The sequence below is a fragment of the Flavivirga spongiicola genome, assembly GCF_030540825.1.
Classification (GTDB): Bacteria; Bacteroidota; Bacteroidia; order Flavobacteriales; family Flavobacteriaceae; genus Flavivirga; species Flavivirga spongiicola.
In genome coordinates this window covers 1,649,589-1,880,274 of record NZ_JAUOEO010000001.1, presented here as the reverse complement: position 1 = coordinate 1,880,274, position 230,686 = coordinate 1,649,589, and the positions used below count along the sequence as shown (strand labels likewise).

Annotated in this window: 198 protein-coding genes, 1 tRNA gene and 1 CRISPR repeat array (1 of these 200 running past the window's edge); of the genes, 121 read left to right on the top strand and 78 right to left on the bottom strand. The window is 32.8% G+C overall.

What is annotated here, in order from left to right; translation table 11 throughout:
• Nucleotides 1-38 precede the first annotated feature (38 nt).
• Entirely contained in the window at nucleotides 39-449 is a 411-nt protein-coding gene (locus tag Q4Q47_RS07405; protein ID WP_303306014.1) for a BrxA/BrxB family bacilliredoxin, read from the bottom strand.
• Nucleotides 450-662: 213 nt separating this feature from the next.
• Here Q4Q47_RS07405 and Q4Q47_RS07400 point away from each other — a divergent pair, with 213 nt between their 5' ends.
• From Q4Q47_RS07400 to Q4Q47_RS07390, 3 genes are read left to right on the top strand one after another with little or no spacing between them, the layout of a single operon-like run.
• On the top strand, nucleotides 663-1,442 hold the full coding sequence (locus Q4Q47_RS07400) for a TerB family tellurite resistance protein (RefSeq protein ID WP_303306013.1): 780 nt from the start codon (nucleotides 663-665) through the stop codon (nucleotides 1,440-1,442).
• Nucleotides 1,443-1,451: 9 nt separating this feature from the next.
• Entirely contained in the window at nucleotides 1,452-1,775 is a 324-nt protein-coding gene (locus tag Q4Q47_RS07395; protein ID WP_303306012.1) for a TraR/DksA family transcriptional regulator, read from the top strand.
• Between the two features lie 17 nt (nucleotides 1,776-1,792).
• On the top strand, nucleotides 1,793-3,031 hold the full coding sequence (locus tag Q4Q47_RS07390; RefSeq protein ID WP_303306011.1) for an MFS transporter: 1,239 nt from the start codon (nucleotides 1,793-1,795) through the stop codon (nucleotides 3,029-3,031).
• A gap of 19 nt (nucleotides 3,032-3,050) precedes the next feature.
• Here Q4Q47_RS07390 and Q4Q47_RS07385 read toward each other — a convergent pair whose 3' ends face one another.
• Both Q4Q47_RS07385 and Q4Q47_RS07380 read right to left on the bottom strand, forming a co-directional pair.
• Nucleotides 3,051-3,440 carry a HEAT repeat domain-containing protein gene (locus Q4Q47_RS07385; RefSeq protein ID WP_303306010.1) on the bottom strand — a complete coding sequence of 130 codons (390 nt, stop codon included), beginning with the start codon at nucleotides 3,438-3,440 and terminating at the stop codon, nucleotides 3,051-3,053.
• Nucleotides 3,441-3,456: 16 nt separating this feature from the next.
• Nucleotides 3,457-3,816: a HEAT repeat domain-containing protein gene (locus tag Q4Q47_RS07380; RefSeq protein ID WP_303306009.1), complete on the bottom strand. Its 360-nt coding sequence runs from the start codon at nucleotides 3,814-3,816 to the stop codon at nucleotides 3,457-3,459.
• A gap of 170 nt (nucleotides 3,817-3,986) precedes the next feature.
• On the opposite strand from Q4Q47_RS07380, the gene Q4Q47_RS07375 reads away from it, so the two are divergent.
• Complete coding sequence (locus tag Q4Q47_RS07375; protein ID WP_303306008.1) at nucleotides 3,987-4,439, top strand: DUF1569 domain-containing protein; 453 nt, start codon at nucleotides 3,987-3,989, stop codon at nucleotides 4,437-4,439.
• A gap of 9 nt (nucleotides 4,440-4,448) precedes the next feature.
• On the opposite strand, the gene Q4Q47_RS07370 is transcribed toward Q4Q47_RS07375, so the two are convergent.
• Nucleotides 4,449-5,300, bottom strand: a complete 852-nt coding sequence (locus tag Q4Q47_RS07370) for a helix-turn-helix domain-containing protein (protein WP_303306007.1) — start codon at nucleotides 5,298-5,300, stop codon at nucleotides 4,449-4,451.
• 217 nt (nucleotides 5,301-5,517) lie between these two features.
• On the opposite strand from Q4Q47_RS07370, the gene Q4Q47_RS07365 reads away from it, so the two are divergent.
• Nucleotides 5,518-6,093, top strand: coding sequence for a YceI family protein (locus Q4Q47_RS07365; RefSeq protein WP_303306006.1), 576 nt, complete (start codon nucleotides 5,518-5,520; stop codon nucleotides 6,091-6,093).
• A 5-nt stretch (nucleotides 6,094-6,098) separates the two neighbouring features.
• Entirely contained in the window at nucleotides 6,099-7,055 is a 957-nt protein-coding gene (locus Q4Q47_RS07360) for a WD40 repeat domain-containing protein (protein ID WP_303306005.1), read from the top strand.
• Here Q4Q47_RS07360 and Q4Q47_RS07355 read toward each other — a convergent pair.
• Nucleotides 7,052-8,068 carry a S66 peptidase family protein gene (locus tag Q4Q47_RS07355; protein WP_303306004.1) on the bottom strand — a complete coding sequence of 339 codons (1,017 nt, stop codon included), beginning with the start codon at nucleotides 8,066-8,068 and terminating at the stop codon, nucleotides 7,052-7,054. The two genes, Q4Q47_RS07360 and Q4Q47_RS07355, sit on opposite strands and share 4 nt — an antisense overlap.
• A 223-nt stretch (nucleotides 8,069-8,291) precedes the next feature.
• Between Q4Q47_RS07355 and metG the strand changes: the two genes are divergently transcribed.
• The 3 genes from metG to Q4Q47_RS07340 all read left to right on the top strand — a co-directional run bounded on the left by metG (nucleotide 8,292) and on the right by Q4Q47_RS07340 (nucleotide 11,364).
• On the top strand, nucleotides 8,292-10,391 hold the full coding sequence (metG, locus tag Q4Q47_RS07350) for a methionine--tRNA ligase (protein WP_303306003.1): 2,100 nt from the start codon (nucleotides 8,292-8,294) through the stop codon (nucleotides 10,389-10,391).
• 3 nt (nucleotides 10,392-10,394) lie between these two features.
• Nucleotides 10,395-10,769: a hypothetical protein gene (locus tag Q4Q47_RS07345; protein WP_303306002.1), complete on the top strand. Its 375-nt coding sequence runs from the start codon at nucleotides 10,395-10,397 to the stop codon at nucleotides 10,767-10,769.
• A gap of 76 nt (nucleotides 10,770-10,845) precedes the next feature.
• Nucleotides 10,846-11,364 carry a ferritin gene (locus Q4Q47_RS07340; protein ID WP_303306001.1) on the top strand — a complete coding sequence of 173 codons (519 nt, stop codon included), beginning with the start codon at nucleotides 10,846-10,848 and terminating at the stop codon, nucleotides 11,362-11,364.
• A 238-nt stretch (nucleotides 11,365-11,602) separates the two neighbouring features.
• On the opposite strand, the gene Q4Q47_RS07335 is transcribed toward Q4Q47_RS07340, so the two are convergent.
• On the bottom strand, nucleotides 11,603-11,938 hold the full coding sequence (locus Q4Q47_RS07335) for a T9SS type A sorting domain-containing protein (protein WP_303306000.1): 336 nt from the start codon (nucleotides 11,936-11,938) through the stop codon (nucleotides 11,603-11,605).
• 283 nt (nucleotides 11,939-12,221) lie between these two features.
• Here Q4Q47_RS07335 and Q4Q47_RS07330 point away from each other — a divergent pair, with 283 nt between their 5' ends.
• The 12 genes from Q4Q47_RS07330 to Q4Q47_RS07275 all read left to right on the top strand — a co-directional run bounded on the left by Q4Q47_RS07330 (nucleotide 12,222) and on the right by Q4Q47_RS07275 (nucleotide 24,120).
• Nucleotides 12,222-12,692, top strand: a complete 471-nt coding sequence (locus Q4Q47_RS07330; RefSeq protein ID WP_303305999.1) for a lipocalin family protein — start codon at nucleotides 12,222-12,224, stop codon at nucleotides 12,690-12,692.
• Between the two features lie 3 nt (nucleotides 12,693-12,695).
• On the top strand, nucleotides 12,696-13,400 hold the full coding sequence (locus tag Q4Q47_RS07325; RefSeq protein ID WP_303305998.1) for an OmpA family protein: 705 nt from the start codon (nucleotides 12,696-12,698) through the stop codon (nucleotides 13,398-13,400).
• A gap of 253 nt (nucleotides 13,401-13,653) precedes the next feature.
• Complete coding sequence (locus tag Q4Q47_RS07320) at nucleotides 13,654-15,780, top strand: Tex family protein (RefSeq protein ID WP_303305997.1); 2,127 nt, start codon at nucleotides 13,654-13,656, stop codon at nucleotides 15,778-15,780.
• A gap of 64 nt (nucleotides 15,781-15,844) precedes the next feature.
• On the top strand, nucleotides 15,845-16,696 hold the full coding sequence (locus tag Q4Q47_RS07315) for a helix-turn-helix domain-containing protein (protein ID WP_303305996.1): 852 nt from the start codon (nucleotides 15,845-15,847) through the stop codon (nucleotides 16,694-16,696).
• 91 nt (nucleotides 16,697-16,787) lie between these two features.
• Complete coding sequence (locus Q4Q47_RS07310) at nucleotides 16,788-16,961, top strand: hypothetical protein (RefSeq protein ID WP_303305995.1); 174 nt, start codon at nucleotides 16,788-16,790, stop codon at nucleotides 16,959-16,961.
• 127 nt (nucleotides 16,962-17,088) lie between these two features.
• Complete coding sequence (locus Q4Q47_RS07305) at nucleotides 17,089-17,637, top strand: carboxymuconolactone decarboxylase family protein (RefSeq protein WP_303305994.1); 549 nt, start codon at nucleotides 17,089-17,091, stop codon at nucleotides 17,635-17,637.
• Nucleotides 17,638-17,665: 28 nt separating this feature from the next.
• Complete coding sequence (locus Q4Q47_RS07300; RefSeq protein WP_303305993.1) at nucleotides 17,666-18,019, top strand: nuclear transport factor 2 family protein; 354 nt, start codon at nucleotides 17,666-17,668, stop codon at nucleotides 18,017-18,019.
• 40 nt (nucleotides 18,020-18,059) lie between these two features.
• The gene (locus tag Q4Q47_RS07295) at nucleotides 18,060-18,440 is read left to right on the top strand and encodes a cupredoxin domain-containing protein (protein WP_303305992.1); all 381 of its coding nucleotides are present in this window, start codon (nucleotides 18,060-18,062) and stop codon (nucleotides 18,438-18,440) included.
• Between the two features lie 150 nt (nucleotides 18,441-18,590).
• Nucleotides 18,591-19,184 carry a TetR/AcrR family transcriptional regulator gene (locus Q4Q47_RS07290; RefSeq protein WP_303305991.1) on the top strand — a complete coding sequence of 198 codons (594 nt, stop codon included), beginning with the start codon at nucleotides 18,591-18,593 and terminating at the stop codon, nucleotides 19,182-19,184.
• A gap of 170 nt (nucleotides 19,185-19,354) precedes the next feature.
• Nucleotides 19,355-21,736, top strand: coding sequence for an efflux RND transporter permease subunit (locus Q4Q47_RS07285; RefSeq protein ID WP_303305990.1), 2,382 nt, complete (start codon nucleotides 19,355-19,357; stop codon nucleotides 21,734-21,736).
• Nucleotides 21,737-21,758: 22 nt separating this feature from the next.
• Nucleotides 21,759-22,532, top strand: coding sequence for an outer membrane lipoprotein-sorting protein (locus tag Q4Q47_RS07280; RefSeq protein ID WP_303305989.1), 774 nt, complete (start codon nucleotides 21,759-21,761; stop codon nucleotides 22,530-22,532).
• 376 nt (nucleotides 22,533-22,908) lie between these two features.
• Nucleotides 22,909-24,120, top strand: coding sequence for a hypothetical protein (locus Q4Q47_RS07275; RefSeq protein WP_303305988.1), 1,212 nt, complete (start codon nucleotides 22,909-22,911; stop codon nucleotides 24,118-24,120).
• 658 nt (nucleotides 24,121-24,778) lie between these two features.
• On the opposite strand, the gene Q4Q47_RS07270 is transcribed toward Q4Q47_RS07275, so the two are convergent.
• Nucleotides 24,779-25,036, bottom strand: coding sequence for a sigma factor (locus Q4Q47_RS07270; RefSeq protein WP_303305987.1), 258 nt, complete (start codon nucleotides 25,034-25,036; stop codon nucleotides 24,779-24,781).
• Complete coding sequence (locus tag Q4Q47_RS07265; protein WP_303305986.1) at nucleotides 25,029-25,355, bottom strand: hypothetical protein; 327 nt, start codon at nucleotides 25,353-25,355, stop codon at nucleotides 25,029-25,031. The genes Q4Q47_RS07270 and Q4Q47_RS07265 overlap by 8 nt, the downstream gene beginning before the upstream one ends.
• Before the next feature lie 416 nt (nucleotides 25,356-25,771).
• Here Q4Q47_RS07265 and Q4Q47_RS07260 point away from each other — a divergent pair, with 416 nt between their 5' ends.
• The 26 genes from Q4Q47_RS07260 to Q4Q47_RS07135 all read left to right on the top strand — a co-directional run bounded on the left by Q4Q47_RS07260 (nucleotide 25,772) and on the right by Q4Q47_RS07135 (nucleotide 49,665).
• A complete protein-coding gene (locus Q4Q47_RS07260; protein ID WP_303305985.1) occupies nucleotides 25,772-26,071 on the top strand; it encodes a helix-turn-helix domain-containing protein in 300 nt (99 codons plus the stop codon).
• A gap of 311 nt (nucleotides 26,072-26,382) precedes the next feature.
• Nucleotides 26,383-27,882 (top strand): AAA family ATPase, encoded by a 1,500-nt coding sequence (locus Q4Q47_RS07255; protein ID WP_303305984.1) that lies wholly within the window; start codon nucleotides 26,383-26,385, stop codon nucleotides 27,880-27,882.
• An 82-nt stretch (nucleotides 27,883-27,964) separates the two neighbouring features.
• The gene (locus tag Q4Q47_RS07250; protein ID WP_303305983.1) at nucleotides 27,965-29,713 is read left to right on the top strand and encodes a DUF262 domain-containing protein; all 1,749 of its coding nucleotides are present in this window, start codon (nucleotides 27,965-27,967) and stop codon (nucleotides 29,711-29,713) included.
• A gap of 362 nt (nucleotides 29,714-30,075) precedes the next feature.
• Entirely contained in the window at nucleotides 30,076-30,699 is a 624-nt protein-coding gene (locus tag Q4Q47_RS07245; protein WP_303305982.1) for a hypothetical protein, read from the top strand.
• Between the two features lie 321 nt (nucleotides 30,700-31,020).
• Nucleotides 31,021-32,007, top strand: coding sequence for a hypothetical protein (locus Q4Q47_RS07240; protein ID WP_303305981.1), 987 nt, complete (start codon nucleotides 31,021-31,023; stop codon nucleotides 32,005-32,007).
• Nucleotides 32,008-32,380: 373 nt separating this feature from the next.
• Nucleotides 32,381-32,752, top strand: a complete 372-nt coding sequence (locus Q4Q47_RS07235) for a hypothetical protein (protein ID WP_303305980.1) — start codon at nucleotides 32,381-32,383, stop codon at nucleotides 32,750-32,752.
• Between the two features lie 83 nt (nucleotides 32,753-32,835).
• A complete protein-coding gene (locus Q4Q47_RS07230) occupies nucleotides 32,836-33,132 on the top strand; it encodes a hypothetical protein (protein WP_303305979.1) in 297 nt (98 codons plus the stop codon).
• On the top strand, nucleotides 33,132-33,347 hold the full coding sequence (locus tag Q4Q47_RS07225; protein ID WP_303305978.1) for a hypothetical protein: 216 nt from the start codon (nucleotides 33,132-33,134) through the stop codon (nucleotides 33,345-33,347). Before Q4Q47_RS07230 ends, Q4Q47_RS07225 begins: the two co-directional genes overlap by 1 nt.
• A gap of 342 nt (nucleotides 33,348-33,689) precedes the next feature.
• Complete coding sequence (locus Q4Q47_RS07220; RefSeq protein ID WP_303305977.1) at nucleotides 33,690-34,103, top strand: hypothetical protein; 414 nt, start codon at nucleotides 33,690-33,692, stop codon at nucleotides 34,101-34,103.
• A gap of 433 nt (nucleotides 34,104-34,536) precedes the next feature.
• Nucleotides 34,537-35,118, top strand: coding sequence for a porin family protein (locus Q4Q47_RS07215; protein ID WP_303305976.1), 582 nt, complete (start codon nucleotides 34,537-34,539; stop codon nucleotides 35,116-35,118).
• 135 nt (nucleotides 35,119-35,253) lie between these two features.
• The gene (locus Q4Q47_RS07210; RefSeq protein WP_303305975.1) at nucleotides 35,254-36,078 is read left to right on the top strand and encodes a carcinine hydrolase/isopenicillin-N N-acyltransferase family protein; all 825 of its coding nucleotides are present in this window, start codon (nucleotides 35,254-35,256) and stop codon (nucleotides 36,076-36,078) included.
• 247 nt (nucleotides 36,079-36,325) lie between these two features.
• Nucleotides 36,326-37,585 (top strand): MFS transporter, encoded by a 1,260-nt coding sequence (locus Q4Q47_RS07205; protein ID WP_303305974.1) that lies wholly within the window; start codon nucleotides 36,326-36,328, stop codon nucleotides 37,583-37,585.
• Nucleotides 37,586-37,832: 247 nt separating this feature from the next.
• Entirely contained in the window at nucleotides 37,833-38,807 is a 975-nt protein-coding gene (locus tag Q4Q47_RS07200; RefSeq protein ID WP_303305973.1) for a hypothetical protein, read from the top strand.
• Nucleotides 38,808-38,966: 159 nt separating this feature from the next.
• Nucleotides 38,967-39,749 carry a hypothetical protein gene (locus Q4Q47_RS07195; RefSeq protein ID WP_303305972.1) on the top strand — a complete coding sequence of 261 codons (783 nt, stop codon included), beginning with the start codon at nucleotides 38,967-38,969 and terminating at the stop codon, nucleotides 39,747-39,749.
• 266 nt (nucleotides 39,750-40,015) lie between these two features.
• Nucleotides 40,016-40,828 (top strand): AraC family transcriptional regulator, encoded by an 813-nt coding sequence (locus Q4Q47_RS07190; protein ID WP_303305971.1) that lies wholly within the window; start codon nucleotides 40,016-40,018, stop codon nucleotides 40,826-40,828.
• 137 nt (nucleotides 40,829-40,965) lie between these two features.
• On the top strand, nucleotides 40,966-41,346 hold the full coding sequence (locus tag Q4Q47_RS07185; RefSeq protein WP_303308450.1) for a VOC family protein: 381 nt from the start codon (nucleotides 40,966-40,968) through the stop codon (nucleotides 41,344-41,346).
• 224 nt (nucleotides 41,347-41,570) lie between these two features.
• Complete coding sequence (locus Q4Q47_RS07180; protein ID WP_303305970.1) at nucleotides 41,571-41,831, top strand: hypothetical protein; 261 nt, start codon at nucleotides 41,571-41,573, stop codon at nucleotides 41,829-41,831.
• Between the two features lie 44 nt (nucleotides 41,832-41,875).
• Nucleotides 41,876-42,223 (top strand): hypothetical protein, encoded by a 348-nt coding sequence (locus Q4Q47_RS07175; RefSeq protein ID WP_303305969.1) that lies wholly within the window; start codon nucleotides 41,876-41,878, stop codon nucleotides 42,221-42,223.
• 238 nt (nucleotides 42,224-42,461) lie between these two features.
• Complete coding sequence (locus Q4Q47_RS07170; RefSeq protein WP_303305968.1) at nucleotides 42,462-43,661, top strand: serine hydrolase domain-containing protein; 1,200 nt, start codon at nucleotides 42,462-42,464, stop codon at nucleotides 43,659-43,661.
• A 178-nt stretch (nucleotides 43,662-43,839) separates the two neighbouring features.
• The gene (locus tag Q4Q47_RS07165) at nucleotides 43,840-44,829 is read left to right on the top strand and encodes an AhpC/TSA family protein (RefSeq protein WP_303305967.1); all 990 of its coding nucleotides are present in this window, start codon (nucleotides 43,840-43,842) and stop codon (nucleotides 44,827-44,829) included.
• Between the two features lie 162 nt (nucleotides 44,830-44,991).
• Complete coding sequence (locus Q4Q47_RS07160) at nucleotides 44,992-45,807, top strand: AraC family transcriptional regulator (RefSeq protein ID WP_303305966.1); 816 nt, start codon at nucleotides 44,992-44,994, stop codon at nucleotides 45,805-45,807.
• A 74-nt stretch (nucleotides 45,808-45,881) separates the two neighbouring features.
• On the top strand, nucleotides 45,882-46,376 hold the full coding sequence (locus tag Q4Q47_RS07155; protein ID WP_303305965.1) for a VOC family protein: 495 nt from the start codon (nucleotides 45,882-45,884) through the stop codon (nucleotides 46,374-46,376).
• Nucleotides 46,377-46,778: 402 nt separating this feature from the next.
• Nucleotides 46,779-47,717, top strand: a complete 939-nt coding sequence (locus Q4Q47_RS07150) for a LuxR C-terminal-related transcriptional regulator (protein WP_303305964.1) — start codon at nucleotides 46,779-46,781, stop codon at nucleotides 47,715-47,717.
• Nucleotides 47,718-47,832: 115 nt separating this feature from the next.
• Complete coding sequence (locus tag Q4Q47_RS07145; RefSeq protein WP_303305963.1) at nucleotides 47,833-48,255, top strand: VOC family protein; 423 nt, start codon at nucleotides 47,833-47,835, stop codon at nucleotides 48,253-48,255.
• Between the two features lie 303 nt (nucleotides 48,256-48,558).
• The gene (locus Q4Q47_RS07140) at nucleotides 48,559-48,843 is read left to right on the top strand and encodes a hypothetical protein (RefSeq protein WP_303305962.1); all 285 of its coding nucleotides are present in this window, start codon (nucleotides 48,559-48,561) and stop codon (nucleotides 48,841-48,843) included.
• Nucleotides 48,844-48,876: 33 nt separating this feature from the next.
• The gene (locus Q4Q47_RS07135; RefSeq protein ID WP_303305961.1) at nucleotides 48,877-49,665 is read left to right on the top strand and encodes a potassium channel family protein; all 789 of its coding nucleotides are present in this window, start codon (nucleotides 48,877-48,879) and stop codon (nucleotides 49,663-49,665) included.
• Nucleotides 49,666-49,828: 163 nt separating this feature from the next.
• Here the strand turns inward: Q4Q47_RS07135 and Q4Q47_RS07130 are convergent, their stop codons facing one another.
• The 3 genes from Q4Q47_RS07130 to Q4Q47_RS07120 all read right to left on the bottom strand — a co-directional run bounded on the left by Q4Q47_RS07130 (nucleotide 49,829) and on the right by Q4Q47_RS07120 (nucleotide 53,365).
• Entirely contained in the window at nucleotides 49,829-50,821 is a 993-nt protein-coding gene (locus Q4Q47_RS07130) for an IS110 family RNA-guided transposase (protein WP_303305960.1), read from the bottom strand.
• A gap of 291 nt (nucleotides 50,822-51,112) precedes the next feature.
• The gene (locus Q4Q47_RS07125; protein WP_303305959.1) at nucleotides 51,113-52,222 is read right to left on the bottom strand and encodes an AraC family transcriptional regulator; all 1,110 of its coding nucleotides are present in this window, start codon (nucleotides 52,220-52,222) and stop codon (nucleotides 51,113-51,115) included.
• A gap of 42 nt (nucleotides 52,223-52,264) precedes the next feature.
• On the bottom strand, nucleotides 52,265-53,365 hold the full coding sequence (locus Q4Q47_RS07120) for a type 1 glutamine amidotransferase domain-containing protein (protein ID WP_303305958.1): 1,101 nt from the start codon (nucleotides 53,363-53,365) through the stop codon (nucleotides 52,265-52,267).
• Nucleotides 53,366-53,801: 436 nt separating this feature from the next.
• Between Q4Q47_RS07120 and Q4Q47_RS07115 the strand changes: the two genes are divergently transcribed.
• Nucleotides 53,802-55,328, top strand: coding sequence for a C25 family cysteine peptidase (locus Q4Q47_RS07115; protein ID WP_303305957.1), 1,527 nt, complete (start codon nucleotides 53,802-53,804; stop codon nucleotides 55,326-55,328).
• Nucleotides 55,329-55,606: 278 nt separating this feature from the next.
• Complete coding sequence (locus Q4Q47_RS07110; protein WP_303305956.1) at nucleotides 55,607-56,071, top strand: GNAT family N-acetyltransferase; 465 nt, start codon at nucleotides 55,607-55,609, stop codon at nucleotides 56,069-56,071.
• Nucleotides 56,072-56,254: 183 nt separating this feature from the next.
• On the opposite strand, the gene Q4Q47_RS07105 is transcribed toward Q4Q47_RS07110, so the two are convergent.
• Nucleotides 56,255-56,686, bottom strand: a complete 432-nt coding sequence (locus tag Q4Q47_RS07105) for a tellurite resistance TerB family protein (protein WP_303305955.1) — start codon at nucleotides 56,684-56,686, stop codon at nucleotides 56,255-56,257.
• 484 nt (nucleotides 56,687-57,170) lie between these two features.
• Here Q4Q47_RS07105 and mfd point away from each other — a divergent pair, with 484 nt between their 5' ends.
• Entirely contained in the window at nucleotides 57,171-60,485 is a 3,315-nt protein-coding gene (gene mfd, locus Q4Q47_RS07100; protein ID WP_408612151.1) for a transcription-repair coupling factor, read from the top strand.
• A gap of 295 nt (nucleotides 60,486-60,780) precedes the next feature.
• Nucleotides 60,781-62,109: a TlpA family protein disulfide reductase gene (locus tag Q4Q47_RS07095; protein WP_303305953.1), complete on the top strand. Its 1,329-nt coding sequence runs from the start codon at nucleotides 60,781-60,783 to the stop codon at nucleotides 62,107-62,109.
• A 4-nt stretch (nucleotides 62,110-62,113) separates the two neighbouring features.
• On the opposite strand, the gene Q4Q47_RS07090 is transcribed toward Q4Q47_RS07095, so the two are convergent.
• The 6 genes from Q4Q47_RS07090 to Q4Q47_RS07065 form a co-directional block, all read right to left on the bottom strand.
• Nucleotides 62,114-62,473 carry a YraN family protein gene (locus Q4Q47_RS07090; protein WP_303305952.1) on the bottom strand — a complete coding sequence of 120 codons (360 nt, stop codon included), beginning with the start codon at nucleotides 62,471-62,473 and terminating at the stop codon, nucleotides 62,114-62,116.
• Between the two features lie 197 nt (nucleotides 62,474-62,670).
• Nucleotides 62,671-63,831, bottom strand: coding sequence for a metal ABC transporter permease (locus Q4Q47_RS07085; protein ID WP_303305951.1), 1,161 nt, complete (start codon nucleotides 63,829-63,831; stop codon nucleotides 62,671-62,673).
• On the bottom strand, nucleotides 63,824-64,951 hold the full coding sequence (locus Q4Q47_RS07080) for a metal ABC transporter permease (protein WP_303305950.1): 1,128 nt from the start codon (nucleotides 64,949-64,951) through the stop codon (nucleotides 63,824-63,826). Before Q4Q47_RS07080 ends, Q4Q47_RS07085 begins: the two co-directional genes overlap by 8 nt.
• 96 nt (nucleotides 64,952-65,047) lie before the next feature.
• Complete coding sequence (locus tag Q4Q47_RS07075; RefSeq protein ID WP_303305949.1) at nucleotides 65,048-65,821, bottom strand: metal ABC transporter ATP-binding protein; 774 nt, start codon at nucleotides 65,819-65,821, stop codon at nucleotides 65,048-65,050.
• 121 nt (nucleotides 65,822-65,942) lie between these two features.
• Nucleotides 65,943-66,854 carry a metal ABC transporter solute-binding protein, Zn/Mn family gene (locus tag Q4Q47_RS07070; RefSeq protein WP_303305948.1) on the bottom strand — a complete coding sequence of 304 codons (912 nt, stop codon included), beginning with the start codon at nucleotides 66,852-66,854 and terminating at the stop codon, nucleotides 65,943-65,945.
• 39 nt (nucleotides 66,855-66,893) lie between these two features.
• The gene (locus tag Q4Q47_RS07065; RefSeq protein ID WP_303305947.1) at nucleotides 66,894-69,110 is read right to left on the bottom strand and encodes a TonB-dependent receptor; all 2,217 of its coding nucleotides are present in this window, start codon (nucleotides 69,108-69,110) and stop codon (nucleotides 66,894-66,896) included.
• Between the two features lie 100 nt (nucleotides 69,111-69,210).
• On the opposite strand from Q4Q47_RS07065, the gene Q4Q47_RS07060 reads away from it, so the two are divergent.
• A complete protein-coding gene (locus Q4Q47_RS07060; protein WP_303305946.1) occupies nucleotides 69,211-69,867 on the top strand; it encodes a metal-dependent transcriptional regulator in 657 nt (218 codons plus the stop codon).
• A gap of 36 nt (nucleotides 69,868-69,903) precedes the next feature.
• Here Q4Q47_RS07060 and Q4Q47_RS07055 read toward each other — a convergent pair whose 3' ends face one another.
• From Q4Q47_RS07055 to Q4Q47_RS07040, 4 genes are all read right to left on the bottom strand, one after another.
• Nucleotides 69,904-70,041 (bottom strand): FeoB-associated Cys-rich membrane protein, encoded by a 138-nt coding sequence (locus Q4Q47_RS07055; protein ID WP_303305945.1) that lies wholly within the window; start codon nucleotides 70,039-70,041, stop codon nucleotides 69,904-69,906.
• Between the two features lie 34 nt (nucleotides 70,042-70,075).
• Nucleotides 70,076-72,313, bottom strand: a complete 2,238-nt coding sequence (gene feoB, locus Q4Q47_RS07050; RefSeq protein ID WP_303305944.1) for a ferrous iron transport protein B — start codon at nucleotides 72,311-72,313, stop codon at nucleotides 70,076-70,078.
• Nucleotides 72,306-72,542 carry a FeoA family protein gene (locus tag Q4Q47_RS07045; protein ID WP_303305943.1) on the bottom strand — a complete coding sequence of 79 codons (237 nt, stop codon included), beginning with the start codon at nucleotides 72,540-72,542 and terminating at the stop codon, nucleotides 72,306-72,308. The genes feoB and Q4Q47_RS07045 overlap by 8 nt, the downstream gene beginning before the upstream one ends.
• 72 nt (nucleotides 72,543-72,614) lie before the next feature.
• A complete protein-coding gene (locus Q4Q47_RS07040) occupies nucleotides 72,615-73,289 on the bottom strand; it encodes an SCO family protein (protein WP_303305942.1) in 675 nt (224 codons plus the stop codon).
• A gap of 335 nt (nucleotides 73,290-73,624) precedes the next feature.
• On the opposite strand from Q4Q47_RS07040, the gene rseP reads away from it, so the two are divergent.
• From rseP to Q4Q47_RS07025, 3 genes are all read left to right on the top strand, one after another.
• Nucleotides 73,625-74,971, top strand: coding sequence for an RIP metalloprotease RseP (gene rseP / locus Q4Q47_RS07035; protein WP_303305941.1), 1,347 nt, complete (start codon nucleotides 73,625-73,627; stop codon nucleotides 74,969-74,971).
• A gap of 73 nt (nucleotides 74,972-75,044) precedes the next feature.
• Nucleotides 75,045-75,118 (top strand) — tRNA-Asn (locus tag Q4Q47_RS07030).
• Between the two features lie 450 nt (nucleotides 75,119-75,568).
• Nucleotides 75,569-78,364, top strand: a complete 2,796-nt coding sequence (locus Q4Q47_RS07025) for an immunoglobulin-like domain-containing protein (protein ID WP_303305940.1) — start codon at nucleotides 75,569-75,571, stop codon at nucleotides 78,362-78,364.
• 55 nt (nucleotides 78,365-78,419) lie between these two features.
• Here Q4Q47_RS07025 and Q4Q47_RS07020 read toward each other — a convergent pair whose 3' ends face one another.
• Complete coding sequence (locus Q4Q47_RS07020) at nucleotides 78,420-78,776, bottom strand: arsenate reductase family protein (RefSeq protein ID WP_303305939.1); 357 nt, start codon at nucleotides 78,774-78,776, stop codon at nucleotides 78,420-78,422.
• Nucleotides 78,777-78,885: 109 nt separating this feature from the next.
• Here Q4Q47_RS07020 and Q4Q47_RS07015 point away from each other — a divergent pair, with 109 nt between their 5' ends.
• Nucleotides 78,886-79,350, top strand: a complete 465-nt coding sequence (locus Q4Q47_RS07015; RefSeq protein ID WP_303305938.1) for a DinB family protein — start codon at nucleotides 78,886-78,888, stop codon at nucleotides 79,348-79,350.
• On the opposite strand, the gene Q4Q47_RS07010 is transcribed toward Q4Q47_RS07015, so the two are convergent.
• Nucleotides 79,330-80,070 (bottom strand): DUF3298 and DUF4163 domain-containing protein, encoded by a 741-nt coding sequence (locus Q4Q47_RS07010; protein WP_303305937.1) that lies wholly within the window; start codon nucleotides 80,068-80,070, stop codon nucleotides 79,330-79,332. The two genes, Q4Q47_RS07015 and Q4Q47_RS07010, sit on opposite strands and share 21 nt — an antisense overlap.
• Nucleotides 80,071-80,318: 248 nt before the next feature.
• Between Q4Q47_RS07010 and Q4Q47_RS07005 the strand changes: the two genes are divergently transcribed.
• Nucleotides 80,319-81,458, top strand: coding sequence for a cystathionine gamma-synthase (locus Q4Q47_RS07005; RefSeq protein ID WP_303305936.1), 1,140 nt, complete (start codon nucleotides 80,319-80,321; stop codon nucleotides 81,456-81,458).
• Here Q4Q47_RS07005 and Q4Q47_RS07000 read toward each other — a convergent pair.
• On the bottom strand, nucleotides 81,450-82,253 hold the full coding sequence (locus Q4Q47_RS07000) for a THC0290_0291 family protein (protein ID WP_331497693.1): 804 nt from the start codon (nucleotides 82,251-82,253) through the stop codon (nucleotides 81,450-81,452). The two genes, Q4Q47_RS07005 and Q4Q47_RS07000, sit on opposite strands and share 9 nt — an antisense overlap.
• A 404-nt stretch (nucleotides 82,254-82,657) precedes the next feature.
• On the opposite strand from Q4Q47_RS07000, the gene gdhA reads away from it, so the two are divergent.
• The 4 genes from gdhA (at nucleotide 82,658) to Q4Q47_RS06980 (ending at nucleotide 89,600) form a co-directional block, all read left to right on the top strand.
• Nucleotides 82,658-84,001, top strand: coding sequence for an NADP-specific glutamate dehydrogenase (gene gdhA, locus Q4Q47_RS06995; protein ID WP_303305935.1), 1,344 nt, complete (start codon nucleotides 82,658-82,660; stop codon nucleotides 83,999-84,001).
• Nucleotides 84,002-84,122: 121 nt separating this feature from the next.
• Nucleotides 84,123-86,465: a type IX secretion system anionic LPS delivery protein PorZ gene (gene porZ, locus Q4Q47_RS06990; RefSeq protein WP_303305934.1), complete on the top strand. Its 2,343-nt coding sequence runs from the start codon at nucleotides 84,123-84,125 to the stop codon at nucleotides 86,463-86,465.
• On the top strand, nucleotides 86,465-87,184 hold the full coding sequence (gene recO, locus Q4Q47_RS06985; RefSeq protein WP_303305933.1) for a DNA repair protein RecO: 720 nt from the start codon (nucleotides 86,465-86,467) through the stop codon (nucleotides 87,182-87,184). Before porZ ends, recO begins: the two co-directional genes overlap by 1 nt.
• A gap of 4 nt (nucleotides 87,185-87,188) precedes the next feature.
• Nucleotides 87,189-89,600, top strand: a complete 2,412-nt coding sequence (locus Q4Q47_RS06980) for a TonB-dependent receptor plug domain-containing protein (RefSeq protein ID WP_303305932.1) — start codon at nucleotides 87,189-87,191, stop codon at nucleotides 89,598-89,600.
• Between the two features lie 133 nt (nucleotides 89,601-89,733).
• Here Q4Q47_RS06980 and Q4Q47_RS06975 read toward each other — a convergent pair whose 3' ends face one another.
• Nucleotides 89,734-92,214, bottom strand: coding sequence for a hypothetical protein (locus tag Q4Q47_RS06975; RefSeq protein WP_303305931.1), 2,481 nt, complete (start codon nucleotides 92,212-92,214; stop codon nucleotides 89,734-89,736).
• 86 nt (nucleotides 92,215-92,300) lie between these two features.
• On the opposite strand from Q4Q47_RS06975, the gene Q4Q47_RS06970 reads away from it, so the two are divergent.
• Nucleotides 92,301-92,774, top strand: a complete 474-nt coding sequence (locus Q4Q47_RS06970; RefSeq protein WP_303305930.1) for a regulatory protein RecX — start codon at nucleotides 92,301-92,303, stop codon at nucleotides 92,772-92,774.
• Here Q4Q47_RS06970 and Q4Q47_RS06965 read toward each other — a convergent pair.
• Both Q4Q47_RS06965 and bioB read right to left on the bottom strand, forming a co-directional pair.
• Entirely contained in the window at nucleotides 92,764-93,636 is an 873-nt protein-coding gene (locus tag Q4Q47_RS06965; protein ID WP_303305929.1) for a cupin-like domain-containing protein, read from the bottom strand. The genes Q4Q47_RS06970 and Q4Q47_RS06965 overlap by 11 nt on opposite strands.
• A 175-nt stretch (nucleotides 93,637-93,811) precedes the next feature.
• Entirely contained in the window at nucleotides 93,812-94,906 is a 1,095-nt protein-coding gene (gene bioB, locus Q4Q47_RS06960; protein ID WP_303305928.1) for a biotin synthase BioB, read from the bottom strand.
• A 231-nt stretch (nucleotides 94,907-95,137) separates the two neighbouring features.
• On the opposite strand from bioB, the gene Q4Q47_RS06955 reads away from it, so the two are divergent.
• Complete coding sequence (locus tag Q4Q47_RS06955; RefSeq protein WP_303305927.1) at nucleotides 95,138-96,127, top strand: sugar-transfer associated ATP-grasp domain-containing protein; 990 nt, start codon at nucleotides 95,138-95,140, stop codon at nucleotides 96,125-96,127.
• A gap of 55 nt (nucleotides 96,128-96,182) precedes the next feature.
• Here the strand turns inward: Q4Q47_RS06955 and Q4Q47_RS06950 are convergent, their stop codons facing one another.
• The 3 genes from Q4Q47_RS06950 to Q4Q47_RS06940 are packed head-to-tail and all read right to left on the bottom strand — an operon-like array spanning nucleotide 96,183 to nucleotide 99,455.
• Nucleotides 96,183-97,610 carry a flotillin family protein gene (locus Q4Q47_RS06950; protein WP_303305926.1) on the bottom strand — a complete coding sequence of 476 codons (1,428 nt, stop codon included), beginning with the start codon at nucleotides 97,608-97,610 and terminating at the stop codon, nucleotides 96,183-96,185.
• On the bottom strand, nucleotides 97,579-98,208 hold the full coding sequence (locus tag Q4Q47_RS06945; protein ID WP_303305925.1) for a hypothetical protein: 630 nt from the start codon (nucleotides 98,206-98,208) through the stop codon (nucleotides 97,579-97,581). The genes Q4Q47_RS06950 and Q4Q47_RS06945 overlap by 32 nt, the downstream gene beginning before the upstream one ends.
• A 59-nt stretch (nucleotides 98,209-98,267) precedes the next feature.
• Nucleotides 98,268-99,455 (bottom strand): beta-ketoacyl synthase N-terminal-like domain-containing protein, encoded by a 1,188-nt coding sequence (locus Q4Q47_RS06940; RefSeq protein WP_303305924.1) that lies wholly within the window; start codon nucleotides 99,453-99,455, stop codon nucleotides 98,268-98,270.
• 158 nt (nucleotides 99,456-99,613) lie between these two features.
• Here Q4Q47_RS06940 and Q4Q47_RS06935 point away from each other — a divergent pair, with 158 nt between their 5' ends.
• Entirely contained in the window at nucleotides 99,614-100,045 is a 432-nt protein-coding gene (locus Q4Q47_RS06935) for a cytochrome c oxidase assembly factor Coa1 family protein (RefSeq protein ID WP_303305923.1), read from the top strand.
• A gap of 91 nt (nucleotides 100,046-100,136) precedes the next feature.
• Here the strand turns inward: Q4Q47_RS06935 and bioA are convergent, their stop codons facing one another.
• The 5 genes from bioA to Q4Q47_RS06910 all read right to left on the bottom strand — a co-directional run bounded on the left by bioA (nucleotide 100,137) and on the right by Q4Q47_RS06910 (nucleotide 104,306).
• Complete coding sequence (gene bioA / locus Q4Q47_RS06930; protein WP_303305922.1) at nucleotides 100,137-101,402, bottom strand: adenosylmethionine--8-amino-7-oxononanoate transaminase; 1,266 nt, start codon at nucleotides 101,400-101,402, stop codon at nucleotides 100,137-100,139.
• A gap of 80 nt (nucleotides 101,403-101,482) precedes the next feature.
• Entirely contained in the window at nucleotides 101,483-102,091 is a 609-nt protein-coding gene (gene bioD / locus Q4Q47_RS06925) for a dethiobiotin synthase (RefSeq protein WP_303305921.1), read from the bottom strand.
• Entirely contained in the window at nucleotides 102,088-102,501 is a 414-nt protein-coding gene (locus Q4Q47_RS06920; RefSeq protein WP_303305920.1) for a putative signal transducing protein, read from the bottom strand. Before Q4Q47_RS06920 ends, bioD begins: the two co-directional genes overlap by 4 nt.
• 40 nt (nucleotides 102,502-102,541) lie before the next feature.
• Nucleotides 102,542-103,690, bottom strand: coding sequence for an aminotransferase class I/II-fold pyridoxal phosphate-dependent enzyme (locus Q4Q47_RS06915; protein ID WP_303308448.1), 1,149 nt, complete (start codon nucleotides 103,688-103,690; stop codon nucleotides 102,542-102,544).
• A gap of 67 nt (nucleotides 103,691-103,757) precedes the next feature.
• The gene (locus tag Q4Q47_RS06910; protein ID WP_303305919.1) at nucleotides 103,758-104,306 is read right to left on the bottom strand and encodes a hypothetical protein; all 549 of its coding nucleotides are present in this window, start codon (nucleotides 104,304-104,306) and stop codon (nucleotides 103,758-103,760) included.
• 74 nt (nucleotides 104,307-104,380) lie between these two features.
• On the opposite strand from Q4Q47_RS06910, the gene Q4Q47_RS06905 reads away from it, so the two are divergent.
• Genes Q4Q47_RS06905 through Q4Q47_RS06895 form a run of 3 tightly spaced genes read left to right on the top strand, consistent with a single transcriptional unit; the run spans nucleotide 104,381 to nucleotide 106,637 of the window.
• Nucleotides 104,381-105,637 (top strand): Y-family DNA polymerase, encoded by a 1,257-nt coding sequence (locus tag Q4Q47_RS06905; protein ID WP_303305918.1) that lies wholly within the window; start codon nucleotides 104,381-104,383, stop codon nucleotides 105,635-105,637.
• Nucleotides 105,634-106,074, top strand: a complete 441-nt coding sequence (locus tag Q4Q47_RS06900; RefSeq protein ID WP_303305917.1) for a LexA family protein — start codon at nucleotides 105,634-105,636, stop codon at nucleotides 106,072-106,074. The genes Q4Q47_RS06905 and Q4Q47_RS06900 overlap by 4 nt, the downstream gene beginning before the upstream one ends.
• 8 nt (nucleotides 106,075-106,082) lie before the next feature.
• Nucleotides 106,083-106,637 (top strand): GNAT family N-acetyltransferase, encoded by a 555-nt coding sequence (locus Q4Q47_RS06895; RefSeq protein ID WP_303305916.1) that lies wholly within the window; start codon nucleotides 106,083-106,085, stop codon nucleotides 106,635-106,637.
• Between the two features lie 96 nt (nucleotides 106,638-106,733).
• Here the strand turns inward: Q4Q47_RS06895 and Q4Q47_RS06890 are convergent, their stop codons facing one another.
• From Q4Q47_RS06890 to Q4Q47_RS06860, 7 genes are all read right to left on the bottom strand, one after another.
• Nucleotides 106,734-107,012, bottom strand: coding sequence for a F0F1 ATP synthase subunit epsilon (locus tag Q4Q47_RS06890; protein ID WP_303305915.1), 279 nt, complete (start codon nucleotides 107,010-107,012; stop codon nucleotides 106,734-106,736).
• 72 nt (nucleotides 107,013-107,084) lie between these two features.
• Nucleotides 107,085-108,593: a F0F1 ATP synthase subunit beta gene (atpD, locus tag Q4Q47_RS06885; RefSeq protein ID WP_303305914.1), complete on the bottom strand. Its 1,509-nt coding sequence runs from the start codon at nucleotides 108,591-108,593 to the stop codon at nucleotides 107,085-107,087.
• Between the two features lie 167 nt (nucleotides 108,594-108,760).
• On the bottom strand, nucleotides 108,761-110,377 hold the full coding sequence (locus Q4Q47_RS06880) for an SGNH/GDSL hydrolase family protein (protein WP_303305913.1): 1,617 nt from the start codon (nucleotides 110,375-110,377) through the stop codon (nucleotides 108,761-108,763).
• Between the two features lie 11 nt (nucleotides 110,378-110,388).
• On the bottom strand, nucleotides 110,389-113,229 hold the full coding sequence (locus Q4Q47_RS06875; RefSeq protein ID WP_303305912.1) for a TonB-dependent receptor: 2,841 nt from the start codon (nucleotides 113,227-113,229) through the stop codon (nucleotides 110,389-110,391).
• Nucleotides 113,230-113,443: 214 nt separating this feature from the next.
• Nucleotides 113,444-115,291: a glutamine--fructose-6-phosphate transaminase (isomerizing) gene (gene glmS, locus Q4Q47_RS06870; protein WP_303305911.1), complete on the bottom strand. Its 1,848-nt coding sequence runs from the start codon at nucleotides 115,289-115,291 to the stop codon at nucleotides 113,444-113,446.
• Between the two features lie 159 nt (nucleotides 115,292-115,450).
• Nucleotides 115,451-117,103: a DUF4270 domain-containing protein gene (locus Q4Q47_RS06865; RefSeq protein ID WP_303305910.1), complete on the bottom strand. Its 1,653-nt coding sequence runs from the start codon at nucleotides 117,101-117,103 to the stop codon at nucleotides 115,451-115,453.
• A gap of 25 nt (nucleotides 117,104-117,128) precedes the next feature.
• Entirely contained in the window at nucleotides 117,129-117,938 is an 810-nt protein-coding gene (locus Q4Q47_RS06860) for a glycogen/starch synthase (RefSeq protein ID WP_303305909.1), read from the bottom strand.
• 198 nt (nucleotides 117,939-118,136) lie between these two features.
• Here Q4Q47_RS06860 and panC point away from each other — a divergent pair, with 198 nt between their 5' ends.
• From panC to Q4Q47_RS06825, 7 genes are all read left to right on the top strand, one after another.
• Complete coding sequence (gene panC, locus Q4Q47_RS06855; protein ID WP_303305908.1) at nucleotides 118,137-118,988, top strand: pantoate--beta-alanine ligase; 852 nt, start codon at nucleotides 118,137-118,139, stop codon at nucleotides 118,986-118,988.
• A gap of 13 nt (nucleotides 118,989-119,001) precedes the next feature.
• Complete coding sequence (panD, locus tag Q4Q47_RS06850) at nucleotides 119,002-119,352, top strand: aspartate 1-decarboxylase (protein WP_303305907.1); 351 nt, start codon at nucleotides 119,002-119,004, stop codon at nucleotides 119,350-119,352.
• A gap of 3 nt (nucleotides 119,353-119,355) precedes the next feature.
• Nucleotides 119,356-120,315: a lysylphosphatidylglycerol synthase transmembrane domain-containing protein gene (locus Q4Q47_RS06845; protein WP_303305906.1), complete on the top strand. Its 960-nt coding sequence runs from the start codon at nucleotides 119,356-119,358 to the stop codon at nucleotides 120,313-120,315.
• A gap of 98 nt (nucleotides 120,316-120,413) precedes the next feature.
• The gene (locus Q4Q47_RS06840) at nucleotides 120,414-121,562 is read left to right on the top strand and encodes an alpha/beta hydrolase (protein WP_303305905.1); all 1,149 of its coding nucleotides are present in this window, start codon (nucleotides 120,414-120,416) and stop codon (nucleotides 121,560-121,562) included.
• 44 nt (nucleotides 121,563-121,606) lie between these two features.
• Nucleotides 121,607-122,965, top strand: coding sequence for a DNA repair protein RadA (gene radA, locus Q4Q47_RS06835; protein ID WP_303305904.1), 1,359 nt, complete (start codon nucleotides 121,607-121,609; stop codon nucleotides 122,963-122,965).
• Between the two features lie 365 nt (nucleotides 122,966-123,330).
• Nucleotides 123,331-127,077: a LamG domain-containing protein gene (locus Q4Q47_RS06830; protein ID WP_303305903.1), complete on the top strand. Its 3,747-nt coding sequence runs from the start codon at nucleotides 123,331-123,333 to the stop codon at nucleotides 127,075-127,077.
• Nucleotides 127,078-127,629: 552 nt separating this feature from the next.
• Nucleotides 127,630-131,544, top strand: a complete 3,915-nt coding sequence (locus Q4Q47_RS06825) for a LamG-like jellyroll fold domain-containing protein (protein WP_303305902.1) — start codon at nucleotides 127,630-127,632, stop codon at nucleotides 131,542-131,544.
• Nucleotides 131,545-131,632: 88 nt separating this feature from the next.
• Here the strand turns inward: Q4Q47_RS06825 and Q4Q47_RS06820 are convergent, their stop codons facing one another.
• Nucleotides 131,633-132,790 carry a T9SS type A sorting domain-containing protein gene (locus tag Q4Q47_RS06820; protein WP_303305901.1) on the bottom strand — a complete coding sequence of 386 codons (1,158 nt, stop codon included), beginning with the start codon at nucleotides 132,788-132,790 and terminating at the stop codon, nucleotides 131,633-131,635.
• Nucleotides 132,791-133,079: 289 nt separating this feature from the next.
• On the opposite strand from Q4Q47_RS06820, the gene ileS reads away from it, so the two are divergent.
• Genes ileS through Q4Q47_RS06805 form a run of 3 tightly spaced genes read left to right on the top strand, consistent with a single transcriptional unit; the run spans nucleotide 133,080 to nucleotide 137,975 of the window.
• The gene (gene ileS, locus Q4Q47_RS06815) at nucleotides 133,080-136,892 is read left to right on the top strand and encodes an isoleucine--tRNA ligase (protein WP_303305900.1); all 3,813 of its coding nucleotides are present in this window, start codon (nucleotides 133,080-133,082) and stop codon (nucleotides 136,890-136,892) included.
• Nucleotides 136,893-136,896: 4 nt separating this feature from the next.
• Nucleotides 136,897-137,277: a TraR/DksA family transcriptional regulator gene (locus Q4Q47_RS06810; RefSeq protein WP_303305899.1), complete on the top strand. Its 381-nt coding sequence runs from the start codon at nucleotides 136,897-136,899 to the stop codon at nucleotides 137,275-137,277.
• Between the two features lie 59 nt (nucleotides 137,278-137,336).
• A complete protein-coding gene (locus Q4Q47_RS06805) occupies nucleotides 137,337-137,975 on the top strand; it encodes a lipoprotein signal peptidase (RefSeq protein WP_303305898.1) in 639 nt (212 codons plus the stop codon).
• Nucleotides 137,976-137,998: 23 nt separating this feature from the next.
• On the opposite strand, the gene Q4Q47_RS06800 is transcribed toward Q4Q47_RS06805, so the two are convergent.
• The 3 genes from Q4Q47_RS06800 to rimK are packed head-to-tail and all read right to left on the bottom strand — an operon-like array spanning nucleotide 137,999 to nucleotide 140,433.
• Entirely contained in the window at nucleotides 137,999-138,562 is a 564-nt protein-coding gene (locus Q4Q47_RS06800) for a 5-formyltetrahydrofolate cyclo-ligase (protein ID WP_303305897.1), read from the bottom strand.
• Nucleotides 138,563-138,574: 12 nt separating this feature from the next.
• A complete protein-coding gene (locus Q4Q47_RS06795; RefSeq protein WP_303305896.1) occupies nucleotides 138,575-139,546 on the bottom strand; it encodes a succinylglutamate desuccinylase/aspartoacylase family protein in 972 nt (323 codons plus the stop codon).
• 8 nt (nucleotides 139,547-139,554) lie between these two features.
• A complete protein-coding gene (gene rimK, locus Q4Q47_RS06790; protein WP_303305895.1) occupies nucleotides 139,555-140,433 on the bottom strand; it encodes a 30S ribosomal protein S6--L-glutamate ligase in 879 nt (292 codons plus the stop codon).
• 232 nt (nucleotides 140,434-140,665) lie between these two features.
• On the opposite strand from rimK, the gene uvrC reads away from it, so the two are divergent.
• From uvrC to Q4Q47_RS06740, 10 genes are all read left to right on the top strand, one after another.
• Nucleotides 140,666-142,459: an excinuclease ABC subunit UvrC gene (gene uvrC / locus Q4Q47_RS06785; RefSeq protein WP_303305894.1), complete on the top strand. Its 1,794-nt coding sequence runs from the start codon at nucleotides 140,666-140,668 to the stop codon at nucleotides 142,457-142,459.
• Entirely contained in the window at nucleotides 142,456-144,684 is a 2,229-nt protein-coding gene (locus tag Q4Q47_RS06780; RefSeq protein WP_303305893.1) for a patatin-like phospholipase family protein, read from the top strand. The genes uvrC and Q4Q47_RS06780 overlap by 4 nt, the downstream gene beginning before the upstream one ends.
• 384 nt (nucleotides 144,685-145,068) lie before the next feature.
• Complete coding sequence (locus Q4Q47_RS06775) at nucleotides 145,069-146,223, top strand: homogentisate 1,2-dioxygenase (RefSeq protein ID WP_303305892.1); 1,155 nt, start codon at nucleotides 145,069-145,071, stop codon at nucleotides 146,221-146,223.
• A gap of 110 nt (nucleotides 146,224-146,333) precedes the next feature.
• Nucleotides 146,334-147,494, top strand: a complete 1,161-nt coding sequence (gene hppD / locus Q4Q47_RS06770; protein ID WP_303308447.1) for a 4-hydroxyphenylpyruvate dioxygenase — start codon at nucleotides 146,334-146,336, stop codon at nucleotides 147,492-147,494.
• A gap of 399 nt (nucleotides 147,495-147,893) precedes the next feature.
• Entirely contained in the window at nucleotides 147,894-148,673 is a 780-nt protein-coding gene (locus Q4Q47_RS06765) for a DUF3108 domain-containing protein (RefSeq protein ID WP_303305891.1), read from the top strand.
• A 9-nt stretch (nucleotides 148,674-148,682) separates the two neighbouring features.
• Nucleotides 148,683-149,600: a tryptophan 2,3-dioxygenase family protein gene (locus Q4Q47_RS06760; protein ID WP_303305890.1), complete on the top strand. Its 918-nt coding sequence runs from the start codon at nucleotides 148,683-148,685 to the stop codon at nucleotides 149,598-149,600.
• Nucleotides 149,582-150,883, top strand: coding sequence for a M23 family metallopeptidase (locus Q4Q47_RS06755; RefSeq protein WP_303305889.1), 1,302 nt, complete (start codon nucleotides 149,582-149,584; stop codon nucleotides 150,881-150,883). The genes Q4Q47_RS06760 and Q4Q47_RS06755 overlap by 19 nt, the downstream gene beginning before the upstream one ends.
• Nucleotides 150,884-150,892: 9 nt before the next feature.
• Complete coding sequence (gene pgi / locus Q4Q47_RS06750; RefSeq protein WP_303305888.1) at nucleotides 150,893-152,512, top strand: glucose-6-phosphate isomerase; 1,620 nt, start codon at nucleotides 150,893-150,895, stop codon at nucleotides 152,510-152,512.
• Nucleotides 152,513-152,682: 170 nt separating this feature from the next.
• The gene (locus tag Q4Q47_RS06745; RefSeq protein WP_303305887.1) at nucleotides 152,683-155,235 is read left to right on the top strand and encodes a TonB-dependent receptor; all 2,553 of its coding nucleotides are present in this window, start codon (nucleotides 152,683-152,685) and stop codon (nucleotides 155,233-155,235) included.
• A gap of 100 nt (nucleotides 155,236-155,335) precedes the next feature.
• The gene (locus tag Q4Q47_RS06740) at nucleotides 155,336-155,773 is read left to right on the top strand and encodes a hypothetical protein (RefSeq protein ID WP_303305886.1); all 438 of its coding nucleotides are present in this window, start codon (nucleotides 155,336-155,338) and stop codon (nucleotides 155,771-155,773) included.
• 197 nt (nucleotides 155,774-155,970) lie between these two features.
• On the opposite strand, the gene Q4Q47_RS06735 is transcribed toward Q4Q47_RS06740, so the two are convergent.
• The gene (locus Q4Q47_RS06735) at nucleotides 155,971-157,023 is read right to left on the bottom strand and encodes an endonuclease/exonuclease/phosphatase family protein (protein ID WP_303305885.1); all 1,053 of its coding nucleotides are present in this window, start codon (nucleotides 157,021-157,023) and stop codon (nucleotides 155,971-155,973) included.
• Between the two features lie 164 nt (nucleotides 157,024-157,187).
• Between Q4Q47_RS06735 and Q4Q47_RS06730 the strand changes: the two genes are divergently transcribed.
• The 4 genes from Q4Q47_RS06730 to Q4Q47_RS06715 all read left to right on the top strand — a co-directional run bounded on the left by Q4Q47_RS06730 (nucleotide 157,188) and on the right by Q4Q47_RS06715 (nucleotide 162,668).
• The gene (locus tag Q4Q47_RS06730) at nucleotides 157,188-159,983 is read left to right on the top strand and encodes a carboxypeptidase-like regulatory domain-containing protein (protein ID WP_303305884.1); all 2,796 of its coding nucleotides are present in this window, start codon (nucleotides 157,188-157,190) and stop codon (nucleotides 159,981-159,983) included.
• Nucleotides 159,984-159,992: 9 nt separating this feature from the next.
• Nucleotides 159,993-161,420: a DUF5689 domain-containing protein gene (locus Q4Q47_RS06725; protein ID WP_303305883.1), complete on the top strand. Its 1,428-nt coding sequence runs from the start codon at nucleotides 159,993-159,995 to the stop codon at nucleotides 161,418-161,420.
• A gap of 190 nt (nucleotides 161,421-161,610) precedes the next feature.
• The gene (locus tag Q4Q47_RS06720; protein WP_303305882.1) at nucleotides 161,611-162,075 is read left to right on the top strand and encodes a mobile mystery protein A; all 465 of its coding nucleotides are present in this window, start codon (nucleotides 161,611-161,613) and stop codon (nucleotides 162,073-162,075) included.
• 5 nt (nucleotides 162,076-162,080) lie between these two features.
• Nucleotides 162,081-162,668 (top strand): mobile mystery protein B, encoded by a 588-nt coding sequence (locus Q4Q47_RS06715; RefSeq protein ID WP_331497689.1) that lies wholly within the window; start codon nucleotides 162,081-162,083, stop codon nucleotides 162,666-162,668.
• A gap of 277 nt (nucleotides 162,669-162,945) precedes the next feature.
• Here Q4Q47_RS06715 and Q4Q47_RS06710 read toward each other — a convergent pair whose 3' ends face one another.
• From Q4Q47_RS06710 to Q4Q47_RS06700, 3 genes are all read right to left on the bottom strand, one after another.
• A complete protein-coding gene (locus Q4Q47_RS06710; RefSeq protein WP_303305880.1) occupies nucleotides 162,946-164,442 on the bottom strand; it encodes a RagB/SusD family nutrient uptake outer membrane protein in 1,497 nt (498 codons plus the stop codon).
• An 11-nt stretch (nucleotides 164,443-164,453) separates the two neighbouring features.
• Nucleotides 164,454-167,906 (bottom strand): SusC/RagA family TonB-linked outer membrane protein, encoded by a 3,453-nt coding sequence (locus Q4Q47_RS06705; protein ID WP_303305879.1) that lies wholly within the window; start codon nucleotides 167,904-167,906, stop codon nucleotides 164,454-164,456.
• 93 nt (nucleotides 167,907-167,999) lie between these two features.
• Nucleotides 168,000-169,151: a FecR family protein gene (locus tag Q4Q47_RS06700; protein WP_303305878.1), complete on the bottom strand. Its 1,152-nt coding sequence runs from the start codon at nucleotides 169,149-169,151 to the stop codon at nucleotides 168,000-168,002.
• A 93-nt stretch (nucleotides 169,152-169,244) separates the two neighbouring features.
• Here Q4Q47_RS06700 and Q4Q47_RS06695 point away from each other — a divergent pair, with 93 nt between their 5' ends.
• On the top strand, nucleotides 169,245-169,835 hold the full coding sequence (locus Q4Q47_RS06695; RefSeq protein WP_303305877.1) for an RNA polymerase sigma factor: 591 nt from the start codon (nucleotides 169,245-169,247) through the stop codon (nucleotides 169,833-169,835).
• Between the two features lie 200 nt (nucleotides 169,836-170,035).
• Nucleotides 170,036-170,845, top strand: a complete 810-nt coding sequence (locus Q4Q47_RS06690; RefSeq protein ID WP_303305876.1) for a hypothetical protein — start codon at nucleotides 170,036-170,038, stop codon at nucleotides 170,843-170,845.
• A 95-nt stretch (nucleotides 170,846-170,940) separates the two neighbouring features.
• On the opposite strand, the gene Q4Q47_RS06685 is transcribed toward Q4Q47_RS06690, so the two are convergent.
• From Q4Q47_RS06685 to Q4Q47_RS06670, 4 genes are all read right to left on the bottom strand, one after another.
• Nucleotides 170,941-173,583, bottom strand: a complete 2,643-nt coding sequence (locus Q4Q47_RS06685; protein WP_303305875.1) for a hypothetical protein — start codon at nucleotides 173,581-173,583, stop codon at nucleotides 170,941-170,943.
• The gene (locus Q4Q47_RS06680; protein ID WP_303305874.1) at nucleotides 173,576-174,322 is read right to left on the bottom strand and encodes a DUF805 domain-containing protein; all 747 of its coding nucleotides are present in this window, start codon (nucleotides 174,320-174,322) and stop codon (nucleotides 173,576-173,578) included. Before Q4Q47_RS06680 ends, Q4Q47_RS06685 begins: the two co-directional genes overlap by 8 nt.
• A 302-nt stretch (nucleotides 174,323-174,624) precedes the next feature.
• Nucleotides 174,625-174,897, bottom strand: coding sequence for a sigma factor (locus Q4Q47_RS06675; protein WP_303305873.1), 273 nt, complete (start codon nucleotides 174,895-174,897; stop codon nucleotides 174,625-174,627).
• On the bottom strand, nucleotides 174,890-175,216 hold the full coding sequence (locus tag Q4Q47_RS06670; protein WP_303305872.1) for a hypothetical protein: 327 nt from the start codon (nucleotides 175,214-175,216) through the stop codon (nucleotides 174,890-174,892). The genes Q4Q47_RS06675 and Q4Q47_RS06670 overlap by 8 nt, the downstream gene beginning before the upstream one ends.
• A 429-nt stretch (nucleotides 175,217-175,645) precedes the next feature.
• Here Q4Q47_RS06670 and Q4Q47_RS06665 point away from each other — a divergent pair, with 429 nt between their 5' ends.
• Together Q4Q47_RS06665 and cas9 are read left to right on the top strand one after the other, a co-directional pair.
• The gene (locus Q4Q47_RS06665; RefSeq protein WP_303305871.1) at nucleotides 175,646-175,885 is read left to right on the top strand and encodes a helix-turn-helix domain-containing protein; all 240 of its coding nucleotides are present in this window, start codon (nucleotides 175,646-175,648) and stop codon (nucleotides 175,883-175,885) included.
• Nucleotides 175,886-176,136: 251 nt separating this feature from the next.
• Nucleotides 176,137-179,526 (top strand): type II CRISPR RNA-guided endonuclease Cas9, encoded by a 3,390-nt coding sequence (gene cas9, locus Q4Q47_RS06660; RefSeq protein WP_303305870.1) that lies wholly within the window; start codon nucleotides 176,137-176,139, stop codon nucleotides 179,524-179,526.
• A gap of 115 nt (nucleotides 179,527-179,641) precedes the next feature.
• Nucleotides 179,642-181,460: a CRISPR direct-repeat array (repeat unit 36 nt; unit sequence GTTGTGGTTTGATTAAGGATTAGAAAACACGATATT).
• Nucleotides 181,461-181,565: 105 nt separating this feature from the next.
• Here the strand turns inward: cas9 and cas2 are convergent.
• Both cas2 and cas1 read right to left on the bottom strand, forming a co-directional pair.
• The gene (gene cas2, locus Q4Q47_RS06655; protein ID WP_303305869.1) at nucleotides 181,566-181,895 is read right to left on the bottom strand and encodes a CRISPR-associated endonuclease Cas2; all 330 of its coding nucleotides are present in this window, start codon (nucleotides 181,893-181,895) and stop codon (nucleotides 181,566-181,568) included.
• The gene (cas1, locus tag Q4Q47_RS06650) at nucleotides 181,886-182,770 is read right to left on the bottom strand and encodes a type II CRISPR-associated endonuclease Cas1 (RefSeq protein WP_303305868.1); all 885 of its coding nucleotides are present in this window, start codon (nucleotides 182,768-182,770) and stop codon (nucleotides 181,886-181,888) included. The genes cas2 and cas1 overlap by 10 nt, the downstream gene beginning before the upstream one ends.
• A 359-nt stretch (nucleotides 182,771-183,129) precedes the next feature.
• On the opposite strand from cas1, the gene Q4Q47_RS06645 reads away from it, so the two are divergent.
• The 8 genes from Q4Q47_RS06645 to Q4Q47_RS06610 all read left to right on the top strand — a co-directional run bounded on the left by Q4Q47_RS06645 (nucleotide 183,130) and on the right by Q4Q47_RS06610 (nucleotide 190,239).
• Nucleotides 183,130-183,627 carry a hypothetical protein gene (locus Q4Q47_RS06645; RefSeq protein ID WP_303305867.1) on the top strand — a complete coding sequence of 166 codons (498 nt, stop codon included), beginning with the start codon at nucleotides 183,130-183,132 and terminating at the stop codon, nucleotides 183,625-183,627.
• A 192-nt stretch (nucleotides 183,628-183,819) separates the two neighbouring features.
• On the top strand, nucleotides 183,820-184,293 hold the full coding sequence (locus tag Q4Q47_RS06640) for a Crp/Fnr family transcriptional regulator (RefSeq protein WP_303305866.1): 474 nt from the start codon (nucleotides 183,820-183,822) through the stop codon (nucleotides 184,291-184,293).
• A gap of 83 nt (nucleotides 184,294-184,376) precedes the next feature.
• A complete protein-coding gene (locus tag Q4Q47_RS06635) occupies nucleotides 184,377-184,670 on the top strand; it encodes a DUF1330 domain-containing protein (RefSeq protein WP_303305865.1) in 294 nt (97 codons plus the stop codon).
• Nucleotides 184,671-184,847: 177 nt separating this feature from the next.
• On the top strand, nucleotides 184,848-185,618 hold the full coding sequence (locus tag Q4Q47_RS06630) for a hypothetical protein (protein ID WP_303305864.1): 771 nt from the start codon (nucleotides 184,848-184,850) through the stop codon (nucleotides 185,616-185,618).
• A 357-nt stretch (nucleotides 185,619-185,975) separates the two neighbouring features.
• The gene (locus Q4Q47_RS06625; protein ID WP_303305863.1) at nucleotides 185,976-186,785 is read left to right on the top strand and encodes a helix-turn-helix domain-containing protein; all 810 of its coding nucleotides are present in this window, start codon (nucleotides 185,976-185,978) and stop codon (nucleotides 186,783-186,785) included.
• A gap of 66 nt (nucleotides 186,786-186,851) precedes the next feature.
• On the top strand, nucleotides 186,852-188,510 hold the full coding sequence (locus Q4Q47_RS06620) for a serine hydrolase domain-containing protein (protein WP_303305862.1): 1,659 nt from the start codon (nucleotides 186,852-186,854) through the stop codon (nucleotides 188,508-188,510).
• A 460-nt stretch (nucleotides 188,511-188,970) separates the two neighbouring features.
• Nucleotides 188,971-189,519, top strand: coding sequence for a hypothetical protein (locus tag Q4Q47_RS06615; RefSeq protein ID WP_303305861.1), 549 nt, complete (start codon nucleotides 188,971-188,973; stop codon nucleotides 189,517-189,519).
• Between the two features lie 87 nt (nucleotides 189,520-189,606).
• The gene (locus Q4Q47_RS06610; RefSeq protein WP_303305860.1) at nucleotides 189,607-190,239 is read left to right on the top strand and encodes a hypothetical protein; all 633 of its coding nucleotides are present in this window, start codon (nucleotides 189,607-189,609) and stop codon (nucleotides 190,237-190,239) included.
• Nucleotides 190,240-190,421: 182 nt separating this feature from the next.
• Here the strand turns inward: Q4Q47_RS06610 and Q4Q47_RS06605 are convergent, their stop codons facing one another.
• Entirely contained in the window at nucleotides 190,422-191,198 is a 777-nt protein-coding gene (locus Q4Q47_RS06605; protein WP_303305859.1) for a LytR/AlgR family response regulator transcription factor, read from the bottom strand.
• 129 nt (nucleotides 191,199-191,327) lie between these two features.
• Between Q4Q47_RS06605 and Q4Q47_RS06600 the strand changes: the two genes are divergently transcribed.
• The 7 genes from Q4Q47_RS06600 (at nucleotide 191,328) to Q4Q47_RS06570 (ending at nucleotide 199,435) form a co-directional block, all read left to right on the top strand.
• Nucleotides 191,328-192,635 carry a PDZ domain-containing protein gene (locus tag Q4Q47_RS06600; protein ID WP_303305858.1) on the top strand — a complete coding sequence of 436 codons (1,308 nt, stop codon included), beginning with the start codon at nucleotides 191,328-191,330 and terminating at the stop codon, nucleotides 192,633-192,635.
• Nucleotides 192,636-192,833: 198 nt separating this feature from the next.
• Entirely contained in the window at nucleotides 192,834-193,997 is a 1,164-nt protein-coding gene (locus tag Q4Q47_RS06595) for an FAD-dependent monooxygenase (protein ID WP_303305857.1), read from the top strand.
• A gap of 137 nt (nucleotides 193,998-194,134) precedes the next feature.
• On the top strand, nucleotides 194,135-194,551 hold the full coding sequence (locus Q4Q47_RS06590) for a hypothetical protein (RefSeq protein ID WP_303305856.1): 417 nt from the start codon (nucleotides 194,135-194,137) through the stop codon (nucleotides 194,549-194,551).
• Nucleotides 194,552-194,676: 125 nt separating this feature from the next.
• A complete protein-coding gene (locus Q4Q47_RS06585) occupies nucleotides 194,677-195,657 on the top strand; it encodes a hypothetical protein (RefSeq protein WP_303305855.1) in 981 nt (326 codons plus the stop codon).
• A 298-nt stretch (nucleotides 195,658-195,955) separates the two neighbouring features.
• Nucleotides 195,956-196,663: a hypothetical protein gene (locus Q4Q47_RS06580; RefSeq protein ID WP_303305854.1), complete on the top strand. Its 708-nt coding sequence runs from the start codon at nucleotides 195,956-195,958 to the stop codon at nucleotides 196,661-196,663.
• A 159-nt stretch (nucleotides 196,664-196,822) separates the two neighbouring features.
• The gene (locus Q4Q47_RS06575) at nucleotides 196,823-198,667 is read left to right on the top strand and encodes a PLP-dependent aminotransferase family protein (RefSeq protein WP_303305853.1); all 1,845 of its coding nucleotides are present in this window, start codon (nucleotides 196,823-196,825) and stop codon (nucleotides 198,665-198,667) included.
• A gap of 390 nt (nucleotides 198,668-199,057) precedes the next feature.
• The gene (locus Q4Q47_RS06570; protein ID WP_303305852.1) at nucleotides 199,058-199,435 is read left to right on the top strand and encodes a hypothetical protein; all 378 of its coding nucleotides are present in this window, start codon (nucleotides 199,058-199,060) and stop codon (nucleotides 199,433-199,435) included.
• A gap of 848 nt (nucleotides 199,436-200,283) precedes the next feature.
• Here Q4Q47_RS06570 and Q4Q47_RS06565 read toward each other — a convergent pair.
• Entirely contained in the window at nucleotides 200,284-201,252 is a 969-nt protein-coding gene (locus tag Q4Q47_RS06565; RefSeq protein WP_303305851.1) for an endonuclease/exonuclease/phosphatase family protein, read from the bottom strand.
• A 62-nt stretch (nucleotides 201,253-201,314) separates the two neighbouring features.
• Here Q4Q47_RS06565 and hflX point away from each other — a divergent pair, with 62 nt between their 5' ends.
• Together hflX and Q4Q47_RS06555 are read left to right on the top strand one after the other, a co-directional pair.
• On the top strand, nucleotides 201,315-202,535 hold the full coding sequence (hflX, locus tag Q4Q47_RS06560; protein WP_303305850.1) for a GTPase HflX: 1,221 nt from the start codon (nucleotides 201,315-201,317) through the stop codon (nucleotides 202,533-202,535).
• A gap of 182 nt (nucleotides 202,536-202,717) precedes the next feature.
• On the top strand, nucleotides 202,718-204,973 hold the full coding sequence (locus Q4Q47_RS06555) for a transglycosylase domain-containing protein (protein ID WP_303305849.1): 2,256 nt from the start codon (nucleotides 202,718-202,720) through the stop codon (nucleotides 204,971-204,973).
• A gap of 100 nt (nucleotides 204,974-205,073) precedes the next feature.
• Here the strand turns inward: Q4Q47_RS06555 and Q4Q47_RS06550 are convergent, their stop codons facing one another.
• Both Q4Q47_RS06550 and Q4Q47_RS06545 read right to left on the bottom strand, forming a co-directional pair.
• The gene (locus tag Q4Q47_RS06550; protein ID WP_303305848.1) at nucleotides 205,074-205,442 is read right to left on the bottom strand and encodes an Hpt domain-containing protein; all 369 of its coding nucleotides are present in this window, start codon (nucleotides 205,440-205,442) and stop codon (nucleotides 205,074-205,076) included.
• A 183-nt stretch (nucleotides 205,443-205,625) separates the two neighbouring features.
• Nucleotides 205,626-206,147, bottom strand: a complete 522-nt coding sequence (locus tag Q4Q47_RS06545) for a hypothetical protein (RefSeq protein WP_303305847.1) — start codon at nucleotides 206,145-206,147, stop codon at nucleotides 205,626-205,628.
• A 151-nt stretch (nucleotides 206,148-206,298) separates the two neighbouring features.
• On the opposite strand from Q4Q47_RS06545, the gene Q4Q47_RS06540 reads away from it, so the two are divergent.
• From Q4Q47_RS06540 to Q4Q47_RS06525, 4 genes are all read left to right on the top strand, one after another.
• Complete coding sequence (locus Q4Q47_RS06540) at nucleotides 206,299-206,469, top strand: hypothetical protein (RefSeq protein ID WP_303305846.1); 171 nt, start codon at nucleotides 206,299-206,301, stop codon at nucleotides 206,467-206,469.
• A gap of 50 nt (nucleotides 206,470-206,519) precedes the next feature.
• A complete protein-coding gene (locus tag Q4Q47_RS06535) occupies nucleotides 206,520-207,110 on the top strand; it encodes a HupE/UreJ family protein (protein WP_303305845.1) in 591 nt (196 codons plus the stop codon).
• A 335-nt stretch (nucleotides 207,111-207,445) separates the two neighbouring features.
• Complete coding sequence (locus Q4Q47_RS06530) at nucleotides 207,446-207,877, top strand: deoxycytidylate deaminase (protein WP_303305844.1); 432 nt, start codon at nucleotides 207,446-207,448, stop codon at nucleotides 207,875-207,877.
• Nucleotides 207,877-209,469: a S41 family peptidase gene (locus Q4Q47_RS06525; RefSeq protein ID WP_303305843.1), complete on the top strand. Its 1,593-nt coding sequence runs from the start codon at nucleotides 207,877-207,879 to the stop codon at nucleotides 209,467-209,469. The genes Q4Q47_RS06530 and Q4Q47_RS06525 overlap by 1 nt, the downstream gene beginning before the upstream one ends.
• Here Q4Q47_RS06525 and Q4Q47_RS06520 read toward each other — a convergent pair.
• Genes Q4Q47_RS06520 through Q4Q47_RS06510 form a run of 3 tightly spaced genes read right to left on the bottom strand, consistent with a single transcriptional unit; the run spans nucleotide 209,466 to nucleotide 210,934 of the window.
• The gene (locus tag Q4Q47_RS06520) at nucleotides 209,466-210,074 is read right to left on the bottom strand and encodes an NAD(P)/FAD-dependent oxidoreductase (protein WP_303305842.1); all 609 of its coding nucleotides are present in this window, start codon (nucleotides 210,072-210,074) and stop codon (nucleotides 209,466-209,468) included. The genes Q4Q47_RS06525 and Q4Q47_RS06520 overlap by 4 nt on opposite strands.
• Before the next feature lie 58 nt (nucleotides 210,075-210,132).
• Complete coding sequence (locus tag Q4Q47_RS06515; protein WP_303305841.1) at nucleotides 210,133-210,336, bottom strand: hypothetical protein; 204 nt, start codon at nucleotides 210,334-210,336, stop codon at nucleotides 210,133-210,135.
• 10 nt (nucleotides 210,337-210,346) lie between these two features.
• Nucleotides 210,347-210,934: a MarC family protein gene (locus tag Q4Q47_RS06510; protein WP_303305840.1), complete on the bottom strand. Its 588-nt coding sequence runs from the start codon at nucleotides 210,932-210,934 to the stop codon at nucleotides 210,347-210,349.
• Between the two features lie 252 nt (nucleotides 210,935-211,186).
• Here Q4Q47_RS06510 and Q4Q47_RS06505 point away from each other — a divergent pair, with 252 nt between their 5' ends.
• The 4 genes from Q4Q47_RS06505 to Q4Q47_RS06490 all read left to right on the top strand — a co-directional run bounded on the left by Q4Q47_RS06505 (nucleotide 211,187) and on the right by Q4Q47_RS06490 (nucleotide 216,266).
• A complete protein-coding gene (locus Q4Q47_RS06505) occupies nucleotides 211,187-211,759 on the top strand; it encodes a DUF3109 family protein (protein ID WP_303305839.1) in 573 nt (190 codons plus the stop codon).
• Between the two features lie 292 nt (nucleotides 211,760-212,051).
• On the top strand, nucleotides 212,052-213,032 hold the full coding sequence (locus tag Q4Q47_RS06500) for a ribonucleotide-diphosphate reductase subunit beta (RefSeq protein ID WP_303305838.1): 981 nt from the start codon (nucleotides 212,052-212,054) through the stop codon (nucleotides 213,030-213,032).
• 204 nt (nucleotides 213,033-213,236) lie between these two features.
• Entirely contained in the window at nucleotides 213,237-215,723 is a 2,487-nt protein-coding gene (locus Q4Q47_RS06495; RefSeq protein WP_303305837.1) for a ribonucleoside-diphosphate reductase subunit alpha, read from the top strand.
• A gap of 99 nt (nucleotides 215,724-215,822) precedes the next feature.
• The gene (locus tag Q4Q47_RS06490; protein ID WP_303305836.1) at nucleotides 215,823-216,266 is read left to right on the top strand and encodes a DinB family protein; all 444 of its coding nucleotides are present in this window, start codon (nucleotides 215,823-215,825) and stop codon (nucleotides 216,264-216,266) included.
• Between the two features lie 216 nt (nucleotides 216,267-216,482).
• Here the strand turns inward: Q4Q47_RS06490 and Q4Q47_RS06485 are convergent, their stop codons facing one another.
• From Q4Q47_RS06485 to Q4Q47_RS06475, 3 genes are all read right to left on the bottom strand, one after another.
• Nucleotides 216,483-217,202, bottom strand: coding sequence for a DUF6503 family protein (locus Q4Q47_RS06485; RefSeq protein ID WP_303305835.1), 720 nt, complete (start codon nucleotides 217,200-217,202; stop codon nucleotides 216,483-216,485).
• A gap of 82 nt (nucleotides 217,203-217,284) precedes the next feature.
• The gene (locus Q4Q47_RS06480; RefSeq protein ID WP_303305834.1) at nucleotides 217,285-219,573 is read right to left on the bottom strand and encodes an inorganic phosphate transporter; all 2,289 of its coding nucleotides are present in this window, start codon (nucleotides 219,571-219,573) and stop codon (nucleotides 217,285-217,287) included.
• Between the two features lie 70 nt (nucleotides 219,574-219,643).
• Nucleotides 219,644-220,849, bottom strand: a complete 1,206-nt coding sequence (locus Q4Q47_RS06475; RefSeq protein WP_303305833.1) for a porin — start codon at nucleotides 220,847-220,849, stop codon at nucleotides 219,644-219,646.
• A gap of 383 nt (nucleotides 220,850-221,232) precedes the next feature.
• On the opposite strand from Q4Q47_RS06475, the gene Q4Q47_RS06470 reads away from it, so the two are divergent.
• Nucleotides 221,233-221,586 carry a toxin-antitoxin system YwqK family antitoxin gene (locus Q4Q47_RS06470; RefSeq protein ID WP_303305832.1) on the top strand — a complete coding sequence of 118 codons (354 nt, stop codon included), beginning with the start codon at nucleotides 221,233-221,235 and terminating at the stop codon, nucleotides 221,584-221,586.
• Nucleotides 221,587-221,675: 89 nt separating this feature from the next.
• Here the strand turns inward: Q4Q47_RS06470 and Q4Q47_RS06465 are convergent, their stop codons facing one another.
• From Q4Q47_RS06465 to Q4Q47_RS06415, 11 genes are all read right to left on the bottom strand, one after another.
• Nucleotides 221,676-222,605, bottom strand: a complete 930-nt coding sequence (locus Q4Q47_RS06465) for a DUF3078 domain-containing protein (RefSeq protein WP_303305831.1) — start codon at nucleotides 222,603-222,605, stop codon at nucleotides 221,676-221,678.
• A 69-nt stretch (nucleotides 222,606-222,674) separates the two neighbouring features.
• A complete protein-coding gene (locus tag Q4Q47_RS06460; protein WP_303305830.1) occupies nucleotides 222,675-223,181 on the bottom strand; it encodes a DUF2480 family protein in 507 nt (168 codons plus the stop codon).
• Nucleotide 223,182: 1 nt separating this feature from the next.
• On the bottom strand, nucleotides 223,183-223,752 hold the full coding sequence (locus Q4Q47_RS06455) for a class I SAM-dependent methyltransferase (RefSeq protein ID WP_303305829.1): 570 nt from the start codon (nucleotides 223,750-223,752) through the stop codon (nucleotides 223,183-223,185).
• Between the two features lie 95 nt (nucleotides 223,753-223,847).
• Nucleotides 223,848-224,174, bottom strand: coding sequence for a DUF59 domain-containing protein (locus Q4Q47_RS06450; RefSeq protein WP_303299872.1), 327 nt, complete (start codon nucleotides 224,172-224,174; stop codon nucleotides 223,848-223,850).
• A 76-nt stretch (nucleotides 224,175-224,250) separates the two neighbouring features.
• The gene (locus tag Q4Q47_RS06445; RefSeq protein WP_303305828.1) at nucleotides 224,251-224,673 is read right to left on the bottom strand and encodes a SufE family protein; all 423 of its coding nucleotides are present in this window, start codon (nucleotides 224,671-224,673) and stop codon (nucleotides 224,251-224,253) included.
• Between the two features lie 39 nt (nucleotides 224,674-224,712).
• Entirely contained in the window at nucleotides 224,713-225,141 is a 429-nt protein-coding gene (locus Q4Q47_RS06440) for a hypothetical protein (protein ID WP_303305827.1), read from the bottom strand.
• Between the two features lie 220 nt (nucleotides 225,142-225,361).
• Nucleotides 225,362-226,576, bottom strand: coding sequence for an aminotransferase class V-fold PLP-dependent enzyme (locus Q4Q47_RS06435; protein WP_303305826.1), 1,215 nt, complete (start codon nucleotides 226,574-226,576; stop codon nucleotides 225,362-225,364).
• Nucleotides 226,577-226,590: 14 nt separating this feature from the next.
• Entirely contained in the window at nucleotides 226,591-227,904 is a 1,314-nt protein-coding gene (sufD, locus tag Q4Q47_RS06430; protein ID WP_303305825.1) for a Fe-S cluster assembly protein SufD, read from the bottom strand.
• Nucleotides 227,905-227,980: 76 nt separating this feature from the next.
• Nucleotides 227,981-228,733 carry a Fe-S cluster assembly ATPase SufC gene (gene sufC / locus Q4Q47_RS06425; RefSeq protein WP_303305824.1) on the bottom strand — a complete coding sequence of 251 codons (753 nt, stop codon included), beginning with the start codon at nucleotides 228,731-228,733 and terminating at the stop codon, nucleotides 227,981-227,983.
• A 126-nt stretch (nucleotides 228,734-228,859) separates the two neighbouring features.
• Nucleotides 228,860-230,311: a Fe-S cluster assembly protein SufB gene (sufB, locus tag Q4Q47_RS06420; protein WP_303305823.1), complete on the bottom strand. Its 1,452-nt coding sequence runs from the start codon at nucleotides 230,309-230,311 to the stop codon at nucleotides 228,860-228,862.
• A gap of 51 nt (nucleotides 230,312-230,362) precedes the next feature.
• Nucleotides 230,363-230,686: the 3' portion of a HesB/IscA family protein gene (locus tag Q4Q47_RS06415; RefSeq protein ID WP_303305822.1), read on the bottom strand. Its footprint extends 6 nt past the window's final position; the window shows 324 of its 330 coding nt (coding positions 7-330); its start codon lies beyond the right edge, outside the window; the stop codon is at nucleotides 230,363-230,365.

Here is a 230,686-nt window from a genome sequence, read left to right as displayed (position 1 = left end):
GCTCAGTGCAGGCTATTTATTCCTCGCAATGCTCTATTTTAACAATGCTCGTTATAGGCGTCCACTAAGTTTTCTGCTATAAGCTCTGCCGGACGACCTTCAATATGATGACGTTCTAGCATATGTACTAACTCACCATCTTTAAATAATGCCATACTTGGAGAGCTTGGAGGAAATGGGACCATATAACCACGAGCGGTATCGACGGCTTCTTTATCTACACCTGCAAAAACGGTTACAATATTTGTAGGACGCTTTTCATTTTCTAAACTCATGCTTGCTCCTGGGCGTGCATTCGCTGCTGCACAACCGCAAACTGAATTTACAACCACTAAAGTTGTTCCTTCTTTTGCTAAAGCAGCATCAACAGCTTCAGAAGTATGTAATTCTTCAAAACCAACTTTTGTTAAATCTTCGCGCATTGGTTTTACTAATTCTGCTGGATACATATTTTTAAATTTTTATAATTAACTATTTTATAGTGCAAAGATACCAATTGTGTAACAAAATTGAGAATCAATCAACTAACAAATATTATATTTACTCTGATAATCTTTATTTTAAAAAAAATAGGTCAGAGCGAACCTATCTTAATATAACTTCTTCTTTTAAAAGAATGAATTTATATGTAGGTTTGGTCATAATTAAAATCTATAACTTACATGAGTTTTTCAAAATGGATAGGTGGCGCTTTAGGCTGGTCTTTTGGTGGCCCTATAGGTGCTATTATTGGGGTAGCATTAGGAGGGATTGTTGATTCCTTATCAAACGGGAAAAGTAGTCCTTTTTTAGAACAAGGACAACCGCAACAAGGTAGAGGAACTACTTATAGAACACAAACCAGACAGCGTCCGCAAACACAATCAGGTGATTTTGAAGTGAGCTTACTCATATTAGCGTCAATCGTTATAAAAGCGGATGGTGTACAAGATCAAAGAGAATTGGATTTTGTACGTCAGCAGTTTGTAAGTATGTATGGTAAAGAACGAGCCAATCATGCATTCAAACTATTCAAAAATATTAGCAATCAAAGTAATATTTCAACCAGGCAAGTTTGTTTGCAGATTAAACAGATGATGGATCATCCATCACGTTTACAACTTATGCATTTCTTGTTTGGTATTGCAAAGGCTGATGGAACGGTAACAGAAGATGAGGAGAGACAAATTTATACGATTGCAGGATATTTAGGGATTAGTTCACGTGATTATGATAGTATTAAAGCCATGTTTTATAACAGTAGTGATAATGCTTATAAAATTCTGGAAATAGATAAAGGTGCTACGGTCGATGATATTAAAAAAGCGTATCGAAAAATGGCTAAAAAGTATCATCCGGATAAAGTCATTCACTTAGGGAAAGAACATCAGGTAGGAGCTGAAGAAAAGTTTAGACAAGTGCAAACGGCTTACGAGCATTTGCAGAAGGAACGGCGATTTTAATAATTTTTAATGAATCAAGAGGAGGTTAAAATAAAAATATTAGAAGAAATTTCGAAAACCGAAAAAGCAATTTTAGACTATAAAGAATTAACAAAACCTATAGCTCCAGATGTTTCTATTGGTAGGGTAAGCAGAATGGATGCTATAAATAATAAAAGTGTTAATGAGGCATCCTTACGTCAAGCCGAAATTAAGCTAGGAAATCTTAAGCGGGTTCTGGATAGATTCGGAACTGACGATTTTGGCATTTGTTTAAAATGTAAACAAGCTATTCCAGTAGGTAGGATCTTAATTCGTCCTCAAAGTTTATTGTGTGTTAATTGTGCGAGTTAGAATAATAAACTAGTACTATGCAAAACATTAGTCATTCAAAACCAGCATTAATTTATGCTATAGCGTATAGTTTTGAAAGAGCATCATATTACGGGATAAGGACGATCATTGTGCTTTATATGGTTGGCGAAACATTACAAATGTCTAATCAAGAGGCGGTAGCAACCTATGGATGGTTTTCTTTGTTTATTGTTTTTTCCAATGTCTTAGGAGCACTTTTGGGAGATTTATTAGTGGGCAATAAAAAAGGGATACTTGTTGGTGGAACTTTACAAACTTTAGGTTGTTTTATATTGTGTATTCAATCTCTGGGTTCTTTATATATTGGTTTTGGGTTAATAATTTTAGGTTCTGGATTATTTACATCTAACACAATTGCACAATTTGGTAAGCAGTATTTAATAAATAATCCAAAATTATTAGATGCAGGTTTTACATTGTTTCATCTAGCTATTAGTATAGGCTCATTTATTGGGGTTGTAGTTACAGGTTATATGGCTGAGTCAAATTTCAACTATGGATTTATAGTAACTGGGGTATTAACAATGTTGGCTACAGTTTTTATATTATTTACAAACAATAATCAAGGCATTTCATCATCTAATTATAAAAACATAAACATAGATAAAAGGTTACTATACATTATTACAGTAATAATTACTTCTGGTATTTTTTTGATGGTTTATGAGAGTACATACTTTGATGTTTATACAATTCAAGAAAAAGTTTTTGACGGTATTGATGTAATTCCAGAAGTTTATTTAAAAACTGGACTTGGCTCTTTTTTTGGAATAATTATTATCTCAATTTTAACTTTAGTTTGGACTTACGTTTATACAAATTCATTTTTTAAGATTTTTTTAGGATTAATAGTTTCTGCATTATCTTTTATAATTTTATTGTTTATTCCAGAAACCCCAAATTCTTTAAGTTTAACAATTTTTATATTCTCTGCTTTTCTACTTTCTGCAGGAGAAATGCTTATCTCTCCAATTTTATATTCTGTAACAACTAAATTCAGTAACCCTAAATATTTAGCCATTATTTTATCTTTAATAACAATTCCTTCTATGCTATTCAATAAGATTTCTGGAATAATAACAGAGTACAGTAATGAAATAAGCTATAATACTATCTTTTTAATTAGTGTTTTTATTCTTCTGGTATTTGGAGTTATAGCGTATGGTTTATCTTTATTGTATAAAAAAGATGATAGAATTCACCTATCTAAAGAAGCAGATGAATTTTTGTCTTAGATAACAATTTTGAATAAACTTAGTTTTTTGGATTATAATTCCCATCAATATAATCAATAGCCTCCTGCTGAGTTAAAACAGCAAACTTTTTATAACGATCATGAACATCAACAATTTCGTCGAGTGCTTTTTCAACAAGGGGTTTGTTTTCCCAGGTATTAAGATGCACAACAACCGTTTTTAAGCAACCATTTTTATAAGCAATTTGTCCTAAAACATGAATTAAAGTATTCGAGACACGTTTGGTTTCGTCAAACTCCAGGGTTTTTAATAATGGTAAAATATCTTGAGGATGCGTGCGACCTCGTAATTCAATACCATGACAAATCTCTCGTCTAATTTCTTTATCAGGGTGTTCTAAGTAGGTTTTTGCCCAATCTAGAACAGGAACAGGGTTCTTCTCCCCCATTTTTTTACAGAACCTATCACCGCATTTCTAACAGAATGGTGTTTGTCAAACAATCCAATATCAAAAAAGTCTTAACTTTATCAAAATGAAATTTACCAATTTCACCTGCAGCATTTACTACTGTTTGGCGTACTTTTTCAGAGTCTGATTTTAATAAATCTTTTAAAGCAGAAAGAATCGTTTTTTGCAATTCTGGTTTAGAATAAAAGATTTTGCCGATAGCTAAATAACCTGTTTTTCGAATGTAAGTGTCTTCATCTGAAAAGTATTTAATAATACTTTCGGTTTTATTAGAAGTTAAATTAAAAGCTATTTTTTGGTTGATTTTTTCAACCAAAAGGACACGAGCTCCTTTATTTAAGTCATAAAACCCCATATATATAGTTTTAAGATAAAAATAAAAGAAATAAATTGCATGAGTTTTAATATATTAATTAAAAACGATGAAACCGACATGATTAAAATAATCATTACTCTATGTGCTTAAAGATTATTTTAATCATCAAAGGTTGCATATGACCATTAAAAAGCAATAAAAATAAACAGATGAAAAATATCTTCGATTTAAACGAAACAAATACAGTTATTGCCAGAATTAATAAATTAGAATCTTCAACACCACAATTATGGGGGAAAATGAGTGTCGATAAAATGTTGGCGCATTGCAATGTGACTTATGAGTTGGCACTTGAAAATATACACCCTAAACCAAATGGTTTTAAAAAAGCACTATTAAAGCTATTTGTAAAACCTTTAGTAGTAAACGAAAAACCATACAAGAAAAATAGTAGAACAGCACCTGAATTTTTAATAACTGATTCCAAAAATTTTGAAACAGAAAAAGAGCGTTTAATCAATTACTTAAAGAAAACACAAGACTTAGGAGGCGTCTATTTTGATAATAGAGAGTCGCATTCATTTGGGAAATTATCTGAGCAAGAATGGAATAATATGTTTTACAAGCACATAGATCATCATCTAAATCAGTTTGGAGTATAACAACACTTTTTAAAGGACTTCCAGTTTATAGCCAACACCATGAACATTAATAATGTTTATAGTGTTGTCATTTTTAAACTTTTTTCTAAGTTTTGATATAAAAGTATCTAAGCTTCTGTCGACAAAAACACCGTGGTCTTCCCATATTTCTTTTACAAGGGTTTCGCGTTTTACAACTTGATTTAGATTTGCACTAAGCATAGACATGAGTTCACATTCTTTAGCAGATAGCTTTATTTCAACAGCTTCTTTAATTAACTTGTTTTGATCTTTATAAAATTTATAATCACCAATTTTTGAATAGGGAATGACCTCCCCAGTAGGGGTCTTTATTTTTCTTTTTTTAAGATAGAAAAAACCAGAAATTAATATGCAGGTAAAAAGAATAAAAAGTGTTATGTACATTTTAGTAGTTAACCTCGAGTTCTTTTCAAGAAATAGTATCTGGATCGTATAACAATCAGCGGGTAGGTTTCTGCCTAAACAAGGAACAATATTACTTTCTGTAGTTCCTTTGATTTGAAAACTGTAAAACACTTCATCGTTATTGCAATTAATAACCTCAACAATATATTGTTTTGGGAGGTTAGCAGTTTTTAAACTGTTACTTATAACATTCACCAAGCTATCTGGAGTTATAGATAGTTTATTTTGAAATGCTAGTTCGTATGTGTTCTCATTTAATTTAGTGATAGGTAGGATCAATGATGTAGAATCGTTATTAGTGATTAAAAGTGCATGGCCAGCATCTCGCAAGGCTACTTTTACCGTTTCAGAAAAATGATTCTGGGACGTATCATCTATGCATCCCGAGAGTGTAAAGGGCAGTATCAACAATAAAGAGAAAATGAGCTTATTCATCGTTATGTTTAAAACAGTTAAATAAATGAAAATTTTCAACTTTTTGCATCCGTTTCACACTTCTTTCACATTTTTTTTACAAAAATGGTAAACAATGCTTCTAGTTTTACTAAAAAATATGAATCATGAAACATTCATAACTAAAAGTTTCGATACCCAAGGACAATGATTAGATGGATGCTACATGTGACAAATAAAAGACAATAAATACATACACATGAAAAAAATTATTTTATTGGTAATAATTATTTGCTTTACAAGCATTACAAATGCTCAAAAGAATATAGAAATTGATACAACTAAGAGTGTTGTGAAATGGACAGGATCGAATTTATTTAAATATAATAAGCATTTTGGCACTGTAAAATTTATAAGTGGACATATTATTAAATCGAATGATGTTATACTTGGAGGTTATTTCGAAATTGATATGAACTCTATTGCAAATACCGATGGAAAATATAATGAGATGTTGGTAGGGCATTTAAAAAACCAAGATTTTTTTGATGTTGAAAAACATCCAAGAGCTATAATAAAGTTTATCGAAGTTGTTCATAAAAATGTAAATACCATTAAGGTAAAAGCGAACCTAACGATTAAGAATGTTACCAATGCCATTGATTTTAATATAAAATTTAAAGTTGTGGATGGTAAATATGAAATGAATTCAAAATTTATTATGGATAGAACCAGATGGGGTGTTAACTATGAGTCGAAAGGTATGTTTGGAAGTGTTAAAGATGGTATTATTTCTGATGCTATTGAATTTGAAGTTGTTTTGATATTTAATTAAAAGAAATGAAGGACATACTTATAGGCATTTTATATACTATCAGTATTATTGCTTGCTTGCCGAATCAAAAACAGGTCAATAAAACATTATGGACTGTGGCATGGAGTCCAAGTGGAGAATATATAGCTACAGGTGGTAATCAGGACAACCTTAAAATATACGAAGCGAAGACCTTTAAACTCATAAAAACTTACCCGGTAAGGGGTGTTACCATAAGCCGAATAAAATGGCACCCTACTAAGAATATTTTAGCTATTGTAACTCAAAGTAAAACGGTTAAGGCTAGAATGCTTGATTTTGAAAAAGATACATGGATAGATTTACAAGGTTTAGAATCTGGTTTCCGAGGATTGGATTGGAATTATAAAGGCGATATGCTTGCTGTTTCTGAGCTTGAAAGAAACGTGTCAATATTTAATCTTGAAGGAAAACGAATTAGTAGATTTATGGCCGACCCAAAGGGTGTTGCAGGGTTAGATTGGCACCCATTTAAAAATATTCTAACAACAGTAGGTGCACAAATAGGAATTTATAACTATTTGGGAGATATCATTAAAGTATTTGAACCAAGAGCGAAAGAAACATTTTTACTTAGTGTAGAATGGCATAAATCTGGAAATTTTTTTGCTGTTGGAGACTATGGGGATCTTGAAAAAGCGGATAATAAATTGGTGCAGTTTTGGAATATTGAAGGAGAGAAATTAAATGAAATTTCAGGAAGTTTAGGAGAGTACAGGAATATACGTTGGAACGGTGCCGGAAGTACATTAGCCACAGCAAGTGATGCTTTAAGAATTTGGACTAAAAAAGGGGAACTGTTAGCAGAATCAAAATCTTCAGAAGATTATTTATGGGGTATAGATTGGAGTCCAGATGGCAAGTTTATTATTACCTCAAGTAGTAAAGGCAAAATAGTAATTTGGGACTCGAATGCTAATAAAATTAAAGAACTGGACTATTAGTTTTGAAAAACAACTGTAGATTGACCTTTACCTACTGTCAACTCAATCCGTCTGCCCAAAATCATAGCGCGATTGTCCTTTTCGTGCCCGGCAGGCATATTAAATGCTATAGGAAAACTATAATCGGATAAAGCATCTAAAATAAGTTGTTCTATGGAAGTACCCCAAAGTGTGGTGTTTTTTCTAAGTTTGGTCATATCGCCAACAATAACACCTTTGCAGTTTTCAAAATAGCCAGCACGTTTTAAACTTTGTAACATACGGTCTATATGATATTTATATTCGCCAATTTCTTCAATAAACAGAATTTTACCAGAAGTATCAATACTTGTTTTAGAGCCTAGCATGGTATGTAACATCGTTAAATTACCACCAACAATTGGGGCAGACGCGTTCCCAGTTTTATTGTATTTAGAACCTGTTAAAGTATAGTTTAAAGACTTTCCAAAAATGGCATCTTTAAATGTTGAAAGTGTCTCTTTAATCGTTCCAAAATCGTCTTGTAAGCTCGTGCACATCATAGCATGAATAGATTGTATATCTTGGTTATGAACTTGATTATGAAGTGCCGTAATATCAGAATAACCAATAAGCCATTTTGGGTTTTGTTTAAATTTGGTGTAATCTAATTTATCTAAAATTCTAACAGTTCCGTAACCACCACGGGCACACCAGATAGCACTTATTTTGGGATTATCTAAAGCATTTTGAAAATCTTCACAACGTTCATCATCCGTTCCGGCAAAATGATTGGCCTGACTAAATACATGTTTGCCTACGATGGCATGTAATCCCCAACTTTTTAAAAGCCTCTTGGCTTGTTCCACTTCTTTAGTTCGGTTTTTTAGAACTCCCGAAGGCGCCACTATGGCAACTGTATCTCCTGCTTTTAAGTATGGTGGTTGTATCAATATATTTGTTTTTGGTGATGCCGCATTTTGAGCTGAAAGGTGTTTTTTCCCAAAGAAAAAAACAATACAACATAATACAGTAAATAATGAGATTTTTGACATAATGTAAATGTACATTTTTTTTCTAAATCGTAGTCTAATTGATTACTTTTGTGGCTTTAGAAAACTAAACGTCATTACGAGGATTGAAATAGCTTGCATTGAGTACTTCGACTTCGCTTAGTATAAGCTAAAAAGTCGAAGTGTGGTAATCTTTCCAAATTTAACAGATTGCCACAATTTTTTATCAAAAATTTCGCAATGACACTATAATTGAAATTTCATCATGAACAAACCAAAACGATATACAATTACCACAGCACTTCCTTATACAAATGGACCTATTCATATTGGACATTTGGCAGGGGTTTATGTTCCGGCAGATATATATGCGCGTTATTTACGATTAACAGGAAACGACGTTATATTAATTGGGGGAAGTGATGAACATGGCGTGCCCATTACGATTAAAGCAAAAAATGAAGGGGTCACACCACAAGATGTTGTAGATAAATACCATGCGATTATTAAAAAATCGTTTAAAGATTTTGGGATTACTTTTGATAATTATTCACGCACTTCAGCCGAGGTTCACCATAAAACAGCTTCAGAATTTTTTACGACTTTAAATGATAAAGGTGAGTTTATTGAAGAAGTGACAGAGCAATTATATGATGCCGAAGCAAATCAGTTTTTAGCAGATCGATTTGTGGTGGGGACTTGCCCTAAATGTGGAAATGAAGAAAGCTATGGTGACCAATGTGAAAACTGTGGAACAAGCCATAATGCTACCGATTTAATAAATCCGAAGTCAGCTTTAACAGGAAATACGCCTACTTTAAAACAAACAAAACACTGGTTTTTACCATTAGATAAGCATGAAGCTTTTTTAAAAGAATGGATTCTTGAAGGGCATAAAAAAGATTGGAAACCTAATGTTTATGGGCAATGTAAATCTTGGATTGATGATGGCTTACGTCCACGTGCCGTAACCAGAGATTTAGATTGGGGAATTCCTGTGCCTGCAGAAGGTGGTGAAGGGAAAGTGCTTTATGTTTGGTTTGATGCCCCGATAGGTTATATATCATCTACCATAGAATGGGCAGAACGAGAAGGAAAGGATTGGGAGCCGTATTGGAAAGATCAAGATACTAAATTGGTTCATTTTATTGGAAAAGATAATATTGTATTTCATTGTATCATTTTTCCAGCTATGTTAAAAGCCGAAGGTTCTTATATTTTACCAGAAAATGTGCCTGCCAATGAGTTTTTAAATTTAGAAGGCAATAAATTGTCAACCTCAAAAAATTGGGCTGTTTGGTTGCCAGAATATTTAAAAGAATTCCCAGGTCAGCAAGATGTATTACGTTACGCTTTAACATCTAATGCCCCAGAGACTAAGGATAACGATTTCACCTGGAAAGATTTTCAAGCGAGAAATAATAATGAGTTAGTAGCCATTTTCGGGAACTTCATTAATCGTGTTGTGGTACTAACGAATAAGTATTATGATGGCGTGACGCCTACTGCTAATGCATTATCTCAAGTAGATGAAGAAACATTAGCCGCAGTAAAAGCCTATCCCGATGTGATTTCTAGCTCTATTGAACGCTACCGTTTTAGAGAAGCACAACAAGAACTTATGAATTTAGCGCGACTGGGTAATAAGTACTTAGCAGATGAAGAACCTTGGAAAGTGATTAAAGTAGATGAGGTACGTACACAAACCATTATGTATGTAGCACTTCAAATAGCATCGGCATTAGCTACGTTGTGTGAACCATTTTTGCCATTTACTTCTGAAAAATTAAAAAAGATTCTTCGTTTCACTCTGAATGACAAAAAAGATGATGAGGGTCATGCTGAGCTTGTCGAAGCATCTCATTGGAACGAAGTAAGTACCAAAGAAGTATTACTTCCATCTGGTCACCAAATAGGGAAAGCTGAATTGTTGTTCTCTAAAATCGAAGACGCAACCATACAAGCACAACTTGATAAATTAGAAGCTAGTAAAAAAGCAAACGACATAGCTAATGCTGTTGTAGAACCACAAAAAGACACCATTACATTTGACGATTTCACTAAGTTGGATATCCGTGTTGGGACTATTTTGGAAGCTGAAAAAATGCCAAAAACTAAAAAATTATTAGTTTTAAAAGTCGATACAGGTATTGATGTACGAACCATAGTTTCGGGCATTGCCGAAAGTTTTACGCCTGAAGAAGTGGTAGGGAAACGCGTAACCGTTTTAGTGAATCTAGCACCGAGGGCGTTAAGAGGCGTTGAAAGTGAAGGAATGATTTTAATGACGGAGACACCTGAAGGGAAGTTGGTATTTGTGAATCCGGATGATACAGCTGTAACAAACGGGTTGCAGATAAGTTAGTTTATGAATAGAAACATCATTAGGCAAATTGTAGATATTCAAGCACAAGCTGAACGTTTAATAAAAACACAAGCTGATATGGTTGAAATTGGACAATTCGCTCAATATAATGATGAAATCAAAGAGTACTTAATATCTAATATTGATGATGGTTTTATTTTGAAATATGTTCGAGAAATTCCTGATTTGAATATTGAAGAGGTCGAAACTAAAACAGGTCTTATAGCTATAATCATAATTTTAATAAGCTCCTTTTTTGGAGGAGTAGCTCTATATAATGAGAAAAGAAGATCGCAGAAAGCATTGAACACTATCCGAGATATTAAAGGTAAATATGCCTCTGCAGAATTTATGCTTAAAAATTATTTCGCTGGTTAAATTTACTTGCTTAATTTAATCTTAATATTATTTTAGGAATTAAAGAATTATTTAACTTTACATAAAAAGAAATATCATGTTATCAAAAACCATAGAAGAAGCATTAAATAATCAAATAAGAATTGAAGCTGAGTCTTCACAGATTTATTTAGCTATGGCGTGTTGGGCCGAGGTAAAAGGTCTGGAGGGAGTGTCTAATTTCATGTATGCGCAATCTGATGAAGAGCGCGAACACATGCTAAAATTGGTGAAATTCGTCAACGAACGAGGAGGTCATGCAAAAATTTCTCAGTTGGCAGCACCAAACGTTACATTCAAGTCTTTCAAAGAAATGTTTGAGAAATTATTTGAGCATGAAGTATATGTGTCTCAAAGTATTAATGAATTAGTACATATTAGTCTTCAGGAAAAAGATTATGCGACACATAATTTTTTACAATGGTATGTTGCTGAACAAATAGAAGAAGAAGCGGTGGCTCGTACCATTCTTGATAAAATTAATATGATTGGAGACGACAAAGGAGGCCTGTATTTATTTGATAGAGATATTGAAAATTTAACAGTAACAACAGCAGCGACCAATACACCACAGTAATTTTAACAATTATCTTTATTTAGATTTAATAAAAATAACTATTTTTGCCGAGTTATCTAAATTTTAGATTCTGTTTTGGGTAAAAAGAAGAAGAAAAAAGCTATAAAAAAATTACAAGAGATAGGTATTATTACTACCGATAAGGTGAAAACCAGTTGTTGTAAAAAATTTAAAAAAGGTGAGAATAAGCGTTGTAAAAAATGCCCTTGTTTCGATTTGCTTAAAAAAGTGGCTTAACTTATTTTTTAATTAATTTTTTAATTTCCAGTTTATCATTTTCATTTCTTATCTCTATAAGATAGAGCCCGCTTCTTAACTGTGAAACGTCTATTTTTATAATACTCTTATTAAAAAAGTAAGTGGCAACATTCTTTCCTAGAATATCTATGATTTCAATACGTTTTATTTTAACAGTACCTATAATGAACAGTTGATTGTCTACCGGGTTAGGATGAAACTTAAATATAGAAGCCTTTAAATCATCATTAAGTAAATTAACATTATTTGTTTTTTCCTGACAAAAAGAAGTATTATAAATCAGGAAAATTAAAAGTAAACAAAACAAATTTTTCATAGTATTGATATTTGTTGTTTATATAAGTGGTTTATTGTTAACGGAATATCAGACGATTAATTACATTTATAACTGCCTGAACCCAAATTTTTGAAGCTTCGTTAATAATTTACATCTTTTAAGTTCGTTATTATTTTCTAAGAGATTGTAGCTAACAAGTGACTCATTTAATTAATCGGTGTCTAAATAATAACTGAAAATATTTTCAGAAAAATCACATAAAAAAACATCTGAAGACAAGAGGAATTCGTAAATACTTTAAACATTATTAAATTTTAATTCTATGAAAAACACACTTCTTTTTTTAATTGCAATTAGTTTAATCTCTTGCGGAACATCAAAAACCGTAAGGACTTCAAAGAAAGTAATTAAAGGAAATTGGGTGCTAAACTCAATAACTTATAGTGAAAAAGGAACGTATAATGTTAACTTGCTTAATGACGATTCGAAAGATTGTTTTGAGGGGAGTCTATGGCAATTTGTTCCTAACAATAACACGGGGACTTATAACATTAGTAATGTAGGTTGTTCAAGTGGAGCTCGCAATTTTGTTTTTACAATTCAAGAAATTGATTCACAAACAGGACTTTACGATTTTCTACTTAAGCCAACCAATGAGAAATATAAATCTGATACCAATCAAGGTTTTCGATTAAATTTAACGGCACTGTCTGATGTGGCAATGGAATGGGAACAAACAGTGAGGGTTGATGGTAAGCCTTTTACAATTACAATGAACTTTAATAAACAATAAATAATGAAGACACTTTTAAATAAAATCGGATTAACCTTTTTAGCACTTGTTTTAACTGCGAGTTTAACTAATTGTAAAGCCGTACAAAATGCGAACAACAAACAAAAAGGGGCAGTAATAGGAGCCACTGGAGGTGCTATTTTAGGTGCAATTATTGGCAATAACATAGGTAAAGGCGGTAATGGAGAATTAGGTGCTGTTATTGGTGGCGTTGTTGGAGGAACAGCCGGGGTGCTTATCGGAAATAAAATGGATAAACAGGCTCAAAAAATAGAAGAAGAAATTCCTGGAGCAGAGGTTGAACGTGTAGATGATGGTATTGTAATAACATTTGATGAAGGTAGTGGCGTTTATTTTGATACCAACAAGTATAATATTAATGCAGCTTCTCAAACAACATTAAATAAATTAGTAGGTGTTTTTAAAGAATATCCAGATACTAATATTTTAGTTGTAGGACATACTGATAGTTCAGGTGACGCTAACTATAATATGACTTTATCTAAAAATAGAGCTTATGCAGTTACTGGCTATTTTAAAAATAAAGGGCTTAGCTCAGGAAGGTTTACTACCAATTGGTTTGGAGAAAATCAACCGAAGCATGATAATTCAACCGTGGCAGGTAGAGCAAAGAACCGCCGTGTTAATATCGCTATCTTACCTAATGAAAAAATGGTTAACGAAGCGAAAGCCAAAGCGAATAATTAAAATTATAATTAAACTTGCATAAATCTCGTTTTCAATGTTATTTTTGAAAACGAGATTTTTTTTGAGCTCTTATACTAATTTAACTTTGAAATTGCGCATGAGTAAAATCGAATTATTTTTTGCTTAAACAAGGCGAAAAATATAAGCATAGCAGTAGCTACGGTTCTATTTTTTAACGTAGGGTAAGCAAAAAAGAAACGATTTTATGTGTTATTTCAAAGTTAAATTGGTATTAATTAATTCGAACAAATAGATGATTGATATTTTAAAGTTTATAACTTCCCAAACCCAACTTCCAGAGCAATCTGTAAAAAACACCATTGAATTACTCAATGAAGATTGTACCATTCCGTTTATTTCGCGTTACCGAAAGGAAAGAACAGGCAATTTGGATGAGGTTCAAATAGGTGAGATTGTAAAGTATAAAGAACAATTTGAAGCTTTAGAAAAACGAAAAAAAGCGATTTTAAAAGCTTTAGAAGAGCAAGCTGTTTTAACGCCCGAATTAAAACAAAAAATTGAATCTGCTCAAGATTTAATGACGCTTGAAGACATCTATTTACCATACAAGAAAAGCAGAAAAACGAAGGCAGAAACAGCTCGTAAAAATGGATTGGAACCTTTAGCAAAAATCATCATGAGCCAGAACGCAAATGATGTGGAATCGATTGCGTTTAAATATGTAAAAGGCGATATTAATTCGGTTGAAGCCGCTTTAGAGGGCGCAAGACATATTATTGCAGAATGGGTGAACGAGCGTACCGATGTTAGAAATAATATTCGCTATCAATTAGAACGTTTTGCTATGATTTCCACGAAAGTGGTAAAAACAAAAGTTGATGATGAAGCGGCCCAAAAATTTAGAGACTATTTTGATTGGTCCGAGAGTTTGGGTAGAATCCCGTCACATAGATTATTGGCTATTTTAAGAGCAGAAAACGAAGGCTTTATTCGTGTTAAAATAGAAATTGATAAAGAAAACGCTTTAGATAAAATCGAAAGTAAAATGATTCGTAGTAATAATGAATGTGCAGACCAAATAGAACTAGCCATTAAAGATGCTTACAAGCGTTTGTTGTTGCCATCGTTAAGCAATGAAGCTTTACAAATAGCTAAAGACAAAGCAGACGAATCTGCTATTAATGTGTTTACAAAAAATTTAAAACAGTTATTACTAGGATCGCCATTGGGCGAAAAACGAATATTGGCTATTGACCCCGGGTTTAGAACAGGCTGTAAAGTGGTGTGTTTAGATGCTCAGGGACAATTAAAATATAATGAAACCATTTATCCGCATCCACCAAAAAATGATGCAACGGGTGCCATGAAAAAAATAAGCTCGTTGGCAGATGCTTATAAAATTGAGGCTATTGCTATTGGTAATGGGACAGCATCAAGAGAAACAGAAGCATTAATTAGAAAGATTCATTTTAAAAATGATATTCAGGTTTTTGTAGTAAGTGAAGCGGGAGCAAGTATTTACTCAGCATCCAAAATTGCACGCGAAGAATTCCCGAATTACGATGTTACGGTAAGAGGCTCGGTGTCTATTGGTCGTCGCTTACAAGATCCCTTAGCAGAATTGGTTAAAATTGATGCAAAGTCTATTGGTGTAGGGCAGTATCAACATGATGTAGACCAAACTAAACTTCAAAAATCACTGGATGTTGTCGTAGAACATTGTGTGAATTCAGTTGGTGTAAACATAAATACAGCGAGCAAAAGTTTATTAAGTTATGTATCTGGGATTGGTCCAAAATTAGCAGAAAATATCTTTAATTTCCGTAATGAAAATGGCGTGTTTACATCGCGAAACGATATTAAAAAAGTACCGCGTCTAGGTGGCAAGGCTTTTGAGCAAGGCGCTGCTTTTTTAAGAATTAAAGATGCCAAAAACCCGTTAGACGATTCTGCGGTGCATCCCGAAAGTTATACTGTGATTACTAAAATGGCTAAAGATTTAGGAAAAAGTATTCAGGATCTTATTGGGAATGCAGACCTTCTTAAAAAAATAGATTTAAAAAAGTATTGTACAGAATCTGTTGGATTGTTAACGCTTCAGGACATTATTAAAGAGCTTGAAAAACCGGGGTTAGATATTCGGGAACAAGCAAAAGTATTCACGTTTAATCAAAATATAAAAACGATATCAGATTTAAGAGAAGGTCAATTGCTCCCTGGAATCGTTAATAACATTACCAATTTTGGCTGTTTTGTAGATGTTGGTATTAAAGAAAGTGGCTTGATTCATGTATCAAATCTGTCGGATGCCTTTGTTAAAGACGTTAATGAGCACGTAAGTTTGCATCAACAAATTATAGTAAAAGTGTTAGAGGTTGATATTCCGCGAAAGCGTATTCAATTAAAATTACATAAGTAATACCAATTATAATTATTTATAGCTCAGTTTGTAATGTTATTGATTTCTTTCAGACCTAGTAAGCATGACACATTTATTCTCTGAATTTTCTACAGATGCTGTTTTAAAAGTTGGTAATGAGTCGCTTTTAGAATCGTATAAACAATCTAAGCAAGTAGCATTATTTATGTTTATAAGAACAAAAGATTCAAAAGCAGAAATTATTGTAGATAGTATTCCTTTTACCATCGAGCCTCATAGCGTTTTAGCATTAACTAATATTCAATATTTTCAATTCATTGAGGGAGAAGATTTAATTGTATATCAATTTAACAGAGAATTTTATTGCATTAAGGACCATGATCAGGAAGTAGGTTGTGCAGGATTGCTTTTTTTTGGAAATGAACACTTGCCCCTTATTCATTTAGATGAAAAAGAGCAGGATAAATTTAACACACTTCATGAGGTATTTGTAGATGAGCTAGAGACCAAGGATAACATTCAGGCAGAAATGCTGCGTATGCTTATGGCTAGATTTATTATAAAGAGCACGCGTATACTTAAGGCCAAAGATCATATAGAAGAGAAGACATTCGGTACTACAGATTCTAAAATAGACTTATTAAGAAGCTTTAATGTGTTGGTAGAATCCCATTTTAGACAAGAACACAGCGTAAGTTTTTATGCAGATAAACTTTTTAAATCACCAAAAACCTTATCGAATACATTTGCCAAATTAAATACCAGTCCGTTAAAAATAATTCACGAACGACTTGTTCTTGAATCAAAGCGATTACTCGTTTATACAGACAAAACAGCCAAAGAAATAGCTTTTGAAATTGGCTTTGAAGACGCTTCACATTTAAGCAGATTGTTTAAAAAACATACGTCGTTATCTCCTTCAGATTTTAAAAAACAGCTTAAGTCTGCTTCTTAGGAAAAATTGACAAGTTTTAGGGAAATTCATTCATTTTATAACATCTTGTTGTAACGCACTTTTGTACTGTATAATTTAAACAGTAAAAGTTATGAACTTAAAACACATCTCCATTTTCAATTTAATAACAATATTCGGGCATAATAGAAAAAAAGCACTTAATACCATCAGCCCAAAAACGCATTGCGAGCAAAAACACATTCACGATTTTTATTGTGACGCTGAGAGACCCTATGTAGATGCTAATATTTTGCCTTCAAAGTAGAAAAGGGAAAAATTGACAATCATTAAGGAAGAACTTACATGGTATAACCTTTTATATGGTTGCACCTTTGTACCAGAATTAAAAACAATAAAATTTAAGAATAATAAATATTTAAAAAATTAAAGTTATGAGCACATTTAATGTACCAACAAGAGAAGACGTAAGCGAAAACAATCAAGCTATTTTCGACAATTTAAACAAAGCTTTAGGTTTTGTACCAAACTTATATGCAACCTATGCACACAGTGATACAGCGTTAGAAAACTATTTAAACTTTTCGAATGCAAAAACATCATTAACAGCAAAAGAAAAAGAGGTTGTTAATTTAGCTGTAAGCGAAGTTAATGCTTGTGTTTACTGTTTATCTGCACATACTGCTATTGGAAAAATGAATGGTTTTACAGATGAACAAATCTTTGAATTAAGAGCAGGTCATGCTTCATTCGATTCTAAATTAAACGCTTTAGCACAATTAGCTAAAAACATAACAGAAAACAGAGGAAAAACAGATGAAATTGTTTTGCGAAACTTCTTCAACGAAGGATATACTAAAGGTAATTTAATTGATGCTATTTCTTTAGTAGGAGACAAAACAATTTCTAATTACATACACCAAACAACACAGGTGCCTGTAGATTTTCCAGTGGCACATCCATTAGAATCTGTAACAGCATAATTATTTATAAACTAAAATAACTAAAGAAATGAGTGCAATTATAGAAAATGCTTTGATAGATCTTAAAGGTCTTTTAGGACAAGGACAGTTTTTAGAAGCCATGGATAAATATCTGGCTGACGATGTGGTTTTGCAAGAAGCTAACGGAGTTCCAAAAATAGGAAAAGATGTTTGTATTGCTGCTGAAAAAGAATTGTTAGCTACTGTTGAAGAGTTTATTAGATATGATATTAATAATGTAGCCATATCTGGTAATACATCATACTACGAAGCGATAATGGAATTTAAAACCAATGATGGTCAACATCATAAATTTGAACAAGTAAATAGAACACAGTGGGAAAACGGTAAAATAGTTAATGAACGCTATTACCACGCATAATAAATAACACAAATAATAAAAATTTTTAAAAACAAAAACAATGAAAAAAGTAATTTCAATTTTAGTAATCGCATTAGCATTCACATTAAACACTCATGCACAAGATGCCATGAACAATGTAAAAACAGTATCCTTAGAGCAAACTAAAGGAGAGTTTACCCAAAAAGCATTAACATTAAGTGAAGGATCTTATGTTTTCGAAGTGGCAAACAACCACGCGGCTAAGGAAGTAGGTTTAGTGCTAGTGCCTAAAGGTAAAGATGCCAGTAAACCAGAAAACCATATTAAAACAGCATATGTAACGGCAGTTGTTAAAGAAGGTAAGGTTGAAAAAACGAATGTTACTAAGTTAACAAAAGGAGAATACGTTTATTTCTGTCCGTTAAATCCAACACCGCAATACACGCTTACAGTTAAGTAAGTGAGTCAGTTAAGTAAGTAGTTTTTGATTAATTAGTAGTAAAAGAAGGTTGCCTATTTAGGTAACCTTTTTTGTGTTTATAAAAATTTTAACATTTAAAATTTGGATTTACTAGACGAGTGGTCATATTTTTGCATCGAATTTTAATTTATGCTTAAAACTGTTAAACATGATGCCAAAGCGAATTTCCTTTTAGAGAAGGGAATAGAGATCCTGTGGAGTAAAGGATACAATGGCACGAGTGTTAATGATATAGTAAAGGCGGCCGATGTACCTAAAGGTTCTTTTTATTTTTATTTCGAGTCTAAAGAAGATTTTACAATAAAGGCTATAGAAAAGTATTTTAATGCGCATTTTGCGCCTTCAAAAGACATATTAGAAGATAAATCTATAGCGCCAAAACAACGACTTTTAGATTTTTATGAATTTAGAGCGCGTATGTTAAAAGATGAGATGGGCTGTAAACTAGGTTGTATGGCTTGTAACCTTGCAAGTGAAATGGCAGAGCATAATGAGAAGATAAGAACTGCTATTTTGGTAAAAGAACAAGTTGTTTTATCATTAATTACTGGGGTTATTCAAGAAGCTCAAGAATTAGGAGAAATAAAGAAAACTATGAAAGCAGAAGTTATTGCTGCTTTTATTGAGGATGCAGGAAAAGGGTCTATGATTAGTATGAAAGAAATGAAAAGTGCGGTACCTATTGATAATTTTATGACGATGGTTAAAGAGATCCTTTTGTAACAATTTTTTTTAACCATACTAATAGTTGACCAGTCATCTATTAAAAATATAAATTTTTTGTCCTTGTTATCGATTTATAAAACGTCTTATAAATAAACATTAATTATTAACCATATCGGTTAGGTATATTTAAAGTATAGTTGACCGGTCAATTTTTTAAAACCACTAAAATGAATGCAATTAAAAAGGCTAGAAATGCCGCTAATGCTTTTGCGAAAAGTTGGGCCAACTTCGTAATAAAATTTAAATGGCCAGTATTAATAGCTTCTTTTGTATTAGCTCTGGGATTAGGTTCTCAGGGAAATATGGAGTTTGATGGAGACTACCATGTCTTCTTCAGTAAATCGAATCCAGAATTGGAAGCCTTTGATGCGTTACAGGAAAAGTATACCAAAGATGATAACGTTATTTTGGTGCTTTCACCATCTAACGGAAACATTTTTACAAAGGAAAATTTAACTGCTATTGAAGATTTAACAGCCGAGTCCTGGAATACACCATACTCCTCCAGAGTTGATGCTATTACTAATTTTCAACACACAAGTGCGCAGGGAGATGATTTATATGTGGATGATTTATCGTATGAATCGGCATTAAAAAATGACTCTGAAATTGCAGTAATTAAAGAAAAAGCACTTAAAGAACCTTTATTGGTTAATAGAATTCTTAATGAAAAAGGGAGTGTAACTGCCATTAATATTACGGTAAGGTTACCTGGTGTAGATAGCTCAAAAGAAATTCCGGAAGTCACTCTTTTTGTTAGAAGTATGATTGAAGATTTTAAAGAAAAACATCCTAACTTTGAAGTTCATACCTCTGGGTTAGTACCATTAAATACGGCGTTTTTTGAATCTTCCATGGCCGATATGGCCTTAACGATGTTGATGCTAATTATTGTTATTATAACAACGCTTATATTAACCAGAAGCATTTATAGCACCATAGTAACATTATTTGTGGTAGTATTTTCTATAGTAAGTGCTGTTGGATTTGTTGGTTTAATGGGCATTAAGTTAACCCCACCCTCAGCAGTTTTTCCAACAATGATTTTAACACTCGCGGTGGCAGATAGTATTCATATCTTAATTACAATGCTCCAAAAAATGCGTCATGACGGATTAAGTAAAACGGATGCTTTAGTAGAGTCCATGCGTTTAAATTTCATGCCGGTATTCATAACAAGTTTAACAACCGTTATTGGTTTTTTAACCATGAATTTTGGTGATGTGCCTCCGTTTTGGGATTTAGGAAATATTACTGCTTTTGGTATGACCATGGCTTTCTTATTCTCAACAACATTGCTGCCCGCTTTCATGGCCATTTTACCTTTAAAAGTAAAAGTTAGAAAAGAACAGCAAAAAGTTCGCAAAAATTGGTATTCAAGTTTTGGCAATTTCGTTGTTAAGCAACCGGTCAAGCTAACGGTTATTTCGCTTTTAATTATTGGCGGAATGACTTATTTGGCAAATAGAAACACTTTTAATGATGAGTTTATTAATTATTTTGATGAAAGTGTTACGTTTAGAACAGACACAGATTATATAAGTGATAATTTAACCGGCATCTATAATATAGAGTTTTCTGTTGGAAGCGGAGATAGCGGAGGTATTAACAATCCTGACTATTTAAAAAACTTAAATGCTTTCGAAGATTGGTTAAATGAACAACCTGAAGTTATTCACGTGAATGCATTTAGCGAAGTAGCTAGACGTGTTAACCGTTCTATGCATGGCGATGATGAAAGTTTCTATAAAGTGCCTGACAATCGCGAAGAGGCTGCACAATACTTATTACTTTACGAGTTGTCATTGCCTTTTGGTTTAGATCTTAACAATCAAATTAATGTTGATAAATCGGAATCTCGTGTTACTGTCACCTTAAAAAACCTCGATAGCCCGGAAATGATTGCTTTTTCTGAAAAAGCAGAGCAGTGGCTTAGAGACCATACACCTAAGGAAATGCATGCTATAGCAGTAAGCCCTATGCTTATGTTCTCTAAACTTGGGTTTAGACAGGCAGACAGCATGTTTAAAGGAAACATTATTGCCCTTATTTTAATTTCTATAGTACTCATGTTAGCTTTAAGAAACTTTAAACTTGGACTGTTAAGTATTATTCCAAATGTGGCGCCGGTACTTGTTGGTTTTGGAATATGGGCACTTTACAAAGCACAAATAAATACAGGAATGGTGATCGTTTTTGGAATGACCTTAGGAATTATTGTTGACGATACGGTTCACTTTATGAGTAAGTTTTTAAGAGCACAGCGCGAATTAGGTTATGATGCAAAACAAGCCGTAGTCTACGCTTTTGAAACTGTTGGAAGAGCATTAGTAACAACAACCATTGTGTTGATAGCTGGCTTTGCAGTGCTTTCAACTTCATCCTTTGCTTTAAATAGTTATATGGCTAGAATTTCGGTAATCATTATACTATCGGCATTAATAATAGATTTTATACTGCTGCCATCCTTACTGATTTTAACAAGTAAAAAAGAGGTGCAAACGGTTGCAGATAGAACGCCATTAAACAAAATAATACTAGATAAATAATTCAATATTAATAATAAAAAAAATGAAAAAAATAATGTTATCAGCAATAGCATTTGCAATCTTAGGTATTGTAAATGCTCAAACACCAGAAGAACGCGGTTTAGAGATTGCTAAAGCAGCAGAACAAGCCGATTTAGGATTTAATAGTTCTTCAGTTAACTTAAAGATGATCTTAAAAAACAAAAATGGTCAAACCAGTGAGCGTTCGCTTACCACAAAAACATTAGAGCTTACAGAAGATGGTGATAAATCCCTTATTCTTTTTAATAGCCCTAAAGATGTTAAAGGAACATCCACATTAACATTTACACATAAAATTGGAGCAGACGACCAATGGTTGTTCTTACCATCCATTAAGCGTGTAAAAAGAATTTCATCTAATAATAAATCGGGACCTTTTGTGGGAAGTGAATTTGCTTATGAAGATCTATCATCGCAAGAAGTTGAAAAATATGCGTACAAGTTTGTTGAAGAAAAAGGAAGTCTTGTCGTTGTCGAGCAAGATCCGGTAGATCCAAAGTCCGGATACACAAGACGTTTAGTAACGTATAATAAAGATAAAGGATATCGTTTTGAAAAAGTAGAGTTTTATGATAGAAAGAATGCACTTTTAAAAACATTGGTTTATAGTGATTATAAACTATATAAAAACAAATTTTGGAGAGCAGGCACGTTTACTATGAAAAATCACCAAAGTAATAAAGAAACTATATTAAAGTTTAGCGACTATAATTTTGGTATAAATCTTTCTGATGAAGATTTCACTCAGGTCGCACTAAAAAGAATCGGAGGTTAGACTAACTCAAGTAATACCAATTATTAAGTTATTTTATTTGTTAATTGGTATAATGCAATGCCATAGACTAGAACGGTTCTTATAAATGTTCTTTGTTTTTGGTTAAACCCGCATTATGCATTAGAACTTCGTCATGAGACTTGTAAATACAATAAAACCTAATACTTTCTTGATTTCAGCATAGCATGGTTATGGTTAAATCAAAAAGTATAGCGAAGCACTAGGTTTTGAAGTAGTTTCAAGGCGTAATAGATTTTCTAATGTATAATGTGGGTTAAAAAGATCCGTAATAGTCTTTTGGTGTTGCTTTTTAAAAGAACGCGTTTAGATTTTTTAGCCAATTAAAAAAGATTAAATGAGTTTAATATAAAATAGAATGAATCAAAAAATAATATTTAATACCATTATTTTAATTCTTTTTATGAGCATTGATATGTTGCATGCTCAAAATGAAGAAAATAAAATAAATCAGGATTTCGAGTTAGAAATCGAAGCAGAATATAGATACTTTTATGATGATGCAGCATTTAATAGTCAAAAACAACATTTCCCTTCCATAGCTTTTACACCGGAATATTCATTAGATTGGAATAAAGGTTACGAGCAGTTTAATTTTACCGGATTTTTTAGATTAGATGTTGATGATGAACGAACCCATTGGGACATCAGAGAATTGTATTATCAGAAAGCAAAAAAATCATGGGAATTAAGCATAGGTCTTAAAAAAGTATATTGGGGTGTGGCAGAGAGTAATCATTTGGTAGATATTATAAACCAAACGGATGCGGTCGAATCTTTTGATGGCGAAGATAAATTAGGGCAACCTATGGTTCAGTTTACTTATACAACCAAGAAGCTAGGTAGCTTTGATTTCTTTTATTTGCCCTATCACAGAAAACAAACATTTTCAGGAGTAAAAGGACGCCTGAGATTTCCAGTAGTTATAGATAAAGACGATCTGCAATATGAAAGCAGTGCCGAAGAATGGCGTCAGGATGTAGCCTTTAGATGGAAGCATTATTTTGGCGCTTTTGATGTGGGGCTGACTCACTTTTATGGAAACGGAAGAGAGCCTTTGTTTACTTTTGATCCATCAGGCAATGTTAACGCATTTTATCCAGTAATTAATCAAACAGGATTAGATTTACAGATTACCCATAATGCCTTTCTATGGAAACTGGAGTCTATTTACAGATCGTCTAAAGCACAGGATTTTTTCGCCATGGTTGCAGGTTTAGAGTTTACCTTTAGTAATATTGATGGTAACGGGTTAGACATTGGATTGCTTGGAGAATATCTTTATGACGAGCGCGATGAACTAGCCTTAAATGCTTTACAAAACGATGTGTTTTTTGGAAGCCGAATTGCTTTTAACGATACTCAGGATACGTCTATTTTAATAGGAGGTATTTCAGATTTAGAATCGAGCAGTAAGATCTTTAGCATAGAGGCTTCCAGACGTTTTGGAAGTAGTTGGACCGCTGAGGTAGAAGCAAGAGTTTTTAGTTCTATTGATGCAAACGAATTTATACTATCAAATTTTAAAGAAGATAGTTTTTTAAGATTTAGTTTGTCAAAGTATTTTTGATAGTTACTACCATTCCTGTGACATGCTGAACTTCCTGGACTAAATTCAGGGTAAATGCTTCAGTAAGGCAGGAATCTTTCGAATTGGATCCTAAAATTAAACAGGTTGCCACGGTGTTTGTCTTTGAATTGATTGATCTCAGACTGACACTCCCTCACAATAACGGTGTGTTTGTTGTTTATAGTATAATTTGAACCGCATTGTGAGGAGCTAGAGACGTGACAATCTGTTTGTTATTAACTTTTTATCTCTTTATTAATATTTACAATTTATACAAAACAAAAAGAAGTCGTCATGTCATTCAGAAGCCTGCCTGTCGGCAGACAGGGAGGCACGACTGAAGAATCTTGGATTGTTTTATTTGGCATAACAATAATGAGATTCTTCGCTTTGCTCTGAATGACAAAGCGGCTTCCTATTCTTTAAGGGAATGTCATTCAGAAGGAGGAACAACTGAAGAATCTTTACAGCCTATAGCCTGAATATTAAAATAAAAATTTATATAAGGTTCCCTTTTGCCAGAAAAATGTTAGTTGGAGATATTATTGCTTTTTCAAAGCAAACAGAGAGATTAACTTTTCCAGGCTATAAAACATTATAAAGAGAGGTTACAACATTCTATATTAAAGAACAAAAGGGAATCACTTACATACTGATTTTATTTGTGCGGGGATTCATAATGCTCTGTGACTTTTAAAAAATGAAGGCATTCATTTTTTACCGTCTTATAAAAAAATCCTGTTGCATGGTCTTTGTTTTGAAAAGTGATTTTATCTTCCCATACTTTAACAAATACTTCCTCAACAACACCTTTTGAGAATTCCCAATCGTTGAGGTACTTGTATGCAAACGCACTTAGTTGTGGATATAAATTCTCAAAAAGTTTTTTATAATCCTTTAGTGTAAATTCATTCATATGCTATATCATTTGCTTTAACGCAGCATTCTATATTTTCAATAATCATACGTGCCGGAATCAATGCTCTGTTGTTAAAGTATATTTCGGGGAATAATGTAAAGAAGCCATCAAATTCTTTTCTTGATAAAAGATTTGTTCCGCTACTGTAACTCTCATCGGCATGAATAATACCAATAACCTTTAACCCTGTTTTACAGTGTTCTTTAACGACATCTGTTAAGTCAGACTTATCCAGTAACACTATCAATGTGGCTATAAGGGCATAGTGTGGCAGTATAAAACTATCTGGCAATGTATAGGTTTCTGTTTTTTCCATGGATTAGATTTTACGTTTTTTCCTTATTAGTGAAACTTAAAATTGTAAGTTGAAGCTGTTTCGCCAGATGCTGAAACGAATTCAGTATTAGGATAAAACCCCATTAAAGCCTATAATGTATGGAAACAAAAAGGCGTGGAACTCAACTTATCGTATCAGAGGTACTGGTATACCGAGGAACAACAAGCGAGCCCACGCCCAAAGACGTGAGCATCTTACTTATCTTCTCGTTCCTATAAAAATTACCAGTTTTCTGATACGAGATTCAAAGCGAATGCTTCATATATTTTATTTGAAGAATCGCAAATTTACAGATCTTTTTCTATTAAAAATACTCTGTATGGATACAAATATATAAATAATAACGACTTTTAAGTAGTTAAAAAGATGGTTTTTTATCATTTTTTTTACATATCATGAAAGATGATCAGTTACTTTTTTTCAAAACGTCTATAATTTTAGTATTAAAAGAGCTTCGTAGACAAAAAAATGTTTCGCAAGCCGACGTTAACACTGACATACTTGAAAAAACGGGTTTTTCTCATAATATGGGCAGAAATGAAGTTGATGGTAACTTTACAATGGAAACTCTGCATATCTACTGTAAATACTTTAATATTTCAGTTGTAGATTTCTTCAAAAAAGTTGATAAAATAGGCTCAAAAGAAATTCAAAAATTTCTTAAACAGAAAGAAGCGAGAAAAAATAGTAAATAAATCATGTGTTTGTTTATGTGAAGCTTTAAACTTCTCAAAACTGTATATAAATAAAAAACTACATCTAATTTTACTTTATATTCTTCATTACTTTTATTGGTTTGACATTGTAAAGCTTAAAGAGCTGAGAGCTTAGTAAAAAGAAAAATATTATGTAAAATAGTAAAGCACTCAGTCATGAAAGATATTTCTTATATTTGGTTTGTGTATAATAAAAATAAACGCAACTTTATTGTGTTTATCCAGAAATATTGGGGGAATAAACACAATATTGCGTTTATTCAATAGTTGTAGGCCATAAAAAAACAAATGTGAATATATCAGAACTCCAAATAACAAAGTTTCGACACCTAAATGATATTAAGATTAAATTAGGTGATAGACTAACCGCAATAGCTGGACAAAATGGAACTGGAAAATCTACGGTTCTGGGTCTCCTCGGACACGTTTGTAAAGAGAAATCAAAAGCAAGAACATTTGATGGAAAACTTTTTGAAACTGAATATTCTGAAATTTTCAAATTCTCATTCCCCGATTTTGACAAACCAAAAGAGCATTTATATGAAGTCAGTTTTACAAATGGTATTTCAACACAAGTCTCTTCATATGCTCGAAAAGAGAAAAGCAAAAAAGAAACTTTAAGACTTCGTGTAGGACAAAGCACAAAAGAAGGTGGTAAAATTGATTTTCCAGTAATCTTTTTAGGATTAAAAAGGTTAATTCCTTTAGCCCAAGAGAGAAAAGTTGATTCTCAAGTTCATAGTTTAACACAGGGAGAATTGGACTTTTACACGAAAGCTCATAATGAAATACTCCTGCTTTATGATAACATTAGTTCTGAAGAAGTAAAATCAACTTCAAAACACTTCTTAGCCGCGAAATCGGATAAATATGATGCAATAGGAAACTCAGCAGGTCAAGATAATATAGGACAAATAATAACATCTATTCTATCTTTTCAAAGACTCAAAAACCAACTAGGTGATAATTATAATGGCGGGATTCTTTTAATAGATGAATTGGATGCCAGTATGTTTCCTGCGGCACAACAAAAATTGATAGAATTCCTTTTTAAACATTCTTCAAAACTAGATTTACAAATTGTTTTCACAACTCACTCAATTGAAATTCTTGAAATTCTCTTGACCACTAAATACAAACATCAATCTCAAGTATGTTATTTTCATAAAGCTGAAGGCCCTGTTAAAAAGGCTGAAAGCTCAAATTTAGCAGAGATAATAGCGGATTTAAAAGCGGAAGTATTAATAGAAAAAACTAAAGACACCAAAATAGATATTTACATTGAGGATAAAGAAGCTGACCAATTCCTAAGAGCTCTATTAACTCCCGATTTAAAGAAAAAAATTAATTTAATAAAAGAAACTTTTGGTGCCGAACAGCTTTTGCAGTTAGCAAATAAAAGGATTCCAGCATTTAAGAAAAGTGTAATAGTTCTTGATGGAGATAAACAACCAAAAGTGTCTAAACCAAATCCTCCAAACGTAATAGTTCTGCCAGGTAATGACAGCCCAGAGAAAATAATGTTTAGGTTCCTTCAAAGTCTTGACGAATCTCATCCTATTTTTAAGGGACTAGGTGGATATACCAAAACTGTATGCTTCCGTGATTTAAAAGAAATATCTGATAGAGAAAAAATGAAAGATTGGTGGAAAAAGCAAGTTCCATATTGGGGTGTCAATGGTAGGACTTTAATTAACTATTGGAAATTAGAAAATAAGGCCGAAGTTGAAAAATTTAATAAACTGATAAAAAAGAAAATAGAAACGGCCTACAACAAAATGTATAAGTAATAGCCGCCTGTCGGTAGGCCACTACTCATACATAATCTGTTAGGCACAAGCAAAAACCAACCAAGAAACATTTGAACAAAATATGGGGCAATTTAAAGATATTTCAATCCAAACTGTAATAGAAGAATTAAATCAAAGCTATTTTTTACCAGATATACAAAGAGAATTTGTTTGGCTAAAAAAAGCAAAAGAAAAGAAAATTGAACAACTTTTTGATTCAATTGTTCGTGGATATCCAATTGGTTCATTTCTTTTTTGGAAACTTAAAAAAGACGATATTGAAACTAACAAGGATGCAAAGGAGGATTCTGACAAATTAAATTTTCAATTATATAAGTTTATAGAAAATTATGATGAAAGAAAAACACATAATGAAAAAGTAAACATTGAACAAATCAATTCAAACGATTTATCAATTGTTCTTGATGGTCAACAACGTTTAACATCTCTTTATATTGGTTTAAAAGGCACTAGAACATTAAGAAGACCTTATGGTTGGGTCGACAATCCAAATGCTTATGAAGAAAAACAACTTTTTCTCAATTTAAAATATATTCCGAATGAAGAAAACCCAGATGATAATTACAAGTTTGAATTTATAAAAAAAGATAGTGTTCCAAAGACTGACAAATCAAATTACTGGTTCCGTGTTGGAGATATTTTAAACTTTAAAATAGAAGAAATTCTTGAATATCAAACAGAAAACGAATTAGATAATTCAGCTACAAAAGTATTATTGAAATTAAAAAGTGCTTTTTGTCAAGATATGCTGATTTCATATTTTGAAGAAACAGAAAAAAACCTTGACAAAGTTTTAAAAATATTTATCAGAGTAAATAGTGGAGGAACTCAATTATCATATTCTGACCTTTTAATGTCTATTCTCACAGCAAACTTTTCGACTGACATTAGAGATTTAATGAATAAATTTATTGATTCTGTAAAAGATAAAGGATTTAAAGTTATGGGTCGTGACCAAGTTTTAAAAACCTGTCTATTATTAACTGAAAGTAATCATATTTTTCAGCTCAAAAATTTTAGTAAGAGTAATATAAACAAGATAGAAGAAAATTGGGTTAAAATAACAGATACAATTTTTAAAGCAATTAAACTTTTAAAAGAGTTTGGTTATGCAAATGGACTTTCTTCAGGTTATATTTTATCAATTGTAGCATACTATTTATTCAAAAAAGATAATATTACTAACGAAGATAAAATACAATTATTAAGCTTTGTTAGAAATGCGCAAATAACGAGTTACTTTACAACATCTTTAGATGGTAAATTAGAAGTTGTAGCAAAGATTTTAAGAAGTTCAGAAAATTTTGAGGAAATTAATAACAAATTAGCATCAAGTAAAGTTCAGCCTTTAAAAATATCAAGCGAAGATATTGAAGGATTCATTCATTATCAATATGGAAATCCTGCAATACTTCCAATTTTACAAATATTATATCCAAATTTAGATTATAAAAATTCTACATTCCATATTGACCACATTTATCCAAAGTCAAAATTTAAAGTAAAAAACGTAGAGTTAGACCAAGATTATGTTAGCGAAGCAAATTTTTTATATAATCTACAATTACTTCAAGGAGAAGAAAATATCGCAAAAAAGGCTAAAGACCCTGAATTATGGCTAAACGAATATTATTCTTCAAATAAAGAACAAGTAAAATCCTATAAAGAAAGGAACTATATTAAACCTGAGTTTAATTTAGAGTGGAATAAAATAAGTGAGTTTGACAAATATCGAACCGAAAAAATTAAGGCTAAATTGAAAGAAATATTGCTTAACGAGAAAGAAATGCCAGTGCCTAACAATGTATAAAAAAAATAGGACAAAAAGGGCTTAACCAGAAGGTTTGTGTGTATTTGCCAAGTCTCCTGTATTCTATGGTTAAAACAAATATTTTTGTTAAAATTTAATCATAAAACATTTATTATGCTAATCTAAAGGCTAGCGCTTGTTTGTAGCGAGTGTTATAAAAGGCAAGGAAAATATTGGGCAAAATAGTACAGTATTCAATCTCGAAAGAGATCTCTTATATTTGTTAATGTATATAAAAAATAAACACAATATTGTGTTTATTCAATAGTTGTGGTTAATGTGAAAAAAACGAACCGAATTGATATTTAAGCTCCTGAAACAAGTGAAATTCAGAAAAAACATTTATTATTAAGTGAACTTATATGAAAACAATATTGATAATACTAACAATTCTATCCACGCAAATATTTTATTCTCAAATTAAGATTCAGGAGGATAACCTTACTGTTGAATATGTAAAAACAAAAAAGGCGAGTCAATTAATAGGTGCTGTGACTAATGTTAGGACAAAATCAAAAGAGATAGTTCAATACAACGTAAAAGTCAGAATTGAGATGATTGACAATAAGATAAGACCCTTTGATGCTAATAAATTTTCACTAATAGATTACCAAGATAAAATGAGGCTAAGACCACTTAGCGTGGCATATACAAATTTGACAGATAAATGGTATTTTATTCAATTAATTAAGAATAAACCCAAGTATAAATCTTTAGAAAAGAGATATAAACCAGATATTAAAGATACATTTTTAGATTATGAATTTGAGGGAATTACTAATTTAACGATACCTATAAACTATGAAGCATATGATGAATACAAAATAAGTTTTAAAAATCCAGATAAGGAATGTCATGAATCCTATTTTGAGCCTAAAGATTTAAGAAAGAGAAATATAAACTTGTATTTTCCAATGCTAAAAAGCACAAAAAATGCTACACTTTATTATGGATACACGAAAATTGCAGACATAAAATTAAAATAAACATTAATAAATAAAAAACTGGTTACAATAATGACTATAAGTAATTGCTCGTTCTCGCCTACTTCTGAAAACCCCCGCTAGCGCTCGTTTGTAACGAGTGCTATAAAACCGAACAAGGAGAATATTGGGTAAAATAGTACAGTATTTAATCTCGAAAGATATTTCTTATATTTGATTCATATATAAAAAATAAACGCAATCCTATTGCGTATACTCGTCCGAATTAGGGGAATAAACAAATCAATAGTTATGCGTCATTCAGAGTGCTATTGAAAGATTTCAACTAATTTAAAAGAACTATAATTAATTAAAATATTAATCATGGCTCGAAAGAAAAAAACTATAAACAAAAATCCATTTTGGAAAGATTGGCGGTTTATTATTGGTACTATTATCGCAATTATTGCAATATTTTTCGGTAATGGAATTTATTCTGTTTGCAAACCTCATTTTGAGGTTCGAATTAAACCATTAGAAATAAACATTTTTCAAGGGAGCAAAAGTGAAACCACTGCTTCTATAACCAATGCTTCTATTCTTCGAATAGATTACAAAGAGCCTGTAAATCTCGAAGTACAGAAGACACAACAAGATATTAAGTTCATTTTTAGCCCTGATGCTCCTACTTTACCAAATTATGATAGTAAGGTACTCATACAAGTTGGTAGAAGTGTTAAGCCTGGAAAATATAAGTTTACATTAATTGGAACAGGTGAAAATGGTTTAGCTCATTCATCAGATTTTTTTATTACAGTTGAAATACCTCCTTGCCCATCTCCTTATGTTATAAATGTAGAAGAATATTTTGTTCCAAATGGATTTATGTGTAACACAAATGATGTTGAATTAAATACAAGATGTAGTGAATCTCCATTCTCGGGAAGTAAGTGTATAAAAATCAACTATTCCGCAATGACAAATAAATCATGTCGAAGCGATGGTTGGATAGGAGCAGGTATCTACTGGTTCTGTGTTGGGTGTAATTGGGGAAACATAAAACCAGACCCAATTAAATACGATTTTTCTTGTGCAAAAAGTTTAGTATTCATGGCAAAGGGAGAAAATGGTGGAGAGAAGGCAGAATTCAAGGTAGGAGGTGTTACTGGGAAATACAGTGACAGTATTAATCCTCCTAGAACAACTGGATTAATCGTACTTACAGACGACTGGCAAGAATATAGAATTGATTTTACAAATGAAGATAATTTAACCTCAATGATTGGTGGATTTTGTTGGGTAACAGATAGAGCTTGGAATCAAAATGGATGTGTTATTTATTTGGATGATATTAAATTTGTTGATAGGTGAAAACTTCGATGGTAAAATGAAGAATGCACGAACACATAACATTTTGTACAAGTAATGGCGATTTTACTAAATATCATGGCTTGTGTCTCGTCCTAAAAAAGTTCTTACAGAAAAGCAGAAGCTTTTCTAGATTATTTTCATTGATATTTGTAGACGCTTACCACCACTAGTTATAAAAACTAGAGGTAGTAGAGATAGGTTTAAGGCAAATACAAGTACTTTTAGGTCATGGTTCTAGTAAAACAACAGAAATTATATACTCATGTAGAAGCAAACGCTTTCAAAATAATTAAAAACCCACTAGATTAGTGGACTCAGCAAATAAGAAATATGCATACTGGTACGCATATACAATTGTTGTAAGCAATTAAGAATGACATTCTGGAAAACTAAAAACAGTATTGAATCAAAGAAAAATTTCTACGCAGAAATTGAGGAATACTATATTGGAATTTGTGAGAACAGAATTCCGAATAAATTGCTGACTGAAATAAATGGAAAAGTAACGGAGAAAGTTTACGCTGACTACAAACGATTTTGGAAACAATATCCGAAATCAAGGAAACGATACTTGAAATTAAAATTAGAGGATTTAAAACACGATTTTGTTTACTTTTTAATTACGGAATTTCTCGAAAAAGCTGAACCCAATGAATATCGGAATTTTTCAAAAATATTGTTGAATATGAACAACGAGGAATTTGACAAATACGAGAAAAGAAAATATTGGTATGAAAACAAATAAAAACCCCCAGCTACCGTTAGGATTTCCTAGTGGGTTTAAGCACGTAACTAATCTTACTATATAAACGTTGTAACATTTGAGAAATGACAGAGGAAGTAATTAGAAAATTGATTCTTTTGAAACAAAGTCCAGCGGATGAAAGGGTTGACCATATTGCTTTGCTGTATGAAATTTATTGGGAATTCTCTAACGGAATCTCTGAATTAAAACCTGTTGCAATGTTTTACTTGAACGGATTTGACAATTTGCCTGCTTTAAAGGAAAAAAAATTATGGAATCTGGATAAGTACAACGAGATAATGAAACCTTTTTTTGACTCACACTCTGAATTAAAAAAATTAGTAAATGACTTATTAAAAAGTAGAAGTAATATTTTTTAATGAAAACAAAAATAATTGAATTAATTTCAGACTACCCTTTTTACTGTGGATGCTTATTTTTGATTATCGGAGTTATTTCTTTGACCTATAAAATTAAAAAAAAGAAATCTTTAAAAAAGGGAAATTATAATATTGCAAGCTGGAATGCTTTAATTAACTCTTGGGCATTAATAGTAATCGCATTTGTTTTCGGAATCATTTTAATATTTAAATAAAAAAGAAAAGTTTTTACAGAAAAGCAGAAGCTTTTCTAGATTATTTTCATTGACATTTGTGCACGCTTACCGCTACTAGTTTTGAAAACTAGCAGAGTTCTTTGATTCTGGTATTTTATTATTGCTCGTTACTTTTCATTAGTTCGAAGCTGATCTGTATTCTGTGGTAAATTTCGAAGAGCCTAATAAAGAGAAAAATATTGGGCAAAATAGTACAGTATTCAATATCGAAAGAGATCTCTTATATTTGTTAACGTATATAAAAATAACGAAACCCTATTGCGTTTACTCAGCCGATTTAGGGGAATAAACACAATATTGTGTTTACTCAATAGTTGAATTATGAAAAAATTACTGATTTACATCTTATTCTTAAATTCAATCCTAGTTTACGCACAACAAAACAAAGCGTATGACAACTTGAGAAATGATATTAAAAACTCAATTAAAGTGCATAATGAATCTGATTATGAAACAGTCCTAAAATATTTCCCTGATTTTATATTCGAGAATATTTCTAAAGAAGAAATTCTAAAAGAAATTTCAAAAAATCCTAGAGCTAAAGTCCGAGAAATTAATAAAATAAAAATTGACACAATTATAAAGGTTCTGTCAATTGAATATGCTCGATTTTATATAGACTCTGAAATCCCGACTTATGGAATAAAGACTAAAACCAATCTGAATTGGACTTTTATTGACCAGAATGGAATGACTGAAAAATACATTCCAACTGAAATAAGAAAAGCTGAATAAAATAACTAAACACAACGTTGGCAACAATTCCAAATCTGATAAAAATAAATGAAGCAGATACTTATAATTACATTCATCATCCTGTGTTTTTGGTCTGTAATAACAACTTTTAGAGCAATATTCCTCATACTAACTAAAGAGTTTAATGGTTCAAAATCAACATGGATTCTAATATCCATCCATGATTGGATTTATTGGACCAATTTTATGGATAACGAAAGGGAAAAAACTACTTTCAAATAATACGCCAAATGATTAAGTATATAAATGTTGTTTGTCCAACAAGGTATAAAAATAATGGCGGGAATACTGCTGAAATAAAAGATAGTAATAATAAAAAATCTGGTCTAGACTGAAAAGTTTGTGGTCATAAAACCGCCACTATTTTTATACAAGGGGACCGTTACAAACAATTTAAAAGAAACTTTATAGCATGAAAAGAACTTTACTGATTGGATTAATAGCATCTTTACCTCTATTTTCATTTTCGCAAAATAAAATTGGCATTTTTGGAGGAGCAAATTATTCTTATTTTACTAACGGCACTATAAAAAATGTCAGTTTAGAGAACTCTATGGGAATTCAATTAGGAATGTTATACGAAATAAGGTTAACCGATAAAATTGACTTTAGGCCAAAACTACTTTTTTCGCAGCAAGGTGATAAAAAAACTGAACAAATAAGTTGTAATTGTTTCGAAATAAACCAAACGGACTTCGAATTAAGTTACATAAATATTCCCTTAGATTTTAAATTCGGGAATAAAGTTTACTTGATTACTGGGCCTCAAATTGGGTTTTTGATTAACGAAAAAAAACTTAGTAATAATTTCATTTTCACAAAAACTGACATTGACATTGGTTTTAATGTTGGGTTTGGAACAAAATTCAATGACTTTTTCATTGAATTTGGAGCTTATCAGGGATTTACTGATTTATTTAATTATCCAATTTCCCAATATAAAGGGAGTGCTAGAAACGGGCTTTTTAAATTATCTTTTGGATATTATTTGTAAAAACAGTTTGTAACAATGCTAAAAACAATGCTAAATTAGGTGCTTAACCACGCAACAAACCATATACAAATACGTTGGCGGTAATGATGCCCCGTCCTGAATAAAGGCTACATAATTTTAAACATTACTCTTGAAATGAAGAAAATCAAATACCTAATATTAATTGTAATGCTTCTTTCATTTTGCGGGAAAGCATTTGCTTGCTCTATAATTTACTACGTAGATAAAAAAAATGGTAAAATATATTTTGTAAACAATGAGGATTATTTTTATGATGTAAAACCATACATACAAATAAAGCCGAGTTCAAAAGGTAAGTTAGGTAGGATTTGGTATGGTTGGAAGGATTTTGGTCAGGGCGGTATTAATGAAAAAGGATTAGTTATTGATGGAGCCGTAACACCAGAACAAATTATACCTAATGGCTACTCCTCTCCAAAAGGCAATATTACTGATGAATTATTAGCACAATGTCAAACAGTATATGAAGCTGTACAATATTTAGAAGATAAAAAAGTGGCTCTAAAAAATGCCCATATCTTACTGGGTGACAAAAATGGCAAAGCAGTAATTGTAGAATGGGTAAATGGAGTTAAAAATATTGTTGAAATAAAAGACAATCGACTTGTAGCTACAAATTTTAATCTTTCTGATACTGAGCAAACCAACATGACTTGTTGGAGGTATCCAATAATCCAAAACGGATTAAACGATTTAGATGCAAGAGAAATAAAAGATACTGTTACGTTAAAAGACGTTGGAAAAGTAATGGCAAAAGTGGTTCAAACACCGCAAGCAGATGTAACTGGCAAAGTCGGAGGCACTCTTTACACAACATTCATTGACGTAACCGAAATGAAACTCGTTTTAGTTTATAAACTGGATAATTCAAAAGTTCACAAATTAGATATATTAAAAGAGCTAAAAAGAGGAAAGTCAAAAAAGATTAAATTAAAATAAAAACGAACATACAACAAATGCTATAGTTAATACGTACGAGGTTAATGCTTGATCCTAAAATCAGAGCTTTTAACCAAGTCTGCCAAATCTTTAGATTTAGAACAAAAAAGATAAAACAAAATAAAAAGTTTTGGTAAGTGCTTAATCGAAAGTTTATTACTTTTAATTCCTGTACTAAACATAACCGAGACGTTAGCTGTCATACTAGAAATTGTTTGTATTTATTTAAAAGGAAGCATACTATCTCATGAAAAAAATCCCTTGGCACTTTCTTTTACTACTTATTTTGGCCGGAGAGTCAGTATTTATTCTTCCATTTGTTCTTTCACGTGTCTTTAGGCCTACGGTACTTGAAGTATTTGGCCTTGACAACCTTCAGTTAGGTTTGTGTTTTTCGATATATGGCATTGTAGCCTTGTTATCTTATATCTTCGGAGGCCCCTTAGCCGACAAGTTCCCTCCAAGAAAATTGATTGCAGTTGCACTATGGATGACCGCTTTAGGAGGATTTGCATATTCTACTTTTCCTAGCTATTCAGTATTAAAAATGCTTTATGGATATTGGGGATTTACAACTATTTTTTTATTCTGGGCGCCAATGATTAAGGCCACTCGTATTTGGGGTGGATCTACTTCACAAGGTAAGGCTTTTGGCTTTTTAGATGGTGGACGAGGGTTAGTAGGGGCATTATTTGGAGCTATGGGTGTTCTAATTTTTTCAGTTTTTATTACTTCAGAAGTTTCTGAGCTAACAATCTCTGAAAGTAGGACGGCGTTCAATCAGGTTATTCTAGTGTCTTCATTTATAGTAATTCTTGTTGGTCTATTGGTATGGTTCTTTTTGAAATTGGATCATGAAATAGAAAAAGAGATTATCCTAGAAAAAATAACGAAAACACAAATTCTAGATGTATTACGATTACCTTCTGTATGGTTATTGATGATCATTATTCTATGTGCATATGTCGGCTACAAAATCACAGATGTGTTTTCGTTGTATGCTCGGGATGTGATGCTATTTGACCAAATACAATCCGCTCAGGTTGGAACTTTTTTGCTGTTTATCCGTCCTGTAATTGGAATTTTAATCGGAATATTGGCAGATCGCTCACAAACCACTTTATGGTTAGTTGTTGGATTTATTGTTTCATTCTTTGGAGCATTATTGTTTGCACTAGGTCTGATTCCAGATTCGGCAACGACTTTGTTTTTTATATCGATATTAATCGTGGCGACTGGGGTATATGCCGCTCGTTCTCTGTACTTTGCAGTAATGGAGAGAGGACAAATTCCTTTGATTCTTACAGGAACTGCGGTTGGTCTTATATCCATTATCGGCTATACGCCAGATATATTCGCAGGGCCAGCGATGGGATATCTCTTAGAAAATTCGCCCGGTTTAAAAGGACATCAACATGTTTTTTGGATGTTGACAATATTTTCTTTTATAGGTAGTATATCTGCATGGTATTACTACCGATTGTATGGAAAGAAAAAACTGAATTGACAGTATTTTTAATGAATCTAAAAGACTATTTGAAATCGGAAAGTACGACAGCTAACAACGAGTATAGTCCATTGCCCCGCAAGCGCTCGTTTGTAACGAGTGTTATAAAACCGAACAAGGGAAATATTGGACAAAATAGTAAAACATTCAATCTCGAAAGATATCTCTTATATTTGTTAACGCATATAAAAAATAAACACAACTCTATTGTGTTTATTCAATAGTTGTGCATCATTTAAACAAACCTATGGAAGAAAAGAAAATTGGATTTAGATTATCGAAAGTTAATTGGATTTTAGCTTTAATCGTAATCGGAATTTCAGCATTAATTTTTTTAAGAAGAGATGGAATAAACGGATTTAGTCTTGGATACCTTTTTGGTTCAATTGTAACATCAGCGATAATTCCTTTGTTCTTTGCTTTTATTGTTTGGCTAATAAAGGGAAAGAAACCATATGCTGGAACATACACATTTAATATAGTTCTGGTTCTTATGTGTTTTGGAATGATAAAAGAGCTTGGAGCTATAAGCAAAGAAAAAACCGATAGCGTTGAGGCGATTACAAAATCTGTTTCGGAATATAAGGATAAGATAAACAACGAAGAAGATGGAATTGATGCATACCAAAAACATATGGCAAATGTAGATGACGGAATATCCAAAATGATTAGAAATAGTACTGGAAATGAACAAGAAGTGTATAGAAACCTTCAAAAATTCACTTCCATTAATAGTGCCGTTATGATGGATTGGCAAAAGTCAGTTGATTCAATTGCTCAAGAAAGGATTTTGGATTATTCACTTTTAAACAATCAACCAGAGTTTAAATATCAAATTGGAGTATTAAAATATTATAAAAACCAATCAGAGTTGTATAAAAATCATTTTGAGAATAGAAAATCAATACTTGCGGACTTAAATAAAAATATTCCAAAAGAAAATTTAACACTCAAAGGAGTTATGACTGGAATAAACAAAAAAGATTCAACCCAAAAACCAATATTTGAACCTTTTATCAAGTCACATATTGATTACAGTAATGATTTGTTAGAGATAGTTGAATTTCTTCAAGACAATCAAGGAAAATGGGAATATAAAAATGATGAATTAACATTTTCGACAGTAGAACTTGAAGAAAAATATTCGACTTTGATTAATAAAATTGCGGAAGACGAAAATCAGATTAATGAATTGACCGACAAATTGATTGAAGTAATGTAAAAAAAGGAACGCACAACTATGACTATAAGTAATTGTTTGTTCTCGCCTACTTCTGAAAACCCTCGCAGATTTTCTGTTCGTTGTGTACTTGCTAAGTTAAGTGTTAAACCATGCAACTACTCATACCTCAGACCATTGTACACAATATAAACCAATAGAATGAAAAGAAAAATAATCACACTTTTACTTTTAGCAATATTCACAAATTTTGGATATGCTCAATCTGAAAAAATAAATATTAAATCAGACAATTTAAGTGAGTCTAATTATCTGAAAATGGATGATTTTTATTTAACTCATTATTTATACATCGACTTGTTTTTAAGAGAAAATCTGTTTCCTGAAGCAAATTCTGAAGATGTTTCCTTAGTTCTAAAAGCTCTTAAAAAATATGTTTCAGTAAATAACAAATTAGACATTGAAATTGAAAAACCCGGAAAAAGAAATTACTTAATCCGATTTGCAATTTTAAAGAAAGATGATGGAACCGAGCTTTTAATTGCTTTCACAAACTGGAGTGTAAAGAAAAAGGAGTTTGAAAAGGAAATTAAAATAGAAAATGACTCTTACACGAGGTGGTATTTTCTAAATGGAAACAAAATGACCTACAGAAAAGATATGTCTAATCAGAATGATTATTCAAGTATGAATAAATCCGACTTGGCCAATGCATATCTGTTCGATGAACTATCCGAAAATGATACTCTGATAAAAAGTACATTAGATGAAATTATAAATGAAAGTGATTTAAGTGCGTCAGATAAGATTATGGCTAATTTACTTCTATTAAAATATCAAATTTTCCAAAAAGATAATGAGAATGTAACTAAGCAAACCGAATATCTAAATGAATTATTTGAAACCAATAAAGGTGAGCCTAACCTTAGAGGATTAAAAATGGCATTTGATGCTACAAAATTTCAAATAGAATTAGCGAAATAAATACTATGTACAACAATACTATAAGTGATTGCTTGAGCATGGTAAGTGTTAACCTAAAGGCTAGCGCTCGTTTGTTACGAGTGCAATAAAACCACAAGGAAAATATTAGGCAAAATAGTACAGTATTCAATCTCGAAAGATATTTTTATATTTGTTAGTGTATATAAAAAATAAAGGCAATAGGGTTGCGTTTACTCAGCCGATTTAGGGTAATAAACACAAGATTGTGTTTATTCAATAGTTGTGCATAATGCGAAAAAATTGCAGTGGATGAACTGAAAATCATAAGAGAATATTACAAACCAATTCAACCAGCAGTTTCGGCTAACGATAACGAAATAAGCTATCAAGAAACCCTACCAAATAAAGAAATTGAAAACTATATTTACTGCTTTTGGCAACTTAAAACACAACAACCTTTAAACCAAGATTACAATTACCGAGTGGTATCTGATGGCTGTATCGATATATTTTTTGACCATAAACAACCGAATGAGAACTTTGTAATGGGATTTTTCAGAAAGTACACTCAATTCCCGCTTGGAAAAGAATTTGACTATATCGGAATTCGGTTTTTGCCTTCTGCGTTTCCAATCTTGTTCAATGTAGATGCCAAAACTTTGAGTAATCAATCTCAAGAACTAAACAAAATTTTACCCAACTTTTCCGAGTGGATTAATTCAGTAATCAAACCTTCGGATTCATTTAATACAATTACAAAAACTCTGAACGAGAAAATAATCGGGTTTTCAAAAAATCAAAATATTCGTCACGACCACCGTTTTTTAGATGCTCTAAATCTGATATTCCAAAAAAACGGATATTTGGATATTGAAAAAGATATTAATACAGGATTAAGCCCAAGACAACTTCGCAGAATTTTCAACTTTTATATCGGCACAACAACAAAATCGTTTAGTAATGTTGTACGTTTTCAGCATATTTTAAATGCAAAACCTTCAAAACAAAGTCTAAAAGAAAACAAACTGTACTTTGATGTTGGATTTTTTGACCAAGCTCACTTCATTAAAAATTTCAAAACATATTACGGGATAACACCTTCAGAGGCCTTCCATTAAGTTTGTCCGATTTTTACAATGCCTCGGTTTATTGTCAATTTAAATTTGTAGCAACAAATACATTCACAATGAAAGCATTATTATTAACCGCATTTGTTCTAACAGTAGGTTGGACTAATGCACAAACAATAAACAAAATGAAACTTAACGCAGGAATAATTACAGAAAAATTACAGGAAACCAAGAAATTCTATGGGGAAGTTCTGGATTTTGGAGTAAGTTTTGAAAACGAATTTTATCTATTACTTCACACACCTCACAATTCGGCTGAAATCAGTTTTCTGCAACCGAACCATCCAAGCCAAAAACCTATTTTTAAGTCAGCATTTAATGGAAAAGGTGTTTATTTAACTATTGAAGTTGAGAACGTAGATGAAGTTTACAAACAGCTAAAAGACAAAGGTATTCCAATCGAAATTGAAATCCGAGACGAACCTTGGGGAGACAGACATTTTGCAATCAAAGACCCAAATGGAATTGGAATTGACATAGTGACTTATACAAAACCCGAAGAATAAAGCCCCCGCTAGGTTTTCCTAGTGGCGCTCCGAGTCGGCAGGGAAGAGTAAAAAAATAAAAAGCTTTTACAGATATGTAGAAACTTTTCTAGGTTCCTTACATTTAATTATGTTGCAATAAACACTTTCAAAATAATTAAAAATCAACTAGATTAGTAGTCCCAATAAAATGGATATATGCGTACCGGTACGCATATATCCATTGGTTGTAAAACATTTGAGCAATGACAGCTTTCCATTACAAAGCAATTAAAATAAAAGAGGACAAGGAAACTGTAACTTATAGTCTGAATGCAGATTTTTTTCTAGACCCAAATGAATTTATAGAAGTTATTTTAAAGAAAAAGGATTTGACCGTTATGAATTATGATGAAGTAATAAATCATCCTGACTTTTCATTCTCTAAAAAGCCATTATATTGGCTTCAAGCAAAATCAACCGATGACAAAATTCACTTCAAAGAAAAGATAAAACATCTTGCATAAAATAATTATCACAAAAATTTCAAAACATTAGGAAAAATTAAAATATGAGTAAATTAATCCAACCGAAGTTTGATTTAGAAATTAAAGGAATGAAATTCCTTGGAAGAGGTCCAAAGGCTTCAGGAAATGGACTTGGTTGGAGTAGAAGTGAAAATATAATATACAAATGTGTAGAATGTGGAAGTGAAATGATAGCATCACATAATGATTATTGGAATTGTGAATGTGGAGCGATTCATTTGGACTTTGACGCTGGCAGATTTGGCTCGAATAACGGAGATGATAATATACTTGTTTATTCTAAAAATGGGCAAACTAAAAAGAATCAGAATATAAAAAGTAAATACTCTCTAATTGAATTAATTGGAAAAGTATTTAGAAAGAAGAATTGAATAAAAAATGTTTTGCAACGTATATAAGTAATAGCGACTTAGAATTTAACTCAAGTCGCTATTCCCCTGCTAGCGCTCGTTTGTAACGAGTGTTATAAAACCGAACAAGGAAAATATTGGGCAAAATAATACAGTATTCAATCTCGAAAGATATTTCTTATATTTGATTCGTGTGTAAAAAATAAACGCAACATGGTGTTTATTCAAAAGTTAGCAGCAAGCAAAACCCACAGTGTAAATGAAGAATTTAATTATAATATTAATCTTGAATATTCTTGTAAGCTCAGTCTACTGTCAAACAAATGATTCTATCTCAGGAAAACTGACTACAGAACTTGAGAAAATATGTTCAAGAGGATATATCAACGGATTCTCAGTAGCTATTGTAAACCAGGATGGAATATTATATAAAAAAGGACTTGGATATGCTGATGTTAAGGCAAACAAAAAATACACTGAGAATACAATTCAAAGCATAGCATCCATTTCTAAAACTTTTATTGGCATAGCATTGCTAAAAGCTCAGGAACTGGGAAAACTGAACTTAGACGACCCTATAAACAAACACTTGCCCTTCAATGTAAATAATCCATATTTTCCCAATGAGCAAATTACAATACGACATCTAGCAACTCATACTTCAAGTATTAAGGTAAAATCAAGAAATGAAAAGAACGGGTATGTTTTGATGAAAAGCAATAATGGTAGAGCTAAGGTAAATAGCAATTTTCGTTCACCAGATGAAATGATGAAACTGAATGTGTTTTTAGAAAGTATTCTAAGTGAAGAGGGGAAATGGTATAAAAAAAATAGTTTTTTAAAGACAAAACCAGGAGCAATATTTAAATACTCAAACATTGCTTCAGGGTTGGCCGCTTTGATAATTGAAAATGCTACAAACCAACCATTTAACCAATTTACCAACGAACATATTCTTACACCTTTGGGAATGTCCAATTCTGGTTGGTCCTTTACTGAGATAGACTTTTCAAAACACTCTAAACTATATCTTAACAAAGAAACCGAATTCGCATTTTATCAATTGGTCAATTATCCAGATGGAGGTTTAATTACTTCATCAACTGATTTAGGAACGTATTTAGTTGAATTAATTAGAGGTTATAGTGGAACTGGTAAAATATTAAGTAAACAAAGTTATATGGAGCTATTTAAGACTCAGTTGACTGATACAAATTATATCGAAAGAAATGAAAGTATTTATAACGATGAATACAATATGGGTGTTTTTATGGGAATGTCTTCGCATGGACAAATGGGCCATACTGGTGGAGACCCAGGAATAGTAACACATATGTTTTTCAATACAAAAACTAAAATCGGAAAACTTTTGATAATTAATACGGAACTTAAAAAAGAGGGAATAAAGGAGTTTGTTGATATATGGAGAAAGTTAGAAGAATATGAAATTAAATTATAAGTCAGCTGGTATCTCCTAGTGCTAGTTTGTAACTATTAGGTAAAATAGTACAGTATTCAATCTCGAAAGATATTTTTTATATTTGATTCATATATAAAATAAACGCAGCTCTACTGAGATTACTCCTCTAAATAAGATGTGTATATAATAGTTGGCAACAAGCAAAGACAAACAACAGATGAAAAGAATAATTCTAGGCATAATAGCATTATTAGTCATTTCTTGCAATGAAAAACAAACAGCGGAATTCTCATTAAGCGGAAAAACAAATGGAATAGAAAATGGCACTTATCTCTTTTTGATGACTGATGAGGTTATTGATTCTAGTATGGTTAAGGATAATACCTTTTATTTTAAAACCAAGTTATCAAAAACACCGACTATAGGGACATTACGAACACCTGATTGGTTTGAGCGTAGAGTTCTGTGGCTAGAAAATTCGGCAATGACTTTCGATGCATCTAAAACGAGTTTTATAAATGCAAAAGTTTTAGGTTCGGAATCAGAGAATTTAAGCCAAACCTTATATCCTATTTCCGACACTATTCCTAGACAAGAAAGTTTGAAAATGGAAATGAATTTTGTAAAGGACAATCCCAATAGCATAGTTAGTGCACAAATACTTTCCGTTTATTCGACAACTTGGGGAAAAGAAAAAACCACCAATCTATTCAATCGTTTTCCAAAAGAAATTAGAGAATCAAACTATGGTCAAAAAATCGCAAGGTATATTGAGCTAAATAAAGATCCAAAAATTGGAGAACAATTTGCTGATTTTGAAATGGCAGACCCCAATGGCAATTCTATAAAACTGTCTGACATTAAAGGAAAAACCGTTCTTCTTGAATTTTGGTCTTCGTGGTGTGGTCCTTGTCGAAAGGAAAACCCGAATCTTGTAAAAACTTATGAGAAATTCAAACCCAAAGGATTTGAAATAATTGCAGTTTCTTTGGACGAGGATAAGAAAAGTTGGATTAGTGCTATCGAAAAAGACAGTTTAAATTGGCTCCATGTAAGTGATTTAAAAGGACAAGCAAACGAAGCTTCATTAATTTATGGAATTAATGGAATTCCTGACAATTTTCTAATTGCCGAAAACGGAACAATAATTGGAAGAGATTTAAGAGGAGAAAAGTTGAAACAAAAATTAACAGAAATAATGGAATAATGCCAGTTGCCAACAATATATAACCGGAATTACGACGGATTCGACTACATCAGAATCCATTCGGAATTCTAAAAGCAACGCTTAACCGAAAAATAGTAACTTAAAACCCGTAACTGACGGTTATAGACCGTTGTGCGTCACTAAGAAAAAAACGAACTGTTAATGAATTATCAGACATTTCAGCCTCATCCAGATTTAGAATCGCTTATTAACTGTTATTGGACTTTAGAAGTTCCTGCTGATAATGATTCGAAAAAACAACGGATTGTTCCCGACGGTTGTATTGAAATGGCTTTTATTCTTGGGGACGATATAAAGCGATATACTTCAGAAGATGAATTTATCCTACAACCTCGTGCAATGGTGCTTGGACAAACCATTGAGCCATTTTATATCGAACCAACAGGATACGTGAATACATTCGCAATCCGATTTTACCCATACGGATTTGCCAATTTTGTAGCTGAACCAATTAAAAACTTAGCTAATAAAGAAACACCATTAGAATTATTGTTTGAGGAAAAAATCGCCAAGGAACTAGAACAAAAAATAATCCTAGCGAAAGACGTTAAACAAAGAATAGAGATCATAGAAAAATTTCTCTTAGAAAGGTTAAACGACAAATCAACCGTCGAGAATATTGTAAAAACAACCGTTAACGTACTTTTATCAACAAACGGAAACGCACCGATAAAAACGATTCTTAAAGATGACTTGACCAAAAGAAGACAACTTGAGAGAAAGTTTGCAAAACAAATTGGAGTGAGCCCAAAACAATTAGGTAAATTAATTCGACTACAAACCGCATTAAAAATGTTGCTTAACAAAGAAGCAGAAAGCCTAACTAATATCGCTTACGAAAGTGAATATTACGACCAAGCACACTTTATTAAAGACTTTAAGGAGTTCACGGGAACGAACCCAAAAGAGTTTTTAGAAAATGAAAATATGACCCTTTCTACCCTTTTCTACAAATAGATTGAGTGTCGCATTTTTACAATTTTAACCTTCCCAAATAATCTAATTTCGTATCATTAATTTAAACAGAAAAAATGAAAAGAGTTTTACTAAGTGCTACTGTAATACTTGCTTTTAGCCTTATGGCTTGTGATAATCAAAATAAATCTAATTCAGAAGTGCAAAAAGTAGATTCTAGTCGAGAGCAAATACCTAATGATATGAAAAGTTTTATTTCCCTTTTTGAAATTCCAGCAACGGATATTTCACGAGCAGTCAGTTTTTATCAAGTAATTTTGGACATTAACATTGAAAAAATGGAAATGCCAGGAATGGAAATGGGAATATTTCCGTACGAAGGACAAATGGTTACAGGAGTTATAATGAAAGGCGAAGGGTACAAACCTTCGGCTGATGGAGTAACCATTTATCTTAATGGTGGAGACAATCTTCAAACCATTCTAGATAAGGTCGAAAAAAATGGAGGAAAAATCATTGTTCCAAAAACGGCTCACGCAGATGAAAGTGGGTTTTTTGCTTTGTTTTTAGATACGGAAGGAAATAAACTTGGTTTAAATTCCCCAAACTAAACGGAGGAAAAGCTGTTTCGCCACCTAGCGCTCGTTTGTAACGAGTGCTATAAAACCGAACAGGGAAAATATTGGGCAAAATAGAACAGTATTCAATCTCGAAAGATATTTTTTATATTTGATTCATATATAAAAAATAAACGCAATTCTATTGAGATTACTCGCCAGTTGCCAACACCGTATCCTATTAATTTATTGCTAACCCTAGCCTATTTACGAAACCCCGCTCGGATTTTCTATTCGGTTGTATTTGCTAAATTAGGTGCTTAAAACACGCAACAAACCTTAAGGAAACACGTTGACAAACATTTAATAACCTTTTATTTATATGAGTAATACAATACCATAAAAATGTAATTAATAGTTGTGTTAAACTCTTTTTTATATATTTAGTTTACAATAATGAACGATAAAGATTATTTTTCCCATTTATATGAAATAGCGAGTCACCTAAATAAGGAATTCTCTCTACATTCTGCACTTCGCAAATCTTTAGAGAAGACTGTGGAAATCCTAGATATAGAAACGGGCTGGTTCTGGCTTACAGAACCAGATAATAAATCGGTTTATCTAGCTGCTTCCTATAATTTACCTCCTGCTTTAAGTAATCACCCTGAACGATTATCTGGTTGGTGCTATTGTATAAAACAATACTTGGCTGATGATATTGACCAGGCAATGAATATCAGTGAGATTACATGCTCAAGGTTAAAGGATATTAGCACTGGTACGAAAGGTTTAAAATTTCATGCAATAATTCCTATAATAATCAACCGCCAAAAGGTAGGACTCATGAACTTACTTAGTAAAGAAACGCGAGAACTAAACGAAAAGGAATTGGCCATTCTTAACACCATTAGTGAATTAATCGGAACTGCAATTCAGCGGACAAGATTGCAACAGTCATATAATAGTAAGGATATTGAATCAGATAAAATCGTTCATAGAGTATTAGAGCAGGTTTTTAATCCGAACATAGAAGCCATTATTTCTTGCCTTGATAACCCAAATATCAACAAGAACAAAATTAAAGAAGCATTAAACAAAGCTAAGGAACTTCAGAAGCAATTAACTATGTTAAGTAAAGAAACAAGGGAGCAAAAAAGAACAGAGATCAACACAAAAGAGTTGCTCTATCCTGAGTTACCGCTAACAAAACGTGAATTAGAAGTACTTACCTTGATAAAGAAAGGTCTCACCAACGGTCAGATAGGTAAACAACTATTCATAGCAGAACGCACTGTTAAATTTCACGTTACTGCAATTCTATCCAAACTCAATGCTAACACTCGAACCGAAGCAGTAGATATCTGTTTGAAGAGAGGTTTTCTTAATACCTGACTTACTTTCATTTTTTCTTAACCTGTACTATAGTACAGGTTCTTTTCTGTACTTAAGTCCGTTTTATTACTCCTGCAATAATGTAATATTTGTTCTAAATTAAAAACAAAATATTATGAGAACACAGAATATTTATTTAGAACACGCTAATATTACAGTAAATGATTTGCAGGAAGCAGTCAAGTTCTTCCAAACCGCTTTTCCTCATTTCAAGATAAGAGGTGGTGGTAACGATATGAGAGAGTGGATTCATCTAGGTGATGATGATACTTATCTGGCTATTAACCAAGCTAAGCAAAGTGATTTGAAAGCTGACAAGAACTATGACAAAATAGGAATAAATCACATAGGTTTTGTTGTACAGAACGTAGAGGAAATAGCTAGCAACCTTCTTAGCAATGGATACAAACGAGATTATCCAAAAGAAGTGGAGCAATTCAGAATTAGGGACTATTTTGCTGATGCTGATGGAAATCAGTATGAATTCGTGCAGTATCTTAGTGATAAGCCAGAGGAAAAAAACAGTTACAACAGCTAAATCAAATTGTAGATAAAAAACGATCTACCAACAAAGAACTGAGTTAAAAAACAAGCTTTTCTAAGCTAATTTAAAAACATAGTTTTCATTATAAGGGCTAGCACTCGTTTGCAACGAGTGCTATAAAAGAACAAGGAGAATATTGGGCAGAATAGTACAGCATTCAATATCGAGAGATATTTCTTATATTTGATTCATGTATAAAAAATAAACGTGACTCTATTGCGTTTACTCCCCTAAATAAGGTGGGTATACGCAATATTGTGTTTATTAAAGAGTTGGCAACAATTTAAAGCTAAATACATGAAAAATAAAAACTATAATTGGCATACATTCTTTAAACAAGATATTAATTCAAATAAATCAAAGTTCTTTTACTTCAGGTATGATGATAATGATAAATACGAATGTGAAGAATTTACGGCTGAAAATGATAAAGTCACCAACATCAAATTTTATGATTCTGATGAATCTCATTTCAATAAAATTTTAAATTCAGAAAATGTTCATGGATCAAGTCCAATTGTATATTTCGGTCGCAAAAATATTGGTTGGACAGCTTTTGGAGAGAATATAACAAACAAATAATAAATTTCGATAACATTTTTATAGAAGCTTAGAATGATAAAACGAGTATTACTTTTTTTTGGGGCTTATGTCACAATAATGTTGATTTTTGCTGGCTTCTACAAAAATGTTTATAATAAATCACCAGAATGCTTTCTAATTAAAGAACAAGTAGATTCTCAAAGATTAACAAATAGAATTAATGAACTAAAAACTGAATTAAGAAATCTTAATTCGCAGAGGAGTTCTTTTTACAATTACCCAGAAATTTGGGATAAATTTCAAGCTACAAATCTAGAAAAAATAGAATCCATAAGAGCATTAGACATTAGTGATAATATAGTAGCGGAACGATACTATTTTGCAACGTTCAGATTAGATTCATTGAATTTTCATTTCAAATTTTACAACTACACTAAAAGGCTTGAATACTACCTTGTAATTGATGACGAGAAATTTATTGGAGCTAATTCAGGAGAGTTTGTAAATTATGAGCAAATCATTCCTGAATTTAAGGTTGTTACATTAAGTGATTTAGAGAATAATAGACTCATTAAAAGAATTGCAAAGAACATTGCTGCTGAGTCTACGATAATTGATAAAAATATAGAAATAAGAATAGCCGAAAAGGAAAACGAATTAGAAAATCTAGTTTCTGACAATAACCATTGGAATTATGCTGACTTCACATATTTCAGTATTTCCACAATTTTTGGAGGTGGTTATGGAGATATTGTTCCTAATTGCAGTAAAGTAAGATATTATGTTATTGCCGAATATCTTATATGTGGATTCTTAATTATAGTTTTGTTAAATGTGATTTTAAAGGATAGAAAAAAGTAAACTGTAGCCAATAACGTGTCCTATAGTTAATCGCTTGTTCTGTGTGTACTCGGAAAATCCTACGGATTTTCCTCTGGTTTGTTTTCTTTTGCTAACTTAGTTCCAGCTTACGCAACTAACCATACACGTATTCCAAGGTCAAATCCTAATAAATTATCGTTTTTTATGCAACATGCTGTTGAAGAATCACATAAGGCGTTCCTCGTTTAACAACAGCAAAAGCTCTAGCTATTAGCTTATTTCTAACATTATTTATGGCAACCATTTTATCTTTTCCCTCTGCCAACTTTCTCTTATAATACAAGTGAAGTTCACTATCATGCTGTATCGCTGATACGCTGGCCATACTCAATAAGCTTTTCATTTTTCTATCCCCTAAATAATGACATTGTTTTCTTCGGTGAATACTAGTTCCTGATCGATACCCGAAAGGAGCTGTTCCACAATAACTCGAAAAGGCACGCCAGCTAGAAAACCGTGTAAAGTTCCCTGTATGGTAAATAAGTTGACAAGCTATTACCAAACCTACGCCTTTAAGACTTGATAGTAACTCATAGTTTCTACTCATCTCAACATCAGTAGATATGATATCTGTAATCCTAAGCTCTATCCCTTTTATTTGTTTTTGTAAGTAAGCAATACTGCGTACTAAACTTGTACATCCAGCATCTGTCGTAGAACTAGACAAAAGTACTTGCATCTCTTTTAATGTGCCCTTCAGTCCTGCATTATTGCGAACCAATTGATCTCGTAAGGCTAATAATCTACCTAGCTCTAGATGAGACGAACGCTTTACTGTACTTGCCTCTAACTCTTCCCTATATAACCAAGCGTAACGTGCTATTAAACACGCATCCAAACGATCTGTCTTCTCTTTTACAACACCTGATGAACGCTTTATCTTTAACGGACTTTCTTCTACATAAACAATATCTTGACTATCTAGATAAAGGGCTAATTTTAATGAGTAGTAGCCCGTATTCTCAAAACAGTAAAAAACGTCTCTTGTTTTTGATACTCTTAAAACCCATTTTATCATGCTTTTGTAACCACTTAAATCATTAGCAAACACTTTGTGCAACCGGGCCTGATAACAGTAGGCATCCAATGTCTTTTTTGACACATCAATCCCTATCGCTTCTTCGTAATTTTTCATATTTTTACATTTAGAGTTTATAAATATGTTGCTTTAACTACTTCCTTTATCGGGATCTTACGCTCCTGGTATTCCAAATGGTTCTTAGCAACTTAATAGGGAAAGAGGACTTGTACGTGTACTGGATCTGTAATTCTAAAACACGTTATAGTTCTCCTCTTTCTCTATATAAATATATTTATTACAAACTAAAGGAACACGTTAGCTTATAAAGCCCCCTTTACTCATTGTCAATTTGTAGTGAGTAAAATTCTAACTTACAGACAATGGACTCAACTATTTTACATTTAATTATTTAAGTTGTCTTTTTCTATACGAAGAAGGTGTTATGTCTTCAAACTTTTTAAAGGCACTGTTAAAAGAAGATAAGCTACTAAAGCCTGTATCAAAAGCTATTGAAGAAATGGTAAACTTTTCACTTTCTGCACTTGAAAGTATTTTTTTTGCATCCTGAATTCGATAATAATTGATAAAATCATTAAAATTTCGTTTGGCATGTTGATTTATAACCGAAGATGTCTTTTGTGTACTTTGCCCAATCAAGGTACTTAATTTTGAAAGTGACAAATCAGACTCCAAGTATAATTTATCGTCTACAATTAATTTAGAAATTTCTTTAAATAATATGGTGTTATCATTGGCTTTAAAAGCTTCTCCATCAATCTCTGTAGCTTTTAGTTGAAATGCTTTATAGCTTAAAAAATAGATCACTAAAGAATATACCATAGGACCAATAATATACGGTACTTCATCATCTAAAATATTTAAAACATACGAACCCCAAATAAATACAAAGCCTATAATTAATAAACGTAACCAATTAAATATTGCTTTTTGTGATTTCGTTTGCGTCTCTTTTTGATAGCCATTCTTTACCTTTTGAATAGTTCGCCAAGATTTAAAAATATAAAAAGCGAAATGCAGATAAATAAAAATAAGAACACTTGAAAATAATATGATGGCTGTTTTATTATTGTTTTCAAACCATTCTTTTGTGATAAATAAACTAGATACAAAAATTAAAAAAAATGGAATTAATTCCATCATATGGTTTTTTGGCAACTTAAAATCGGGTCTAGTCATTCCTAACATATACCATCTTAATAATGGACCAATTAATAGTAAAGTAGCCAATCCTGCAAAAATAAATATAGGCTCTAGGTCATCTCCAAAATTCATCATTACAGATTTACCGATTCTAAATGCCATAAAAATTAAAATCAATCCCAATAAAAGATTGGTTAGCGTTTTTTTCTTTTTAAAAAAGCATAAATAGAAAGCAAATAAAACACCATGCAAAAGTCCTGCACTACTAACAATAATAAGAAGTATTTCTAAAAAACTCAATACACTATTTTCCTCAAATTTAGGAATATTTACCAGAAAGAAAGCACAAATCATTAAGGATTTATGCCTTCTAAATCAACCAAAAAAGCATTTTATCTATTTAGATTCAGATTTACTTTTGGCATAAGAAGTTAACCCAATCAAACCAAAGAAACGTCCTATTTCTCCTTTCATTGCAGCTATAGTACTATGTGACGCTATTAATAATCGATCAACAGGCTTTTTTTCTTGAATTAGTTTATCTATTAATTCTTTTGCCTTTTCAGAACCTTCTTTTTCATAGACCAATAAGACTTTTCCAGCATTTTCTTCTCCAGTTATTTGTCTATGCTTAGGTGTATAACCCATTTGTTTTATCATAGTTTCAGCCAACTTCCATGTAGACCATGGATTTTGTCCCGTCACTAAATTTTTATCATGACTAATGGTTTCTAAATACATGGCACCTTCATTAAAACGAGCTCCTTGTGAAGCTAATTTATCTTGTAAAAGAAAAGGAAATATTGATTTTGCGTCTGGAATTAGAAGCAGTTCTTCTTTATTTGTAAAACTGCTCACGGTTTTATTCTCTAAAAGGTGGCGGCCATTATCAAGAGTTACATTTACCAATGCTGAAGGCCCATGACAAACGGCTCCTACAACTTTTCCAGATTGATAGTAATCACGTATAATAGATTGAATTTTTTTGTTTTCTGGAAAATCAAACATAGCGCCTTTCCCTCCAACAAAAAATACGGCTTGATAATCTTCTGCTTTAACATCGTTCATAGCTATGGTATGGCTCGTTTTATATTGAGCAATGGAATCGTTTAGAAAAGCATAATCAAATGTCCCCATATCATCATCGTCAATAACAATAGGTGGTTTGCCTCCTAATGGGCTTGCCACATCAACTTCAAAACCATTTGCTTTAAAAATATAATAAGCACGTGATAATTCTGTTAATTCATAGCCTGTACTTTTACCACTATCCCCCATAGTTTTACTACTAGTAACTACGGCTAATATTTTCCCTCTTTTATGGATAATATTATCTGACAGATAAGAAATATCTTCAATTTTACTAGCTGATAGATCTTTTTTCATATCCTCTAAAGGCAATAAATTGATAAACCATACGCCAAATAAAATAAGAAGAATTAATAAACTAACAATTGAAATTAATGTCCATTTAATAATAGGATGTTTTTTAAGCATAACTTTTTTACTTTTATAATTATGCTGCGAATTACCGCAATGAAATTTGTAAAGACTGAAGAAATGATAATTTCGTCAGAGTAAAAGATGATTTAAGTAATAAAAGGCATTTATTCATCGTTGGCCGATTTGGAAACTTTTTTAAATCGTTTTTAAATATAAATGAAAGTGTTTCCAACTTTAAATTTGATGGATAAAAGAAAAATAACAGTAAAATTGTAAATTTGACTAAGTGCTAAACCGAAAAATAAGTGTGTTTTAACCCCTTACTAATCTTGTACAAAACGTTAGCTTTAATGCTGGACTTGCAACAAAAACTCCTTTTTTTGATCAAATACCAGTAATTTCAAATGGTAAATGGTAACAACTTTAACAAACTTTAAGAATGATAGTGATATCATTTTTTTTAGTTTTATGTGCTAAAATAATTTGACGTATGTATAAATTAAGAAAAAGTGTTGGGTTTAAAAGTTTAATGTTATTAACTAGTATAATAATATTCACGGCATGTAATAACCCGGTAAAGCCTGAAAGTTACAAAGTATTGTTAATTACCAATAATGATTTGGCTGAAGCTTGGCAAGCCTATGCAGATTGGAAAAAATCTATAGGAAAATCGACGAAAATAATAACGGTTTCGGATATTAGTAAGGACTATAATGCAACAAATATTCAAGAGAAAATAAGATTATGCGTTAGAGATTATATAGAAAATTACGGTGTTAAATGGGTTGTGCTAGGGGGGGATAGCCAACCAAATGATAAAGGTGTTGTACCAGGCGGACATATTACGGTTCATCAACAAGAACCCAAAGGTATTCCCACAGATATTATTTATTTAAGCCCTACAAATTGGGATGCGGATAATGATGGTATTTACGGTGAGTTTAAAGATGACCAAGAGGCCATTACGTATCCTGATGGCAGTATCGGTTTAGGAAGAATACCAGTACGTACAAGAGAAGACGTCATAGCATTCACCGAAAAAGTTATAGCTTATGAAGCTAATTACCCTACAGGTAGCTTTGCTAGTAATATGGTATATACGTGTACAGATCAACCCGCTTATGCTAAGGTCCGTAATAGTTGGGATGGTTACCTTTCAAAAGTTTGGAATGGAAATTCGAAACGCTTTTTTTCATCTGAAACGCCATGGGATGAAGAAGGTAAACTTGGGAGCTACGAACTTAGTGCTGAAAATTTAGTGAGCCTTATTAATAACAAAACAACAAGTAAAATGCACATTCATGGACATGGGCATTTACCTGCTTGGTTATTAGAGGGAAAATCTACTTTTATTGGGGATCATGTACAACAATTAAATAATGAAGGAGCTTATCCTCTAATTACCACGGTTTCTTGTAATACAGGTGAATATGATTCAGATAAGGACCCTTCTATTGTTGAGCAAATGATAAGAAAACCTAAAGGAGGTTCGGTAGCTGTAGTAGCACCAATTCGTACAGGGAAACCTCATTTTTCTGATCGTAACGACTTTAAATTGATGGTGTTGGAAGGAAAACTTGATGGAACTACTCATACGATGACAAGGTATTGGATGGCAGGCATGAATGATAATGCTACTACAGGAGAAGCATTAATGAAAGCTAAAAGTGAAATGATAGCTGATGCTAAAAATTCTGAAGCTTACCATCTTTGTATTTGCGAGATAAATTTATTAGGCGATCCTACATTAGATATGCGATCGGCAGCGCCCAAAACGCCTAAATTAGAAGTTGAAAAACAACTTACATTGGGTAAAAACAAACTAGAAGTAAGTACTGCTATTTCTGGTTGTACGGTGTGCGTATGGAAGGAAAATGATGGTATATATGAAATAGCGAAAGCAGATGATACAGGAAAAGCTGCTTTTAATTTAGAAATAGCTAGTGCCGGGGACATGGTTGTGTCTGCATCGGGAATTAATGTTAATAGTGCTGTAACAAAAATATACGTAAAATAGATTGTTAGATATGATTTCTATTGTCATTATTTCTTAAGTATGATGACTGCATTTATAATAAAAAAAGAGGCTGTCTAGAAAGTAACATATTTTGTCATTCAGAGCAAAGCGAAGAATCTTATACCTTTATAAATCAGCATACTATATTATTAAGAGATTCTTCACAGCTTCGCTGCTATCTTTGATTTTCGGCGGAAAGAATCCTGTGGATTTTTCCGCAACAAAATCATAGCCGAAACCGTTAGTAAACATCCAAAACAACCTCAAAAGTCAAGAAAATGACAATTGATAAATACACAGAAAAGAATAAAGGAGACTTTGAGAGGGTTTGGGTTAATTGGTTAACAAACTCAATGGGACTGCAACCACAAAAAAAAGATATTGAGGAAGTGCAAAACCCTGTGCTAAATTACATTAATAGTGGAGGAATGGTATTTTATGCCAATAATAACGGAAAATGTATTGGAGTGGTCGCTATTAAGAAATTGAATTTAACCGATTACGAATTTTGTAAACTAGTAGTAGATGAAAAAGCTCGTGGATTTGGATTAGGTAAACGTCTAGTTCAGAAATGTATCGATTTTGTCAAAGAAGAAAATGGAAAAAACCTGTACCTACAAAGTTTTCATAAACTTGAAATTGCGGTTAAAATGTATAAGGGAATGGGGTTTACCGATGCTTCTGCTCCTGAAGGTATGTTAGTTGTTAAGAGGACTGAAATCATAATGAAAAGGGAAATATAGCTTTGTTCTGAATAAAGAATGAAATTCTTTTGTTAAGAACTATGGATTTTAAATCCATAGTGATTTATTATTCATATAAAGAAAAAGGCACCCCGCTCTGTAACGGGGCAGGCTATTTTATTTTACAGCAATAAAAAATGCGAACCATTCGGTTCGCATTTTTTTTCAAAATAGAATATAAAATTATCTATTCATATTTTTTATTTCATCAATAAAAGTGTCTAAATCTACACCATTACTTACTAAAGTCAATGCTTTATCCACAATATACTTTACATTTTCTGGATGAAAACCAAGACCAATACCTATTTTTTTTAACAAAGTGTTTTCAGAATCTCCATTAATGGTATCTACATGTACCATTCTTACTAAATCAAACAAACGTTCCAAGCGCCTATCGTAAGATACTGGTGGATTAATTGGTTGTGATTGATAATCTTTTAAAATCGATTTATAATTTCCCTCACTAATATCTAGATTTCGTGCTAATCTATCTAAAAATGCTTGTTCCTCAGCGGTAATAATACCATCATCCATGGCAATACGTACAATAGCAGCGAAATGACTCTCATTACGCTTTTTAAATCCACTATCAAATAAATCTGAAAACGACATATCTTATTCTTTTTGTTTTAAAGTCGTGCAAACCTACATATTTTTTATATAAAATGAAATGAAAATAGCATAAAGTAGGTACTACTCTACTCAATATTAACAAATAAAAATGAGCAGAGAAACTATAGTATAGAATGCACTCTCTTGTTTAAATTAAAACAAAAGCATTTTAACCCTTCCACATTTTCCACGATATCTTTTTAAAATCTTATAACAGTAAGTGTGCGAGGTGGTTATTTATCAATTTTTAGTTTTTATAGACCATCAAAACTTAAAAAGGATGTTATTTTAATCCCTGCATACCGAGAGATAGGCCTGATGCGAAATCATGATCCATAAATCTTCTAAATTTCATTTACATTTAACTTATAAAAAAACTGTAAATCCTATATTTGTAATCTTAAAACATAAAAATCAGGTGAGTAAAATCATGCTTGAACAAACCTACGTACAGACTTTGCAAATGCAAAATCTGCAAACTACCATGGCCCAATCCCAATCTTTCGATTCTGTAGAGGACAAGCCAAAAATCCATTTAAAAGGACTCGTAGGGTCCTCGTATTCATTTGTGATTTCTAGTGTTTTTAAACAAGCTGACAAACCATTTTTAATTGTTTTTAACGACAAAGAAGAAGCGGCATTTTATTTAAATGACTTAGAGCAACTCTGTGGTGATAAAGATGTGTTGTTCTATCCGGGAAGCTACCGCAGACCGTATCAAATAGAAGAAACCGATAATGCCAACGTTCTATTACGTGCTGAAGTTTTAAATCGTATTAATTCGCGAAAAAAACCAGCTATCATAGTGACGTATCCCGATGCTCTTTTCGAAAAAGTAGTCACTAGAAAAGAATTGGAACGTCATACTTTGAAGATAGCGGTTAATGATAATTTGTCTATAGATTTTGTGAACGAAGTATTGTTCGAATATCAGTTCAAACGTGTCGATTTTGTAACTGAACCAGGAGAGTTTTCAGTGCGTGGTGGTATTGTAGATGTATTTTCATTTTCACATGACGAACCCTATAGAATTGAGTTTTTTGGAGATGAAGTAGATAGCATAAGAACCTTCGATGTAGAAACGCAACTCTCCGTAGAACAGATTAAGAAAATAAGTATCATCCCTAATGTTGCTAATAAGTTTTTAGAAGAAAAGAGACAAAGTTTTCTGAAATATGTGGCTCAAAAAACAGTGGTATGTTTAAAGAATGCTGATTTATTATTTTCGAGAATTGATGATTTTTACAGTAAAGCAGAAGAAGCTTTTAAAACGCTATCTACTGCCATTAAACATGCCGAACCAAACGAATTGTTTTGTAATTCAACATTATTAAAAAAACAATTATTAGATTTTTCAATTTTTGAGTTTGGGACACAGCCTGTCTTTTGTCATTCTGAACGTAATGAAGCATCTCAAACTATTCAGTATAACACCACACCACAACCATCATTTAATAAACAATTCAATCTTTTAATAGAGGATTTAAACACCAATCACAACAAAGGCTTTACCAACTATATTGCATGTGTTAGTGAACAACAAGCAAAACGGTTTAAAGATATTTTTGATGATGTTGAAGAAGACGTGTCTTATAAAACGATTGTGCTTTCTTTATACCAGGGGTTTATTGATCATGATAATAAAATAGCGTGTTATACAGATCATCAAATTTTTGAACGTTATCATAAATTTCATCTTAAAAATGGTTATGCTAAAAAGCAAGCTATTACTTTAAAAGAACTTACCAATTTAGACATTGGTGATTATGTTACACATATCGATCATGGTATTGGTCGCTTTGGTGGATTACAAAAAATAGATGTAGAAGGCAAAAAGCAAGAGGCTATAAAACTGGTTTATGGAGAGCGCGATGTCTTATATTTAAGTATTCACTCGCTGCATAAAATCACTAAATTTAATGGTAAAGATGGAAAGCCGCCTAAAATATATAAACTAGGTAGTACAGCTTGGAAAACTTTAAAACAGAAAACCAAAGCTCGTGTAAAACACGTAGCGTTTAATCTGATAAAACTTTACGCAAAGCGTAAAACAGAGAAAGGCTATCAGTACAATCCGGATAGTTATATGCAGCATGAGTTGGAAGCTTCTTTTATTTATGAAGATACGCCAGACCAAAGTACAGCAACTGCAGATATTAAAACAGATATGGAAAGCGAACGTCCCATGGATAGATTGGTCTGTGGTGATGTTGGTTTTGGAAAAACCGAAGTTGCTATTCGGGCAGCATTTAAAGCTGTAGATAATGGTAAGCAAGTAGCTGTTTTAGTGCCTACTACTATTTTGGCATACCAACATTCCAGAACATTTAAAGAACGATTAAAAGACTTCCCAGTTACGGTCGATTATTTAAATCGCTTTAGAACAGCTAAAGAAAAACGTGAAACTCTTGAAGGTTTAGAAAAAGGGCATGTAGATATTATTATAGGTACACATCAACTCGTAAATAAGAATGTGATATTTAAAGATTTAGGTTTATTGATTGTTGATGAAGAGCAAAAATTTGGTGTCGCTGTAAAGGAAAAATTAAAAACCTTAAAAGATAATGTTGATGTATTGACGCTAACTGCAACACCAATACCCAGGACGCTTCAGTTTAGTTTAATGGCAGCGCGCGATTTATCGGTTATTACAACGCCACCACCAAATCGTTATCCTATTGAAAGTCATGTCATCCGTTTTAGTGAAGACACGATTCGAGATGCGGTGAGCTATGAAATTGAACGTGGTGGACAGATATTCTTTATTCATAACCGCATTGAAAATATTAAAGAAGTAGCAGGTATGATTCAGCGTTTAGTGCCTGATGCTAAAATTGGTATTGGACATGGGCAAATGGATGGAAAAAAACTAGAACAGCTTATGTTAGCATTTATGGATGGTGCGTTTGATGTTTTGGTAAGCACAACCATTGTTGAAAGTGGGCTTGATGTTCCAAATGCGAATACTATTTTTATTAATAATGCCAATAACTTTGGCTTAAGTGATTTACATCAAATGCGCGGTCGAGTAGGGAGAAGTAATAAAAAAGCGTTCTGCTATTTTATTACACCAGAATATTCTGCCATGACAGATGATGCACGAAAACGAATAACCGCTTTGGAGCAGTTTACAGAATTAGGGAGTGGTTTTAATATAGCCATGAAAGATTTAGAAATTCGTGGAGCTGGTGATTTGTTAGGAGGTGAACAAAGTGGTTTTATAAATGAAATAGGTTTCGATACCTATCAAAAAATATTAAATGAAGCCATTGAAGAACTTAAAGAGAACGAGTTTAAAGACTTGTATAGTGATCCTGATGAAGATAAAGTTTATGTAAAAGAAGTCACTATTGATACCGATTTTGAATTGCTTTTTCCAGATGATTACGTTAATAATATTGCTGAACGATTAAGTCTATACACACAACTTAATAATTTAAAAAACGAAAACGAATTAAGTACTTTTGAGACAGAATTATTAGATCGTTTTGGAGAATTGCCAGAACAAGTGACTGATTTATTGAATAGTGTCCAAATTAAGTGGTTGGCTACTAAAATAGGTTTTGAGAAAGTGATCATGAAACAAGGAAAATTTATTGGTTATTTTATTAATGACCAGCAAAGTAATTTCTACCAAAGTAGTAACTTTACAAAAGTATTGCAGTTTGTTCAAGCGCATTCAAACGCTTGTAAAATGAAAGAAAAGCAAACGCGAAACGGACTGCGTTTAATGCTTACATTTGATGATATAAAATCTGTAAAACAAGCATTAAAAGCGCTAAAGCCAATTGTGGCTTAATTATTGTTTTTATCAAAAAGAATTCCTCGACGCTTTGTGTCGGGGTTTCCGTTGAAATTGTCATTCCCGTGAAAACGGGAATCTAAATACAGAATTTTTATTTTTGACCTTTAGTCAAAATGAAACGAATGAAATACCTTTATGGCTCTGCCTCGAGGATAGTTCGTTTCAAAAAATTCTTTATTAAAAAAACGCCTTGATGCAAAGAATCAAGGTTTCATTTGAAAATGTCATTCTCGCGCCTGTGCTGAACTTGTTTCAGTAACAAGCGGGAATCTAAAAATAGAGTATAATTTTGAACCGCTTATTCTTTTTAACAGTTTTATTGCCAAGTATCCTTATTGCCCAACATACTATCAACGGTAAATTTTCACCAGCAAAAGATTATAATGTTGCTTTGTTGTATAAAGTGACCCCAACGTTGTCTGAGTATATTACAAATACCGAAGTAGCAGCCGACGGGAGCTTTCAATTTAAATTAGATGCTTCTGCAACTAAAGGGATGTACAGAGTAGTATATGCAGTACCACAGGAAGATTATAATTTTGATATTATCTACAACGGAAAAGAAGATATAGACCTCACGTTTAATTCTGAAACAGGCGTGACTTTTCAAAATTCAATAGAGAATAAATTATTGGCATCCTACACCAATAGCATGTCTATGATTACCCAAAGTCTTGGAAATTATTTCAGACAACAGAATGAGGATACACTAGCATTAAAAACCATTTTTAAGACCCAGGCAGAAACCCAGTCTAGTTTTGAGTCTGCTGGAAAAAACACGATTGCACTTTCTTTTATTAAAGCCAATAAACCATACATTCCTAAAAAGTTTGAAGATGTTAACACTTACGTTGATAGTTTAAAGGCTCACTATTTTGATTTTGTGGATTTTAATAATAAAACACTTCAGAGTTCTAGTTTTTTAGAAGAACGTATGTTGAATTATGTGTTTGGAATGTCGTTTAAATCAGTAGATGAAATAACTAGTTATAAGAAAAATATTGATGTGTTTTGTGAAGCTATGAAGAACGCTCCAATAAAAGTTAAAAGAATTTTGTTAGTCGATTTGTGGCAGCAGATGGCTGACTTAAACCATGAGAACGTGGCGAATTATATTGCTGAAACCTATTTAATGGATATTGCAGTATCATTAAATGATCAGGAACTTTTACATGGATTAATTTTATTTAAAAATCTTTCTATAGGTAGTGTAGCTCCTGATTTTTCTCTTGAAATAGTAAAAGATAAAAAAACAGTCACTAAAAAACTAAGCAAGTTAGATGTCGCCGAACGTTACGTTATTTTATTTTGGAGCAGTACGTGTTCACACTGTTTAGATGAGGTTCCGCAATTACAGACCTATATTCAATCCAAAGAAAAAGGTAGAGTAAAAGTTGTTGCTGTTGCTTTAGAAGAAGATACTGTTAAATGGAAAAATTTAATATCTGGTTATCCAGAATTCATACATGTTTACGGAGCAGGGAAATGGGAAAATGAGATTGGCAATGACTATGGCGTTACTGCAACACCAACTTATTTTGTATTAGACAAAGACAAACATATAGTTTCGAAACCAGAAAGTTTTGAAGATTTAAAACTATATTTCGAAAAAGAATAATTTATCAAAAATGATAAAAAGCGTTTTCTAAATGCTCAATATTAAAACCCTCTTTTTCTTTTACAATAGCTATTATATCAAAACGAACTTCAACATCTAAACTATTTTCATTTACATAGTGGTCAACGGCTTTTACTAAACGCTGAATTTGTTTTGGTTTCACAAAATCTTGAGGGTTTCCAAAATCGGTAGTTGAGCGCGTTTTTACTTCAATAATGGCCAGTATATCTTTTTGTTTCGCCATAATATCAACTTCAGCTTTATCAAAACGGTAATTACGTTCAATGATGTCGTAACCATTTTTCAACAGAAAATCGACTGCTAATTGCTCTCCTTTTTTTCCTAGTTCGTTGTGTTTTGCCATGAAGCTAAAGTAAAATATATTTTGTTATTCCAAACCTTATACAAAACCTAGAAAGGAACTCAACTATCCCCTAAACAAAAAGAAGTAGCTATGTCATTGAGAAGGAGGGACGACTGAAGAATCTAAAAAACGGTATTATTAAAAAGTAAACATCTGGTATAAATATATAGAGATTCTTCGCTTTGCTCTGAATGACACTACCCTCTAAACAAAAAGAAGTCATCTTTCATATGTTCAATTTTAGAATCTTCGTTGGTAATAATATAATCTATGGCTTGAGAAGTGAAATCTTTCCCTTTTTTTGTTAATGACACAATCTTATTTTCAATAACAATCATGTTATTTTTAAGCGCCAATTCTAACACCGTTTTGCTCCGTACTTTTTGCCAATTAATATGTTCATTAAGATGGTTTACATGGCGTTCTTCTTCTTCGCTATGATTTCTTAAATGCAGTAAAAAGGTAAGTAACGAAACTTCTGTACGTTGTTGCCTTTCTCTGTAAAGTACTGCAATGACACCTTTACTGGGGGCAAATAAATAAATGAGTAAAAAGAGTACCCCTAACATGGTGGTAATAGAGCCAGCAATGGAAGCATCTAACCAATGTGCTAGCCAATAACCAGAAATGGCACTAAATACACCAAAACAAATAGCGTATACAAGCATGCGTTTTAGGTTGGTCGTAAGCAAATAAGCAGTAGCAGCAGGAGCAATCATTAAAGCAACTACTAAAATGGCACCAACGGCATCAAAAGCGCCAACAGTTGTGATTGAAGAAACCGTCATGAGTCCATAATGAATAACAGCAGGCGAAAACCCTAAAGATGCTGCTAACCCAACATCAAATGTGCTTATTTTGAGTTCTTTAAAAAATGCAAATAATAATCCAATCGTAATGAGTAAAATACTACCAATAACCCATAGCGATTTTGGACCAACATCCATCCCTGCAATTAATAACCTATCAAAAGGCGCAAAGGCTAATTCACCTAATAAAACAGCGTCTACATCTAAATGAACATCGTTGGCATTTTTGGCAATTAGAATAACACCAATACTAAACAATATGGGGAAGACTAAACCAATGGCAGTGTCTTCTTTTACCAAGCCAGTTTTTTGAATGTATTCCACTAAAATAACAGTTATAATACCCGTTAAAGCTGCTAGTAAAATAAGTAGCGGCGAGTTTAAATCTTGAGTTATAAAAAAACCTATAACAATACCAGGCAAAATAGAATGGCTTATAGCATCGCTAATCATTGCCATTTTGCGAAGCACTAAAAAAGTACCGGGAATGGCACAGGCAATGGCAACCAAACTGGCAATAAGCTGTATTTCTATTTGGGCGCTACTCATTATCTTCGGTTTGTTGGTTGTACAAATTAGAAGCTGTTTTAAAACCTTCTTCTGTTAAACTCCACATACTGCCACTGAGTTTTACGTAGTTTTTTCGAACTAATTTTTGAAGCGTCCCTTTTGTATATCCTTGAAAATTATTCAAGATCTTAATGGCGTGAGGGTGTGAAATATTTTCATGTGTTTCAGCAATGTGATACATAAACGACAATGTTTTATGAAGCTGTAAATCACGACGGTTTTTGATAAATCGTATTTGTTTAAAAAGTAATCCGCGACTTGGTGAAAAGATAAAGGAAACCAGCACGAATACACCAGCAACGATAACAATTACAGGGCCTGTTGATAGGTTATTTTGACTGGCACTAATAGCTGTTCCAAAAACGCCTGAAAATGCTCCAAACATGGCTGCCAGAAGTACCATAATTCCCAAACTATTAGTCCATTGTCTTGCGGCGGCGGCGGGAGCTAAGAGCATAGCACTCATAAGAACGACACCTACCGTTTGTAAACCTAATACAATAGCTAGCACAATAAAGGTGGTAATCAAAACATCTATAAATTTAGTGTTGAATCCAAGTGTTTTTGTATAGTCGGCGTCAAAAAGAAGGATTTTAAATTCTTTCCAAAAAAGCAGTAAAACGATAAGACAGACACCTGTTACAATAGTCATAAGCCAAACATCACTTTCTAATAAAGTGGCGGCTTGCCCGAATAAATATTTATCTAAACCTGCTTGATTTGCATTGGGTTGTTTTTGAATAAAAGTTAAGAGGAGCATTCCGAAACCAAAAAATAGAGACAGAATAAGCCCTAAAGCAGTATCTGATTTTAAATGCGTTTTACTAATGATGCCACGAATCCAAAACGTCCCTATAAGCCCACTTATTAAAGCGCCTAATAATAATACATTACTGTCTTTTGCTCCTGTAATTAAAAAAGCAATAGCAATGCCAGGCAAAGCAGCATGTGAGATAGCATCACCCAATAGGCTTTGCTTTCGTAATACCGCAAAACTACCGAGCATGCCCGTTATCGCACCAAGAATAGCGGTGCCTAAGGTTATGGTTCTTAGTGTGTAGTCTGTGAAGACAAGTTTTATGTATTCTGTTACATCCATAATTCCTGCGAAGGCAGGAATCTCTTCCTTTTTTCACATATTTTTTATTCGTTTCGAGTAAGCACTGCATACTGCCACTGAAAACGGTTTACTTTTTTACTCCTGTATACTAACTTTATAATTAATACCGTAGGTCTTTGTTAAATTATCATCATTAAAGATGTCCTTAACGGGACCTGTGGCAATTTTCTTTACATTTAAAAAGGTTACCCAATCGAAATATTCTGGAACCGTTTGTAAATCGTGATGCACGACAATAACTGTTTTATTTGCTTTTCTGAGTTCTTTTAAAATATTAATGATGGCAATTTCGGTTGTGGCATCAACGCCTTGAAATGGTTCATCCATAAAATAGATGGAAGCATCTTGTACCAAAGCTCTTGCTAGGAAAATACGTTGTTGTTGCCCTCCGGAAAGTTGACTTATTTGTCTGTTCTTAAAAGGTAACATACCTACTTTTTCTAATGCTTCAAGAGCCATTTTTTTTTCTTTTTGACCCGGACGCTTGATCCAACCTAAACTGCCATATGTTCCCATCATTACGACATCTAAGGCAGTTGTTGGAAAATCCCAATCTACACTTCCTTTTTGTGGTACATAAGCAACTAATGCTCGTTGTTTTTCATAAGATTTTCCATAAATACTAACGCTACCTGCAATGGGGTTTAAAATACCAAGAATTGATTTGATAAGTGTTGATTTTCCTGCACCATTAGGTCCAACAATAGCCATAAGAACTCCTTCCGGTATTTCTAAATCGATATCCCAAAGTACAGGTTTGTAGTTATAGGCAACCGTTAAATCGTCTACTTTTACAGCGATTCTTCCTGTGGAGTCAGGAATTTCTTTATGCTCTTTATCTTCGTTCATCACTTAATTAACTTAATAACTATGGTTTTTAAATTATGAGATCCCTACTTATATTATTTTTTAGAAACCAGTGCGTTTTATGTTTGAGTTATACTGCAAATTGCAACTGGATACTTCTAACTTATTTAAGCGCATTTACAATAGTATTTACATTATACTTAAACATACCAATATAAGTGCCTTCAATAGTGCCTGCGTTTCCAAGTGCGTCAGAGTACAAAGAACCTCCAATGGTAACATGATGTCCTTTAGAATTCACTGCAGCTTGTAAGGCTTCAATAGTACGTTTTGGTACTGAACTTTCTACAAAAATAGCTTTTACATTTTTTTCTATAATGAAAGCTGATAATTTTTGAACATCTTGTACGCCTGCCTCGGTAGCTGTTGATAGCCCTTGTAAACCAACGACTTCAAAATGAAATGATTTTCCGAAATAATTAAAGGCGTCATGTGCTGTTACCAAAATACGTTTTTCTTCCGGAAGGGTGTCAATAGTTGCTGTTAATTTGGTTTTCAATGCTTCCAGTTGTTTAATGTAATTAGCGCCATTGGTTTCAAATGTTATTTTTTGTTCTGGAATTGTTTCTGACAGCTTTTTAACTATAAACTTGGTGGCTTGTATCCAATAATCTGTATTAAACCAAATATGAGGGTCATAATTAGAGGCAAAATATTCGGAGCCAATAAGCGTATTTTTATCTAAAGCATCAGAAATGGCAATCGTTTTGGTTCTTTGATTGTGCATTTTTTCGAATACTTCTACCAACTTTCCTTCTAAATGCAACCCGTTGTAAAAAATAATATCTGCATTGGCTAATTTAGTGACATCACCTTCGCTGGCTTTATATAAATGAGGATCGACACCACTTCCCATTAATCCTTGTAGGTTAATATGCTCACCACCTATATTCTTTACCAAATCGGTAATCATGGTCGTTGTAGTGACTACATTTAATTTGTTGTTAACCTTTCTTTCATTTTTACAGCTTAAAAAAACTAAACTGATAACGATTATGTAGAGGTATTTTTTCATGTATTTATTTTGTTGCGAAATTACTAAAAAGCCGCTTAATTATTTAAAAGAGTATCTCATGCCAAAAAATGCGCGAATACCTTGATTTGGTCCATATACATAAGATGGATCGAAAGGTAGATCTGTAGGGTCATTTTCATCTAAAGTTTTATCAAACGGATCATTGGCCCTTGAAATGATAAAAGGATTTCCTTTATTTGGTGTCCAGTTTAATAGGTTTTTTACACCTCCATAAATTTCAAAATTAGCTAGTCCATCATAGGTTAATTGTATGTTTTGTATACTCCATAAGGGAGAATTTTTTCTTCGAGGATCAAATTCTCCTAAAGTAGGTAATCGCATAGGGCCGTATATATTGCCCGTATAATCTAGAGTTAAATTGTATTTGTAACTTTTGTAAGAGGCAGCCCATGTCCCTGTAAAGCGCTCGGTTAAAATTTGACGCTGTTTTATACCATTTTCAGTTTGAGAAACATCTTGAAGTGTTCCACCTATTAAAACCTTAACGCCGCTAGCAATAATAGCATCTAAATTTACACTTACTCCTTTAGTAATTGCTTTACCATTTAAATTGTCATATATAATTTGGTTGGGGTTTGTATCGTAATCCGGTGTAATTAGATTTGTAAAATGTGTATACCAGGCGGAGGCATCTAGTCCTATTATAGCTCCTGACTTGGTATAAAACTTTTTAAGGTAATTTATATTGACATTATAGGAACGTTCTGGTTTTAATTCTTCTGTAATGATAACATCTCTTGCACCAGTAAGGGCTGCATGTTCTTCAGTGAAAATATTAACCACTCTAAATCCTGTTCCAGCATTTACACGAAAAATATCATCACTTGTAGGTTTAAATTTGTAGGCAATTCTTGGTGTAAATATATTACCATGCCTTTTATCATAATCATAACGAGCACCTAATAGTATGGTGTTTTTGTCGTTAAGTTTAATTTCATCTTGAGCAAAAAGAGATGGAATAACAACTTCATCGGCTCCTACTGTTGCCGGTGTACTATCATTGTAGTAATTGTATCTGGCAGCCACACCAAATAGTAAATCATGATTTTTAAGCGATTTGTCCCAGGTGAATTGTCCGAAACCAATACGCTGTTGTGCTAAGTATGGGACATTGCCATATACCGAATTTTGGTCATGATCTGTATAAGAGAACTGAAACAAAACTTTTTCTGTCATTGGTAATTGGTATTTTCCTAAAAATTCAAAACGAGAAGTATAAATACTTTCACCGTAAACCTGATCACCTCCTCTATAAGATGGATTCCATTGCATTTCTCCACCCCACCTATCTTCATAAAAATAGCGTCCAGCCAAAGAAAAGAGCCTGTTTTCGTCGCGTTTAAAATCCCATTTCTGAAAAGCAGAAATTCTATTTTGAAGGGTTAAATCAGTAAAATTATCACCATTATTATCTATCGGATTATTGTAGTTAAAATAATTAGTGCCAAAAAGTAAATTGGCTTTATTGCCTACTTTGGTTTTAAATCCCAGATCCAGATTAACCTCTCCCCAACCTGTTGCATAACTGTCGGCAAAAAAACGAGGTGCGTTTTCAGGAAGTTTTGTTATGATATTAATTAAGCCTCCAACGGCCTCACTTCCGTAAAGGGAAGAAGCAGGGCCTTTTACAATTTCAATTTGTTCGATTAAGGAATTAGGAATTCCTGAGAGACCATAAACAGTAGATAATCCACTTACAATAGGCATACCATCGATAAGTACGAGGGTGTATGGACCTTCTAAGCCATTAATATGAATATCTCCCGTATTACAAACATTACAATTAATCTGTGGACGGACGCCATTTACATTTTGCAAGGCTTCAAAAATATTAGGCGTTGGGTTCTTTTTTAAAAAAGCAGGTGAGTAAACTTCAACTGGTACTGGACTTTCCAGACGAGATACTGCTTTTAAAGTTCCTGTAACTACAACTTCTTCAAGTAATTCGGATTCTGGTAAATTAAAATCAACAACAACATCATTTGAAGATATAGTAATTGTTTTTTTCTGAGTTTGATACCCAGTGAATGAAGCAATAATAGTATATGTACCAGCATCTATATTGTTTATTTTAAATGAGCCATCGTCGTTAGATACGGCTCCTTTTTGTGTGCTTTTTAAATAAATATTTACATAAGGTAAAGCACTACCGTCTGATATTGTTTTACCTGTTATGTTTTGAGCGTTTACTGTAAAAGATAATATACTTATAAAGAATATTATTAGGTATCTCATGTTATATTTTTTATGCAAATATAAAATAATTTTTAGATTAGTCTAAAAATTATTTTGATATTATATTTATTCTATCTTTGTTTTATCTAAAAATACAGTTATGATAACCCTTACAGAAGAAAATTATATAAAAGCTATTTATCATCTTGGAAAGTACGGTGTTAATAATGTAAGCACGAATGCTATTGCCAAGGAGATGGAAACAAAAGCATCGTCTGTGACCGATATGGTTAAGAAACTTTCTGAAAAAGAGTATGTCGATTATAAAAAATATCAAGGAGTCACTTTAACTAAAAAAGGAAAAGAAATCGCTATTAATATTGTTAGAAAACACAGACTTTGGGAAGTGTTTTTGGTTGAGAAATTAAATTTTTCATGGGATGAGGTTCATGAAGTGGCGGAACAGTTAGAACATATAAAGTCTAAAAAATTAATTAGTCAGTTAGATGCATTTTTAGAATTTCCCACCCACGACCCACATGGAGACCCTATTCCGGACAAAACGGGTAAGATCAAAAAAATTGATAAAATTTTACTTTCTGAAGCGAAGATTGGAAATGATTGTATTTGTGTTGGGGTTCAGGATTCTTCCTCAGATTTTTTAAAGTATTTAGACAAAAATAATATTGCCCTGGGAACGGAATTGAAAATTTGTCACCGTGAACCTTTTGATAATTCTATCACAATAAAGATAAAAACAAAAGAGCTTATTATATCTAATATGATCGCCAATAATCTATTTGTAAAGGTTTCTTAAAGTTAAATCCTTTAATTGAGAAAGAGCATCATAAAATTAATGACATCCACAACTGTCATCTCCACCACAGGTTTTTTTAGGTTTTGATTTTTTCCAGAAGAATTTTTTAATCAAAAACATAACAGCTAAAGCCATTGCTGTAAAAACTAATATGTCTTGAATGATGGTGTTCATATATGTTTTGTCGTAACAGGTTTAGTAAATTTACTTATTTTAAAAATTGAAATGCAATTAACGCTACTATATAAGCAAAAGTAGTCATAATTACCAATTGTAAAACAGGCCATTTCCAACTGTTGGTTTCTTTTTTTACAATAGCTAGAGTACTCATACATTGCATAGCGAATGCGTAGAATAACAATAGTGAAATACCAGAAGCAAAAGTAAAAACAGCTTTATTTGTTAATTGGTGCCTTTCAGATTGCATTTTGGCACGAATTGTTTTGTTTTCATCATCTTCTATTTCACTTCCAACACTATAGATCGTGGATAAAGTACTAATAAAAACCTCCCGCGCTGCAAACGAACTCACAATGGCGATCCCTATTTTCCAATCATATCCTAAAGGCTTAATTGCAGGTTCTACAACTTTTCCAATATACCCCAAAACAGAGTTCTCTAATTTAAGAGAAGCAATTTCGTCATTAATGACTGCTTTTTTGAAAAGAGGTGTTTTATAAGCTATGGAGTCAGAAATTTGAGTTTCTGTGATATTATCATAATCTTCGATCAAACTATGTTCATAACGTTCCTGCTTATTTTGTAAAGAAAATGCTTGAATGTTATTGAAACCATTTTTACTAATTCCATCATTAACAATCTCTTTTGCATTACTATAGTTCGAGTTAATGCCTATAGAACCTAATACCCAAATAACTATTGATATGGCTAAAATAATTTTTCCAGCACCAAAAATAAAAGCTTTTGTTTTTTCAATAACCGTAAGCCCTACATTTTTGAAAAGAGGGAGTTTGTAATTGGGCATTTCAACCACAAAAAAAGTTTTGCTTTTTATTTTTAGAACTTTATTAAGTAAGTAAGCTGAGAAAACTGCAGACCCAAATCCAATTAAGTAAAGCAACATTAATGTTAAAGGCTGATAACCAAGACCAATAAAACGACCTTCGGGTATCACCAATTCTATGATGATTAAATAAACGGGCAATCTCGCAGAACAAGTTGTAAAAGGCGTTACTAAAATAGTGATTAAGCGTTCTTTCCAGCTTTCAATATTTCTTGTGGCCATAATTGCTGGAATGGCACAAGCAGTACCTGAGATTAATGGTACGACACTTTTACCACTTAAACCAAAACGCCGCATCACTCGATCCATTAAAAATACAACACGACTCATATAACCACTTTCTTCAAGCACGGCTATAAATAAGAATAAAAAGGCAATTTGTGGAATAAAAATAACAATACCTCCAAGGCCAGGAATAATACCTTCTGCTAATAAATTTGTGAAAGCGCCATTTGGTAACATGGTTTTAACCCATTCGCTTAATGATGCAAAAACGTTGTCAATAAAATCCATTGGTACGCCGGACCAGTCATAAATTGCTTGAAAAATAGTAAGGAGAATAACAAAGAAAATTGCATAGCCCCAAACCTTATGGGTTAAAATACGATCTAGTTTTGTTCGTAAATCTTTGGCTTGAGAAACATCAATTGTTTGTCCTTTTTTAAGAACATTATTTATGAATTGATAGCGTTTAATTGTTTCCTTTTGCTGTAAACGTTTTAAATCACTTTTACTTTTAGTTTTAAAATTAGCAACCGCATCAATTTCGTTTCTATCTGTTTTTCCGAAGTTAACATCTTGCGTAATTACTAACCAAAGTTTATATAAAAGTTGGTTAGGAAATGTTTTACGTAAATTCCCAAAATAATCTTGATCTATCTCTGAAGCATTTAAACAAGGCGTTACAGATAAGTCTTTAAAATTAGCAATGAGATTTTTTAAATTATCAATACCTTCATTTTTTCTTGTGCTTATTAAAGCAATTTTGGTTTGAAGATGTTCTTCTAAATAATCAATATCCAAAGAAATACCCTTGTAATTCATCCTATCTGCCATGTTAATAACAAGAAGTGTAGGAATTTCTAAATCTTTAATTTGTGTAAATAATAAAAGATTTCGTTTTAAATTCTCGACATCACTTACAACGACTGCTATATCTGGAAAATCTTTATCATTTTTATTTAAGAGCAGCTCTATAACCACGTTTTCATCAAGAGAAGAAGCGTTCAGGCTGTAAGTTCCAGGTAAATCAATAATATGAGCTTTAACACCTCGAGGTAGTTTGCATATCCCTTCCTTTTTTTCAACGGTTATACCTGGATAATTACCAACTTTTTGGTTTAATCCTGTTAGTGCATTGAAAACGGATGTTTTTCCCGTATTTGGATTGCCAATTAAGGCGACATTTATTTGCTTACTCATGTGTTATTTTTTCAATTAAAATATGAGAAGCAGTTTCCTTTCTAATGGCTAAATGTGTGCCATTAATATTTAAATACATGGGGTCTTGAAAAGGAGCAAGTTGTACAAGTTGCACAGAATTACCAGGTAAACACCCCATTTCTAAGAGTTTTAATGGGATATGAATAGATGAAACATCGGTAATAATACCCTTTTCACCACGTTTGAGATGTGCTAAAGTGTCCTGCAAGCTTATTTAGATTGATTTTAAAGAAGCAAAAGTAGTATAAAAAAGTAGCCTAAAAAAATGCTTGATAAAAAACTATTTTTGATATTCTTCTTTAAGGATTTCAATATCATCAAGTAAGCGATTGATATCTTCTCCATCTGTACCATCATAAAAGCCTCTTATTTGCCGTTTTTTATCAATAAGCATGAAGTTTTCTGTATGTACCATATCGAAAGGGCCTCCATCTCCATGGTCTTTAACTGCCAAATAACTCTTTCTCGCAAGTTGATATATTTGTTTTTTATCACCAGTAACTAAATTCCATTTACTATCATTTACTCCTTTTTTCTTAGCATAACGTTTTAGTTGGGCAACAGTATCGATTTCTGGAGTTACCGAGTGAGAAAGTAGCATGATGTCACTGTCATTAATAATTTCTTGTTGTATTTGCTCCATATGATCGGTCATAATGGGGCAAATGGTTTGGCAGGTGGTGAAAAAGAAATCGGCTACGTATATTTTGTCTTTGTAATCGTTTTGTGTAATTGTTTTCCCGTTTTGATTGATAAGTGAAAAATCGGCTATTTTATGATATTTTTTTTTATATTGAATAGTGCTGTCTACCAATTCGCTACTTACCATGGTAGGCTGATAAATAGGGAGCGGTTGGTAAACATTTAAAGTGTTGTAGATAATTGAAACTATAATAATAGAAATAATGGCAAAAACAATTGCAAACCCTCTATAATTCTTAAAAAATGATACCATTATTAGTTGGTTAAATTAAATTTATGCAAAAATACAATGAAACATCGATGACTAAAAATTTAATCGAAAAGAATTCCCGAGGCTGAACCTGAGGATTTCCGTTAAAATTGTCATTCCCATGAAATCATTATTAAAAAAATAAAAGCAATAAATAAAATGAGAATCTAAAAGAAAGAAATGGTTTTATATGTATTACATACAGCCTTTTTATTTTAATGCATAGAATTTTATTTAAGCTTAAATTCTTGTTAAAAAGATCTGCATGTTATAATTGTCTTTTTAAAGTTGGTTTAAAAGCGTACTTTTGTGCGATTAAAAAATTCGATTGAAGTTATATGGAGTTTGTTATTAAAATATCTCAATTTTTACTAAGTCTTTCGTTGTTAATTATTTTGCACGAATTAGGACATTTTATTCCTGCAAAGGCTTTTAAAACGAGAGTAGAGAAGTTTTATTTGTTTTTTGATGTGAAATTTTCATTGTTCAAGAAGAAAATAGGTGAAACTGTTTATGGTATAGGTTGGTTACCATTAGGGGGCTATGTAAAGATTGCTGGAATGATTGATGAAAGTATGGATACTGAGCAAATGGCTCAAGAACCACAGCCTTGGGAGTTTCGATCTAAACCTGCATGGCAACGTTTAATTATTATGTTAGGTGGTGTCACAGTGAATTTTTTACTGGCAATTTTCATTTATATCGGGATGAGTTATTTTTATGGGGATCGATTTTTACCAAATGAAAATATTAAAGATGGTCTTTTAATTGAAAGTACCATTGCTAATAAAGCGGGATTGCACACAGGGGATAAAATTATTTCTGTAGACGGCGACAAAATTGAAAATTTTTCTGAAATTTCTGAAAAAGTGCTGTTTGGTAAAGAGATAATTATTGAAAGAAATGGGGAGCAATTAACAGTAAATATGCCTGAAGATTTTTTATCACAGTTAATTGATTCTAAGGAAAAAGGTTTTATAAGCTTAAGAGAGCCTTTTGTTATAGTTAAAGTTCCTGATACTTCTTATAATAAGAATAGTGGTATTAGAAAAGGAGATATTATTCTTGGATTAAACGATTTTGAAACAAAGTATATTGATCAGGTAAAATCTGGATTAGAGAAATTTAAAGGGCAAGAGGTTCGTGCTACAGTTTTAAGAGATGATGCCGAAGTTACTCTACCATTGAAAATAAGTGAGGCCGGTAAGTTAGGATTGGTTTATGCATCAGGATCTACGCCTGAAACCTTAGAAGCTTTAGGATATTATCAATTTGAGACTAAAGAATATGGCTTTTTTGAATCCTTTCCAATAGGATTAAAGAAAGCTGGAGATAAAGTATCATCTTATATAACTCAGTTTAAAGCTATTTTCACACCAAGTACGGGAGCATATAAAGGTGTAGGGGGATTCAAAGCTATTTACGATATATTCCCGAGTTTTTGGAGCTGGCAAGTATTTTGGGGTATCACCGCCTTTTTATCAATCATGCTAGGCGTTTTAAACTTATTACCAATACCCGCTTTAGATGGTGGCCATGTGATGTTTTTACTATACGAAATGGTGTCTGGCAGAAAACCCGGAGATAAATTTATGGAATATGCGCAAATGGCTGGTTTCTTTATTTTAATAGCTTTAGTTTTGTTTGCTAATGGAAATGATATTTATAAAGCCATTTTTGGGTAAAATTTTTAAAATTTTTATTTGCAGTAACTAAAAATATATATATATTTGCGCTCGCTAAGGCAAAAAGATACACTCCTTCTTAGCTCAGTTGGTTAGAGCATCTGACTGTTAATCAGAGGGTCCTTGGTTCGAGCCCAAGAGAAGGAGCAAAAAAAGTTCAACAGAAATGTTGGACTTTTTTGTTTTTACGACTTTTCTAATCCTTTTTATCATTTAGCCCTAAGTTCTGCATTTCAGCCGTTAAAATATCCTTTTAATAGAATTTTGAATCTGAATTTTGTTACTGAATTGGTAAAATTCTTACTGATTTGTACAAAAAATCGGATTAAATGTAGTTGTTTTCGGATTAACTGTGTTTTTATTGATAGATTTACAATGACAGTAATGAAACCTGAATAAGGCGTTCTAACTATCTTAATCATGAAATTTTTAATGAAATGCTAATACTGTTTGTTTCGGTGGGAAATAGTAAAGTCTAGTACTAGAATTTCATAAGAAGTTAAAACAGGGTAAGTACTCGTTTCATTCAACAAAATTTTGGACAATTCGCCATTAATTTTGGTATACTACAATTATCTATCTAACAACCTATTCAAAATGATTTTTACACGTATTAACAATTCCTTAGCGCTATTTTTTCTCATATTTCCGATGCTTTCAATTGCTCAAATAGATTACTTCTGGGTGGGTGGATCAGGAAATTGGACAGAGGCAACAACGCATTGGGCAACAACTTCTGGCGGTAGTACATTTCATAGTACTGCTCCTACCTCAGCGGATGATGTTTTTTTTGACGCCAACTCCTTTAGTTCAACCGGACAAACGGTTACGGTCGACAGCGAGGGAGATCTATCTAAAAACATGGACTGGACAGGAGCCCTGCACACTCCTACCTTTAACATCAATAGCAAGAAGATTAACATAGCAGGTTCCTTGACCCTTATAGCCGATATGACCTTAACGGGGAATAACATAAATGCAGGAACGGTATTTACCTCGACCACAACAGGAAACACGATTACTTCTGGAGGTCATGACCTAGGGCGTATCTGGTTTGATGGTGATGGCGGTGAGTGGTCGCTCACACAAGACACACAGGTCTATGAGGTATTGATTACCAAAGGGGTTTTTGATACCCAGAATTTTGATATGACCATTACGGCAGGGGCAAGAGGCGTGAAGCTTTATAATGCGAGTCCGTCCTATGTTGAGGGTATTAGACTGGGAACTTCACAATTAAATATAGCTGGCGGACAGAATGTGACCTGGGATATGAGAAATGCCGATGTTTGCGATGCTAGTCAGTCAACAATAATCATTACGGGCTATAGAGAGGGTTGCTGTGGCAATTATTTTTATGGCGGAGGTTTCGCATACAATATCGTTCGGTTTACCGAGACCAGTATTGGTCCCGGGTATTGGCAAATAGATGGGGATAACAGCTTTAATGAGCTCTCTTTTGGAGCAAATGCAAAAATAATAGGAAGCAATAGCATAGGCACGCTAACTATGGAACCTGGTTTTAACTATGAATTTGGTGCAGGGAAAACCCAAAATATTAGTACAATTATTGGAAATGGAAATTGTATCAAGCCTTTAGAAATTAAATCTGTATCCTCTGGAACCCCAGCAACCTTATCGGTAGCAACAGGAACTTTAGATTTTGATTATTTAATCCTTTCTGATATTACTGCGATTGGAGGTGCTACGTTCAATGCTACAAACACCATAAATGGAGGAGGAAATACAGGATGGAATATTACTGAATTGATACCCAGTAATAGAAACTTATTTTGGATAGGTGGATCAGGAAATTGGGCAGATGGCAACAACTGGTCTGAATCTTCAGGAGGTACAGCGTATGGTTGTATTCCTACTGCAACAGATAATGTTTTTTTTGATGCCAACTCCTTTAGTTCAACCGGACAAACGGTTACAGTCGACAAGGAGGGAGATTTGTCTAAAAACATGGACTGGACAGGAGCTTTGCACGCTCCTACTTTTAACATCAATAGCAAGAAGATTAACATAGCAGGTTCCTTGACCCTTATAGCCGATATGACCTTAACAGGGAATAACATTAATCTGGGAACGGTATTTACATCAACCACAACAGGAAACACGATTACTTCTGGAGGTCATGACCTAGGACGTATCTGGTTTGATGGTGATGGCGGTGAGTGGTCGCTCACACAAAACACACAGGTCTATGAGGTATTGATTACCAAGGGGATTTTTGATACCCAGAATTTTGATATGACCATTACGGCAGGGGCAAGAGGCGTGAAGCTTTATAATGCGAGTCCGTCCTATGTTGAGGGTATTAGACTGGGAACTTCACAATTAAATATAGCTGGCGGACAGAATGTGACCTGGGATATGAGAAATGCCGATGTTTGCGATGCTAGTCAGTCAACAATAATCATTACGGGCTATAGAGAGGGTTGCTGTGGCAATTATTTTTATGGCGGAGGTTTCGCATACAATATCGTTCGGTTTACCGAGACCAGTATTGGTCCCGGGTATTGGCAAATAGATGGGGATAACAGTTTTAATGAGCTCTCTTTTGGAGCAAATGCAAAAATAATAGGAAGCAATAGCATAGGCACGCTAACCATGGAACCTGGTTTTAACTATGAATTTGGTGCAGGGAAAACTCAAAATATAACTAACATAGTAGCACCTGGAACAATTGGCAATGTAATTACAATTAAAAGCCTAACAAGTAATGCGCTGACAGAAATTAAATTGGCTCAGGAGCTTTGTTCCGATTATTTAAGCATTGGTGATATAGATTTACATGTTCTTAGTCCCGGTATAGACGCTGGTTTAAATGGAATCGATTTAGGAGGAAATGATGGCAATATATATTTTGATGGCTTATGTGCTTTTCCAGCAATAGATACTACTGCTCCAGTGATTAATTTGCTTGGCGATAATCCAGTATCAGTAGAGGTTGGGACAACTTATACAGACGCAGGGGCTACTGCAACAGATAATGTTGATGGAGATATAACTTCTAGTATAATAGTTACAGGTACAGTTGATACATCTATTATTGGGGAATATATATTGTCATACAATGTTAGTGACAATTCAACAAACGCTGCCACCGAAGTAACACGAACGGTAAATGTTGTAGGAACACTATCAATTGATGAAAGTGATACTAATAGTGTTTATTTATATCCTAATCCAGTATCTAATAGATTCTATATTAATGGATGGAAAAAAGACATGTCATTGTCTATTTACGATGTTATGGGTAAAATGATTTATTCAGGAAAAGAGAATCAAATAAATATGAATAATATAATATCTTTAAAAGGCGTGTACTTTATAAGAGTTCAAGCCAAAAATAAAAGTACGACATTCAAAATTATTAAAAGTTAACCTCTTAAACTTTATGTTTAAACAGGCCTGTTGTAATTAAACCATACCTTGTTTTTTATTTAGAAATAATAGCGGCTTTCGCTGCTGCAACCGTATTTTTGGAATTACCAATAAAAATCTGATTACCATTTATTATAACAGGTCTGCTTAAAAAAGTATAATGCTCAAGGATATAGTGTTTGTAGTCGCGCTCTTCTAATTTTTGATTTTTTAAATCCATTTCCTTATAAAGCTTGGAACGCTTACTAAAAAGTGACTCATAACTGCCTGAGAGTTCTTTCATTTGCTCTAATTGTGCTACTGTTATTTCTTCTGTTTTAATATTTTGTAAAACAAATTCAGAAGACAGATTTAACTCTTTCAATATTCTAATACAAGTACTACAGGTTTTTAAATAATATACTTTTTTCATGTGTTCGTATTTGTCTTTAGTTCTGGGTATTCCGTTCACGAAAACTATTCCCAACAAAATAAAAGTAAATATATCATTTAGAACTATATTTATCCAAAAAATAAATGACATGACATTTACATTCGAAGTATTAACCAATACAAGAAATTCTCTTAAAAATATTTTGGAAAAAACAAGCTTAGAGGATTTAAATAAAATCCCTGAAGGTTTTAATAATAATATTATTTGGAATGTTGCCCATATAATTGTGAGTGAGCAACTTTTAGTTTACAAACTATCAGGTTTACCGATGATGTTATCTAGTGAAACGATTGATAAATATAGAAAAGATAGTAAGCCAGAAGCTTTTGTTACACAAAAGGAAGTTAATGAGATAAAGGAATTATTATTTTCAACTATAGAAAAAACAGAAGCGGATTATAAAAATAAAACCTTTAAAGAGTATAATACATATACCGTTTCTACAACAGGTAATACGCTAACAAATGTAGATGAGGCATTACAATTTGTGTTTTTTCATGAAGGGCTGCACATCGGGTATATTTTAGCACTTTTAAAAGCTATTAAAATGTAATAGTGAGTCAACTTTTTCAAAAGGGATTGTAAACTCAATAATGCCCGTTGAATATGGCGCTATCTCATAGATATTATAAAGTAAAATAACACCTTCTTCATTATAAGCGATATTTGCAGGTAATTTGAAGGTTTCAATGTCAAAAATGGCATCTTTGTCCTTAACGGTTTTATCAAAATAAGTTTTAGCTACTTTTTCGAAGCCATCAATATCTTTAAATAATTTGTCATTAGAAATTAAATTCCCAGTTTCAGTTTCAAAATTTAAGAAAGAAATGTTTAATGTTCCGTGCGCACCACCTGTGTTAACATAAGATGTTATAGCAATACTTATAATTTCTGAAGATTGAAACATAACTTCTCCATCTATTTGTGCTTCCCATTGTTGTGCAGTTTCTGGAAAATCGGTTTTAAATGTTTGAAATTCTTTATTGAATAAAGTAATACTTTCTTCAATGGATTTTGAAGTGATACTGTCTTGTTCTCCAGTATGTAATAATGCTACGACCGTTTTTTTAATTATTAAATTTATTTGGTTGGCAATGCCTTCATTTCCTTTGGCATCTGGAATATTTACTTCAACGAGATGATTGTTGCTGGTTGAAATGTTTACCTCAGAAAATGACAGATTTAATTCATTTTTACAAGCTATAAAAATGAAAAATAGGTATACAATTAAAAGGGGCTTTTTATAAAACATACTTGGGTTATTAAGTAGCATTAAAGATAATTATTGCATTTGAATTGAAAAATAATTCATCAATATAAAATTATGGAGATGTCTTTTAAAATTGTCATTCTCGCCTTTAGGTTCCGCTCAAGATAAACTTCGGCGAGAATCTAATCAATAAGTATTTATACTTCAAACCACTTGTGCCAATTGTGAATTGAATAATTTGTATGATTACACTTATTAATGTTTTTTGCTTCACCGAATTAAAACTTACCTTTATACAAAGGTTTTTGAAAATGAAATTTAATACAAAAGTAATCCACGGTGGTCAAGAACATGATGCAGCTTTTGGAGCTGTAATGCCTCCAATTTATCAAACGTCTACTTATGCTCAAACAACCCCAGGAGGGCACAAAGGGTATGAATATTCTAGAACCCATAATCCAACTCGGAACGCTTTAGAAAATGCTTTTGCGAGTATTGAAAATGGAAAATATGGATTGGCTTTTGGTTCTGGCCTGGCAGCTATTGATGCTATTATTAAGCTTTTAAAACCTGGTGACGAAATAGTCTCTACGAATGATTTATACGGAGGTTCTTTTCGTTTGTTTACAAAGATTTTTCAAGATTTTGGAATAAAGTTTCATTTTATAGGCATGCAAGATGCTTCAAATATTGAGAGATATATTAATATAAACACTAAACTAATTTGGGTAGAAACACCAACCAACCCAATGATGAAAATTATTGATGTGAAAGCAGTTTCTATTATTGCAAAAAAGTATAAGATTTTACTAGCTGTAGATAATACATTTGCCACGCCATATTTACAACAACCTTTAGATTTGGGGGCAGATATTGTGATGCATTCTGCAACTAAATATTTAGGAGGGCATAGTGATGTCGTTATGGGAGCTTTAGTCGTGAAAGATAAAGAGCTCGCTGATAAGCTATACTTTATACAAAACGCCAGCGGTGCTATTTGTGGTCCTCAGGATAGTTTTTTAGTATTAAGAGGTATAAAAACATTGCATATTAGAATGCAGCGTCATTGTGAAAATGGTAAAGCTGTTGCTGAGTTTTTAGCTAATCATCCAAAAATAGAAAAAGTGTATTGGCCTGGTTTTGAAAATCACCCTAATCATAAAATTGCTAAATCTCAAATGAGAGATTTTGGCGGGATGATTTCTTTTACAACTAAAGGAAATAATATGAAGGAATCTATCAAAATTGTCGAAAATTTGAAGATTTTCACTTTGGCTGAATCTTTGGGAGGCGTTGAATCGCTTTCTGGTCATCCTGCAAGTATGACACATGCAAGTATTCCGAAAGAAGAAAGAGAAAAAACCGGTGTTGTAGATTCTTTAATCAGGTTAAGTGTGGGAATAGAAGATATTGATGACTTAATTGCTGATTTAGAGCAAGCTTTAGTTTAAATAGTAAATATATCCAATATTAAACCATACTAACCAATCATCACTTTTGTTGAAGTCTAACTGGTGATTAAGGCCGTCAACCCAATCACTAAAATAATATTGCCATCTTAAATCGAGCATTAAATCTGAAAGTTTATCAAGCTTATACCGTACACCAACACTTGAAACCATAGACCATGCACTACCAGAGGAAGCATCTACAGATCCTGGATCCCAAAGTGAATAAAAATTACTGGGCTCGAGGACATTTCCAGTTAAAAGAGGGTTAGGGTTTTCGTATGTGGTACTAACTTCTGGAGAAAAAGATGTATAATGGACTCCTAAACTTATAAAAGGAGCCAATCTATAGCTAAAAGATTGGAAGGAACGAATGCTAAGAGGATAGAATTCAAGTTGTGTACCTATATCTAGATTTTTAGCAACACCTTTGTGACCTCTTAGTTTATCTGCATCTATGCTAACTCTACTAGGGTCAACAAACTTACCAAGATGCTCAAGATTGGTTTTATTCCAAGATATTTCGTTTCGTAATTTAAAATGGTCATTAAAATAAGTGTCAGTGGTAAAACAGTTACAATCTGCTCTGTAAGAGAAATTTAAATAATGGACAACTCCTATTCCAAATCCTGAATTTCCAAAATTTGTTTTAGAATCTTCACGACTACCAAAATCTGACCTAAACTGTAAAGGACCAGTGATAACCCCAATTTCATGAGAGAAGCCTAATTGAGCACTGGCTGTTTGAAAAATAACAAACAAGCAGAAAGCAGAAGCTAAATGTTTCATGTTAAGCATAGTGAGTTTTTTTGTTTTTTTGAGGCATAGTTGACAACAAATATAGAAAAACTCGTTAAACTAACAAATTTTATCGTTAAACTAACAAAATAATAATGAATTTTGCTAAATATATTGAAGTTATTTATTGTGAATTTAAAAATTAAAATGCTTATTATCTTTAAATTCAAAATAAGTATGATACAGTCTCGTGTAGTTTCTTGAGGTATTGTTAAGAATAAACATATTAAACTTAGTGAAAAAATAAATATAAATTGGTAAACGATCAAATAATAATAAATTCCTTAAAAATCATACCGAAATTATTCATTGCGAATTTCAAAAAAAAACAGTCTTTTTTTTAAAGATACCGTATATTTGCATCCTTAAATCACCTATTTAATAAATAATACAATTTTGTGTGTATGAAAAGTAATATTGAATCATTTTTAGACTTAGTAAAACAAAGGAATGGTCACGAACCAGAATTTTTACAGGCTGTAGAGGAAGTTGCAGAAACTGTTATCCCATATATTATTCAAAATGATATATATTATGGTAAAAATATTCTTTTAAGAATGGTTGAGCCAGAACGTGTTATATCATTTAGAGTTTGCTGGGTTGATGATAAAGGAGAAATACAAGTTAATAGAGGATATAGAATTCAAATGAATTCTGCTATAGGTCCTTATAAAGGAGGACTACGTTTTCACCCGACTGTTAATATGAGTATTTTGAAATTTTTAGCATTTGAACAAGTATTTAAAAACAGTCTTACAACTTTACCCATGGGAGGAGGTAAAGGAGGAAGTGATTTTGATCCTAAAGGAAAGAGTGATAACGAAATTATGCGCTTTTGTCATGCATTTATGAGTGAGCTATTTAGACATATTGGTCATAATACAGATGTTCCAGCTGGAGATATTGGTGTGGGAGCAAGAGAAATTGGTTTCCTTTTTGGAATGTATAAAAAAATAAGTAATGGCTTTACTGGTGTTTTAACTGGTAAAGGTATGTCTTGGGGAGGTTCGCTAATTAGACCAGAAGCAACGGGCTATGGTACTGTATATTTTGCACAGAGAATGCTAGAAACTAAAGGAGATAGCTTTAAAGGAAAAGGTGTTGTAGTATCTGGTTCTGGAAATGTTGCGCAATATGCAGCAGAGAAAGTAATACAATTAGGAGGTAAAGTTTTAACACTTTCTGATTCTTCAGGTTATATTTATGATGAAAAGGGTATAGATGAAGAGAAATTGAGATATGTGATGGAGCTTAAAAATGAAAAAAGAGGCAGGATCAGTGAGTACTTGGAAACGTATCCTCATGCGAAATTTATTAAAGGAAAGACACCTTGGGAGGTTAAATGTGATATAGCATTACCATGTGCCACCCAAAATGAACTTAATAAAGACGATGCGAATACGCTTTTGAATAATGGTTGCATTTGTGTAAGTGAAGGCGCAAATATGCCATCAACTAAAGAGGCAATAACTATGTTCCACAAAGCTAAAATATTATTTGCACCTGGAAAAGCATCAAATGCAGGCGGTGTAGCTACGTCTGGTTTAGAAATGACTCAAAACTCATTAAGGTTTAACTGGACTAGAGAAGAGGTGGATTTAAAACTAAAAGATATTATGTCTAATATTCATGATGCTTGTATTGAATATGGAAAAGATGAAGATGGTTATATTGATTATGTTAAAGGCGCTAATATTGCCGGATTTGTAAAAGTAGCAGATGCTATGTTGGCACAAGGTATTGTATAATCAATTGCCTAATAAACAAATAAAAAGCTTCTCATTTATGGGAAGCTTTTTTACTTAAAATATATTATTTTAAGGTAAAACTCGTTAGTTATAAATATATTTGAACATCTAAATAGGATACATGTTTAAAAGACTAATTGTTTTCATAATTTTCTTGTTTCCATTGCTACAATTCTCTCAAGATTTTTCTGCATTATGGGAAGGTCATTTTTCATATAACAATATAAAAGATGTATCGCGAGGTAATAATAAAATTTATGCAGCAGCAGAAAATGCTGTTTTTAGTCTAGACATACAGACAAACGAAATTGAAAAACTTACAACTGTTAACGGATTATCAGGAGAAACAATTTCAACGATTTATTATAGTGAGGTATATGAATTATTAGTTATTGGATATGAAAATGGTTTAATAGAGGTAGCCTTTGATAATGATGACGATATTCTTTCTGTGGTTGATATCCTTGACAAGATAACCATTCCTGCTGTAGATAAAAGGATTAATCATTTTAATGCTTATCAAAATGTTATATACATTTCAACAAACTATGGGATTTCGGTTTTTGATTTAGAAAGATTAGAGTTTGGAGACACCTATTTTATTGGCAATGGAGGAAGTCAAATACAAGTGAATCAAACAACTATTTTTGGTGATTATATTTATGCAGCTTGTCTGGACGGAAGTGGGCTTAGAAAGGGGCTTATTTCCAACCCAAACCTTATAGATTATCAAAATTGGCAATTAGTTAATTCAGGTAATTGGTTATTAATAGAGTCTCAAGAAGATAAACTATATGCTATAGGAACTAATAGAAGAATTTATCAAATAGTTAATGATGTTTTAACTGAAATGTTTTTATATACAGATACTCCGTTGGATATGAGATCTGTTAATGGCAATTTAATAGTGACTACACAAAATGATGTGTTTGTTTATGATGCTAATTTTAATATAATATCTCAAATTTCTATAAATCCTTCTTTTGATACTCAATATAATTCTGCTATTCTAGATTCAGAAAACATTTATATTGGAACTAAGGATTTTGGGATTTTAAAAACATCGCTGGTAAATCCAATGGTTTTTGAAGAAATACATCCAGATGGGCCATTATTAAATAGTCCATTTTCAATTGAAGCAGAACCGAATGGTTTATGGGTGACTTTTGGAGATTATACAACCAGATATAACCCATCTCCGATGAGAATGTATGGGATTAGTCATTTAAATGGTGAGGCCTGGCATAATTCACCATACGATAGTTTATTTAATTCTAGAAACCTAAATAAGATTGCTATAAATCCGTTTAACTCTGAACAGGTATTTGTTAGCTCTTTTCAAGATGGATTATTGGAAATTAATAATAATAAACCAACAATAAGATATGATCAGGCTAATAGTGGGTTAGAATCACTGGTTTTGTCAGGGAATCCAAGTTTTATTAGTTTACGTGTATCTGGATTAGCTTTTGATACAAATGGTTTGCTATGGTCAATTACTTCTTTACTTGAGAAACCTTTAAAATCTTACAACCCCAGTAATAATCAATGGACAAGTTATAATTTTTCTGAGTTGATTAATGATCCAATTGCAGATAATTTGGGGTTTAATAGTATCGTTATAGACCCTTTGGGAACAAAGTTTATAACGTCCTTTTCTAAAGGGGTAATAGGTTTTAATGAAAATGGAAACCTGTTAAAGAGTATTAGCGAAGAAGAGGTTGGTTTTCCTATAAAGTCAGTTCGCGCATTGGCTATAGACAATAGAGGGCAATTATGGATAGGAACACATGCAGGTTTAAGGGTATTATATAATACGTCAAGCTTTTTTACAGATGATAATGTTCGAGTTGAAGAGGTTATAATTGAAGAAGATGGTATAGCAAAGGAACTTTTAGCAGAACAATTCATCTCTGATATTAAAGTAGATGGTTCAAATAATAAATGGATATCTACCATTGATTCAGGAGTATTTTACTTATCCTCAGATGGACAAAAAACGATATTTCATTTTACTAAAGATAATTCTCCTTTGCCTTCAAATGATGTAAACTATATTTCAATTGATGGAGCAAATGGTATTGTTTATATCGCTACGAGTAAAGGGTTAGTGTCATTCCGTTCGGGTGGATCTAGCCCATTTGAAGATTTAGAAAATGCTTATGCTTATCCAAACCCTGTGAGGCCAACTTTTAATATAGTAGAGGAAAAAGTTAAGATTAAGGACGTCTCGGAAAATGTAAATATTAAAATAACAGATATTGAAGGTAATTTAGTGGCTGAAGCCCAATCTAGAACGAATCAAAGGCATAGTGGATACAACCTAGAAATAGATGGGGGGACAGCTTATTGGAATGGAAAAAATATGGCAAATAATGTGGTTGCTTCTGGAGTTTACTTAATCATGCTTTCTGATTTAGATTCGTTTGAAACTAAAGTTCTAAAATTAATGGTTGTTAGATAATGTTAACTACTACGAATGCCATCGTTTTATCCAAATTAAAATATAGAGATAACGACTTAATCGTTAAGTGCTATACGCAACAACTAGGAGTTGTTAGTTTTTTATTAAGAGGCGTTTTAAAAAGTAAAAAAGGACATTCTAAGGCAGCTTACTTTCAGTTACTCTCACAGTTGCAATTAATTATTGTATATAAGAATAATAGATCATTGCAAGCTATAAAAGAAACTAAGTTGAATACTATTTATACAAGTTTGCACTCTAATGTTTTAAAGAGTTCTATTGTTATGTTTTTGTCTGAAGTATTATCGAATACACTAAAAGAAGAAGAAAAAAACGAAACACTTTATAGTTATATTGAAACTACGTTGATGTGGCTTGATACACATTCAGAATATTCAAATTTTCATTTACTGTTTTTACTTAATTTAACGAAGTATTTAGGATTTTACCCAGACACAAAAAATACAGATTACCCTTTTTTTAATTTGGCAGAAGGGAAGTTTGAAGCAAAATCGCAAGGTAGATATTCTCTATCTGGAGAAAATTTAACACTTTTAAAACAACTGTTAGGCACAACATTTGATGCCTTGTCTACTGTAGAAATTAATGCAAAACAAAGACAGTCATTTTTAAGTATGATTTTGCTATATTTTGAATTACATTTGGGGAGTTTTAAAACACCAAAATCATTACTGATATTTAATCAGGTTTTTAATTAAAAGCATGAAGTTTTTTTATACTATTTTCTTCCTTTTACTTGTTTCTATATCTTCTCGGGCACAGAATGTAAAGGTTCTTAGTGAGCTTACAAAAGAACCCATTTTTGGAGTGGCCATATATAATGTGGACAAATCAGAAAGTGTTGTTACTAATTTTAGAGGCGAAGCAGACTTAAGTGGGTTTACGGATACTGAAACAATTTACTTTAAACATTTGTCCCATGTTTTAAAAAAAATAACAAAGCTTCAATTATGGGACTCGAACAAAGTGTATTTAATTTCCAATACTCAAGGGTTAGAAGAGATTGTTATTTCTGCTTCAAAATTTGAGCAAAGTAAAAGAGATATTCCACAAAAAATAATTAGTGTAAATAGTACTAGGATTCAATTTTCAAATCCACAAACAAGTGCTGATTTATTGGAGAATACCGGAAAAGTTTATATTCAAAAAAGTCAGTTAGGAGGAGGAAGCCCAATGATTAGGGGGTTTTCTACCAATAGATTATTAATTACTGTTGATGGCGTAAGAATGAATAATGCCATTTTTAGAGGTGGAAACTTACAAAACGTTATTGCTATTGATCCGTTTTCTGTCCAAAATACTGAAGTTACTTTAGGTTCGGGTTCCGTAATATATGGAAGTGATGCCATTGGAGGTGTTATGAGTTTTTACACTCAAAAACCAAAATTATCTTATTCAGATTCGTTGTTGTTTAAATCTAATATTATTGCAAGATATTCATCAGCTAGTGATGAAAAAACGGGACATTTTGATTTTAATTTAGGATACAAAAAATGGGCCTTTGTAACTAATGGTAGCTATACAAGTTTTGGAGATTTAAAAATGGGTAAAAACGGCCCCAATGAATATTTAAGGCCTGAATTTGTTTTGACAACTAACGCAGGCGATGTTATCATTGAAAATAATAATCCACAGGTTCAAAAATTTTCTGGATACAATCAATTAAATGTCATGCAAAAAGTTCGTTACGAACCTTATAAAAATTTAAGTTTTGATTTAGGTTTGTATTATACAAGAACATCAAATGTTCCTAGATATGATCGCTTGCTAAGATATAGGAATGATATTTTGCGCTCTGCAGAATGGAATTATGGACCACAAGAATGGTTTATGTCTAATCTACAGATTACTAAATTAAGTAGTAACTCTAATTTATATGATAAAATTAAAGCGACTTTAGCATATCAAAATTTTCAAGAAAGTAGATTAGATAGAGATTTCCAATCAGTCACAAGAAATATTAGAGAGGAAGCAGTAGATGCATATTCCTTTAATTTAGACTTAGAAAAAACATTAAGCCCAAATACACAGTTTTTTTATGGATTAGAATATGTGTATAATAAAGTGATGTCTCATGGAAAGGAAGAAGATATATCTAGCAACATTAGTCTGCCATCTGTTTCCAGGTATCCAAATGGAGCTAGTTGGCAATCTGCGGCGATATATTCTAGTATTAAATATAAACCAAACTCAAAATTTGTTTTACAATCTGGTTTACGTTTTAATCATGTTGTTTCCAAGGCCAATTTTGAAGAAAATAATGCCTTTTTAAATCTACCCTTTAAATCATCTAAAAACAAAGCAGGAGCACTTACAGGAACTGCTGGTATAAGATGGTCTCCAAATAGAACAATACAATGGAAACTTAATGCATCTTCTGCTTTTAGAGCGCCTAATATTGATGATATTGGTAAGGTGTTTGATTCCGAACCGGGTTCGGTAGTTGTTCCTAATGAAAATCTAAAACCAGAATATGCTTATGGGGGTGAATTAGGATTGAAATTGGATTTCAATAAAAAAATAATACTAGATATGGGTACATATTATACGTATTTAGACAATGCTTTAGTACGTAGAGATTACAATTTAAATGGCAATACAGAAATTATTTACGATGGGGAGTTAAGTAATGTACAAGCTATACAAAATGCTTCAAAAGCCTGGATTTATGGTTTTGAGGTAGGTTTAATAGCTGCTATCACGAATCACATCGATTTGACTTCTCAATATAGTATCATTGGAGGCACAGAAGAGGAAGGTGATATGGAAGTGCCTATTCGTCATGTAGCACCTAATTTTGGAAACACACATTTAGTCTGGACATCTAAAGGGCTGAAGTTAGATGTGTTTGCAAATTATAACAGCGAACTTTCTTTTAACCAATTAGCGCCTTCAGAAGTTGAAAAGGATTATATCTATGCGCTTGATGCTAATGGAAACCCATACAGCCCTTCTTGGTATACATTCAATCTTAGGGCACAATGTCAAATAAGTAATTCAACGACACTTACTGCTAGTTTAGAAAACATCACAGACCAACGTTATAAAACATATTCTTCTGGAATTGCAGCAGCAGGAAGGAATTTTATTATGTCTTTAAAATATAGTTTGTAATGGTTTGTATTACAAAACTTCAGTGATTTTTTTGTCATTCAGAGCGTAGCGAAGAATCTCTAAAAAAGAAATCATATAGAATATGACAATAAGATTCTTCGCTGCGCTCTGAATGACAATAAATGACAGTAATCTATTTTTTTAAAGCTTTTTTAGTAACAATAGCCCCATTTGATAATTCTACTTTAGCAATATAAATAGTATTACTTAAATTAGAGAGCCTATAAGTTTCAGAACTGTTTTGGCCTTCAAAATGATATAATTGGCGACCAATAAGATCAAAAACACTAATGATTTTAATGTTTAAGCTATTATTTGTGCTAAACTGAACTTTGTCATTATCTAAATCAACAATACTGAATTGATTTTCTTCTATAGAAACATTGTTTGTAGATAACGAGTTTGCATTAAATACAATTTCAAAGCGGTCATTAAACTCACCTGAATCTGATGTGAAGGTATAATCTGAAGCAGACAAATCGTGTGACTTATTAAGTAAGTTGTCTCTTAGATAAACGGTATTATTAGCCAAAAAGTCTCCTTGCAATTGGGCAATGGATAATTTGTATAATGTAGGAACATTAATGGTGGTTTTAAAACCAAGTTTAATAGTTTCATCTCTATCAAGGCTATTTGTTGCTTTTCCTTGAATGGCAAATTTTTTGTTAGAACCTTCTATGGTTGAATACAAAGCAACTCCTTTATTTGGGAATTTAGCAGTGTCGTATGAAGTCCCATCATCTTCATTAGTAGCACCATTTACATAACCTACAAGGATTTGATTAAAAATACCATTATCTGAGGTTAAATTCACCCATAATTTATTAGCGACTGCAGTATTTGTTTTACTTTTCGTATTGGTGTTTTTGAAAAACTGATTGTTAGCTGATGTATTTGCAATACGCATAGAATTGCTAAATACAACATTTGTAGTGTATACATCACCAGATACCAAAGTTGCAGGAGCTGAATTAGCCATAGATATAAAAAAACCTTGACCAGACGGAATATTTCTGCTTGGGGTGACACCATCCCCACCAGCATTTACACCAACGAGATTTATAATGGCAAAATCGTCATTTGTAAAATTAAGTTGTTGATTTCCATTAGCAGTAGCTGAAGGATCTGTATCTTGAGACCATAAAAAGATGGCACCATCAATATAACCTGTTCCATTATAACTAGTCCCGTTGACATCAGTAGCTACATTACTATTAGCTGCTAAAAATAAATCTGCATCAATAGGAGAAGGGTAAGGGTTACCAACAAAGTTCTGATTTATATCACCAGTTTCAGAATCATTTCTATAAATAGGCACTGTTATAACACCATTATTGAAATCGCCTGTAAAAGTATATCTAAATTGTTTATTTTGCGTTCCTAGGGCAATATCATAGGCAAAACTTGTTAGAGTAGTGGCATAACCTATTCCAGCTTGCATAACGGTAGAACCATTTACCAATATCCAATCATCACCATTATCATCAATATCATCTTGACCTGCTACCTGTATACCATCATTATTATTTTCTCTAGTAGCATCTAGAAAATTTTGTGCATTAAAAATAAAACGTCTACTAGGGCTTGAATCAGTTATAGCGGCACTAATCGTTTCTCCAGAAACGGGTGAACTCCAATAAGTATATTCATACCATGCATCCATGGGAGCAGTTCTTTTATCTACCGACATCAATCCGTTATTTGTTACAACACCAAAATCGTTGTTTTGAACTACTGATCCGTAAGGTTGAACATCAATAGAACTTCCTGTATCAACAGTAATGTCATTTTGAATTTCAATATAGGTATAATCGTTTACAGTTAAAGTTGAATTATTGTTAACAGTTAAACTACAGGCACTAAAACTTGCTGTACTTGTACTATAGTTTCCATTAATAACAGTTTCGGTAGTAATATCAGGTCCTACCACGTTATCCCAAGCAGAGCCATCCCAAGTTACAGTTGCTCCACAAGGTACAAGAGTACCCCAAATTTCAATATTATCAATGGCGATATCTTCATCACCATCATCAAGATTAAAAACAATTTGAATATCTAATAGAGAACCTGTACCAGCAATGCTTTGCGTAAATTGAGTGAATGTGTCTGTTATTTCAGAGCCATCTCCAGTACCATCATAATCGGTATCTATATATGGAGCAGAGTTAAATGCGCTTCCGTCATTTTCCAGCCATAATAAATTTGAGAAAGAATTTGAGTTGTCAATATCATAATTAAAATGTACATAGTTAGGGGCATCCCAATCTTCATTAGATCCGTCATCATCTTCAGCTAAATGTACTCTAAATTCTAGGCTGGAATAACCACTTATGTTGATATTATTTATAAGTAGGGTTAGTGGCAAAGTAGGCTCAACACCATTTGTATCTTGAGCAGCAAAATAATAAGAACCTTGAATATTAGAAAATACTTCATCAGTTGTATTAGTTCCATCCGTTCTAATAAAATAATCTGTTGTACCACTAGTGAATTCAGTTACATTAGTTGCATAACCTCCAACTGATTCGAAGGTTAGTTCTGCAATTTTGGTCTGTCCATAACCAAAATTATAAACTAAAAGAAATAATATTATAATGGAAGTAATCTTTTTCATCTCGTTAAGTATTAAAATCTAAGATTTGGTTTTTTATAAATTTTTATTCTCATTGTTAATTTATCTATTGCTATTTTTGACGACCAATGCAATCAAAAAAAACATACACCGTACAAGAAGCTACCAAAAAAATAGAGCATTATTGTGCGTATCAAGAACGTTGTCATCAAGAGGTTAGACAAAAGTTAGAAGGGATGCACATGATACCCGAGGCTATCGATGTTATCATAGTTCACCTTTTGGAACATAACTTTCTTAATGAAGAACGTTTTGCCAAAACATTTGTAAGTGGTAAGTTTAAAATTAAGAATTGGGGGCGACGACGTTTAACTTACGAACTTAAGAAAAAAGACGTGCTCAAAGTTAATATAAATCAGGCACTTAACGAAATAGGAAATGAGGAGTATATCGAGATTTTCAACGATTTAGCCGAAAAAAAGGCGAATTCGATTAAAGAAACTAACAAGTTTAAGAAAAGAAAGAAATTAATCGATTATTTGCTATATAAAGGATGGGAATCTTATTTAGTGTACGAAAAAGCGAACGAGCTTATACAGTAATATGACTATTTTTATGTGTTCGTACTACCGCCTGCTCATTTTTCCAATCAATCCATTTTTGGCCTCTTAAACGCCTCATGATATTATCATAATTGCGCATAATAAATAGATTGTATATCGCTCTGCTAAAGTTTTTTGGGTTTCTGGCTATAGCCCTCAAACTCATAGAAAACCCAGGCGTTATATAACGCATATAATGCCAATAGCCTTCTGGCATATATAAAACTTCACCATGATTCAATTCAGTTTTATAACCTTTAGCTTTTTTTAGCATAGGCCATTTTTCAAAATCAGGATTGTTAAAATCAATATCTTCTCTGGTAATTAAAGAATGCGGAATTTTATATAAGTATTTACTCTGTTTTTGATTAAACAAGATAACTTGTTTTGTTCCTTCGAAATGAAAATGAAAAATATTGGCTAAATCAATATCATAATGCATAAAAGTATGCGAATCACGTCCCCCAAAAAACAACATGGGAATCCCTTTCATGAGACGTAAACCAAAATCTGGAAATGTGAAATCTTTTTGTAGTTGAGGTATTTCTTTTAAAGCATTCCAAAGAAAAATGCGATACTTTGTAGGCTCTTTTTTTAGTAAATCCACATAATCACTCATTTTCATTTTTGCATGTGGTTCGTTAAATCCATCTTTATAATCTACAGGTCTGTCATCGTAAAGAGGAATGGTAATATTACCGGCAATGGCTTTCATATAGTCTAAATTCCACTTGGTGTATGCAGGCCAATCTTCTATGAGATTCTCAATAACCACAGGTTTTTGCGGATTAAAATAATATTTTAAAAAGTCCGCTTTAGTAATAGCTTTTACACGAGGGATATCTTGCAGATTAAGTGTCAATACTTAAGTAATTTTTGTCTTCAAAGTTATGAAAACGTTATGAAAACAGAAATAGTATTTAGGGTGTTGCTCCTAATTTATTGAAAAATAATCGTTTGTATAAGTAAAAAAGATTGGATTTACGCCAAATAAAGTTAAAGGGATATAACCTCTAACTCATTAAAAAAATGCAAAATTATTTTAAAGTTTTAGCTTTTTCTTTGGCTGCTTCGTTACGCTCAATAGTATGTTCTGGTCGTGTCCATTTGGGTTTTTCTCCTAAAGCCTCATATTGAGAATCGTTTGCTTCAACTGTTTTAGGTTGTACCTTTTTTGTAAACGGTTTTTGTGGATTCATACCTAGTAATTCAAACATTTTCATGTCTTCATTTACATCAGGGTTTGGAGTTGTCAATAATTTATCGCCAGCAAAAATAGAATTAGCACCAGCAAAAAAGCACATAGCTTGTCCTTCTCTAGACATCTGGGTTCTACCTGCGCTTAAACGCACTTGTGTTTCTGGCATCACAATACGTGTGGTAGCAACCATGCGAATCATATCCCAAATTTCAACAGGTTTCTCATCTTCTAAAGGTGTCCCTTCAACCGCAACTAAAGCATTTATTGGAGTAGATTCTGGTTGCGGATTTAAGGTTGATAATGCGACTAACATGCCGGCACGATCTTCTATATTTTCACCCATACCAATAATACCACCACTACAAACAGTCACATTGGTTTTACGTACATTATCAATCGTATCTAACCTGTCTTGATACCCTCGTGTAGATATGACTTCCTTATAGTATTCTTCCGATGAGTCTAAATTATGATTATAAGCGTATAAACCAGCTTCTGCCAGTCGTTGAGCTTGATTTTTAGTAATCATTCCAAGTGTACAACACACTTCCATATCCAGTTTATTAATGGTGCGCACCATTTCTAAAACCTCGTCAAATTCTTCACCATCTTTTACGTTACGCCATGCGGCACCCATACAAACACGAGAGCTACCGGTTGCTTTTGCACGCAAAGCCTGTGCTTTTACTTGTTGTACTGACATTAAATCGTTTCCTTCAATATCAGTATGATAACGAGCTGCCTGTGGGCAATAGCCACAATCTTCCGAACAACCGCCAGTTTTTATAGACAATAAAGTAGATACTTGTACGACATTAGGATCATGATGCAAACGGTGAATGGTTGCCGCTTCGTAAAGCAGCTCCATTAAAGGTTTGTTGTAAATTTTTATGATGTCTTCTTTTGTCCAGTTGTGTCTTATCTCGCTCATAAATCAAGTTGATTATCAATATCAAAAATACTAATTAAATAGGAGATATTTTTACTTTTTAGTTAATAAAATGGAAACGGTATCTGCTTCAAAATGAGGTGTCTTGTTCGTTTAATACATTTTATTTCTTTATCTTGAAGAAAGATTCTTTAAATATTTAAGTGCGTGCGGAATTTTGAAAACATTGGGAGAATTAAAGTCTTTATTAAAGATCCAAATAAAAAAGGATTTTTGAAAATAATTAAAGAATTATTGATTCTTACTATTAAAAAAAGAGAAATCCCTTATTATTATTTTAAATTTTTATATAGTAAAGATGTTAAAAACTATTTGGATTATTTAAGCACCAAAGAAGTGGTTGCTATTGGAAGCAGTAGCATGTTGCATAAACCTGAATACAAATCTTTATTTGATAATAAATTGTTTTTTGCTTTATTCTGTGAAAAATCTTCAATTAGAACACCAAAATTGATAAGCTATAATTTGGGGAGTAGTTTTTATTTTAATAATAAAAATGAGAAAATTTGTAGTAAGAAAGAGCTTGTTCTTTTTTTTGAAAAGATGTTTACCTTATTAAATATAGAAGGACTTTTTTTTAGGCCACCCTCGGATTATGGTGGAAAGGGGTGTTTTAAATTAACTAGAAAAACATTAGTTGTTGAAATTAACAAGAGATATGAATCGATAGTTAATGGATGTTTTGTTCATACAGAAATTATAAATCAACATACAGAAATTAATAAAATACATAGTAAATCTGTAAATACTATAAGAATGATTTCATTTATAACCCCAGAAGATGAAATTGAAATAATTTGTGCGTTTATGAGATTTGGTGTTGGGAATAGTCCTGTTGATAATGCATCTTCCGGTGGTTTTTGTGTTGGGATAAATTTAAATGAAGGCACTTTGAAACCTTCGGGATTTTTTATGCTTGAATACGGGGGAGGTAAAGTACAAGAGCACCCAGACAGTGGTTTTAAACTTGATGGTTTTAAAATTCCTTACTTTAAAGAAGCATGTGAAGAAGTTATTAAGGCTGTTAAAATTATACCAAATAGGTTTATAGGTTGGGATGTTGCAATTACTCAAAATGGGACAACTATAGTTGAAGCAAATTGGGATCCTCATATTTTTTTAAGTGGTTACGCGTACGGCGGGTTATTAAAAAATAAGCATATAAGGAATTTAGTAAAAGAATTAAAAACTAAAGAAAAATAATAGCCTACTAATAATTTTTTATTAGCAGGCTTTTATAATAAGTTAATGAAGATTATTATTCTGTATCGTTAGTATTTTCGACAATTGGATCTACGGTTTCGCTATCTTTTACATTCTTGCCTTTTAAATATTCGGGTAATTCCATACCAGCCATATTAAACATATCTTGCAAAGGTGGTACCGATTTATACATGCCCGAAAGGAAGTTTGCTGTCGAAGATTTTCCGTCTTCACCATTGCCGCCATTTTCCCATACGGTCACTTTGTCTATCTTAATATTTTTAATCGCTTCAGCTTGTGTTTTAACCAACTCAGGTAATTTGTCAGCAATTAATAATAGAACGGCGTCTTTGGAGCTATTACCTGCTGCTTTTACTATTTGGTCTAAACCAGCAGCTTGTTTTGTTAATACTTCATAAAGTCCTTGTGCTTCTGCTTGTGCTTTAAAAAGAATAGCATCCGCTTCCCCTTTGGCGCGTCTTCTAATTTTTTCAGCTTCCGCTTCGGCATCAATTTCAACTTTCTTTTTATCAATTTCAGCAGGCACAATAACATCGGCCATTTGAGAAGAACGCTCTCTTTCAGCTCTGGCTGTTTCTGCTTCCTTTTCGGCTGCGTAGGACTCTTCTAAGGCTTTTGCGCTTTGTACTTTTTCTGATGCAATCGCTACACGTTCGGCTTCTGCTTCTCTTTGACGACGTAGCGAATCTGAATTTGCCACAGCAATTTTCGCAGTATTTTCACCTTCTACAGCCTGAGCATTCGCCGCTGCAACCTGTGTCCTTTCATCTTGCACAGCATTGGCTTCCCCAATGGAACCGTCTCTGGTCTTTTCTGCCACCGATTTACGAGCTGCATTAATGGCATGAGCCGCAGCTTCTTTTCCTAAAGCTTCTATATAACCAGACTCATCTACAATATCGGTAATGTTTACGTTAATGAGTTTTAAACCTACTTTTTTAAGCTCAGATTCAACACTTTTCGAAATATTAGTTAAGAATTTATCTCTATCGGAGTTTATTTCTTCAATATCCATAGAAGCTACAACTAAACGCAGCTGGCCAAAGATAATTTCTTGTGCTAATTCTTGAATTTCATTTTGTCCTAAACCTAAAAGCCTTTCAGCGGCATTTTGCATAATCCCAGGTTCTGTAGAAATACCAATGGTAAAACGAGACGGTACATTTACACGAATATTTTGTTTAGAAAGGGCATTTACCAGATTAACTTCAATAGAAATGGGTGTTAAATCCAAAAACTCATAATCTTGAATTACCGGCAAAATAAATGCCGCACCACCGTGAATACATTTAGCCGATTGCCCCCCGCCTACTTTACCATAGACGACTAAAATTCTATCTGATGGACAACGTTTGTAGCGTCTTATTAAGACGATTAAAAATAGGAATATAAATAATACTCCAAAAATTAGGGCCATTGGAAACCCTAAATTAAAGCCCTCCTGAATTATCAGTAATTTCATAAGTGTGTTGTTTTATTGGTTCTATTGGTTTTCTTGTTTGATCTACTATTAATATACCATTGTTGGTTACATCTAATACTTTAACTATGGTTCCGGATTTTAATTCTACAAGAGAATCTGTTAATGCATCTAATTCTCGCAGTGCCCCTTGAACTCTTACACTAACTTTTCCCATTTTTGTGCGATTGGCACCGATGGTTAAGTATACTTCACCAATGGCATCAATAGCGTTTTTATACTTTAAAGTGCCACTATCGCTTAATTTTCTCATAAAGAAAAACATAGCGGCCATTATGGACATCATAACCAATCCAGAAAAAATAGAAATAACAATAGCTAAAGGTTTAGATAATCCCGCCTCTAAGCAGGCAATACCACTCCAGCCAAAAATGGTAAAGAAGCCAACAAGATTTTTAAAGGTTATAAATTGAAATCCTATTCCAGAATCGGCATCTATTTCTGAATCTAAATCTTCAAATTCGTCGGCATCACCTCCAATAAAGGCTAAAAGGATGACCACTGTAAAAACCAGCGAACCTATGATGGCAATTAACCAGTATATTTTTAAAAGGAAATCAAGATTTGAATACCATTCCATAGTTTTAAGATTTAAAAATTTAAGACTTAAATGTAAGCTTATTAAATCATCTTACAATGTTATTTTGAAAGTAAAATAGAAACTGCATTTCCTCCAAAACCAACAGCATTTACTATAATATTTTCTATTTTTTTTGGCGTATTTTGATTTTCTAAATATGGGATACCTATAAATTTTTTGTGTTGTAACATCAATACGGCTAGTTCAATACTTAAAGCCCCTGATGCTCCAAAGGTGTGACCTATCTTCCATTTATTTGTAGTTAAAGCAGGTGTTTTGTTACAAAATATTTTTTCTATAGCACTATATTCTGAAAGATCACCTTTTATGGTTCCAGGTGCGTGCATCACAATAACATCAATATCGTTAGGGTTTAAATGACCTAATGCCATTTGCATCGATTTTTGAAAGCATTGTGCGTCACTTGAAATAGAAATATTATGCTCTAAAATCTCGGTAGCATAACCAATCCCTTTTATAATAGCTAAAGCGTTTTCTTTTTTACCTGTTTCTAAACAAGCTATAGATGCGCCCTCTCCTAAAACCATGGTGTTTTGCTTTTTTTCTAGATTCAAAGCCTGGCAAGGAAAAGATTCTTCGGCAAGCTCAGAATGACATTCTTTGTTTAATTTGGCTTTCGAATATATTTTAAGTGCTTGCATTTGAGCAATGGTAAATGGTGTTAGAGGCGCTTCGCTACCACCAACCAAAAATTTATCACACATACCAGAGTTAATCCATGCAATACCATTAAGCATGGCATGTAATGCTGTCGAACATGTTATAGAATGACTTATTTCCGGACCTTGGGTTTGCAAATCATGAGCTACCCAAGACGAAATATTACCTAATGTTGTTGTAGGAGAGCTTAATGTTTTGGCTTTATTTTTTTTAAGAAAATCTTTGTGATAGGATTCAAAAAGTTGCGTGGCGCCGCGAGACGATCCAATATTAATTCCGAAATTGTCTGAACCATTCCAGTTAGCCTGCCTTATAGCTCGTCTGGAAGCATATATCGCAAATAAAACGGTATCATCAAGGGATTTATATTTAGAATCTGATTGACGTAATAATTCAATATGCTTTTTAGCATCTTTTGGAATTTCAGCAACTAGGGTATGTTCATTATCAAATGATTTTTCCGAGATACAATGCTGATTGTTTTGATAGCTTTCCCATGCGTCGTCTAAAGAATTTCCTAATGGCGAAATGGATGAAATAGCAGTTATTGAGATTGGTTTTTGCAAGATTTTAAAACTTTAAACAAAAGTAGTGTTATTGTATTTATTTCACATGAAAAAGTTTAAATGAGTTCATTATTTATTAATTGTATAAGGAATAAATTACATAATAATGTAACAAGTTTTTTAATTGTAAGACTTACATGTATATAGAGAGATATTATATGGAAGAAATAAAAAGGAAGAGCTGGTTTGGTAGAAATTGGTTATGGGTATTGCCTGTAGGCGGGTGTTTAACAATTATTATATTATTCGTATTAGGAGTTGGAGCTATATTTTTTGGTGTTTCTGAAATGTTTACATCTTCTACGCCTTATTCCTATGCTGTTGAAAGAGCTTTTGAAAACGAAGAAGTTATTGGAGTTTTAGGAAAACCACTTGAAACAGATGGTATTATAAGTGGTAATATTTCACTAGAGAATGATGATGGAGAGGCTGATTTTAAAATCCCTATAGCTGGTCCAAATGGAAAAGCTAGAATCGTTGTTGTCGCAAACAAAACTTATGGTAAATGGGTTTATGAGAAGCTTTATGTTTTAATAAAAGAAACTCATGAAGAAATTAATTTATTAGATAAAGATTTAGAAGGCATTTAATCGAAAAGAATTTCTAGATGCGCTACGTCAGTTCTACCTACCGGCAAAGACAGGGTTTCCGTTGAAAACAGGAACCAAAACTTTTTTAGTCCTAAACAATTTCTAAAGCCTCTTCAATAACTTGATAGACTTTCCGTAATTGTTCTTTAGTAATGGTATATGGTGCTTGAATATAAATAGTATTTCCTAAGGGGCGAAGAAAAACACCACGATCTAAAAAGAGCTTAAATAGTTGGTCTCGTAAATGACCATAACGTTTCATTTCGACATTTAGATCCAGGGCAAAAATAACACCGGTTTGTCGTGTAGATTTTACTTTCGGATGCGTTTTTATACGGGCATTAAATGTCTTATGAGAAGCAATAATTGTTTTTATGTTTTGTTGAATAGCTTCCGATTGCAATAACTCTATACTTGCTAAAGCAGCGGTACAAGCTAATGGATTTGCCGAATACGTATGCCCATGAAACAAGCCTTTACTAATGTCATCGCTATAGAACGCTTCGTAGATTTCTTTAGAGCACGTCGTAAGTGCCATGGGTAATAGACCACCGGTTAAAGCTTTACTTAGACAGATAATATCTGGTTTTGTGTCTATATGAAGTGATGCAAAGTAGTTTCCTGTTTTTCCAAAACCTGTCATAACTTCATCGGCAACTGTGATAATATTATGGTTTTTACAAAATTTTAAAATAGTATTTAATCCTTCCGAATCATACATTTTCATGGCTGCCGCACCTTGTACTAAAGGCTCGTAAATAAAACCAGCCACTTTATTGTTTTTTACTATGGTGTTTAAAGTGTTTAAAATGGTTTCATTGTTTTTCCCATTTGGAGTAGGAATCCGTTTTACTTCTAAAAAGAAATCTTCAAAAGGTCCATTATAAACGGATAATCCAGATACACTCATAGCACCAAAGGTGTCTCCATGAAATCCATCTTCAAGAGCAATAAGTGTATGGCGTTTCTCGCCTTTATTAAAATGAAATTGCAAGGCCATTTTTATACCAATTTCAACAGAAGTTGAGCCGTTATCACTAAAGAAAATTTTATTCTGATTGTTAGGTAAAATTTTAATAAGGGCTTCTGATAGTTTTATAGCGGGTTCGTGCGTAAAACCACTGAAAACAATTTGATCTAATTGCTGCATTTGAGTCGCAACTCGACTGGTAATATATTCGTTACAGTGTCCATACATAGATGTGTACCATGAAGCAATAGCATCAATATATTCGTTACCATTTTCATCATATAAAATACATCCTTTTGCTTTAGTGATTGCAATAGTTTCCGGGTGCAATTTATGTTGTGTTAAGGGATGCCAGAGGTGTTTTTTATCGCGGTCTTGTAAAGTCATAATTTTTCCATTCCTGCGAAGGCAGGAATCTCTTTTTTTGTTCTCAGTTTCGATTCATAAGATTCCCGCCTTCGTGGGAATTACAATTTATTTCTAAACAATTCAGCATATTCCCTAACCACATTTTTATCAAAATAAGGTTCTTCATTAATACGTCCGATAACAGAAACCTTAGTCATTTTTTTAATGATGTCTTCAGTGGTTTTATGTTCGTTTCCACTAAAAATAAGAGATACATCAAACCCTTTTTCTTTTAAAGTATTTACCGTTAGTAAGGTATGATTAATACTTCCTAAATAATGTCTGGAAACAACAATAACTTTGTAATTAAGTTTAATAAGGTCTAAAACGGTCTGCGAATCATTTAAAGGCACTAATAAACCACCGGCACCTTCAATGACTAAGTGATTTTTTGTTTTAGGTTCATTAATCTGTTTTATGTCAATGGAGACACCATCAATATCTGCTGCTGCATGTGGACTCATAGGGGTTTCTAATGCATAATTATTAGGGTGAATTTTTGACTTGGTATTACTAATAAGTTTTCCAACGGTATGTTTATCATCGTGCTCCAGTTCACCGGCTTGAATCGGTTTCCAGTAGTCTGCTTGTAAAGCCTCCGTTATTATAGCTGAGGCAATAGTTTTACCGACATCGGTAGATATTCCTGTGATGAAAAATGTCTTCATTTTAAATTAAATTCGTTTTTACAATCTTCGCATTTATACTTATGCTTTGTATAAAAAGGAAGCGAAGAGAATAAAAATCCAAAAATAAACCAGAATAATGATTTAGCATCTTTTATTGTAGAAAATAATTCTACTTTTTCACTTTTGCAATTTGGACAATTGATAGTATTACCTTCATCATCAATGGAATATTTTTCAATAGTGTTGAGTATATGTTGTGCCTTTAATGCTTGGCTTGATAATACTTTGAGTTTGACACCTCCAATAGCGTTACTTACTAAAGGATCTGTATCTATAGTTAGATTATCCGATAGAAAGACCTGAATACCTTCCGCTTCTAAGCGCCCTTTAATAATTTGCGCTTCAGATGAATATTGAAATCTGGCTATTGTTTTAAACGTATCACTCATGTATAATTTTTAAAAATTTTAATGAGATACTGAAACAAGTTCAGTATGACTTCGTCACAAAAGTAGTAAGTCTTTTTAATACTTTTGATATGTCTTCTTCAGAATTGAATGCATGTAAACAAAAGCGTAATCGTTCTTGTCCTTTTGGGACTGTAGGCGATAATATAGGTTTTATATTAAAGCCTTGTTCCTGAAACTTTTGGGCAATTAGTTTTACAGTGTCATTTCCTGAGATAATACAACAATGTATGGCTGAATTACTTTCTATAAAAAAGTTTTGAAGCTTATTTTTAATAATCTCACTTTTAAAATGAGTAATATTTTTATGAAGCTGTTTTATGTTTTCGGTTAAAACCAATTCATCATAAGCAGCATGCATATTAGCTAAAGTATGAGGTGATAAAGCTGTGGTGTAAATAAAACTTCGAGAAAAATTCACTAAATATTGTTTAAGAGATTCTCTTCCAATAATAGCAGCACCATGAGCTCCAATAGCCTTTCCAAAAGTAATAATTCGAGCAAAAATGTCCTTTTCTAGTTTTAAGTGTTGAACTAAACCAACGCCGTGTTCTCCAAAAATACCAACAGCATGTGCTTCATCTATAATAAAATAAGCATTATAATCTTTACATAGTTGCGCCATTCCTTTTAGGTCAGGAGAATCCCCATCCATTGAGAACACAGATTCCGTAACAACATATATATCTTGGTTGTCATTCAGAGCGTAGCGAAGAATCTGCTTTTTTAAATCCGCTAAATTATTATGCTTAAACTTATAAGACTGCGCATTAGAAAGCCTTATGCCATCACGAATGGATGCATGAATATATTCATCGTATAAAATAATATCGCCACGTTGTGGAACAGATGAAAACAGCCCCACATTGGCATCATAACCAGAATTGAAAATTAGGGCAGATTCACTATTATGAAAACCAGATAATAAGGATTCAATGATATTAAAAAGCGGATGGTTTCCTGAAAGTAGGCGTGAACCTGTTGCCCCGTTATGGGTTATGCGATGCTCCGTTAAAAATGTATGGGTCTTATTAAAAATGGTTTCAGATTTTGAAAAACCCAAATAGTCGTTAGATGAAAAATCGACTAAATTATTTTGTGCTCCCAATTGCCGTAAGGCATTATTTGCTTTACGGTCTTCCAGTTTTTGTTGAAGTTTTTTAGGAAACATGGAGTAAAGATACAAAGACCTGTTAGGTTTGTGAAATTCTATACTAGAGAAGAATACGTTTTTTAAATTAATCCAAATAGACCATTTTACCTGTTTCTTTAGAGGCCTTTTTATTAATCCATTTGTAGTTGTTAGGAACAGTTGCATCTAATATGCCGATTTGTAAAAGTTCTGAAATCTCATAGCCAATTAAAAAAGCTTCTTTATAATCATATTTTTCATAAAGCTCCCAATGTTTATTTCTATCGTACCATAAATTAACTTCAAATATTTTGTTTCCATCTTCGAGTGGTTGGTGAAATATAGAAACATATTCATAATTAGAGATGGTTTTCCATTGCCCTAATTTGATGGAGCCTATTTCATAGGTTTGTCTAAACTTTGATTTTTTAATATCTATATAAACACTTTGGTGAAAGGAAAAAGCAATACCAATTCCAACGAGATAAATAACTAATTCAATATTATGACCAATACTTTTTATATTATCATCACTCCATTTGGCTGCGTATAAAATATATGCTAAAAAACCGATGGCTGCTGTAAAAAAAAGAGATGCGATTATTCGTTGCCATAAAGGGCGCTGCTTTTCAGATACAATGACGTGTTTATCCATAATCAAATATAAGAAAAGACGCAATACCTATTATAGTATTTTATAAAACAAGGAAATCCTGTATCTTTACTAGCATGTATGCCTTAGTAGATTGTAATAACTTTTATGCGTCCTGCGAACGTGCTTTTAATCCTAATTTACGCAATAAACCCATTGCTATATTAAGTAATAATGATGGCTGTGTTATTTCGCGTAGTGATGAGGCTAAAGCATTAAATCTTCCTATGGGGGCTCCTATTTTTAAATGGGAAAGTTTTTGCAAAAAAAATAATATTCATGTGTTATCTTCAAACTATCCATTATATGGAGATATGAGTAGTCGGGTCATGAGCATATTAGAGCAATTTACTCCAGATGTTGAGGTGTATAGTATAGACGAAGCGTTTGTGCAATTTAAAGGCTTTGAAGATTACGATTTTAAAGATTATGGAAACCAAATCAGGCAACGTATCTTAAAATGGACTGGTATTCCTACTTGTGTGGGGATTGCACCAACAAAAGCTTTGAGCAAAGTGGCTAATAAAATAGCCCGTAAGTTTCCGAACGAAACCAAAGGTGTTTATGTGATTGATTCTGAGGAAAAAAGAGTTAAAGCTTTAAAGTGGATAAAACTAGAAACGGTTTGGGGTATTGGTCACGGATTACAAAAACGATTAAAAATAAAAGGATGTAAAACAGCATTTGATTTTGTTCGATTGCCAGACGAATGGGTCCGTAAAAATTTTTCAATAACTGAATGGAAGTTAAAGAAAGATTTGGAAGGGGTATCTAAAATAAAGTTAGACGAATTTCAAACAAAAAGAGCGATTGCAACAACCAGAAGCTTTGAGTATACTTATTCTGATATTGACAATATTAAAGAACGTATTTCAACGTTTGCAACAAGTTGTGCCGAAAAACTGCGAAAACAAGGTTCTAGCTGTCATATCATTTATGTTGTTTTGAGTAGTGATAGACATAAAAAAGGAACGGAACAACATAGAGCAAGCAAAGCTGTAAATTTGCCATACCCAACCAATTCATCTTTAATTATTAGTAATTGTGCTATAGATAGTGTAGTTTCAATTTTTAAAAAAGGAATAAAATATAAACGAGCAGGTGTTATTGTTACTGGTCTGGTCCCAACAAGTAATCATCAATTAGATATGTTTGAAACTGAAGACCCAAAACATAAACCATTGATGGATACTATAGATACATTGAATGCTAAATATGAAAAATATAAAATAAAGCTAGGAAACCAAGATTTAAAACGTACCTGGAAAATGCGTCAAGAGAGATTGTCTCCAAGATATACGACTAATATTAATGATATTATCAAAGTAAAATGATACGACACAAATCACCACATCTAACATTTTTTACTCCAAAAGTAACAAACGGTTCAGGAGCTCCTTTTTTCGATACAGGAATTTCGGCAGGATTTCCTTCACCTGCAGAGGATTTTAAGGAACAACGTTTGTCTTTAGATAAAGAACTCATTAAAAATAAGGAAGCTACTTTTTTTGCGAGAGTAAGTGGGCAGTCTATGATTGGAGCTGGATTAGATGATAATGATTTATTAGTTATAGATAGAAGCTTAGAACCTGCAAATAATAAAATAGCCGTCTGCTTTTTAGATGGGGAGTTTACAGTGAAACGTTTAAAAGTAGATAAGGATGAGATATGGTTACAGCCAGAAAACCCTAATTATCCGATAATCAAAATTACTAGTGATAATGATTTTGTTATTTGGGGTATTGTAACTAGTGTGATTAAAAAAGTATAGTTTGTATAATGGCACAGATTGTTTATAAACGAGCTGAAACAGAAGAAGAATTACAGCAAATTTTAGACTTGCAGCAGGTTAATATTAAGCTATTATTATCTAATGATACTATTAAAGCGGAAGGGTTTGTTTCTGTAAAGCACACTTTTGATGTTTTAAAGCGCATGAATGATGCTTGCCCACATATTATTGCTACACATAAGGGAAAAGTTATAGGTTATGCCTTATGTATGCTCAATGCTTTTAGAAATGATGTGCCTACACTTATACCTATGTTTGAATACATGGATAGCATCATTGCATCTAAAAATTTATCGACCCTTTGTTATTTAATTATGGGGCAAGTTTGTATAGATAAAGCGTATCGAAAACAAGGTATTTTTAAAAGGTTGTACCAGTATTTTAAGACTGAATTAGAGTCAGATTTTGATGCTGTGATTACGGAAGTTAATTCTAAAAACATTCGATCTTCTGAAGCACACCGGGCTGTAGGGTTTAGTATTTTAGATGTACATACTGAGGCAGGGGAAGATTGGGAGTTAATTATCTGGAAGTGGACATAATACGGTTCCTTATTTGAAGTTACTGTAAAGCAAAAATGGTATAAAAAAACGCGAAGCATTTGCTTCGCGTTTTTAATATATTTTATAAAAAGAAATTTAGTCCGCTAAAACAATAATTTTATTGTCTTTCATTTCTATAGTTCCAGAATTTATCTTTAATAAAGTCGTGTCTTTTTCGCCTTTAACGAATTTGTCTTGAACTTCTTCATCTAATTCAACATTTCCTGAAATTTTTACAACACCTTCTTTTAATAAAGATACAATAGGTGCGTGATTATTTAACATCTCGAAATCCCCATTAACTCCAGGGACAGCAACACTGGTTACTTCTCCGCTAAATAAGGTTGCTTCAGGTGATACAATTTCTAAATACATATTTTCTAGTTTGCAGTTGCAGTTTGCAGTTTGCAGTCACTGAAGACTGAGTACTGGTTACTGCCAACTATTTTACGCTTCAGCTAACATTTTATCTCCAGCTTCTATAGCTTCTTCAATAGTTCCTTTAAGGTTAAACGCAGCTTCTGGTAAGTGATCTAATTCACCTTCCATAATCATGTTAAATCCTTTAATAGTTTCTTTAATATCAACTAATACACCTGGTATACCTGTAAACTGCTCTGCTACGTGGAAAGGTTGCGATAAGAAACGTTGTACACGTCTAGCTCTACCTACAGCCAATTTATCTTCTTCAGATAATTCTTCCATACCAAGAATAGCAATAATATCTTGTAATTCTTTATAACGTTGTAATAACTCCTTTACTCTTTGTGCACAATCGTAGTGTTCGTTACCTAAGATGTCAGCCGTTAAGATTCTAGATGTAGAATCTAATGGGTCTACCGCAGGATAAATACCTAGTTCAGCAATCTTACGAGATAATACGGTTGTTGCATCTAAGTGAGCAAATGTTGTTGCAGGAGCAGGATCCGTTAAATCATCTGCAGGTACGTAAACCGCTTGTACAGATGTAATAGAACCTCTTTTAGTTGAGGTAATACGCTCTTGCATCGCACCCATCTCTGTTGCTAATGTTGGTTGGTAACCTACCGCAGAAGGCATACGACCAAGTAATGCAGATACCTCAGATCCGGCTTGTGTAAAACGGAAAATGTTATCTACGAAAAATAATACATCTTTTCCTTGACCTTCACCAGCACCATCACGGAAATACTCAGCAATGGTTAAACCAGATAGTGCTACACGAGCACGAGCTCCAGGAGGCTCATTCATTTGTCCGAATACGAAAGTAGCTTTAGATTCTTTCATTTTAGATTTATCAACTTTAGATAAATCCCATCCGCCTTCTTCCATAGAATGCATGAAATCATCACCGTAACGAATAATTCCAGATTCTAACATTTCTCTTAAAAGGTCATTTCCTTCACGAGTTCTTTCTCCAACACCTGCAAATACAGAAAGTCCACCATGTCCTTTTGCAATATTGTTAATTAGTTCCTGAATCAATACTGTTTTACCTACACCAGCACCACCAAATAAACCAATTTTACCACCTTTTGCATAAGGCTCAATTAAATCGATTACTTTAATACCTGTAAATAAAACTTCAGTAGACGTTGATAAATCTTCAAACTTAGGAGCTTGACGGTGAATTGGTAACCCGGCATCATTTGCTTTAGGTAAATCTCCAAGACCATCAATAGCATCACCAATTACATTAAATAAACGTCCGTAAACATCATCACCAATTGGCATTTGTATAGGAGCACCAGTAGCATTAACTTCAGTTCCTCTACTCAAACCATCAGATGAATCCATAGCGATAGTACGAACGGTATCTTCACCAATATGAGATTGTACTTCTAATACTAATAAAGAACCATCAGGTCTTTTAATTTCTAATGAATCGTAAATTTTTGGAAGTTCTGAACCTGCACCGAATTCAACATCGATTACCGGACCTACTATTTGTGCAACTTTACCTGTAACTTTAGACATTACTTATATGTTTAATATTATGCGATTTAATTGTGTGAAAACAGTTTTAGTTTTCGCGTGCAAAGATATATTTTTTAATTTAAAATAAAAGTTGTTTTAGTAGCTTTTTTATAATAAAAAAACACCTTCCAATAGAAGGTGTTCTATAATGCTATTTTAATTTTAAATTATTGTAATGTAGGGGAGTAATTTGTTGGATAGTCATTTGCTTTAGCAATATTTCCAGATTCAATAAAATTAGACCCAAAAGCACTATCAATAGCTTCTAAAAACTTGTTAGCCATAAGCGCATAACCTCTGGCTGTTAAATGAATACCATCTAAACCTACAGCACCTCCAGTAACTAAGTCTGCGGTTAAATTAAAACCATCAAAATTAATACCCATACTAGAGACCTCAGTAAGAATAGCATTAAGATCTACTAAAGCAATATTATCATTTGAACTTGCTACTGCAGCAATAGTTACATTGTATGCATCCGTTGCCGTTTTTATTTCTAGTTGTTCACTTGGTAATAATACCCATTTATCTGCTAATGGCAGCGAAATACCTTCAGCCGAAAATTGACCAGCTAATTCTAAAGGTAAACCCTGTAGTACTAATGCTTGTACATTATCTGCATTTACAGTTCCAATGATAGCACTACTTGGTAATACAAATAAATCGTTTTCAGTTGCTTGTCTGGTTTGCCCGTAAGTAGTTCCTAGTAAGTTTGCCACAAGAGGTGCTGCCTGAGGAGGTAAACCAAATGACTGTACAAAAGCAGGGAATGTAGGACTATTGTTTAAAATAAAAGTGATATCAGTAGATATGTCTGTTAAAGTTTCGTCTCTAATAACAACAGCACTAGTTTCTGTTGTAGAAAATACAATGGAACGCTCTGGAGCATTAAGAGCTGCATATACCAGATTTAATTGACCAAAGATGCCATTAAGCGTGGGGATTTGTGGTCCAAAATCAGGATTTGTTGGATCTAAAGGATTATGAGGAACTCTTGTAAAATGTGGTAAATCTGTAATATAAGGCACGTTCGTTACGGCTCCTTTAGCACCTCCAGAGGTTAAGGTAGTCACTAAGGTATTAAATGTTTCATCGAAACCAACTCCAGGAGCTCCGGCAGAAGGTGTTATTAAATTTGAGCCGTCTCCACCAGAGGTAGCATACCCCAATACATCATTACCTCCAATTTCAGATAAAGTAAAAAATGTAGGGTTTTGTGCCATGGCATCTGCTAAGACTGTTGCCGTTGGAGCGGATGCTATACGTGCGTAGTATGGATTTAAGCCTGCGTAGCCAGGTGCTACTAAATGCCAGCTTTTTGCACCAGGAATACCAAAATTATTAAAATCACTACCAATGCTTATACCAGCTTCAGTGGTGATAGGAGGAACAGGAGCTCCTAGTCCTGTTAAAAAAGCATCTAACGGTTGTGGTCCGGGGATGGCGCTATTAAATGTTAGTCTGTAACCTCTTGCTACATCTCCACCTACTAGAATGCCTCCTGTATTATCACTCATCAAAGGTTGCGTAAAAGTGCCACCTCCAGCTTTTGTAAACTCTTTTGATAAAATGTTGGGAAATGAATTTTCTTGTGAAGCTTTAAATAAACCACCATCTGTAAAGCCAGCTGTAAATGAGGCGCCCACAGCTACGTAATTTGAAAAATCTGCAGAGCCCGCCGTTAATTCTGGTAATATTACTTCTTCTGGTAATATGTTATCGTCTTCGTCGCAAGCAAAAAACCCTAAAGCAAGGACAAAAAGGTATATATATCTAATATTCATAATGATCTATTTTATAAGTTATTGATTGTCCATGAAAGGTAAAACTGTGAACCTATGAAGCCAGTTCCCACGGCTGTAAAATATTCATCACCTAAAAGATTAGAGGCACCTGCTTTAAATGTTGATTTTAAAGAGGGCACGCGTAAGTTTATTTGTGCATCTAAAACATGGTAAGCAGGAACTTCTGCAGTAGCAAACGAAGCTTCCCAAACATAATTATCACTCCATCTCCAAGCTACGTTAAAACCAAAGTTTTCAAATAGATTCGTATTCCCAAAAGATGCTTTGAATTTATGTTCTGGTGTATTAAAGTTTGTTTGGAAATCAGGATTGGCATCACGGTCAAAATCTAATTTAGCATACGTGTAATTCATCCCTAAATCGTAGTTTCCAAATATCTTAGTTGTCACGCCTAAAGCACCACCATAAGAATTAACATCTGCCGTTGTATTTGTGTAAGCTCTATATGCTTGGAAATCACTATTAGCCAGGGCAATGATGGCCAAAGGTGTTGGAGTACCGTTTACAGGTGCTGTTTGAGTTAATTGCACATCGCCATAATAGGGGTTAACAACATCTACAGTAGTAATGAAATCTTGATATTGGTTTAAATATGCACTAAAATCAATAATAACTTTATCTAATTTCCCTCGATAACCCACTTCATAAGAACTAACCTGTTCCGGTTTTACTATACCGGGGTTTGCTATTTTTAAATCGGTAGGGTTTTGAGAAGTCGCAAATGCTGCCACTGAAGTTCTTGTAAATGAGTTATTATAAGCTCCAGTACCGTCATAATCAAAACTAGTCCCAATAATGGTTTGTCCAATAGTGGAAATGTCGTCTCCACTAACTGTTCTTAAATCCCTTTCTGGGTTATCTGGTGCACTACCGAGTAAAATAATACTTCCCACATTAAAGCCAATATATAAGGCTTGGGTATCCGGGTTTCTAAAACCTGTTTGAAAAGAGGCTCTTAAATTATGGTTATTGTCTTCTCCTAAATTATACCCAAGGGATAATCTTGGCGAGAAAAAGGCATCAAAAAGTTCTGATTTATCATAACGTATAGATGCAGTTAATTTTAAACGGTCATCTTCTAAAAATTTCTTTTGAATTTGTGTATATAGACCAACTTCAGAATATGGAATTTCTCCTAACTTATCAGTATAGATGGAGCCAAATGAATTTAACACATACTTTCTATACGAACCACCAACCTGAATGTCTGCAAAGTCTGTTAAATGACTGAAGTTATAGTTTGCATCAGAATGATAGATTTTAGACTCATCTCTAAATTTACTCCCGGTTAATACATCCGGGTCGTTTATTACTGTATTGAAAGCGTTTTGAAACTCAGGAGTGCCTGGTTCAAATCGTCCGGTATCTGCTGCTTGTCTTGCACTAGCATGTGCTTCATTTGCATTTAACCCGGCCAATGTCCCTCCTATAAAAGCAGCTGTATATTCACCAAACCAAACCTCATCAGCTTTCCATTGTCTGTTTACATTTACACCTGTAAATACCATGTCGTAAGAGTCACCCGCATTGTCAGCAGTGACATAGCCTCTAAGGAAAAAGTTATCGTTTTTGATTTCCAGTTTGTGTTGTTGTAAAAAGAAATTCTTTATAGAATATCTGTTAGAACCCTGATATACTGTAGAACCGGAACCTATTTTACCTACGTATTGAATTTCAAAATCGTTTTCCCATGGTCTAAAATAAAACCCCCAATCTGCTTTTATACTTTTAGCATCATAATCTGTTAAATCCGCTTCATCATAACCTGTTCTGCTCACATTGACAGATGGTACTAAATTAGCTAAATCTGGGTTAGGTAACCTTCCTAGTGCAGCTAACCTATCAGCCACAGTTTTAATATTAATGGTAGCAATATCACCATAAACATTTACACCATCATAATCTATATCATTTGCTCTGGTACTATTTTTTTCTACAAAAGTAGTCGTTCGATCTTTACCTCTGGTGTCGTTAGCTACCCAATCAGTTCCCTGTAAGTAACTAAAATTAATTTTTGCAGCAAATTTTTCGCTGAATTTGTGAGCAATACGAATACCATAATCTTTATAGTCATTATCCCCCGCAGCTTGTTGAGATGTAATACCTTGTTTATAGTAAGCGCTAATTCCAGTATGATCAAAAGCACTTTTACTTCTCATAAATAGTATCCCATTAAATGCATTAGCACCATAAAGGGCAGATGCTGCTCCTGGTAAAAGCTCTACACTTTGTACATCTGTTTCTACCATGCCCAATAAATTACCTAAAGGGAAGTTAAGAGCAGGTGCTGCATTGTCCATACCGTCTACTAATTGCATAAAACGCGTATTTGCAAACGTTGCAAAACCTCTTGTGTTAATAGATTTAAAGGTTAAACTATTCGTATTAATATCAACGCCTTTTAGGTTTTCTAATCCATCGTAGAAATCTGAGGAGGCTGTATTTTTAATCGCTTTTAATCCAAAACGCTCCACAGTAACGGGTGATTCAAAGATCCGCTCCGGTGTTCTAGATGCAGAAATTACAACTTCGTCTAATGACGTCCCTTCATTAAGAATAAGATTTAAAGTTTGATTATTTGACGTTACCTCTTTAGTAACGGTTTCAAAACCTATACTGCTCGCTTGAATGCTAAACGGAGGGTTTTGATTAACAGTAAGAGAGAAATTACCATCAAAATCTGTTACGACACCTGTAGAAGTACCAACAACAATAACATTAGCTCCAGGGATGGGCTGGTTATTATCGTCGACAACAGAGCCGGAAATAGTTGTTTGGGAATAAGATAAACCACAAAACAGCAACAGTAAAATTGAGAAAATTGTCTTCATTTAGTAAGAATTAGTTTATGTTTTAGCTAACAATATAGAAATATTAAATGTTACTTCAACATAAAAATATAAAAAAGTATGCATGCATAGTATTTTTTTAACAAAAAATCTTGCTTAAAATTGATTTATGTGTAAAAAAAAAGAGTGTTTATTGAATATTTTCATTATACCATTCATGGTATAATGAAAATATTCAATAATGATATAAGAATGATTACTCTACGGTAACAGATTTTGCCAGATTTCGTGGCTGATCTACATTTTTACCTAACATCACAGCAATGTGATAAGATAATAATTGAAGCGGTATGGTGGTTAATAACGGAGAAAGTGACTCTAAAGTTTCTGGAACTTCAATAACATGATCTGCCAGTTCTCTGACCTGAGTATCTCCTTCAGTGACTATACCTATAATTTTTCCTTTACGGGATTTTATTTCTTGAATATTGCTTACTACTTTTTCGTAATGTCCCTTTTTTGTAGCAATCACCACGATAGGCATATTTTCATCAATTAAAGCAATAGGGCCGTGTTTCATTTCTGCAGCAGGATAACCTTCGGCATGTATATAAGAAATCTCTTTTAATTTTAAAGCGCCTTCAAGTGCTACAGGAAAGTTATAACCTCTTCCTAAGTACAAGAAATTGCTTACGTCTTTATAGATTTCAGATATTTTTTGAATATGTGCATCAGATTTTAAAGATTCTTCTACTTTTTTAGGAATCATTTCTAATTCCAGTAAATGATGACGGAAATCCGAACTGCTAATCGTTCCTTTTGCTCTAGCTAATCGTAATGCTATTAAGGTTAAAACGGTAATTTGAGTCGTAAAAGCTTTTGTCGAGGCAACACCAATTTCAGGACCTGCATGTGTATAAGCTCCTGCATGAGTTTCTCTGGCAATAGATGAACCAACAACATTGCAAACACCAAACACAAAAGCACCTTTAGATTTTGCTAATTTAATGGCTGCCAACGTATCGGCTGTTTCTCCTGATTGTGAAATGGCTATAAGGACATCTTTTTCTGTAATAATAGGGTTACGATATCTAAACTCAGAAGCATATTCCACTTCCACAGGAACTCTTGCTAAATCTTCAAAGATGTACTCTGCAACTAAGCCGGCATGCCATGAAGTACCACAGGCTACAATTATAATACGATCGGCGTTTAAGAACTTTTTCATATTATCTTCAACACCTGCCATTTTTATAATAGCTTCTTGTCTAAGAAGTCTACCTCTGTAAGTATCAGTAATCGCTTTAGGCTGTTCGTGAATTTCTTTCAGCATAAAATGATCGAAACCACCCTTTTCTATTTGCTCTAAATTTATCTTAAGCTTTTGGATATAAGGGTCTACTAAAGAATCATCTTTAATTTTTCTAATTTTTATACCTTTATGAAGTCGAATAATAGCCATTTCTTCATCTTCCAAATAAATAGCATCTTTTGTATATTCTAAAAAAGGAGAGGCATCACTTGCGATAAAAAAATCATCTTTACCGACACCAATAGCTAATGGGCTTCCTAAACGAGCAATAACGACTTCTTCAGGTTTGTTTTTATCGAAAACAGCAATAGCATATGCCCCTATAACTTGATTTAATGCAATTTGTACGGCTTTACCAAGCTTTACATTTTCTTGTTTTTTAACATCTTCGATCAAATTAATTAATACTTCTGTATCTGTATCTGATTTGAAAGTGTAACCTCTAGCTATGAGCTCTTTTTTAAGTGATTCATAATTTTCAATAATACCATTATGAATAATAACCAGCTCACCTGAATTTGAAATATGGGGATGCGAATTCACATCATTAGGAACCCCGTGTGTTGCCCATCGTGTATGTCCAATACCTACACTTCCATGTTTAGTAATTTCTTTTCCAGAACGTTCTTCTAAATCAACTACTTTTCCTTTGGTTTTAGAGACTTTAAGGTCTTTACCATCAAATAGTGCTATTCCAGCACTATCGTAACCTCTATATTCTAAACGTTTAAGACCTTCTATAATGATTGGATAAGCTTCTCTTGGCCCAATATATCCTACAATTCCACACATATGTTAATTTGGGTTTTAAATTTTAAGTGCGAAGATGCAAAATAAGTATTAATAAAAGACAAAATAATATATGAAATAATAATTTATACGATGAAATTCACTTATGTGTTTGTTTGCAAACAAACACATAAGTGGATTAAAATATTTTCAAAAAACTTTTTAGTTATTTTCGGGTTCTGTGAAAAACACGTTTAATTTCATTCTTCTGTCTGCTGGATCAACATTTTCATTACTTCCGTGTAAAATAGTACCCCTTGGCGCTAAAATAGCTGCTGCAGGAATTCCTGTAACATCATCATTACTACTGTTTAATATTTGAGCACTAGCTGTATTATTAACGTTAGTTGATAGTACCAAGCCTATTTTTGTATTGGTAGAGTCTCTTAATAAGATATTATTTAAATGTTCAGTAAGACGTATTTTGTATTTTTTTTGATCTGGATTACGTTGACTCAAATGAATCACTTTAGAATTGAAGGGTTCCGTTGTGTTCTCAGTTGGATCGAATGTATAATCAACAGTAGGTCTATTGTTTTTAATATCATAAGCATAAACCCTATCGTATTTATGATAGTCTTCAATATCTGTCGTTAATGATTCATCTTCATATACAACCAACTGTGCTTCATTAATAAGTTTTTTAAGTATAAAGTTTCCTGTTGTATTATCTTTTATGAATTCACCAGTATCATCGGTTTTTCTAAAATCATTTATAAAATCGTCTAAGGCATCAGGATCGTTACCAAATAAATCAATAATAGTCATAGAGCCTTCAGTACCTTTTAAATAGAGCGTTTCATCTCCTAAATCAGGGTCTCCGTCTGTGAAATTTATATCATAATTATTTATGAAAGTATTAAGTCTGTTTCCTCTAAAATTAAGAGTGTATGTAGATTGCGTTCTGGCATCATCTGCTCCTTTTGAATAGTATATAATAACGCTGGCGTCACTAGAGGCAAAATTCATTAAGACCATATTTCCTTTTGGATCCACAAGGTTTTCAGGTTCTGCTTTAAAATATAGGCCTCTAAAATAATCATAAAAATTACTAGAGTTGCTCAATTCAGGTTGCCCTTCGTGATCTATAATGGCAGATTTCCAAAACGATTCATTAAGATGTATTCTTAAGGCAGGAACAGACCTTGTCGTAACGGCATCCTCACCTTCACCAACGGTTGTTTTAATAGCATCTCCGCTGGGAATAAACGTAATATCCTTTACTATGTCACCTACGTGGTCATCAAAATTTATAGTATTATTTTCGGTAAGCGCAAAATTATCGGTTGTACCATTATCAGCTTTAGAAAAATAATTTTGAGGCCTATTAGTTGAATTTGGATTAAAGTTTCTTAAGAAATAATTATTATGATAAATAGTTAATTTAATTTTTGCCTCAGAATCACCATACAAAGAATCTTTAATAGAATATGTTGTATTGCCATTATCAGAACCAGTAACCTTGCTAACATAAGGAACACTTAAAATAACGGAATCAATAACAGGGTTGTCACCAAAATCAGGATTAAATGCCGTAGGAATTACTTGGGCTACTATACTAGCAGTGGTTTGACCAAATTCTGGATCATCAAAAAAACCAAGTAAACTAAATCCTAAATTATTAATTTGTAAAGCACTAAGTTTTTTGTTGTATGCAGATATAGGAAGGCTTATCTGATTTGTACCAAAGTTTGCATTTCCTTTTCCTAAAACATCACTTTCTAAAACGCTAAAATCTTTATCACATGCGATAAAAGATGAAATAATTAGTAGAAAAACAATAGGGAATTTAAGGGCATTAATCGTCTTTTTCATATATATGTTGAATGAATATATTGGGTTAACTTAAAACGCTAGTATTAAAAAATGTTGTGTAAGCTTCACCAAATTCATCTTTATTTTTGTATTCTAAAACAGGTTTGTTAGATGCTTCTAAATAGGATTTTAAATCTTCAGGTATGCTTTCTGATCCCACGATTAGTGCATCAGAATAATCAACAGCAACTTTCATTAAGTTATTATATGTTGGTTCTTCAAGCACACTAACAGCATCTTCATTTATGTTGTCAAATTTAATCTTATTAAGCATATCTTTATTTAAGGTATTGTTAAAACTTTGATTATAAATCGAAGTAACAATTTTGCTTTCGTTAAATAAAGGCTCATCTTTATAATATTCTTTCAAGTATAAAGGCAATAATGATGCCAGCCAGCCATGAACATGAATAATATCTGGAGACCAATTTAATTTCTTAACGGTTTCAATAACACCTTTTGCAAAGAAAATAGCACGTTCATCATTATCTGAAAATAATTTGCCAGCTTCATCAGTCAACGTTGCTTTTCTTTTGAAGTATTCATCATTATCAATAAAGTAGACTTGTATGCGTTCTTTAGGAATGGACGCGACTTTAATAATAAGAGGCATGTCTAAATCATTTATCACCAAGTTTATACCAGATAATCTGATAACTTCATGTAGTTGATGTCTGCGTTCATTTATATTGCCGTATCGAGGCATGAATATTCTTATCTGACCACCTTGTTGATTCACCAATCTAGGTGCTTCAAAAGACATGGAAGAGATTTCGGTTTCTGGTAAATAAGGAACTACTTCAGATGATACATATAATATCCTCTTATCTTTCATATGTTTGTTTTTGTTGACTTTTTATGGTCGTATATAACTAGCAATTAAGGGTCTTTTTTTAAAGAGAAATTTTGTAAAGCTTGTTTTTTTGATGGTCTCGCTTTTAAAAAATCAAAATAAAAACACGCAAAAATACAAAATTTTATGCAAATTGGTTGTAAAATCTTAAGTTTGCACGCGTTAATTTTTTATTAAAAAGTGGAATTTTACTCAGATAAACAACAAATTACGACAGCTATTGGTGTTTTAAAAACGAAACGGTTAACATTAGGGTTGGTCCCTACTATGGGAGCTTTACATGAAGGACATTTACAATTGGTAAAGAAAGCTTTGGATAATAATGACAAAGTGGTTGTTAGCATTTTTGTTAATCCTACACAGTTTGATAATCACGAAGACTTGGAAAAATACCCAAGAACACTTAAGAATGATCTGGACTTGCTTAAAACTGTTAGCAAAGAGGATATCATAGTTTATGCACCTACAGTTGATGATATTTACGAAGGAAAAACGGTTTCCCAAAGTTTTGATTTTGAGGGGTTAGAATTTGAAATGGAAGGTAAATTTCGTGATGGACATTTTGATGGAGTAGGTACTGTTGTTAAACGTTTTTTCGATATTGTGAAACCCCATAATGCGTATTTTGGAGAGAAAGATTTTCAACAATTGCAGATTATAAAAAAACTAGTTGAAAAAGCTCGTATTCCGGTTAATGTCGTTGGCTGTAAAATACATCGTGAGGCTAGTGGTTTAGCAATGAGTTCGCGTAATACACGACTAAAACCAGCGTATAAAAAAGTGGTCCCTTTTATTTATGAAACTTTAACAACTGCCAAAAAGCATTTTGGCACAAATAGTGCTAATAAAGTATTGAAATGGGTTGAAAATCAGTTTACAAAACATGATTTATTAGAGTTGGAATATTTTATTATCGCTGATGTTAAAACTTTAAAACCGGTTAAACGAAAATCAAACAAAAAATCATATAGAGCGTTTATAGCAGTATATGCAGATGATATTAGACTTATTGATAATATCGCACTAAATTAATTATCTTTGCCACATGCAAATTCAAGTAGTAAAATCTAAAATTCACAGAGTAAAATGCACAGGTGCAGAACTCAATTATATAGGTAGTATCACTATTGATGAAGACTTAATGGAAGCTGCCAATATTATACAAGGTGAAAAAGTTCAAATTGTTAATAACGATAATGGAGAGCGTTTAGAAACTTATTGTATTCCCGGGCCGCGTAAAAGTGGAGAAATTACCCTTAACGGAGCAGCCGCTAGAAAAGTTTCGGTTGGTGATACATTAATTTTAATTACTTATGCCTTTATGGATATTGAAGTAGCTAAAGGTTTTAAGCCCTCATTAGTTTTTCCAGATGAGGCTACAAACTTATTAAAATAAATTTTGAATAATACAGCAAAAAAGGCTTTAAAAATTTCAATTCCGCTTTTATTGGCCATAGGATTTGGATGGTATATGTTTTCTAAGATACCAATATCTACAATTGTTCCTTATTTTAAAAGTGCTAATTATTGGTGGGTGTTATTGGGGATCTTTTTTGGCTTGTTAAGTCATCTATCAAGAGCTTATAGATGGCAGTACCTCTTAGAGCCAATGGGCTATAAAGTAAAATTGCCCAATAGTATTATGGCTGTATTTATTACATATCTAGCTAATTACGGAATTCCAAGATCGGGAGAAGTTTTAAGGGCAGCTGTTTTAACTAATTATGAAGATGTTCCATTTGAAAAAGGGTTTGGAACGATAGTAGCAGAACGTATAGCAGATTTAATAGTTATGCTTGGTATTATAGTTGTAACACTAGTTCTTCAATTTGACTTTATTTTTCAACTTTTGGAGAAATCAATCCCATCGGCAAAATTAATTTTGTACGCAATTTTGGCCATTTTATTTTTTGGAATTTTGTTTTTTTATATAAGACAAAGTCAATCAAAAATAGCATTAAAGATTAAAACCTTTTTGATTGGATTGAAAGAAGGTCTTTTGAGTATTTTTAAAATGAAAAACAAATGGCCTTTTATTCTTCATACATTATTTATATGGGGTATGTATGTCCTTATGTTTTATGTTACAACATTTGCCGTTGAAGATTTGCATGGAATTTCATTAGGAGCCGTAGTTATTGCGTTTATTGCAGCTAGTTTTACAATTGCTGCAACAAATGGAGGGGTGTTTTTCTATCCAGCGGCTGTTTTAGGAGCTTTATTGTTATTTGGATTACCCAAAGATCCTAGTTATGCTTTTGGTTGGATTATATGGTCGTCTCAAACTCTTATGATTTTTATTTTGGGAGTCTTGTCCTTTATTTTTTTACCCATTTACAATAGAAAAAGATCAAAATAGAAGTTTAAAAAATTCTGTGGAGGCTGCAAAACTTTGCTTTTAATCTCTCCCATTATTTATTACCTTGCCAATATCAAATTTCTAATCATTTATTCAAAATGAAGCAAATATTTTACGTTTTACTGTTTGTAGTATCTACCCATTTAACTGAAGCTCAAGTTAAATATGAAGCTATTGAATCTTCAAAATTAGGAGAGTCTAGAGAGCTTAAAATACAATTACCCCGAGGTTATAATAGTAATGAGGATAAAAATTACCCATTATTTATTGTATTTGATGGCGATTATCTATTCGAGGCTGTTACTGGAAATGTAGATTACTATTCCTATTGGGAAGATATGCCAGAATCTATTATTGTAGGGATTAATCAGGTTGAGAAACGATTTGATGATTGCCTGTATTCTGAACAAAACTCTTTACCAATTGATACTGGATCAAGCTTCTTTGAGTTTATTGGGATGGAGCTTATTCCATATATAGAAAAAACATATAGAACGACTCCTTTTAGAGTAGTTGTAGGTCATGGAGAAACAGCTAATTTTATTAATTATTTTTTATTAAAACCTAAGCCATTGTTTCAGGGTTATATTGCGGTTAGTCCGGAATTAGCTCCGAATATGATAGATTACCTTCCAGAGCGATTGGCTAATTTGGAGTCTAAATTATTCTATTATTTAGCAAATACTAAAAATGATCCAAACTCTATAAAAGGAATGACCGAAGCTTTAAATAAAGATATTTCTGCTATAGAGAATGAGAACTTAAATTATAGTTTTAATAGTTTTGAAACGCCCTCTTATTACTCGGCACCTTTACATGCGCTACCGAATGCCATTGAAAATATTTTTAGAGTATTTCAGCCTATTAGTAAAAAGGAATATAAAGAGACCATACTTGAATTAGAAAATTCTCCGGTAGAATATTTGGTTGAAAAATATCAAACTATTAACGGTTTATTTGGTCTTGAAAAGCAAATTCTAATTAATGATTTTAAAGCTATTTCGGCAGCCATTGAAAAAACCGAACAATATGAATATTATGAGGCGTTAGGTAAAATGGCTCGAGATCAATATCCGAAAACACTCTTAGGAGGGTATTATTTAGCACGTTTTTATGAAGAAATGGGTGAACCGAAAAAGGCAATGCGTACCTATGAAACGGCTTTTACTTTAAAAGAAATTGCCGGTATCACAAAAGACTTACTGATTGAGAAAGTAAATTTAATTAAAGAAGATTTTGGTTATTAATAATGACATTTCAAATCTCAATTTCTAAATTCCAAAAGGGTTAAATGGTAAAGGTGAAAACGACTTTTTTTTGTCAAAACTGTGGTACACAATATGCGAAATGGCAAGGACAATGCAATGCCTGTAAAGAGTGGAATACAATAGTTGAAGAGGTTATTCAAAAACCAGAAAAGAGTGATTGGAAGTCTCCAACATCTGCTGTAAAAAAAACAGCCGTTCCATTACGAATTAAAGATATAGATCTTTCTAAAGAACCACGACTTAATACATTCGATGGAGAGTTTAATCGCGTATTAGGGGGAGGTATAGTGCCTGGGTCATTAACATTATTAGGTGGTGAGCCTGGAATTGGGAAAAGTACTTTATTATTACAAATTTCATTAAAACTTCCTTATAAAACCTTATATGTTTCTGGTGAAGAAAGCCAGAAACAAATAAAAATGAGAGCAGAGCGTATTAACCCTAATAATAATCATTGTTATATATTAACTGAAACTAAAACACAAAATATATTCAAACAAATAGAAGCTTTAGAGCCCGATATTGTTATTATTGATTCTATTCAAACACTTCATAGTGATTATATAGAATCTTCTTCAGGAAGTATTTCTCAGATAAAAGAATGTACTACAGAGCTTATAAAGTTTGCTAAAGAAACAGCAACACCCGTTTTGTTGATCGGTCATATTACTAAAGATGGACATATTGCAGGACCCAAAATATTGGAACATATGGTGGATACCGTGTTGCAATTTGAAGGAGATCGTAATCACGTATTTAGAATTTTAAGAGCTAATAAAAATCGTTTTGGATCTACTAATGAATTGGGCATATACGAAATGCAAGGCTCTGGACTTCGAGAGGTTTCTAATCCATCAGAGATTTTAATCTCTAAAAAAGATGAAGAATTGTCTGGAAATGCTATAGCAGCAACCTTAGAAGGCATGCGTCCATTAATGATAGAAGTACAAGCTTTAGTGAGTACTGCAGTTTATGGAACGCCACAACGGAGTGCCACTGGTTTTAATGCAAAACGCCTCAATATGTTATTAGCTGTATTAGAAAAACGTGCTGGGTTTAGATTGGGAGCTAAGGATGTGTTTTTAAATATTACAGGAGGTATTACGGTTGACGATCCAGCTATCGATTTGGCTGTTGTGGCTGCTATACTATCCTCTAGCGAGGATATGGCATTGCAGAAGGATTTTTGCTTTGCTGCTGAGGTTGGCTTGTCTGGAGAAATTCGCCCTGTTCAACGTGTGGAGCAGCGTATTTTAGAAGCCGAAAAATTAGGATTCTCCACCATTTTTGTGTCCAAATACAATAAAATTTCTTTAAAAAACACGGTCATTAAAATTCAACTCATTTCTAAAATTGAAGATTTGGTTGACAGTATAATCTGATTTTTTGACAACGATTTTTCAAATTTAAATCGGGTATCAAAAGAAAAATAGAACACTTTACTTGTTTTTTTAATATAATCTACTGATAACTAGGTGTTTTGCATGTGATTTAATTGGTGTATTCTAAAAGATGTTATGGTTTTTGTCGGTTTTATTTGCGTTTAATCGATAAAAAATACAGTTTTTTCTTTGATTTTTGATAATGTTGTAGTACTATTGCTACGTTCAATCTTGAAAGTAATATAGTTTCAAGGGTGAAATAAATTTCCCTCAAAATTTTTATTACAGTTAATCCATTTTACTAAAAGTACGGTTTGCAGTATTAAATTAAAATAGAGCTTTAAATCTATTAAAAAATTTAACCTATGAAAAAAAGGCTGCTTTATAAAGTGCTATTTGTAATCGTATTGTTTACGGTAAATACTAGTATGGCGCAAGATACAGATGGAGATGGAATTCAAGATTCAGTTGATGTAGATGATGATAATGATGGGATTCTAGACGCTATAGAATGTGGTGTGGTATATTGTGCTGAAAATGCAATAAATGGAAGTTTTGAGGAGCCATCTGTTAATACGGGGACATGGCTCTTATTTCACGAAAATGATGTGCCCGGTTGGAAAACGACAGCTGCGGATAAGCAAATAGAATTATGGTATAGCGGCTTTTTAGGTACTCCAGCTAGCCATGGTAACCAATTGGCAGAGCTTAATGCTAACCAAACAGCAGCATTATACCAAGAATTGTGTATTTCTGGAGGATCAAAAGTTCAATGGTCGGTTAAACATAGAGGAAGAGACGGAAGTGATGTAGCTCAAGTAAGGATTGGTGCAGATTTAGCATCAGCTTCCATAGTAGAAACCATGTCTAATGATAATACGGCCTGGGGAACCCACACCGGTATTTATGACGTGCCAGATGGACAAGACACAACCTTCTTTATTATCGAAGCAGTAAGTACCTCATCAGGTTCAATTAGTGTTGGTAATTTGATTGATGATTTTAGTATTGCTATTGTAGAAGAACCGTCTTGTAATGTAAATTCTGATGGAGATGGTTTTGAAGATAAGATAGATATAGATAGCGATAATGACGGAATCCCGGATAATGTTGAAGCACAAACAACTTTAGGGTATTTGCTTCCAAGTGGGGTGGTTAATACTTCTGGTCCTTATATTGGATTATGGGACAACTATGGAACAGGTTTAATACCTGTGGATACAGATTCTGATGGAGTTCCAGATTATAAAGATTTAAATAGTGATAATGATGACTATAATGATATCGAGGAAAATGGAATGGCAAACTCTAGTACGGCTGCCGACGTGGATGATGATGGGCTAATTAATCCTTTTGAAACAAATGGTGTTAACGACAGTAGTTGGGATGTTAATGAAGATATTGAAGATCCCACTGATTTATCTATACTTCCGGATTCTGATTCCAATTTGAATTCAGGTGGTGACTTGGATTATCGGGATATTCCCGCAGTTATTTACCCAACATCGGCTTCTGTGGATTTTGACGGGGTGGATGATTTTTTGAGTGGGAATAGCATTTTGAATGGTTTAGGTGAAGTCACTATTATGGCATGGATAAAGATTGATACAGCAAATACTGGTGTCCCAAAAGCAACAATAGCAGGTGAGGATACAGCTTGTAGACTATTTATAAAAAACGGAAATGAAGTTTTTTTTAGCATAAAAACATCAGCAGATATTTCAAAGAGCATTAGTGGAGGTGAAATCAATTATGATGAGTGGCATCATGTTACCGGAATTTTTTCTAGTATCACTGGTGAGCAAATAATTTATATTGATGGCGAACAGATTAAAAGAGATGTTAATAATAATCAAATTGGAGCGAATATTTTAACTACAAATAAATGGACGGGGAACTTTGAAGTTGGTCGAATTTCAAAATCAATTTCAAATAGGCAGTATTTTAACGGAGAGATTGACGAGATAAGAGTTTTTAATAAGGCTATAACAGAATCTCAAGTCCAGGGCATGATATATCAGGAAATTGAAAATAACTCCGGAAATGTTAGAGGTGCTATTGTCATAAAAGACATTGAAGACATAGCCACAAGTGCAACAATACCATGGACTAACTTGATTGCATACTACCCTATGACTGAAATTAATTCGAATCAAGTATTGGATTACTCTCAAAATGATAATACCATCATAATGAATAATATAACTACCGTTCAGGAGCAAACAACGCCGTTGCCTTATGTAACTTTTAGTAATGGAGATTGGACTGATCAGGATACTTGGCTGCATGGCGATGTTTGGGATATAGAGAATATAGCTCAAGACAAAGATTGGTATATCGTAAAAATTTCTAATGACATAAAAATTTCAAGTTCGCTTAATACATTAGGTCTAATTATAGATGATGGAAGTACACTAACTGTAACTGGAGATCATTTAATACGAAACACATGGTATTTAGAGTTAAATGGAACACTTAACTTAGAAGATGACTGCCAGTTAATTCAAACTGTAAACAGTGATCTGGTTACCTCGGCGACAGGCAAGCTTTTAAGGCGCCAAGAAGGAACCTCTAATGTATATAGGTACAACTATTGGTCTTCGCCAGTAGGAGCCACAGGCATTACAAACTTAACAGATAATAATGCATCAACAAATAACACTAATAATACACCATTTAACTTAAATATGATAAAAGATGAATCCGGAGTTAATTTGTCCTTTACTTCTGCCTATGATGAAGCTGGAAAAATTAGTACGTATTGGATTTATACTTACAAAAATGCTTTGACGTATTGGGATTGGGCATTTCATTCACCAAGTACGCCATTGGAACCGGGAGTTGGTTACACACAAAAAGGTACAGGGAATGCCGGTATAAAGCAACAATATATTTTTGAAGGGAAACCAAATAATGGTACTATATTAATAAATGTTACCGATAAAGGTGGCCCAGGGTCTGTTTCGCAGGTATCCAAAACGGAGTATCTATTAGGGAACCCGTACCCATCGGCCTTGGACATCCATAAATTCATTGATGACAATGCAGGGGTAATAGATGGTACGTTACAATTATGGCAACAATGGGCTGGAGATTCACATCATCTTAATGAGTACAAAGGCGGCTACGCGCAAGTAAATAAATTGGGATCTACAAGAGCCTACCAATTTGTAGGCATATATGGAGCACATAACGGTTCCCAGGACGGGACTGTAACGCCTTCAAGATACCTTCCGGTTGGTCAGGGGTTTGTTACGGAGATTATAGCAGATGGAGATGTAGAGTTTAATAACAGCCAGCGAATATTTATAAAAGAATCCGATGCAGATGGAACCTATAATAATGGGTCATCGTTCCTGAAATCGAGTAATACAAAATCTAAAAAAGGTAACACTTCTAAAGAAAGTAAAGAGAATAATGTTATGCAGAAAATCCGGTTAGAATTTAATTCGATTGTGGGACCCAAGACCCGAAGAGAATTACTTTTAGGCTTTAGCGAAACCACCACAGATGGTTTTGATTACGGCTATGATGCAGAATGTGACGAGTCCAATAACAACGATTTTAATTTAGGTTTAGAGGGCAAGAATATGAATATGCAAGCCTATAGCCCAATTACAGAAGATAAGGCCATACCGTTAAACTTTAAATCTTCAGGAGATAATACGTTTGAGATTAAGATAACAGAAACGGAGAATTTAGAAGAAGGGCAAGAAGTTTATCTAAGGGACAACCTAACAGGTACTTATTTTGATTTAAGAAGTGGCTCAGCATACGAGTTTCAATCGGAGGCAGGAAAGTTTAATACCAGATTTGAGATGGTTTTCCAAAATGAAGCTAAAACTTTGAGTGCAGAAGAGGCGACATTTACAGAGAATTATATTTATTATCAGAATAAGACCAATACACTGTTTGCTAAAAAGTTGAATAGCCAGGTCAAAAAACTGGCCTTAATCAATATGAGGGGTCAAACCGTTTTAGAAGTTGAAAATGTACCAACAGAAAGTTTAGAGAATGGTTTTAGATTTGATAATATATCAACGGGAGCCTATATAATATGTTTAAGAACGGAAATGAATGAGGTGCTCACCAAAAAGATTGTTTTTAATTAATTTAGTTTTTTTCATAATAGTGTAAAGAGGCTGAATTCTTTGAGTTTTAACTTAGAATTTAGCCTCTTTTTAATCCAGAAGAAAGATCATTCAAACTATGGTCAGTAATTATAATGATGTTGTTTTGAGTAGATTCTAATTAAACAACTGTGCCTTTTTCTTAAATAGAATCCCTAGTTTTATTTGGTTTAATTTTTTGTAATTAAATTGTCTTTTGAAAATCAAAATATACGTTTTGTCGTAAAAAAAATACATTTTGTCTGGTTTTTATTAGTTTTTATCGAATATTTAAATTAATATTGTAGTGTATTTAATACGAATTGTAAGATTAATGGTTTTAGACCAATAATCTTATTAATTAACATATTCTTCCCTCAAGTTTAATCGTCATTTTAATACAAATAATGATACAATATATTAATGTAAGGTGTGTAAATGATATGCATTTCATCGATTTTATTGTATTTGATAGAAAAATTTGAGTTTTTTAACGAAAAAAATATGTAACTATCTGGATATAAGATAATTTCGATTTACCCAAATCTATTAATTATGAAAGCGAAACTACTTTTTGGCCTGTTTATGGCTTTATTTGTGTTTAATTTTTCTTTTGCACAAGATTCAGATGGAGACGGCATACCAGATTCAATTGATATAGATGATGATAATGATGGTATTATAGATACTTACGAATGTTCGGCATCTATTCAATTTAACAATGCGGCATTATTAACAGCTACAGACTTAAGTGATGTAAAAGCCGGGGAAAAAGTAGTGTATTCTAATGCACTACTTTTTCAAAATCAATATTATGATATTGTTCTTACGGTTATTACTATTAATGGTTCATATACAGTTAATTGTAACAATGAATTAAGGGTGAGTACATTTGATTCCAGTAATGATGATTATGTAACATTTTCGTTTGATTTGGTGGAAGCGGGAAGTGCAATACCTGCAGACCCTGTGGGAGTGCCCGCTGTTTTATATGATATTATTTTGGAGCTGAGAGATATTGATACCTCATATGGTTGGGATTTTACTGAAATGGTTGGGTTTAACCCCTCTACAGTAACATCAACCGTAACCCCATACTTAAATGCTACAACAAATTTAGAGCAAGCAGGATTTATCAACGGACCAGACCCAGTGGGTTATACTTTATATAGATTAGATCCTACCCTTGTTGCTCCAAATACAGATTGGGTATACGAACCAGATGATGGAGGGACGCATGGTGATGATCCAGATTTCTATTTAAATATGGAGTTTGATAAGTTTTCTCATGTTGATTTATTGTTTGGAGCTACGGGTTCTGATGATGACACTTGGATAAGGTTAACAAATTTTGGGGTAAGTTCTAAATGTGATTTTGATGATGATCTTGTTTCAGATACGGTAGATATTGATAGTGATAATGATGGTATCCCTGATAATGTTGAAGCACAACCTACCATAGGATATATCCCTCCTAGTAATGTTAGTGGTAGTATTACAGATGCTAACAGTAATGGATTGGATGATGTTTATGAATCAGCTATGGGAGGAACCGATTTAAATCAAATAGAAGACACAGATGGAGATGGCTTAAAAGATTATTTAGATAGTGATACAGATAACGATGGCACACCGGATATTCAAGAAAATGGACAGGCAAATACCATTAATAATATTGATATTGATAGTGATGGATTAGATGATAATCTGGATGCTGTAACGGGCTTTCTGGATGTTAATGATGAAGTTTCCACTGGTGATATTGCAGACCTTACCTCTTCTTTTGGTGATGTTGATAGCGATGCTACTTTGGGTGGTGATCTGGATTATAGAGATTTATTTGATATCAACCCACCACCAATAGCTTCTATAGATTTTGATGGAGTAGATGATTATTTATCCAGAGCATCTTTTATAGATGGTTTGGATGATGTAACTATCATGGCCTGGATAAAATCTGATTCGGGGAATTCGACCAATATGACTATAGTCGGAGAGGATACGGGTTGTAAGCTATGGTTGCAAAATGGGAATACCCCATCATTTACAACTAAAACCTCAGGGAACTCTGAAGAAACTATAAGTTGCAGTGCTATTAATTTTGATGAATGGCATCACTTAACAGCAACTTATACGAGTTCAACAGGGGTAATGCAACTTTTTGTTGATGGCGAACTATTGACTTCGACAACCGTTGCAAGTACTGGAGCAGCTATTGAGAATACAGATGATTCTAACGGGAATTTTGAAATTGGGAGGTTCTCAAATGAAATAGTAAGCAATAAAGAATATTATAAAGGAGATATTGATGAGGTAAGAGTATTTGATATTGTATTAACGACAGAGCAAATTAAAAAAATGGTATACCAGGAAATAGAAAACAATTCTGGGAATACGATAGGTGCCATTGTAGGAAAAGATATTGAAGATACAGCTACGAGTAGTGCCGTGTCTTGGGCAAATTTGATAGCCTATTACCCCATGACAGATATTAAAAAAGGAACGACCTCTGATTATTCAAGTTATGATAAGGAATTGTATATAAACTATATTACGACCATTCAAGATCAAACGGCTCCAATGCCATATGTTTCTTCAAACAATGGTGATTGGACGACACAATCTACATGGCAACATGGAGATGTTTGGGATATTGAAAATACAGCAACCAATAAAGATTGGAGTATTATCAAAATAGCAAGCGATGTTTCAGCTTGTCATTCCATTAATACAGCCGGTTTAGTAATTGATACGGGATATACTTTTACGGTTCACAGCGAAAACCTTATCGAAAACTCTTGGTATTTAGAGTTAAATGGAACACTTAATTTAGAAGATGATTGCCAGTTAATTCAAACTGTAAACAGTGATCTGGTTACCTCGGTGACAGGTAAGCTTTTAAGGCGCCAAGAAGGAACCTCTAATGTATATAGGTACAACTATTGGTCCTCGCCAGTGGGAACTATGGGTGTTACAGGTTTAACGGATAATAATGCCTCAACAAATAACGCTAATAATACACCATTTAACTTAAATATGATAAAAGATGAATCCGGGGTTAATTTGTCCTTTACCTCTGCCTATGATGAAGCTGGAAAAATTAGTACGTATTGGATCTATACTTACAAAAATGCTTTGACGTATTGGGATTGGGCATTTCATTCACCTAGCGCACCGTTGGAACCGGGAGTTGGTTACACGCAGAAAGGCATAGGGAATGCAGGTATAGAGCAGCAATATATTTTTGAGGGGAAGCCAAATAATGGCACCATACTAATAAACGTTACCGATAAAGGTGGCCCGGGGTCAGTTTCACAAGTATCCAAAACGGAGTATCTATTAGGGAACCCGTACCCATCGGCCTTGGACATCCATAAATTCATTGATGACAATGCAGGGGTAATAGATGGTACGTTACAATTATGGCAACAATGGGCAGGAGATTCGCATCATCTTGATCAGTACAAAGGTGGCTATGCGCAAGTAAATAAACTGGGATCGGTAAGAGCCTATCAATTTGTAGGTTTATATGGAGCACATAACGGTTCCCAGGACGGGACCATAACGCCTTCAAGATACCTTCCGGTTGGTCAGGGGTTTGTTACGGAGATTATAGCAGATGGAGATGTAGAGTTTAATAACAGCCAGCGAATATTTATAAAAGAATCCGATGCAGATGGAACTTATAATAATGGATCGTCCTTCTTTAAATCGAGCAATACAAAATCTAAGAAAAGCAGCAGTGCAAAACAAAGCGATGGAGAAGGTGATAGCAATGGTATGCAGAAAATCCGGTTAGAATTTAATTCGATTGTGGGACCCAAGACCCGAAGAGAATTACTTTTAGGCTTTAGCGAAACCACCACAGATGGTTTTGATTACGGCTATGATGCAGAATGTGACGAGTCCAATAACAACGATTTTAATTTAGGTTTAGAGGGCAAGAATATGAATATGCAAGCCTATAGCCCAATTACAGAAGATAAGGCCATACCGTTAAACTTTAAATCTTCAGGAGATAATACGTTTGAGATTAAGATAACAGAAACGGAGAATTTAGAAGAAGGGCAAGAAGTTTATCTAAGGGACAACCTAACAGGTACTTATTTTGATTTAAGAAGTGGCTCAGCATACGAGTTTCAATCGGAGGCAGGAAAGTTTAATACCAGATTTGAGATGGTTTTCCAAAATGAAGCTAAAACTTTGAGTGCAGAAGAGGCGACATTTACAGAGAATTATATTTATTATCAGAATAAGACCAATACACTGTTTGCTAAAAAGTTGAATAGCCAGGTCAAAAAACTGGCCTTAATCAATATGAGGGGTCAAACCGTTTTAGAAGTTGAAAATGTACCAACAGAAAGTTTAGAGAATGGTTTTAGATTTGATAATATATCAACGGGAGCCTATATAATATGTTTAAGAACGGAAATGAATGAGGTGCTCACCAAAAAGATTGTTTTTAATTAATTTAGTTTTCATAAAAAATAGAAAAAGAGGTCGTCCAGATAATTTTGGACAATCTCTTTTTCTTTTTAAACGTCATTTTTATATCATTTTATTTAATCACTATTTTCTTAGTCGCTTTACCTTTATTAGTTATAACTTCAACATAATAAAGACCAACAGATAAACCTGATGTGTCGATAACTTTTTTTTGAGTAGTCAGTATAAATTGACCTAAATTATTATAGATAGAGATTTTTTCTAATGTCAAGCCCTTAATTAACCCAATGGTAATTTGGTTATTTGCTGGGTTGGGATATAAGCCAAATTGAGACAATACAAAAGAATCGGATGATAATATAGCGCTTAAATTATGAGCTCGAAGATGGTCTGAATCAAAAACAGAATTAGTATTATCAAAGTCCTTAATAGTTTCGATAGGGCCTTCGGGAGGGAGGAAGAGACTAGATCCTGATTGATTCTGAGTTTTTTCACCATCAATGTTAGAGTCTATTTGTTTCCAGGTGTCTACTAATGATTCATACTTATAAACCCGTATATGTTCAGGACTTAGATTTATATCAGAACCATTAAGAGAGGTCCAAATAGCCACCATAGAGCCATCGGAAGAAAGTGATACGCTATCACCTGATCGATCAGCAGTTGCTTCACCATCAATATCATTACCTGCCTGTGTCCAAACCCCAGATGTATTCTTGTATACCTGCACATGGCCAGAATTAATACCATTGCCATCATGGCCTGGAGCACTAATAGCAACCATAGAACCATCGGATGAGAGGGATACACTATAGCCTGATTGATCACTGGCTGTTTCGCCGTCAATATCACTACCTATCTGCGTCCAAACCCCAGAAATATTCTTGTAAACCCGTACATGACCTGAATTATTAGTAGTACCATTAGGATCTTTACCATCATTTAAAGGAGCTCCAATAGCAACTACTGAACCATCAGATGAAAGGGACACACTCCAACCTGATAAATCACTATCAGCTTCGCCATAGATGTCGTTGGCTACTTGTGTCCAACTAGTTGGTGTTTTTTTATAAACCCTTACACGGCCCGAACTAACACCATTTTCATCATTATCTATTGAGCCAACAGCAGCTGTAGTACCATCAGATGAGAGTGAGATACTCCAACTTGATAGATCACTATCAGTTTCGCTATCAATATCATTGCCTATTTGTATTTGACTAATACTAAAAAAGGGTGTCAGAAAAATTAAAAGTAAAAGTTGCTTCATAAATTAACCTCTAGGGAGCTATGTCATAAGGATAGCTGATTACTATAGTTTTTTTGTAAAATTAAAGTGTTCTATAAGGGTTTTAAACACTGTTTATGGCTAAATTTATATCCCTGAAAAAGGGTATGCATATATGTTTTAATCAGAAGAAGCAGATAATTTAAACCTATAATAATTATTGTTTTGTACAAACTCTAATTGAAAAATCATGTCTTTCTTTTTTACAATAAACTAACTTCTTTTTTACCAAAATTCCTTAAATTCGCATCCTTATTAGAATAAAGAGTAAATGAGCACTAAATTTCCTGAATATAAAGGACTTGACTTGCCAAATGTAGCGAATGAGATACTACAATATTGGCAAGAAAATAACATCTTTGAAAAAAGTATTTCTACCCGAGAAGGTAAAGAACCGTATGTATTTTATGAAGGTCCGCCATCGGCAAATGGGCTTCCTGGAGTGCACCATGTTTTAGCACGTGCTATTAAAGATATTTTTCCACGGTATAAAACCATGAAGGGATACCAGGTAAAGCGCAAAGCGGGTTGGGATACTCATGGGTTACCTATTGAATTGGGAGTTGAAAAAGAATTAGGTATTACTAAGGAAGATATAGGTAAAACAATTTCTGTAGAAGACTACAATGCGGCTTGTCGTAAAGCTGTGATGCGTTATACAGATGTTTGGAATGATCTGACAGAAAAGATGGGTTATTGGGTAGATATGGACGATCCGTACATTACCTACGACCCTAAATATATGGAGAGTGTTTGGTGGTTATTAAAGCAAATTTATAATAAAACCTTGCTTTACAAAGGGTATACTATACAGCCATACTCACCTAAAGCAGGAACAGGTTTGAGTTCTCATGAGTTAAATCAACCTGGAACTTATCAGGATGTCACTGATACAACAGTAGTCGCTCAGTTTAAGGCAAATCGGGATTCATTACCTGGGTTTTTACAAAATGAAGGCGATGTTTATTTTATGGCTTGGACTACTACACCGTGGACATTACCAAGTAATACTGCGTTAACAGTTGGCCCAAAAATTGATTATGTTTTAGTTGAGACCTATAATCAATATACGTTCGAACCTATCCTTGTTGTTTTAGCTAAGAAATTAGTTAACTACCAATTTTCCGGAAAGTTCAATCAAGTTGAAGATAAATCGGAATTATTAAACTACAAATCGGGAGATAAGAAAATTCCGTTTTATGTAGTTAAAGAATTTGTAGGGAAGGATTTAGTAGGGGTTACATATGAACAATTATTGCCTTATGCATTGCCAAACGATCATCCAGAAAATGCCTTTAGAATAATTTCTGGAGATTTTGTAACTACAGAAGATGGTACAGGAATTGTACACACTGCGCCTACTTTTGGGGCAGATGATGCCTTGGTGGCAAAACAAGCCAAACCAGAAGTGCCCCCAATGTTGGTAAAAGATGAGCATGATAATTTAGTGCCACTTGTAGATTTACAAGGGCGTTTTAGACCAGAAATGGGAGAATATGCCGGGAAGTATGTAAAGAATGAATATTATAATGATGGAGAAGCACCGGAACGTTCTGTTGATGTTGAGATTGCTATTAAGTTAAAAGAAGAAAATAAAGCCTTTAAGGTTGAAAAATATAAGCACAGTTATCCAAACTGTTGGAGAACCGATAAACCAATTCTGTATTATCCATTAGATTCTTGGTTTATTAAAGTCACCGATGTTAAAGATCGTATGCACGAACTGAACAATACTATAAACTGGAAACCAAAAAGTACTGGTGAAGGGCGGTTTGGTAACTGGTTAGCTAATGCAAACGATTGGAACTTATCACGTTCACGATATTGGGGAATTCCCTTGCCAATTTGGAGAACCGAAGATGGTAAAGAAGAAATTTGTATTGGGTCTGTTGAAGAATTAAAATCTGAAATGGCTAAGGCTGTTTCAGCAGGTGTTTTAGCAAAAGATATTTTTGAAGATTTTGAGATTGGAAATAATTCTGAAGAAAACTACGCTAAGATAGATTTACATAAAAATATTGTTGATGACATCGTATTAATTTCTGCTTCAGGTCAAAAAATGTTCCGCGAAAGCGATTTAATTGACGTGTGGTTTGATTCAGGTTCTATGCCTTATGCACAATGGCATTATCCGTTTGAATTGCCTCCTAAATCCTCCAAAGGAGGACTTTCAGCAACTCCTGGATATCAAACAGCCAGAAAATCTTCGTATAAATTGCTTAAAACATTAAAGGAAGAAAGAAAGAAAAATCCAACTCAAGCGGAAATCGTACTTTGGGAATCTTTAAAGGGGAAAAAGCTTGATAATTATAAATTTAGGCGAGAACACATTATAGATGAGTTTATAGTTGATTTTGTTTGTTTGTCACAACGGTTAGTAATTGAAGTCGATGGAGGTTACCATAATAAACCAGAAGTCGTTGAAGCTGATAAATTAAGAACGGAAATTTTAGAAGATTTAGGATATAACGTCATTCGTTTTACAAATGAAGAAGTAATAGGTGATATCGATTCTGTTTTAAACAAAATAAGTAATAAATTAAAAGTCCTTCCTTTAGGGAAGGATTTAGGATGGGCTTTTCCAGCAGATTTTATTGCAGAAGGTGTTGATCAAACAAGAGGGTGGTTCTATACGTTACATGCCATCGGAACGATGGTTTTCGATTCTGTAGCTTACAAAAATGTGGTATCTAATGGATTGGTGTTAGACAAAAACGGACAGAAAATGTCGAAGCGTTTAGGGAATGCAGCCGACCCGTTTGAAACCTTAGGGAATTATGGAGCTGATGCTACGCGTTGGTATATGATTAGTAACGCAAACCCCTGGGACAATTTAAAATTCGATTTAGACGGTATTGAAGAAGTGAAACGTAAGTTCTTTGGGACACTTTATAACACGTATTCGTTCTTTACTTTATACACTAATTTGGATAAATTTAGTTATTTAGAAGCAGATATAGCTTTAGAAGAACGCCCCGAAATAGATCGTTGGATTTTGTCTGAATTGCATACATTAATAAAGAAAGTAGATGCTTTTTATGCAGATTATGAACCTACAAAAGCAGCACGTGTTATTTCAGATTTCACACAAGATTATTTAAGTAACTGGTTTGTTCGTTTAAGTAGGAGACGTTTTTGGAAAGGCGACTATGAACAAGATAAAATTTCGGCATACCAAACACTTTATACCTGTATGGTTACTATTGCTAAGTTAGGAGCTCCAATTGCACCGTTTTTTATGGATAGATTGTATTTGGATTTAAATTCGGTCACCCGGAAGGAAACATTTGAAAGTGTACATTTAGCAAACTTTCCAGTTTATAATGAAGCTTATGTCGATAAAAGTTTAGAGCGAAAAATGGAAAGTGCTCAAACAATATCATCATTAGTTTTGTCGTTAAGAGCAAAGGAAAAGATTAAAGTGCGTCAGCCACTTCAAAAAATAATGATTCCTGTTGATAGTGATCAACAAAAAGAAGAGATATTAGCTGTTTCAGAGTTAATAAAACATGAAGTTAATGTTAAAAGTGTTGAGCTTTTAGAGGAAGCTTCAGATATTTTAGTAAAGCAGATAAAGCCCAATTTTAAAGCGCTTGGACCTCGTTTTGGTAAGGAAATGAAATTAATTGCCAACACGATTAAAGCCTTTAATTCTGACGATATTAAAAAAATTGAACAAAATGGTGTTTTAGATGTTGAAATTAATGGAAAAAATATTACTTTAGAGCTTGAAGATGTAGAGATTACATCTCAAGATATTGAAGGTTGGTTGGTTGCAAACGAAGGATCGTTAACAGTGGCTCTTGATGTTACAATATCTGATGATTTACGAAAAGAAGGTATTGCGAGAGAACTTATTAATCGCATACAAAATCTACGTAAAGATTCAGGGTTTGAAGTGACAGATAGAATTGATGTAACGCTTCAAAAAGATGATCATGTTATAAATGCTGTTAATGCAAACATGACTTATATAAAAACAGAAACCTTAACCAGTGAACTTGAAATTATTGATAAATTAGATAATGGTATAGAAATTACTTTTGATGATGTAAATACCAAATTATTTATACAAAAACATTAAAATTATGAGTACAGATGCAAACATAAGATATTCTGATAAAGATTTAGCTGAATTTAAGGAGCTAATTACTGAGAAAATAGAGAAAGCGCAACATGATTTAGAGCTTATAAAAAGTGCGTATATGAACGACCATAATAATGGGACTGAAGATACATCGCCTACGTTTAAAGCGTTTGACGAAGGGAGCGCTGTTATGAGCAAGGAATCTAATTCTCAATTGGCAATTAGGCAAGAAAAATTTATTCGTGATCTTAAAAATGCGTTGATTAGAATTGAAAATAAAACATATGGTATTTGCCGTGTAACAAAAAAGCTGATTAATAAAGAACGTTTAAAATTAGTACCTCACGCTACTTTGAGTATTGAAGCTAAAAACATGCAATAATTATAATTATATATTCGCAACGTCTCGATTTAAAGTGAGACGTTTTTTTTGTTTAAATTATGTCCCTGAAAAAATCTATTATCCTTATCGTTCTTATTTTACTTATTGATCAAATAAGTAAAATATATATAAAGACACATTTTAAACTTCAGGACAGTGTTGAAGTGTTTGGTTGGTTTAAAATATTTTTTATCGAAAATAATGGTATGGCCTGGGGCACAAAAATTAGCGATTTCACATCATTTATATCAGATAGAACAGCAAAAGTGATACTAACGCTATTTAGAGTTGTCGCTATTTTTGGTATTGGCTATTGGTTGTATAATGCAACAAAAAATAAAAACTCTAAAGTATTGATATTAGCTATTGCCTTAATATTTGCTGGCGCTTTAGGAAATATAATAGATTCTGTTTTCTATGGTATTTTGTTTGACAGTAGTCGTAATCAAGTAGCCACATTTTTACCAGAAGCAGGAGGTTATGATGGTTTGCTTCATGGTAAGGTTGTAGATATGTTGCATTTACCTTTGTACAATGATTATTTACCTGATTGGATACCATTCTATGGAGGCGAATTTTTCACATTTTTTGAACCTGTTTTTAATGTTGCTGATGTCGCAATAAGTGTAGGTTTTATAATGCTTATTGTTTTTAATAAGAAAGCATTTCCAAAGACAAAGGATGAGGTAGATAGCTAAGGTGACTTATCAATTTTAAATAATTAAAACGTGTAGATCGTCTCAGGTGTCACACAATAATCTAACTTTATATCGCTTTCATAAACATCGGTAATTGTGTCTTCTGTTTCAAAAAAAGACAAGCCAATTTTAATGGTTTCTGGTTTACAATTAGCTAAGAAACGATCGTAAAACCCTTTACCATAACCAACCCTGTTCCCCGCTTTATCAAACCCTAGAAGCGGAATAAAAATAACATCCATTTTATCATTCGAAATGGCGATACCATCAACAGGTTCAGGAATGTTATACTTGTTTTTCTTAATTCTTGTGTTATCGGTTAAAAGAAAGTGAGTCATAAGTCCCGTTTTAAAATCACTTTTAGAAATAACAATATTTTTGTCCTTTCCTGATAAAATATTAAGAATATAATCTGTACTGACTTCTCTTTGTTCTTCAATAGATAAAAACAAATGATAAAAGGAATGTTCCCAAATAGGCAGTTCTAAAACTTGGTTGGCTATACTTAAACTTAGCTCATCGATTTGCTCCAGAGATAAATGTTTTCGAAGGGTTTTATACTTTTGACGTAATTCCTTTTTAATCATAATTGGTGTTAGTTACTTAAATTCTGTTGAAATATGAAAAAGTGCATCACCTTGATAAACAATAGGAGCTTCGTTTACATTTATTATATATCCAGAATTGTCTGCTTTTACAAAGTAATTAAACTTGCCATAAGGGTCTGTGATATTACCTAAAATATCACCTTTTTGTACTTTAGAACTTATTTTTGCAGATGCTTGAAACATGCCTGAATATTTAGCACGTTTCCATTTGCTTTCATTTATAAGAATGCAATCTTTTTTAGGAGTTGAGACTTTGAATTTAGAACTCAACATATCTAAATGATTTAAGACACGTTTAGCGCCATTTACCCCAGAATTAGTTATTAAATCATCTATGTGAAAAGACTTCCCGCCTTCAAAAAGAAGCAGGGACTTTCCTAATTTAGAACAAGTGTGCCTAAAAGATTTAGTTAAATGTTTGGAATATAATACAAATGGAGCACCAAAGGTTTTAGCTAGTTTATTAAGTTGCTTTTCCCCTTCAACAATACGAATTTGTGGCGCATTAAACCTACCAGAGCCACCTGTGTGAAAATCCATAATATAATCTACATGCGGTACAATATCGTGTGTAAGTTTATGCGCGACTCTACTTGCTAAAGAACCGTTTGAACTTCCTGGGAATACACGATTTAAATCGCGTCCATCAGGAAATTCACGTTTTAAATTTATAAAACCAAAAACATTAATCACAGGAATACAAATAGTAGTGCCGCATTTTGGTTTGTTAATCCCTTTTGCAATGAGTTGTCTAACAATTTCAACTCCATTAACTTCGTCGCCATGTATACCAGCAGTAAACAATACTGTAGGGCCAGGTTTTTTAGAGCGTTCAATAATTACTGGAACATTTACAGGAGTAGATGTATGTAAATTGGCAACATCAAAGTTAGCTTCTTTACTTTCTCCGGGTTTAATAGATACACCAAGAATGGTTAATATGTCGTTTTTAGTATTGTCCATTATTTTGTTTAACTGTGCCTATTTCTTTCAATGTAAGTAATAATGCTTTTAGCAATGTTTTTGCCTGTACCAGTTTCAATACCTTCTAAGCCGGGAGTTGAGTTTACTTCTAAAAGTAAAGGGCCTCTTGTAGATTGTAACATATCTACACCACAAACAGGAAGTTTTAAGGCTCTCGATGCTTTCATAGCAACTTTTAATTCGGCTTCATTAAGTTTTATAACTTCAGCAGAGCCGCCTCTATGTAAGTTGGAACGAAATTCACCTTCTTTACCTTGTCTTTTTATAGCGCCAATGACTTGTCCGTCTACAACTAAAGCTCTTAAATCGGAACCTTTGGCTTCCGAAATATATTCTTGTACCAGAGCTCTTGCCTGCAATCCGTTAAAAGCCTCTAAAACAGATTCGGCAGCATTTTTGGTTTCAGCTAATACGACGCCTAGTCCCTGAGTTCCTTCGAGAAGTTTGATAATAACAGGAGTGCCTCCCACATGGTCAATGACTTTCTCAACATCTCTAGAGTAATTGGTAAATACTGTTTTTGGCATACCAATACCGGCTTTAGAAAGCCTTTGAAAACTTCTTAGTTTGTCTCTCGACCTTATAATAGCGTCTGATGTGACCGAAGTAAATACATTCATCATTTCAAACTGTCTAACAACAGCACAACCAAAAAAGGTTGCAGAAGCTCCAATTCGAGGAATAATGGCATCTACATAATCCAGATAACGATCTTTATAATAAATGGTTGGCTTCTCTTTTTCAATAATAAGATCACATTTTAAAGGATCTATAACCTCCATAGCATGTCCCCGTTTTTCACCTTCTGTAACAAGGCGATCGGTAGAAAACAAATTAGGATTTCGTGATAGAATAACTATATTCATTAAATATGGCTTAATCTAAAAATTCTCCGACCCTTGGGTCGGGGTTTCCTATTCACCTCTCCTTTGGAGAGATCAGAATTGCCTTTTTATCAATTCTGGGTGAGGTAAAATACAAAATTTCGATTTTTGGCCTCTAGGTCAAAAATCGAAATTTTTTATCCCAATATCGCAATATACTAAAAAAGACAAACGAATTTTCACATTATCTAGAATTTAATATACCTTTGAGTTAATGGATGTACCTGCGTTAGAAATACAATTAAAAACCTTGCCAAATGCCCCGGGCGTATACCAATATTTTGACGCTAACGATACCATTTTATATGTTGGTAAAGCTAAAAACTTAAAGAAGCGTGTTAGCTCTTATTTTACAAAGACTCATGATAATGGTAAAACCAGAGTGCTTGTAAAAAAAATAGCAAGTATAAAACATATTGTAGTAGAAACGGAAACGGATGCTTTGTTGTTAGAAAACAATCTGATTAAGAAACACATGCCCCGTTATAATGTTATGCTGAAAGACGATAAATCCTATCCTTGGATTTGTATAAAGAAAGAACGTTTTCCAAGAGTGTTCTCAACACGTCGGGTCTTTAAAGACGGGAGTGAGTATTTTGGACCTTATACTAGTATGAAAACGGTTTCAACTTTATTAGATTTAATAAAAGGCTTATATCATTTAAGAACATGTAATTATCATTTATCTCAAGAAAAAATAGAAGCAGGTAAATACAAAGTATGTTTAGAATATCATTTAGGAAACTGTAAAGGTGCTTGCGAAGGGTTAGAGACCGAACAAGAATATCATAATAATATAAAGGCTATTAAAGAAATTTTAAAAGGAAATTTTAAAGATTCACTGATGCAATTTAAAATGCAAATGAAACAGTTTGCGGAAGCCATGCAGTTTGAAGAAGCTCAAAAAATAAAGGAAAAAGTAGAAATATTAGAAAATTATCAGGCAAAATCTACTATTGTAAATCCAAAAATCAGCAATGTTGATGTGTTTTCTATAATGAGTGACGAAAGTTATGGTTACGTTAACTTTTTACAACTTTCATATGGATCTATTATCCGATCACATACCTTAGAGGTGAAAAAGAAGTTAGATGAAACAGATTTACAACTTTTAGAATTGGCCATTATTGAAATTAGGCAGCGTTTCAATTCTAATTCAAAAGAAATTTATGTGCCTTTTAAAGTTGATTTGGGTGATGATGTTAAAGTAACCGTGCCAAAGTTAGGAGACAAAAAACATATTTTAGATTTATCTCTTCGTAACGCTAAATATTATAGAATGGAGCGTTTTAAGCAAGATAAAATTGTAGATCCAGATAGACATGCCAATAGAATTATGGCGCAGATGAAAGCAGATTTAAGACTTTCTGGAGAACCAAGACATATTGAATGTTTCGATAATTCAAACATTCAGGGAACCAACCCAGTAGCTGCATGTGTGGTTTTTAAAAATGGGAAGCCTAGTAAAAAAGATTATCGTCATTTTAATATTAAAACGGTCGTTGGACCAGATGATTTTGCATCTATGGAAGAAGTGGTGTACAGACGTTATAAACGCTTGGTTGAAGAGAAACAGCCGTTACCGCAGCTTATTATTATTGATGGAGGTAAAGGGCAGCTATCTTCAGCATTAAAAAGTTTGGACGCTTTAAATTTAAGAGGTAAAATAGCCATTATAGGCATTGCAAAACGTTTAGAAGAATTGTTTTATCCAGATGACCCTATTCCATTATATTTGGATAAGAAAAGTGAAACTTTAAAAATCATACAACAATTGCGTAACGAAGCACATCGTTTTGGGATTGAACACCATAGAAATAAACGTAGCAAAAGTGCGTTAAATACAGAATTGGAAACTATTTCTGGCATCGGCGATAAAACAGTTGTAGAATTGTTAAAACATTTTAAATCTGTTAAACGAGTAGCGAATGCAAAGTTAGATGAGTTAGAAGATGTAGTAGGCTTGTCAAGAGCAGAAAAAATATATAATTATTACCATAATAAATGAAGTACGTTTTAGTGTTCATATTGGTTTTTGTTTGTTTTGAGGGATTTGCTCAAGAAATAGAAAGCGATAATGATAAAATTGGTTTAGTACTAAGTGGTGGTGGTGCAAAAGGTTTAGCACATATTGGAGTCCTTAAAGTCATTGATAGTTTAGGCGTAAAAGTTGATTATGTGGCTGGAACAAGTATGGGGGCTATTATTGGTGCATTGTATGCATCGGGATATTCAGGCAATCAACTTGATTCAATTTTTAAAAAAATCAATTTTGATAATATTATAAATGATAATTTGCCCAGAGCATCCAAAGCATTTTACGAACGGGATAATGATGAAAAATATGCTATAAAACTTCCTTTTAATGATTTTAAAATTTCGTTACCGTCAGCCCTTTCCAGAGGTCAAAATACATATAGTCTCCTTTCAAGATTAACGCTGCATGTTAATGAAATAAATAACTTTAACGAGTTGCCTATTCCGTTTTTTTGCATAGCTACAAATATTGAAACAGGACAAGCCGTTGTTCTAGATAGAGGGAACTTAGTCCAATCTGTTATGGCTAGCGGTGCCTTACCTTCAATATTTCAACCAGTAGTTATTAATGATCAAATTTTAACGGATGGAGGTGTCGTAAATAATTACCCCATTGAAGAATTGAGAGCTAAAGGAATGGATGTTATTATTGGGGTTGATGTTCAAGACGACTTGGTTAACCGCGAAAAATTAATTTCTGCACCAGAGGTTTTACTCCAAATTAATAATTTTAGGACTATTAAAGCCATGAAATTAAAGGCTCCTAAAACAGATATTTATATTAAACCAGACATTAAAGAATTTAATGTAGTGTCCTTTAGTGAGGGAATTAAAATTATTGAAATCGGTAGGCAAGCCGGCATAAGTAAAGCAGAAGCTTTACAAGCTTTAATTAAAAAGGATGAAAAAATCAAGCCAAAAATAAAGATACAGCCACAAGACAATATTATAATTAACTCACTATCTCTTGCAGGAGAAAACAGTTATACACGAGCTTATATTTTAGGCAAGTTAAAGTTGAAGCTTAATAAAAAAGTAAGCTATGAAAACTTTAATAAAGGTGTAAATAATTTAGTAGCGACAAATAATTTTGACTCGTTCCAGTATGAATTTAAAAAAACGAAAGGAAAAGAGGGGTACGATTTATTTGCAACATTAGTAGAAACTAAAAACACGACTTTTTTAAAAGCAGGTGTCCATTTTGATGATTTATATAAAAGTGCCTTGTTAGTTAATTTAACTAAAAAACACTTATTGTTTGATAATGATGTGGCGTCATTAGACATTATTTTAGGGGATAATGTTAGATATAATTTTGAGTATTTAATTGATAAAGGTTTCTATTGGAGTATCGGATTTAAATCCAGATATCAACAATTTCATAAAAACATAAGTGCACAATTATTACTTTCAGATGATCAAATTATAGGAACAGGATTAAATAAAATTGATGCTAAGCTACAAGATCAAACGAATCAATTCTATGTACAAACATTATTTAGAAACGATTTTTCCCTTGGTTTGGGAGCAGAACATAAACGTTTGGAAGTGAAATCTCAAACAATTGCGACAAGCAACCCAGAAGAAGAGTTTTTATTTGAGAATACCGATTATCTTAGTGTTTTTGGGAATTTAAAGTTAGATACTTATGACAATAAGTATTTTCCAAGAAAAGGATTTTATTTTAATGGCGATATACACCTATATCTATATGCGTCAAGATTCAATGCCGATTTTGAAAGATTTTCAATAGCCAGAGCAGATATTGGTTATGCTTTTAGTGTTTCAGATAAGTTAGCATTCAATTTACAATCGCATGGCGGGTTTAAATTGGGTGATAAATCTACCCAAGCATTAGATTTTGCACTTGGTGGTTATGGTAATAATTTAATAAATAATTTTGTTCCATTTTTAGGATACGATTTTATTTCACTTACGGGGAATAGCTATGTAAAGGGATCAGCTAGTGTTGATTATGAAATTTTTAAAAATCACCATATTAGTTTAGAAGGAAACTGGGCGAATGTAGCTGATGATATATTTGAAACTGGTGAATGGTTTACATTTTCAGATTATAATGGCTATGCACTAGGCTATGCCATAGATACTTTTGTCGGTCCTATTCAGGGAAAATTTAGTTATTCTCCCGAACAGAAAAAAAGTATCTGGTTTTTCAATATAGGTTTTTGGTTTTAAAATAATGTTATTCCATTAATCTTTAGTCAAACATTAATAACTCAAATGAGCCAAAAGCAATATTTGTAAGCGCTTCAGTTTGTCAGTTAGTTACAATCATGTCTATGTTCTTGGTTCTAATAGCGAAGCGGTCTTACATCTTAAGTCACGCAATAATAGTTCTAAAAACTTAAGGTTCTGTTTTCTTTTCACAAAGTCACAAATTTTTACGATATTTGTATAGTTATGCAAATTTTTTGGCAAGAACTTTTAGTATTCCTACACTATCTCATCAAGAGAAATCCTGAGTGAGCAGGTTTTATTGTATCTTTAAATATACCATTTTGAAGTTTAGGTTTTTAGACCTGTAACTTCGTCATTTTTTAATCTTTAATTTTAGAAACAATGCCTTTTTACCATAAATTAGGAAATATTCCGCATAAACGTCATATTCAATTTAGAAAACCAGATGGAAGTTTGTATTACGAGCAGTTATTTGGCACTATTGGGTTTGATGGGATGTCCACCAATAGTTATCACGAGCAGCGCCCCACACAAGTAAAAGAAATAAAGAAGCAGTATAGCGTAGCTCCAAAAATTGCTTTAAAAAATAATATCAAATCGTATCGCTTAAAAGGTTTTCAAATAAAACCAGAACAAGATTTTTTAGAAAGTAGAAAAACAGTACTTGTAAATAGCGATTGCGCTATAATATTGGCAGCACCAAAACAATCTACAAACGATTATTTTTATAAAAACACAGATGCTGATGAACTTATTTTTATTCATAAAGGCACAGGGAAATTAAGAACCATGTTTGGTAATCTCGATTTTAAATATGGAGATTACCTATTAGTGCCAAGAGGTATTATTTATAAAATAGATTTTGATACGGAAGACAATAGGTTGTTTATTGTGGAGTCTCACAGACCTATATACACACCGAAACGTTATAGAAATTGGTTTGGGCAATTACTAGAGCACTCACCGTTTTGCGAGCGAGATATCCGCAGACCAGAAGCGTTAGAGACCTATAATGAATCTGGAGATTTTTTAATAAAAGTAAAAAAACAAGGAGACATTATAGAAATGGTTTATGCATCACATCCCTTTGATGTGGTTGGATACGATGGCTATAATTACCCTTATGCTTTTTCAATTCACGATTTTGAGCCTATAACTGGGCGTATTCATCAGCCACCACCAGTGCATCAAACTTTCGAAACCGATGCTTTTGTGGTGTGCAGTTTTGTACCGCGCTTGTATGATTACCATCCGGAGTCTATTCCAGCACCCTATAATCATAGTAATATAGATAGCGATGAGGTGTTGTATTATGTAGATGGCGATTTTATGAGTAGAAATGATATTGATGCAGGTCATATATCATTGCATCCGGCAGGAATTCCACATGGTCCGCACCCAGGAGCTGCAGAAAGAAGTATTGGTAAAACAAAAACCGATGAGCTTGCTGTTATGGTAGATACATTTAAACCACTAATGGTTACCGAAGAAGCTATGAAAATAGCCGATGAGGATTATCATAAATCCTGGTTATAGCCCCTAAATCCCCAAAGGGGACTTTTGGCGTTTAAAAATTTTATTCATAGAGTACTCAGAATCCGTCCAGTTTTGAGTCCCTTCCCTTTGGGAAGGTTAGGATGGGCTTTATTATGAAAGACATAAAATCAGTAAACTACGGTTTAGAAAAAATATTTGAAGGAGCACAAGATTTTTTGCCACTTTTAGGAACAGACTATGTAGAATTCTACGTAGGTAATGCAAAGCAATCAGCCCACTTTTACAAAACAGCATTTGGGTTTCAATCTTATGCCTATAAAGGTTTAGAAACCGGATCTAAAGAATCTGTAAGTTATGTACTCAAACAAGATAAAATACGTCTTGTTTTAACGACACCATTAAACAGTACATCACCAATAAACGAACATATTGTAAAACATGGTGATGGTGTAAAGGTTATAGCACTTTGGGTTGAAGATGCTAGAAAAGCATATGAAGAGACTACTAGTCGCGGAGCAAAATCATACATGGAACCCGTTGTAGAGAAAGATGAGCATGGTGAAGTTGTTAGAGCGGGTATATACACGTATGGTGAAACGGTACACATGTTTGTAGAGCGCAAAAATTATAATGGCTCATTTTTGCCAGGTTTTAAAGCATGGAAATCAGATTATAATCCAGAACCTGTCGGACTTAAGTTTATAGATCACATGGTAGGTAATGTAGGTTGGGGAGAAATGAATACTTGGGTAAAATGGTATGAAGATGTTATGGGTTTTGAAAATTTCTTATCCTTTGATGATAAACAAATCCATACCGAATATTCAGCTTTAATGAGTAAAGTGATGAGTAACGGGAACGGACGTATAAAGTTTCCAATAAATGAACCTGCTAAGGGAAAGAAAAAATCACAAATAGAAGAATATTTGGATTTTTATGAAGGACCAGGCGTCCAGCATATAGCCGTTGCTACCGACGATATTATTTCTACAGTTTCTAGTTTAAGAGCTAGAGGCATTGAATTTTTATCCACACCACCAGAAGAATATTATAAAGCAGTACCAGGAAGATTAGAAGAGCATAGTCATGAATTAAGAGAAGATATTGAGACATTAAAAAGCTTAGGAATAATGATTGATGCTGATGAAGAAGGCTACTTACTGCAAATTTTCACCAAACCAGTTGAGGATAGACCGACGTTGTTTTTCGAAATTATTCAGCGTATGGGAGCTCGTGGTTTTGGAGCAGGGAATTTTAAAGCACTTTTTGAATCTATTGAAAGAGAACAGGCTAACAGGGGGACGTTATAAAATATAAGTATGTGAATTTTGATCCGTATTATTCATGGTTTTCGTTATGAAAAGTTAAAATGCCAATAGATTTGGGAAGTACAATAATTTTTAGAGGATAAATTGTCACCCACTTTTAAGGCATAAAAATGAAGAGCATTGTCAAAGATGCTGGCGTTTGGCTTTGGAATACCTGCCTGGCCGGCAGGCAGGGAATAACTGTGAATAATGCAGGTTAAGTAAAAATGCCATCACTACCTGTTGGATTTTTGCTTTTTTGTAACAAAATTAGTGTTAAGGACTTCTAATAATAACAAGGAGTTTAAAGAATTTTTTTATTTTTGGAACAGTAATTGTAATTTCTAAGTGTACAGCAATAAAATATACATTAAGAAGTTACATTATCAAGACCCAGAACAAATGAAAAAAATACTACTTATAATAACTGCAATATTGACCATGCAAATGTCATTTTCTCAACAAGAATCTGCATTTGGAAATGGTGAATGGTTTAAATTTAAAATGAGTTACAGTGGTTTCTTAAAAGCAGGAAACGCAACACTTACTGTAAAAGATTCTAAATTAAATAATAAAGATGTCTATCATGTAGTTGGTAAAGGCTGGACTACAGGTATGATAAAATGGTTTTTTAAGGTAAAAGACAGGTATGAAAGTTACTTTGATAAAAAAACTATTATGCCTTATAAATTTGTTAGAAATATAGATGAAGGCGGGCATACCAAAGATCTTGAAATAGATTTTGATCAGGTAAATAATAAAGCATACGTAAACAATAAAAAGCACAATAAAAAAACAGTTATTGATACCAGACCTAATATCCAAGATATGGTATCGACATTTTATTATTTGCGTAATAATTTAGACACTAAAAAATTAAAGCCAGGGGATGAAGTAAGAATTGATATGTTTTTTGATGAAGAAAATTATGGATTCAAACTACAATATCTTGGAGAAGAAACCATTAATACAGAGTTTGGAGAAATTGAGTCTTTAAAATTCAGACCATATGTTATGGCTGGTCGTGTTTTTAAAGAAGAAGAAAGTTTAACACTATGGGTGTCAAAAGACAAAAATAAAGTACCTTTACGAATTAAAGCAGATTTAGCCGTTGGCTCTCTAAGAGCAGACCTTGAAGCTTTTAAAGGATTAAAACATCCTTTTAGAATCGTTGTTAGATAATTATAGATTTTGAATTCAGAAATAACCGACCAACTAAAAGAAAAATATGAGGCAATAGGTCAAGGGTTAGAAACTCATTTAGAAGGACTACTACATAGTAAACCTATAACCTATTGGGATTATATCCATACAGATGCCTTATTAGGACTACAAATACAGAGAACTACACTACCAGATGAGATGGTATTTATAGGATACCATCAAATTAATGAACTCATTTTTAAAATGATTCTTTGGGAAATTAAACAAGTAGCTGAATGTGAAAAACTAAGTACTGTTTTTTTTGAAGAAAAAATAATGCGTATTAGCCGCTATTTCGATATGCTAACAACTTCATTCAATATTATGAGGGAAGGCATGGATGTAGAGCAGTATAATAAGTTTAGACACACACTTACTCCAGCAAGTGGATTTCAAAGTGCGCAATATCGCCTCATAGAATTTGCTTCAACAGAACTTATAAACTTAATTGATATTAGATTTAGAGCATCCATCGATAGAAATACTCCTTTCGAGCATGCTTTCGAGCATTTATATTGGCAAGCAGCAGGTAAAGACTACAAAACGGGTGAAAAATCCATTCTACTTAAAAATTTTGAAAACCGTTATAAAGAAGAGTTTATTACTTTTATGAAAGTATATAATACGAAAAATTTATGGTCAAGATTTAAAGAATTACCAAAGGAAGATCAAAAAGATAAAGACTTAGTTAAAGCCATGCGTCATTTTGATTATACTGTAAATATAAAATGGGTTATGGCACATTATAATGCTGCTAAACATTATATATTAGGAAAAGATGGAGATGGAGAAGCCACAGGAGGCAGCGATTGGCAAAAATACATGCTTCCAAAATATCAAAAAAGAATATTTTTTCCAGAGTTATGGTCAGAAAAAGAATTAGAAGAATGGGGAACAGATATTTAGCACTATTATTATTAGTAGTATCTTTTATTGCTTGTAAAGATGATCCTAAGCCTGTTTTTTTAGAAGAAGAATTGGCGATAGTAGAAGAAGTTCCTGAAGATATTTATGAATTTGGGTTTAACTTAAACGACTATGTTGTTAAGCGAGATACCATTAAAAGTGGGGATAGCTTTGGGCAAATTTTAGAGCGTAATAAAGTAGGTTACCCTAAAATATTCCATATAGCAGAAAAAGCAAAAGACTCATTCGATATAATAAGAGGTCTTCAAGTAGGAAAACCATATACATTGTTATGTTCTAAAGATTCATTGGAGCTTCCAAAATGTTTTATTTATCAGCCAACTCAGGAAGAATATGTTGTCATCAGCTTTCATGATTCCATTCATGCTTACACGAGTAGGAAACCTATTAAATATGTTGAAAAAGTAGCTACAGGGGTCATTACCAATAATATTTCAGAAACTTTAGAACAGCAAGGGCTAAGCCAGCGGTTAGCATATAAAATGGCAGATGAAATTTATGCTTGGACCATAGATTTTAGACGCCTTCAAAAAGGAGATCGATTCAAAGTCATTTATACAGATAAGTATATTGACGATACGATTTATACAGGAGTTCATAATATAAAAGCAGCATTTTTTGAGCATAATAAAGAGCCTTTCTATGCTTTTGAATTTGAAACAGATTCAATAAAAGGTATTATTGATTATTTTAATGATGAAGCTAAAAATTTACGACGTGCCTTTTTAAAAGCCCCGGTAAAATTTAAACGGATCTCTTCAAGATATAATTTAAGAAGAAGAATTGCGGTTTATGGCTATAAGGTGCGCCCACATAAAGGGACCGACTTTGCTGCTGCTATTGGTACACCAATTATGGCTACCGCTAATGGCACGGTTACTAAGTCAAGTTATACAAGAGGTAATGGCAATTATGTAAAAATAAGACATAATGCCACTTACGAAACCCAATACCTTCACATGAAAAAACGAAACGTAAAAGTTGGTAAATTTGTTAAACAAGGCGATGTTATAGGTTGGGTTGGTATGACAGGAAATACCGGAGGTCCTCATGTTTGCTATCGTTTTTGGAAAAACGGAAGACAGGTAGATCCATTTAAACAAAAACTACCAGAAGCTAAACCGATCTCAGACTCCTTAAAAGTTAAATATTTAGATTTCATAGCACCTATAAAAGTACAGTTAGATAGTATTCCTTTTAGAGACGATATTTTAGAAGAAACATTAGAAAATAAGAATAATCTAATTTCATTTAAAGATTAATTAAAATTAATGGCATTACCAAATATAAACCCTACGACTACAGATTCGTGGAAACGATTACAGGAACATTTTGAAACTGTAAAAGATGTTCATATGAAAGATTTATTTGCTCAAGACAAAGAACGAGCAAATAAGTTCACCATAAAATGGGACGATTTTTACGTAGATTTTTCAAAGAATAGAATCACAGAAGAAACATTTAACTTTTTGCTGGAATTAGCTGATGCCGTTAAATTAAAGGACGCCATTAATAGTCAGTTTTCTGGAGAGGTCATAAATCAAACAGAAGGAAGAGCTGTTTTGCACACGGCATTACGTGCTCCAAAAACTTCAGAATGCCATGTTGATGGTGTTAATGTAATCCCTGAAGTGTATCAGGTAAAACAGAAAATAGAACAATTTACAAATGAAGTTGTAAATGGAGAGAGAAAAGGCTTTACAGGAAAAACGTTTACAGATATTGTAAATATTGGTATTGGAGGATCCGATTTAGGCCCTGCCATGGTGGTAGACTCTTTGCAGTATTATAAAAATCATTTGACGACTCATTTTGTAAGTAACGTAGATGGCGATCATGTAAATGAAGTTATTAAAAAACTAAACCCGGAAACGACACTCTTTGTAGTAGTTTCAAAAACATTTACAACACAAGAAACACTATCTAATGCCAATACCATTAAAGCATGGTTTTTAAAATCGGCTAGTGAAGAAGCTATTGCGAAACATTTTGTGGCAGTATCTACAAATATTCAAAGTGTCAAGTCATTTGGAATAGACGAAAATAATATTTTCCCAATGTGGGATTGGGTTGGTGGTCGTTTTTCATTATGGAGCGCCGTTGGTTTAACCATAAGTTTAGCTGTTGGGTATCATAATTTTGAAAGCTTACTTAATGGTGCTAACAAAATGGACGATCATTTTAAAACGGAAGATTTTAAAACCAACATTCCCGTTGTATTAGCTTTAATAAGTATATGGTATAATAACTTTTTTAAAGCTGAAAGTGAAGCAGTCATCCCATATTCTCAATACTTAAACCAGTTTGCTACGTATTTACAGCAAGGCATTATGGAGAGTAATGGTAAAAGTGTAGACAGAAATGGAAATCCTGTTGACTATGAAACAGGTACTTTAATTTGGGGAGAGCCAGGTACAAATTCGCAACATGCGTTTTTTCAATTAATACATCAGGGAACTAAATTAATTCCGGCAGATTTTATTGGCTTTACTAAATCTTTACATGGTAATCAAGATCATCAAGATAAACTTATTTCCAACTTTTTAGCACAAACGGAAGCGCTTTTAAATGGTAAAACGGAAAAAGAAGTCATTGCTGAAGGAACCTATTCTGATATTATTCCTTTTAAAGTTTTTAAAGGCAATAAACCAACCAATACTATTTTTATAAATAAATTAACGCCTGAAAGTTTAGGAAAACTTATTGCCATGTACGAACATAAAATATTTGTACAAGGTATCATTTGGAATATTTTTAGCTACGATCAATTTGGAGTAGAATTAGGAAAGCAATTAGCTAGCAAAATTTTACAGGAATTTAACAATAGCACTATAAGTGATCATGATTCTTCTACTAGTAATTTATTGAATTATTACAAAAATTTGGTATAGAAAAATACAAAATTCTTAATATAAATAACAAAAAGGCACTGATGTAATAATATCAGTGCCTTTTGTTTTGCTATAAATGTTAAGAAATTTAACACATGCATCACAGTTGTGTTTTAATTATCCGTATTTTTGTACTGACTAATTTCAAATAATTAATTCTTTTTTAAATCATGAAAAAAACTATTCATTTTTTTATGATGACTGTGGCATTTCTATTTTCTACAGTCATTATGGCTCAAAGCACTGTTACGGGAACTGTGACAGATGCCGAACTTAATTCCCCGCTTCCAGGTGCGAATATTGTTGAAAAAGGAACAACCAATGGTGTTTCTTCAGATTTTGATGGTAATTTTATTTTAACAACAGAAGCATCTTCCGGAGAGATTGTTATTTCTTATGTTGGTTACAGTTCTATTACTGTATCATTTAATGGAAATACTAATTTAGGCACTATTAAATTAACGCCAGATAATTCACTTGAGGAAATCGTTATTACTGGTTCTGGTGTTATTGATTTAGCTGAGAACAGAAAAACACCAATTGCAGTATCTACTATTAAATCAAATGAAATTAGAGAACGAGCAGGAAACTGGGATTTACCAGAAGTTCTAAAATCTACACCATCAGTACAAAGTATAAAAGGTGGAGGATTTGGTGATGGTCAAATGTTTTTACGTGGTTTTGACCAAACAAATACAGCATTTATGTTAAACGGACAACCAATTAATAGCCCGGAAGATGGCAGAATGTTCTGGTCCAATTGGTCTGGAGTGTTAGATGTAGCCAACGCAGTGCAGGTGCAGCGTGGTTTAGGGTCATCAAAGTTAGCTATTTCATCTGTCGGTGGAACAGTTAATATTGTAACCAAGACAGTAGATAGACGTGAAGGCGGTTTTTTTCAGCAAATGATTGCAAATGATAATTATACAAAGACTACTGCATATTACTCTACAGGTTTAATGGAAAGTGGATGGGCTTTTTCTGGGATGTTAGGACATTGGCAAGGAGAAGGATATGTTGATAATACCGATGGACAAGGTCAAACATATTTCTTGTCATTTGGTTATAAACCCAATGAAAATAATTTATTCAATTTTTTGCTTACTGGTGCACCCCAATGGCATGCAGCAGCAGGAAGTGGAAGAATAAGCGAGTTTTTAGAAAATGGTAGAAAATTTAATTCCTGGAACTTTGATGGTGTAAGAAGCCCAAACCTTTTGCAAAGTGGAAAATATCCAGGAGGAAGAAATGTATACCATAAGCCTGTAGCTAACTTAAGTTGGGATTTAACAATTAATGAGAATTCATCATTATCAACAATTTTATATGGTTCTTTAGGTCGTGGTACTTTTGCAGCAACAAGAACATCAGGAGGTGTTGCAACTTATGCAAGAGGGTCTAATAATAATCACAATTGGTATGGTTTGGTTACTAATTACAACAACCAATTAAATGAAAATTTAAACTTTAATTTTGGTGCAGATGTGCGTTTATACAACGGAATTCACTTTAGAAGCGTTAACGAATTTTTAACTGTGGATAGTGTAAGTGCATTTAGCAATTACAATGGTGGTGATTATAGTTTAACCAAAGTTTTTGGGGGTATTAACCCTTGGAATGTAACGTTTAATACTAATGATGATCATGGTCAGCGTTTTGGGTATGATTATGAAGAGCAAATAAATTATATTGGTGTTTTTGGCCAATTAGAATATGCAAAAGATAGTTTTACTGCATTTTTTCAAGGTTCAGCTTCAACACAATCTCATGTTAGAACCGAGTTTTTAAATGCTGCAAACGAAGGTCAGTCTGAAGAATCAGAAAAAGTAAATAATCCAGGCTTTAATGTTAAAGCTGGTGGTGCTTATACTATAAATAATAACCATAAGGTGTTTGTAAATGCAGGTTATTATTCTCGTCAACCATTCCATAGTGACTTACTTATAAGTGATAGAAATGGAAATGAGTTAATTAGCCCGGCAGTAGAAAACCAAAAGATAACAGGTTTAGAAGCTGGGTATCAATTTGGAGGAGAGAAGGTTTCTGCTAATTTGAATTTATACTACACCATTTGGGATAATAGAACATTGTTAGATGATAATGGAGAAGATCAAGGAGATCCTGCTTTTAGATTATTTCAAACACAAGGTGTAAAACAAGTACACTCTGGGATTGAATTAGAAGTGTTTACGCGTCCTATGGATAATCTTAAGATAAATGGATTTGTTGCTATAGGTGATTGGAAATTTGATGGAAATGGCATGCAAAGAACTTTTGATGAAACCGGTACTATTACAGATCCAGATGCTGTAATAAATCTTGATGGTGTTAAAGTAGGAGGTGCGGCACAATTTACTGCCGGGGCTTTTGCTTCTTATGAGTTTTTACCGAGATTGAGTGTTGATGGTACTTGGAATCTTAACAATGATTTATATTCTCAAGGGCAAACAACTGTAAGTAGCCCACCAATAGAATTACCAAGTTATGATACGGTTGATGCTGGTTTGTCTTACAAATGGTTTGTAGGAGAAAATGATGAAAACTCGTTACAGTTTAGAGTTAACATTAATAATATTTTTGATGAGGTTTATTTAGAATCTGTAAGTGGCAATACGGTTGCTTCAAACAATCCATCAGAAAACTATAAAGGGGTTAATACTTCAAATAGAGGACGATTTGGTTATGGCAGAACATGGAATTTTAGTATGCGTTTTAATTTCTAAATGAAACAAAATCATATAATTTTAAACCGCTTCAAGTTGAAGCGGTTTTTTTATGCTTTTAATTATTACATTTGTTGTAATAAATTTAAATATTTGACACATGTATGATATTGTAATGATGCTGCATTCTTATTGGGCATATTTAGTACTTTTAGTATTAATCATAGCAACAGTAAACGCTTTAATAAAAACATTTGGAGATAAAGAATACGAAGCCAACGATTTTAGAAAATCACTATTTACTTTAATAGTATCGCATATACAACTATTAATAGGATTGATATTGTACTTCGTGTCTCCCAGATTTGGGTTATGGAGTGAATTAGGAGGGGGTGTCATGGGTAATTCTTTAGCAAGATTGTATCTTGTAGAGCATCCTTTTATAAACATAGTAGCAGTAGCTTTAATAACCATTGGCTATTCCAAGCATAAAAAGAAATTAACCTCCAAAGCTAAATTAAAAACAATAGCTATTTTTTATACCATCGCTTTAGTATTATTCTTATCACGAATTCCTTGGAGCGCTTGGATAGGTTAAAAACAAAAAGCGATACTAATAATTAGTATCGCTTTTTGTTTTAAAGTTATTTTGTCATTCCTGCGAAGGCAGGAATCCACTTTAAAAATTAATAAGTTCAATGCATAAGATTCCTGCCTTCGCAGGAATGACAAAGTGTTATACCATAAATAATCAGAAACTTTTATATAGAACATACTTTTTAATAAGTGCAACTGTTACTTCACTTCCCTAATAACATACACATAAGCAGGTAAGTGATCACTATAACCATTTGTAAAACGACCATTAGAAAAACTTCTGAAAGGATAGCCTTTATAACGACCTTCTTTATGAAATAAGTAACTTTCATCGAAGATGCCGGCTTTATAAAACCGAAAGGAAGCATACTCTTTTTTAAGTAAAGGTTTGGTCATGATAATCTGATCAAACAAACTCCAGGTATCTCGATAAGCTGTAGTGCCTAATCCACTTTTATAAAAACTTTCAAAAGGATTATAAAGTCCTTTTAAACCGGTTTTGTTTTTCTCCTTTTTAGCTTTTAAAATAGCTTTGATGCTTTTGTTTGTAGGGTCATCATTTAAATCGCCCATAATAAAAACTTTTGCATAAGGATTTATTACCTGAAGTGAATCAATTAAGTATTTATTCAATTTAGCAGCTGCCATACGTTTTGGTCTACTCTTGGCTTCGCCACCACGGCGAGATGGCCAGTGATTAATAATAATATGAATCATTTCCCCTTCTAAGTTTCCGCTTACTAATAATTGATCTCTCGTGTAAATTTGTTTCCTATTGGTATCATCATAAATTTTTAGTTTGTGTTTGCTTGTGTATACTGGGATAAATAGCTTTTTCTGATATAATAAACCAACATCAATACCCCGAGCATCGGGAGAATCAAAATGAACAATACCATAATCTGTATCTCTTAATAAAGAATCGTTAACAAGGTCTTCCAACACTTCTCGATTTTCAACTTCAGATACTCCAATAATGACGGGTTTATTATGAGTTGTTTTATAGCCTATATCAGCGATCACTCGAGCCATATTTTGTACCTTCTTTTTATATACTTTGGCACGATTTGTTTTTAATTTCATCATGGGACTAAACTCATCCAATTTATTAGGATCGTTAATAGTATCGAACAGGTTTTCCAAATTGTAAAAAGCTATCGTATGAATTTTAAATAGTTTTTTTTCCTGTGCATGTGTGCTTCCAATACAGAGAACATATAATACGATAAAGCAAAAACTTAAACATTTCATATAGGGAGTTATTAATTTAAATCAAAAGTAGATATTTTCTTTAAATTTAGAGAGGTTAATTCTTACAAATAATATATATTCGCAAACAAATTAAATCAAATAACATTATTTGAGTGAACATACTTTTAATAGAAAAGAACCGAGTCCTATTAAAAAAAGTAGCCATGATGCTACTCATATTGTTTTCAACACGATCTGTGTTTGCACAACAAACGCTTATAAAAGGCAGTGTAAAAGATGCCATGTCATTTCAGCCTATAGAGAATGTCATTATTATTATAGAAGAAACAAAACAACAGACACAAACAGACCCTTTGGGAGAATTTGCATTCTCTGTAAATGTCCCTTTAGGCGAACAGGTTTTAAGAATTTCAAAAGCAGGATATATAAGTAAAAGATATCCCATAGTCGTTAATGAACATCAGATCGTAAACATTACCGATATGACTTTGGAGTTAGATAACTCGTCATCTCAAGATTTATTTACAATAAGCCTTTCTGATGACGAGCTTGATGATGATACTCATGGATTGGGCAATATTTCAGGATTATTACAATCGTCTCCAGATATTTTTCAACGTACAGCAGCCTTTGAGTTTAGTGCTTCCTTTTTTAAGTTGAGAGGTTTAGATTCGGATCAGGGATCGGTTATGATTAATGGTATCGAAATGAATAAAATCTATAATGGACGTCCACAATGGAGCCATTGGGGTGGTTTAAATGATGTGGTGCGTAATCAGGAATTTAACACTGGCTTAACACCTTCTAACTACAATTTTGGAGGACTGTTAGGAACCATAAATATTAATACCAGAGCATCGCAAATGCGATCAGGAAGACGGGTAACTTATTCATCATCTAATAGAAGCTATGCCAATAGATTGATGGCTACCTACACTTCAGGGTTATTAAAAAGTAGTTGGGCTTATACATTGTCTTTAGGAAGGCGTTGGGGAAATGAAGGCTATCAAGATGCAACACTATATAACTCTAATTCAATTTTTACATCCATAGAAAAAGTAATTAATGATAAACATAGCTTAAGTTTCACAGGTATTTATGCACCAAACAGAAGAGGCAAATCGTCTCCAAATACTCAAGAAGTTTATAATTTAAAAGGAATAAAGTATAATGAATATTGGGGTTGGCAAGATGGTAAAAAGCGTAATTCACGTATTAAAGAAGTTGAAGAACCCATAGTTATGATAAACCATTATTGGCATATAAATAGTAAAACAAAATTAAACACTAATGTAGGTTATCAGTTTGGAAAGTTAGGAAACAGTCGTTTGGCATATGGAGGAGCTAATCGCATAATAAATACCGATGGGACTATAGTTTTTGAGAGTGGAGGCAGAAATCCGAGTCCAACCTATTATCAACAACTTCCAAGTTATTTTGAAAGGAATTTTCCAAATGATTTAGAGTTCGCTTATGGTGCACAGCAAACGTTTTTAAATAACGGACAAATTAATTGGCAACAGATGTACGATGCAAATTTAATTAATACATCTCAAGAGAGAATTGCAACGTATATGTTATATGAAGATAGGGTAGATGATAATCAATTAACCGTAAACACTATTTTTAGTAGCGAGTTAAGCGAACATATTTTGTTTAATGCATCTATTAATTATAAAAAGCTGGAATCTAAAAATTATGCTCAAGTTCTAGATCTTCTTGGCGGTTCCGGCTTTTTGAATGTAGATAGCTTTGATGGCGTTCAGTTTGATTTAAAAAAACCGAATACCGTTGTAGGTGTTGGAGACACTTACGGCTATCATTATAATATGTTTGCCAATATTATTTCCGGGTTTGCACAAGCACAGTTTACATATAATACGTTAGATTTTTTTGTATCGGGAAGTATAACCAATACACGATATCAAAGAGAAGGTTTGTTTCAACACGAAACATTTCAAAATAATTCCTTTGGTAAAGGCGAGGCGTTATCCTTTACAGGATTAGGTGTTAAAGCTGGTGGCACTTATAAGATTACAGGTAAACACATAGCAGGCATAAATGCAGGTTATATTATGAAAGCTCCTTCTATTCGTAATAGTTATTCTAATTCCAGAGCGAACCACAACATTGTTCCGAATATTTCCGAAGAAAAAATAATGTCTTTAGATGCGAGTTATATTTTTAGGTCGTCTATTGTTAAAGCAAGACTTACAGGGTTTTATACAAAGCTTAAAGGTACCAATGATATTTCGTTTTTCTTTGCAGATGGTATAGGACATGTGATTGCTGAATCTGGAACACAACAATCAGGCAATGACGACAACGAGTTTATTCAAGAGATCCTACAAGGCATCGATAAAAATTATTTAGGCACAGAACTAGGTATAGAAGCTCAGGTAACACCCACTATTAAATTAAAAGGAGCAGTAGCCTTAGGACAATACACTTATGCTAATAATCCGGACTTATATCTGTCTTCAGACAGGTTTGAGAATGTTTATTTAGGAACCTCTAAACTTAAAAACTATAAGTTAGCTGTTGGCCCGCACCGGGCTTACTCTATGGGGTTTGAATATCGCGACCCGGGCTATTGGTGGTTTGGTGCCACAGCCAATTTTTTCGATAAAACGTATGTCGATATTAGCCCACTAACCAGAACCGATAATTTTTTCACAGATGTTGATGGCTTACCATTTGTTGATTATGATGAAGCTATCACTAAAGAACTGCTAAAACAAGAACCTTTTGATGATTATATGGTTGTAAACCTCGTGGGAGGTAAATCGTGGCGTGTTAATCAGTATTACATTGGTTTTTTTGCAAGTATCAATAATGTTTTAGATGAAATTTTTAAAACTGGCGGTTTTGAACAAGGAAGAAATGCTAATTACAGGCAATTAAGAGACGATAAAGCTTTAAATAAACCTGTTTTTGGATCTAAATATTGGTACGGAAGAGGCGCAACGTATTTTCTAAATGTATATGTTAATTTTTAAAACAGTATAATGAATTATAGAAATAGACTTTTAATTTTAAATATGGTTATACTATTTTTTTCTTGTGTAGATGAAGACCATAGTATTCCAAGTCCTGATGACGTAGAAAATATAGTCGTTCCAGTAAACCAATTAACAACATTTAAAGCTATTTATGAAAGGTATGAACAAGCAAAAAACAAAGGAGAGCTTATAACAGTTATAAACGAAGATTTGTATATTGAAGGTTATGTTATTTCAAGTGACAGAGCGGGTAACTTCTTTGAAGAACTCATTATTCAAAATAAAGTAGATGAAAGTAACCCGGACAATGATCCTAGGCTTGGGATTAAATTAGAAATTAATGTAGGGAGTCTATCAGATAGCTATGAGTTAGGGAGAAAAGTATATGTAAAACTTAAAGGCTTAACCATTGGGGAATCTAATGGCGTTTTAGCCATTGGTCGCGGCGAGGATTCCAGAATAGAGCAAATTCAAGATTTTGAGTACCAAAACATTGTTTTAAGAACCTCAGAGGTGGTTACAATTACGCCTAAAATTAGTTCATTAATTCATTTAACAGAAGCCGATGAAAACACTTTAATTCAATTAGATAACATGCAAGTTAATAGGTTTGATTTGGCATTAACCTATGCGGGTGAATCTACCGATGCTTTTGATGGTTTAAGGATTTTAGAAAACTGTGAGTCCGGAGCTTCTATTTTACTACAAACAAGTACGTTTTCAGATTTTAAATCGTTGCCGGTACCTCAGAATAAAGGAAGTATTCGAGGTGTATTTAGTAGAGATTATAGAGATAATTTTAATGTATTGATAGTCAGTAGTTCGTCTGATATTACTTTTGATTCTGATGAGCGCTGTGACCCCATGGAATTGGATTGCGGATTGGCACCAGCGTTGGGAACAATGAATTTATTTTATGAAGATTTCGAATCGCAAAAAAACAATAAGCTAATAGCAGGAAACGGGTGGACTAACTATATAGAAGCAGGTAGTGAGGGTTGGGAAGCCTATTCTTCAACATCAACGAATGCTTCTTTAGGAAGGTCTGCCAGATTTAAATCTGCAAGTTCTGGTGACGCTAGTAATGTTGGGTGGTTAATAACACCAGCCATCAATCTGGATACTCAAGATGGAGAGACCTTGCGCTTTAAAACCTCTAATAGTTTAGCAGATAGTAGTTATTTAGAAGTGTTGTATGCTTTAGATTGGGATGGTACCGAAGCAAATATAAATTCTGCAAACTGGGGTGTTTTAACTGCAGCTTATATTGTAAAAGATACCGATTCTTTTGTGCCTTGGTTCAATTCTGGAAATGTAGATTTGTCTTGTGTTACCGGTACCATACATATTGCTTTTAAATATACGGGTAGCGGACAAGAAATATTTGATGGTGTTTATGAGCTGGATGCTATTAGTATTGATTATTTACCTTAGAATCTTGGATTCCGTTTTGGAATAATCCATAGAAAAACCAACTTTTTGTCAAAAAAGTCGTCTAATAAGATGGTTTTTTGAATATTATAAATCTGAAGATTTATATTTTATTTTTTTTATAAACTTATATGTGTATATTTATGATATATTTATAAACTTATAAGTTTGTAAATAATGTAAAATCATAGTTATGAGAGATTCAAGACATAAATTAATGATAGAACAATTGGATAATAAACTTCAAGTTTATTATCCGCTATTAAACCTTACCGTTCCTGATAGAGGGTGGCTTCATGTGATACGTAAAGCTTACAAGATGTCCTTACGACAATTTAGTGAACGACTAGGTGTTACCCCCCCAGCGGTAGAAGGTTATGAGAAAAGAGAGAAAGAAGGTAATATTACTTTAAAAAGTTTAGAAGAAGCAGGGAAAGCTTTAAATATGAAATTGGTATATGGATTTGTTCCTATGGGTGGCTCTATTGAAAAAACAATTGAAAATAGAGCCAGAGAATTGGCTTTAGAGATTGTTAGGACTACATCTACTACAATGGCTTTAGAAGACCAAGAAAACACGAATGACCGTCTTAAGAAAGCGGTTGATGATAAAACAAAACAGATTATTGAAGAGATGCCTCGTTATTTATGGGATTAAAAGATATGAAGCCCGTAAAAGGACAAACAGCCTTGAGTGAAGAAGAAATGGAAGGGTTGCTCATTTCAACAATTACTACACAAGAGGAGTTAGATGAGTTTGAGCAACTCAATATTCAAAAAGCTGTGGAATGGTATTTAATTGGTAGAAAATTTAAAGCTGATAAAATTCTAACAGAAGATTTTATTATTGGTGTTCATAAAAGAATGCTTGGCGATGTTTGGTCTTGGGCTGGACAGTTTAGAAATAGTGAGAAAACTATTGGTATTGCATGGCATCAAGTATCAGTAAGACTTCGTCAACTTTTGGATGATTGTAAATTTTGGATTAATAATAAAACATACTCAGATGAAGAAATAACGATACGTTTCAAGCATGAAATGGTTGCTATTCATTTGTTCCCAAATGGTAATGGTAGACATTCACGTTTAATGGCAGATATAGTTATGAAACACATATTTGAAAAACCAAAATTTACTTGGGGTCATAAAGATTTGGCTAATAAAAGCAAAACACGTAAAGATTATATTAAAGCTCTTAAGAAGGCTGATAATAGTGATTTCATCGACTTAATAGATTTTGCTCAGTCATAAATTTAAGCTGATTTTGTTCAAAGGATTGTGTCATTCAAAGTATTCCGACAGTTTTCGGAGTCGAAGAACCTCATAATATTAGGATCAAATGAAAACAAAAGATAATTATATTTATGTACTAGTCAATGGAACAAAAAGGAGTTTCAGATTCTTCAGTCCTCTCTCCTTCTGAATGACATTAAATAAATGAAAAAACCTCTGTTTTAAGAGAGAAAACAGAGGTTGAAAATAACCCAATAACCTAATCTAAATTATAAACTTACTCAAATCTAATTTATTATATAGGGTTTTGGTCTATTAACGGGTTTGCATCAATTTCATCTTGAGGTATTGGCCATGTCCATCTATTATCGCCTACAGGAACTTGCATAATTCCGTTGGTATAGGTTGTACTCTGATTTGAACCTGTTCTATCTAACGGAAGATTTAATCGTTTTAAATCATACCATCTAAAACCTTCGCCCCATAATTCAACACGACGTTGCACCATAATTTCATCAATTAAGGCCTGCCCTGTATTGGTTGATAAGGTATATGCGCTATCTCTAGTTATAACCATGTCGTACAAAGCTTGAGCAGCTAGTCCATCTTGGTTGTTTCTAGCTAAAGCTTCTGCTTCAATTAGATACATCTCAGCTGCGCGCATCATCGGTACATCTACACGACTATCTCCATTGCTCACAGCTATAAATTTTTGATTCGTATAAGGAAATCTTTTATGACTTGATAATAATGACACACCATCAGGCAAGTTTAAATGCTGCCCTGTTGGATCCCATAAGGTTTTACGGATATCAGTAGCAGAAATCATATCGTATAGTAAATTATTTATTGACCTAGGGTTTCCACGAATTGCCGATGAGCTAAAATTTCTTGAAATAAAAGCCCCATAATTACCCCAAGCATCATTTCCAGTATTTTGATCTTCTTGTATTTGACTAGCCCACATAAACTCGCTATTGGTTTCAGAAAATATTTGAAATCCTTGTGCATAGGTAGCTGCATCCATTAAAATAAATCCTGCTCGTGCTTCAGCGGCGAATTGTGCTGCTACCGACCAATTACCTTGGGTTAAAGCAACTCTTGCTTTTAAGCCTTTAGCAACATTGGCATTAAAATGTGATTTGTTTTTTCGTGCATACCCATTTAATAAAACTATGGCCTCATCCAGGTCTTTATTAATTTGAGTATAAACCTCTTCAACTGTGTTACGCGCAATAGGATCTATAGAATTATCTAATTTAAGAGGAACTCCTAATTGAGAATTTCCTCCTCCAATTTCATATCTGTTTCCCCATAACCGTACTAAGTGAAAGTGACAAAATGCTCTATATACAAGTGCTTGCCCTTTTACAGCATCTCTGTCTGCTTGCTCTCCTGTTGCATTATCAACACCATTAATTAACACATTGGCATTAGCTACCCATTGGTAAAACATTTTCCAATTTGTGGTGTTATATGCATTGTCTGGTTCAGAATTTGGTCGCCATCTGTAAGAATGTGTCCAATTACTTCTATTAAATACATGATCTTCTCCAGCTTCATCAATATGAATATTAAAAGCTCCAGCACCTCCTCTTCCTTGACTTCCATACTCAGTATATAATGCCCTATGAATCCCATTTAATGCAGTTAAGGCGTTATCTGTAGTTAATACTGCTACTGCAGATGATACTTGATCGGTAGGAACTGTATCTAGGTAATCTTTTTCACAAGCTGTCATGCAAAACAAAACGGCTAAAGCTCCAATAAAAGAAATTATTATTTTTTTCATTTTCAATTTTTTTAAAATTTAACATTTAATCCTAAAGAAACAATTCTTGAAGGTGTATAAACATTGGATGTTGTTCCACTAAAATTCTGTTGTATGTTTAAGCCTTTTCTAGAATTAATAGAAAAGACATTTTCTGCACTTAAATAAAGTTGAGCGGTGTTTATACCTATAGAACTTATAAAGTCTGATGGTAAATTATATGAAAAATTTATACGTTTCATATTTAAGTATGATGCATCAACAAGCCATCTATCAGACGTTGCGTTAAAATTAGTCGTTTGAGAAGCATCTAATCTTGGTACATTTGTGATGTCTCCGGGTTTTTGCCAACGTTTTAAAATATCAACACTTTTGGCCCTCCCATAGTTTCCGGAACCCATAATACTTTGGTAGTTATAATCTATGCTTTCGCCACCAATTTGATAAGTCATCAAGAAACTTAAATTAAAGTTTTTATATCTAAGTGAATTAGATATAGCTCCAATTAAATCTGGAATGGCTGTTCCTGCATAATGAAATTTTGCACTGGCTTGGTTTGTTGTTAGGGTATTTCCATCAATGACTCTTATATCGGAACCATTAGCATCAATTGCATCTTCATTTGCAGTATATAATGCAGCACCATCTGCGGGATCTACACCATACCAATCTTTTAACCAATAGTCATAAATAGAGTGACCTACCATTAATTTTTTAGAGCCATTTATAATTTCTTCTTGTGGCAATTTTGTAAACTCATTTTTAATAGTGGTTGCATTTATACCAAAGTTCCAATTAAAATGGTCACTTTTTATAACATCATAATCTAAACTAATTTCAATGCCTCTATTGAAAAGAGTCCCTATATTCTTTGAAATATCTTCACTTCCACTAGAAAGAGGTAGTGGGACATCAAAAAGCAAATTAGCCGACTCCCGATTATAATATTCAATAATACCATTTAACCTATTCCATAACCCAAATTCTAGTGCAATATCATAACTTTCACTAGACTCCCATTCTAACAAAGGTGCTTCAAGTGTTGCTTGTAAAAATCCAGATTCAGATTGGTTATTAAAATCTAAGTCATATAAGCCTTGATAAGCATACCAACTAATGCCCGAGTTGTTTCCTAATTCACCATACGACCCTCTTAACTTTAAGAGATCTATAGCCGCAATGTTCTCTATAAAGGACTCCCTTTCTAATCGCCATGCTGCCCCCAAAGACCAAAATTCACCCCAACGAACATCCTTAGCAAACTTTGAAGAACCATCTGTTCTATAAGAAGTGCTTAAAAAATATTTACCATCATAATCATAATTAAAGCGCCCAAAATAACTCTCGTCTCTTAATATATCTGTTACAGATGATAAATTTGTAGTCGTAACAAAATTTATCAGCTCCGTATTACCATCAGCAATCAATTGTGATTTTTCGCCAATAAAATTATTTACTTTTAGTTGTAATGACTCATGTGCTGCTAATAATTTAAAATTATGATTGCCAAATGATTTATTATAATTTAAAAGTTGATTAAACCCTAAAGTAGTTCTTCTATTGTAACGTCTGGTAGATTTTCCTCCCGGTGCACCATCACCAATTATTTTATTTTCAAAATCTGTGGTATACCAATGGCGTTGATCTAAACTAACATTTACGGTTAACATTAAATCTTGAGTAAAATTAATATCAAAATATGTTTTTCCGCTTAGGGAAGTAATTTCATCTAAATCCTGATTATAATCTATCTCAGCTAGAATATGCCTTCCTCCATTAGCAGTATTTGGTCGATTATCGTCTAATTCATAAAGACGGTTTCCATTATCATCTAAAATAAAACTGCCATCAGGATTGTGTTTATAAATGGGATAAATAGGTGCTACACTTCTAGCAAAACGCATGGGGTTAACAAATGAGCTGTTTTGTGTACTGCCTGTTTGTGCTTGATTACCTTCAGATGTAGTCGCAGAAAGATTCAATCCTGTTTTTAACCAATTATTAGCTTGATAGTTCGCGTTAATACGTCCTGAGAACCTTTCAAAATTAGATTTTTTGATAAACCCTTCTTCATTTAAGTAACCAAGTGACACATAAAAATCACTAGTATCCGTACCTCCTTGATAGTTTATATCATAATTTTGACGTATCCCTATTCTAGTAACAGCGTCAACCCAATCTAGATCATTATATAACAATCTTGCACTAGGATTAATCTTTCCGTCTGTCCCAACTATTTGATCATCAGGAACATTATAAGGGTTGTTTAATAGTTCTGTAATTATATTAGTAGAAGCAAATGTATTTGCTGCAGTAACATCGGCTGCAGAATCTACACCAGGAATGGCTTCACTATTACGCATAGATTCCCACATAATCTCATAATACGTATTAGAACCTAACCTTTCATACTCATCAATAGAGCGATCAACAATACTAGTAGAGGCATTTAAGGAAAATTGTCCTTTTTTATTCCTTCCTCTTTTAGTTGTGATCATAACAACACCATTGGCAGCTTTATTACCATAAAGCGACGTAGAGGAAGCATCCTTTAAAATAGTAAGACTTTCAATATCTGTTGGATTAATAGAATTTATAGATCCATAAAAAGGAATCCCGTCTACCACATACAATGGGCCACTATCTGCATCAAAAGACCCAAACCCTCTTATACGTATAGATTGCCCTTGACCTGGCTGTCCGCCTGCTGCCGTTACCGAAACTCCAGCTGAAGACCCTTCAATGGCTGCCGATATATTGGCTACTGTTATTTTTGAAAGTGCTTCACTATTAAGTTGTGTGGCAGATCCTGTAAAGTCTGCCTTTTTAGCGGTACCGTATGCCACAACTATAACTTCATCAAGAGACGTATCAGCAACCATTGTTACATTAATTATATCAGAAGTTCCAACTTGTATTTCCTGAGTTGTCATTCCTACAAAGCTAAATATGAGTATGTCTCCAGTATTAACTTCAATAGTATAGTTCCCATCAAAATCTGTTTGCGTACCGGTTTGAGTTCCTTTAATTACGATGCTAGCACCAGGTAAAGGTAACTGCCCATCGGAAACAGTTCCCTTGATAACTCTTTTTTGCACACCTGTATCAACCGGTTCTTCTTTGGTTTTTATGATTATGGTATTATTAGGAGCAATTGAAAAGATAAAATCACCTTTATTAAGGCTTTTTTCTAATAGTTGGTTTGCTTGAATAGTTCCCTTTTTTATAAAAACCTTAGGAAAACTTTTAAACATATCTTCCTGATAAATGAACCTGTAATCAGTTTGTCTTTTTATAATTTTAAAGACGTCGTCAACGGTTAATGAGATATCATTGGTAATCTCGATATTTGTGTTTTGCGAAAAAATATCGACGGAAGTAAACCCAAATGACAATGAGCATAATAAGAATATAAAAGTTCTCATAATGATGGTTAAAATTCTTTTTCTAAATAAGAAAAAGAAAGGAGTTGGTTTAATTTTCATAAATTTACATGTTTTAATTAGTTAATATTAATTATTACAGACTTAAAGGGGGCGAAGTTGGATACCGCTAAATGTCTACCTCGCTCTCTTTTTTTATTTTAAAATTATTTTTTTGTCATTTATTTTGTATGAATTTATAAAGCCTAATTCTTTAATGGTTATTAATATATCTTCTATGTTTTGATTTTTACTAAGTACTCCTATAAACTTAATATCTTCAATTTTTTTGTCAACAAATACAACATCCATATCGTACCATCTTGAGAGTACTTTCATAATGTCTTTTAAAGGTTTGCTTTCAAAACTAAAAACACCATTTACCCAGGAAGTTGCATTATACACATCAATATTTTCTACAATGATATTTTTATTGGATAAACTAATTTGAGACTGTTGATTAGGCTCTAAATAAGCACTTTTAGAACCATTATCTACCGCTACTTTACCTTCAACCAAAGTGGTATAAACAATATGTTCATCCTGATATGATTTAATATTAAATTTAGTTCCCAGCACCTCAAGTTCTTGCATTCTGCTTTTTACTTTAAACAAAGCGCCTTTATGGTGAGTACTTGGAGATACATCAAAATACGCTTCTCCGTATATTAATTCAACCATTCTGGTTTCTCCTTTAACAAAATTTACAGGATACTTAAGTTTAGACTCTGAGTTTAGCCATACTTGTGTACCGTCTGAAAGTTTTACGAAATACTGACCGCCTCTGGGAATGGTTAAATAGTTATACACTATTTTCTGATTAGTAGCTTTAGGTGTATTGTAAATTAATTTTTCTCCATTACTTATTATATTATCAGCAACATAATTTTGACCTTTTTCCAAAGTAATATCGGTCCCATCTTCCAGGGTAAGAGTAGCTTTGTCTGTTCCAGTCTCTATATTGTTCTTTACAATAATAGGTTTATTGGTATCTGTTTTATTATTATTTAATAAGATTGGTAGTGCAATTAATAATGCTATTATAGCAGCGATAGATAAACGCTTAATTAGATTTTGTTTTTTTGATTTATTAATGATCCGCAATCTGTTTTTAACAGATTTTTTTGCTTCTGATAAATCAAAGCTATTTGTATTTAAAGAAGTTATATAATCTGTTCTTACGAAACGATTAAAAATTCTAGCATTATTGGCATTACTTAGCCAAATTTCTAAGGTTTTCAGCTCATCTTCATTAATTTCCCGATTAAGAAATTTAACTATTATTATTTCAATTTTTGCATGCTTCATATCTACTATAACGGATGAATTTTTTATACCCCTCTACTTTTTAAGTGAAAACTTGAGATTTTTTTTTAGTTTTATAGCTTGTAATCAATTCAATTGAAGAATAAAAAGCTTTTCATAACGCGTTTAAAATCTGGAGACTCCTTGGCCTATGAACAGCTAATGGACTCTTTTTACCATAAGTTATGCACATATGCCTTGACTTTAACTAATGATTTTACCAAAGCAGAAGATATTGTTCAAAACGTATTTGTTAAAGTTTGGATTTTAAGAAAGAACCTTAAGACAAATTTAGATTTAAAACCGTATTTATATAGATCTGTGTATAATGAATTTATTGACGAATACAGAAAAAACAGGAAAGCCATTTATTTAGAAAAAAAGCATATCGAAGCTGTTGATTTGGTGGTTGAAAACGAAAAACTGAATATTGATGAGATGATGAAAATTGTAAATAAAGAGATTGATAACCTGCCTCCTAAGTGTAAAAACATTTTTATTTTAAATAAAAAAGAAGGACTTTCTCATGATGAAATATCTGAGTATCTCAACATCTCGGTTAAAACAATAGAAGGGCATATGACTCGGGCATTTAAAATACTGAATGAAAAGCTTAGCGGAAAGTTAAATAAGGTTCTGTTCTTATTATTTAGTTTTAAAGATAAAATTAATAAATCATTAGGTTAGAATAGTTGTTTTCTTTTTTTAAGATACTGATATATAGTAAAAGGAGGCATATTGATTTTGGTTCTATCAATTAACCAAAAGCATAACAAAAATGTTTATTTTATTGTCCACCAATTATTTATTTTAACGTGATCGACATAAGTAATATTATCAATAATTTGAAATATCACATAATCTTTTTATTCCTGATCTGTTCTTTTTTGAGCTTTTCACAAACTGAAAGTTTTCTTATCCAAGTAGGGCAGCAATCTAATAAAACTTATACATATAAAATAGAAGAAACATCTACTACAAATACTTTTAAAAATGTGGATAAGGAAATGAAAAAAATGTTAGATTCTATTGGATTTCCTATAAGATTAAAGGCTAACAAAAAGGAATCCTTTAGAATGAAAGTATTCACTTTTAATGTTGATAATAATAAGGATATACCAGTTGAAATATTATTTGATCAATTTTCTTATAAAGGAAAATATAATAGAGATAAAATAGATGACAGACATGATTTTAATTCTTTGAAAATAATAGGAAGGATTAATACTAAAAAAGAAATTATAATAGGTGATTTTTTTATTGATAATAAAAGAAGCAAAGATGAATCAATAATAAAACCTTATTACAATAATTTTGGAAGTATAGTAATCTTTCCTGATGACTCTTTGCTTATAGGAGATTCTTTTATAGTTGAAAAACCAATGATTAATGAAGAATCATTGGCAGATATTATTGGAAGTACTATAAAAAGTAAACTAACTCTAACACAAGTAAAAAAGGGAACAGCTTATTTTAGTATTGAACAGATTGTTAAATTGGATAAAGAGAATGCGATTAAGGAAATAACAAATTTAAATGTTAAATCTAAAGGTGAATTAGAAGTAGATATTGATGGTAATTATATTAAAAGAGTATTCTTAGAATCTTATGTTAATTATGATAAAATTTTACACGAAGGTAATACTATAAACTTTAAACATAAATCTACTTTAAGGGTAAATATAATAGAGAAATAATTTTTGCTCAGGCTCTTGGGAAGATCATTAATAGTTGTAGATATTGCCAAGTAAAATAGTTGAATTTTAAATATTTACCAGTTTATTGGACACCGCTAATCTTTAGAAATTTCATTGCCCAAATAATCTAGTTCTTTTTCAAGGTAATATAGACCATTTAAATACGATGTATAATAGGTCTCTGCTATGCCATCATTGTTATTTGTTAATTGACCGTTTCTATCATATCTTTTTACACTTTTAATTAGACCAGAGTTTTGAATAGTATATATGTATTGTGCCACCCCACTTTCATCTTCGATTAATTTATTATTGGCGCCAAAAGTTCTAATTTTTATTACCTCTCCTTTTTCATTCCATGTATATTCTTTTTTATGGTAACCTTCAGGACCTATAACGGGCTTATCATTTTTATTAAAATAAGTATCATAAACCACATAACCCAATTCATTTAAGGTTTGACTGTTAGATGATATGCCCTTAATATTATTAGTTTTTTTTCCATTTTTATCAAAATAAGCATATCCTATATATTCCTGCTTTGAGTTATAATAATATCTAATCGACGAAACCCCAAAATCATTTAAAGCTGGTTTATTGCTACTATTAAAAAAAGATTTGGATGTCTTGTTGTTGTATTTATTATAAGTGTATACTGTTTTACAAGCGCCTTTAAGAAGTTTATTATTTGTATTATAGTTTAATACAATAGAATCATTGCCCGAAACAGAAGGGATAAGCTTACGTTTAAAATAGCCATCAAGCATTTCGGGTTCCATATTCTTGTTGAAGTTAGTTCTTTCTATAAGCTGGTTTTTATTATTATACTTATATATGTTATAGGTAACATTTTGATCAGCACTTGCGAGTTCCGACGAACTATTATAATATGTTGTTTTGATCTTATTATTATTTATATCGTAATCCCATTTAACTATTGCTACATCAGCTTGAAACGCTTTAATATTTCCTAATGAATCTAGTGTAGATTCTTGGATTTTATTACCGCGACTATCATATTGATACTGAAATTCTACAATGTCATCTTTGGTTTGAGCATAATTATTATTGGTATCTAAATAAATTAATTTCTTCACCCTATTTTTTTTATCCAGATGCTTTTTAAGAATAGCAACACCAGAATCATCATTGAAAATATCATTATAAACATCTAGATTGTGAACATAAACTAGAGAATCATTAGGGTAGTTGTATTTTGAAGCCCCCCATTTTTCGTCATTAAATGATAGAACATAACCAGGATAATATTTGCCATAAAACAAAGAGCGTCCTTTCTCATCAAATTTTTCAATTACCATATGGTAATCATCTAGACCTAAAACAGGATCATTAGATTTGTTAAATCTTTTAGAGCTGGTACAGTTGTCATATAAGTCATAGGTATAAGAGTAGATAGAAATACCGTCTTTATTTGGAGCAATTTCTGAGTCTTGATTAAGATTGATATTTCTTTTTAAGTTGCCCCTTTCATCATATTCATACTTATTATTATAAGAAGATAGATGCTTCGCAAAATCACCATCCTCATCATACTCTTTGTAACTAATTAATTGATGGTTAGAGTCATATTCTTTAATGACTTTTGACACAAAATCGTTATCATTTTTTGGAGTATTATTTGAGTCAAAAAAATCAATTTTAATTGTTCTACCTAAAGAGTCTAATGTGCTTTTTTTATAATGTATCCCATATTTGTTATTAATACGCTTTAAATCGATATCGTAATAAGAAGTTATGTAGCAGCCTTGAGATTCAATTTTGTTTTCAGTTTGATAAATCTTGTTTACACTAACCCTTTCTTTTTTAGAGTTATAATAATGGCCTACTTTTTTATCTGCTTTGTTGTATCTTTTATAAATGCAATAGAGTAACCCATCATTCAAAGTATTATCAGGATTAAAATATTTAATTTCAATGAGCTCTTTGTTTTTTTTAATCGAAACTATTGCAGTATTAAATACGCCGCCATTTTTTAAAACACCATTCTTAAAAAAAGAAACAATGACTTCGTTCCCTTTTTCAACTATTTTATACGATTCTCCATATTTTATACTTTCCTCATAAATAGGAAACGAGCATAGAATATCATTGTCAAAAGTTCTATAGATTTTTCTAAAGTATTTGCTGTCCCCTTCATCATATTGAAGATAACTAAGTATATCTGGGTTTTTATAATATGCGGTTTGACGCAATAAATCATCAATTTTCATTTCCCAATACCTTTGTTTTTCTGTAATGGCATTATGGTCGGTAATACTATCATATTCTACTTGCATTAATTCGTTTTCCGAATAGTATTTATTATATAAGGAGTTTATTGTTTTATTATTGATTTTATCTTTACCTAGTTTTACAATTTCTTTTCTTAAAAGGCGCGTATGGTACTCTGTAATGTTAAAATGGTATTGTTCATGAATTAGAACCTGATCATCTAACATAGAATCTGCTAACTTTTCCGATTCATCAGGATCCATATAGGCATAGATATTAGAGTCTAGCCAGGAAATATTTTCCGGACAATAAATGCCATAACTTATTGAAGCTACATAATCCTCTTCCTTTTTTTCAACTTTTGTAAAATTATCCCATGTGATATTATTTTCTGACCAAATAATTTTATTTGCTTTGGTGACTGTTTTTCTTTCAGATAACCCTGTGAATAATAAAGCTATAAGCAAAATCCCAGAAATAGAATAGAGTGTTTTTAACTTAAACATCTTTTAAACGGTGATTAAAAATGGATGAATATAGCTTCAAAGAAATATAAGTTAATCCAAAAATGAACAAGATTAGTATTAGCTCGAAAATGATAGTTTCTAAGTCGAAGCTTGCCAGTCTAAAAACGATGTTATAAAGTCTAATGGTTAAATAATAAAAGACTGCAAAAACTAATTGCTGATTAACCAAGCCAGATTTTTCTTCTGGATAAGACTTTTTGTAATAACTAATATAAAGTAAAAAAATAAAGCCTGGAATTGGCATTAAAAAATATGAAAGTGTTAGGTATGTATCATATTCAGGAAATATTAAGTTATTAATGCCCAAAATTAAAGCAAGGAGTAGTGTTACAGTGATAATTTCAATAAATTTTATCCGAGATATTTTTTTAACAACAGGAAATTTAAATGAGCGCTTTTTTTCTAGATATTCTTTAGATTTTGGATTAAGACCATATTTGTTCTCATTATTTTGTCCATCATTAAAAAGCATAAAGAGTATGTAAAATGGGATTACTTGATAGAACCCACTATTTCCCAAATCGTGGCATCTTTTAGAGCCCTGGGCTAATAAAATCCAATATGCAATTAAAACAAATAGAGAAAATATAGAGTCTGAAAAATCTGAAGCCTCAATAAAAGAGGAGAATAATATAAGAGTTGAAATACAAAAAAGATAGGTTAGTCCATATTCAAGCCTTCTTATTCTGCCAGAAAACGAAAAGGGGTTTTTAAACATAAAAAGGCTAAATCTAATTTAGAGACTAAATATAGTAACATTTAAAGAACGTACATATAAATCAGATTAATTATTATAGTTAATTAAAAGTTTGATTTTTTAGATCTATCCAATTATAACATGATATCGTTTTAGCTTCAGAATTAAGAGAAAAACCGATGTAAGATACCCTTTTGCCAGAAAAATGTTAGTTAGAGATATTATTGCTTCATCAAGCAAACAGAGAGATTAAATTTTCTACGCTATAGAAGTTACACGCTTTTATATAAAAGAGCAAAAGGGAATCACTTACATACTAAATTTTATTTGTGCGAGGGTTCATAACGCTCCGTAACCTTATCGTGTTTACTTTTTAAATAATGAAGGCATTCATTTTTTACTGTCTTATAAAAAAATTCTGTTGCATGGTCTTTGTTTTGAAAAATGATTTTATCTTCCCATAATTTAACAAATACTTCCTCAACAAGATCCTTTGAGGTTTCCAGATCGTTGAGGTACTTGTATGCAAACGCACTTAGTTGTGGATATAAATTCTCAAAAAGTTTTTTATAATCCTTTAGTGTAAATTCATTCATGTACTATATCATTTGCTTTAACGCAGCATTCTAGATTCTCAATAATCATATGTGCCGGAATCAATGCTCTGTTGTTAAAGTATATTTCGGGGAATAATGTAAAGAACCCATCAAACTCTTTTCTTGATAAAAGATTCGTTCCCATGTTGTAGCTATCATCGGCATGAATAATCCCAATGACCTTTAATCCCGTTTTACAGTGCTTTTTAACGGTGTCTTTTAGCTCAGATTTATCCAGTAACACCATCAATGTGGCTATAAGGGCATAGTGTGGCAGTATAAAACTATCTGGCAATGTATAGGCTTCTGTTTTTTCCATGGATTAGATTTTACGTTTTTTCCTTATTAGTGAAACTTAAAATTGTAAGTTGAAGCTGTTTCGCCCAGAATGAGACTAATCACGCCAGATGCTGAAACGAATTCAGCACTAGGGTAAACACCCTGTTAAAGCCTGTAATGTATGGAAACAAAAAAGGCGTGGAACTCAACTTATCGAAAAGAGGTACTGGTATACCGTGCAGCGATAAGAGAGCTCACGCCTAGGTCCGTGAGCCAATCTACTTATCATCTCGCTGCAAAAAATTACCAGTTTTCTTTTCGAGACTCAAAGCAATAGCTTCAATATTTTCTATTTGAAGAATTGCAAATTTAATATTTCTATATCAAATGTAGTAAAAATATTAATAGTGGGAAAATATACCCACTATTTTTTATTGAAAACTTATGACATTGCTGTAAAATCAATGTGATGAGTAACGGAATAGACAAAAACGATTTTAAAATCTTATTTGGAAAAAACTTAAAGAAGCTTAGAGAATCTAAGAACTTAAGTTTTAGGCAATTAGCGACCCGTTGCAATATCGATTATAGCGACATCAGTAAAATTGAAAAAGGAAAAAGGAATATTCAATTATCTTCATTACTAGAACTCTCTAAAGGTTTAGAGATCCACCCCAAAGAATTATTAAATTTTGAGCTTGATTCTTAATACGGAATAGTTTAATTGTAGTTGTATCGGTTTTATCTTAGAAATTAAATAACTACATATAAAAAGTCCCACCGAAGCAGGACTAAAGATTTTCATCTACGGCATATAGCCTTATTGTAATAAGATTAAGGATTAGAAAGTTTAATCTTAATACAAAGATACTAAAATAGTTTTCATACACAATATGGTTTTTTGTAAGAAAATCACTCATTATTTTTTTGTACTTTTAGCTTCAAAGAATTCATAAAATTATGGCAAAAGTTTTAGGGCTGGATTTAGGGACTAATAGCATTGGTTGGGCATTAATCGATGATACACAAAATAGAATACTTGGTATTGGAAGCAGGGTTTTTCCAATGGGTGTAGATAATTTGGGAGATGGAGATAATGAAATGTCTAAAAATGCAAGTAGAACAGGGGCAAGAGGTGTGAGAAGACAGTTTTTTAGAAGACGTTTAAGGAAGAAAAAGCTATTAAAAGCACTTTCTAAATACAATATGTGCCCTTTAAATGATTATGATTTTAAGGAATGGAAAAAAACTAAACAATTTCCTGCTAAAAAACTTGCTTCTTGGTTTTCGTTGAATCCTTACGAGTTAAGACAAAAAGCACTGCATGAAAAATTGTCTTTAGAGGAAATAGGTAGAATCTTTTATCATTTAATTCAACGTAGAGGCTTTTTAAGTAATAGTAGAAAAGGAGGTGCAGACGATGGTGCTATTTTTAAGGGAAATGCCAAAGAAGGAAAAATAGGGATTACTAAAACAGTAGAAAGCATTAAAGAAAAAACCCTGGGTTCGTATTTGTTTGAAGTTTATCCAAAAGAGCATCAGCCTTTTCAAGATGGTTTAGAGCGTATAAGAAACAGGTATACAACACGAAAAATGTATATAGATGAATTTGAATTGATTTGGAAGAAACAAGCGCCGTTTCATACTGTTTTAAATAATGAGTTAAAAACACTTTTTGGAGGCAGAAAAATAGATAATTACAAAGAAGACGGTATTTTATTTCATCAACGCCCTTTGCGTTCTCAAAAGCATTTGGTTGGCAATTGTTCTTTTGAGCCGACAAAAACTAAATGCCCTATAAGTGCTGTTGTTTTTGAACAGTTTAGGGTTTGGCAATGGGTAAATACAGTAGAATGCAATGGCTCTAAAATAAATCAGGAAGAAAAAGAGAAAATAGCAGGTTTTTTATATTCTATTGAGAAGCCTGCTTTTAAAAGAATACGAAAACTTATTGATAAAGAAAGTGCAGAATTTAAGTTTAATTTTAAAGATGATGATAAAATAACAGGCACACATACCATCTCTAATTTATCCAATAAAAAATACTTTGGTAAAAAATGGTTCGATTTCACCTCAAAAGAGCAAGACGATATTTGGCATGCATTGTATTTTTTTGATAGTAAATCTAACTTAAAGGAATACGCCATTAAAAATTGGAATTTTACCAATGTACAGGCAGAAGCCATTTCAAAGTTTAATGTTAAAGAAGGGTATGCCAGTTTAAGTAGAAAAGCTATTAGAAATATTTTACCCTTTTTACAGCAAGGCTACACCTATGATGTAGCTGTTGTAATGGGAGGGATAAAAAATACTTTTGGTGATAAATGGCAGCATGATACATTAGAGAAGAATAAAAAACAATTAGAACTAATTGATAATATAAAAGGAATTGTTCGCTCTAAAACTAAGGGCGGTTTTATTGATACTCTTAAAGAGATACTTCGTAAAGATTTTGGGCTTAACGATAGGCAATTAAAAAAAATATATCACCATTCAGCGTCAATAGATACAAGCACATTACTTGATAAGTTACCAGTAGACAAGGAAGCCGATAAAGAAATACAATCTATAAGAAACCCTATTGTAATAACGGCTTTATTTGAGTTACGAAAGTTGGTTAATGAGCTCATTGATGAATACGGACAGATTGACGAAATAAAAGTAGAGATGGCGCGCGACTTAAAATCATCTAAATCTAAACGTAACCAAATTAGAAGAAACCAAAAACGATTAGAGCGTGAAAATGATAGGGTAAAAAGTGAAGTGGAAAAATATGCCCGCATTACACACGAAAATATTTTAAAATTTAAACTTTGGGAAGAATGTAAAAAAACCTGTCCATATACAGGAAAAGCCATATCAATAACAGATTTGTTTTCCGGAGAAGTCCAAATTGAACATATTCACCCATGGAGCCGTTCTTTAAATGATAGTTTTAACAATAAAACACTTTGCTATGCCGATGAAAATAGAAAAAAGGGAAGCAAAACACCCTTTGAATTTTACGGTAATGACGAAGCTAATTGGGCGACCATTAAAGAGCGTGCTTTAAAACTATTTTCCGATACAAAGGAATACCCTAATGCTTATCAAAAATTTAAAAGGTTTGTGCAGCAAAATTTTGATGATGATTTTACCTCGCGGCAGTTAAATGACACCAGATATATTAGTAAAGAAGCTAAAAACTATCTTTCTAAAATATGCAATAAGGTTACGGTTTCGCCAGGACAGGTAACTTCAAATTTACGCCAAAAATGGGGGTTAAACCATATTTTAAATAATGAGAATTCTAAGTCTCGTGAAGACCATCGTCATCATGCTATTGATGCTCTAGTCATGGCTTGTACAAAAGTTTCTTATGTGCAAGAATTGTCTAAATGGAACAGGTATAACAGAAAACCGGAATTAAAAAACTTTCCGCTACCCTGGAATACTTTTAATTATGATGCAGAACAAGCGGTAGAGTGCATTCTTGTATCCCATAAAAGACAAAATAATTTAGTTACTAAAAGAACGCATAGAACTGAGAAAAATGGAAAGACCTATAAAAATGTTGGTATAGCTGCTCGCGGGCAATTACATAAAGAAACTGTTTTTGGTAAAAGGCAGGCGCCACATGCAGAACCAGCATTTCATGTAAGAAAACCAATAGACAATTTAACTACAGAAAAACAATTAGAAAAGGTAGTAGATGAAACCATCAGGCAATTGATATTTAAGCGTATTCACGTTTTAGGAGGGTTTGAAAAAGGAAAAATACCTGCAAATACGTTTTTTATAGTTGATGAGCATGGTATAAAGCAACCACAAGTATTTTTACCAAATAGAAATGGAGACCCGGTACCCGTTTTAAAAGTACGCTTAAAAGAAAATATTGGTGGAGCAGAACAATTAAAAGATAACGTAAATCAATGGGTAAACCCAAGAAATAATCATCATGTTTTAATTTATAAAGATGATAAGGGAAACTTAAAAGAAGAGGTTGTAACTTTCTGGACAGTGGTAGAACGTAAACGTAAAGTGTTTCCAGTATATCAATTACCTGCAAATGGAAAAGAAATCGTGACGACTTTACATATTAACGATATGTTTTTGTTAGGTTTAAACGAAGATGAAATTGATTGGGAAAATCCAAATTATGAAGAACTAAATTCGTTTCTATTTAAAGTCCAAACGTTATCTTCTATTTTTTATGAATTTAGATTGAATAATGATGCTACTCAAAATAAGGACACAAATTCAAAAGTTTTTAGAAGAATTCAAAGTTTTGGAAGAGGAAAGACTGGTTGGTTAACATTTAATCCTATTAAAGTAAAAATTTCAGTTTCTGGTAAAATAGAAAAATTCTAGTTTTAGAAAAGCTCTTTGACATATTAAGGTTGTTAATCTTAAACAACTAAATCACAACGAAAGTAAAATGAGTGAATCATTAGGATTGGTTAACAAACACTACATGTTTATTTTAATATCTCTTTGATTAAGGATTAGAAAACACGATATTTTGAAGCGATTTAGTAAGCTTTCGTTTTATGTTGTGGTTTGATTAAGGATTAGAAAACACGATATTTTAATTTTTGCGACCACAGAGGAACAATCGGTTGTGGTTTGATTAAGGATTAGAAAACACGATATTCTTTATCGGTAGTTTCTTTGGTGAAAACCAGTTGTGGTTTGATTAAGGATTAGAAAACACGATATTAATGGGCATTTGTTTAAAGACTGCCTATCGGTTGTAGTTTGATTAAGGATTAGAAAACACGATATTATTAGAGCATATAGGACAATTAGACTGGTAGTTGTGGTTTGATTAAGGATTAGAAAACACGATATTCATCTTTTGAAACCATAGCAAATAATTTTAGTTGTGGTTTGATTAAGGATTAGAAAACACGATATTTTGCGATCAACTCACGATGCTTTCCAATATGTTGTGGTTTGATTAAGGATTAGAAAACACGATATTCTCCTGTTATGTCCAATAGGTTTTCCTCCCGTTGTGGTTTGATTAAGGATTAGAAAACACGATATTTCGATAAGGTGCTATTTGGTAGTGTAAACAGTTGTGGTTTGATTAAGGATTAGAAAACACGATATTAAAGCCATCTACCAGACTTGTATCGAGCTTGTTGTGGTTTGATTAAGGATTAGAAAACACGATATTCATTTTCAAAATGCTTATCGTACCGATGACGTTGTGGTTTGATTAAGGATTAGAAAACACGATATTATCACCAGACACTACCCCTGTGGGCTTATCGTTGTGGTTTGATTAAGGATTAGAAAACACGATATTTTTGATATTTGCTAAAATTGATTTCATAATGTTGTGGTTTGATTAAGGATTAGAAAACACGATATTTATTAATTTATCTTTTCAACGTCCTAACGTGTTGTGGTTTGATTAAGGATTAGAAAACACGATATTCCATAACCAGGATATTATAAACCCATCTGGGTTGTGGTTTGATTAAGGATTAGAAAACACGATATTCCTCGGTACGATCAACAAAACGCTCGTTCAGTTGTGGTTTGATTAAGGATTAGAAAACACGATATTAGATTTTAATTATTAACCTTTAAATAAATAGTTGTGGTTTGATTAAGGATTAGAAAACACGATATTTGTTGCCTCAGGCCCATGGAGAAGCGTCCTGTTGTGGTTTGATTAAGGATTAGAAAACACGATATTAGGTTTCCTGATACACGGCTATACCGTCGAGTTGTGGTTTGATTAAGGATTAGAAAACACGATATTAATATCTGACGGAACAGAAACGACTTTGGAGTTGTGGTTTGATTAAGGATTAGAAAACACGATATTATTTCGTTAGATAAGTTGGAGCTAGAACAGGTTGTGGTTTGATTAAGGATTAGAAAACACGATATTCAAAATTCCATACTGCTGCTATTGGTTTGTGTTGTGGTTTGATTAAGGATTAGAAAACACGATATTTCCACAAATATGAGTGACGCTGGCAAGTATTGTTGTGGTTTGATTAAGGATTAGAAAACACGATATTGAGCCAATCGAAACTCTTTTGGCCGAGACAGTTGTGGTTTGATTAAGGATTAGAAAACACGATATTTGCAAAACCTAAATCTGTTGCGGATGATATGTTGTGGTTTGATTAAGGATTAGAAAACACGATATTCAACTTCGCCTACACCATTAACCGCTAATCGTTGTGGTTTGATTAAGGATTAGAAAACACGATATTGCAAGAAGCTAACTCGATCCTATCAAACTGGTTGTGGTTTGATTAAGGATTAGAAAACACGATATTAGTTGGCTTGTTACCTTCTGATTGTCAAATAATTAAACAGAAATATCGTTTTAAAAAATGCTTCTTTTTTGCAGTGATAAGGCAAGATTGGAGCATTTTTTTATTTTAAAAAAGCTCTAATTGGGTTGGAGGAGGTTCTTTAGGGACTTCTAGCTTGCCCCAAAAATTCATAATATTACCAAATTGTTTGTCCGTGATCCTAAGGACACTCACTTTACCTAAAGGAGGAAGTAGCCTTTTAATACGTTTTTCATGTACATCGGCACTTTCACTACTCGCACAATGTCTTATATATACAGAATATTGCATCATGGTAAAACCATCTTTAAGAATGTTCTTCCTAAAACCAGAAGCATTTTTTCTGTCTTTAGCAGTTTCGGTTGGTAAATCAAAAAATACAAATAACCACATAATTCTATAACCATTTAGTTCCATAATTTGGGGTACTTAATTTTCTTTCTTTTCCCGGAATAGCATTGTTGTAAAGAACTTGCTGTTTTTTGTAGAGCCACCATTAACGGGCTTTTTTCATCTTTAAAATAGACCGTTCTTGTTAAGGTTTGAAGAAGGATTGATTTTATTTCTGTATTTAAATCTTCCTCATCATAATGTTGTATTATGGTATAAACGGCCTCGTCTATAATGGGTCTAAAGGGTTCCATAATATCATCTGCTAATGCAAATGCATTGTATTTACTTTTGTGATGAATCCCCAGTGTATTTAATAGACCACTACCAGATAAAGCGCGAGCTGTAGCAGCTCTTAAAATAGCATAGCCATAATTTAAGAAATTGTTAGGGTAGTTGCCAAAGCGCTCTCTTTTAAAATCAATTTCAAAAAAAGATTTCCAATAAAAATTGGCAGCAACAGCTTCCATATTTGTGGTATCCCCACTTAGTACTTTGCTCGCTAAAAACTCAAATTTGTTTTTTGTTCGTGTTATTTTTTTCAGTAAAATACCTTGATTTTTTATTTTTTCAATAATGGTTTGTTGCCATAATTGCTTTTTTAAAGGAAGGCTTGCTTCTACTTGATGTTTAAACATTTCTTGTTGAATATGATGACTGTTTAAATTTAAAAACATACCATTGGGTAAATGTGTTTTATTACAGATAATTACGGATGCATTATTTGCAATAAGTAGATTTAAAGTAGTAATGCTTATATATATCTCTGGATTATCAATGACAATAAAACCAATGTCTTCTATAGGAATGGTTTTGTCTCTTGTTTCAGATTTAATAACTAGTTGTTCGTGCTTTGTGGTGATTGAACATTTATTGGAGAATAATAAGGTCTTTTTAATCATGGTTAATTTGGAATTATTGAGAATAATAATTATCTAATTAGTCTGATTCAAAGAGAGTTAGTAAAGATACTGAAAAAATAACGTCTAATATTTACGGGAATCTATAATTAGGATAATGCTAACGCTCGTTTGTAACGAGTGCTATAAAATCATGTCTCGTTCTAAAAAAGTTTACATTAATCTTAAAATAGATTTACAACTTATTCTTAGTGCTGTTATTGGTTTGACATTGTGAACAAGGAAAATATTGGGCAAAATAGTATAGCATTCAATCCCGAAAGATATTTCTTATATTTGATTCATATATAAAAAATAAACGCAATATTGTGTTTATTCAATAGTTGTAGGTAATTCCAAAAATGAACGAAATAAAATCCGAAAATATAGTTAGAAAGATAAAAAATGAACTTCCTCATCTAGGAAAAATCAATCTGACTTTACAACCGACTGATAAAAATATTTTGGAAGTTGAGGAAAATTACCCTGACAGAAAACCAAGTGGATTTAGCCAAGGACAAGCTGAATCTATCTCTCAAGAAGGATATAATGATTGGAAACAAGGAATTCGCAACGGAATTGAATACGCCTACAACAAACTGACTAACAACAGCGGATTAAAAATAATAATTGAAAGTGCTATTGGTTTGACTACTGATACTAATCCAACAATAATTGGATTTTCTGCTTCAAGAGCAATATTATACAAACTACCAAATTGTGAATCTCAAACTGAACTCGAACTGTTGGAAGAAATGGTTTATTCAAGTTGGGATTACGAGTTTGATGCAATACCCGATTTTATTCATAAAACAATAATTGGGAAAAAACTACCTACAACAAGGTATAAGAAAACATAGGCTTTAAAAATTAATCAAGTAGCCTGTGCTTATTTGCAAGGTCACCAACTATAAAATTTGGCGTTTATGAGAAAAAAGATAAAAACAAAATATTTATATTTGGCTTAGTACCAATCCGAAACGTATTGCCTATCACCTCCCTACGTTTCTTATACGTGACGTTGTATGTCATTAACAAAATCCTGATGAAAAATGAAGATCATTGAAATAAAAAAAGGACACATTCTACAGCACGAAGGAGATTTAAATGGCCAAGTTTATGAAGTTATTTCTGGCTTATTAAGAAGTTATATAATCGACAACAAAGGAAAGGAACATATATTTGTGTTTGCTCCTGAGGGCTGGATTATCGCTGATGCCGTTCAGACAGATGAGCCGTGTGAATTCTTCATTGAGGCACTTGAAAACTCGACCGTCAAGGTAAGGGAAAAAGATTTGAGTCAAATTTCTCCAAATGCATCTGCTATAGCAAAACGTATGTTAGTTCTTCAAAGACGTGTAATTATGTTAATGAGTTATTCTGGGCTGCAACGCTACGAACATTTTATTGAAACTTACCCAAATTTAACACAGCGAGTTCCTCAAAGAATGATCGCATCATATTTAGGAATTACCCCGGAAGCTCTCAGTAAAGCAAAAGGAGATAAGTTGAGAACATCTCACTAATTCCATTTCTTAATATTTATTAATGCACAGGGATTATTCCCAAGATACTTTTGTATCAGTATTAATCATTAAAAATAAATATTATGAAAGCGTATATGTTAGCGTTTGTAAGAGTAAACGATTTGGAAACTTTTAACAGAGAGTATATCGAAAAGGCTGTGCCAATTGTTGAACGTCACGGAGGAATAACAGTTGCGGTTGATGAAAACCCATCCACAATTGAAGGAACTGTTCCTGGAGGACGTGTTGTAATCGTAGAATTTCCTACAAAAGAAGCTGCCGAAGGATTTTACAATGACCCAAATTACCAAGCCATTAAAGCTTGGAGACAAAAGGTTAGCGAGAGCGATTCTATCATTCTTGAAAAAGGTTTTTAATCTGTCTGTCGTTCGTATTAAATAACGGCATACAGCAACATGTATAAGCAATAGCGATTGAGTTTTTAATTCAATCGCTATTGTTTTTTATTTTGTAAATTACTATTCGAAAAGTAGTGCTTAAAAATCCGCTACTATTCTTATACTAGACTGTTGTGCTTTATTAAAGAAAAGACCATGAAAAATTATTACTTACTTTCCATTCTTTTATTAACCATTACAATTAGTGGGTATAGCCAGAATAAATTGACTAAAGAAGAGAGAAGAACTCTTCGTAAAATTGGCTTAATAATTAAATTAACTAACCCCGATGCTGTCCCACCTCGCAATATTGCGGAAAGTACACTTGGAGGAAGGACTTATAACGGTTTAAGTGAAGATGAACATTTTAAAAGATCAGATAAATCATTGCAGATTTTAAATAAAATTGTTGATGATATTGACCCTTATAATTTTAAATCTAGTGAAATAATATTTAGTTCTATAGAATCATTTTCAAGCAATCAAGACCCGATTAAAATAGTCAAACTGGATAATGAATTCCAACTTTTATTGGCAGACCCACCTCATAAAAAGGATAAGACCGATAGAGTAATTCATAACACTACAGATGAAATTAAGTTGAAAATGAAAAACGAAAGAATTGAAACTCAAAAAAAATATGATACAATTTATCAATACCTAAAGAATAATGGTTTTGATGGTTTGTTAACAATAAGCATAAAACATTGGAGCACTTTTGCGGTAAAATTTCAGCTCGGAAATGGGCCTAGATGGACTTCACAAGCTAACACTGGGTATTATGCTCGGATATTCAGCATTGATGATAAATTATTATTTCACAAGAAGTATTTTTCAAAGACAGTTCCAGCATTGAAATACAAAAAAACCTTTAATGATTTCATAAAAGATCATACAGAGAAGGTCTTCAAAGAAATAATGAAATAAAATAGACGAATTAATATAATAACAAAGCATAACATTGGCTATAATCTATTGCAACGTATCATAGCCCCTGCTAACGCTCGTTTGTAACGAGTGCTACAAAATCATGCCTCGTCCTAAAAAAGTTTGCATTAATCCTAAAATAGATTTAGAACTTATTCTTAGTGCTGTTGTTGGTTTGACATTGTGAACAAGGAAAATATTGGGCAAAATAGTATAGCATTCAATCCCGAAAGATATTTCTTATATTTGATTCATGTATAAAGAATAAACGCAACCCTATTGCGTTTACCCATCCGATTTAGGGGAATAAACACAATATTGTGCTTATTCAATAGTTGTGTACAAGCCTCACTTAGAATGAAAATATTAACTGAAGGAAAATATTATGGAATAAAGGATTCAGAAAAATCATTTGGAGGGATCCTGTTATCCCAATACGATTATATAAAAGATAGAACAGATTGGCATTATCACGAGAATCCTTATTTCTGGTTTGTTCTAAATGGAGATATGATGGATTGCAATAAGAAAGTGAAGACCTTATGTCCATCAGGAAGTTTAATGTTTAATAATTGGCAAGAAGTTCATTATGGTTCTAAACATTCTAAAAATGCTAATGGTTTTCATCTAGAATTTCAAAAAAAATGGTTCAATAATAATGGGATAGATTTGGATTTACTTGAAGGTAGCCAATTAATTCAAAATCCTCAAGTACATTTTCTTTTCGCAAAGTTATATTATGAATTTATACACTCAGATCAATACAGTGAGGTCACTGTAGAAGTTCTATTATTACAAATTTGTGAAGCATTAGGGGGGGTAATAGAAATCAATATCAAGAATATTCCAAACTGGATAAATGATCTAAAAGAATTACTACATTTCGATAATTCAAACCTTAGCTTGCAATACCTTTCAGGTCAACTTGGAATACATCCCGTTCATATCTCAAGAGCAGCACCAAAATATCTTTCTACAAGCCTTGGGGAGTATGTAAGGCAACATAAATTAAAAAAAGCTATACCTCTACTACTTGACCCAAATAACTCGCTGACTAAAATTGCATATCAAGCAGGTTTTTCAGACCAAAGTCATTTTAATCGTGTTTTTAAATTCTATTTTAATATGAATCCCAGTTTCTATCGAAAAGGATTAAATAAAAAATAGCAATGTTAATCTGATACAATTTTTAATAATATCGATACGTTACTTTTGAACCCAATTAAAACTTAAATGATGTTTAAAAATTTAACGTTAACGCTTTTGTTATGTTTCTCGTTTTTTACAAGCTGTGCTCAGCAAAATATTATAGATTATATAGGACAATGGGAAGGAAAGACAACTAACAAAGACGCCCTTAATCTAGACATAATCGTTAAAAAACTGAGTGAAGAAGATGCTATTTTCACACTTTCAAATAACAAAGAAATTATAGCGAAAAAGTTCAAATTTGGTAATAGAATCAATCTTGCACTAGATGATAACCTTACTTTTAGTGGAATAGTTAATGATGAGCAATCAGAAATAAATGGTTTTATTAAATCATCGAGGGATTTGTACCCTGCTAAACTCTATAAAAGAGGAGACCGTTTTGAAGGAAAGTGGAATCTATCGGTGATTCATTATCTACAGCCTCAAGCTTTGCGTTTGACCATAAAAGAAGGTGGTGGATCCAATGATGAATATCAAGCTTACCCAATTCTTGGAACCATTTGGTGCAACAATTTCAAGAAAAATAATAATTTTATTTCTTTTATAGATTATAAAACAGGTCTTGAATTTGAAGGGCAATTAAAGCCCTCTGAAATTGCATTAAATATTAGTCTAAGCGGCAATTTTATTACAAAAACATCATTTAAAAAAATCACACAGCATAAAAAGGTTACTTCCGCTTCAGTAAATGAGAATTCTCAAATCAATGACGGTTGGGAATCATCAAAAAAGCAATTATCACTACCAAAAATGGAAGATGACATTCATAGTGATGTTCTAGAAGGAATAGAAGGTGTTCTTGTTGCAAAAAATGGTAAAATCACTTATGAAAACTATTTTGCAGGCTTTAATGCTAACATTCCACATGATATGCGTTCTGCCTCAAAAAGTATCTCATCTGCCATCATCGGTATAGCCATTGATGATAAAATTATAGAGAGTGTGGATCAAAAACTATATGGTTTTATACCTCAAGAGTATCAGTACACAAAAGATTCTTTAAAATCTAAAATAACAATTAAAGACTTACTGACTATGAGTTCTGGATTAGATGTAAATAAAAAGGCATCAGAAGGGTACTACCAAGATGAATCAAATAATTGGTTAAAAACAGTTTTAGAAGCACCCATGGTAAACGAACCAGGAACTTATACCGATTATGGATCTGCTAATCCGTTTTTACTCGGTATTAGTTTAAACGAACGTTTAGATATACCGTTAGAGTTCTATATGAAAGACACGTTTTTCTCACCTCTAGGAATTAAAAATTACATATTGAATACTGACGATACAAAAGCTATACCTTATTTTGGAGGAGGCATCCATTTAACGCCAAGGGATATGCTCAAGTTTGGACAACTTTATCTAAATGGAGGTGTATGGAATGGTAAACGAATTATTTCAGAGAATTGGATTCAAGAATCGTTCAAGAAACATACAAGGTTGCAGGATGTAAAAGATAAGAATGAATATGGTTATCTATGGTGGCATGATACCTATATCATCAATGGAGAATCAATTGCATCTATTGAAGCACGAGGTGCCGGAGGACAATTTATTTTTATAGTGCCAGCGTTGGAATCCGTAGTCGTGATAACAGCAGGAAATTATAGGAATAGGAAAGGTAATCAATCACGGGAAATATTTAAAGAGTTTATACTTCCTGCGCTTTTGAATTAAAAGACTAGTACATAACAAAGTAGCATGTAGTTTATTACTTGATAATCAACTACTTACGAAAATGCTCGCAGATTTTCTTTTCGGCTTGTATTTGTGAAATTTGTTACTTTACCACGTAACAAACCATATACTAAAAAGTTAGGCACAATCCAACAAAACGCCTTGTAACCCCCTGGCTAGCGCTCGTTTGTAACGAGTGCTATAAAATCATGCCTCGTCCTAAAAAAAGTTTACATTAATCCTAAAATAGATTTACAACTTATTCTTAGTACTGTTATTTGGTTAGACATTGTGAACAAGGAAAATATTGGGCAAAACAGTATAGCATTCAATCCCGAAAGATATTTCTTATATTTGATTCATATATAAAAAATAAACGCAACCCTATTGCGTTTATTCAATAGTTGTGCAACATATGAATAAAGGAAAGAGACATATCGAAAAACGTAATCGATTTTCAATGGTTTTTCCAATTTTAACAATTATTGGAATTGGAATTGTGGTCGTGCTTTCATCGTTTTATGAAAAAAGTTGGACTTATAACTGGAACGGAATTAGACAACAAATAAAGGATAGTGTAAAAGTCGCTGAATATGGTGGAATTTCGACTGGAATTGTTGGATATGACGCTCGCAAACCAGCTCAATTTGACAGACGACATTGGATTATGCAAAATGCATCTGAAAGCGAACTTTTAAAACTGACAGTATATCCGAATGGAACTATAAAAACTATTGCCTACGAAGGACTAATTAAAAAGTTGGAATTTGAGAACAAAACCAATTTAATATTAGACGCAATCGCAGATACCGAATATCATATGTACTTACAATCTGGTTGTACTGGAACACCAATGCATATTGGAGAATATCTGGTTGATTTTGTACTACAAATTGATGACAGAAGTCCGCCATTTGCTAGAGAAAAACCAAATTACGGATTAACTAAAAATGACGAGGAAATAATTCTGACTGAATACCGAAAAGTCCCAAGCTTATGGAAAAAATAATACGTTGCACAACAAATAACAAATCATAGCCGCCTATCGGCAGGCTGCGCTTGTTATACGTGACGTTTGGCTCAAGCAATGTGAAAAATGAAGAGAAAGAATATCCCATTAATGCTAGTCGGATTTACGCTAATTTTTATTGCGCTTTTATCTTTTTGGAACATTATTTTTGATTTTCCAGTTATGCAAAAATATAAACAGGGTATTATTTCATATGATGAATTGAAAAAAAATGAAAGCCTGTACCAAAAAGATTTCTACAAATACTTGATTAATTCAAAACGTACTTGGAAATCGGTATTTTTTTTAGTTGGTGGTTTTACTATAGGTTTAATAGGGCAAAAGATATCTTTCAGAGAAATGATTTCATCACTTAAGAAAGATTTATTTACCTTCAGATGGGATAGGGAAGTCAAATCTGTCTTATTGACCTCATTGATTCTTATATCATTGCTAATACCAATCCAACTTTTACTAAGCTTTGTGGCTTCCAATTATGATTGGGATTTCATAAATAAATACGGTTCTTTTACTCTTGTGATAATAGGTCTAATTCCATCTTCTATCGTAGGAATATCATCTGTCATCTATTCTTATCGAAATGAAAAAAAACTTAACTATCAAGAAATAATAAATATAATTATTACTATTATAATGGGAGCAATAGTATTCTATAATGGTAAAGCAATTAGTGACTTTCTGATTCAAACACTAGCCTAAAGGCAATATCATTTTATTTTTATGAACAATATAAAATGCCAGAGCCTAACGATGTGTCCTATGATTAATTACTTCTGAATTTCCTCATCGAAAATTCCTCGAAATTAATTAACTTGTGTATTTCCTAGATAATGATGATAGCTTGATTAAACCATCAAACCCGACAATAGAAACTTTAAGACCTATATAGATGAAATGTTTTCTATATTAAAGGTTGAGCCTACAGGAATAAACATTTCATTAGAAACTTCAATATATTCCTTATCGTATGAGCGTATTTTTTTTTGATTAACAATATATGATTTATGTACTCTTATAAAATTGTTTGGTAACAGGTTCAAACACTTTTTCAAACTTTGATATACCGTAATTTTCTTACTGTTGTCGATATGGTAATTTACATAATTTCCCATTGCTTCAATATAAATTATATCACATGCAGAAATAAGGTATTTTTTACGATTAGATTTTAACTCAATCTTTAAGAATTCTTCCGCATCGTCTTTAGTTTGCTCATCAATAATGTTTTCATATGCTTCTCTTTGAAGAAAATATAAGTTAAGTATATAAATAGTTGCCACAAAAAACACGGTACTATTAATAAGAATAACGGCTCTTACAAGTGAGTTCACACTAAAATTAGCGCTCACTGCTGATTCAGCATCGGGTTTATAAAAGAAGTGGATAAATCCTTGTTGCATAAAACCTAATAGAACGATGGAAAGGATATAAAAAAATAAAAATTGTGAAAAGTTCTTTTTTAGCAGAAACTTAGGTATCAAAAGCCGTATGGTAAAATACACTGCTAATATCCGTATAGGCAACAAAATAAATTCTAAATAAAATGAGTCTTTATAATTATCATCCACTGTCCAAATAAGACTAAACAGCACATAATAAATTACCCAAAACAAAATGTGAACGACTAATTTTTGATTTTTATTGAGTTGCTTAAACATAGGTAAAAAATTACGTCCTGTTCTATACTATTTTCACATAATTTCTGCTGCTAATCAAATAAAAAACAAATTCTCAATGAGAATACAATGTATTATTGATAACAATTTAATTCACATCAAATATAAGACATGAGGTATTCAAATCTATCATTTTTTTTAATCTTAACTGTATCATTTTCAACTTTGGCGCAAGAATTACCTAGACGTGCAAGTTTTGAAGCCAAAATAGGTTGGCCTAACAATAAAGTACCCGGAGCAACTATTAAGGAAGTTACCCCAAATTCGCCTTTAGACAAAGCTGGAATTAAAGTTAACGATGTTATTATTAGTGTTAATGGCAGAAAAGTACTAGATCAAGAAGATTGGAGTGCCATTACCTATGCTATTAGAGCAAATAAACCAACACTTTTTGAACTTAAACGCGGACAGGAATACATTAAAAAAGATGTAAAACTAAACTCGTTACCAAAAGAAAAACATCCAAAAGTTGATACATTTTACGAAACTGTAACGAGTGATTATGGTATTAAGCAACGCGCCATCATTACAAAACCCAAGGGTAACAAAAAGTTTCCTGCCATTATATTAATTCAAGGGTTAAGCTGTTCAACTATTGAAGAATTTTCAAATCGCAGTAATAATTGGGTAAAACTAATAAAGGATTTAACAGAAAAGTCAAATATGGTGTTAATGCGTATTGACAAACCAGGTGTAGGCGATAGTGAAGGCGACTGTGGTAAAGTAGATTTTTTAACCGAATTAAATGGTTACGAATCCGCTGTAAAAGTGCTAAAATCGAAGTCTTATGTAGACACCTCTAAAATCATTGTTTATGGAAACAGTATGGGTAGCGCCCTAGCCCCATATCTGGCAAATAAGTTCGATTTGGCCGGAGTAATATCAGATGGAACATTTTATAAATCGTGGTACGAACATATGCTCGAAATAGAACGTAGAATTTTGCAGATTGAAGGTAAAAGCGAAGCAGAAATTTATAAGTTAATAAATGAAGTATTTATTCCACTATATTACGAAATGCTTATCAAAAAAAGAAGTTTTGAAGATATTCTGGAAGATAATCCAACCTATAAAAAATACCACAGACAAGGCTTAAACCATATGTATGGTAGACCTATGGCATATTATTATCAGGTACAGGATTTTAATTTCGCCAAAAATTGGGAAGAAGTAAAAGTCCCTGTTAGGATACGTTGGGGAACCAATGATTGGATTATGACAGAGAATGATAACGATATGATTATAGCAATTTTAGATGCCAAGGGACATAAGAACCATAAGTTATACAAATACACGGATTTAGATCATTGGAGTACTATTCATACCAATTACAGTAGTAGTTTTAATTTTAAACCAGGCAAATGGGATGGTAAAATCAGTCAGCAAATTATAGACTGGGCCTGGGAGATTATTAAGTAAGTATAAAATATATAGTTTAATCTATTCAAAAACTAGCTGAATAAGTAAAATACGTTGCACAACAACGCGTCTTAATTAATTACTTCTGAATTTCCTTCTCGGAAATTCCTCGGAATTAATTAACTTGTGTCTTCATCGGAAAATTCTAACCGAATTTCCAGTAACTAATCATACACGTTAGCGGCAATAAAACGAAAAATGCAGACAACAGATAAAATTGCAATTATAGGCGGAGGAATAGGAGGCTTGACAATGGCCTTGACTTTAAAGAAGAACAATCACGACTTTAAACTCTTTGAAAAATCCAGTGAATTTAAAGAAGTTGGAGCAGGAATTGGAATCGCTTCTAATGCATTAAAAATATTTGACAAGCTAAATGTAGGAGAAAAAATAAGGGAAAAAGGACATTTGCTTAAAAAGACCGTACTGGCCACCGAAAAATTAAAAACCTTAAAAACGGTACCCTTCCCCGAAGAAGTCTATTGCATTCACAGAGCTTCTATCATTGATACACTCGCAAACGAATTGGACAAAGACTCATACAAGTTAAACAAAGAAGTAGAAAGTGTTGAAAATGAAGAAAGCATAAAGATTAAATTTAAGGACAACACATTTTCAGAATTTGACACCTTAATTGCCTCCGATGGGATTAATTCTACTATTAGAAAATCAGTTTTCCCTGAAATTGGAATTAGGCCTGCGCATCAGGTCATTTGGCGAGGAATTACAAAATTTGATATCAATGCTGATTTAAAACATACCTACTACGAACTTTTTGAAGGAAGCTTACGGTTCTTATTTTTACCGTTGAATGACAACGAAATGTTTTGGTTGGCTGTTCAGGAAAAAAAGAACTTCAGCAAAGGTTCAACAACCTCTATAAAGCATTATTTATTAGATACATATAGCGATTTTCATCCAATAGTACTGGATTTACTGAATAAAACATCTGAAAGCGACATCCTGCAAAATGAATTGGCTGACATTGAACCCAAATATAAAGGTTGGTTTAAAAACAATCCCGTTTTTATCGGTGATTCTATTCACGCCACCACGCCAAACTTGGGACAAGGAGCCTGTCAGGCAATTGAAGATGCCTATACTTTAGGGCTTTGCTTAAAAAGCAATACGAGTAATACTTTTTCCGAATACCAAAATATCCGGTCAAAAAAAGTTGAATACATAGTGAAGCAATCGTGGAAAATAGGAAAGATGTCATTGACCAAAAATCGCTTGCAAAAAACCTTACTCCATTTATTATTAAAATATTTTCCAAAGAGACAATATCAAAAAAGGTTTAGCAGGGTGATTGATATTGAATATTTGGATGAGTTAGAAAATACAGCCACTAACAGTTTATAACTGCAATTATGCTGGATTCGATTACGTCCGAATCCGCTCGAAATTGCTAAAACCTGTGCAAAACGAAAATTAACGCATATTAACCCGTAACGGACGGTTATACGAGACTGTTCTTTAATTAAATGACATTTGCTCAAATGAATCATATTTCAAAAGAATTTTCACCTTTACAACTTGGAGAAACCAAAAAAGTATTTTTGAAAAACGGGTCATCGATCTCAACAAAATGGAGAAAAGAGAATGAATATATTATACGTTATAAACCTGAAAATTATGCTGACTATTATTCACCGTATTTTCTATTTGAATTTGAGAATAAAACTTTAAAAAGAATGATTCCATATCCTAATAAAAGGTCATTTGTTTATATGATAATAATTATGGTTGGTTTTATTTATTTCAAAGAAATTAAACCTGATTTATATTTGACATTATTTGGTTTTTCAATAGTCTTCGTTTTTTTATTACAAGCTGCCGTAGGAGTTGCTGCCTATAAAAAAATAAGAAATAATGTTTTCGGAAAGAATGTAACAGAAAATAATCAACTGAGCTAGTTCCTTGGATAAAAGGAACTAACTAAATTGCCAGCAGCTAACAAGATGTGTATAGTGCATAGCCCCCTGCGGGATAGCTACGACACCATACACGGAACGTTGTGCGTAATTAAAAACAAACGATAATGAAAACATCTTTTAAGGTATTATTTTTACTCTTCCTGACTATTTTTAGTACGAAATCTTTTTCACAGAAAATGGTTGAATATTACGAACCAGTAAAAAATGATAGCCTAAGGGTTGGAATTGGAGAAAATGACTTTTTGCCTTTTATTCAAAAAGGTTATACTCTAATGCTTCCTGAAAATAAGGAAATAAAAGGTGTGCTCATTTTCCTCGAAGATTCAAAGTATGACAAAAAGAATAGGAGCTCAAGGCAGATGTATACTCAAGCATCGGAAAAAGATTTTGCGGTATTGTCAGTTTCATCCGAAATCCCTCTTGATTTTTACTTTTCTAAATCATCTATGATTTCTACGCATAAGCTAATTCGAGAAGTCTTTGATGGACATAATTTGCCAAATGACAACATTTTCTTTTTAGGAGCAAGTTTAGTTGGACATAGAGCAATGCGATATATTAAATTTATAAAAGAAAGTGACTTCGAATTTCAACTTAAAATAAAAGGTATTGTCACTTGCAATTTCACGATGGATTTTACAAGAAAATGGTATCAACATAAACGTGATATCAGAATTAACCGAATTGACCTTTGGGAACCAAAATTTATAAACTATCTATTAGAAACGTACTTGGGAGGAACACCCAAAACTAATCCAGAAAATTATCACAACTTCTCATCGTATAGCTACTTTGATGAAAAGAATGAAAATGTTAAAATTTACAAAGACTATGCTGTTAGAGCGTATATAGAACCAGCAATAAAATATAAGCTAACAAAACAACTAAGAACCTTATATGAGAATAATTCGACAGATATAGTTGGTTTTTTAGCTGAATTGAAACTGGCAGGAAATGAAAATACCGAATTAATTGTATTACAACCCGAAGACAATCCATCACCAAAAAAGAATACTCAATCAACTTGGGATTCGATGAATAAAGGTGAGTTAATGGATTGGATTCAAAAGCAGACGGAAAAATAACTACGCACAACACCGTATCCTATGAAAACACTAGCCCAGTTCTTCAAAGTTAATACTAATGACGTTAAAACATACAATAAATTAGTCAAAGTTCACTCTTTTGAGCAATTGTATGGCAAAATTTCAAGTGATTTATTTTAATTTGTACAACACCCAATGTGTATAATAAATTACTTGTTCTGTGTGTGCTCGGAAAATCTGCGAGGATTTTCCTAATGGTTCGTTTTCTTTTGTTAACTTAGACCTAGTCAATGCAACTAAGCATACGAAAACACATTGTAAACAATTAAAAGATAACATGAGAATTTTTTATTTTCTAATACTATTTAGCCTTTGTTTTTTTACCAGCTGTGAAAACAAACAAGCAATTGAAGGGCTTTGGGTCGTTAAATCTGTAATAGTTGGAGAAGAAAAAATAACCCCAAATGGACGATGGATGAGATTCAATTCTGATTTCACGCAACAGTCGGGCAACGGGTGGTTCCAGCATTCCATTGGAACCTGGTCGTTAAATCCGAAAACCAATGAGCTGTCAATTTTGAATTCAAATGGATTAAATGACCTTAATGAGCCTTTCAAAGTCATGATTAATAAAAATGAAATGACTTGGAAAAGAATGGAGGAAGGTGATAGTATAAAGGTCTCGTTAATCCGATCCTACAAACTCCCGGAAACATATGGGGATAATTTACTTGGATTATGGAAATTGGAGGAAGCAATTGGAGAAGGAAATTACTTTACACAATCAGGAAATACAAACACAGTTGAATACTTGTTTTTTAGATGGGATAAGCGATTTGTCATTGGATCGGAGAAAGGAAGAATAAATGGCGTTTATAATGTTCATGGACATAAACCTGAAGTTGAATTAATACCATATGGAGACCAATTGAAAAGAGATTTTTGGAAAGTTGATTCTAATAAAAATTCAATGACACTAAAGTTATTGAATACGGATAGTATTGTGACAAGAACATTTAAAAGAATTCATGATTTTCCGCAATAAAAAACTACCTACAACAAAGTTGCATATAATGCATAGTCCTCTTGGGAGTTGCTACACTTCATATACTAAAAGTTAGGCTCAATCTAACAAAACGCCTTGTAACACTTTTAAAAAAAATCTAATTAATGTATATTACCGGCCTATCTAAAGGTGGAAATTATGCAAGACAATAAAATGCTAAATTATATTAAAGATGTATTAAAAAATATACCAACTGGTTGGTTGAGTCTAACAACCCATCGATTAGATATTTATAATGAAGAATTGGCCAAAGTTCAATTCTTAGAACAGTTTGAAATCTTATTTAATGAGAATAATTATGAATTGCCTGCATTAAGCGAATTACCTACTGCTTTCGATTATATTCGATTAGGTCATCCATTATCTTGTATACTAGAATGGGGCATCGCAAACTTAAATAATCTAGAATCTAATAATGTGATAAGCTTTTCCTCAAAGACGGTTCCTATTTTAGCAGTTTTAAGAAAAAACTTATTAGATAATAAAAACACTCGAATCATTTATTCAGGTGAATTACCTGATTTTTTTGATGTTGAAATACTAAGGGATATTTACGGTTATAAATTTGACTTAAAGCATGTTGAGAAAGAAGAACAGGTTTCTGTGTTTAACGGTAGTACCGTTTTTATTTCAGAACAAGATGATATTTGTAATTTCGATCTCAACTCAAATATTGATTTTTTCATCAATGTTCATGCTCATCTGGGAAGTGTTTTATTAGTAAATGGTGAACAAAATGAAAATTATGTCTCAGAAATTCAGCATGTTCGAAGAAGAGAGACCATTGCAATGACGCCAGCGAATGCTCTTGCTGCCTTAAAATTTCTAGTAGAGAAGTCTTCTTTTGATAATAAGGATAGCCATGTTGAGACAAACAAAACACGTGTCTTAGATTCAATTGCAGACGTTACTGGTACAAACACAAAAGCGCTAGTTGGTTCTAGTGGACTATCTATTCAATATGCGATTTTAATGGGGCTCATTCACGATGCACTGGAAAAACATAAAGGAAAAGATATCAAAATTATAGTGCCTCCAAATTGTTATGGAGGAACAAACGACCAGGCAAGACGTGTTGCCACTTGCATTGACAATGTTGAAGTGTTGGATTTACCAGTTGATGGTGGTAAAGATATGGTTCAAAGTATTGATATGGTTTTAGATAAAATTGCTATCGAAGATGCTATACCATACATAATCGCTGAAATTCCAACAAACCCTAGGGTTGAAGTTCCAGATTTAATAAAATTAAAAGAGGTTTTAAGTGCCCCCCGTAAAACAAAAAATGGTGAAATTGCTATCGACCCCGTTTTTATTTTAGATCAAACATTTTGTCCTAATGTACATTTTTTAGGTGAAGATGACATCCTGTCAACGATTAAGACTATTTCATTTGCCAGTGGATCGAAATTTCCAAGTGGCGGGCTATGTACTGCCGGCTACTGTGTAGCAAATAAAAAATCTGAAGCTTTGATGGAAAAAATAGAAATGCATCTAAAACTTTGCGATAACGAAGCTACAGATTTTCAAATGGAAATATTAGCAAAACAATTACCTTCGATGAAACAAAGAATTCATGATGCTTATAAGAACACGCGTGAATTTGTAAACTTTATCAATGATACTTTACCGGAGGCAAAAATCAATTTTGTTTCAGAAGCATTGGCAAGCAAAGGATTTACCCCTTCTGTATTTTCATTAGATCTTCCCACTAAAGGGCATACTGCTGAAGAAAAAGAATCTTATAAAAGAGCGTTAAATCATAAATTAATCCATTTAATGATTACAGAAATCCCTAATGAAAGTAAATATTGCGTGAGCTATGGCCAGTTAAAAGGATGTTACTGGACGATACCTGCTACATCTACACAAGGGACGACTAAAGAAGGCGACAAAGATTATATTGCCCGGGTAGCGCTTTCGCCTAATATGGATCTTGAACTTCATAAAAAAGTCTTTTTAGATTTTGTTGGAAATATTTGACTGTAATAGATAGAGGTGTTGAGAGCCTAATGTCATTAAATTAAGGTTGTAATGTCGGTCTGAGCCTTTCGACTTTAGCCTGTCTTGAGTACTTCGACTGCGCTCAGCATAGACTAAAGTCGAAGACCTATTAGAATTCTAGTTTTTATTAGTATTAACCCGTTGTGCATTTTGGATTATTTACTTAAACGAAATGTCAGTTCGAGTGATTTTCGATAGAAAATTGTGTCGAGGACCTGCTTTAAAATCTAAAAATTTGATTCTCGATACTAATTTTCCTCATAAAAATGAGCAAAATTCACTCGAATTGATAAAATTTTATCAAAATGCACAATGGGTTAGTATTAATTATTTACCGTAGTTTTGATTTTTTTAATAGAAAAGCTAATAATGAACCTATTCGATATCTTATTCTATAATATGTTTTCGCAATACAAAGCCAAGTACAAGCAAAAAGCGAATAATATAGCTATTACCTATGTCACACTTTTACAGGTTTCATTACTATTGCTTTTGGGTGTTTTCTTTGCAGGGTTTTTTAGGCAAATGAACATGGTTACCATGTCGTCTACCAAAGCATGGACCTTATTTGTTTTAATGGCGGTGTTTATTTACTTTAAAAACTGGATGCAGTATACAGGTAAAAAACGGATGATGATTAATGCGAAAATGAATAAAAAGAAAACACAGCATTATAACATTTGGTTACTTTGGTTGTTGCCTATAGCTGCTTTGGGGTTGAGTTATGTTGTTTATCAGGCTGCATAGTTCTGAAATTGCCTGTGCTGAACTTGGTTCAGTATTATAGGATCTCATTATGTTTTGTCATTCTGAGGAGCGCCAAAGCGCGACGTGAGAACCTGTTCTTTTTTATTTCAATTTAGTCTATAGTTAACGATAAACAGATTGCCACAGTCGTTGCTCCCTGTCTGCTGACAGCTAGGGTGTACCCACATCTTTTTTGGTATAAAAAATAAAAGTTTTTTACTTACTTTTCTTTGCTCGTCCAAAGAAAAGTAACAAAAGAAAAGACGCCCTTTCGAGAGGAATTTCTTCTCATGCTGTCGCTAGAGAAGAACCAAGTACAAAACTTCGCGTCGCCCCACCGCAATTGCCAACGCCAATGCTCCGGTGCTCCGAAGCTTTTGTTCTTTATTCTTCCGAAAGGTCGGGGACAGCCCTATGGTCTTTTCTCAACAACAGGCAGAGAGACTTGATCACCTTAAAAAAGAATGATCATGGAGGCTGGCACAATGGCCTATCTAGAATTCTGTTGAAAATCAAGGAGTCAGTACAAAGGCTTAGAGATAAAAAGCTGTTTGAGCCAAGTATTAGATTATTGATAGCCCTGTATTTATGGTGAATGCAAAAGAGTAAGTAAATAAACAAAGGACATAAGGCGAGTTCTTTTTATCTGTGGCTGGGGTCTCCGTAGTATTTTCAGCAGAATTTTAGTAAGCCTAGACTTTTTTGGTTCTTTTTGCGGCTATGGCAAAAAGAACATGGTATAATTATTAATGTTTATTAATTTGTGGGTACACTGTAGCTGCCGACAGGCAGGCTTCTGGATGACATAGTCTTGATTCTTGGTTCTAACAGCAAAGCGGTCTACGTTCTTATTTCTTAAAAATAGCATACACGGGGAAATGGTCACTATAACCGCCTTTGTATTTTTTACCAACATAGGTTCTATAAGGCGTGCCTTTATATTTTCCATTAAAGAGTTTTAGAAAATCTTCATCGAAAATATTAGCAGTACTAAACTCAAATTTGTTAGTGGTACTTTGAAAGAAATTCGTTGAGAATAGAATTTGATCAAATAAATTCCATTGTCTGTTGTGGTTCGTCGTGCCTCTATTGTAAGATCGCAAGGTTTCCATAGGATTGTACAGATCGAAATGGTCAGCGAGTTGTTTAATACTGTTGCTGGTAGGGTCGTCATTAAAATCACCAATAACAATAATTTTTGCATCAGGATGTTCGTCGCGTAACATCGAAATAACTTCCCCAGCCTTATTAGACGATGCCATACGTTTGTGTTCCGTTTCTTTTGCGCCTTCGCGTCTGGACGACCAATGATTCACAATAATATGAACAGTTTCACCATCAAGCAAACCAGAAACTAATAAGATATCTCGTGTGTAATCCGGAGAGCCATCATCATCAAATAGTTGAACGGTAAAAGTTTCGGAAGCAAGAACTTTAAAAGCATTCGTATCATATAACAAAGCGACATCAATACCACGCTCATCTAAAGAATCATAGTGCACAAAATCGTAATGACAGTCTTCTAAATGTTTAGAGTCGATTAAATCTTCAATAACGGAAGCGTTTTCAACTTCAGCTAAACCAACAAGAGCAGGGTGTTTTCCAGTTTCTCTTCTTCCAATATTAGAGATCGCAAAGCCTAATTTTCTAAGTTTGTTTTTATAGCGTTTAGGCGTCCATTTTTTAACCGAAGTTGGTAGAAAATCATTATCATGAGTGTGCTTGTCGTCATGAATATCAAATAAATTTTCGAGGTTATAAAATGCTACGGTCTGCATCTCATTACGAATGGGAATGTCTTCAAAAGCGTCTGTCATAAATCAAAAATAGGCTTAAAAATATAAAAATAATAATACCTGTAAATGTTTAACTTTGCAACATGATAGAAAAGAAAGATACGGCTTTAGAAAAAGCTGTTTTAATAGGCATTATTACTAAAGATCAAGATGAGGTGAAATCTAAGGAATATTTAGATGAGTTGGAGTTCTTAACATTTACTGCCGGGGGTTACGCTATAAAACGCTTTACTCAAAAAATGGAGATGCCAAATCCTAAAACATTTATAGGGACTGGTAAGATGGAAGATGTCCGTCAGTTTATAGAAGATAACGATGTTGGTACGGCTATTTTTGATGATGAATTATCTGCGGCACAAGAACGAAATATTAGTAAAATACTTAATGTTAAGGTATTAGATAGAACCAACTTAATCCTCGATATTTTTGCACAACGGGCACAGACAAGTTATGCCAGAACTCAGGTAGAGTTGGCACAATGCGAATACTTACTACCGCGATTAAGAGGTATGTGGACGCACCTTGAGCGTCAAAAAGGGGGTATAGGCATGCGTGGTCCCGGGGAAACCGAAATAGAAACAGATAGACGTATTGTACGTGATAAGATAGCTTTGCTTAAAGCGCGGATAAAAACGATCGATAAACAAATGGCGGTACAACGCGGTAACCGTGGTAAGATGGTGCGAGTGGCATTGGTTGGTTATACGAATGTTGGTAAATCTACGTTAATGAATGTAGTTAGTAAAAGTGCTGTTTTTGCCGAAAACAAACTGTTCGCTACTTTAGATACAACGGTTAGAAAAGTAGTGATTCAAAACTTACCGTTTTTATTAAGTGATACGGTTGGGTTTATAAGAAAGTTACCTACCCAATTGGTAGATAGTTTTAAAAGTACTTTGGATGAGGTGAGAGAAGCTGATTTATTATTGCATGTTGTTGATATTTCGCATCCAAATTTTGAGGAACATATTGAATCTGTAAACAAGATTTTAGGAGAAATAAAGAGTGGAGACAAGCCCACTATAATGGTATTTAATAAGATAGATGCCTATGAAGCGGAGCCTTTAGAGGAAGATGATTTAGAAACAGAACGTACAGAAAAACACTATTCTTTAGAAGAATGGAAAAGTACCTGGATGAGCAAAGTAGGTAATAATGCCTTGTTTATTTCGGCAATAAATAAAAGTAATTTAGAAGACTTTAAAAAACGTGTTTACGATGAGGTTCGAGATATTCATGTAACGCGTTTCCCTTATAATCATTTCTTGTATCCAGATTACAATTATGAGGATATGGGTAAATAATGAGGTCAAAAAAGTAATATATTTTGTCATTCAGAGCCTTTCGACTGTCGCTCAAGACAGGCTAAAGCGAAGAATCTTATGATTCTGTAAATAAGTGCATTATGTTTTTAAGGGATTCTTCATGGCATACAGAATAGCATTTTTAGACAACCTAAGCGTAAACAAAAAAGCATAACCCCAAAATGAATTGGATTTTATCGTTATTGAAAAAAAAATGGGTTAAGTGGTCCATGTTGATTTGCGCCGCTGTTATTGTTTTTTTTGCGATCATTTATATAAGTGTCCTTTTAGGTTTTTTCGGAAAACTACCCACCGAAGCAGATTTAAGTTCTATTAAACAAGCTGAGGCAACTCAAGTCTTGGATAAGGACGGTAAACTAATAGGCAAGTATTATATTTATGATAGGCAACCTTTAACTTTTAAAGATTTTCCAAAACACCTCATTGATGCTTTAATAGCGACGGAAGATGCACGTTTTTATGAGCACGATGGTGTTGATAATATGAGTTTGCTTCGTGTTTTTTTTAAAAGCATTATTTTACGGGATAAATCGGCTGGAGGAGGTAGTACCATTACGCTTCAATTGGCTAAAAATTTATTTGGAAGAAAAAAACATGCTGTATTTAGCATGCTCATCAATAAGTTTAAAGAGTCTATTATAGCGAAACGTATTGAAGCTATTTATTCTAAAGAAGAGATTCTAACGCTTTACCTTAATACGGTTCCCTTTTCCGATAATACGTATGGTATTGAAAGTGCCACGCGTAAATTTTTCAATAAATCGGCATCCGCATTAACCCATTCTGAAGCATCAACACTCGTAGGAACTTTAAAAGCAACAAGCTATTATAACCCAAGACTATATATAGAGCGCAGTCTATCACGAAGGAATGTGGTCTTTCAGCAAATGTTAAAATATGGTTATATATCTCAGGATTCGGTTGATTTGTTTACAAAGGAGCATATCGTTTTAAACTATAAATCTTTTAATCATGATGTAGGATTAGCACCTTATTTTAGAGCAGAAGTAAAAAAAGAACTAGCAACACTATTAGATACGTTAAAAAAAGAAAATGGCGACTCGTATGATTTGTATAGAGATGGTTTGATTGTTCACACGACTTTAGATTCGGACATGCAAGCACTTGCTGAAACAGCTATGAAAGAACACCTTTCAGGCTTACAAAGTGCTCACGAGAAATCCTATGGAAAATCAGCGCCGTGGCTTAAGAACAAAGACATTATTCAAGCAGCGGTAAGAAACCTTCCGGTTTACAAATCATATAAAAAATCAGGGTTAACAGAAGCACAAATATTAGATTCATTATCTGTAAAACGTAAAACGGAATTATTTACATGGGCGGGAAATACGATTCAAAACGTATCTACTATTGATAGTTTAAAGCATTATATGAAGTTTTTAAATACAGGGATGCTATCTATAGAACCTCAAACGGGAGCTATAAGAGCTTATTTAGGCGGCATTGATTATCGGTTTTTTAAATATGATCATGTATCGCAAAGTGAGCGTCAGGTAGGGTCGACATTCAAGCCTTTTGTATATACTACAGCTGTTGAAAAGGGCATGAAACCCTGTACTTATTTTTCATTATCTGAAGTAACTTATACAGATTTCGATAACTGGACGCCTGCTAACTCGGGAAAGGATGAAGACACAGAGCATCTTAACTATAATTTAGAAACGGCATTAAGTAATTCGGTGAATACCATTGCGGTAAAAGTTTTAAATAAAGTTGGAATAGAAAGTGTCGTAGAACAAGTGAAAAAAATGGGTATTTCTAAACAGCTTCCTGAGAAACCGTCGTTGGCTTTAGGTGTTGCAGAGATTAATTTGAAAGAACTCACAGGTGTTTATGCTGGTTATGTGAATACCAGTAAAAGTGTTAAGCCTTATACGATTACCAAAATTGAAGATAAAGCCGGGAATGTAATAGCGTCATTTAAGCCTGAAGTTAGTAAGGAAAAAGGGTATAGCGATTACACCAGGCAGGTGCTATTGAAAATGATGCAGTCTACAGTGAATACAGGAACAGCATCCAGGCTGAGAACAATATATCAGCTTAAAAATGATATGGCTGGAAAAACGGGGACGACTCAGAATAATAAAGATGGCTGGTTTGTGGGTATCACTCCCAAACTTGTTACTGTAACATGGGTTGGTAATGATAATCATAGTTTAGGATTTAAATCTACCGGGATAGGTCAGGGAGCCAATTCAGCATTACCGGTTTTTGCAAAATTTTATCAAAAAATGAATGCAGATACCCGTTTTAATAGTATTACAAAAAGCAAATTTGAAACATTTTCTCAGGAAGTTCTGGACGATTTGGATTGTAATCCGGAAAAGCGAGATGGGTTTTTTAAAAGAATTTTCGGAAAAAAGAAGAAAAAGAAAGCATTTAAAAAGAAGAGATAAAGACAATTTTGTCATTCAGAAGCCTGTCTGTCGACAGACAGGGAGGGACGACTGAAGAATCTAAAAAACGTTTTTCGTATTACAGGTAACTCTATTTCTTTTAATCATTAGTCATTGATCTGAGTTCAGTCTGTATTTCTCTTTCTACTTCTTTAAAAACAGCCAAACAATCATTAACAAGTGCACCAGTAGTATCTATATTTTGTTCGTTTTTAAAGGCAGACTCCAGTTGAAGTATTGCTGGTTCTAATTTTGAAATACCAAACATGCTTATGTTTGGTTTTATTTTGTGAGTAGCTTGAAAAAGTAGCTGCCAATTTTTGTTGGGAAACTGAGAATTTAGAACTTCTACATACTCATCTATAAGTTCAATAAATAGCTCCATTATTTCTTTAACGATGGAAACATCATCAAAAGCATTTTCTTTTAATATATCTAAATCTATATATTGATAATTCGATTTTATCATGATTTTTCGGATCTTAATTTTTGAATTTTCTTTCAAATATGGTCGCAATGTACGAATTAAGTCGATAAAATGCAATAAAATACGACAAACAGTATTATTAATAATGATTATGCAAGAAAAAAACGAAAATGTATAAGGATGGTATTTATATGTTTTTCTCCTTTTTAAAAGGTATGATGTAAGTTATTCAGGCTTTTCAATTTTTCGGGTATCAAACTCTATTTTCTTATTTATTTGCAAATTTAAACTAGAAAAGGCTACCAAAAAGTCTTTAATATTAGCAATAAGTTCTTTTTTGCTTGTAGTAGATAAATTAGACAAACTCTCCAACTTATAAAGCTTAGTTTCTAATGCTATAATTCTAGCCAAAATTGAAGGTGCTTTTATTTCTTTAGGGATGTTTACTTTTAGCTCTTTTAACAATGTCTTGATAGCATCATTATTATCATTAAAAAAACTTAAATCGCCTTCTTTAATATTTATTATGACATCTTGTAACTCGTAGTATTGTTGCCAATCTTTAATGGCATTTTCTGCTTTTAAGTCTAATGCAAACTCGATATAATCAATTTTCGAAATGTCTTTTGCCGTTATTTCTTTGTTCTCAATATCTCCAGTATTATCTCCAGTATTGCTTTCTTGATCTTTTTTGCAAGAAAAAAATATGACTAATAGGCTTAAAATAACTAAAGTTTTAATACGCATTGTGCTTCATTTAAAAGGTGCTATACAAAGATATGGTAATAGTTTATTTTCTGTTTAATAATTAGAAATCAAATTGACAATATTTGGCTTTTATAATATTATTTATAAAATCTTACTATTTTTGGAACATTCTCATAAAAGGGAGTGTTTAATGAACTCTAAGATATTAATTATTGGTGCATGCGGACAAATAGGTTCGGAGTTAGCATATAGTATAGGTTGCGAAGTGATTATGGTGATGAAAACCTTATGTCAATTTTCTTTAGAAGTTATTACTAAAGTGATGCGCTTTCAATTAGATAAAAAATATAATGCGGGTTAAAAGAATCTAATTAATTGTATATTTGGGCAATCTCCTAATCTTAAATTATTATGCTTGAAAATTTTTGGTTTAATGTAGAGTATGGTATCAATCATGTGTTAGATATTAATGCATACGATCATGTTTTGTTTCTTATTGTTTTAACCGTTCCATATGTATTTAAAGATTGGAAACGGGTACTGTTGTTGGTTTCTATGTTTACTTTGGGGCATACGCTATCACTTGTGTTAGCTGCCTATAGTGTGGTTAGTGTGAATGCGCAGATTGTAGAGTTTTTAATTCCTATTACTATTTTAGTTGTAGCGCTTTTTAATGTATTTACTTCTGGTAAAGGTGCGCAAAGAGAAAAAGTTGGTGTGTTGTTTTTGTCAACATTATTCTTTGGTTTAATACATGGTTTAGGTTTTGCACGCGAATTTCAAATGCTATTAGGAGATTCTGATAGTAAGTTAGTTTTATTGTTGGAGTTTGCTCTAGGAATAGAACTTGCTCAAGTTATTATTGTGTTTTTAGTGTTGTTTTTGGGCTATATTGTGCAGACGATTTTTAGATTTTCTAAACGAGATTGGATCATGGTAGTGTCTGCCATTGTTGTTGGTTTGGTTATCCCTATGATAATAAATAGCGATTTCTTGTCTTAATTAAAAACAACCCCTTAATGTTTATATTGAGGTGTCATGTTATTTAAACCTCAAAATGAGGTATATAATATGTTTAGTTTATTATCTTTTATTTTTAAAATAGGAGTTTATGAATCTTCGATTTCTTTTTCACTTTTTTAAAAATCTTATATAACTTTGATAAAACTTTAACGAACTTGCGTTGTAATTAAAATACGAACCAAGTATCTTCGTTATATATATTATTTTGCGTGAAGGGCTGAGGTATTTGTTGAAGCGGTCTCGATTTTTATTGAGAAGCAACCGCCGAAATCTCTTTTGCCGTTTGGTAGTACACCATAATTATAAATAAATTAATGCCAGAAAATAAACAACTTAAGTACGATAAGGCTTATTTAAGAATAGCACAAGAGTGGGGGAAATTATCTTATTGCAAGCGTAGGCAAGTTGGCGCGATTATTGTAAAAGATAGAATGATCATTTCTGATGGTTATAACGGAACACCATCTGGGTTTGAAAATTTTTGTGAAGACGATGAAGGCTATACAAAATGGTATGTGTTGCATGCAGAAGCGAATGCTATTTTAAAAGTGGCGGCTTCTACTCAATCTTGTAAAGGTGCGACACTATACATAACAATGTCACCATGTAAAGAATGTAGTAAATTAATTCATCAAGCAGGAATTGTAAAAGTGGTGTACCATGAAGCATATAAAGATGATTCTGGATTGGAATTCTTAAAAAAAGCAGGGATAGAACTTAAACTAATAGAAGATTTAAAAGGATAATGTCATTTAAAAAAAAATATTTGCCATTGATTTTAGGCGTTGCAATTGCAGCAGGCATTTTTATTGGCGGAAAACTAGATTTTAGAGATTCGCCTGATAGATTGTTCTCTACAAATAGCAAGAAGGATAAGCTTAATAGGCTTATTGATTACATTGATTATGATTATGTTGATGACATAAATACGGATAGTATTGTTGATGTCACGGTTAATGGTATTTTGGATAATCTGGATCCGCACTCTGTATATATACCTAAAGAAGCTATGGAACGGGTTGCGGAAGAGATGAAGGGCGATTTTGTGGGTATTGGTGTTAGTTTTTATCCTTATAAGGACACGATAGCTGTTATTAGAGCTATTGAAGGTGGTCCTAGTGCTAAAGCAGGAATTAGAGGGGGGGATAGAATTATTATGGCAGATAATGATACCCTTTTTGGTGATGGATTGAATGATGGCGAAATGGTTAAAAAACTAAAAGGACCTATTAATACCAAAATCAAATTAAAAGTATATAGAAGAGGAGAGCCGGAACTTTTAAACTTTACAGTGAAGCGTGGCATTATTCCTATAAAAAGTGTAGATGCTGTTTATATGCTAACCGAAAAATTAGGATATATAAAAGTGAATCGCTTTGCAGAATCTACTTATAAAGAATTTAAAAAAGGTTTAGATAAACTTTTAGAATTAGGGGCTACCGAAATTGCATTGGATGTACGAGATAACCCAGGAGGCATTTTAAGTATATCAGAGCAAATAGTAGATGAATTTTTAGAAGATGATAAACTTATCTTATTCACTAAAAATAAGCGTGGGAATATTGAAAAAAGCTTTGCTACAAGTAAAGGTGATTTTGAAGATGGTCATGTGTATGTGCTTATAAATGAAAATTCTGCATCGGCAAGTGAGATTGTTGCAGGCGCATTGCAAGACAATGATAAAGGTACCATCGTAGGGCGTCGTTCTTATGGTAAAGGGTTGGTGCAACGTGAAATGGATTTAGGTGATGGCAGTGCAGTACGTTTAACCGTATCTCGTTATTATACGCCAACGGGGCGTTCTATTCAGCGTTCATATAAAAATGGTAACAAAGATTATTACGATGAGTATTTTGATAGGTTGGATAGTGGTGAACTTTTAGATCCTGAAAAGATTAAGGTAGCCGATTCATTAAAATTTACAACACCAGGAGGGAAAATCGTATATGGTGGCGGAGGTATCATTCCTGATGTCTTTGTGCCAATAGATAATAGTATGCAAAATGAAACGCTCACCTTTTTAGAAAGACGTGGATTTATTGGTTATTTTGTATTTGAAGAACTGGAAAAAGACAGACATCTTTATGATGGTATTGCCAGGCAAGAGTTTATCGATTCTTTTGAAGTGAGTGACAACTTAGTATTTGCTTTTCAGGATTACTTAAATGTACGTACCGATTCTAATATCACTTTTGTGGCGTATCATGAAGAAATAAAACAATATATTAAAGCAACATTGGCAAGTCAACTTTATGGTGGTGGTGCTTTTGAGGAAGTTTTTAATCAACGTGATATTATGATTGATGAGGTTATTAAGTTGAGTGACGGAAAGAACTAAGCTTGAACCTTATCATGAACTTTAGTATCTTTCCCGCCATTCCAAAGCGTTAGAATATCGGTAGCCACATGCGAGCCACTACCAGAAGCTATGGCAAATTGACTGCGCCATCCAGCTAGTGTGCCGGCAACATATAAATTTTCTTCAATTAAATGATCTGTATTTTTCAACCAAATACGATTTTTTTCAATAGCAGTTCTTGGGTGGGGCTCCATATGATGTTCAAGCCCTTTAATCGTCATTAAGTTTGTGTAACCAACAGCAATAACAACAATTTTTGCCATGTAAGTATTTTTGTTGGTTTTTATTTTAAAGATGCCTTCAGATTTTGATAGCTCTAAGACTTTTTCATTTTCAATCTGATTAACATGGGGATATAGGTTTGTTAATTGCTTTTTCCCGCTTTTTAAAATAGAAATCCCAGTAGTTTCAGGTGTTAAGCCCAATACGTTATTAAATAAAGCAGTTTGCAGATGTGATGTTTTTTGATGCGTAATGATGCCAATACGTTTGTCTTTAGCAAAAGATTTGTTTTTAGCAGAGCCTAAAACCAAGGCACAAGACAAGCCTGCAGCACCTCCACCAATAATTAAGGCATTGTACATTATACCAATTGAATTTTAAAATTATACATAAGTAAATTGAATTATTTTTTAATTGGTATTAGTTGCGTTTTTTTACTTTTTGCTCAATGCGCTTAGAAGTTCTTAAGATAAGCATCATAAGGATAACACAAAGGGATGCTAAAATCGTAATTAAGGCAATTAAGCTCTCGTCTTTAAAAGGAGTTTCGAAATTTACTTTTGTAAAGTTGAATATCATTAACCCTAAAGCAATGGTACTTATTATACTAGTTAAATATTTCATTTTAATAAATTTATGTGATTTCAAATAGTGCTTTAATGTTATGAGCAAACAGTTTAACCGCAATAGCTAATAATACAACACCAAATACTTTACGTATGATGTTTATACCGTTTTGTCCGATAAGACGTTCTATCCTGGCAGATGTTTTAAGTACGATAAAAATGATAATAACATTCATTATAACGGCAATAACAATGTTTTCAGTTCTAAATTCAGCTCTCAACGATAACAAAGTTGTTAAGCTTCCAGGGCCTGCAATTAATGGAAAAGCTAAGGGAAACACAGCCGTTGTCATTGCAGTACTTTCTTCTTGTTTGTACAAGGTGATTCCTAAAATCATTTCTAAAGCAATAAAAAACAAAATAAAAGCCCCGGCTACAGCAAAAGAGTTTACATCAATACCAATCAGGTTTAAAATACTTTTTCCTAAAAACAAGAATAAAACGAGTATAATACCCGCAATTATTGAGGCCTTTTCGCTTTGTATCTGTCCTGCTTTTTTTCGTAAATCTATAATTATTGGAATACTTCCAATAATATCTATAACGGCAAATAATACCATAAAAGCCGTAAAGATTTCTTTAAAGTTTAATTGCATTTCTTTGGTTATTAAATTTGTGGGCAAAGTTCGGTATTAAATACCAAATTATGGCATGGAACCTATTCTGACTTTTATGATTTGCTGCAAAATCATCATTTTATTCCTGTATTTTGTCTTTTTATTGTATCGTAGCAATGCTGTGGTGTGTTAAAAAGATTTCATTTAGAAATAAAAACATGATTTTTTGTTTAAATAAAAAAGCCGAGATGAGTTCGTTAAATAATTCTAAAGATTGTCTATTTTTGTTCGATGTTTCAATTAGGAAAAACCATAGTATCCGAAGATGTTATTGAGAAAGATTTTATGTGTAATCTTTCGGCTTGTAAAGGAGCGTGTTGTATTGATGGGGATGCAGGAGCTCCCCTAGATGCAGATGAAGCCAAAATACTAGAAGATATATATTCTAAAGTAAAACCATTTTTGCGTAAAGAGGGTATAAGTGCTATTGAATCTCAAGGTGTATATATAACTACTGATGAAGGTGAATTGGAAACGCCTTTAATTAATGGAGCAGATTGTGCTTATGTTATTTTTGACGAAAAAAAAGTAGCACTTTGTGGCATAGAAGAGGCTTATAATCAAGGTCAGGTTTCTTGGAAAAAACCAGTGTCTTGCCATTTATACCCTATAAGAGTTCAGGATTATAGTGAATTTTCGGCGGTTAATTATCACAAATGGCAAATTTGTGATGATGCTTGTGCGCTAGGGAAAGAATTGCAAATACCTATTTATAAATTTGTAAAAGAAGCCTTAATTAGAAAATTTGGTGAAGATTGGTATATGGAATTAGAGAAGGTGGCAAATTCCAAAAAAAAGAGCTAAAATTTATTTCGATTTTTTAAAATATACCTTCCCTATCTTTACATTTTTTGTAAACAAAGAACCCTTATTCTATAGGGCTTTAGCTAATATGCTATTATTCAAACCGCTGATAATCAGATATTTAATTATTGTAAAAATTCTCTTTAAAAGGAAGGATTTGTTAAGTTTTGTTAAAAACTTGTTGACAATGTTTATAACTATGCCTTTCATTTTTAACTTCTATTTTCAATCTTTGTTACTCCCAAATCGAAAGAAATTTTCGTCCAATATTTTATAAAAATTTAAAAAAACAATGTCTCAGACTATAGAACCGATTCTACAAGAAAACAAAAGTCGTTTTGTTATTTTTCCAATTCAACACCATGATATTTGGGAATGGTATAAAAAATCGGAGGCAAGTTTCTGGACAGCAGAAGAAATTGATTTACATCAAGATCTTACAGATTGGGCTACAAAGCTTAATGATGATGAACGCTATTTTATAAAACATATTTTAGCATTTTTTGCTGCAAGTGATGGTATTGTAAACGAAAATTTGGCTGAAAACTTTGTAAACGAAGTACAGTATAGTGAGGCGAAATTCTTTTACGGATTTCAAATTATGATGGAAAATATTCATAGTGAAACCTATTCGCTTTTAATAGATACTTATGTAAAAGACGAAAAAGAAAAAGACCTGTTATTTAATGCTCTTGATAACTTTCCTGCTATTAAAAAGAAAGCAGATTGGGCTTTAAAATGGATTGAATCTCCAAGTTTTGCGGAACGTTTAATAGCATTTGCAGCGGTTGAAGGCATTTTCTTTTCGGGAGCATTTTGTTCTATCTTTTGGTTGAAAAAGAGAGGATTAATGCCAGGTTTAACATTTTCTAATGAGCTAATATCTCGTGATGAAGGTGTACACTGTGATTTTGCAGTGCATTTGCATAATGAGCATTTAATAAATAAAGTTCCAAAATCTCGTATTAGAGAAATATTAGTGGATGCTTTAGATATTGAACGTGAATTTATAACAGAATCTTTACCAGCAAGTTTAATTGGTATGAATGCAGTTTTGATGGCGCAATATTTAGAATTTGTGACAGATAGGTTGTTAAGCGAATTAGGTTGCGAAAAAGAATACAATACAGCAAACCCATTTGATTTTATGGATATGATTTCACTACAAGGAAAAACTAATTTCTTTGAGAAACGTGTGTCTGAATATCAAAAAGCGGGTGTCCTTAATAAGGAAGAAGAAAAAGATAAATTCAGTTTTGACGCCGATTTTTAATTGAGCCCCTAATTTTCAAAGAGCCTTTTTTTTGAAAATTCAATTAAAATGACATTTCCATGATAAATGGAAAATTAATAACCTCTTGTTGAAGTAACCCAGGCAACTGATTTTTGTCTAATTAATCATTAGAACTAAATATTAGAATAATAATCTAACCAATTTTCTGAAGGTGTATCAGAAAACCTAAAAAGTGTAATAAATATGTATGTAGTAAAAAGAGACGGCAGAAAAGAGCAAATCATGTTCGACAAAATCACGGCCAGAGTGAGAAAATTATGTTATGGATTAAACGATTTAGTCGATCCGTTAAAAGTGGCAATGCGTGTCATTGAAGGATTATATGATGGTGTTACTACAAGTGAACTTGATAATCTTGCGGCTGAAATTTCTGCGACTATGACAACGGTACATCCAGACTACGCGCGTTTAGCTGCACGTATTTCGGTTTCTAACTTACATAAAAACACTAAAAAGACGTTTAGCGATGTTATGGAAGATTTACATAAGTATGTGAATCCAAGAACAGGTAAAGATGCACCACTTTTATCGGACGAAGTGTATGAAGTGATCATGGCTAACAAAGAACGTTTGGACTCTACTATTATATATAATCGTGATTTTGGATATGATTATTTTGGTTTTAAAACATTAGAGCGTTCTTATCTTTTAAAATTGAATGGAGTCATTGCCGAACGTCCTCAACATATGCTTATGCGTGTTTCAATAGGAATTCATCTAGATGATTTAGATGCAGCTATTGAGACCTATGAGTTAATGTCTAAGAAATATTTTACACACGCTACACCAACACTATTTAATGCAGGTACACCAAAACCGCAAATGTCATCTTGTTTTCTTTTAACAATGAAAGAAGATAGTATCGATGGTATTTATGACACTTTAAAACAAACAGCCAAGATTTCGCAATCTGCCGGAGGTATAGGTTTAGCGATGCACAATGTACGTGCCACGGGTAGTTATATTGCTGGAACCAACGGTACAAGTAATGGTATTGTACCAATGCTTCGTGTATTTAATGATACAGCGCGTTATGTGGATCAAGGAGGCGGAAAGCGTAAGGGAAGTTTCGCTATTTATTTAGAAACTTGGCATGCTGATATTTTTGATTTCTTAGATTTAAAGAAAAACCATGGTAAAGAAGAAATGCGTGCGCGTGATTTATTTTATGCGATGTGGATTTCAGATTTATTTATGAAACGCGTTGAAGAAAACGGCGATTGGACCTTGATGTGTCCTAATGAATGTCCTGGAATGGATGAGACACATAGTGAAGCCTTTGAAGCCTTATATTTAAAATATGAAGCTGAGGGTAAAGGGCGAAAAACTATAAAAGCGCGTGAGCTTTGGGAAAAAATATTAGAATCTCAAATTGAAACGGGTACGCCATATATGTTATATAAAGATGCGGCAAACCGTAAATCTAATCAGCAAAATTTGGGAACTATCCGTTCTTCAAATTTGTGTACCGAGATTATGGAGTACACATCTCCAGATGAGGTTGCCGTATGTAATTTGGCATCAATTGCGTTACCAATGTTTGTTAAAAATGGCGAATTCGATCATAAAGAATTATTTCGCATAACAAAACGCGTTACTAAAAACTTAAATAGAGTTATTGACAGAAACTATTATCCGGTAAAAGAAGCTGAGAATTCTAATCTGCGTCACAGACCGATAGGTTTGGGTGTTCAAGGATTGGCAGATACCTTTATACAATTACGTATGCCTTTTACCAGTGAAGAAGCTAAAAAGTTAAATCAGGATATTTTTGAAACACTTTACTATGCAGCAGTTACTGCAAGTATGGAAGAAGCAAAAGTTGATGGTCCTTACGAAACTTATGAAGGTTCTCCAATAAGTAAAGGTGAATTTCAACATAACCTATGGAATTTGAAGGATGAAGAATTAAGTGGTAACTGGGACTGGGAGAAACTGCGTAAGCAAGTGCTTAAAAATGGGGTACGTAACTCGTTATTAGTTGCACCGATGCCAACAGCGTCAACGTCTCAAATTCTTGGTAATAATGAGTGCTTTGAACCATATACATCTAATATTTACACACGTCGTGTATTATCTGGTGAATTTATTGTGGTTAACAAACATTTATTAGAAGATTTAGTTGATTTAGGGCTTTGGAATGAAAATTTAAAACAAGATATCATGAGAGCTAATGGCTCCATACAAGGGATTGACACCATTCCTCAAGATATTAAAGACTTATATAAAACGGTTTGGGAATTAAGTATGAAAGATATTATAGATATGTCTCGTCAAAGAGGTTACTTTATAGATCAGTCACAATCACTTAACTTATTCTTAGAAGGGGCTACTATGGCTAAACTAACATCTATGCATTTTTATGCGTGGAAAAGCGGTTTAAAAACGGGTATGTATTACTTGCGTACTAAAAGTGCTGTAGATGCTATTAAATTTACCTTAAAAACGACTAAGAAGGAAGAACCAACAGCTGAAGTTGTAGAAGTTAAGGATGTTAATTTGCAACAAGAAGAACAAGCAAAAAAGAAACAAGTAGCAGCCAAAAATGCAGCGAAATTTGCGAAACAGAATGTGCCAGAAGTTGAGCCCATGACTGCAGAGGAAATGAAGGCGCTCATTGCCCAGGCGAAAGCCAGTGAAGGTGATGATTGCCTGATGTGTGGATCTTAACAGATTCATATTGGATTGATTTATCAGGCGCAAGGCACCCTTTTTTAGGGTGCTTTTGTTTATTATAACAGAAATGGTATTATACTATAGAAATACATAATGATGAAAGAAACAGTAAACAGATTAGAAAGTTTAATAAAAAAAGGATTGGAATATATATCACAACCTTCAGAGTTTGAATGGAGTGAAAAATTATCACCCGAAAAGTGGTCAAAAAAAGAGATTTTAGGGCACCTTATTGACTCAGGAATAAATAATCTGCAACGATTTACTGAAATTCAGACTGAGAATAAACCTTATAGAATACGACCGTATAAACAGAACGAATTAGTAGAAGTTAATGATTATCAACATGCCGATTTAAAAGAAATGGCTAATTTCTGGTTAGCAATCAATAACAGAATTTGTTATATCATAAATCGGCAAACAGAGGAAACCCTTAATTATAAAATAGAGCTTGATAGTGGTGAAAGATCCGATCTAAGATTTCTAATTAAAGATTATGTAAATCATTTGGAACATCACCTAAATCAAATCATTTGAAGTTTATGTTTATGTATTTGTCTTTAAATAAGAGAGGCTGTCTAATTCTATGTCATTCAGAGCAAAGCGAAGAATCTTCTCGTCTTTACATCGGATAAAAACTAAAGGGTTACACAATTTTACGTTTATATATTTACTGGTAAAACGAGAATCGTCATAGATTCTTCAGTCGTTCCTCCTTCTGAATGACATAGAATTAGGTTTTTCAGACTCTTTTTAATTTAAAATATCTGTTCCTAAATATTTATCATCTTTGTTGTAGTACCACGCTCTGTTTTTAGGCATTTTAATGCCATTTATTACCTTTTCTCCAGTTAACATAATATACTCACCAGAGTCATCAATTTGTTGCCCGTTCTTGTTAGTTTTAAAAAACTGATAAACTTCCATGGCATAAGATTTTGGATTAAAGTAAAAATACCAAATATCACTTCCAATATTAGCATCATAAGAAACCTTTAAAACTAAATAGGTTTTTCCTTTAAAGATTTTCTTATCAACTTTTTCTTCTATAATAGTTCCAGCGTCTTTTAATTTCATTGGTAACCCATAGAGGTAGGTGTAATAATTTTTGTAAAGCTCAGCACGTTTGCAATTAAGACGATGCTTTTTTATATTTTCTTCTGAAATGTTTATTGAATCATTTAAAGAAAAGGAGCAGTTGCCTTTGTTAATAGTGAATTTAGTGGTTATTGAATCTCTGGTTGCAATAACTTGAAAATAGTCTTCAGGTAAATTTATTATAATATTGCTATGCCTTGGTGAATTGTTAGGTGTTTCCATAGTCACACTAAATTGCCCATTAAATGAAGACCAATTTCCATCTTGATCATGATATTGAATGGCTTTTTCAAGAAGTTGAGTACCTGTTAGATTTTGTGAATTCAATTGTGGTAACAAACCAAAAAATGCTAATGTTAGAAGTAGTGCTTTCAAAATAGTATGTCTTTTTAGCTAAGGTACAAAACAAAAAAACACCTCAATTGAGGTGTTTTTTTACTTAGTATTTTTCTTTTTCTTATTGTTGTTCTTCAGGCTCTACAGTTTCTATTGTTGCAGGGGCAACAGAACTATCATGAGCATTATGATATTCTTCTAAGAGATTCATGGTTGCTGTTAATAGATCTTTTGTTTCTAAAAGGAGACTAAAGTACAAAGTCGTATTTTTTGGACTGGATTCTTCAGTTCTGGTACGCTCTACTTGTTTTTGTATTTTTTCGGTAACTAGATTGAAAACTTCTTTTTTATTATTTAAAATAGCACCAATTTGCTCAAATGATTGCGAATCAAAAGCTTTTTTGGTATTATTAAATAATAACTCAAGATACTGATCAATCTGTTTAAGTTCTTTAATTTGATTGAACTTTAATTTTTTATGATTATTATTTACGTGTTTATGACTAACTTTAGAAATGTATTCTAAAGATTGTGTCATATCTTGTAGATATCCTAAAATATTAATATAAAAGTTACTCGCCCCAACACTGGACTCATCTAAATTTTTAATAAAATAGAAGATATTATCACGTAAATTGTCAATTTCATTTGATAACTTATCAACTTGCTTTTTATTTTTTTTAAGGGACAATAAATCTTCTTTAGCCAAACCTTTAATAGCATTGCTGTAAATCTTATTTCCGCGTTTAACAACATTAGCAATGTTATTAGCACTTTCATGAATAACACCTTGAATAGAGCTGCTTTCTGCATGGGTTAGGCTATCTTCATCTATAACTTTTTTTGAGCTCTTTTTATGTGATAAGTAATTTCTAACTAATAGAATAATAGTTAATAATAACAGAATAGGTGTCATAACACTTGGATTCCATTTAATTAGAAAGACAACAATTCCAGCGGCTATGAAAGCGCCAATTGCTGTACCAAACCATCCACCAATAACGTTTAGGACACCGGCAACTCTGTAAACCGCGCTTTCTCTTCCCCATGCACGATCTGCAAACGATGTACCCATAGCTACCATAAATGTTACATACGTTGTAGATAATGGTAATTTCATGGATGTTGCAATAGCAATTAGCACACCTGCAACCATTAAGTTGACAGAAGCCCTAATCATATCAAAAGCAGGAGCATCTATACTTTGATCTTTTGTTAATATAGTATCTGGCTTCTCAAAACTCTTACTTATTTTTTCTTGAGTAGATACAGACACAATTTTACTGAATACATTAGATAACCAGGTTGATCCTTTTACAACACTTCTCGATAATATATTCGGTTCAAATTTTTCATGAGTTTCGCCTTGGCGAGATAAGCTTATTTCTGTTTCAGCTACTGTTTTAGCCTTCTTAGAAAACCATAAGGTTAATACCATAATACCACCAGCTATAAACAGTAATAATGGCTCTGCCGGTACTTTTTTGTCAAGTACTTCCATTGAAAACATAGAAGCGTCAACACCAGAGCCTATCCAGGCTTCATAAGAATGGTAGGCTGCCATAGGCACACCAATAAAGTTTACTAAATCATTACCGGAAAATGCTAATGCTAAACCAAAAGTTCCAACAGCTATGACAACAAGTAAAATCGTTTTTTTAAATACCTTTTGGAATCCGAATGAAAATAAAGTCCAAAAAACTAAACTTATAAGTATAATAATCAACTCGTTCCCTTCAAGAAGTCCTTTAAGGTCTTTGTAGTATGGCGTTCCTTTTAACCCCTTTAAAAAGATAAAATAAGTGATAGCTGCTAAAGAAATACCACCAAATATCGCACCGAAATTTTTTATTTTCTTCTCATAATGGAAAGTAAAAACTAAACGAGAAATCCATTGTACTATGGCTCCAACAGTAAAGGCAATAAATACAGACATTAAAATACCCCGAATAATTTCAAAAGCTTTCTTTGTATTAATATAATCCCCCAGATTAGCAAAAGTTTGAGAATCTGAAGCACTAATTTTTATTAATGACATAACCACAGCAGCACCTAATAGGTTAAAAACAATAGAAACTGTTGTAGATGTTGGTAATCCTAATGTATTAAAGAAATCTAACAGTAATATATCTGTAATCATTACAGCCATAAAAATATACATGATTTCTTCGAAGTTAAACATAGCCGGAACAAAGATGCCTTTACGGGCAACTTCCATCATTCCACTTGAGAAAACAGCTCCAATAAATATACCTAAACTTGCAACTATCATAATAGTTCGAATAGAAATAGCTTTAGAACCAATAGCAGAGTTTAGGAAATTTATAGCATCGTTACTTACACCAACTACAATATCAGCAACCGCTAAAACTGTAATGGCAATCAACATTAATAAATATATATCTTCCATAATTTAATTGAAATAAGTTTGCAAATATCTTAAGTGTTTCTAAGTATTATGTTATGTAAATGTTATGTTTTTAAAAATGAATATCGAATTGCAATCGCCACATAAGTTCATTGTTTCCGTTTTCAACTTCTAAATGACTAATATCGGTTTGTACTTTTAATTTGTGACCTACAATATATTTTGAAAGTCCTAAAGTATATTGGCTTTCTGGATTTTTACCAGTAATTGCTCTGTCTAATTCAATATTTGTATAACGGCCTGAGATTTCCCAGTTACTTTTTAATAAATAACCAGTTTGTAGGTTTAAGCCTTTACCTACTTGAACAACAACCTGCTCGCCATCTTTTAATAAAGGAGATCCATCAGAGTTTTTCGCAAAAGGATCTTTAGCATCCCTGTCGGCATATTCAGCCATAAGAGAAAAGCCTTTGTATTTAAACATCGCATCGATGAAAAGGGTGTTTATATTAGTTTCATAAAAACCAGTATCTGTAACCATATAAGAACCTTGATTACTTCTATTTTTAACAGCATTATTATTGAAATCGTAAGTTGCGGCGATAGATAGTTTAGGTTTTTTTTCACGTTTTAAATCACTACCCTTGTAATCACCTTTGCTAGAGAAATTTCCGAATGGGAATAGTTCAATACGACCTGTATATTGGTGACCACCTAAGTTTCCTGTAGTTACATTTCTCCCTTCTCCCTGAGATATAGAAAGCATTTCTTTAACAACAAAGGTGTCTGAAAGATTAAAATGATGTCTTAACTGAACCCCTAAATCACGATCTATATTAAATCTACTATTTAATAAAGAACGATCTACTTGTTGAAGGTTTGCAGATGAAACAACACGTTCTCTGTTTCCAGGTAATTTTGTTTGACCAAACCATAACTCAAAATTTGGTGCAAAATTCCATTTCATAACCGCATCTAAAATATATCGAGGCGCATTACTTGTAAAAGGTGAAGCTCCGGAAATATCTCTGTTTGATAACCCGAGTTCTAATTTATACTTAAGTTTTGGTGTAAAGGCGTAGCCATCAAATTTTAAACGTGCACGTCTTACTAAGAAGTTTGATTCGTTACTTTCATTGTTTTCCCAATTGGAGATTGCTAAAAACTGCATTCTAGCTCCAATTTTCATGGTCCAAGTACTATCCTTTCCTACGAGATTAAATAATCCTTTTCCAAATTTTGGTGCGTTTGATTCTTGTGCGTTTATAGCATTAATAGCAAATAAACAAATTGCTACCAAAGTAATTTTAAATTTCATTCTGAGTATTAGTTTTTGTCGCTGCAAATAACCAACACTAATGTTAACTTAATGTTAACTAAAAATTAAATAAAAACAAATAAAAGACTGCCTTGGCCAAGGCAGTCTCATTAGAAATCATAATAATGTAGTCGACAAAAACTAATAGATTATAATGAAATACTAATTGTTTGTCTTAAGACAGATACAAATCTCATGGTTTAAAGTAACTTGAATGTGATGATAATATTAAGTAATTATTAAGAATTCCAATGTTAAGTTTTGTTTTTTAAATTATTTTAAATCAATTAGTTATAGGTTTAATGTTAACTTAACGTTATGTAAAGGTTGATTTAATGTTATCTTATTTGTATATTTGATATATAATGTTAAAACCCATAATTATGAAGAACTCAATTTTATTTTATTTTGCCTTTTTAATTACTGTGGTATCTTTTGCTCAGCAAAAGAGAGATTTAAAACTTAATAAAGACACTAACTTGATTGAAGTTGTTTATTATCATGACAATGGTGCTGTAAGTCAAACTGGAACTTACACGGCAGATGGTAAACTACATGGTGAGTGGTTAAGTTTTAACACAGAAGGCAAAAAAGTAGTTTCTGCAAATTATGATAATGGTAAAAAAGTCGGCAAATGGTTTTATTGGAATGATAAAACTGTAAGAGAAGTAGATTATAGTGCTAATGTTATAGCCGGTTTAAAGGAATCTGAAATTAAAGGAAACCACGATTTTTAAACTTTAAAAGCTAATACAACAGAAAAAATCGTCTAGAAATTAATTTTTAGACGATTTTTTAGTTTGTAAAGCCACATTGACTTCATGTTTTAGAACTTGTAGTTTAATCCAAACATCCAATAGCTTTGTAAATCATTATCAACATCTTCAAAAGAAGTAGCTGTAGGTGGTGTTTGAGCCAAAGCATAATTAAGCGCTTCTTGTTTGTTGTTTCTTAAGCCAAAATCAAAACCTACACCAATCATTTTCCATAATGTATATCCAAAAGAATTTGTCCATGTCCAGTTTGATAAATCTGAGCTTTCATAACTTTGAAACATTGAGAGGTTCGTTTTAAAACTTATGGCATTAATTTGTTTGGTGTAATCAATAAGGATTTTTGCCCCCAACGAAGATTCAAAAACAGTATCTTCTTTACTAAAAACAAAGTTATAGTTTCCAGGGTGAACTACCACAACTAGATCTTTTATGGGTGTCCAGGTACCACCGATACCTAAATCTAAATACCCAGGATTATTAAAATTGCTTAAAATAGTCGTTCTGTATTCACCCAATCCAGAAATTGCAAATTTATCACTTAGTTTATGCCCATATAACGAGGTGATGTTAAAAACGTCTGTTGCCTCTCTAAATGAGTCACTATCTGTTAGGTCGTCTTTATCATCTAGTTTTACCCAAGATAAATTTATGTTAGCACTATTTCTCCAAAAGAATTTCTCTTTAGTTAAATTAGCAAAGGCATTAACTGTAAAACCAATATTTCCTGAATTATTATTTGGTGTCCCTTGCGCGTACCAGTTTTTAAAACTAGACAAGCTCCCTCCAATAGTACCAAAAGCACCTATTTTCCACCCTGGTAAAGCATCGATTTTTGCTTGAATGGCATCAACACGTCCTTGAATTGCTGCAATAGAATCTTTTTTGGGACCTTGAATTGCTTTTAATTCTTCTAAAGTTTGTTGAGCATCTATTGAAGTCATTCCAATAAAAAAGGTAAGTAATAGTAATAGTCTTCTCATGTTTAGTTTATTAAAATTTTGAGTTAATAGTTTGTTAGACCCTTTTTTATAATTAGGTCACAGGTAAGATTATTTGTTTTTGTAAAGAGGTACGGAAGAACAAGCCTCTCCATACATTATAGACTTTGCATGAGGCTTTAGTTTATTGGCAAGTAAAATATATGCATTTTGTGGTACTGGTTTTTTAGAACAACCTTTTATAATCACTGGTTTGTCTTTAAATTCGGTAATATCTAGTTGATTTAAGATGTCTTGATAAATTGAGGTTTCCAACGTTTCTAAGTCACCTATGACAATCTTTTTTGCAAAAGGTTCTAAATGAATACTAAGAAGCATATACGCCCATCCAGGAATAATGGCATCACTACTACATGTTAGGGCTACATAGTTATCTTGATACTGAGTCCAATCAAACTCCGAAGCCTGGTGTCTAAAATCTTTTTCACGCAACACGAAGCCTTCAAATAGCCAGTCTTTAATATCGAAAAGTACCCGCCGTCCTTCAGGATAATAATCTTCAAGGTCCATTGTCATTAGTTTACTATTCGCTACGCGATTTATGATTTTGTCTGACATCTTATTTTTTCTTTGCAATTAATAAAAGAGAATCTCCCTCATCAAATTCCTGATAATCTTCAAGTGAAAGAATCTCAAAACTATCTTCATAAAACTTTTTAAGATTTGCCTTAGTGTGGTAATTTACAAAAAGACCTTTAAAAACTTCAGACCCTTCACCTTTCCAAAAAGAATGACAAATTATTCCCTTAGGGTTTAAAATGTCGTGTTGTCTTTTAATAGATTCAGCTAACTCATTATTTCTTAAATGATGCATTACTTTATTTGAGTAAATACCGTCAAATTTTTTATCAGTCCTTAAAGTTTTAGCATCCAATTCGAGGAATTCCCCATTAGGGTTTTCTGCGATTAGATGGTTTAAAAACTCAGTTGAATTATCAGAACCTAGAACGTTATAGGATTCGTTTAATATTTTCCAATCACTTCCTGGGCCAGAGCCTATTTCTAATACAGTTGAATTAGGAGATAAAACTTTTTTAAGTGTTTTAATCAAATCAGCACCATTAAAGCCTTCTGCTAATTTTATATATTCATCAACAGACTCTTTTGTTTTATAATATTCTCCTTCCATATCATTTGAGATCTTTTAGCTGTACTCAAAGTAACATTTAGTTTGTAATCATAAAGCTAGAAACTGTAAACTGCAACTGAATACTGTAAACTAAATTAAAGCATTCCTAATTCCAACTTAGCTTCTTCACTCATTAACTCCTGTGTCCAGGGTGGGTCGAATGTAATTTCTACCTCGGCACTTTTTACCTCGTTTAAAGATTTTACTTTTTCTTCAACTTCTAAAGGTAATGTTTCTGCCACCGGGCAATTTGGTGTTGTTAAGGTCATTAAGATTTTTACATCGTAATCTTCATTAACAAATACGTCATAAATTAAACCCAATTCGTAAATATCAACTGGAATTTCGGGATCGTAAATGGTTTTTAAAACGTTTACTATTTTTTCGCCTAATGCGTTTGTATCTATTGTTGTTTCGCTCATTTTAAAAAATGTTTATTCGTTTATTTGTTAATGCGTTTAGAATTTGTTGAAATTAACTAAACTACAAGTAAATAAACTAGTTAAGTTGTGTTTGGTAAGCAATGGCATACATTTTAAGTTGCTTTACCATACTTACTAAACCATTGGCTCTAGTAGGAGACAAGTGTTCTTTTAAACCAATTTTATCTATAAAATCAGTATCTGCATCAATGATGTCTTTTGGGTGCTGATCTGAAAAAGCACGTATTAAAATAGCGATGATACCTTTTGTGATAATAGCATCACTATCTGCTGTAAAAGCTATTTTATCATCTTTCATTTCGGCGTGTACCCAAACTTTACTTTGGCAACCTTTAATAATGTTGCTCTCCGTTTTATATTGATTGTCAATTAAAGGTAAATCTTTACCCAAATCAATCATATATTGATAACGCTCTTCCCAATCATCGAACATTGAGAATTCGTCTATAATTTCATTTTGTATGTCTTCAATAGTCACAGTTACAATTTTATACAAAAATACAACAAAGAAAGTTTCTTATTCAATGTTTTCTGAAGTAGATAGTATTTCTTTTACGAGTACTTCTATCTCTTTTGGTGGATTTCCATGATCAAAACTCTGAGATTCATAAGCCGTACCATCATAAATAATTTTTAATCTAGCTATTGCAGCTCCATCAAAAAAACGGTTTTCTGAAGGCGCTTTGAGATTGGGTATATTTTCAACATCGATAGATTTGAGTGCTTTTAAAAGCTTATTCCAATGTGTTTCACTACATGTTTTAGTATGAGGTGGGGTGGCTCTTTTGTTTACAACAGAAATGTTTTTTTTGCTGATTTTAATATTTTTATACTTGCCTCTCGACTGCGTTGAATATTCAAAAGAAATGGCATTTTGATTTATTTTAGACTCTGAACAACGATTATCTGCAAATACAAGGGATAGGAGTATAAAAAAGAACTTCATGTGTTTGTATTTATTGTTTTTTAATTTTTATAAAGATTTATACCATTTTATATTCGAATTTACCGTAATAAAACGTTCTTTTTTCCTTCCTATTTCAAAAGAAAAAGAAACCGTAACTAATGCTATGCTTTATTTTTATTATTCATATAAAGAAAAAAATCATCATTTTCTTTTACAACAAATTCAAATATAAAGTGGTATTACAAAAAAGAAACCAAGATTACGACAACATCATTTTTGCTTTTTTAACACCTTCAACTAAAGCATCAATCTCTTCTTTAGTATTGTAAAATGAAAATGAGGCCCGGACGGTTCCTGGAATACAGTAAAAATCCATGATCGGTTGTGCACAGTGATGCCCTGTACGGACAGCAATTCCTAATTTATCTAAAATTGTACCAACATCGTAAGGGTGTATGCTCTCTAAATTAAAAGAAATTAAGGATGTTTTATTTTTAGAGGTTCCGTATATTTTTAAACCTTCTATAGCAAGTAACTTTTCTGTAGCATAATTTAACAGCTCGTTTTCGTAAGTTGCTATAGTATCAAATCCAATGCTGTTCATATAATCAATAGCAGCTCCAAAAACAATACCTCCAGCAATATTTGGTGTGCCAGCTTCAAACTTGTGTGGTAAATCGGCATAGGTTGTTTTTTCAAATGTTACTTCGGCAATCATTTCGCCACCTCCTTGATAAGGTGGTAATTTGTTAAGCCATGCTTCTTTTCCGTATAGCATACCAACGCCTGTTGGCCCACACATTTTATGAGCAGAGGCCACATAAAAATCGACATCTAAAGCTTGGACATCTGGTTTTATATGTGGACAAGCTTGTGCACCATCAATTAAAACAGCTGCGCCAACTTGGTGAGCTTTTTCTATGATGTATTCAATAGGATTAATGGTTCCTAAAGCATTTGATATATGATTTACAAAAACTAGCTTTGTGTTTTCAGATAATAAATCATCAAAGACAGGCATCACCAATTCTCCTTCTTCATTCATAGGAATGACTTTAAGAATAGCTCCAGTGCGTTCACAAAGCATTTGCCACGGTACTATATTACTATGGTGTTCTAAAGCCGAAACTATAATTTCATCACCTTTTTTTAAGAGCGAAGAAAAGCCGTTCGCCACTAAATTAATACTATGTGTTGTTCCAGATGTTAGTATAATTTCATGGGAAAACTTAGCACCAAAGTGTGTTTGTATTTTTTGGCGTGCTTGTTCGTATAAATCGGTTGCTTCTTGACTTAAAGTATGCACACCACGATGGATATTAGCATTGTAGTTAGAATAATAATCTACAATGGCATCAATAACTTGTTGTGGCGTTTGAGATGTGGCTGCATTATCAAAATACACCAGCGGCTTACCGTTTACTTTACGTGAAAGAATGGGGAAGTCTTTTCTTATGTTTTGTGCGTTAAACATGGCTTTGAATAAATCTATAGATCAAATCCAATATTAACACCCAATTTATTCGCAATAATCTTAGTAATACGCTGTTTCATTTCGGGAATTTTAACCGAACTTAACACGTTATTACTAAAAGCATACATTAAAAGTGCTTTAGCCTCTTTTTCCGGAATACCGCGCGAACGCATATAAAACATAGCACTTTCGTCTAATTGACCAATAGTACATCCATGTGAACACTTAACATCATCTGCGAAAATTTCGAGCTGTGGTTTAGTGTTTATAGTTGCTTTATCACTTACTAAAATGTTGTTGTTTGCTTGAAATGCATTGGTTTTTTGAGCTTCTTTTTCAACAATAATTTTTCCATTGAAAACACCTGTTGAATTCTCTCCGAAAATGCCTTTGTAATCTTGATGGCTTTCACAATTTGGCTCTATATGATGTACTAATGTATTATGATCTACATGTTGTTTTTCACCAATAATAGTCACGCCTTTTAAGATAGAATCAATACGCTCTCCTTCTTGAAAGAAGTTTAGGTTGTTGCGTATTAATTTGCCACCAAATGCAAAAGTATGGACCGATGCGACGCTTTCTTTCTTTTGTTTTATAAACGTATTGTCTATTAACGATGCATTTGAATTATCGTTCTGGATTTTATAATAATCTACGATAGCACGTTTGTTTGTAAAAATTTCGGTAACGCTATTTGTAAGTACAGGATTCTCATTTAAACTTTGATGACGCTCTATAATTTGAACATGCGAATTCTCATCGACCACAATTAAATTTCGTGGTTGCAACATGGTTGCTGATTCGTTTCCTGTTGAAAAATGTAAGATTTGAATTGGTTTTTCTACCAATTTATTCTTAGGAATATGGATATAAGCTCCCTCACTCGAAAATGCGGTATTTAGTGATGATAGGCTATCTTTTGTTGCTGCTTTATTGAAATAGTTTTCAATTAAAATACGGTATTTAGGTTTTGAAAGTGCCGATGACATTAGGCAAACATCCATCCCGTCGTGAGTAGTTTGCGATAAGTGAGACGAATATTTACCATCGATAAATACAATTTTATAGGTATCTATATCATGGATAAAATATTTTTTAATGTCTTTATATTCTATAGCTTTTTCCTGTTTTGGGAAAACACTATAATCTTCTTTTAATATTTTATTTAAAGAGGTGTATTTCCATGCTTCTTCTTTTTTTGTTGGAAAGCCTTTTTCTTCAAATATTTTGATAGCATCATTTCTTACATCGTGAACATAAGTGTCAATGTCTACTTGGTTTTCAAATACTAAAAAGGATGATAATAATTTTTCTTTTAAATCCATTTTTTTAAAGTCTTCAGTTATCAGTATTCAGTAGGCATTTATTGACTGCTTACTGTAAACTGTGAACTGGTTACTGCTATGCGTTCACTTCTTCTTTAATCCAATCGTAACCTTTTTCTTCGAGCTCATGAGCAAGTTCTTTTGTCCCGGATTTCACGATTTTCCCATTATATAATACGTGTACAAAATCAGGAACGATGTGGTCCAACAAGCGTTGGTAATGTGTAATAACAACGACAGCGTTGTCTTTGCTTTTAAGTTTGTTTACACCATTAGCCACAATACGTAGAGCGTCAATGTCAAGACCAGAATCAGTTTCATCAAGGATGGCTAGTTTAGGTTCTAGCATGGCCATTTGAAAAATTTCGTTACGTTTTTTCTCCCCTCCAGAAAACCCTTCGTTTAAAGAACGTGATAAAAATTTTCTATCGATTTCTAAAAGTTCAGATTTTTCACGTATTAATTTAAGCATGTCTTTTGCAGGCATATCTTCTAAACCTTTTGCTTTTCTGGTTTCATTAATAGCTGTTTTCATGAAGTTAGTAACAGAAACACCAGGAATTTCGACGGGGTATTGAAACGATAAAAATACACCTTTATGAGCGCGTTCTTCGGCAGCTAATTCATCAATATCTTCACCGTTGAATTCAATATTGCCCTTAGTTACTTCATACTCTTCTTTTCCTGCAATAACAGAAGCTAATGTGCTTTTTCCAGAACCATTAGGCCCCATGATGGCATGTACTTCCCCCGCTTTTACTTCTAGATTTATACCTTGTAAAATCGTTTTATCTTCAACACTTGCGTGTAAATTGTCAATTTTTAACATACTTTTTAATTCAAAGTTTTAAGTTCAAGATTCAAAGTTTATTTCCTTTTATCTCGATTCTTTTTTCTATATCAATTATATATTTAGGTTTGGTTTATGAGATTCCTGCCTTCTTAGGAATGACATTTATCCAACACTTCCTTCTAAACTTATTTCTAATAATTTTTGAGCTTCCACTGCAAACTCCATAGGAAGTTTATTTAAAACTTCTTTACTAAACCCGTTTACAATCAAAGCAATGGCTTTTTCTGTATCAATACCACGTTGGTTACAATAGAAAATTTGATCTTCTCCAATTTTGCTAGTGGTAGCTTCATGTTCTATTTTAGCCGATTTATTTTTTGCCTCTATATATGGAAAGGTATGTGCACCACATTCATTTCCCATTAGTAAACTATCGCATTGCGAAAAGTTACGTGCATTTTCTGCTCTGGAATTTATTTGAACTAAACCACGATAACTATTTTGCGATTTTCCAGCAGAAATTCCTTTTGAAATGATAGTCGATTTGGTGTTTTTCCCTAAATGAATCATTTTGGTTCCTGTATCAGCTTGCTGGTAGTTATTTGTTACTGCTATTGAATAAAATTCACCAACAGAATTGTCACCTTTTAATACACATGATGGATATTTCCAGGTAACGGCAGAACCTGTTTCAACTTGTGTCCAGGAGATTTTTGCATTTTTCTCACATAAACCACGCTTGGTCACGAAGTTGTAAACACCTCCTTTTCCCTCACTATTCCCAGGGTACCAGTTTTGTACTGTTGAATATTTAATCTCAGCATCGTCTAAAGCAATGAGCTCTACGACAGCTGCGTGTAATTGGTTTTCGTCTCTACTTGGTGCTGTACAGCCTTCAAGATAACTTACGTAACTGCCTTCGTCAGCAATGACTAATGTTCTTTCGAATTGACCAGTGCCAGCCTGATTAATTCTAAAATAAGTTGATAGCTCCATAGGACAACGAACGCCTTTTGGGATGTAGCAAAAAGAACCATCACTAAACACAGCACTATTCAAGGCAGCGTAAAAATTATCTTTTTGGGGCACTATGGTGCCTAAATATTTTTTGACTAATTCCGGATGCTCTTTTATAGCTTCAGAAATACTCATAAATATAATGCCTTTTTCTCCTAAGGTTTTCTTAAATGTTGTTGCCACTGAAACAGAATCTACAACGACATCCATGGCAACACCAGATAATTTCTTTTGCTCATCTAAAGAGATGCCCAGTTTGTCAAAAGTTGCCAATAACTCTGGATCTACCTCATCTAAACTATCATATTTAGGTTTGCTATTTGGTGCAGAATAATATGAAATGCCTTGAAAATCAGGTTTTTCATAATGTACATTTGCCCATTCTGGTTCGGTCATTTCTTTCCAAACACGGAATGCTTCCAGTCTCCAATCGGTCATCCACTGTGGCTCTTCTTTCTTTTTGGAAATAGCACGTACAATATCTTCATTTAAACCATTAGGAAATGTATCTGATTCTATATCAGTATAAAAACCGTATTCGTATTCTTTGGTTTTAAGTTCTTCCCTTAAATCGTCCTCTGTGTATTTATTACTCATTGTTCTTTTTAGTTATATAAGTCTTCCCTTTGGGAAGATTTAGATGGGCTTTTATAATGAAAATGATTCGCCACAACCACAAGTACGGTTTGCGTTAGGATTGTTAAATACGAAACCTGTTCCGTTCAATCCTCCAGAATATTCAAGTGTTGTTCCAATTAGGTATAAAAAGCTTTTTTTATCTACGATAATCTTTACATTATTATCTTCAAAGACCTTATCATCTTCTTTACTTTCTTTGTCAAATTTTAAATCATAAGACAGCCCAGAACAACCACCACTTTTAACTCCTACACGTACGTAGTCTGTTGAAGGATTATAGCCGTCATCAGTCATTAATTCAATAACTTTCTTTTTAGCCGTTTCAGAAACTTT

What these genes read in the sequence shown, in the direction of transcription:
- Q4Q47_RS07405 (WP_303306014.1), bottom strand. Translation starts at nt 449, where the DNA reads ATGTATCCAGCAGAATTAGTAAAACCAATGCGCGAAGATTTAACAAAA.
- Q4Q47_RS07400 (WP_303306013.1), top strand. Translation starts at nt 663, where the DNA reads ATGAGTTTTTCAAAATGGATAGGTGGCGCTTTAGGCTGGTCTTTTGGT.
- Q4Q47_RS07395 (WP_303306012.1), top strand. Translation starts at nt 1,452, where the DNA reads ATGAATCAAGAGGAGGTTAAAATAAAAATATTAGAAGAAATTTCGAAA.
- Q4Q47_RS07390 (WP_303306011.1), top strand. Translation starts at nt 1,793, where the DNA reads ATGCAAAACATTAGTCATTCAAAACCAGCATTAATTTATGCTATAGCG.
- Q4Q47_RS07385 (WP_303306010.1), bottom strand. Translation starts at nt 3,440, where the DNA reads ATGGGGGAGAAGAACCCTGTTCCTGTTCTAGATTGGGCAAAAACCTAC.
- Q4Q47_RS07380 (WP_303306009.1), bottom strand. Translation starts at nt 3,816, where the DNA reads ATGGGGTTTTATGACTTAAATAAAGGAGCTCGTGTCCTTTTGGTTGAA.
- Q4Q47_RS07375 (WP_303306008.1), top strand. Translation starts at nt 3,987, where the DNA reads ATGAAAAATATCTTCGATTTAAACGAAACAAATACAGTTATTGCCAGA.
- Q4Q47_RS07370 (WP_303306007.1), bottom strand. Translation starts at nt 5,300, where the DNA reads ATGAATAAGCTCATTTTCTCTTTATTGTTGATACTGCCCTTTACACTC.
- Q4Q47_RS07365 (WP_303306006.1), top strand. Translation starts at nt 5,518, where the DNA reads ATGAAAAAAATTATTTTATTGGTAATAATTATTTGCTTTACAAGCATT.
- Q4Q47_RS07360 (WP_303306005.1), top strand. Translation starts at nt 6,099, where the DNA reads ATGAAGGACATACTTATAGGCATTTTATATACTATCAGTATTATTGCT.
- Q4Q47_RS07355 (WP_303306004.1), bottom strand. Translation starts at nt 8,068, where the DNA reads ATGTCAAAAATCTCATTATTTACTGTATTATGTTGTATTGTTTTTTTC.
- metG (WP_303306003.1), top strand. Translation starts at nt 8,292, where the DNA reads ATGAACAAACCAAAACGATATACAATTACCACAGCACTTCCTTATACA.
- Q4Q47_RS07345 (WP_303306002.1), top strand. Translation starts at nt 10,395, where the DNA reads ATGAATAGAAACATCATTAGGCAAATTGTAGATATTCAAGCACAAGCT.
- Q4Q47_RS07340 (WP_303306001.1), top strand. Translation starts at nt 10,846, where the DNA reads ATGTTATCAAAAACCATAGAAGAAGCATTAAATAATCAAATAAGAATT.
- Q4Q47_RS07335 (WP_303306000.1), bottom strand. Translation starts at nt 11,938, where the DNA reads ATGAAAAATTTGTTTTGTTTACTTTTAATTTTCCTGATTTATAATACT.
- Q4Q47_RS07330 (WP_303305999.1), top strand. Translation starts at nt 12,222, where the DNA reads ATGAAAAACACACTTCTTTTTTTAATTGCAATTAGTTTAATCTCTTGC.
- Q4Q47_RS07325 (WP_303305998.1), top strand. Translation starts at nt 12,696, where the DNA reads ATGAAGACACTTTTAAATAAAATCGGATTAACCTTTTTAGCACTTGTT.
- Q4Q47_RS07320 (WP_303305997.1), top strand. Translation starts at nt 13,654, where the DNA reads ATGATTGATATTTTAAAGTTTATAACTTCCCAAACCCAACTTCCAGAG.
- Q4Q47_RS07315 (WP_303305996.1), top strand. Translation starts at nt 15,845, where the DNA reads ATGACACATTTATTCTCTGAATTTTCTACAGATGCTGTTTTAAAAGTT.
- Q4Q47_RS07310 (WP_303305995.1), top strand. Translation starts at nt 16,788, where the DNA reads ATGAACTTAAAACACATCTCCATTTTCAATTTAATAACAATATTCGGG.
- Q4Q47_RS07305 (WP_303305994.1), top strand. Translation starts at nt 17,089, where the DNA reads ATGAGCACATTTAATGTACCAACAAGAGAAGACGTAAGCGAAAACAAT.
- Q4Q47_RS07300 (WP_303305993.1), top strand. Translation starts at nt 17,666, where the DNA reads ATGAGTGCAATTATAGAAAATGCTTTGATAGATCTTAAAGGTCTTTTA.
- Q4Q47_RS07295 (WP_303305992.1), top strand. Translation starts at nt 18,060, where the DNA reads ATGAAAAAAGTAATTTCAATTTTAGTAATCGCATTAGCATTCACATTA.
- Q4Q47_RS07290 (WP_303305991.1), top strand. Translation starts at nt 18,591, where the DNA reads ATGCTTAAAACTGTTAAACATGATGCCAAAGCGAATTTCCTTTTAGAG.
- Q4Q47_RS07285 (WP_303305990.1), top strand. Translation starts at nt 19,355, where the DNA reads ATGAATGCAATTAAAAAGGCTAGAAATGCCGCTAATGCTTTTGCGAAA.
- Q4Q47_RS07280 (WP_303305989.1), top strand. Translation starts at nt 21,759, where the DNA reads ATGAAAAAAATAATGTTATCAGCAATAGCATTTGCAATCTTAGGTATT.
- Q4Q47_RS07275 (WP_303305988.1), top strand. Translation starts at nt 22,909, where the DNA reads ATGAATCAAAAAATAATATTTAATACCATTATTTTAATTCTTTTTATG.
- Q4Q47_RS07270 (WP_303305987.1), bottom strand. Translation starts at nt 25,036, where the DNA reads ATGAATGAATTTACACTAAAGGATTATAAAAAACTTTTTGAGAATTTA.
- Q4Q47_RS07265 (WP_303305986.1), bottom strand. Translation starts at nt 25,355, where the DNA reads ATGGAAAAAACAGAAACCTATACATTGCCAGATAGTTTTATACTGCCA.
- Q4Q47_RS07260 (WP_303305985.1), top strand. Translation starts at nt 25,772, where the DNA reads ATGAAAGATGATCAGTTACTTTTTTTCAAAACGTCTATAATTTTAGTA.
- Q4Q47_RS07250 (WP_303305983.1), top strand. Translation starts at nt 27,965, where the DNA reads ATGGGGCAATTTAAAGATATTTCAATCCAAACTGTAATAGAAGAATTA.
- Q4Q47_RS07245 (WP_303305982.1), top strand. Translation starts at nt 30,076, where the DNA reads ATGAAAACAATATTGATAATACTAACAATTCTATCCACGCAAATATTT.
- Q4Q47_RS07240 (WP_303305981.1), top strand. Translation starts at nt 31,021, where the DNA reads ATGGCTCGAAAGAAAAAAACTATAAACAAAAATCCATTTTGGAAAGAT.
- Q4Q47_RS07235 (WP_303305980.1), top strand. Translation starts at nt 32,381, where the DNA reads ATGACATTCTGGAAAACTAAAAACAGTATTGAATCAAAGAAAAATTTC.
- Q4Q47_RS07230 (WP_303305979.1), top strand. Translation starts at nt 32,836, where the DNA reads ATGACAGAGGAAGTAATTAGAAAATTGATTCTTTTGAAACAAAGTCCA.
- Q4Q47_RS07225 (WP_303305978.1), top strand. Translation starts at nt 33,132, where the DNA reads ATGAAAACAAAAATAATTGAATTAATTTCAGACTACCCTTTTTACTGT.
- Q4Q47_RS07220 (WP_303305977.1), top strand. Translation starts at nt 33,690, where the DNA reads ATGAAAAAATTACTGATTTACATCTTATTCTTAAATTCAATCCTAGTT.
- Q4Q47_RS07215 (WP_303305976.1), top strand. Translation starts at nt 34,537, where the DNA reads ATGAAAAGAACTTTACTGATTGGATTAATAGCATCTTTACCTCTATTT.
- Q4Q47_RS07210 (WP_303305975.1), top strand. Translation starts at nt 35,254, where the DNA reads ATGAAGAAAATCAAATACCTAATATTAATTGTAATGCTTCTTTCATTT.
- Q4Q47_RS07205 (WP_303305974.1), top strand. Translation starts at nt 36,326, where the DNA reads ATGAAAAAAATCCCTTGGCACTTTCTTTTACTACTTATTTTGGCCGGA.
- Q4Q47_RS07200 (WP_303305973.1), top strand. Translation starts at nt 37,833, where the DNA reads ATGGAAGAAAAGAAAATTGGATTTAGATTATCGAAAGTTAATTGGATT.
- Q4Q47_RS07195 (WP_303305972.1), top strand. Translation starts at nt 38,967, where the DNA reads ATGAAAAGAAAAATAATCACACTTTTACTTTTAGCAATATTCACAAAT.
- Q4Q47_RS07185 (WP_303308450.1), top strand. Translation starts at nt 40,966, where the DNA reads ATGAAACTTAACGCAGGAATAATTACAGAAAAATTACAGGAAACCAAG.
- Q4Q47_RS07180 (WP_303305970.1), top strand. Translation starts at nt 41,571, where the DNA reads ATGACAGCTTTCCATTACAAAGCAATTAAAATAAAAGAGGACAAGGAA.
- Q4Q47_RS07175 (WP_303305969.1), top strand. Translation starts at nt 41,876, where the DNA reads ATGAGTAAATTAATCCAACCGAAGTTTGATTTAGAAATTAAAGGAATG.
- Q4Q47_RS07170 (WP_303305968.1), top strand. Translation starts at nt 42,462, where the DNA reads ATGAAGAATTTAATTATAATATTAATCTTGAATATTCTTGTAAGCTCA.
- Q4Q47_RS07165 (WP_303305967.1), top strand. Translation starts at nt 43,840, where the DNA reads ATGAAAAGAATAATTCTAGGCATAATAGCATTATTAGTCATTTCTTGC.
- Q4Q47_RS07160 (WP_303305966.1), top strand. Translation starts at nt 44,992, where the DNA reads ATGAATTATCAGACATTTCAGCCTCATCCAGATTTAGAATCGCTTATT.
- Q4Q47_RS07155 (WP_303305965.1), top strand. Translation starts at nt 45,882, where the DNA reads ATGAAAAGAGTTTTACTAAGTGCTACTGTAATACTTGCTTTTAGCCTT.
- Q4Q47_RS07150 (WP_303305964.1), top strand. Translation starts at nt 46,779, where the DNA reads ATGAACGATAAAGATTATTTTTCCCATTTATATGAAATAGCGAGTCAC.
- Q4Q47_RS07145 (WP_303305963.1), top strand. Translation starts at nt 47,833, where the DNA reads ATGAGAACACAGAATATTTATTTAGAACACGCTAATATTACAGTAAAT.
- Q4Q47_RS07140 (WP_303305962.1), top strand. Translation starts at nt 48,559, where the DNA reads ATGAAAAATAAAAACTATAATTGGCATACATTCTTTAAACAAGATATT.
- Q4Q47_RS07135 (WP_303305961.1), top strand. Translation starts at nt 48,877, where the DNA reads ATGATAAAACGAGTATTACTTTTTTTTGGGGCTTATGTCACAATAATG.
- Q4Q47_RS07130 (WP_303305960.1), bottom strand. Translation starts at nt 50,821, where the DNA reads ATGAAAAATTACGAAGAAGCGATAGGGATTGATGTGTCAAAAAAGACA.
- Q4Q47_RS07125 (WP_303305959.1), bottom strand. Translation starts at nt 52,222, where the DNA reads ATGATTTGTGCTTTCTTTCTGGTAAATATTCCTAAATTTGAGGAAAAT.
- Q4Q47_RS07120 (WP_303305958.1), bottom strand. Translation starts at nt 53,365, where the DNA reads ATGCTTAAAAAACATCCTATTATTAAATGGACATTAATTTCAATTGTT.
- Q4Q47_RS07115 (WP_303305957.1), top strand. Translation starts at nt 53,802, where the DNA reads ATGTATAAATTAAGAAAAAGTGTTGGGTTTAAAAGTTTAATGTTATTA.
- Q4Q47_RS07110 (WP_303305956.1), top strand. Translation starts at nt 55,607, where the DNA reads ATGACAATTGATAAATACACAGAAAAGAATAAAGGAGACTTTGAGAGG.
- Q4Q47_RS07105 (WP_303305955.1), bottom strand. Translation starts at nt 56,686, where the DNA reads ATGTCGTTTTCAGATTTATTTGATAGTGGATTTAAAAAGCGTAATGAG.
- mfd (WP_408612151.1), top strand. Translation starts at nt 57,171, where the DNA reads ATGGCCCAATCCCAATCTTTCGATTCTGTAGAGGACAAGCCAAAAATC.
- Q4Q47_RS07090 (WP_303305952.1), bottom strand. Translation starts at nt 62,473, where the DNA reads ATGGCAAAACACAACGAACTAGGAAAAAAAGGAGAGCAATTAGCAGTC.
- Q4Q47_RS07085 (WP_303305951.1), bottom strand. Translation starts at nt 63,831, where the DNA reads ATGAGTAGCGCCCAAATAGAAATACAGCTTATTGCCAGTTTGGTTGCC.
- Q4Q47_RS07080 (WP_303305950.1), bottom strand. Translation starts at nt 64,951, where the DNA reads ATGGATGTAACAGAATACATAAAACTTGTCTTCACAGACTACACACTA.
- Q4Q47_RS07075 (WP_303305949.1), bottom strand. Translation starts at nt 65,821, where the DNA reads ATGAACGAAGATAAAGAGCATAAAGAAATTCCTGACTCCACAGGAAGA.
- Q4Q47_RS07070 (WP_303305948.1), bottom strand. Translation starts at nt 66,854, where the DNA reads ATGAAAAAATACCTCTACATAATCGTTATCAGTTTAGTTTTTTTAAGC.
- Q4Q47_RS07065 (WP_303305947.1), bottom strand. Translation starts at nt 69,110, where the DNA reads ATGAGATACCTAATAATATTCTTTATAAGTATATTATCTTTTACAGTA.
- Q4Q47_RS07060 (WP_303305946.1), top strand. Translation starts at nt 69,211, where the DNA reads ATGATAACCCTTACAGAAGAAAATTATATAAAAGCTATTTATCATCTT.
- Q4Q47_RS07055 (WP_303305945.1), bottom strand. Translation starts at nt 70,041, where the DNA reads ATGAACACCATCATTCAAGACATATTAGTTTTTACAGCAATGGCTTTA.
- feoB (WP_303305944.1), bottom strand. Translation starts at nt 72,313, where the DNA reads ATGAGTAAGCAAATAAATGTCGCCTTAATTGGCAATCCAAATACGGGA.
- Q4Q47_RS07040 (WP_303305942.1), bottom strand. Translation starts at nt 73,289, where the DNA reads ATGGTATCATTTTTTAAGAATTATAGAGGGTTTGCAATTGTTTTTGCC.
- rseP (WP_303305941.1), top strand. Translation starts at nt 73,625, where the DNA reads ATGGAGTTTGTTATTAAAATATCTCAATTTTTACTAAGTCTTTCGTTG.
- Q4Q47_RS07025 (WP_303305940.1), top strand. Translation starts at nt 75,569, where the DNA reads ATGATTTTTACACGTATTAACAATTCCTTAGCGCTATTTTTTCTCATA.
- Q4Q47_RS07020 (WP_303305939.1), bottom strand. Translation starts at nt 78,776, where the DNA reads ATGAAAAAAGTATATTATTTAAAAACCTGTAGTACTTGTATTAGAATA.
- Q4Q47_RS07015 (WP_303305938.1), top strand. Translation starts at nt 78,886, where the DNA reads ATGACATTTACATTCGAAGTATTAACCAATACAAGAAATTCTCTTAAA.
- Q4Q47_RS07010 (WP_303305937.1), bottom strand. Translation starts at nt 80,070, where the DNA reads ATGCTACTTAATAACCCAAGTATGTTTTATAAAAAGCCCCTTTTAATT.
- Q4Q47_RS07005 (WP_303305936.1), top strand. Translation starts at nt 80,319, where the DNA reads ATGAAATTTAATACAAAAGTAATCCACGGTGGTCAAGAACATGATGCA.
- Q4Q47_RS07000 (WP_331497693.1), bottom strand. Translation starts at nt 82,253, where the DNA reads ATGCTTAACATGAAACATTTAGCTTCTGCTTTCTGCTTGTTTGTTATT.
- gdhA (WP_303305935.1), top strand. Translation starts at nt 82,658, where the DNA reads ATGAAAAGTAATATTGAATCATTTTTAGACTTAGTAAAACAAAGGAAT.
- porZ (WP_303305934.1), top strand. Translation starts at nt 84,123, where the DNA reads ATGTTTAAAAGACTAATTGTTTTCATAATTTTCTTGTTTCCATTGCTA.
- recO (WP_303305933.1), top strand. Translation starts at nt 86,465, where the DNA reads ATGTTAACTACTACGAATGCCATCGTTTTATCCAAATTAAAATATAGA.
- Q4Q47_RS06980 (WP_303305932.1), top strand. Translation starts at nt 87,189, where the DNA reads ATGAAGTTTTTTTATACTATTTTCTTCCTTTTACTTGTTTCTATATCT.
- Q4Q47_RS06975 (WP_303305931.1), bottom strand. Translation starts at nt 92,214, where the DNA reads ATGAAAAAGATTACTTCCATTATAATATTATTTCTTTTAGTTTATAAT.
- Q4Q47_RS06970 (WP_303305930.1), top strand. Translation starts at nt 92,301, where the DNA reads ATGCAATCAAAAAAAACATACACCGTACAAGAAGCTACCAAAAAAATA.
- bioB (WP_303305928.1), bottom strand. Translation starts at nt 94,906, where the DNA reads ATGAGCGAGATAAGACACAACTGGACAAAAGAAGACATCATAAAAATT.
- Q4Q47_RS06950 (WP_303305926.1), bottom strand. Translation starts at nt 97,610, where the DNA reads ATGAAATTACTGATAATTCAGGAGGGCTTTAATTTAGGGTTTCCAATG.
- Q4Q47_RS06945 (WP_303305925.1), bottom strand. Translation starts at nt 98,208, where the DNA reads ATGGAATGGTATTCAAATCTTGATTTCCTTTTAAAAATATACTGGTTA.
- Q4Q47_RS06935 (WP_303305923.1), top strand. Translation starts at nt 99,614, where the DNA reads ATGGAAGAAATAAAAAGGAAGAGCTGGTTTGGTAGAAATTGGTTATGG.
- bioA (WP_303305922.1), bottom strand. Translation starts at nt 101,402, where the DNA reads ATGACTTTACAAGACCGCGATAAAAAACACCTCTGGCATCCCTTAACA.
- bioD (WP_303305921.1), bottom strand. Translation starts at nt 102,091, where the DNA reads ATGAAGACATTTTTCATCACAGGAATATCTACCGATGTCGGTAAAACT.
- Q4Q47_RS06920 (WP_303305920.1), bottom strand. Translation starts at nt 102,501, where the DNA reads ATGAGTGATACGTTTAAAACAATAGCCAGATTTCAATATTCATCTGAA.
- Q4Q47_RS06915 (WP_303308448.1), bottom strand. Translation starts at nt 103,690, where the DNA reads ATGTTTCCTAAAAAACTTCAACAAAAACTGGAAGACCGTAAAGCAAAT.
- Q4Q47_RS06910 (WP_303305919.1), bottom strand. Translation starts at nt 104,306, where the DNA reads ATGGATAAACACGTCATTGTATCTGAAAAGCAGCGCCCTTTATGGCAA.
- Q4Q47_RS06905 (WP_303305918.1), top strand. Translation starts at nt 104,381, where the DNA reads ATGTATGCCTTAGTAGATTGTAATAACTTTTATGCGTCCTGCGAACGT.
- Q4Q47_RS06900 (WP_303305917.1), top strand. Translation starts at nt 105,634, where the DNA reads ATGATACGACACAAATCACCACATCTAACATTTTTTACTCCAAAAGTA.
- Q4Q47_RS06895 (WP_303305916.1), top strand. Translation starts at nt 106,083, where the DNA reads ATGGCACAGATTGTTTATAAACGAGCTGAAACAGAAGAAGAATTACAG.
- Q4Q47_RS06890 (WP_303305915.1), bottom strand. Translation starts at nt 107,012, where the DNA reads ATGTATTTAGAAATTGTATCACCTGAAGCAACCTTATTTAGCGGAGAA.
- atpD (WP_303305914.1), bottom strand. Translation starts at nt 108,593, where the DNA reads ATGTCTAAAGTTACAGGTAAAGTTGCACAAATAGTAGGTCCGGTAATC.
- Q4Q47_RS06880 (WP_303305913.1), bottom strand. Translation starts at nt 110,377, where the DNA reads ATGAATATTAGATATATATACCTTTTTGTCCTTGCTTTAGGGTTTTTT.
- Q4Q47_RS06875 (WP_303305912.1), bottom strand. Translation starts at nt 113,229, where the DNA reads ATGAAGACAATTTTCTCAATTTTACTGTTGCTGTTTTGTGGTTTATCT.
- glmS (WP_303305911.1), bottom strand. Translation starts at nt 115,291, where the DNA reads ATGTGTGGAATTGTAGGATATATTGGGCCAAGAGAAGCTTATCCAATC.
- Q4Q47_RS06865 (WP_303305910.1), bottom strand. Translation starts at nt 117,103, where the DNA reads ATGAAAAAGACGATTAATGCCCTTAAATTCCCTATTGTTTTTCTACTA.
- Q4Q47_RS06860 (WP_303305909.1), bottom strand. Translation starts at nt 117,938, where the DNA reads ATGAAAGATAAGAGGATATTATATGTATCATCTGAAGTAGTTCCTTAT.
- panD (WP_303305907.1), top strand. Translation starts at nt 119,002, where the DNA reads ATGCAAATTCAAGTAGTAAAATCTAAAATTCACAGAGTAAAATGCACA.
- Q4Q47_RS06840 (WP_303305905.1), top strand. Translation starts at nt 120,414, where the DNA reads ATGAAGCAAATATTTTACGTTTTACTGTTTGTAGTATCTACCCATTTA.
- radA (WP_303305904.1), top strand. Translation starts at nt 121,607, where the DNA reads ATGGTAAAGGTGAAAACGACTTTTTTTTGTCAAAACTGTGGTACACAA.
- Q4Q47_RS06830 (WP_303305903.1), top strand. Translation starts at nt 123,331, where the DNA reads ATGAAAAAAAGGCTGCTTTATAAAGTGCTATTTGTAATCGTATTGTTT.
- Q4Q47_RS06825 (WP_303305902.1), top strand. Translation starts at nt 127,630, where the DNA reads ATGAAAGCGAAACTACTTTTTGGCCTGTTTATGGCTTTATTTGTGTTT.
- Q4Q47_RS06820 (WP_303305901.1), bottom strand. Translation starts at nt 132,790, where the DNA reads ATGAAGCAACTTTTACTTTTAATTTTTCTGACACCCTTTTTTAGTATT.
- ileS (WP_303305900.1), top strand. Translation starts at nt 133,080, where the DNA reads ATGAGCACTAAATTTCCTGAATATAAAGGACTTGACTTGCCAAATGTA.
- Q4Q47_RS06810 (WP_303305899.1), top strand. Translation starts at nt 136,897, where the DNA reads ATGAGTACAGATGCAAACATAAGATATTCTGATAAAGATTTAGCTGAA.
- Q4Q47_RS06805 (WP_303305898.1), top strand. Translation starts at nt 137,337, where the DNA reads ATGTCCCTGAAAAAATCTATTATCCTTATCGTTCTTATTTTACTTATT.
- Q4Q47_RS06800 (WP_303305897.1), bottom strand. Translation starts at nt 138,562, where the DNA reads ATGATTAAAAAGGAATTACGTCAAAAGTATAAAACCCTTCGAAAACAT.
- Q4Q47_RS06795 (WP_303305896.1), bottom strand. Translation starts at nt 139,546, where the DNA reads ATGGACAATACTAAAAACGACATATTAACCATTCTTGGTGTATCTATT.
- rimK (WP_303305895.1), bottom strand. Translation starts at nt 140,433, where the DNA reads ATGAATATAGTTATTCTATCACGAAATCCTAATTTGTTTTCTACCGAT.
- uvrC (WP_303305894.1), top strand. Translation starts at nt 140,666, where the DNA reads ATGGATGTACCTGCGTTAGAAATACAATTAAAAACCTTGCCAAATGCC.
- Q4Q47_RS06780 (WP_303305893.1), top strand. Translation starts at nt 142,456, where the DNA reads ATGAAGTACGTTTTAGTGTTCATATTGGTTTTTGTTTGTTTTGAGGGA.
- Q4Q47_RS06775 (WP_303305892.1), top strand. Translation starts at nt 145,069, where the DNA reads ATGCCTTTTTACCATAAATTAGGAAATATTCCGCATAAACGTCATATT.
- Q4Q47_RS06765 (WP_303305891.1), top strand. Translation starts at nt 147,894, where the DNA reads ATGAAAAAAATACTACTTATAATAACTGCAATATTGACCATGCAAATG.
- Q4Q47_RS06755 (WP_303305889.1), top strand. Translation starts at nt 149,582, where the DNA reads ATGGGGAACAGATATTTAGCACTATTATTATTAGTAGTATCTTTTATT.
- pgi (WP_303305888.1), top strand. Translation starts at nt 150,893, where the DNA reads ATGGCATTACCAAATATAAACCCTACGACTACAGATTCGTGGAAACGA.
- Q4Q47_RS06745 (WP_303305887.1), top strand. Translation starts at nt 152,683, where the DNA reads ATGAAAAAAACTATTCATTTTTTTATGATGACTGTGGCATTTCTATTT.
- Q4Q47_RS06740 (WP_303305886.1), top strand. Translation starts at nt 155,336, where the DNA reads ATGTATGATATTGTAATGATGCTGCATTCTTATTGGGCATATTTAGTA.
- Q4Q47_RS06735 (WP_303305885.1), bottom strand. Translation starts at nt 157,023, where the DNA reads ATGAAATGTTTAAGTTTTTGCTTTATCGTATTATATGTTCTCTGTATT.
- Q4Q47_RS06730 (WP_303305884.1), top strand. Translation starts at nt 157,188, where the DNA reads ATGATGCTACTCATATTGTTTTCAACACGATCTGTGTTTGCACAACAA.
- Q4Q47_RS06725 (WP_303305883.1), top strand. Translation starts at nt 159,993, where the DNA reads ATGAATTATAGAAATAGACTTTTAATTTTAAATATGGTTATACTATTT.
- Q4Q47_RS06720 (WP_303305882.1), top strand. Translation starts at nt 161,611, where the DNA reads ATGAGAGATTCAAGACATAAATTAATGATAGAACAATTGGATAATAAA.
- Q4Q47_RS06715 (WP_331497689.1), top strand. Translation starts at nt 162,081, where the DNA reads ATGAAGCCCGTAAAAGGACAAACAGCCTTGAGTGAAGAAGAAATGGAA.
- Q4Q47_RS06710 (WP_303305880.1), bottom strand. Translation starts at nt 164,442, where the DNA reads ATGAAAAAAATAATAATTTCTTTTATTGGAGCTTTAGCCGTTTTGTTT.
- Q4Q47_RS06705 (WP_303305879.1), bottom strand. Translation starts at nt 167,906, where the DNA reads ATGAAAATTAAACCAACTCCTTTCTTTTTCTTATTTAGAAAAAGAATT.
- Q4Q47_RS06700 (WP_303305878.1), bottom strand. Translation starts at nt 169,151, where the DNA reads ATGAAGCATGCAAAAATTGAAATAATAATAGTTAAATTTCTTAATCGG.
- Q4Q47_RS06685 (WP_303305875.1), bottom strand. Translation starts at nt 173,583, where the DNA reads ATGTTTAAGTTAAAAACACTCTATTCTATTTCTGGGATTTTGCTTATA.
- Q4Q47_RS06680 (WP_303305874.1), bottom strand. Translation starts at nt 174,322, where the DNA reads ATGTTTAAAAACCCCTTTTCGTTTTCTGGCAGAATAAGAAGGCTTGAA.
- Q4Q47_RS06675 (WP_303305873.1), bottom strand. Translation starts at nt 174,897, where the DNA reads ATGAATGAATTTACACTAAAGGATTATAAAAAACTTTTTGAGAATTTA.
- Q4Q47_RS06670 (WP_303305872.1), bottom strand. Translation starts at nt 175,216, where the DNA reads ATGGAAAAAACAGAAGCCTATACATTGCCAGATAGTTTTATACTGCCA.
- Q4Q47_RS06665 (WP_303305871.1), top strand. Translation starts at nt 175,646, where the DNA reads ATGAGTAACGGAATAGACAAAAACGATTTTAAAATCTTATTTGGAAAA.
- cas9 (WP_303305870.1), top strand. Translation starts at nt 176,137, where the DNA reads ATGGCAAAAGTTTTAGGGCTGGATTTAGGGACTAATAGCATTGGTTGG.
- cas2 (WP_303305869.1), bottom strand. Translation starts at nt 181,895, where the DNA reads ATGGAACTAAATGGTTATAGAATTATGTGGTTATTTGTATTTTTTGAT.
- cas1 (WP_303305868.1), bottom strand. Translation starts at nt 182,770, where the DNA reads ATGATTAAAAAGACCTTATTATTCTCCAATAAATGTTCAATCACCACA.
- Q4Q47_RS06645 (WP_303305867.1), top strand. Translation starts at nt 183,130, where the DNA reads ATGAACGAAATAAAATCCGAAAATATAGTTAGAAAGATAAAAAATGAA.
- Q4Q47_RS06640 (WP_303305866.1), top strand. Translation starts at nt 183,820, where the DNA reads ATGAAGATCATTGAAATAAAAAAAGGACACATTCTACAGCACGAAGGA.
- Q4Q47_RS06635 (WP_303305865.1), top strand. Translation starts at nt 184,377, where the DNA reads ATGAAAGCGTATATGTTAGCGTTTGTAAGAGTAAACGATTTGGAAACT.
- Q4Q47_RS06630 (WP_303305864.1), top strand. Translation starts at nt 184,848, where the DNA reads ATGAAAAATTATTACTTACTTTCCATTCTTTTATTAACCATTACAATT.
- Q4Q47_RS06625 (WP_303305863.1), top strand. Translation starts at nt 185,976, where the DNA reads ATGAAAATATTAACTGAAGGAAAATATTATGGAATAAAGGATTCAGAA.
- Q4Q47_RS06620 (WP_303305862.1), top strand. Translation starts at nt 186,852, where the DNA reads ATGATGTTTAAAAATTTAACGTTAACGCTTTTGTTATGTTTCTCGTTT.
- Q4Q47_RS06615 (WP_303305861.1), top strand. Translation starts at nt 188,971, where the DNA reads ATGGTTTTTCCAATTTTAACAATTATTGGAATTGGAATTGTGGTCGTG.
- Q4Q47_RS06610 (WP_303305860.1), top strand. Translation starts at nt 189,607, where the DNA reads ATGAAGAGAAAGAATATCCCATTAATGCTAGTCGGATTTACGCTAATT.
- Q4Q47_RS06605 (WP_303305859.1), bottom strand. Translation starts at nt 191,198, where the DNA reads ATGTTTAAGCAACTCAATAAAAATCAAAAATTAGTCGTTCACATTTTG.
- Q4Q47_RS06600 (WP_303305858.1), top strand. Translation starts at nt 191,328, where the DNA reads ATGAGGTATTCAAATCTATCATTTTTTTTAATCTTAACTGTATCATTT.
- Q4Q47_RS06595 (WP_303305857.1), top strand. Translation starts at nt 192,834, where the DNA reads ATGCAGACAACAGATAAAATTGCAATTATAGGCGGAGGAATAGGAGGC.
- Q4Q47_RS06590 (WP_303305856.1), top strand. Translation starts at nt 194,135, where the DNA reads ATGAATCATATTTCAAAAGAATTTTCACCTTTACAACTTGGAGAAACC.
- Q4Q47_RS06585 (WP_303305855.1), top strand. Translation starts at nt 194,677, where the DNA reads ATGAAAACATCTTTTAAGGTATTATTTTTACTCTTCCTGACTATTTTT.
- Q4Q47_RS06580 (WP_303305854.1), top strand. Translation starts at nt 195,956, where the DNA reads ATGAGAATTTTTTATTTTCTAATACTATTTAGCCTTTGTTTTTTTACC.
- Q4Q47_RS06575 (WP_303305853.1), top strand. Translation starts at nt 196,823, where the DNA reads ATGCAAGACAATAAAATGCTAAATTATATTAAAGATGTATTAAAAAAT.
- Q4Q47_RS06570 (WP_303305852.1), top strand. Translation starts at nt 199,058, where the DNA reads ATGAACCTATTCGATATCTTATTCTATAATATGTTTTCGCAATACAAA.
- Q4Q47_RS06565 (WP_303305851.1), bottom strand. Translation starts at nt 201,252, where the DNA reads ATGACAGACGCTTTTGAAGACATTCCCATTCGTAATGAGATGCAGACC.
- hflX (WP_303305850.1), top strand. Translation starts at nt 201,315, where the DNA reads ATGATAGAAAAGAAAGATACGGCTTTAGAAAAAGCTGTTTTAATAGGC.
- Q4Q47_RS06555 (WP_303305849.1), top strand. Translation starts at nt 202,718, where the DNA reads ATGAATTGGATTTTATCGTTATTGAAAAAAAAATGGGTTAAGTGGTCC.
- Q4Q47_RS06550 (WP_303305848.1), bottom strand. Translation starts at nt 205,442, where the DNA reads ATGATAAAATCGAATTATCAATATATAGATTTAGATATATTAAAAGAA.
- Q4Q47_RS06545 (WP_303305847.1), bottom strand. Translation starts at nt 206,147, where the DNA reads ATGCGTATTAAAACTTTAGTTATTTTAAGCCTATTAGTCATATTTTTT.
- Q4Q47_RS06540 (WP_303305846.1), top strand. Translation starts at nt 206,299, where the DNA reads ATGAACTCTAAGATATTAATTATTGGTGCATGCGGACAAATAGGTTCG.
- Q4Q47_RS06535 (WP_303305845.1), top strand. Translation starts at nt 206,520, where the DNA reads ATGCTTGAAAATTTTTGGTTTAATGTAGAGTATGGTATCAATCATGTG.
- Q4Q47_RS06530 (WP_303305844.1), top strand. Translation starts at nt 207,446, where the DNA reads ATGCCAGAAAATAAACAACTTAAGTACGATAAGGCTTATTTAAGAATA.
- Q4Q47_RS06525 (WP_303305843.1), top strand. Translation starts at nt 207,877, where the DNA reads ATGTCATTTAAAAAAAAATATTTGCCATTGATTTTAGGCGTTGCAATT.
- Q4Q47_RS06520 (WP_303305842.1), bottom strand. Translation starts at nt 210,074, where the DNA reads ATGTACAATGCCTTAATTATTGGTGGAGGTGCTGCAGGCTTGTCTTGT.
- Q4Q47_RS06515 (WP_303305841.1), bottom strand. Translation starts at nt 210,336, where the DNA reads ATGAAATATTTAACTAGTATAATAAGTACCATTGCTTTAGGGTTAATG.
- Q4Q47_RS06510 (WP_303305840.1), bottom strand. Translation starts at nt 210,934, where the DNA reads ATGCAATTAAACTTTAAAGAAATCTTTACGGCTTTTATGGTATTATTT.
- Q4Q47_RS06505 (WP_303305839.1), top strand. Translation starts at nt 211,187, where the DNA reads ATGTTTCAATTAGGAAAAACCATAGTATCCGAAGATGTTATTGAGAAA.
- Q4Q47_RS06500 (WP_303305838.1), top strand. Translation starts at nt 212,052, where the DNA reads ATGTCTCAGACTATAGAACCGATTCTACAAGAAAACAAAAGTCGTTTT.
- Q4Q47_RS06495 (WP_303305837.1), top strand. Translation starts at nt 213,237, where the DNA reads ATGTATGTAGTAAAAAGAGACGGCAGAAAAGAGCAAATCATGTTCGAC.
- Q4Q47_RS06490 (WP_303305836.1), top strand. Translation starts at nt 215,823, where the DNA reads ATGATGAAAGAAACAGTAAACAGATTAGAAAGTTTAATAAAAAAAGGA.
- Q4Q47_RS06480 (WP_303305834.1), bottom strand. Translation starts at nt 219,573, where the DNA reads ATGGAAGATATATATTTATTAATGTTGATTGCCATTACAGTTTTAGCG.
- Q4Q47_RS06475 (WP_303305833.1), bottom strand. Translation starts at nt 220,849, where the DNA reads ATGAAATTTAAAATTACTTTGGTAGCAATTTGTTTATTTGCTATTAAT.
- Q4Q47_RS06470 (WP_303305832.1), top strand. Translation starts at nt 221,233, where the DNA reads ATGAAGAACTCAATTTTATTTTATTTTGCCTTTTTAATTACTGTGGTA.
- Q4Q47_RS06465 (WP_303305831.1), bottom strand. Translation starts at nt 222,605, where the DNA reads ATGAGAAGACTATTACTATTACTTACCTTTTTTATTGGAATGACTTCA.
- Q4Q47_RS06460 (WP_303305830.1), bottom strand. Translation starts at nt 223,181, where the DNA reads ATGTCAGACAAAATCATAAATCGCGTAGCGAATAGTAAACTAATGACA.
- Q4Q47_RS06455 (WP_303305829.1), bottom strand. Translation starts at nt 223,752, where the DNA reads ATGGAAGGAGAATATTATAAAACAAAAGAGTCTGTTGATGAATATATA.
- Q4Q47_RS06450 (WP_303299872.1), bottom strand. Translation starts at nt 224,174, where the DNA reads ATGAGCGAAACAACAATAGATACAAACGCATTAGGCGAAAAAATAGTA.
- Q4Q47_RS06440 (WP_303305827.1), bottom strand. Translation starts at nt 225,141, where the DNA reads ATGAAGTTCTTTTTTATACTCCTATCCCTTGTATTTGCAGATAATCGT.
- Q4Q47_RS06435 (WP_303305826.1), bottom strand. Translation starts at nt 226,576, where the DNA reads ATGTTTAACGCACAAAACATAAGAAAAGACTTCCCCATTCTTTCACGT.
- sufD (WP_303305825.1), bottom strand. Translation starts at nt 227,904, where the DNA reads ATGGATTTAAAAGAAAAATTATTATCATCCTTTTTAGTATTTGAAAAC.
- sufC (WP_303305824.1), bottom strand. Translation starts at nt 228,733, where the DNA reads ATGTTAAAAATTGACAATTTACACGCAAGTGTTGAAGATAAAACGATT.
- sufB (WP_303305823.1), bottom strand. Translation starts at nt 230,311, where the DNA reads ATGAGTAATAAATACACAGAGGACGATTTAAGGGAAGAACTTAAAACC.